This is a genomic window from Ditibartonella apihabitans, assembly GCF_002007485.1.
Classification (GTDB): Bacteria; Pseudomonadota; Alphaproteobacteria; order Rhizobiales; family Rhizobiaceae; genus Bartonella; species Bartonella apihabitans.
In genome coordinates this window covers 1,384,114-1,614,799 of the sequence record NZ_CP015820.1, presented here as the reverse complement: position 1 = coordinate 1,614,799, position 230,686 = coordinate 1,384,114, and the positions used below count along the sequence as shown (strand labels likewise).

The 230,686-nt window shown below is 44.9% G+C and carries 201 protein-coding genes, 7 tRNA genes and 10 pseudogenes (2 of these 218 running past the window's edge); 119 read left to right on the top strand and 99 right to left on the bottom strand.

The genetic code is table 11. The annotated features are described in order from the left end of the window. From secD to BBC0178_RS07295, 4 genes are all read right to left on the bottom strand, one after another. Positions 1–1,474: the 5' portion of a protein translocase subunit SecD gene (secD, locus tag BBC0178_RS07315; RefSeq protein WP_078040404.1), read on the bottom strand. It extends 1,076 nt beyond the left edge of the window; the window shows 1,474 of its 2,550 coding nt (coding positions 1–1,474); its start codon is at positions 1,472–1,474; the stop codon falls past the left edge of the window. A 1,027-nt stretch (positions 1,475–2,501) separates the two neighbouring features. Further along, positions 2,502–3,368 (bottom strand): glycosyltransferase, encoded by an 867-nt coding sequence (locus BBC0178_RS07305; RefSeq protein ID WP_236831492.1) that lies wholly within the window; start codon positions 3,366–3,368, stop codon positions 2,502–2,504. A 41-nt stretch (positions 3,369–3,409) separates the two neighbouring features. After that, on the bottom strand, positions 3,410–4,606 hold the full coding sequence (locus tag BBC0178_RS07300) for a glycosyltransferase (RefSeq protein WP_188317712.1): 1,197 nt from the start codon (positions 4,604–4,606) through the stop codon (positions 3,410–3,412). Positions 4,607–4,848: 242 nt separating this feature from the next. Then, a complete protein-coding gene (locus BBC0178_RS07295) occupies positions 4,849–5,331 on the bottom strand; it encodes a class I SAM-dependent methyltransferase (RefSeq protein WP_078039678.1) in 483 nt (160 codons plus the stop codon). A 529-nt stretch (positions 5,332–5,860) separates the two neighbouring features. Here BBC0178_RS07295 and BBC0178_RS07285 point away from each other — a divergent pair. Beyond that, positions 5,861–8,230: a mechanosensitive ion channel family protein gene (locus tag BBC0178_RS07285; RefSeq protein WP_077973566.1), complete on the top strand. Its 2,370-nt coding sequence runs from the start codon at positions 5,861–5,863 to the stop codon at positions 8,228–8,230. A gap of 1 nt (position 8,231) precedes the next feature. Then, positions 8,232–8,498, top strand: a complete 267-nt coding sequence (locus tag BBC0178_RS07280) for a hypothetical protein (RefSeq protein ID WP_077971882.1) — start codon at positions 8,232–8,234, stop codon at positions 8,496–8,498. A gap of 524 nt (positions 8,499–9,022) precedes the next feature. Here the strand turns inward: BBC0178_RS07280 and BBC0178_RS07275 are convergent. After that, positions 9,023–9,109, bottom strand: a tRNA-Leu gene (locus tag BBC0178_RS07275). Positions 9,110–9,757: 648 nt separating this feature from the next. Between BBC0178_RS07275 and ilvA the strand changes: the two genes are divergently transcribed. From ilvA to BBC0178_RS07250, 5 genes are all read left to right on the top strand, one after another. Beyond that, positions 9,758–11,026, top strand: a complete 1,269-nt coding sequence (gene ilvA / locus BBC0178_RS07270) for a threonine ammonia-lyase IlvA (RefSeq protein WP_077971880.1) — start codon at positions 9,758–9,760, stop codon at positions 11,024–11,026. Between the two features lie 40 nt (positions 11,027–11,066). Further along, a complete protein-coding gene (locus tag BBC0178_RS07265; protein WP_078039676.1) occupies positions 11,067–11,597 on the top strand; it encodes a hypothetical protein in 531 nt (176 codons plus the stop codon). A 657-nt stretch (positions 11,598–12,254) separates the two neighbouring features. After that, entirely contained in the window at positions 12,255–13,679 is a 1,425-nt protein-coding gene (locus BBC0178_RS07260) for a DEAD/DEAH box helicase (protein ID WP_149867513.1), read from the top strand. Positions 13,680–14,081: 402 nt separating this feature from the next. Continuing rightward, entirely contained in the window at positions 14,082–14,942 is an 861-nt protein-coding gene (gene sseA / locus BBC0178_RS07255) for a 3-mercaptopyruvate sulfurtransferase (RefSeq protein ID WP_078039674.1), read from the top strand. Between the two features lies 1 nt (position 14,943). Further along, a complete protein-coding gene (locus tag BBC0178_RS07250; protein ID WP_149867444.1) occupies positions 14,944–15,465 on the top strand; it encodes a GNAT family N-acetyltransferase in 522 nt (173 codons plus the stop codon). Positions 15,466–16,043: 578 nt separating this feature from the next. Here BBC0178_RS07250 and pqqE read toward each other — a convergent pair. The 6 genes from pqqE to BBC0178_RS07215 form a co-directional block, all read right to left on the bottom strand. Then, complete coding sequence (pqqE, locus tag BBC0178_RS07245; protein WP_078039672.1) at positions 16,044–17,135, bottom strand: pyrroloquinoline quinone biosynthesis protein PqqE; 1,092 nt, start codon at positions 17,133–17,135, stop codon at positions 16,044–16,046. Beyond that, entirely contained in the window at positions 17,132–17,437 is a 306-nt protein-coding gene (pqqD, locus tag BBC0178_RS07240; RefSeq protein ID WP_149867443.1) for a pyrroloquinoline quinone biosynthesis peptide chaperone PqqD, read from the bottom strand. Before pqqD ends, pqqE begins: the two co-directional genes overlap by 4 nt. Next, complete coding sequence (pqqC, locus tag BBC0178_RS07235) at positions 17,434–18,192, bottom strand: pyrroloquinoline-quinone synthase PqqC (RefSeq protein WP_149867442.1); 759 nt, start codon at positions 18,190–18,192, stop codon at positions 17,434–17,436. The genes pqqD and pqqC overlap by 4 nt, the downstream gene beginning before the upstream one ends. Next, complete coding sequence (gene pqqB, locus BBC0178_RS07230; protein ID WP_078039671.1) at positions 18,185–19,120, bottom strand: pyrroloquinoline quinone biosynthesis protein PqqB; 936 nt, start codon at positions 19,118–19,120, stop codon at positions 18,185–18,187. The genes pqqC and pqqB overlap by 8 nt, the downstream gene beginning before the upstream one ends. 398 nt (positions 19,121–19,518) lie before the next feature. Then, positions 19,519–21,966, bottom strand: coding sequence for a membrane-bound PQQ-dependent dehydrogenase, glucose/quinate/shikimate family (locus BBC0178_RS07220; protein ID WP_078039669.1), 2,448 nt, complete (start codon positions 21,964–21,966; stop codon positions 19,519–19,521). Positions 21,967–22,248: 282 nt separating this feature from the next. Then, on the bottom strand, positions 22,249–23,286 hold the full coding sequence (locus BBC0178_RS07215; RefSeq protein WP_078039668.1) for a LacI family DNA-binding transcriptional regulator: 1,038 nt from the start codon (positions 23,284–23,286) through the stop codon (positions 22,249–22,251). 974 nt (positions 23,287–24,260) lie between these two features. Here BBC0178_RS07215 and BBC0178_RS07210 point away from each other — a divergent pair. Together BBC0178_RS07210 and BBC0178_RS07205 are read left to right on the top strand one after the other, a co-directional pair. After that, a complete protein-coding gene (locus tag BBC0178_RS07210; protein ID WP_078039667.1) occupies positions 24,261–25,244 on the top strand; it encodes an autotransporter outer membrane beta-barrel domain-containing protein in 984 nt (327 codons plus the stop codon). A 311-nt stretch (positions 25,245–25,555) separates the two neighbouring features. Next, complete coding sequence (locus tag BBC0178_RS07205) at positions 25,556–26,329, top strand: glutathione S-transferase (protein ID WP_078039666.1); 774 nt, start codon at positions 25,556–25,558, stop codon at positions 26,327–26,329. A 487-nt stretch (positions 26,330–26,816) separates the two neighbouring features. On the opposite strand, the gene BBC0178_RS07195 is transcribed toward BBC0178_RS07205, so the two are convergent. Continuing rightward, positions 26,817–26,891, bottom strand: a tRNA-Asn gene (locus tag BBC0178_RS07195). A 572-nt stretch (positions 26,892–27,463) separates the two neighbouring features. On the opposite strand from BBC0178_RS07195, the gene BBC0178_RS07190 reads away from it, so the two are divergent. The 5 genes from BBC0178_RS07190 (at position 27,464) to BBC0178_RS07170 (ending at position 34,754) form a co-directional block, all read left to right on the top strand. Beyond that, a tRNA-Cys gene (locus tag BBC0178_RS07190) sits at positions 27,464–27,537 on the top strand. A 557-nt stretch (positions 27,538–28,094) separates the two neighbouring features. Further along, entirely contained in the window at positions 28,095–28,769 is a 675-nt protein-coding gene (locus BBC0178_RS07185) for a protein-L-isoaspartate O-methyltransferase family protein (RefSeq protein WP_077971865.1), read from the top strand. A gap of 142 nt (positions 28,770–28,911) precedes the next feature. Further along, entirely contained in the window at positions 28,912–30,267 is a 1,356-nt protein-coding gene (locus BBC0178_RS07180) for a TolC family outer membrane protein (RefSeq protein ID WP_077971863.1), read from the top strand. A gap of 717 nt (positions 30,268–30,984) precedes the next feature. Then, positions 30,985–31,749: a DUF2497 domain-containing protein gene (locus BBC0178_RS07175; RefSeq protein ID WP_078039664.1), complete on the top strand. Its 765-nt coding sequence runs from the start codon at positions 30,985–30,987 to the stop codon at positions 31,747–31,749. A 281-nt stretch (positions 31,750–32,030) separates the two neighbouring features. Further along, complete coding sequence (locus BBC0178_RS07170) at positions 32,031–34,754, top strand: valine--tRNA ligase (protein WP_078039663.1); 2,724 nt, start codon at positions 32,031–32,033, stop codon at positions 34,752–34,754. Between the two features lie 91 nt (positions 34,755–34,845). Here BBC0178_RS07170 and BBC0178_RS07165 read toward each other — a convergent pair whose 3' ends face one another. Further along, positions 34,846–35,094: a hypothetical protein gene (locus tag BBC0178_RS07165; RefSeq protein ID WP_149867441.1), complete on the bottom strand. Its 249-nt coding sequence runs from the start codon at positions 35,092–35,094 to the stop codon at positions 34,846–34,848. Positions 35,095–35,450: 356 nt separating this feature from the next. Between BBC0178_RS07165 and BBC0178_RS07160 the strand changes: the two genes are divergently transcribed. Further along, the gene (locus BBC0178_RS07160; protein WP_078040401.1) at positions 35,451–36,245 is read left to right on the top strand and encodes a tetratricopeptide repeat protein; all 795 of its coding nucleotides are present in this window, start codon (positions 35,451–35,453) and stop codon (positions 36,243–36,245) included. Between the two features lie 597 nt (positions 36,246–36,842). On the opposite strand, the gene BBC0178_RS07150 is transcribed toward BBC0178_RS07160, so the two are convergent. The 6 genes from BBC0178_RS07150 to BBC0178_RS07125 form a co-directional block, all read right to left on the bottom strand. Further along, positions 36,843–37,589 carry an amino acid ABC transporter ATP-binding protein gene (locus BBC0178_RS07150; RefSeq protein WP_077971854.1) on the bottom strand — a complete coding sequence of 249 codons (747 nt, stop codon included), beginning with the start codon at positions 37,587–37,589 and terminating at the stop codon, positions 36,843–36,845. Between the two features lie 12 nt (positions 37,590–37,601). Continuing rightward, complete coding sequence (locus tag BBC0178_RS07145; RefSeq protein ID WP_149867440.1) at positions 37,602–38,315, bottom strand: amino acid ABC transporter permease; 714 nt, start codon at positions 38,313–38,315, stop codon at positions 37,602–37,604. Between the two features lie 2 nt (positions 38,316–38,317). Next, complete coding sequence (locus tag BBC0178_RS07140) at positions 38,318–39,070, bottom strand: amino acid ABC transporter permease (protein WP_078039661.1); 753 nt, start codon at positions 39,068–39,070, stop codon at positions 38,318–38,320. 129 nt (positions 39,071–39,199) lie between these two features. After that, complete coding sequence (locus tag BBC0178_RS07135; protein WP_077971848.1) at positions 39,200–40,105, bottom strand: transporter substrate-binding domain-containing protein; 906 nt, start codon at positions 40,103–40,105, stop codon at positions 39,200–39,202. 136 nt (positions 40,106–40,241) lie between these two features. Then, positions 40,242–41,018 carry an exodeoxyribonuclease III gene (gene xth / locus BBC0178_RS07130; protein ID WP_078039660.1) on the bottom strand — a complete coding sequence of 259 codons (777 nt, stop codon included), beginning with the start codon at positions 41,016–41,018 and terminating at the stop codon, positions 40,242–40,244. 473 nt (positions 41,019–41,491) lie between these two features. Beyond that, positions 41,492–41,713, bottom strand: a complete 222-nt coding sequence (locus BBC0178_RS07125; RefSeq protein WP_078039659.1) for a hypothetical protein — start codon at positions 41,711–41,713, stop codon at positions 41,492–41,494. Positions 41,714–42,065: 352 nt separating this feature from the next. On the opposite strand from BBC0178_RS07125, the gene rpsL reads away from it, so the two are divergent. From rpsL to alaS, 36 genes and pseudogenes are all read left to right on the top strand, one after another. Then, positions 42,066–42,437, top strand: coding sequence for a 30S ribosomal protein S12 (gene rpsL / locus BBC0178_RS07120; RefSeq protein ID WP_002964366.1), 372 nt, complete (start codon positions 42,066–42,068; stop codon positions 42,435–42,437). An 18-nt stretch (positions 42,438–42,455) separates the two neighbouring features. Further along, positions 42,456–42,926: a 30S ribosomal protein S7 gene (gene rpsG / locus BBC0178_RS07115; RefSeq protein ID WP_075868529.1), complete on the top strand. Its 471-nt coding sequence runs from the start codon at positions 42,456–42,458 to the stop codon at positions 42,924–42,926. A 30-nt stretch (positions 42,927–42,956) separates the two neighbouring features. Then, positions 42,957–45,041 carry an elongation factor G gene (gene fusA, locus BBC0178_RS07110; RefSeq protein ID WP_077971840.1) on the top strand — a complete coding sequence of 695 codons (2,085 nt, stop codon included), beginning with the start codon at positions 42,957–42,959 and terminating at the stop codon, positions 45,039–45,041. 64 nt (positions 45,042–45,105) lie between these two features. Then, complete coding sequence (gene tuf / locus BBC0178_RS07105; RefSeq protein WP_078040400.1) at positions 45,106–46,281, top strand: elongation factor Tu; 1,176 nt, start codon at positions 45,106–45,108, stop codon at positions 46,279–46,281. Positions 46,282–46,347: 66 nt separating this feature from the next. Next, complete coding sequence (rpsJ, locus tag BBC0178_RS07100) at positions 46,348–46,656, top strand: 30S ribosomal protein S10 (RefSeq protein ID WP_075870855.1); 309 nt, start codon at positions 46,348–46,350, stop codon at positions 46,654–46,656. A gap of 27 nt (positions 46,657–46,683) precedes the next feature. Then, positions 46,684–47,421 (top strand): 50S ribosomal protein L3, encoded by a 738-nt coding sequence (gene rplC / locus BBC0178_RS07095; protein WP_077971839.1) that lies wholly within the window; start codon positions 46,684–46,686, stop codon positions 47,419–47,421. A 2-nt stretch (positions 47,422–47,423) separates the two neighbouring features. After that, positions 47,424–48,044 (top strand): 50S ribosomal protein L4, encoded by a 621-nt coding sequence (gene rplD / locus BBC0178_RS07090; protein ID WP_077971838.1) that lies wholly within the window; start codon positions 47,424–47,426, stop codon positions 48,042–48,044. Beyond that, positions 48,041–48,334: a 50S ribosomal protein L23 gene (locus tag BBC0178_RS07085; protein WP_077971837.1), complete on the top strand. Its 294-nt coding sequence runs from the start codon at positions 48,041–48,043 to the stop codon at positions 48,332–48,334. The genes rplD and BBC0178_RS07085 overlap by 4 nt, the downstream gene beginning before the upstream one ends. Before the next feature lie 20 nt (positions 48,335–48,354). Then, the gene (gene rplB / locus BBC0178_RS07080; protein ID WP_077971836.1) at positions 48,355–49,188 is read left to right on the top strand and encodes a 50S ribosomal protein L2; all 834 of its coding nucleotides are present in this window, start codon (positions 48,355–48,357) and stop codon (positions 49,186–49,188) included. Between the two features lie 15 nt (positions 49,189–49,203). Further along, the gene (gene rpsS, locus BBC0178_RS07075) at positions 49,204–49,482 is read left to right on the top strand and encodes a 30S ribosomal protein S19 (RefSeq protein ID WP_075870482.1); all 279 of its coding nucleotides are present in this window, start codon (positions 49,204–49,206) and stop codon (positions 49,480–49,482) included. A 2-nt stretch (positions 49,483–49,484) separates the two neighbouring features. Continuing rightward, the gene (gene rplV / locus BBC0178_RS07070) at positions 49,485–49,874 is read left to right on the top strand and encodes a 50S ribosomal protein L22 (protein WP_075870483.1); all 390 of its coding nucleotides are present in this window, start codon (positions 49,485–49,487) and stop codon (positions 49,872–49,874) included. Beyond that, entirely contained in the window at positions 49,874–50,584 is a 711-nt protein-coding gene (gene rpsC / locus BBC0178_RS07065; protein ID WP_077971835.1) for a 30S ribosomal protein S3, read from the top strand. Before rplV ends, rpsC begins: the two co-directional genes overlap by 1 nt. A gap of 38 nt (positions 50,585–50,622) precedes the next feature. After that, positions 50,623–51,036 (top strand): 50S ribosomal protein L16, encoded by a 414-nt coding sequence (gene rplP, locus BBC0178_RS07060; RefSeq protein ID WP_075870485.1) that lies wholly within the window; start codon positions 50,623–50,625, stop codon positions 51,034–51,036. A 12-nt stretch (positions 51,037–51,048) separates the two neighbouring features. After that, complete coding sequence (gene rpmC / locus BBC0178_RS07055) at positions 51,049–51,249, top strand: 50S ribosomal protein L29 (RefSeq protein ID WP_077971833.1); 201 nt, start codon at positions 51,049–51,051, stop codon at positions 51,247–51,249. Between the two features lie 12 nt (positions 51,250–51,261). Next, positions 51,262–51,501: a 30S ribosomal protein S17 gene (rpsQ, locus tag BBC0178_RS07050; RefSeq protein WP_077971831.1), complete on the top strand. Its 240-nt coding sequence runs from the start codon at positions 51,262–51,264 to the stop codon at positions 51,499–51,501. Between the two features lie 144 nt (positions 51,502–51,645). Beyond that, on the top strand, positions 51,646–52,014 hold the full coding sequence (gene rplN, locus BBC0178_RS07045) for a 50S ribosomal protein L14 (RefSeq protein WP_008039971.1): 369 nt from the start codon (positions 51,646–51,648) through the stop codon (positions 52,012–52,014). Positions 52,015–52,026: 12 nt separating this feature from the next. Continuing rightward, positions 52,027–52,341 carry a 50S ribosomal protein L24 gene (gene rplX / locus BBC0178_RS07040; RefSeq protein ID WP_077971829.1) on the top strand — a complete coding sequence of 105 codons (315 nt, stop codon included), beginning with the start codon at positions 52,027–52,029 and terminating at the stop codon, positions 52,339–52,341. Next, positions 52,334–52,891, top strand: a complete 558-nt coding sequence (rplE, locus tag BBC0178_RS07035) for a 50S ribosomal protein L5 (protein ID WP_077971827.1) — start codon at positions 52,334–52,336, stop codon at positions 52,889–52,891. The genes rplX and rplE overlap by 8 nt, the downstream gene beginning before the upstream one ends. Positions 52,892–52,915: 24 nt before the next feature. Then, on the top strand, positions 52,916–53,221 hold the full coding sequence (gene rpsN, locus BBC0178_RS07030; protein WP_077971825.1) for a 30S ribosomal protein S14: 306 nt from the start codon (positions 52,916–52,918) through the stop codon (positions 53,219–53,221). Between the two features lie 14 nt (positions 53,222–53,235). Then, on the top strand, positions 53,236–53,634 hold the full coding sequence (gene rpsH, locus BBC0178_RS07025) for a 30S ribosomal protein S8 (protein ID WP_075870491.1): 399 nt from the start codon (positions 53,236–53,238) through the stop codon (positions 53,632–53,634). Between the two features lie 37 nt (positions 53,635–53,671). Beyond that, complete coding sequence (gene rplF, locus BBC0178_RS07020; RefSeq protein WP_078039658.1) at positions 53,672–54,205, top strand: 50S ribosomal protein L6; 534 nt, start codon at positions 53,672–53,674, stop codon at positions 54,203–54,205. 12 nt (positions 54,206–54,217) lie between these two features. Further along, a complete protein-coding gene (rplR, locus tag BBC0178_RS07015) occupies positions 54,218–54,580 on the top strand; it encodes a 50S ribosomal protein L18 (protein ID WP_078039657.1) in 363 nt (120 codons plus the stop codon). 103 nt (positions 54,581–54,683) lie between these two features. Beyond that, positions 54,684–55,244, top strand: a complete 561-nt coding sequence (rpsE, locus tag BBC0178_RS07010; RefSeq protein WP_078040399.1) for a 30S ribosomal protein S5 — start codon at positions 54,684–54,686, stop codon at positions 55,242–55,244. 33 nt (positions 55,245–55,277) lie between these two features. Next, the gene (gene rpmD, locus BBC0178_RS07005; RefSeq protein ID WP_077971819.1) at positions 55,278–55,484 is read left to right on the top strand and encodes a 50S ribosomal protein L30; all 207 of its coding nucleotides are present in this window, start codon (positions 55,278–55,280) and stop codon (positions 55,482–55,484) included. Positions 55,485–55,504: 20 nt separating this feature from the next. After that, positions 55,505–55,972: a 50S ribosomal protein L15 gene (rplO, locus tag BBC0178_RS07000; protein WP_078039656.1), complete on the top strand. Its 468-nt coding sequence runs from the start codon at positions 55,505–55,507 to the stop codon at positions 55,970–55,972. 230 nt (positions 55,973–56,202) lie between these two features. Continuing rightward, positions 56,203–57,549: a preprotein translocase subunit SecY gene (gene secY, locus BBC0178_RS06995; protein ID WP_078039655.1), complete on the top strand. Its 1,347-nt coding sequence runs from the start codon at positions 56,203–56,205 to the stop codon at positions 57,547–57,549. After that, positions 57,497–58,123 carry an adenylate kinase gene (locus tag BBC0178_RS06990; RefSeq protein ID WP_078039654.1) on the top strand — a complete coding sequence of 209 codons (627 nt, stop codon included), beginning with the start codon at positions 57,497–57,499 and terminating at the stop codon, positions 58,121–58,123. Before secY ends, BBC0178_RS06990 begins: the two co-directional genes overlap by 53 nt. Positions 58,124–58,305: 182 nt before the next feature. Next, positions 58,306–58,674: a 30S ribosomal protein S13 gene (gene rpsM / locus BBC0178_RS06985; protein WP_075870498.1), complete on the top strand. Its 369-nt coding sequence runs from the start codon at positions 58,306–58,308 to the stop codon at positions 58,672–58,674. Positions 58,675–58,799: 125 nt separating this feature from the next. After that, positions 58,800–59,189 (top strand): 30S ribosomal protein S11, encoded by a 390-nt coding sequence (gene rpsK, locus BBC0178_RS06980; protein ID WP_075870499.1) that lies wholly within the window; start codon positions 58,800–58,802, stop codon positions 59,187–59,189. A 93-nt stretch (positions 59,190–59,282) separates the two neighbouring features. Continuing rightward, the gene (locus BBC0178_RS06975) at positions 59,283–60,296 is read left to right on the top strand and encodes a DNA-directed RNA polymerase subunit alpha (protein ID WP_078039653.1); all 1,014 of its coding nucleotides are present in this window, start codon (positions 59,283–59,285) and stop codon (positions 60,294–60,296) included. 23 nt (positions 60,297–60,319) lie between these two features. Continuing rightward, positions 60,320–60,745 (top strand): 50S ribosomal protein L17, encoded by a 426-nt coding sequence (gene rplQ, locus BBC0178_RS06970; RefSeq protein ID WP_077971806.1) that lies wholly within the window; start codon positions 60,320–60,322, stop codon positions 60,743–60,745. Between the two features lie 895 nt (positions 60,746–61,640). Next, positions 61,641–63,035 carry a DegQ family serine endoprotease gene (locus BBC0178_RS06960; RefSeq protein ID WP_078039652.1) on the top strand — a complete coding sequence of 465 codons (1,395 nt, stop codon included), beginning with the start codon at positions 61,641–61,643 and terminating at the stop codon, positions 63,033–63,035. A 47-nt stretch (positions 63,036–63,082) separates the two neighbouring features. Further along, a pseudogene (locus BBC0178_RS06955) lies at positions 63,083–64,360 on the top strand (replication-associated recombination protein A). Positions 64,361–64,472: 112 nt separating this feature from the next. After that, entirely contained in the window at positions 64,473–65,144 is a 672-nt protein-coding gene (locus tag BBC0178_RS06950; RefSeq protein ID WP_077971798.1) for a YiaD family glycine zipper/OmpA-like lipoprotein, read from the top strand. Positions 65,145–65,360: 216 nt separating this feature from the next. After that, complete coding sequence (recA, locus tag BBC0178_RS06945) at positions 65,361–66,443, top strand: recombinase RecA (RefSeq protein WP_077971797.1); 1,083 nt, start codon at positions 65,361–65,363, stop codon at positions 66,441–66,443. 1,309 nt (positions 66,444–67,752) lie between these two features. After that, a complete protein-coding gene (alaS, locus tag BBC0178_RS06940; RefSeq protein WP_078039651.1) occupies positions 67,753–70,419 on the top strand; it encodes an alanine--tRNA ligase in 2,667 nt (888 codons plus the stop codon). 1,023 nt (positions 70,420–71,442) lie between these two features. Here the strand turns inward: alaS and BBC0178_RS06930 are convergent. Next, a complete protein-coding gene (locus BBC0178_RS06930; protein ID WP_078040398.1) occupies positions 71,443–73,272 on the bottom strand; it encodes a glucan ABC transporter ATP-binding protein/ permease in 1,830 nt (609 codons plus the stop codon). A 210-nt stretch (positions 73,273–73,482) separates the two neighbouring features. Here BBC0178_RS06930 and BBC0178_RS06925 point away from each other — a divergent pair, with 210 nt between their 5' ends. From BBC0178_RS06925 to BBC0178_RS06910, 4 genes are all read left to right on the top strand, one after another. After that, on the top strand, positions 73,483–74,466 hold the full coding sequence (locus BBC0178_RS06925) for an RluA family pseudouridine synthase (RefSeq protein WP_077971789.1): 984 nt from the start codon (positions 73,483–73,485) through the stop codon (positions 74,464–74,466). Further along, entirely contained in the window at positions 74,463–75,140 is a 678-nt protein-coding gene (locus BBC0178_RS06920; protein WP_078039649.1) for an HAD-IA family hydrolase, read from the top strand. The genes BBC0178_RS06925 and BBC0178_RS06920 overlap by 4 nt, the downstream gene beginning before the upstream one ends. Next, a complete protein-coding gene (locus tag BBC0178_RS06915; protein ID WP_078039648.1) occupies positions 75,133–75,921 on the top strand; it encodes an ATP12 family chaperone protein in 789 nt (262 codons plus the stop codon). The genes BBC0178_RS06920 and BBC0178_RS06915 overlap by 8 nt, the downstream gene beginning before the upstream one ends. A 91-nt stretch (positions 75,922–76,012) precedes the next feature. Beyond that, positions 76,013–76,441: an organic hydroperoxide resistance protein gene (locus tag BBC0178_RS06910; protein ID WP_077971782.1), complete on the top strand. Its 429-nt coding sequence runs from the start codon at positions 76,013–76,015 to the stop codon at positions 76,439–76,441. A 643-nt stretch (positions 76,442–77,084) separates the two neighbouring features. On the opposite strand, the gene BBC0178_RS06895 is transcribed toward BBC0178_RS06910, so the two are convergent. The 3 genes from BBC0178_RS06895 to BBC0178_RS06885 all read right to left on the bottom strand — a co-directional run bounded on the left by BBC0178_RS06895 (position 77,085) and on the right by BBC0178_RS06885 (position 79,602). Beyond that, positions 77,085–77,633 (bottom strand): hypothetical protein, encoded by a 549-nt coding sequence (locus BBC0178_RS06895; RefSeq protein WP_077971777.1) that lies wholly within the window; start codon positions 77,631–77,633, stop codon positions 77,085–77,087. A gap of 142 nt (positions 77,634–77,775) precedes the next feature. Further along, the gene (glnA, locus tag BBC0178_RS06890) at positions 77,776–79,185 is read right to left on the bottom strand and encodes a type I glutamate--ammonia ligase (RefSeq protein WP_077971776.1); all 1,410 of its coding nucleotides are present in this window, start codon (positions 79,183–79,185) and stop codon (positions 77,776–77,778) included. Positions 79,186–79,263: 78 nt separating this feature from the next. Further along, entirely contained in the window at positions 79,264–79,602 is a 339-nt protein-coding gene (locus BBC0178_RS06885) for a P-II family nitrogen regulator (RefSeq protein ID WP_075870859.1), read from the bottom strand. Between the two features lie 236 nt (positions 79,603–79,838). Here BBC0178_RS06885 and BBC0178_RS06880 point away from each other — a divergent pair, with 236 nt between their 5' ends. Both BBC0178_RS06880 and BBC0178_RS06875 read left to right on the top strand, forming a co-directional pair. Further along, a complete protein-coding gene (locus BBC0178_RS06880; protein ID WP_225868294.1) occupies positions 79,839–81,368 on the top strand; it encodes an NAD(P)H-hydrate dehydratase in 1,530 nt (509 codons plus the stop codon). A gap of 130 nt (positions 81,369–81,498) precedes the next feature. Continuing rightward, a complete protein-coding gene (locus BBC0178_RS06875) occupies positions 81,499–82,740 on the top strand; it encodes a porin (RefSeq protein ID WP_078039644.1) in 1,242 nt (413 codons plus the stop codon). A 643-nt stretch (positions 82,741–83,383) separates the two neighbouring features. On the opposite strand, the gene uvrA is transcribed toward BBC0178_RS06875, so the two are convergent. After that, a complete protein-coding gene (uvrA, locus tag BBC0178_RS06865) occupies positions 83,384–86,299 on the bottom strand; it encodes an excinuclease ABC subunit UvrA (protein ID WP_078039642.1) in 2,916 nt (971 codons plus the stop codon). Between the two features lie 235 nt (positions 86,300–86,534). Between uvrA and BBC0178_RS06860 the strand changes: the two genes are divergently transcribed. After that, complete coding sequence (locus tag BBC0178_RS06860) at positions 86,535–87,032, top strand: single-stranded DNA-binding protein (protein ID WP_078039641.1); 498 nt, start codon at positions 86,535–86,537, stop codon at positions 87,030–87,032. Between the two features lie 425 nt (positions 87,033–87,457). Here BBC0178_RS06860 and BBC0178_RS06855 read toward each other — a convergent pair whose 3' ends face one another. Continuing rightward, positions 87,458–88,090 carry a MarC family protein gene (locus BBC0178_RS06855; protein ID WP_077973562.1) on the bottom strand — a complete coding sequence of 211 codons (633 nt, stop codon included), beginning with the start codon at positions 88,088–88,090 and terminating at the stop codon, positions 87,458–87,460. 242 nt (positions 88,091–88,332) lie between these two features. Between BBC0178_RS06855 and gyrA the strand changes: the two genes are divergently transcribed. The 13 genes from gyrA (at position 88,333) to BBC0178_RS06790 (ending at position 105,552) form a co-directional block, all read left to right on the top strand. Next, positions 88,333–91,122, top strand: coding sequence for a DNA gyrase subunit A (gyrA, locus tag BBC0178_RS06850; protein ID WP_225868293.1), 2,790 nt, complete (start codon positions 88,333–88,335; stop codon positions 91,120–91,122). 40 nt (positions 91,123–91,162) lie between these two features. Next, complete coding sequence (gene coaD / locus BBC0178_RS06845; protein WP_078039640.1) at positions 91,163–91,657, top strand: pantetheine-phosphate adenylyltransferase; 495 nt, start codon at positions 91,163–91,165, stop codon at positions 91,655–91,657. Positions 91,658–91,694: 37 nt separating this feature from the next. Then, entirely contained in the window at positions 91,695–92,252 is a 558-nt protein-coding gene (locus BBC0178_RS06840; protein ID WP_078040397.1) for a peptidylprolyl isomerase, read from the top strand. A 10-nt stretch (positions 92,253–92,262) separates the two neighbouring features. Continuing rightward, entirely contained in the window at positions 92,263–92,775 is a 513-nt protein-coding gene (locus BBC0178_RS06835) for a peptidylprolyl isomerase (RefSeq protein WP_077971764.1), read from the top strand. A 954-nt stretch (positions 92,776–93,729) separates the two neighbouring features. After that, a complete protein-coding gene (gene queA / locus BBC0178_RS06830) occupies positions 93,730–94,806 on the top strand; it encodes a tRNA preQ1(34) S-adenosylmethionine ribosyltransferase-isomerase QueA (protein ID WP_078039639.1) in 1,077 nt (358 codons plus the stop codon). Between the two features lie 5 nt (positions 94,807–94,811). Further along, on the top strand, positions 94,812–95,939 hold the full coding sequence (gene tgt / locus BBC0178_RS06825) for a tRNA guanosine(34) transglycosylase Tgt (RefSeq protein WP_078039638.1): 1,128 nt from the start codon (positions 94,812–94,814) through the stop codon (positions 95,937–95,939). 68 nt (positions 95,940–96,007) lie between these two features. After that, positions 96,008–96,994, top strand: coding sequence for an LLM class flavin-dependent oxidoreductase (locus BBC0178_RS06820; RefSeq protein WP_077971758.1), 987 nt, complete (start codon positions 96,008–96,010; stop codon positions 96,992–96,994). A gap of 471 nt (positions 96,995–97,465) precedes the next feature. Continuing rightward, positions 97,466–98,920: a cobyric acid synthase gene (locus BBC0178_RS06815; RefSeq protein WP_078040396.1), complete on the top strand. Its 1,455-nt coding sequence runs from the start codon at positions 97,466–97,468 to the stop codon at positions 98,918–98,920. 264 nt (positions 98,921–99,184) lie between these two features. Then, complete coding sequence (cobU, locus tag BBC0178_RS06810; protein ID WP_078039637.1) at positions 99,185–99,697, top strand: bifunctional adenosylcobinamide kinase/adenosylcobinamide-phosphate guanylyltransferase; 513 nt, start codon at positions 99,185–99,187, stop codon at positions 99,695–99,697. Between the two features lie 5 nt (positions 99,698–99,702). After that, positions 99,703–100,770, top strand: coding sequence for a cobalamin biosynthesis protein CobW (gene cobW, locus BBC0178_RS06805; RefSeq protein WP_077971754.1), 1,068 nt, complete (start codon positions 99,703–99,705; stop codon positions 100,768–100,770). Further along, positions 100,770–104,519 carry a cobaltochelatase subunit CobN gene (gene cobN / locus BBC0178_RS06800; RefSeq protein ID WP_078039636.1) on the top strand — a complete coding sequence of 1,250 codons (3,750 nt, stop codon included), beginning with the start codon at positions 100,770–100,772 and terminating at the stop codon, positions 104,517–104,519. The genes cobW and cobN overlap by 1 nt, the downstream gene beginning before the upstream one ends. Then, complete coding sequence (gene cobO, locus BBC0178_RS06795; protein WP_078039635.1) at positions 104,498–105,124, top strand: cob(I)yrinic acid a,c-diamide adenosyltransferase; 627 nt, start codon at positions 104,498–104,500, stop codon at positions 105,122–105,124. The genes cobN and cobO overlap by 22 nt, the downstream gene beginning before the upstream one ends. After that, positions 105,124–105,552, top strand: a complete 429-nt coding sequence (locus BBC0178_RS06790) for an EamA family transporter (protein ID WP_077971747.1) — start codon at positions 105,124–105,126, stop codon at positions 105,550–105,552. Before cobO ends, BBC0178_RS06790 begins: the two co-directional genes overlap by 1 nt. A 102-nt stretch (positions 105,553–105,654) precedes the next feature. On the opposite strand, the gene BBC0178_RS06785 is transcribed toward BBC0178_RS06790, so the two are convergent. Continuing rightward, on the bottom strand, positions 105,655–106,443 hold the full coding sequence (locus tag BBC0178_RS06785; RefSeq protein WP_078039634.1) for a TSUP family transporter: 789 nt from the start codon (positions 106,441–106,443) through the stop codon (positions 105,655–105,657). Positions 106,444–106,602: 159 nt separating this feature from the next. Here BBC0178_RS06785 and BBC0178_RS06780 point away from each other — a divergent pair, with 159 nt between their 5' ends. From BBC0178_RS06780 to cobM, 3 genes are read left to right on the top strand one after another with little or no spacing between them, the layout of a single operon-like run. Further along, positions 106,603–107,040 (top strand): tellurite resistance TerB family protein, encoded by a 438-nt coding sequence (locus BBC0178_RS06780; protein ID WP_078039633.1) that lies wholly within the window; start codon positions 106,603–106,605, stop codon positions 107,038–107,040. A gap of 14 nt (positions 107,041–107,054) precedes the next feature. Continuing rightward, positions 107,055–107,429 carry a cobalamin biosynthesis protein gene (locus BBC0178_RS06775; protein WP_149867439.1) on the top strand — a complete coding sequence of 125 codons (375 nt, stop codon included), beginning with the start codon at positions 107,055–107,057 and terminating at the stop codon, positions 107,427–107,429. A gap of 8 nt (positions 107,430–107,437) precedes the next feature. Continuing rightward, complete coding sequence (gene cobM, locus BBC0178_RS06770; protein WP_078039631.1) at positions 107,438–108,205, top strand: precorrin-4 C(11)-methyltransferase; 768 nt, start codon at positions 107,438–107,440, stop codon at positions 108,203–108,205. On the opposite strand, the gene BBC0178_RS06765 is transcribed toward cobM, so the two are convergent. Both BBC0178_RS06765 and BBC0178_RS06760 read right to left on the bottom strand, forming a co-directional pair. Continuing rightward, positions 108,138–108,917: a cobalt-precorrin-6A reductase gene (locus BBC0178_RS06765; RefSeq protein ID WP_188317711.1), complete on the bottom strand. Its 780-nt coding sequence runs from the start codon at positions 108,915–108,917 to the stop codon at positions 108,138–108,140. The genes cobM and BBC0178_RS06765 overlap by 68 nt on opposite strands. After that, positions 108,904–110,007 carry a cobalt-precorrin-5B (C(1))-methyltransferase gene (locus BBC0178_RS06760; protein WP_078039629.1) on the bottom strand — a complete coding sequence of 368 codons (1,104 nt, stop codon included), beginning with the start codon at positions 110,005–110,007 and terminating at the stop codon, positions 108,904–108,906. The genes BBC0178_RS06765 and BBC0178_RS06760 overlap by 14 nt, the downstream gene beginning before the upstream one ends. Positions 110,008–110,124: 117 nt before the next feature. Between BBC0178_RS06760 and cobA the strand changes: the two genes are divergently transcribed. The 4 genes from cobA (at position 110,125) to cbiB (ending at position 114,665) form a co-directional block, all read left to right on the top strand. Next, a complete protein-coding gene (gene cobA, locus BBC0178_RS06755; protein WP_078039628.1) occupies positions 110,125–110,934 on the top strand; it encodes a uroporphyrinogen-III C-methyltransferase in 810 nt (269 codons plus the stop codon). Then, the gene (locus BBC0178_RS06750) at positions 110,931–112,229 is read left to right on the top strand and encodes a cobyrinic acid a,c-diamide synthase CobB (protein WP_078039627.1); all 1,299 of its coding nucleotides are present in this window, start codon (positions 110,931–110,933) and stop codon (positions 112,227–112,229) included. Before cobA ends, BBC0178_RS06750 begins: the two co-directional genes overlap by 4 nt. Before the next feature lie 229 nt (positions 112,230–112,458). Beyond that, positions 112,459–113,682: an MFS transporter gene (locus tag BBC0178_RS06745; RefSeq protein WP_078039626.1), complete on the top strand. Its 1,224-nt coding sequence runs from the start codon at positions 112,459–112,461 to the stop codon at positions 113,680–113,682. 5 nt (positions 113,683–113,687) lie between these two features. Further along, on the top strand, positions 113,688–114,665 hold the full coding sequence (gene cbiB / locus BBC0178_RS06740) for an adenosylcobinamide-phosphate synthase CbiB (RefSeq protein WP_078040395.1): 978 nt from the start codon (positions 113,688–113,690) through the stop codon (positions 114,663–114,665). Here the strand turns inward: cbiB and BBC0178_RS06735 are convergent. The 4 genes from BBC0178_RS06735 to grxB all read right to left on the bottom strand — a co-directional run bounded on the left by BBC0178_RS06735 (position 114,624) and on the right by grxB (position 118,552). Next, positions 114,624–116,081, bottom strand: a complete 1,458-nt coding sequence (locus BBC0178_RS06735) for an MFS transporter (RefSeq protein WP_078039625.1) — start codon at positions 116,079–116,081, stop codon at positions 114,624–114,626. The genes cbiB and BBC0178_RS06735 overlap by 42 nt on opposite strands. Positions 116,082–116,238: 157 nt before the next feature. Continuing rightward, complete coding sequence (locus tag BBC0178_RS06730; RefSeq protein WP_077973559.1) at positions 116,239–117,450, bottom strand: NADP-dependent isocitrate dehydrogenase; 1,212 nt, start codon at positions 117,448–117,450, stop codon at positions 116,239–116,241. Positions 117,451–117,530: 80 nt separating this feature from the next. Beyond that, on the bottom strand, positions 117,531–117,881 hold the full coding sequence (locus BBC0178_RS06725) for a DMT family protein (protein WP_078039624.1): 351 nt from the start codon (positions 117,879–117,881) through the stop codon (positions 117,531–117,533). A 20-nt stretch (positions 117,882–117,901) separates the two neighbouring features. Next, entirely contained in the window at positions 117,902–118,552 is a 651-nt protein-coding gene (gene grxB / locus BBC0178_RS06720) for a glutaredoxin 2 (RefSeq protein WP_078039623.1), read from the bottom strand. A 623-nt stretch (positions 118,553–119,175) separates the two neighbouring features. On the opposite strand from grxB, the gene BBC0178_RS06715 reads away from it, so the two are divergent. From BBC0178_RS06715 to BBC0178_RS06705, 4 genes are all read left to right on the top strand, one after another. After that, positions 119,176–119,820 carry a hypothetical protein gene (locus BBC0178_RS06715; protein ID WP_078039622.1) on the top strand — a complete coding sequence of 215 codons (645 nt, stop codon included), beginning with the start codon at positions 119,176–119,178 and terminating at the stop codon, positions 119,818–119,820. A 416-nt stretch (positions 119,821–120,236) separates the two neighbouring features. Then, positions 120,237–120,716 carry a thermonuclease family protein gene (locus BBC0178_RS06710; protein WP_188317710.1) on the top strand — a complete coding sequence of 160 codons (480 nt, stop codon included), beginning with the start codon at positions 120,237–120,239 and terminating at the stop codon, positions 120,714–120,716. A 296-nt stretch (positions 120,717–121,012) separates the two neighbouring features. Further along, on the top strand, positions 121,013–121,162 hold the full coding sequence (locus BBC0178_RS11845; RefSeq protein WP_188317709.1) for a hypothetical protein: 150 nt from the start codon (positions 121,013–121,015) through the stop codon (positions 121,160–121,162). Between the two features lie 304 nt (positions 121,163–121,466). Then, positions 121,467–122,216 (top strand): hypothetical protein, encoded by a 750-nt coding sequence (locus tag BBC0178_RS06705; RefSeq protein ID WP_078039620.1) that lies wholly within the window; start codon positions 121,467–121,469, stop codon positions 122,214–122,216. Positions 122,217–123,086: 870 nt separating this feature from the next. Here the strand turns inward: BBC0178_RS06705 and BBC0178_RS11710 are convergent. Beyond that, on the bottom strand, positions 123,087–123,296 hold the full coding sequence (locus BBC0178_RS11710) for a hypothetical protein (protein WP_149867438.1): 210 nt from the start codon (positions 123,294–123,296) through the stop codon (positions 123,087–123,089). Positions 123,297–123,384: 88 nt separating this feature from the next. Between BBC0178_RS11710 and pip the strand changes: the two genes are divergently transcribed. Next, positions 123,385–124,341, top strand: coding sequence for a prolyl aminopeptidase (gene pip / locus BBC0178_RS06700; protein WP_078039619.1), 957 nt, complete (start codon positions 123,385–123,387; stop codon positions 124,339–124,341). Positions 124,342–125,046: 705 nt separating this feature from the next. Here the strand turns inward: pip and BBC0178_RS06690 are convergent. The 7 genes from BBC0178_RS06690 to BBC0178_RS06660 form a co-directional block, all read right to left on the bottom strand. Then, the gene (locus tag BBC0178_RS06690) at positions 125,047–125,676 is read right to left on the bottom strand and encodes a hypothetical protein (protein WP_149867437.1); all 630 of its coding nucleotides are present in this window, start codon (positions 125,674–125,676) and stop codon (positions 125,047–125,049) included. 698 nt (positions 125,677–126,374) lie between these two features. Further along, positions 126,375–126,450, bottom strand: a tRNA-Thr gene (locus BBC0178_RS06685). 137 nt (positions 126,451–126,587) lie between these two features. Then, positions 126,588–127,202, bottom strand: a complete 615-nt coding sequence (gene aat, locus BBC0178_RS06680; RefSeq protein WP_418214916.1) for a leucyl/phenylalanyl-tRNA--protein transferase — start codon at positions 127,200–127,202, stop codon at positions 126,588–126,590. Beyond that, entirely contained in the window at positions 127,199–128,554 is a 1,356-nt protein-coding gene (gene accC, locus BBC0178_RS06675; protein ID WP_077971709.1) for an acetyl-CoA carboxylase biotin carboxylase subunit, read from the bottom strand. The genes aat and accC overlap by 4 nt, the downstream gene beginning before the upstream one ends. Before the next feature lie 14 nt (positions 128,555–128,568). After that, complete coding sequence (gene accB, locus BBC0178_RS06670) at positions 128,569–129,051, bottom strand: acetyl-CoA carboxylase biotin carboxyl carrier protein (protein WP_078039615.1); 483 nt, start codon at positions 129,049–129,051, stop codon at positions 128,569–128,571. Between the two features lie 258 nt (positions 129,052–129,309). Then, on the bottom strand, positions 129,310–130,110 hold the full coding sequence (locus BBC0178_RS06665) for a DsbA family protein (RefSeq protein WP_188317708.1): 801 nt from the start codon (positions 130,108–130,110) through the stop codon (positions 129,310–129,312). A 93-nt stretch (positions 130,111–130,203) separates the two neighbouring features. Beyond that, entirely contained in the window at positions 130,204–131,619 is a 1,416-nt protein-coding gene (locus BBC0178_RS06660; RefSeq protein WP_078040394.1) for a M48 family metalloprotease, read from the bottom strand. Between the two features lie 120 nt (positions 131,620–131,739). On the opposite strand from BBC0178_RS06660, the gene BBC0178_RS06655 reads away from it, so the two are divergent. After that, positions 131,740–132,885 carry a pyridoxal phosphate-dependent aminotransferase gene (locus tag BBC0178_RS06655; RefSeq protein ID WP_078039613.1) on the top strand — a complete coding sequence of 382 codons (1,146 nt, stop codon included), beginning with the start codon at positions 131,740–131,742 and terminating at the stop codon, positions 132,883–132,885. A gap of 37 nt (positions 132,886–132,922) precedes the next feature. After that, entirely contained in the window at positions 132,923–133,903 is a 981-nt protein-coding gene (dusA, locus tag BBC0178_RS06650) for a tRNA dihydrouridine(20/20a) synthase DusA (protein WP_078040393.1), read from the top strand. Positions 133,904–133,973: 70 nt separating this feature from the next. Here dusA and BBC0178_RS06645 read toward each other — a convergent pair whose 3' ends face one another. From BBC0178_RS06645 to BBC0178_RS12270, 3 genes and pseudogenes are all read right to left on the bottom strand, one after another. Further along, positions 133,974–134,663: a TIGR02281 family clan AA aspartic protease gene (locus tag BBC0178_RS06645; RefSeq protein ID WP_078039612.1), complete on the bottom strand. Its 690-nt coding sequence runs from the start codon at positions 134,661–134,663 to the stop codon at positions 133,974–133,976. Between the two features lie 39 nt (positions 134,664–134,702). Beyond that, positions 134,703–134,852 carry an adenosylcobinamide-GDP ribazoletransferase gene (locus BBC0178_RS12155; RefSeq protein ID WP_078039611.1) on the bottom strand — a complete coding sequence of 50 codons (150 nt, stop codon included), beginning with the start codon at positions 134,850–134,852 and terminating at the stop codon, positions 134,703–134,705. Next, a pseudogene (locus BBC0178_RS12270) lies at positions 134,849–135,447 on the bottom strand (adenosylcobinamide-GDP ribazoletransferase). Before BBC0178_RS12270 ends, BBC0178_RS12155 begins: the two are co-directional and overlap by 4 nt. A gap of 119 nt (positions 135,448–135,566) precedes the next feature. On the opposite strand from BBC0178_RS12270, the pseudogene cobT reads away from it, so the two are divergent. Next, positions 135,567–136,576 (top strand): annotated as a pseudogene (gene cobT, locus BBC0178_RS06625) (nicotinate-nucleotide--dimethylbenzimidazole phosphoribosyltransferase). Positions 136,577–136,578: 2 nt separating this feature from the next. Here cobT and thiM read toward each other — a convergent pair. The 7 genes from thiM to mobA all read right to left on the bottom strand — a co-directional run bounded on the left by thiM (position 136,579) and on the right by mobA (position 141,733). Continuing rightward, entirely contained in the window at positions 136,579–137,403 is an 825-nt protein-coding gene (gene thiM / locus BBC0178_RS06620; RefSeq protein ID WP_078039608.1) for a hydroxyethylthiazole kinase, read from the bottom strand. Between the two features lie 2 nt (positions 137,404–137,405). Next, a complete protein-coding gene (locus BBC0178_RS06615; RefSeq protein WP_077971696.1) occupies positions 137,406–137,891 on the bottom strand; it encodes an Lrp/AsnC family transcriptional regulator in 486 nt (161 codons plus the stop codon). 97 nt (positions 137,892–137,988) lie between these two features. Beyond that, positions 137,989–138,636 carry a uracil-DNA glycosylase family protein gene (locus BBC0178_RS06610; RefSeq protein WP_225868291.1) on the bottom strand — a complete coding sequence of 216 codons (648 nt, stop codon included), beginning with the start codon at positions 138,634–138,636 and terminating at the stop codon, positions 137,989–137,991. A 759-nt stretch (positions 138,637–139,395) separates the two neighbouring features. After that, complete coding sequence (locus tag BBC0178_RS06600; RefSeq protein ID WP_078039606.1) at positions 139,396–139,932, bottom strand: thermonuclease family protein; 537 nt, start codon at positions 139,930–139,932, stop codon at positions 139,396–139,398. A gap of 53 nt (positions 139,933–139,985) precedes the next feature. Continuing rightward, positions 139,986–140,609 carry a glutathione S-transferase family protein gene (locus BBC0178_RS06595; RefSeq protein WP_077971693.1) on the bottom strand — a complete coding sequence of 208 codons (624 nt, stop codon included), beginning with the start codon at positions 140,607–140,609 and terminating at the stop codon, positions 139,986–139,988. A 1-nt stretch (position 140,610) separates the two neighbouring features. Next, positions 140,611–141,138 (bottom strand): molybdopterin-guanine dinucleotide biosynthesis protein B, encoded by a 528-nt coding sequence (mobB, locus tag BBC0178_RS06590; RefSeq protein WP_077971692.1) that lies wholly within the window; start codon positions 141,136–141,138, stop codon positions 140,611–140,613. Then, positions 141,122–141,733, bottom strand: a complete 612-nt coding sequence (gene mobA, locus BBC0178_RS06585) for a molybdenum cofactor guanylyltransferase (RefSeq protein WP_078039605.1) — start codon at positions 141,731–141,733, stop codon at positions 141,122–141,124. Before mobA ends, mobB begins: the two co-directional genes overlap by 17 nt. A 547-nt stretch (positions 141,734–142,280) precedes the next feature. Here mobA and BBC0178_RS06580 point away from each other — a divergent pair. After that, a complete protein-coding gene (locus tag BBC0178_RS06580) occupies positions 142,281–144,251 on the top strand; it encodes a L,D-transpeptidase family protein (protein WP_078039604.1) in 1,971 nt (656 codons plus the stop codon). Positions 144,252–144,964: 713 nt separating this feature from the next. Here the strand turns inward: BBC0178_RS06580 and rpmG are convergent. The 8 genes from rpmG to BBC0178_RS06535 all read right to left on the bottom strand — a co-directional run bounded on the left by rpmG (position 144,965) and on the right by BBC0178_RS06535 (position 156,201). Next, entirely contained in the window at positions 144,965–145,132 is a 168-nt protein-coding gene (gene rpmG, locus BBC0178_RS06575) for a 50S ribosomal protein L33 (protein ID WP_075870557.1), read from the bottom strand. Between the two features lie 104 nt (positions 145,133–145,236). Continuing rightward, the gene (locus BBC0178_RS06570; protein WP_078039603.1) at positions 145,237–146,409 is read right to left on the bottom strand and encodes an MFS transporter; all 1,173 of its coding nucleotides are present in this window, start codon (positions 146,407–146,409) and stop codon (positions 145,237–145,239) included. Positions 146,410–146,699: 290 nt separating this feature from the next. Then, positions 146,700–148,958: a ribonuclease R gene (gene rnr / locus BBC0178_RS06565; RefSeq protein ID WP_078039602.1), complete on the bottom strand. Its 2,259-nt coding sequence runs from the start codon at positions 148,956–148,958 to the stop codon at positions 146,700–146,702. 30 nt (positions 148,959–148,988) lie between these two features. Beyond that, positions 148,989–151,649: a type I DNA topoisomerase gene (gene topA, locus BBC0178_RS06560; RefSeq protein ID WP_078039601.1), complete on the bottom strand. Its 2,661-nt coding sequence runs from the start codon at positions 151,647–151,649 to the stop codon at positions 148,989–148,991. A gap of 381 nt (positions 151,650–152,030) precedes the next feature. After that, positions 152,031–153,221: a DNA-processing protein DprA gene (dprA, locus tag BBC0178_RS06550; RefSeq protein ID WP_078039599.1), complete on the bottom strand. Its 1,191-nt coding sequence runs from the start codon at positions 153,219–153,221 to the stop codon at positions 152,031–152,033. Positions 153,222–153,269: 48 nt separating this feature from the next. Beyond that, on the bottom strand, positions 153,270–153,911 hold the full coding sequence (gene plsY, locus BBC0178_RS06545) for a glycerol-3-phosphate 1-O-acyltransferase PlsY (RefSeq protein ID WP_078039598.1): 642 nt from the start codon (positions 153,909–153,911) through the stop codon (positions 153,270–153,272). Positions 153,912–153,943: 32 nt separating this feature from the next. After that, positions 153,944–155,242: a dihydroorotase gene (locus BBC0178_RS06540; RefSeq protein ID WP_078039597.1), complete on the bottom strand. Its 1,299-nt coding sequence runs from the start codon at positions 155,240–155,242 to the stop codon at positions 153,944–153,946. After that, entirely contained in the window at positions 155,239–156,201 is a 963-nt protein-coding gene (locus BBC0178_RS06535) for an aspartate carbamoyltransferase catalytic subunit (RefSeq protein WP_077971677.1), read from the bottom strand. The genes BBC0178_RS06540 and BBC0178_RS06535 overlap by 4 nt, the downstream gene beginning before the upstream one ends. Positions 156,202–156,344: 143 nt before the next feature. On the opposite strand from BBC0178_RS06535, the gene BBC0178_RS06530 reads away from it, so the two are divergent. Beyond that, positions 156,345–157,973 carry an acyl-CoA dehydrogenase family protein gene (locus BBC0178_RS06530; protein ID WP_078039596.1) on the top strand — a complete coding sequence of 543 codons (1,629 nt, stop codon included), beginning with the start codon at positions 156,345–156,347 and terminating at the stop codon, positions 157,971–157,973. A gap of 12 nt (positions 157,974–157,985) precedes the next feature. On the opposite strand, the gene ruvX is transcribed toward BBC0178_RS06530, so the two are convergent. Continuing rightward, positions 157,986–158,462 carry a Holliday junction resolvase RuvX gene (ruvX, locus tag BBC0178_RS06525; protein WP_078039595.1) on the bottom strand — a complete coding sequence of 159 codons (477 nt, stop codon included), beginning with the start codon at positions 158,460–158,462 and terminating at the stop codon, positions 157,986–157,988. A gap of 116 nt (positions 158,463–158,578) precedes the next feature. Here ruvX and BBC0178_RS06520 point away from each other — a divergent pair, with 116 nt between their 5' ends. The 4 genes from BBC0178_RS06520 (at position 158,579) to gatA (ending at position 162,682) form a co-directional block, all read left to right on the top strand. Further along, entirely contained in the window at positions 158,579–159,283 is a 705-nt protein-coding gene (locus tag BBC0178_RS06520; RefSeq protein WP_078040391.1) for a metal-dependent hydrolase, read from the top strand. A 283-nt stretch (positions 159,284–159,566) separates the two neighbouring features. Next, positions 159,567–160,289: a Vgb family protein gene (locus BBC0178_RS06515; protein WP_149867436.1), complete on the top strand. Its 723-nt coding sequence runs from the start codon at positions 159,567–159,569 to the stop codon at positions 160,287–160,289. A 593-nt stretch (positions 160,290–160,882) separates the two neighbouring features. Then, on the top strand, positions 160,883–161,170 hold the full coding sequence (gene gatC / locus BBC0178_RS06505) for an Asp-tRNA(Asn)/Glu-tRNA(Gln) amidotransferase subunit GatC (RefSeq protein WP_077971667.1): 288 nt from the start codon (positions 160,883–160,885) through the stop codon (positions 161,168–161,170). 30 nt (positions 161,171–161,200) lie between these two features. After that, positions 161,201–162,682: an Asp-tRNA(Asn)/Glu-tRNA(Gln) amidotransferase subunit GatA gene (gatA, locus tag BBC0178_RS06500; RefSeq protein ID WP_078039592.1), complete on the top strand. Its 1,482-nt coding sequence runs from the start codon at positions 161,201–161,203 to the stop codon at positions 162,680–162,682. A gap of 768 nt (positions 162,683–163,450) precedes the next feature. On the opposite strand, the gene BBC0178_RS06495 is transcribed toward gatA, so the two are convergent. The 6 genes from BBC0178_RS06495 to gloA all read right to left on the bottom strand — a co-directional run bounded on the left by BBC0178_RS06495 (position 163,451) and on the right by gloA (position 168,873). Then, the gene (locus BBC0178_RS06495; protein ID WP_077971665.1) at positions 163,451–164,161 is read right to left on the bottom strand and encodes an ABC transporter ATP-binding protein; all 711 of its coding nucleotides are present in this window, start codon (positions 164,159–164,161) and stop codon (positions 163,451–163,453) included. Beyond that, positions 164,148–164,930 (bottom strand): ABC transporter ATP-binding protein, encoded by a 783-nt coding sequence (locus BBC0178_RS06490; RefSeq protein ID WP_078039591.1) that lies wholly within the window; start codon positions 164,928–164,930, stop codon positions 164,148–164,150. Before BBC0178_RS06490 ends, BBC0178_RS06495 begins: the two co-directional genes overlap by 14 nt. Then, entirely contained in the window at positions 164,927–165,985 is a 1,059-nt protein-coding gene (locus BBC0178_RS06485) for a branched-chain amino acid ABC transporter permease (protein WP_078039590.1), read from the bottom strand. Before BBC0178_RS06485 ends, BBC0178_RS06490 begins: the two co-directional genes overlap by 4 nt. Then, positions 165,985–167,061: a branched-chain amino acid ABC transporter permease gene (locus tag BBC0178_RS06480; protein WP_078039589.1), complete on the bottom strand. Its 1,077-nt coding sequence runs from the start codon at positions 167,059–167,061 to the stop codon at positions 165,985–165,987. Before BBC0178_RS06480 ends, BBC0178_RS06485 begins: the two co-directional genes overlap by 1 nt. 113 nt (positions 167,062–167,174) lie before the next feature. Beyond that, positions 167,175–168,308: an ABC transporter substrate-binding protein gene (locus BBC0178_RS06475; RefSeq protein WP_078039588.1), complete on the bottom strand. Its 1,134-nt coding sequence runs from the start codon at positions 168,306–168,308 to the stop codon at positions 167,175–167,177. A gap of 124 nt (positions 168,309–168,432) precedes the next feature. Then, positions 168,433–168,873 (bottom strand): lactoylglutathione lyase, encoded by a 441-nt coding sequence (gloA, locus tag BBC0178_RS06470; RefSeq protein WP_077971659.1) that lies wholly within the window; start codon positions 168,871–168,873, stop codon positions 168,433–168,435. A gap of 224 nt (positions 168,874–169,097) precedes the next feature. On the opposite strand from gloA, the gene BBC0178_RS06465 reads away from it, so the two are divergent. From BBC0178_RS06465 to BBC0178_RS06445, 5 genes are all read left to right on the top strand, one after another. Next, entirely contained in the window at positions 169,098–169,676 is a 579-nt protein-coding gene (locus BBC0178_RS06465) for a cold-shock protein (RefSeq protein WP_078039587.1), read from the top strand. Between the two features lie 80 nt (positions 169,677–169,756). Then, the gene (locus tag BBC0178_RS06460) at positions 169,757–170,236 is read left to right on the top strand and encodes a DUF192 domain-containing protein (protein WP_078039586.1); all 480 of its coding nucleotides are present in this window, start codon (positions 169,757–169,759) and stop codon (positions 170,234–170,236) included. Between the two features lie 2 nt (positions 170,237–170,238). Continuing rightward, positions 170,239–171,012 (top strand): alpha/beta fold hydrolase, encoded by a 774-nt coding sequence (locus BBC0178_RS06455; RefSeq protein WP_078039585.1) that lies wholly within the window; start codon positions 170,239–170,241, stop codon positions 171,010–171,012. A gap of 54 nt (positions 171,013–171,066) precedes the next feature. Then, complete coding sequence (gene cysE / locus BBC0178_RS06450) at positions 171,067–171,876, top strand: serine O-acetyltransferase (protein ID WP_225868290.1); 810 nt, start codon at positions 171,067–171,069, stop codon at positions 171,874–171,876. 84 nt (positions 171,877–171,960) lie between these two features. Next, positions 171,961–172,173, top strand: a complete 213-nt coding sequence (locus BBC0178_RS06445; protein ID WP_077971651.1) for a DUF3126 family protein — start codon at positions 171,961–171,963, stop codon at positions 172,171–172,173. Between the two features lie 89 nt (positions 172,174–172,262). On the opposite strand, the gene radC is transcribed toward BBC0178_RS06445, so the two are convergent. Together radC and map are read right to left on the bottom strand one after the other, a co-directional pair. Next, positions 172,263–173,036: a RadC family protein gene (gene radC, locus BBC0178_RS06440; protein WP_077971649.1), complete on the bottom strand. Its 774-nt coding sequence runs from the start codon at positions 173,034–173,036 to the stop codon at positions 172,263–172,265. A gap of 16 nt (positions 173,037–173,052) precedes the next feature. Then, positions 173,053–173,883, bottom strand: a complete 831-nt coding sequence (map, locus tag BBC0178_RS06435) for a type I methionyl aminopeptidase (RefSeq protein ID WP_077971647.1) — start codon at positions 173,881–173,883, stop codon at positions 173,053–173,055. A 908-nt stretch (positions 173,884–174,791) separates the two neighbouring features. Here map and BBC0178_RS06430 point away from each other — a divergent pair. The 4 genes from BBC0178_RS06430 (at position 174,792) to ttcA (ending at position 178,456) form a co-directional block, all read left to right on the top strand. Beyond that, positions 174,792–175,613 (top strand): RNA methyltransferase, encoded by an 822-nt coding sequence (locus BBC0178_RS06430; protein ID WP_077973553.1) that lies wholly within the window; start codon positions 174,792–174,794, stop codon positions 175,611–175,613. A gap of 1 nt (position 175,614) precedes the next feature. Next, positions 175,615–176,421, top strand: coding sequence for a glutamate racemase (gene murI / locus BBC0178_RS06425; protein WP_078039584.1), 807 nt, complete (start codon positions 175,615–175,617; stop codon positions 176,419–176,421). A 502-nt stretch (positions 176,422–176,923) separates the two neighbouring features. Then, entirely contained in the window at positions 176,924–177,541 is a 618-nt protein-coding gene (gene rpsD, locus BBC0178_RS06420; protein ID WP_075870585.1) for a 30S ribosomal protein S4, read from the top strand. Positions 177,542–177,622: 81 nt separating this feature from the next. Then, entirely contained in the window at positions 177,623–178,456 is an 834-nt protein-coding gene (gene ttcA, locus BBC0178_RS06415) for a tRNA 2-thiocytidine(32) synthetase TtcA (RefSeq protein ID WP_078040390.1), read from the top strand. A gap of 229 nt (positions 178,457–178,685) precedes the next feature. Here ttcA and BBC0178_RS06410 read toward each other — a convergent pair whose 3' ends face one another. The 8 genes and pseudogenes from BBC0178_RS06410 to purC all read right to left on the bottom strand — a co-directional run bounded on the left by BBC0178_RS06410 (position 178,686) and on the right by purC (position 185,178). Continuing rightward, on the bottom strand, positions 178,686–179,966 hold the full coding sequence (locus tag BBC0178_RS06410) for a multidrug effflux MFS transporter (RefSeq protein WP_078039583.1): 1,281 nt from the start codon (positions 179,964–179,966) through the stop codon (positions 178,686–178,688). Between the two features lie 72 nt (positions 179,967–180,038). Next, a complete protein-coding gene (gene grxD, locus BBC0178_RS06405) occupies positions 180,039–180,371 on the bottom strand; it encodes a Grx4 family monothiol glutaredoxin (RefSeq protein WP_077971641.1) in 333 nt (110 codons plus the stop codon). 101 nt (positions 180,372–180,472) lie between these two features. Beyond that, on the bottom strand, positions 180,473–180,706 hold the full coding sequence (locus tag BBC0178_RS06400) for a BolA/IbaG family iron-sulfur metabolism protein (RefSeq protein ID WP_077971639.1): 234 nt from the start codon (positions 180,704–180,706) through the stop codon (positions 180,473–180,475). Between the two features lie 63 nt (positions 180,707–180,769). Further along, a complete protein-coding gene (gene purL / locus BBC0178_RS06395; RefSeq protein WP_078039582.1) occupies positions 180,770–182,977 on the bottom strand; it encodes a phosphoribosylformylglycinamidine synthase subunit PurL in 2,208 nt (735 codons plus the stop codon). Positions 182,978–183,029: 52 nt separating this feature from the next. Further along, entirely contained in the window at positions 183,030–183,389 is a 360-nt protein-coding gene (locus BBC0178_RS06390; RefSeq protein ID WP_078039581.1) for a hypothetical protein, read from the bottom strand. Positions 183,390–183,426: 37 nt separating this feature from the next. After that, positions 183,427–184,094: pseudogene (gene purQ, locus BBC0178_RS06385) on the bottom strand (phosphoribosylformylglycinamidine synthase subunit PurQ). Positions 184,095–184,112: 18 nt separating this feature from the next. Further along, the gene (gene purS / locus BBC0178_RS06380; protein ID WP_078040389.1) at positions 184,113–184,352 is read right to left on the bottom strand and encodes a phosphoribosylformylglycinamidine synthase subunit PurS; all 240 of its coding nucleotides are present in this window, start codon (positions 184,350–184,352) and stop codon (positions 184,113–184,115) included. 61 nt (positions 184,353–184,413) lie between these two features. Beyond that, on the bottom strand, positions 184,414–185,178 hold the full coding sequence (purC, locus tag BBC0178_RS06375; protein WP_077971630.1) for a phosphoribosylaminoimidazolesuccinocarboxamide synthase: 765 nt from the start codon (positions 185,176–185,178) through the stop codon (positions 184,414–184,416). Between the two features lie 205 nt (positions 185,179–185,383). Here purC and BBC0178_RS06370 point away from each other — a divergent pair, with 205 nt between their 5' ends. Next, the gene (locus BBC0178_RS06370) at positions 185,384–185,704 is read left to right on the top strand and encodes a DUF1476 domain-containing protein (RefSeq protein ID WP_077971628.1); all 321 of its coding nucleotides are present in this window, start codon (positions 185,384–185,386) and stop codon (positions 185,702–185,704) included. Positions 185,705–185,771: 67 nt separating this feature from the next. Here BBC0178_RS06370 and BBC0178_RS06365 read toward each other — a convergent pair. From BBC0178_RS06365 to rpe, 3 genes and pseudogenes are all read right to left on the bottom strand, one after another. Next, positions 185,772–186,319: pseudogene (locus BBC0178_RS06365) on the bottom strand (RBBP9/YdeN family alpha/beta hydrolase). A 142-nt stretch (positions 186,320–186,461) separates the two neighbouring features. After that, on the bottom strand, positions 186,462–187,763 hold the full coding sequence (gene purB, locus BBC0178_RS06360) for an adenylosuccinate lyase (RefSeq protein WP_077971625.1): 1,302 nt from the start codon (positions 187,761–187,763) through the stop codon (positions 186,462–186,464). Between the two features lie 18 nt (positions 187,764–187,781). Further along, positions 187,782–188,450 (bottom strand): ribulose-phosphate 3-epimerase, encoded by a 669-nt coding sequence (gene rpe, locus BBC0178_RS06355; protein ID WP_078039580.1) that lies wholly within the window; start codon positions 188,448–188,450, stop codon positions 187,782–187,784. Positions 188,451–188,654: 204 nt separating this feature from the next. Here rpe and BBC0178_RS06350 point away from each other — a divergent pair, with 204 nt between their 5' ends. Next, on the top strand, positions 188,655–189,191 hold the full coding sequence (locus BBC0178_RS06350; protein WP_078039579.1) for a flavin reductase: 537 nt from the start codon (positions 188,655–188,657) through the stop codon (positions 189,189–189,191). 21 nt (positions 189,192–189,212) lie between these two features. On the opposite strand, the pseudogene BBC0178_RS06345 reads toward BBC0178_RS06350, so the two are convergent. The 4 genes and pseudogenes from BBC0178_RS06345 to BBC0178_RS06330 all read right to left on the bottom strand — a co-directional run bounded on the left by BBC0178_RS06345 (position 189,213) and on the right by BBC0178_RS06330 (position 192,922). After that, positions 189,213–189,694 (bottom strand): annotated as a pseudogene (locus BBC0178_RS06345) (hypothetical protein). A 78-nt stretch (positions 189,695–189,772) separates the two neighbouring features. After that, the gene (locus BBC0178_RS06340) at positions 189,773–190,879 is read right to left on the bottom strand and encodes a YcjF family protein (RefSeq protein WP_078039578.1); all 1,107 of its coding nucleotides are present in this window, start codon (positions 190,877–190,879) and stop codon (positions 189,773–189,775) included. Continuing rightward, a pseudogene (locus BBC0178_RS06335) lies at positions 190,876–192,310 on the bottom strand (YcjX family GTP-binding protein). The gene BBC0178_RS06340 and the pseudogene BBC0178_RS06335 overlap by 4 nt, the downstream one beginning before the upstream one ends. Positions 192,311–192,418: 108 nt before the next feature. Further along, on the bottom strand, positions 192,419–192,922 hold the full coding sequence (locus BBC0178_RS06330; RefSeq protein ID WP_078039577.1) for a SixA phosphatase family protein: 504 nt from the start codon (positions 192,920–192,922) through the stop codon (positions 192,419–192,421). Between the two features lie 191 nt (positions 192,923–193,113). On the opposite strand from BBC0178_RS06330, the gene dksA reads away from it, so the two are divergent. Next, the gene (gene dksA / locus BBC0178_RS06325) at positions 193,114–193,530 is read left to right on the top strand and encodes an RNA polymerase-binding protein DksA (protein ID WP_077971618.1); all 417 of its coding nucleotides are present in this window, start codon (positions 193,114–193,116) and stop codon (positions 193,528–193,530) included. A gap of 674 nt (positions 193,531–194,204) precedes the next feature. Here dksA and BBC0178_RS12380 read toward each other — a convergent pair. Next, positions 194,205–195,245: a flagellar biosynthetic protein FliO gene (locus tag BBC0178_RS12380; RefSeq protein WP_149867435.1), complete on the bottom strand. Its 1,041-nt coding sequence runs from the start codon at positions 195,243–195,245 to the stop codon at positions 194,205–194,207. Between the two features lie 255 nt (positions 195,246–195,500). Between BBC0178_RS12380 and BBC0178_RS06310 the strand changes: the two genes are divergently transcribed. Continuing rightward, entirely contained in the window at positions 195,501–198,056 is a 2,556-nt protein-coding gene (locus tag BBC0178_RS06310; RefSeq protein ID WP_078039575.1) for a hybrid sensor histidine kinase/response regulator, read from the top strand. A 107-nt stretch (positions 198,057–198,163) separates the two neighbouring features. Continuing rightward, positions 198,164–199,267, top strand: coding sequence for a branched-chain amino acid ABC transporter substrate-binding protein (locus BBC0178_RS06305; RefSeq protein WP_370541366.1), 1,104 nt, complete (start codon positions 198,164–198,166; stop codon positions 199,265–199,267). Positions 199,268–199,345: 78 nt separating this feature from the next. Here the strand turns inward: BBC0178_RS06305 and BBC0178_RS06300 are convergent, their stop codons facing one another. Then, complete coding sequence (locus BBC0178_RS06300) at positions 199,346–200,254, bottom strand: hypothetical protein (protein ID WP_225868289.1); 909 nt, start codon at positions 200,252–200,254, stop codon at positions 199,346–199,348. 93 nt (positions 200,255–200,347) lie between these two features. Between BBC0178_RS06300 and BBC0178_RS12010 the strand changes: the two genes are divergently transcribed. Beyond that, complete coding sequence (locus BBC0178_RS12010; protein WP_225868288.1) at positions 200,348–200,593, top strand: hypothetical protein; 246 nt, start codon at positions 200,348–200,350, stop codon at positions 200,591–200,593. A 293-nt stretch (positions 200,594–200,886) separates the two neighbouring features. Here BBC0178_RS12010 and purN read toward each other — a convergent pair whose 3' ends face one another. Both purN and purM read right to left on the bottom strand, forming a co-directional pair. Next, complete coding sequence (gene purN / locus BBC0178_RS06295; RefSeq protein ID WP_078039573.1) at positions 200,887–201,498, bottom strand: phosphoribosylglycinamide formyltransferase; 612 nt, start codon at positions 201,496–201,498, stop codon at positions 200,887–200,889. Beyond that, positions 201,495–202,568 carry a phosphoribosylformylglycinamidine cyclo-ligase gene (gene purM, locus BBC0178_RS06290; protein ID WP_078039572.1) on the bottom strand — a complete coding sequence of 358 codons (1,074 nt, stop codon included), beginning with the start codon at positions 202,566–202,568 and terminating at the stop codon, positions 201,495–201,497. The genes purN and purM overlap by 4 nt, the downstream gene beginning before the upstream one ends. A gap of 165 nt (positions 202,569–202,733) precedes the next feature. Here purM and BBC0178_RS06285 point away from each other — a divergent pair. Beyond that, positions 202,734–203,959 (top strand): annotated as a pseudogene (locus BBC0178_RS06285) (AI-2E family transporter). Next, entirely contained in the window at positions 203,956–204,651 is a 696-nt protein-coding gene (gene hdaA, locus BBC0178_RS06280) for a DnaA regulatory inactivator HdaA (RefSeq protein WP_078039571.1), read from the top strand. The pseudogene BBC0178_RS06285 and the gene hdaA overlap by 4 nt, the downstream one beginning before the upstream one ends. A 17-nt stretch (positions 204,652–204,668) precedes the next feature. Here the strand turns inward: hdaA and BBC0178_RS06275 are convergent, their stop codons facing one another. After that, positions 204,669–205,322, bottom strand: a complete 654-nt coding sequence (locus BBC0178_RS06275; protein ID WP_149867434.1) for a hypothetical protein — start codon at positions 205,320–205,322, stop codon at positions 204,669–204,671. A gap of 158 nt (positions 205,323–205,480) precedes the next feature. Between BBC0178_RS06275 and BBC0178_RS06270 the strand changes: the two genes are divergently transcribed. The 4 genes from BBC0178_RS06270 to hmuQ all read left to right on the top strand — a co-directional run bounded on the left by BBC0178_RS06270 (position 205,481) and on the right by hmuQ (position 207,062). Continuing rightward, positions 205,481–205,557, top strand: a tRNA-Pro gene (locus BBC0178_RS06270). 87 nt (positions 205,558–205,644) lie between these two features. After that, positions 205,645–205,950, top strand: coding sequence for an ETC complex I subunit (locus BBC0178_RS06265; RefSeq protein ID WP_077971608.1), 306 nt, complete (start codon positions 205,645–205,647; stop codon positions 205,948–205,950). A gap of 27 nt (positions 205,951–205,977) precedes the next feature. Continuing rightward, a tRNA-Arg gene (locus tag BBC0178_RS06260) sits at positions 205,978–206,054 on the top strand. Positions 206,055–206,753: 699 nt separating this feature from the next. Next, a complete protein-coding gene (hmuQ, locus tag BBC0178_RS06255; protein WP_077971607.1) occupies positions 206,754–207,062 on the top strand; it encodes a heme-degrading protein HmuQ in 309 nt (102 codons plus the stop codon). A 103-nt stretch (positions 207,063–207,165) separates the two neighbouring features. Here the strand turns inward: hmuQ and BBC0178_RS06250 are convergent, their stop codons facing one another. The 6 genes from BBC0178_RS06250 to BBC0178_RS06225 form a co-directional block, all read right to left on the bottom strand. Then, on the bottom strand, positions 207,166–208,689 hold the full coding sequence (locus BBC0178_RS06250) for an aldehyde dehydrogenase (NADP(+)) (RefSeq protein ID WP_078039569.1): 1,524 nt from the start codon (positions 208,687–208,689) through the stop codon (positions 207,166–207,168). Between the two features lie 243 nt (positions 208,690–208,932). After that, complete coding sequence (locus BBC0178_RS06245; protein ID WP_078039568.1) at positions 208,933–209,865, bottom strand: dihydrodipicolinate synthase family protein; 933 nt, start codon at positions 209,863–209,865, stop codon at positions 208,933–208,935. A 15-nt stretch (positions 209,866–209,880) separates the two neighbouring features. Beyond that, the gene (locus BBC0178_RS06240; protein ID WP_078039567.1) at positions 209,881–210,654 is read right to left on the bottom strand and encodes an IclR family transcriptional regulator; all 774 of its coding nucleotides are present in this window, start codon (positions 210,652–210,654) and stop codon (positions 209,881–209,883) included. 118 nt (positions 210,655–210,772) lie between these two features. After that, complete coding sequence (locus BBC0178_RS06235) at positions 210,773–211,126, bottom strand: type 2 periplasmic-binding domain-containing protein (RefSeq protein WP_078039566.1); 354 nt, start codon at positions 211,124–211,126, stop codon at positions 210,773–210,775. Positions 211,127–211,483: 357 nt separating this feature from the next. Continuing rightward, a complete protein-coding gene (locus tag BBC0178_RS06230) occupies positions 211,484–212,023 on the bottom strand; it encodes a LysR substrate-binding domain-containing protein (protein WP_078039565.1) in 540 nt (179 codons plus the stop codon). Then, positions 212,020–212,409 (bottom strand): LysR family transcriptional regulator, encoded by a 390-nt coding sequence (locus BBC0178_RS06225; protein WP_188317705.1) that lies wholly within the window; start codon positions 212,407–212,409, stop codon positions 212,020–212,022. The genes BBC0178_RS06230 and BBC0178_RS06225 overlap by 4 nt, the downstream gene beginning before the upstream one ends. Positions 212,410–212,736: 327 nt before the next feature. On the opposite strand from BBC0178_RS06225, the gene BBC0178_RS06220 reads away from it, so the two are divergent. Next, complete coding sequence (locus BBC0178_RS06220; protein ID WP_225868000.1) at positions 212,737–213,861, top strand: MFS transporter; 1,125 nt, start codon at positions 212,737–212,739, stop codon at positions 213,859–213,861. Between the two features lie 35 nt (positions 213,862–213,896). Beyond that, positions 213,897–215,636 carry an L-arabinonate dehydratase gene (gene araD / locus BBC0178_RS06215; protein ID WP_078039563.1) on the top strand — a complete coding sequence of 580 codons (1,740 nt, stop codon included), beginning with the start codon at positions 213,897–213,899 and terminating at the stop codon, positions 215,634–215,636. A 1,086-nt stretch (positions 215,637–216,722) separates the two neighbouring features. Here the strand turns inward: araD and BBC0178_RS06210 are convergent. Then, positions 216,723–216,797: transfer RNA gene (locus BBC0178_RS06210), tRNA-Glu, on the bottom strand. A gap of 64 nt (positions 216,798–216,861) precedes the next feature. Continuing rightward, entirely contained in the window at positions 216,862–218,220 is a 1,359-nt protein-coding gene (locus tag BBC0178_RS06205) for a YcbK family protein (protein ID WP_225868287.1), read from the bottom strand. A gap of 330 nt (positions 218,221–218,550) precedes the next feature. Between BBC0178_RS06205 and BBC0178_RS06200 the strand changes: the two genes are divergently transcribed. The 4 genes from BBC0178_RS06200 to glpX all read left to right on the top strand — a co-directional run bounded on the left by BBC0178_RS06200 (position 218,551) and on the right by glpX (position 222,599). Beyond that, the gene (locus BBC0178_RS06200; protein WP_078039562.1) at positions 218,551–218,856 is read left to right on the top strand and encodes a hypothetical protein; all 306 of its coding nucleotides are present in this window, start codon (positions 218,551–218,553) and stop codon (positions 218,854–218,856) included. A 66-nt stretch (positions 218,857–218,922) separates the two neighbouring features. Next, complete coding sequence (locus BBC0178_RS06195) at positions 218,923–220,116, top strand: LL-diaminopimelate aminotransferase (protein ID WP_078039561.1); 1,194 nt, start codon at positions 218,923–218,925, stop codon at positions 220,114–220,116. Between the two features lie 3 nt (positions 220,117–220,119). Next, entirely contained in the window at positions 220,120–221,436 is a 1,317-nt protein-coding gene (locus tag BBC0178_RS06190) for a homoserine dehydrogenase (RefSeq protein ID WP_078039560.1), read from the top strand. A gap of 173 nt (positions 221,437–221,609) precedes the next feature. Continuing rightward, entirely contained in the window at positions 221,610–222,599 is a 990-nt protein-coding gene (gene glpX / locus BBC0178_RS06185) for a class II fructose-bisphosphatase (protein WP_077971598.1), read from the top strand. A gap of 710 nt (positions 222,600–223,309) precedes the next feature. Here glpX and BBC0178_RS06180 read toward each other — a convergent pair. From BBC0178_RS06180 to BBC0178_RS06165, 4 genes and pseudogenes are all read right to left on the bottom strand, one after another. Further along, the gene (locus BBC0178_RS06180; RefSeq protein WP_078039559.1) at positions 223,310–224,419 is read right to left on the bottom strand and encodes a branched-chain amino acid aminotransferase; all 1,110 of its coding nucleotides are present in this window, start codon (positions 224,417–224,419) and stop codon (positions 223,310–223,312) included. 823 nt (positions 224,420–225,242) lie between these two features. Continuing rightward, a complete protein-coding gene (locus BBC0178_RS06175) occupies positions 225,243–228,410 on the bottom strand; it encodes an SPOR domain-containing protein (protein WP_078039558.1) in 3,168 nt (1,055 codons plus the stop codon). A gap of 165 nt (positions 228,411–228,575) precedes the next feature. Continuing rightward, positions 228,576–230,331 (bottom strand): annotated as a pseudogene (gene argS, locus BBC0178_RS06170) (arginine--tRNA ligase). A gap of 30 nt (positions 230,332–230,361) precedes the next feature. Further along, positions 230,362–230,686, bottom strand: a pseudogene (locus BBC0178_RS06165) (deoxyguanosinetriphosphate triphosphohydrolase); it runs 877 nt beyond the window's last position.

Sequence of the window (230,686 nt, the reverse complement as noted above, 5' to 3'; positions counted from 1 at the left end):
CAAAGCCGCGTATCTGACCGGTGCCGAACCACAACAGCAAAACTGTGGCTATAGCAGCCGTCACATTCGCGTCGATAATGGTTGAAAACGCATGTTTGAAGCCACGGTCAAGCGCGGCCATAGACCCCATGCCTTTTTCACTTTCTTCACGGATACGTTCATTGATAAGAATGTTCGCATCAACCGCGATACCAATTCCGAGAATGATACCGGCGATACCGGGAAGCGTGAGCGTTGCACCAATGAGACTGAGTGCTGCAAAAGTAAGAACAGTATGAAGCGCAAGTGCAATATCGGCGATAATGCCCCATAGCCCGTAAAGAAGGAAGATAAAAAGTGCCACGAGGAAGAAACCGGCAATACCGGTATAAAGCCCCATTTTGATCGCATCCGCACCGAGATCCGGACCGACAGTGCGTTCTTCTATCACTGTTAAAGGAGCAGGCAATGCGCCGGCACGCAACAAGGCGGCGAGGGTGGATGCTTCTTTGGGAGTGAAATTGCCGGTAATTTGTCCGCTACCGCCAGGTATGACGCCTTGAATGACTGGAGCTGTCAGAACTTTGTTATCAAGGACAATAGCAAACGGCTTGCCGATGTTTTCTCTTGTAATTTCGGCAAATGCTTTCGCACCGATTGTGTTGAGCTTGAAGGAAATAAGCGACTTGCCGGGAATTTGCGGATCAAAACCGGCCGAAGCATCGGTTAACACACTACCGTCAAGCGAAACCTGATCATAAATAGGAAAACGCTGATTCTCGTCGGTATAACCCGGCAATATCGAAACACCTGCAGGCGGATTTTCCATATCGACATTGGTAGGAACAAGGTGGAATGTCATTTTCGCCGTAGTTCCGAGAAGATCACGTAATTGCTTCGGATCCTGTAATCCTGGCAATTGGACTTCAATGCGATCAAGTCCGACTTTTTGAATGCTCGGTTCTGCTACACCGACCTGATCGACGCGTCGACGGATAATTTCAAGGCTTTGGTCAACAGCATTGTTTACCCGATATTTGATGCCGGCTTCCGTCAGCGTGACGCGGATTGCGTCATTCTGCTCGCTTACATCAATATCAGACGAAGATGCGCGGAATGCGCCTGCCGAAATAGGGGTCGCCAATTCTTGAAGCGCAGTCAATGCGGTTTGGCGCTGACCCGCATCAGGAATGACGGCGACAATCGAATCGCCGATCATACGGACACTGGTTGACTGGATTTGCTTTTCGCGAAGTTTGCCACGGACATTATCAAGAGCGGTACGTAACTGATCGCGCTTGAGCGACTTGGCATCGACTTCGAGAACGAGCGAAGAACCACCTCTGAGGTCAAGGCCCAGAACAACTTTTGTATCCCTCATGAATGATGGTAAATATTCGAGCTGCTTTTCCGTCAACAGGTTAGGTAGTGCAACCAGAACTCCCAAGAGAAGAACGACAAAATATAAAGTTGTTAGCCAGCGTGGTGTTCGCATAAGATCCATCCAATAATTGGCACCTAAAAAATAGGTTCTATATTACGATTTGGTTCAGATAAGAACCTTCTTTTTGAAGTTTTCAACATTTAGGCTGATAACACGTATTAAATGTATATGGAAATTTCTATCTACCACTTATTTGCCATTAATGGTTTCCGTAATGTCTCATTCAGGCTATCGGAGCATAGAATTTTGAAAAGAATGCCTCTTATGAATCATCCGAATTTTTTTCCGACAATCGATTTTTTCAACTAGAGTTTCGTTATGGCCTGAAGATAATTGGCGAAATCTTTCATGAGAAGAAAAAGTAATTCCAAACGGAAGTCGGAAATGTAGAGGACAATTGCCGAACCGGACAAGAACGACAACGCTAAAATCTCCGGTCGTACAATAGGGATGCTGATAATGACAAATGACATATGGCTTATCTTCCATAAAACGACCTCACAACGAACAATTTTTGTCGCGAAAATTTATTTTTTCGTCCGAAATTGCAACGCTACTTTTTAAGCCGATTTAGTTAAGAGAACAAAACCTTTGTCTATTATATAAACGAGCTCGCTTTTCAGACTATCAAACGATCAAAGGTTCTGACCAAGTTGATTTGATCTCCTCACAATAAAGTGGAAAGAACTTTGCTCTTTGCAGGTGATAGCAATTTTTTGTCAACAGTCGTCGCTTAAATGCGCGATGTTCCGGAAAACGTATTTGCAGGAAGGACCAGTAAAAAAATGATTTGTAAAGGTTCGGAGAGTAAAGGGCAGAACGTGGATGTCTAAAACAAAACCATTCATTACATGTATGAAAGCGGACCGAATTACGGTTATCTCAGGCAAGTACAATTATCATGCTAATTGTAACACAATAACACTTTTATATTTTAGACTGTTAGTCAGGAAAAAGCCTAAAAATATGAACGCCGAACTGTTCCTTCTTTATTCAAAATTTAAAAATTCGGCCATGAGATGTCATGCCTATAACAGAATTGCTATGGTGTAAAATATCGCTCAGACAGGCAAACCGATTATCTATTCCTTCGACGACAAGCATTTCTATACTTTTTTACAAAGATAAGTCTCAACAAATGAAGGAGTGTCCTGCTTTTTGAAGTTAAAATTTTCTTTGCGCGCTTTTGACCGACAATAAAATCTCCCCAGTCATTATTATGGTCCTCGTTTTTTCGTACCAAACAACGCATGAGTAATTCGCCGGATTGTATTCCTGCTTCTATCAATGATCTTTCCAAACGTTGAAAAGCAGGGTACTTTTTGTAAGTTCTTAGCATGGAGTCTTCTCTCACCCGATATAAAACCAAAGGTTTCGGGACCAATGCTAATTGCTTCTTTTTAAGTGTCATTCTTAAATATAGCTGAAAGTCTTCCCACATTGCCCGCGTCTTTTCGTCAAACCCTCCGATTTCCAGAAGCATTTTTCTTCTATAAAGGCCATGGGCATCACCAAAGCAATTTGTGTGATAACTTCCGCTTAAGGCAAGAGCCAGGTCTTGTCCGATTGGCTTATAAACATCCTGCTTATTATTTCTTTTTTTCCAGTTGGTTTTGTCTTTAAAACTTAACAAATAAGACGTTGCAGCATCAATTTTTTGATTATTGTCCAAAATCTTTGCCAGGATGGTAATATTACCATTCAACATTATATTATCATTATCGTGAAACAATATATAATCCGATGAACAATTTCTTATGCCGGTATTTCTTGCAGCTGATAAACCTTTGTTTTCTTCATGAATAACAAGTTTCGTACGAGGGCAAATATCCTTCACTCTCTGATAGAATGTTTCTACAAAAGGAACATATTCTTCAGGTGAATGGTCATCGACAATGACGATCTCGTCGGGCAGGCGAATGGAATTTTTTATCCCCTCATACACATCGTTAAGGCACTCGAGACTTCCTTTAAAATTCGATATGACTATTGAAACTGTACCCTTTTTAATAGCAGACGGTTCGCTTTTTTATAGAGACTGTGAAAGAAGCTATTAAATTGCGAAAAGTTTTCTTTGTAATTGTCAATAACAGTCTTTTCCAGCAATTTGATGGAATTTGTCCTATTCCAGAAAAATTGTGCGAATTTTTCTTTTATCGCTTTTGCGAGGTCATTTTTATATAATGCATTTTCATCACAATCATCTGTAAAAATATCACGGATCCCTCCGGCATCTTTTACAAGTATCTGTGCTCCTGTTCTTATGACTTCAAAAACAGACATGGGGTAGTTATCATTACTATAAGGCAAAACGACCAGAGAATTTGCCTTATTCTTTTCTATGATGGCGATCGCGTCTTTGGAAGAATAAACTCCATAGGAGACGTCACTGTAACTTTTTATGATTTCTTGATCGACAGAATCCGCACCAATAAAAATCACCTTTTTTATTTTTTCATATAAATCCTGATAGCGAGGTGAATTTTTTATTTCTTTTAACGCATCACAAAAGTCATCATACCCCTTTTGATGGGATTTTTTGCCGAAAAATATCAATGTCGATAAATGTTCGTAGTTATCGAAGTCCTGTTTTTCCTCAATCTGTATTGGAAATCTGAGCTTGATCGGAGACTTGAACCGCATTCCCTGTTGTTGTTCGTATAAATTTTTCAAAAACGTAGTCGGAAAGACAACATGATCGGCTTTTTCCAAAGAGATTTTTTCAAAAAAATCAACGGTTATATCCCGTTTAATCATGTCTTCTTCGGCATTATCGAGATAATAATGGTTACCATGCGCAACAGCGACCAGTTGCGTTTGTCGAGGAAGTAGGTAACTGTCTTTTGCCTGGGCAACACGAAAACCAATTCCGAAGTATTCTTGGTATTCTATGACGTTGATCGTTTCATAAATATATAGAAAATGATATACCGCTTCCAATATTTCATCGCGGTCATAATGGTTAATGGTATCTATGTTGCTTATCTGACCAATGTGGAACCATCTTTTTTCATGTATGGTTTCCAACCAGTTTTCATCGAGGCCAATAGGACCAATAAACAAAACCATTCTTTTTTCCGGCAATGCATGGTCTGTATATGTTATATAAGAGCCTATACCACCACTACGCTTCAGTGAAGAATGCTCGGTCGTTATCAATAAATGGCCGGATTTTTCCGGCATGTGATTGGCTGTAAGCCAATTATTATAAAACTCTTCACTACACGATAAGGTGGCTAGAATTGTAACATTACTTATATCAAATTTATTTTGTTGGGTATAACCTATTTCGTCGACATGGAATGCCGAATTAACGAGAAATCCCTCGAACTCGGTTTTCGTCCATTGTCTAACATGTGTTTGATTATCCGGTGCGCTTTGATTGTTCTTCCCGTCAATCCGGTCACGATCCGGCGTAGAAATTATCAATCTATTTTTATCATTTTTTTGAGCAAATATCTTAAAGTTGCCAACAAAGGCCGAGGATCAAACAAATGTTCTATCACATCCGACAAAATAAATATTGTCGGCGTGCCGTCATCGAATTTTTCCCTTAATGTTGATACTTCGTCCCAATCCTCCAGGTTGATTTGCAAAAAGTCAGCAAAATCAGGATCGGGATCTTCGCGGTTATCGGCAAAGTCGACTTGAAAAAAATGAACTTTTTTATCTTTATCAGGGCTGTTTATTTTACCAAAAAACATTGGAAGTTTTTTCCCCGCACCCGTTCCTATGTCTACAACCCGTTTATAGACAATCGGATCTGCTAAAGCTTTTGCACGTTTATAGGTGTTCTCCTGCCATAAGATACCGTCATCGCTATATTTATGAGAGAGCTCAAGAAAATTATTGCATTTGGAATTGCAATTGAAGTTATTTAGCAAGGTGGGGATTTTTGTGTTTTCCATCACATTTTCCGCGTGAGAACTCCAGCTAAAAAGCTATAGGAAGAACCACACTTTTCCTTTCTTCAATTAAAGCGGGATCGTTCAAAGATTGGACCGTCTCACGAAAAATGGATAAACTAATCAGTAACAATCCGCCTTTACACGCACTTTCAAAACTGGGGGTGGAACCAAGGGCGGCCTGCTTCCACTGTTGGGGCATATAACTCACTCTTTTTAAAAGACAAGCAAAATTTACCTGTAAGTAAGGATATAAGTGAAAAAGTATCATGAATCTTTTTATTAAGCAAATATTTTTAATGACAAAAACATAAAAATTATAATTTTGGACGTCGGTTGAAAATGTTAGTGCGGTTTTCCCGGCGCGAATGAACTGGCTTTAATTTGTCATAGTTCTGCAAAAATCGTATAGAAAATAATAAGCAATAGTTGAGTAGCCCGACACATATCTGCAAATTGCCTTTTTTGTGTCGGAACCTATATGCGCGATTCGTTATCTTTATCTGGAATGGTTGGTCCTTTGAATTTTAAAATGAATTTTAAAAATCTCATTCGCAATTTCTGTTTTATCATTGCTCTGGCAATCTCTTCGACAGGAATGACCTTATCAAGTCTATCGGCGGTCGGGAATGTTGCGGAGGCGCAAACGCCTTCAACCGGTGATAATACGGTTTTAAGCCCCGCAGATCTTGTCAAACAACAACAAGCGGTCGTGAATGGCTATAAAGATCAGCTAAAAGAGCTATTGAAAAGCTATGACGCCGGACAGGATGACGATGCAGCCTTGACCGATATCCGTAACAAAGCACAGGATGTCAGCGGTAAAGTCATTAACACGGCTCTGCTTTTCCGTTCACCGTTGAATGATATCAATTTACGTCTTGACCAATTAGGCGAGCCGCAAGACGGGGTTCAGGAAGCAAAAACAGTTACCGACGAGAGAAATAATCTTCGCCAGCTCAAAGTGAAGATCAATACTTTGGTCGGACAGCTCGAAGATTGTTCGATTGATGCCAATCGGCTTGTTGAACGAACGATAGCGCAATCGCGGGAATTGTTTGCAAGAACATTGACCCACAAGGTGGAGTTTTCTTCACCTCTTGGTAAACAAATTGCCCAATCTGCAAAAGATGCAGCGGCGGACTTTTTCTCGTTGATGTTTTCCTGGTGGCAATTTGTATATCAATTCAAGTTGTTAGCGCTATGTGCTAGCATTTTGATTCCACTTTTTATCGCTGGTGTTCTTGTTGTTTCGACGCATAAATTGATCGGTCGTGTCAAACATGAGGCGACGAAGGAAGAAGAAGACGCATCCTATTTGAAGCGCTTGTCATTTGCTTTTGTCGCAACGCTTGTTCCGACAATGATTTGCGCGGTTTTTGTCATTCTCATACTTATATTTTTCAACTATCTCGGAATTAGTTGGCCAAATCTGGAACCGGTATTCCGCTCGGCGGCAGACGTCATTATGCTGGTGTTTTTTATCGCCCGTATGTCTTTTGTCATTCTCTCGCCAAAACTGCCAGAGCTGCGGTTGATGAATATAGCACCGAAACCGGCGCGTCTGTTGATTGTGCTATTGACCTTATTGGCGTTGGTAATGGCACTGGATTATTTCCTGAATGCTGTTTATCGCGCCGTATCGGCACCTCTTTCACTTGCTATCGCCAAGAGCTTCATTTCGGTTATTCTTGTTGGTATTATTATTCTGGCGATTTCCTTTGTTCGGGCGAGAACGAGCAGCGAGGACGATAAAAAGGTAACGTCCTGGCCGCTCTATATCCGCATTCCACTTATTGTTGTCGGGTTATTGCCTATTTTGACAGCACTTGCCGGTTATGTCGGCATGGCCCGTTTTATTTCTCAACAAATTGTTGTTAGCGGTGCATTTCTTGTGTTGATGTATCTTGGCATACAAACAGCGCGTGCAACGGCTGAAGAGGGAGCTTTCGCCAAGACATTCATCGGTCGTCGTCTGGTACAAAGATTTAATATCGACGATAGCACAATGGACCAGCTTGGCCTTGTTGCCGGTATTCTCCTCAACATTATTGTGATTATTGTTTGTGTGCCGCCGATCATCATGCAACTCGGCTTTTCGGCATCCGATATTTTATCGGCCTTCATTCACATAATGACCGGTTTCGAGATTGGAAATGTATCTATCTCGCTTGTCGGTATTTCAATTGGCATTGTTTTCTTTTTGATAAGCTGGTTCCTGATACGCTGGTTTATCGGCTGGCTGGATGGCACAGTGCTTGCCCGCGGAAAGGTCGATTCAGGTGTCAGAAATTCCATCCGTACGGTCGTCGGTTATGGCGGTATTGCGCTTTCCGCGCTGATAGGCCTGTCGGCCGCCGGTTTCAATTTGAGTAGCCTTGCATTGATCGCCGGTGGTCTTTCACTTGGTATCGGCTTTGGACTTCAAAATATTGTCCAGAATTTTGTCTCCGGTCTTATTCTGTTGGCAGAACGTCCCTTCAAAGTTGGCGATTATGTCGAAACCGGTACAATTGTCGGAATTGTCAAACGCATCAGTGTCCGTGCAACCGAAGTCGAGACGTTGAAACGGCAAACGATTATCGTGCCGAATTCAAGTCTCATTAATAACAATGTTGGTAACTGGACACATCGTAATAAAATCGGGCGTGTTGACGTGACGTTTACTGTTCCGGCCATGTCCGATCCGGAACATATCGTCGAGGTATTGATGGAAACCGCCAATAATACCGAAGGAGTTTTGAAAAATCCGAGTCCATGGGTCAGTTTTTCAAGCTTTGACAGCAATAATTTCAATTTTACTCTGGCAATTTACGTGCCCGATATTACCGCGACAATTGCGGTCACAAACAAAGTGCGATTTCAGGCTTATAAGCGGTTTTCTGACGAAGGAATTACCTGATATGACAAAATGGTTTCTTGTAGCTGTTGCTTTGACATGTTTCTTTTCGGAAGGAGTAGAAGCTGCAACAATAAAAAATACCGATCAAAAAACAGAATCTCTTGTGGTCGCTGAAGGGAGTTCCAGACGGGATGTGTCTTTAAAGGCAGATCAGACAGTCGACATCTGTCCAAAGGGATGTTTCGTTACCTTCCCGAATGGCGATCGATTTGCAATCAAGGCGACAGATACAATAGAAATTAACGGAAGTCGTGCGAGCTTCAAATGAAAGCTGAAAATTGACTGTCCCCATTTTGAGAAACAGAGAGCTCGGTATTTTTGCCTTAAAAACGTGTGTCGGATTTGATGTCGGATGATAACGCTCTATCCCTTTGGCGTTTTGTTTCCTGTGGTTTTAAGGAACGCATGATAAATTAGCGGCGGCTCTTTTTGTGACGAAGAGCGTGCTTTTATATTCAAAAAATCGTCTTTTCGATTGGTCGCCTATCAGAATGTAGTTGTTCTTGAATGATTATGTTCGCGTTGGTTGCACCAAAGGCTTTGCAATAGACTTGATTAATTTGGTCGAGAGACTGCTTGAACTTGATTGAGAGACTTCGATTAACCGCCTTTGATTAAGAAATTGGGCAACAAGCTCAACGGAGAGCAATATCCGTTCAAACATGTTCATTTCGAACTTTTCCTAATTTTTTGCGAATTGAAAGATTAAGACCGATATTATCGGGTTGAGCAAGGAAGCGTTTTCTTTGAACCAGATGCAAGAAACGCATGGGGAAGCTTAAAACAAGGTAGTGGTGCGGACGGCGGGACTTGAACCCGCATGATCTAAAGATCGAGGGATTTTAAGTCCCTAGCGTATACCAATTTCGCCACGTCCGCAGCTTTTGCCCTTATAGGGAACGAATATCAAAAAGTGAAGCCAAAAAATTAATTTAAAATCGGCTCGGGGAAATAGCCACAATATTTTTAAATATCGAACGTTTCTGTCTATTTTTGCACGGTAGTTTTTTAGCACCGTAAATGAGTGCGCTGAAAAACGAGACGTTAAAAAGCAGTGAAAATAGTCGCCGATGTTTTCTCCTGTTGCTCGCCGGAATTTATCAGAATGGGAAAGATGATAGTTTTCATTTCGCCTTTTAATGAGCGAACCATGCGGGCATCTGGATATTGATTATTAAATTGGAAGGTCTACCGCTATGATTTCATCAATCCGATGAGATCGGGTTTTAGTAAATACGTTTCATTCTGCTATCTACCGATAATTTTCTTTGCGGAGTTTATTTTCCGGATATGGTGTTTTCAATATATGAAAAGGGTGGAGGGGCCGAGAGTCGTTTCAATGGAAGCAGCATTTCGTGCAATTGAACGCGATTGGTGCGATTGATATGAAAGTTGAATTTTTTGTGTCTCGCGCCATTCGACTGCGAATTTTTGTTGAATATAATCTTGTTTGATTTAATCTAGCCGGGATTGACTTTCCAGAAGAAAGCCAGCTCGAATTTTATGGAATAGAAAGCATTTTATATCATGAGTGAGTTTGTTCAAGACGTGGCGAAAGCTGCCAAAGCTTTGCGCAGTCTTTTTGATGAGACCCCGCTTCAGCGGAATGAGTATTTAAGTCAGAAATATGATGCAGAAATTTACCTCAAGCGTGAGGATCTGACTCCGGTTCGCTCCTATAAAATTCGTGGTGCTTTCAATTTCATTTCGCAAATGCTCGACAAGGTAGCTCCGGAAGCGGCTTTCGTCTGCGCTTCAGCCGGCAATCATGCTCAGGGTTTGGCTTTTGCCTGTCATCATTTCAAGCGTAAGGGTGTTATCTTCATGCCGGTGACAACACCGCAGCAGAAGATTGACAAGACCCGTTCATTCGGAGGCGAATTTATTGAAATTCGTATGATCGGCGATACTTTTGATCAATGCTATGCAGCCGCAAGAGCTTTCGTTGCTGAAGGCGGCGGGGTAATGGCACCGCCTTTCGATGATATGCGGATTGTGACCGGACAAGCAACGGTTATGTACGAGGCTGCAAAGCAGTGGCAAGAGCTGGTCGGAGATGAAAAACCCGATCTGGTTATCATTCCTGTTGGTGGTGGCGGGCTTGCCAGTGGCATCAGCCATTTTATCCGCGAAAGTGGTTGGACAAAAACCCACATCCGCTTTGCCGAACCGGAAGGGGCTGCAAGTCTCTACACCAGTTTGAAGGAAGGCAAACGCGTCAAACTGGAAGATGTTGATACATTTGTCGATGGCGCGGCAGTTGCCCAGATTGGGGAACTGAACTTCAAGATGCTGAAAGGGTTTTCACCCTATGATGTGTCGATTATTCCGGAAAACCGTTTGAGCGCAACAATAATTGAAATGCTGAATGTCGAAGGCATTGTGGTGGAGCCGGCTGGCGGTCTTTCAATTGATGCATTAAAGAGCATTTCTCCGCAGGATTTGAAAGGCAAAAAAGTTCTCCTTATCATTTCTGGTGGCAATTTCGACTTCGAACGTTTGCCGGAAGTGAAAGAACGCGCCTTGCGTTATCAAGGATTGAAGAGATATTTCATTTTCCGTTTTCCCCAACGTCCCGGTGCATTGCGTGGTTTTCTCGACCAGCTCGGACCGGATGATGATGTTGCGCGCTTTGAATATCTGAAGAAATCGGCACGCAATTTCGGTTCCGTTCTTATCGCAATCGAGACAAAACGTTTCGAGAATTTCGCAGTTCTTGAAACAAAGTTCAAAGAGCTTGGTTGGGCGTATCGCGATATAACCAATGACAGGGTATTATTTGATTATATTATATAATTAAATCAAATACCTATATTGAACCAAAAGGTCGTTATCAATGAAGTTTCTCACCTCGCTGTTTTTTGCTTTGGCGTTATTTATTTCCGGAATCGGAGTGTCGAATGCGGCCGAGCCGGACTCTATCCAGAAAGCCGAACTCGACGGTCTTGTTGCACAAATCAATAACGCAGCGCAGAAAAAGGATCTGAGCTTCATTGCCAATAATATGCCCGAGCGCCTTTTCAATGAGATGGCGCTCAGGCTGAAGACCGACGAAGAGACTCTCAAAAAGAATTTTATCAATCAATTGGAAAGCCAGTTCTCCAATCTTCCAGCCGGAGCTTATCGTCTGGATACGGGGAAGATCGAATATCGTCAGACAACCAATGGTATTCCCTATGCTCTGATACCGACGCGGGTAGAAACAAAAGATGCCATTATCGAATATCCAACGCTGGCAATTATTGATAACACAAAGTGGCATCTCATTTATGGCGGGCAGAAGACTATTCAAAATCCGGTATTTCTGGAAATTTATCCGGATTTTCAGGATGTAAATATTCCGCAAGAAAAAATAACCCGCAAATAATTTATCCTGTTTGTTCCTGAAATATGAGGTTCATGGCTTTATCGTTTTATAAAGTTCGGGCAGCATTCCGCTTAAGTTTTGTGTGACGATTGGCACTATTTTGATTGAGGAAAAAAGCTTTTCCTTGAAGGTGATAATTGCTGAACCTCGCGTGATGCATCATCGTTCACGCTTTTATCCGGTAGAATGAATATTAGATCGCAGCGGCAATATCCGACAAAATGAATTTTCATTTGGTCGTGTAAGGATTTTTTTAATGCTAGAAAAAATAGTCGCTCTTCCGGTTAACGGCGAAATTGCGGTGAAGGCTCAGAGTTTATTTATTTTGGATGAAAGCAGTTGCTTTTTATATCACATTGAACGATAAGGCTGGTTGTGATGCTTGGGTTGGTGAGCCAACTTTCTATAAAGGGACTTTGTAGCATCATTCACCTTGCCAAAGGTGTTCATTGGTCGCGCAAGTCGCTTCAAGGGGCTACCTCGAGCGTTTCGTCCTTATATTGATTAATCCGATGTTCCGGTTGCGCGGGAGATCAGGAGTAAAAAGCCTGTCCGGAAGTGGCAGGGAAAGATTTTATTTTGAAAACACAAAATTCGAATGCCTTCGAGGCATTGGGTGTATCGCCTATTCTCGCTAAAAATCTTCTGAAAGCCGGCATGACCGAGCCTAAACCTATTCAGGAAGAAGCTATTCCTTCAATGCTTGCCGATTGTGACATTTTAGGTATTGCGCAAACCGGTTCGGGAAAAACATTGGCGTTCGGTCTGCCGGTTTTAACAAAAATCCTTTCAATGGGCGATAAGCGGCGCCCGAAAACAGCTCGCGCCTTAATTCTCGCTCCCACACGTGAACTTGCCGTACAGATTGAAGAGGCTATTCATATGGTCTCGAAAAATACGCATCTTTCCACTTGTCTCATTCTCGGGGGCGTTTCGAAAAATTCGCAGATCAAGCGCATGGCGCAAGGTGTTGATGTGCTCATTGCAACGCCCGGACGGTTGATGGATCTGGTGAGGGATAAGAGCGTAGATCTATCCCGTACAGACTATCTCGTTCTTGATGAAGCAGACCGTATGCTCGATATGGGATTTATCAAGGATGTGCGCCGGATTGCCGATCTTGTGGCGAAAGGTCGCCAGACAGCTTTGTTCTCGGCAACTATGCCGAGGGAAATCGAAAAGCTTGCAGAGACGCTTCTTCATGATCCGGTTCATGTCGAAGTTGCAAAACAGGGGACAACGGCTGCTGAAATCAATCAGGTCGTTCATAAAGTCGATCGCCGTAACAAAAAGGATGTTCTTAACAAGCTTTTGACCAATCCGGCTTTAAGCTCGGTGATTGTTTTTACGCGCACAAAACATGGCGCGGATGCGGTAACGCGCAATCTTTCCAAAACGGGCTATTCTGTTGCAGCAATTCATGGCAACAAATCGCAGAATGCACGTCAAAAAGCCTTGAAAGGTTTTCGTGACGGAACAGTGCGTATTCTCGTTGCAACCGATATTGCTGCACGGGGCATCGACGTTCCGGGAATTAGCCACGTTATCAATTACGAACTTCCTGACGAGGCTGAAAGCTATGTGCACAGGATTGGACGTACCGGACGCAACGGCGCGCATGGTGAAGCCATTACGCTTTATGACGAGAGTATCGAGAGTGCACGGCTTAAAGCTGTTGAACGTGTTATTCGCATGAAGTTGCCACGTGAAGACGTTCCGCCACAGTTTGGTCCTTTACCTGAAAAAGTGGAAAATAAACAAGGTAAAGACAAGACCGATTCCTCGGATGAGGCTCGCTCTCAGAAACACAAAAAGGACGGGACTTTTCACGAAAAGAATAGAACGCATCGCCGTAAACCTGTTTCCGGAAAGTCCAGCGGGACTATGACCAGAGATGACGAACAGGCTTTGTCGGGTGATCGTCAAAAAAGCTTCAAGCGGAGAAACAGAAATAACGATGCCAGAAAAAATCGTGAAACGCTCGAAGCACGAAACGAGAAACCGGTAAGCACAAAAAGAAAGAAGCCGAATAATCGTAAAAAACCGGTAAGATTAAGAAAGTCGGTAAGACGCGCGGCCTAAGTTTTGGAAGAGGAATAACTTCCTGATAATTTTCTAAACGGATTTATCATTCGAAGGCATTTCAGCTTTCCAACCGTTATGAATGAAGCCCGATAGCATTTTGATTGCTTTTCGGGCTTGTTTCCACTTGATCTCCAAGGTAGAGATGTCGGTTTGGGCGGGAATCTTAATTGCTTGGAATATGAATTGCTTTTGACGTTTTCAAAAAGCAGAAAATGATCGGAAAATCTCCTTTGGACTATGGCAACGATTTTCAACTCATCGCCGCCCATCCGATTTGATTATGTCCTATATTAAACTTGCATTGCTCTATAAGTCCGCTACTATTCCGCTTTGAATCTTTCGCAAAATCACCTAATGTTCTCATATAGTTGCAAGGATTAAGGAAATCGGGATAATATCATGGAAACCCACAGTGAGTTTATTGTTTCAGATGACTGGTTGAAAGCGCGATTGGGTGATCCCAATCTCTCGGTGCTTGATGCTTCCTGGTATTTGCCCGCCGCCAAACGCAATGGTCGGGATGAATATGAAAAATCCCATATACCGGGTGCTGTATTTTTTGATCATGATAAAGTTTGTGATGAGACATCCGGTCTTCCCCACACGCTTCCGAGCCCTGAAAAATTCGCACAATTTGCAAGCGAAATGGGGGTCAATGCGGATGATACGATTGTGGTTTATGACGGCATCGGGTTTTTCTCGGCACCACGGGCATGGTGGATGTTTCGGGTCATGGGCGCAAAAAATGTTTACGTACTGGATGGTGGCTTTGCCGGCTGGCAAAAAAAACATTATCCGGTCACCAATGAACCGACAAAGATTAAAAAGGCGTCTTTTCAGGTAAAATTTGAACAAGACAAGGTTGTGCTCATTGACGAGATGCGGCAACTCGTGGACGGCGAAACAACCCAAATAGCCGATGCTCGTGGACATAAAAGATTTTTAGGTGAGGAAGCGGAGCCGAGACCGGGAATGCGTTCAGGCCATATGCCGGGCGCTCATAATATCCCGTTTTCGACTTTATCTACAGATGGTAATTTTAAAGATCTGAACAAGATTAAAACTATTTTTAAGGATGCGGGTATTAATGTTGCGGCTCCGGTTGTAACCACTTGTGGTTCCGGTGTCACGGCTGCGGTGCTTGCTTTGGCGCTCGAGTCATTAGGTAACCATAATGTAAGGCTTTATGATGGGTCATGGAGTGAATGGGGGTCTAAAAAAGATACGCCGGTTGTTACTGGCACTGATGGGGATGAATAATATGCCACATTTTCTCAATGCCCGTGTCACGCATCTGGAAATGTATAAGCGGCCTGCGATGACCGTGCCTTCTCCGATTAATCTGCAAATTGCGATTATGCGCGCCTATCATATGCCTGTCCATTTTTATCGCTATCTTTATGAGCAGATTGGCAAGGCACACCATTGGAATGTCCGTCGGAAAATGACTGACGCGGCTTTGAAAGATCTGATACAATCGGAAAATACAGTTATCCATATCCTTTATGTCGACGGTTGCCCCGCCGGTTTTGCTGAAATAAATCTGAAAGAGCTGCCCAAGTCTGCCGAAATTGTCTATTTCGGTCTGGTGCCGGATTATCAGGGCAGGGGGCTGTCATACTTCTTTTTTAACGAGATTTTGCATTCTGTGTGGGAATCCAATCCGGATAAAGTCATTATTCAAACCAATACATTGGATAGTCCACGTGCCTTACAGCTCTATCAAAAATGTGGTTTCACGCCGGTAAGCTACAATGACGTTATGATCGAGCGTTGGGATTGAGCAAGTAATCCGGAAAGTCTTTATCCCCGAGAAGTTTTTGCATGAAGATAAAGGTTTAATTGCTAGCTCAACAGCAACATCTAATTTCCATATGTTACGAAAGAAGCTGACCTTATCTTAGTGTCATTCGAAAGCGCCACAATGCGGTCTGAACGCCGATCGCGCTCCTTGTGGACATGAATAACTTGCTTTTTGCCGCTTGACAAAAGCAATGCGGGTATTGGTTGAGTGCCATTCTATTTCAGGAAACTTGTCACTATTCTAGGCTACTCATATAGCGGGCTGCCCCAATCATTGCCCCAGCTTATGGATGACCGTATAAAATTCAATTTGAATTTCAGGGTAAGAAATCTCGGCAGCCGAGCAATGGAAGACGCTTGATTGAATGGATAGTTTTGTACATTGATCAAACACGCTGATGTTTTGTTAAACCAAGTGTTTCATTTTCGTGAATTTCGATTTTCCTGATTGATTTGAAAAGAAGGCTTGGAAATTCACGATATCGAATTTTGTCGGTTCGCACCTTTAAGTTCAATAACGGCAATCAAAATCCGATTTGAAACGGAAGCAATATTTGATCAGAAAACGCCGATACGACGGTATTGAAGAGGTGCATTGGCATGGCTTGCTTGCTCTCCCAACTCTCTGATTTTCTGGTGAAAAGGTGACTTGATGCAAGCGGGGTCTGTTGCTGATGCATCACCTACCAATGCCAATGCCTGACAACGGCAGCCACCAAAATCAATATCGCGTCTTTTGCAGGACCGGCAAGGTTCCGGCATCCAGTCAAAACCGCGGAAGGCATTGAATGCACTCGAATTATGCCAGATTTCGGAAAGTGTTTTTTCTCCGAATTTGTCAAAATGTAATGTTTTAATGGTTCTCGCCGCATGGCAGGGCAGAACTGTACCGTCAGGGATGACGACAAAGGCATCGCGAGCCCAGCCGCCCATGCATGGCTTCGGGTAATCGGCAAAATAGTCGGGAATGACATAGTCTATATTGATGATACCCCGCAGCTCTTCGCGATATTTTTCGACCTTTTCCATCTGTTTTTCAAAGTCTTCACGTTTGGGCATCAAAGCGTTGCGATTAAGCAATGCCCAACCGGAATATTGAACATTGGCGATTTCTATGCGTTCTGCATCAAGCTTAAGCGCAAGATCGAAATAGGCGTCAAGCTCGTCGATATTGTAACGATGGATCGGTGCATTCAAAGTAAGTGGCAGGCCGAGTTTACGGACAAGTTTTGCTGTTGCTATTTTCTTCTCATATGCGCCTTTATAATGGCCTATCAATTCTGTCGTTTGCGGTGTTGTGCCCTGTAACGATAGTTGTACGTGATCAAGGCCTGCTTCTTTTAGAGCTTCCAATGTTGCTTCAGACAAGGTAACACCGGCGGTAATAAGGTTCGAGTAAATGGCGCTATCATGAACGGCAGCAACAATTTCTACAAGATCTTTACGCAATGTTGGTTCGCCACCGGACAAATGCGCTTGTAACACGCCGAGCTTTGCTGCTTCTTTGAAAAGTTTTTCCCAAAAACTCTTATCCTGTTCCTGATCGGCTTTCATGAGTTCCAGCGGGTTGGAACAATAGGGGCATTGAAGCGGGCATCGATAAGTGAGTTCTGCCAGCATACTGATGGGAGGGAAGATTTCTACAGTCATATTTTTACGACAAGTTGGTCGGCCCAATCTTGTAAAAAGGAGTAAACATCGTCAATGATTTCGTGAACCGGAGCATCATAGGTTTCGGATAAAGAAAGAGCAATCTCGTGGGCAGTTTTTGTTCCGTCACAAAGCCGCAATATATCAAGCCCGATTTCATTCGGCCAAAACACTTTTTCCGGTGAAAGCAGCGCATAAGCCTTCCTCACCGGTTCGTATTGGATTCTGACGTGATGAAATAATTCCGGGCGGCTTTCGTCGCTCAGAATTTTTCTTTGTTTTGTCAAACGGTCTGCCATCATTCGTTCGAGGTACCACGAAAAGCGCCAGGGGGAATACGTCCGGCTTCTCCGTAAGCATAATCCAGCGCATCAAGCATTGACCAGAGCACACCGGTTTTGAATATCAAAGCATCTATGACGGCCTGCTGTTTTTCGGGCGTGTCGGCATGTTCGCGCACATAGGCCAATGAAAAACTTGAATCCTTCGGTGCCTGTGTCAATCTCGGTTTGAAATAGGCCAATGTCTCTTCGCTCACATAAGGATATTTTGCCAAAATACCCGGAACACGTTCGGCGATGATTGTCGGTGAAAACAATTCCGTCAATGAAGAAGCAACACCTTCGAGAAGCGGCCTCTGGCGACAGAAATTGACATAGGCTTCGACAGCAAAACGCGTTGACCAAAGAGCTTGTCTTTCGCTTTTCACCATCTCTTCATCAAGTCCCAAACCGGTAGCAAGTTTCAACCAGCGCGCTACACCGCCATCCAGCCCGTTTGTGCCATCATGATCGGTAATCCTGCGGCGCCATTCGGCACGAAAAACCGGATCTTTGGAATTCATCAGAATTGCCGCATCTTTTCGCGGAATGGCTGCCTGATAACAATAGCGGTTCAATGCCCAGGCCTGAAGTTGCAATTTCGTCATCTTTCCGGCCATCATCATTTTATGATGGGGGTGGTTGATATGGTAACGTTCTTTCCCGATCTGGCGCAGTATTTTTTCAAGCTCGTCAGGTGTCAGGCCATTGCGGGCAATATTGTGATAATCAGTCAAAGTTTAACTCCATTCCGTCAAATGCAACTTCCCAGCCGGATTGTTCGACTTCATGACGTTCAGCCGAATGATCATCAAGGACCGGGTTACTATTGTTGATATGAATAAATATTTTTCTTGAAACTTTTGCGTTGCGCCAGGCTTCGATAGCGCCATCGGCACCCGATATTGACATATGTCCCATGCGTTGTCCGGTTTTAGGGCCAAGGCCGGCTGTTATCATTTCGTCATCGCGAAACAATGTGCCGTCAAAAAACAGGCAATCACTATTTTCTGTCTGATTTTTGACAAAAGAACTCACTTTTGCACAACCCGGAATATAGGACACCGAGTGATTGTTTTCCTTGTCAAAAATTCTGACGCCGATTGTATCTTCAGTTTCGGAACCGAAATCCTTTTTCTTTTTGTCTTCCAGAAAAAGAGCAATTTTTCCGGGAACCGGAAAAGCTTTGATCTCAATGCCCAAAGGTTCATTATTCACATCAGAAATCTTGGTTAACCTGTTGAGTGGCAATACTATTTTCTTGACTATTGCCGGATCCAGAATGTTGAAAACGGGATTACTATTAAGCACATTGATAACACGTTCCGTTGCGTAAATGACAAAGGGTTGTCTTTCGCGCATGGTCAAAAGACCGGCAATATGGTCAATATCGGCATTGGTGAGAACAACTGCAGAAATCGGGGTTGAACGCAATAGTCCATTCGGGTCTGGAAAAAGTTCCGGAGTGGAATTGATTTGCTGGCGTAAATCGGGCGAAGCGTTAAAGAGTATCCAATGTTTTTTGTCTGCCGAGGCAATGATACTTGATTGGGTACGGGGTAAGAAACCCGATTGATGGTTGCGCGCATTGCGGCTCAGATAGTAATTGCAATTCCATTGCGGAAAGCCGCCGCCTGCTGCTGATCCTAAAACTTTAATATACATAACGAACTGTTTGATTTGACGTTTTTATTGATTTGGCGATAGTGCTAAAACTCTTGAATAACCGGCATGACAAATTTTCTGCACTAATATGAACGGATAACTATCCGGTGAAATTTTTTCAAAACTTTGCGGGGGTGATTGCGGAACGATATGTCAACCGGCATGAAGCCGTTTTTTAACGCAACGCCTGCAGAAAAAACTGCAGGCGTCATGTTCAAATCAACGTTTGTTCTTTACTTCCGCTGGCAAGTAACGGGAAATTTCCATTCCTGCAGCGACTTGACACATAGACGGTTTTTTCCATGTTTTTTCACGGTTTTTCTCCTTCAATATTCGGGTTTATTGCTTCTGCCGGATAGACCGGAAGAAGCTTTTTCAAAAAGGGCAGAATGTCCCTTTTATTTTTTATCCGGCAAACTGTAGGCGATTACCAGATCGGAACGGTTTTTGTTGGTTCCTGTGCGTGTGGCACCACCCACAACGGCTACGATATATTGTTTTCCATCTTTGCCGATATATGACATTGGTGCACCTTGTCCGCCAACGGGCAGGCGACCGCGCCAGAGTTCTTTACCGGTGTCGCTATCAAATGCACGGATGTAATAATCAAGCGAACCATGGAAGAATGTCAATCCACCGCCGGTAACAAGCGGCCCGCCCATTGTTGGCATTCCAATCGGGATATAAACGCCGGGGACAAATCCGTGAACCGGTGCATCCTGAATAGAGCCAAGCGGAACCTGCCATTTTGTTTTTCCGGTAACAAGGTCGATAGCCGTCAATGAACCGAATGGCGGTTTAAAGCACGGTACACCGAGCGGAGAAACAAACATTGAGCGTTCAACACCCCAAGGAGTACCGGTTTGCGTTGAATATTCGCCTTCAGTGGTTGGCTTCAAACCGATTTTCTTGGCGACATCCTGTTTTATGAAACGGCCCCATTGTGCCATACGTATATCATTGACGATAAGTGTACCGGTTGCAGCATCGATTGCGCCGCCACCCCAGTTCATGCCGCCATAATAACCGGGGAAAATAAGAGTGCGTTTCTTATCCGACAATGGTGTCCATTCGCCTTCCCAACGCATCGATTTGAATGCGATACGGCAAACGAGTTGATCGAAGATTGTGCCACCCCACATATCGGATTCTTTAAGTCTTTCTGTGCCGACTGAAAGAGCCGAGAAGGGTTGTGTCGGTGCAACATTCATGCCCGGCATCGCATCTGTGGCGACAGCGCGTTGCTCGACCGGATAGACTGGTTGACCATTGCGGCGGTCAAGAACAAAAATCTCGCCACGTTTTGTCAACTGGATAACAACCGGTACAACGGAACCATCAGGTCTTGGAAGGTCATAAAGAATAGGCTGGGAAGAAACGTCATAGTCGAACTGGTCGATATTGGCAGTCCTGAAATGCCAGGCTTCCTTACCTGTTTTTATGTCTACCGCGACGATAGAGTCATTATATTCATCCGAATAAGGGTGGCGATTGCCTGTCCAGAAGTCCGGTGTCTGGTTACCTGTCGGGAAATAGACAAGGTGAAGCTTCGGATCATAGGCGGCTGTGCCCCAGAAATTCGGTGTTTCAGGCGCATAGGTTTGACCGGCTGGAAGCGGAGTGCTGTCTTTTGCACCGCGTGCTGCATCCCATGCCCAGAGAATTTTACCGGTAATGGCATCAAAACCACGGACAACACCGGAAGGTTCGCCAACTGTCAGGTTATCGTTCAACCGTCCACCAACGACAATCACGCCTTCGGCAACAAGCGGAGCGGAGGTGATATTGTATGAGCCCTGATCGCTTGTTGGAGGTTCTTTTGTAAGACCAACAGTCAGGTCAACAAAACCATTGTCGCCAAAGCCGTCACAAAGCTTGCCGGTTTCAGCGTCAAGTGTGAAGAGACGTGCGTCAATTGTGGTTACAACAATACGTTTGCGGCAAACCGTCGGAAGGGTAGCCTCGGTATTGTTGCTGTTTTCGTTATCACCGTTTGATGCAGAATGGTTGGCAGCAGCTTGTTTATACTGCTCTGTGAGATCCGTATAGCCAACGCCACGGCATCTCTTCCAGCCTTTTGTGCTCTGGAAGATTTTCGGCTTCGGATCATATTTCCATTTTTCAGTGCCGGTTGTTGCATCAAGTGCGATAATTTTATTGAGCGGTGTGCAAAGGTAAACCGTGTCATCCACTTTGAGTGGCGTAACCTGATATTCTGCACCGTCGATCGCAAGGTCGCCTGTATGATAAGTCCAGGCAACTTTCAAATCCTTTACGTTGGATTTGTTGATCTGGTCGAACTGGGCATAACGGTTGCCTTTGGTGTTGCGCCCCCATGCAGGCCAATCATTTCCGCTGTCCTTTCCTGCATCTTCATAGACAACAGGCGACTTTTCGCCACTTGCTGTTACCAATGCATGCGGACGCGGCATATTGGCGAGAACCGCAATAACAGCGATGGCAAGGACCACAGAGCTGACCGTTGCGAACATTGCGGAAAACGACTTTACGCCATTTTTCTTGAGCAATGCCGGCGAAATGATAGAAACGACCAAAGCAAAGACGAGAAATACCATAATTCTTGGCACAAGTTGCCAAAAATCGAAGCCCACTTCCCAAAATGCCCATAAAAGATCAACAATGAGCAGCCCATAGGCAACCCATAAAGCCGAAGCACGACGTCTGAAAACGTCGATGCCGATCACCATCATGGCTATACCGGCAATGGCATAAAACCAGGAACCGCCTAGTGCTATGAGCCAGATACCGCCAATGGTGAGTGCTAGCCCCAATAAGAGGGCAATGATCCCGAGGACGCGTAGCGTCCATATTTTCCAATTTGTCATTTATACTCCCAATCTATTGGATTACCTCGCCCATCAATCAAGAGACCGACAAATTTTCGATGCACCGCTTCAATAAATTCCGTTTCAGCTTGATCAATTAGCAATTTTTCGAGAAAACAAAGGTTAGAAGCCTTTCAAAATATGCAGATATCGGGAAATTCTCATTCCCAGCTTAAACTGCGACATTTTGTCTCCAATTTTGTCTAGTCTGGCAATAGCAAAGCAGCAAGGCTTGGGGCGTCACTAAAATGACGCAATTGACGCAATTAAAAACTTGCCTTTTCAGATATTTGTTTTGCAAAAAATTTTAAACTCTGGCTGTCTCAGATGAGTACCGTGATTTCCCGCCAGAATCGGGGCTGCTGCATTGGCTATTGCCCACGCGACTTGTGTGTCGACATCCTGATCGAGAACGAAGTCAATCACGTCTTGTTGAAGAAGCAATTTGTGCTGAACGCTCAATTCATGGCTGATCCACTTTGGCCGGTCAGGCATTTTTTTCAGAATATCGCCGATAGCGTCCGGTGCATGAACTGCCGAATATATTCCGACGATATGATGCTTTTTTAATGTCTGGAGCACAATCGTGCTCGTCATATCGTCATCTTCATTGGTTTCGTGAATGATAACCGGACAGTGTTGATCGATTATTTTCAGAAAGCCCACAACACGATCGCGATGTTCACGCCGTTTGTTCGAACCTTGAATAACAAGAACCTCTCCGTCATTGCGCAATAATCCATTCATTAATTGTCCGGCAGTTTCACCCTGAACAAAATTGTCAACGCCACCATAAAGATGGTCGACATCAATCGGTACGTCATTGACAATCGTGACAATCTGCTCGCCACGTTTTGCCACTTCACGAAGTGCGGGGATTGCAGCTTCATCCGATCCGGCTGCTATAATGAGTGCATTGCGCTGGAAAGGAGGCGTTAAAATCGCTTTATAAAGGTTATCGTGGTCGCCTTCGGGAATGAGTGTGCGGTGTAATGAAATATATGACGGTAAATTGCGGGCATGAATTTGCGCTAACGCGTCAATTTCTCCCCATAAAGGGGAGTGGTTGCGAGGCGCATTTTTGGGAATAATAAGTTCGATACGGTATGTGCCATGCCAGAGATCCGGCAGGACGCGTTTCATACCGAGTTCCCGCGCAGCCGCAATAATTTTTTTGCGGGTCGTTTCCGATACACTTCCACGTTCATTCAAAACACGATCGACTGTGCTCCGGCTCATCCCCGTCAGTCTTGCTATATCGGATGTGTTTACACGTTTAATCCCGGCTTTTCTGAAACGTGAACAAGCTATAGCTGACAAAAATTCTTCTCCCGAAAATATATCCCGAAAATTGACATCGAAATTGCACTGAAGAAATACTGCAATCCCTTTTCAAAAACATGCCAACGTATCAAAGCAGATCAAACGTATCCGGAATTAGGACTATCAAGAACACGATGAGCTTGTCGATTAATGTTTGGTATCTCTTGAAAACTGGTGATTAATAATAACATAAAGCTTGATTTTAAAACCCGTTTTCCCGCTCTGTAACAGCTTTTTGAAGAGGTAAAACCACTTTAAAAAACAAATATCATTTTGTGAATGGTCATCGGTTCAATCAAATAAACCGGAATAAAAAATATAATATATATTAAGAAAAGTATATTAAATTGAATATTATTATTTTTAATGATTAAAATCGATTAATATCTAATTGAATTAAATTATAAAAATTCCTCTCATATTATTATTCGGTTTTTCAAATTGCAAAACTTTGATAATGGTGAGGGCGTTATTTACCCCTATGCACCCCACTAAGTGATAATGCCGAAAAGGATGCTTTTTGGTGGTTTTGCCTGAAATTTTCATGACCCATATGTTTTTACAGGCTTTTTTGTCGGCTCCTTTATATCGGCTCTTTGATAGATGGAGTATTTATTAACGCGGGGCTAACTTAGCTTCTATCATCACCTCCACATGTTGGTTTTATAGAGTCTGCGAAAAGTATAATTTTTAACCTCATTTCCACAGAACGCATCACACCTGATTGCAAAGCGCTTTTGTGACGAACAAGAACGATGGTTTAATGTGATCTTTATCCGGTTTTCGACACAGGCAATTTATGACAGGTAAACTTCAATCAATTTTATGACAGATAAACTTCAATCAATCGGGATTTTTTAAAAAATTCAGCCCGTTTTGATGTGGTGGTGAGTAATCGGATTTTCGTCCGGTTAAAACAAGCTTGAACATTGCTGCCGACGGATCGCGCGTTTCTGAAGAAGCGTTCAATCATGGTCGTCAAATCGGTTATCAATAACATGTTGAATCAGGGAGCGGATTTGATTGCCAATGCCGGCATTCGTGCAGCCAGAAGTTCTACTGCCGAGAGTGGCAATAATCCATGGCAGATGAATTTGATTCCGTTCTTCGTTATTGATGGTAGCTCGAACCGTTACAAGACAGGAAGTCATGCAGATGTTGACGGTTTCAATATGGCTGTTGGCTTGGCAACCGGCTTTGAATTTGCAGATAAACATCCGGTAACGCTCGGTGCATTCTTCGAATATGGCCGCGGTACATATGACACCTATAATAGCTTTGCCAATTATGCATCGGTTCATGGTGACGGTGACACACACTATACAGGTGGTGGTGTTCTTGGTCGGATCGATTTTGCCGGTACAGGCTTGGGTCTTGTCAACAAGCTTGACGCAGGTCAGGCAGACGGGCTTTATGCGGAAGCATCGTTCCGTGCCGGTCATATAGATACCGATTTCGACACAGATGACTTGTTGGGCGAATTCGGCGTGGGGAGCGATTACGACAGTGGTGCGGACTATTACGGCCTGCATGGTGGTGTCGGTTATGTCATGAATTTCGACGAACGTAATTCGCTGGATGTTTATGGTCGCTATTTCTGGACAAAGATTGATAGTGAAACAGTTGATGTCGGTCGTGACCGTTTGCACTTTGATGAAGCTGATAGCTCGCGTTTACGCATCGGCACCCGATATACAATGATTTATAACCAACAGCTCAAGCCATATGTCGGTATTGCTTACGATCATGAATTTGATGGTGAAGTTGCAGCCCGTGCTTATGGATTTAAACTGGACAAGCCGTCGCTTGAAGGTGACACAGGCATTGTGGAAGCAGGTATTTCGATGAAGCCTGTCAGCACGATTGATGCATTGAGTGTTGATGTAACCGGTCAGGGCTTCATTGGTAGACGTGAAGGCGGTGGTGGCGGTCTCAAGATCAAATACCAGTTCTGATCAGCCGCGATTGACGAACTGTAAAAATTTGTTTTTCTAAATTATCAAGAAATACGACAGATAAAACCTCTCCTTTTTTAAAAGGAGAGGTTTTATTTTGTTGAATTCATTTAACTTATCGGGAGAATATGATTAAGCGGCAGCTTCTGATATAAAAGAAATATTATAAGACGTGAATTTAGAACATTTTGTATAGTTCAATGGGTGTTGCCGCAATCTCGAATAACATCTTGCACAGTTAGAAAATTATCCGGATTTTTATCGGGCAATAAAATTGTAAAACCTATTTTAAAAATGTCAGGCCTTTCCGAATGTACCAACTTCATATTGCTAACAAAAATTACTCCTCATGGTCACTACGGCCATGGGTGCTTATGAAAACTCTCGGTATAAAATTCGAGGAAATAAGCCATAGCTTCAAGCCGGATAATTTTGATCGGTTCAAGGTGTTTTCGCCATCTGCAAAAATTCCGGTTCTGATTGATGGAAATGTGACAATATGGGATAGTCTGGCAATAACGGAATATTTATTTGAAAGCCATGCTACCGTTTGGCCGGAACAACGTATTGCCCGGGCGTGGGCGCGTTCGGCCGCAGCGGAAATGCACTCTTCATTTCAATCCTTGCGTACCTGCTGCCCGATGTCCGTCGGAGTTGTTGCAAAGTTGAAACAAATGACAGTGGATTTGGAAAAAGACATTCGCAGATTGGATGAATTATTTCTGTCAGGCCTTGAAGAATTCTCCGGTCCGTTTCTGGCGGGGGACAAGTTTACAGCGGTTGATGCTTTTTTCTGTCCGGTGGCTTTTCGGGTTAAAAACTACAATCTTTTGTTAAATAGGAAATCATTAGACTATGTGGAAAAATTGCTTGCACTTCCCGCAATGCAGGAATGGGAAGAGCGGGCTTTGGAAGAGCCAGAAAGAGATCTTAGGCAAGAAGCGGAGCTTGATCACTATGCCAATCGTGAAGAGGATCACAGAAGACAATTCATAAATCATTCAATGGTGTTTCTAAAGTCTCATGGAAATATTTTTAGCGTAGAAAATTGTCTTTCCACATCACTTCTGCAAACTGCTTTATAGCGCTCAGGATGCCGCAGCGACATGAGAGGTTGCATCTTTTCGATAGCAACTGTTTCAACCTCTTCGCTCGCCTTAATCAGGAATTCGAAAAAAATAATCCTTCCAGTTACAAAACCTTTCTATGGATAGAAAAAGTTTCCCGTTTTGAATGTGGTTGGCGTAGTTTTATGAGAAAGACCGGCAAGAACATATGGCTAAAAGAGCCGATGTTCGTTCAGATGGTTAGTTCAGATGAAACTGATGAACATGGCATATTGAAATATGCCAATAGAACAGCGCAAAAATGTTTGTAACGCGTTGCAAAGGAAGAACGAACGGACTTCCAGAAACTTTATAACAACGAATAATTTGAAAGATATTTCTTAAAGCTCAAAAAAAATGTCCTGACCGCTATTACATATAATTCCTATACAAGCCATAACAGTGAACGTTTGGTCTAAATAAGCTATTTCGGAAAACTTCATCACCAGAACAGCCAAGAATTAAGTGGCTCCCCGGGCCGGATTCGAACCAGCGACCAACCGGTTAACAGCCGGTTGCTCTACCACTGAGCTACCGGGGAATGGCGCTCACTTGTGTGATGCAGCAGGGCTATAGCAAATGAATTTATGTTTTGCAAATAGGGAAATGATATTTTTTTAAAAAATCTCGTGACGACTTTAATAGAAGCATCAATTTCAACAAATTATCCGTAAAATTGGCCTTTTTGGCAAGCTATTGATGAAAGACACGGCCTTCGTCCGAGCCGATAAAAAGAGTGAAACCATTATTTTTTTCACGCAATAAAGCCGCAGCTCTAAGCAAGAAGGGATTTTTCCAAGACTCACTTTTTGAAAAGAGGATTGTTCTTAGAAGTTTTTGTTGCCATTCCGGTTATTTTGATGTTTGAACATAAAACCGGTTCCGATTTTTAACTTCCGGACAAAAGGGTCATCATATTTCACCACGACATGATTGTAGCCGGTAAATTTTTTTAAGATAGTCAGGAAAAGGCATCAAATCATTTTCTGCTACACCATACAAAACTCCAAAGCGAAATCATTGGAAAAGATTTACCAAAAAATACACATAATCATAATCGGGTATCTTGACGGAAGCGTTCGCTTAACTTAATGACCTACGTACAATTTTTGAGGCCTCGTGGCGGAACGGTTACGCAGAGGACTGCAAATCCTTGTAACCCGGTTCGATTCCGGGCGAGGCCTCCACTTAATCGCTTACGTCTTCCCGTTTTTCCCGATATTATTTCATAAAAGCATTTTTGATGAGGGGAGAAATTTATCTGTTCTTTCAGAGCGTGAGCGAGGTTCTTCCCGGGGCACTGTTTTTCATAATTCCGGAAAATTGATGTGAGGGCAAAAACATTTGTTCAGATTCTGTTTATTTGAGCTGTTTTGCCCATAGAGTTTTTAACGATAGGAAATGGTTGTTATCACGAACTTGGCGGCTAAATGCCGATTTCGGACAATGAGGACAAAATGCCGGTAGGTCAGAGGTACTTCCACCCTGATTTGAACTCCAGGCTCACCAAAAGCCCGGTTTTTTTGCTATCCCCGAGTTTTTGTGATCAAATTCATTTTCTGTGGTATATGGACTCGCAAACGGAACTATTAAGTGGGAAAAACTCTATTTGCTGATTTCTTGAGCGGAAAACAGGCCCGGAAAATCTTGTGATTGACTGTAGCCGTGTTTTTTGCGACACCTCACAGGGTATATATTTCCGTTACAGCATTTTACGTGGTGGATTAAAAAAGGAAGTTCGGTTATGGCAGCAGATTTTTCAATGCTCAGACAGAGAATGGTAGACGGGCAGATTCGGACCGTGGATGTCACGAAGCTGGGAGTTCTGGCAGCATTTTTGACCGTTCCCCGCGAAAAGTTCGTGCCAGAAAACCTGAGGGAATTGAGCTATACAGACGAGGCGATTCCGTTGACGGCTTCACGTGCCGGAGGGCGTGGACGCTACCTTATGAAACCTGCCGCTTTGGCAAAACTGTTGCAGGCGGCCGATATCAAGTCTGAAGATGTTGTGCTCGATATCGGTGCAGGTACGGGATATAGCGCCGCACTTTTGTCGAAATTGGCAAGCTCGGTCATTGCTTTGGAAGAAGATGAAAAATTGGCAGCTTATGCCAATGAAAATTTGCAAAATGGCAGTTATGACAATGTCGTTGTTGTGAAGGGGCCGTTGACAAAAGGTTACGCGGAAGAAGGTCCGTTCGACGTGATTTTGCTGGAAGGGGCTGTGGATTTTATACCCGAAGGTCTTTTTGCACAGCTTAGGGAAGGCGGAAGACTTCTCGTTGCAGAGGGGCAAGGAAATTCTGCGGTTGCGCGCCTTTATATGAAAGAAGACGGCGTTGTTTCGGCTCGCCGCTTGTTCAACCTTGCAATCAATCCTTTGGAAGGGTTTGTAAAAACACCGGAATTCGTATTCTAAATGTTCCTCTTAAGGGTTGCGCTTGTGCAACGTTTTGATTTTTAATGCCTTGATCCATTGCTTTTTTGCGACGGTCGAGTAAATAGTAACAACTCGTCGGGGTAAGACGAGTTACGGAAAGTTTTTGAATAGAGGTGTAGCTGTGGTGAAAACAAAAAAAGCTCTTTTGTCGGCTTTGTTGCTATCAGGCGTTGTTTTTGCAACGCAATCGGTGCATGCCGAAACGCTCATGGGGGCTCTCGCCAAAGCTTACACGAATAATGGCAATTTGAACAGTGAAAGAGCAAGTGCACGTATTCTTGACGAGGATATAGCTATTGCTAAATCGAATTTCCGCCCACAGATCGAAGGGTTTGGCTCCTATGCACGTGGGCGCAGCGCCGCTACAACTTACTATACAACCACCGGTTCACTGGGTGTACAATTAAGCCAGAAAGTCTTTGATGGCTTTGTTACCAAGAACACGGTTGCTTCGGCAGAGGTCAAGGCACAGGCGCAACGGGAATATCTTCGAAATACCGAACAGAATATGCTGGTAAATGCAGCAACTGCCTATGCCAATGTTTTCCAATATCGCCAGATTGCAGAATTGCGCCGTCAGAACCTTGCAGCGCTTGAAGAACAGGTTCGCGCTGACAAAGCAAAACTTGATGTTGGTGAAGGAACGAGGACTGATCTGGCACAATCGGAAGCAGCGCGTTCTGTTGCAGTATCCGAGCTTAGTCTCGCACGTGCCGATGTCAAATCGGCCGAAGCAGTTTATCGGCAGGTCATCGGGGCTGATCCGGACAAGTTGGAGCGGCCTCCGGTTTCTAAAGCTCTACCGGCCTCGCCGGATGCAGGATACAAAATCGGTGCAGCGACTCACCCTGCGATTCTCTATTCGAAATATCTGATTGATGCGAGCTCCTATAATGTGAAAGCAAAGGAAGGTGCTTTGCTTCCGCAAGTCGATTTATCGGCAAGCACTTCCTATAACCAGATTTATAATGGCCCCGGTGATGGTGGCCGGTCCAACTCTGTTGGCGTTTCCATTAATGTTCCTATCTATCAGGGCGGGCGTACTTCGGCCCAGATCCGGCAGTCAAAAGAACAGCTCGGGCAAGCAAGAATCCAGTTGGATCTTGCTCAGGATAGTGTTCGCGAAAATATGTCCTCTTCCTGGTCGCAACTGGAAGGTGCTCGTGCTTCGGTTATCGCTTATCGTGACAGTGTTCGTGCTGCTGAAATTGCTCTTGATGGTCGGGTACAGGAAAATCGCGTTGGGCAAGCGACAACTCTGGACGTTTTGAATTCACGCACCCAGCTTATTGATGCACAGATTTCTCTGGTTACAGCCGAACGGAATGTTGTGGTAGCAAGCTATAATGTCCAGTCCGCAATTGGTAAAATGACAGCCGCTCAATTGGGGTTGCATGTCGTTAAATATGATCCGGAAGAACACAACAAGGCAGTGAAGGATAAATGGATTGGTGTGCGCACACCGGATGGTCGCTAAGTTTAGCTGACAAGACGTTTTTTCATTGTCGTTCAAAAGAACAAAATAAGGGTGCAATGGTAATCCATGCGCCCTTTTATTTTTAAAAATTTCAGATTTTTATTTCCGAATAGAAAACGCATAAATAACGCATGATTTTTTTCACATTAATTTAAAATAGAAATTTCTTTTAGATATAATAAATATTATTTTTGAGAAGAAAAATATTGAAAAACTAATTTAAATGAACGGTTGTTATTGAGACTATACGGGAATATCCAGGATATAATATATATATGGTGTTGAATGAGATCGATAAGAACACTTTATTATTATTGAAATACGAAAAATAAAAACGGATCGCCCATTCTGTTGCGGATGGAGATGTAGCAAGACATTTTTCCGGAAGGAATTTCATATTCCCGATCGGGGCCGAGAGAATGCAAAAACCGGCGTCACGAATTGCGTGATTTCTTTTGTAAATTGCTCGGTCAAAAAAAACGGAAAACGGAAGAGACTCGAAAAATATAGAGCGCGGTTACAGGTCGGGAATTAATCTGAAAATGCAAATTTCGGCTGTTGGATATTGCTTAAACATCAAGCTTGGCAAAAATCGGAGCAGGGCGAAGCGAAGAAATCTGTGCGTAGGTGGTTGGAAGATGTGCTCCATTATTTTAGTAGGGTTAACGATTTGCTAAGTTCAACGCAGATTCAGATTGCATTTATGAGGTTAATGGTATGGCACAAAGTTCAAATGCGTTGAGGGAACAACCGACAACGGATGAGATACTCGCGTCTATACGAGAAATAATTGAGGAAAATACCGGTCGTGTAAATGATCGTACTGCTGCAAAAACTTCTGTGAATAATCGGAGCGCTGCTAAAGCCACAGGACAACAGACATTAAATAATGCGCAAAATAATGCACAGACAGGGCTTGATGATTTGTCGGTTGATGAGGCTATGAAAGTATTGGCCGCACGGATAGGGCTAAAAAAAGACAGCAATCAAAGCGTGGCTGATGCTGGTACTAAAGATGCTTTTTCAAATGATGTATCGGCACCATCGACTCTTCGTCAAAAACCGGTTGATGAGCCATTACAATCCTCTTTCCAACAGCAAAATACTGTCAATGAGACTCCGCAAGATTTTAATAACCAGCCTGCTGACTTAGCCGGTAATACCGACTTAGCCGGTGGGCAACAGATTGCACCTGACAACACGAATTATCAATCGATTGAAAGCGCAGATTTGTCAGCTCGGCAGGATGTTGAAACGGCTGCCGATAACGCTACAAATACGGAAGTGAATAATGAGGATATTTATTCCGATATTCATTTCAGCCCTGAATTTTGGAACCATGTTAATGCCTTGGCCGAAGAAACTCTGAGGCCGATTCTTGTACAATGGTTGCAAAAACGTTGGCCAGCTCTTGTCGAGAAAATCTTGCGTGAAGAAATTAGTGGTGCATTCAAGAGAAATTTTCCGTCTGATCAAGGATGATAAGGGAAGGGGAGTTTTCTGCTCATCCAATTTTGATTGCGGGCAAATATAGTCATTGAAAGCCAATTCGGGTTATAAAGCCGTCTCATAAATGCAAAGTGTTTTTGTGTTGGTAGGCAGTTTTATTTTTTCGACAAATTGTGCAGAATTATTCCATTATTTTTGAATCCTGACATGAAGTCGGCTACAACCGTAAAAATAGTGTTGTCCAGATTAAACTCGGCCATTTTTTGAAATGGGCAATGAGTGCAATCGCGTACCGGTAATAATTGGAAAAGAGAATGTTAGACAAGACATATGATGCCGGCTCGACCGAGCCCCGTATAGAAAAACAATGGGAAGACAACGGCGTGTTCAAAGCCGGCGCCGGTTCGAAGCCCGGTGCGGAAGCGTTCAGTATCGTCATTCCGCCGCCCAATGTTACCGGCTCTCTCCATATGGGACATGCGCTCAATAATACCATTCAGGATATTATGGTTCGTTTCGAGCGTATGAGGGGCAAGAATGTTTTGTGGCAACCTGGTATGGATCATGCCGGTATTGCCACACAAATGGTCGTCGAACGGCAGCTCGCGCAAAGAAAAGAACCAACCCGTCAGGAAATGGGGCGGGAAAAATTTGTCGAACGTGTTTGGCAATGGCGCGAAGAATCGGGCGGCAAAATCGCACACCAATTACGGCGTCTGGGCGCTTCTTGCGATTGGTCGCGCGAGCGTTTCACGATGGATGAAGGGCTTTCGCGTGCGGTGCTCGAGGTTTTTGTTACCCTTTATAAAGAAGGGTTGATTTATAAAGACAAACGTCTTGTCAATTGGGATCCGAAATTGTTGACCGCAATTTCCGATCTTGAGGTCGAGCAGAAGGAAGTAAAGGGCCATCTCTGGCATTTCCGTTATCCTCTGGAAGGTAAAGTCTTCAATCCGGATGATCCGAGCACCTTCATTGTCGTGGCGACAACACGGCCGGAGACTATGCTTGGCGATACCGGTATTGCCGTTAATCCGAAAGACAAAAGATATAAGGCACTCATCGGCCACCATGCAATATTGCCGTTTGTCGGCCGCAAAATTGAAATTGTCGGTGATGATTATGCTGATCCCGAGGCGGGCACAGGTGCTGTTAAAATTACACCGGCGCACGACTTCAATGACTTTGAAGTAGGGCGTCGTCACAACCTGAGAATCATCAACATCATGACAGAAAATGCCAAAATTTTTCTGCGTGACAACGCGGATTTTCTGAAAGATCTGGACAAGACCGAAGAGCTGAACAAGCTCGTTGACGCATTCGATCAGGTGGACCGCTTTGTCGCACGGCAAAAGATTGTCGAGATGATGGAAGAGGGCGGCTATCTCGCAGGCATTGAAGACCACACTCACATGGTTCCTCATGGAGATCGCGGTGGCGTACCGATTGAGCCATTATTGACCGATCAATGGTATGTCAATGCGGCAGAGCTTGCAAAACCGGCCATTGATGCTGTCAAGAACGGCAAGACCACAATTATTCCCAAAAATTGGGAAAAAACCTATTTCAACTGGATGGAAAATATCGAACCGTGGTGCATTTCCCGCCAATTATGGTGGGGGCACCAAATTCCGGCGTGGTACGGGCCTGATGGCAAGGTATTTGTCGAAAAATCGGCCGAGGAAGCACAAAAGGCTGCTGACGCGCATTACGGCAAAGCGGTTGAATTGCGGCGGGACGAAGATGTGCTTGACACCTGGTTTTCATCTGCATTGTGGCCATTCTCGACACTCGGCTGGCCTGACAAGACAAAAGAACTCGAAATCTATTATCCGACGAGTGTTGTCGTTACCGGTTTCGATATTTTGTTTTTCTGGGTTGCCCGCATGATGATGATGGGGCTGCACTTCATGCATGATGTGCCGTTCCATAACATTTATATGCATGCGCTGGTTCGTGACAAACACGGCGCCAAAATGTCAAAATCAAAGGGAAATGTTATTGATCCTCTCGATTTGATGGATGAATACGGAGCTGATGCATTGCGCTTTACTCTGGCTATTATGGCGGCGCAAGGACGCGATGTGAAACTCGATCCCGCGCGCATTGCCGGATATCGTAATTTTGGAACAAAACTCTGGAATGCTACGCGTTTTGCCGAAATGAATGGCGTTGCCTATGATCCTGCATTCAAGCCGGAATCTGTCAAACTTTCGCTTAACCGCTGGATTTTGACAGAGCTTTCGAAAACAATTGAAGCAGTCACCTCCGGAATTGAAACCTACAAGTTCAATGAAGCGGCAGCGGCGGTTTATCGGTTTATCTGGAATACTCTCTGTGATTGGTATCTCGAATTGTTAAAGCCGATTTTTCAGGGAGAAGATGAGAACGAGAAAAAAGAAGCACAAGCTTGTGTTGCCTGGGTTCTTGAGCAAGTCTATAAAATTCTCCACCCGTTTATGCCTTATATGACAGAAGAATTATGGGCTTTGACGGCAACAGATAAACATAAAAGAGTTACCATGTTGGCGCTGGCATCGTGGCCGGATATCAATTTCCGTGACGAAAAAGCGGCAGAGGATATCAATTGGCTTATTGATGTTGTCGGTGGAATCCGTTCGGCTCGCGCTGAAATGAATGTCCCTGCGGGAGCTATGGCACCTTTGGTGATCGTCGAGGCAGGACAGACAACAAAAGAACGTGTCGAGCGCCATGAAGCGGCAATCAAACGGCTTGCCCGCATCGAAACAATCGAATTTGCAAACAAGGTTCCCGAAGCGTCGGCCCAGATTATACTAGGCGAAGCAACATTTTGCATGCCACTTGGAAAATTGATCGATTTCGAAGCGGAGCGTGCAAGACTTTCAAAGGAAATGGGGAAAATCGACCTTGATATAGAGAAGGTTGAAAAGAAGCTCAATAACCCCAAATTTGTTGCAAATGCCAAGCCGGATATTGTCGAAGCCGAACGGGAACGTTTGGACGAACTCAATGCGGCCAAAGAAAAACTGGTTATTGCAATCAAACGGTTGGGATGAATTTCTTTCGAATAACGTCAAAGTAAAAATACCGCCCGGAAATTTTTTCGGGCGGTTTTCTTGAAATTAAACCGTTTTTGCTAAAGCAAATTCAACCTCTTCCGCTACCATTACCGACAGATGATGCATAGTTTTTACGCACCGCTGGAGCAGGAGCAGGAATGTCGGCAGGATTGAGTGTCCGCCACTGGCGTTCGCCATTGTCACCAAGATACCAATAACCGGTTGTTCCGGAAGTGTCGGTTGCCTCGTTTACAGAAGGCTTTTGCGTTGTCGTGCAGCCCGACAGAACTGCCATAAAAAACGCGAACGCTACGATACTCGGTTTACTCGTCATCATTTCAACTCATAGAAAAGGTTGATACGGATTAGATAAATAAAAGTGGCTCAAAACTACGGCCATCTCGAAAATGCGACTATCTCATAATTATGAGCATCTCATTGTCAAACAAGACTGACCTTCATTAATTTTACATAACTGGCTGGCCGGATGCAATTTTAAAAAACATCGCATTATAACGGATTAACCATAGCAAACTCAATTCTATATGTTGCTTTCAGGCAACACAATTTTCATTGTTTATGTGCTATCGTCAGCAACATAGTTGGTGCCTCATTCCCACCACAAAGCCAGTGCATTTTTAACAATGCAAAGTAATTTTGTTGCGTATCTGTGGCGAGACAGGAAAAATTCAAATGAAAAGATGCAAAGAAGGTTGGTTGACCAGTGTGACAGCACTCACATTGGGAATCTGCCTTTCTACCGCATCGGCTTTGGATATCAATCACAGCAAAAACGAGTCGAATAGTCCATTCGAATTTTTCAAAAGCGGTATTTCTGCCTATAAAAACGGTGATAAAGATCAAGCGGTCAAAGCACTGAAATATGCGGCTGACAGGGGGCACCCGGGAGCTAACTGGAAGCTTGCCCGCATGTATGCCGATGGCGATGGTGTGGTCGAAAATGATTATGAGGCTTATCAATTTTATGTTCGCATCGTTCAGGAAGGCGCTGATCCGGGGTCGGAAGATGAAAGTTATCTTTCCGATGCACTGGTGGAAATTGCAAGTTATCTCGTAACCGGCATTCCGAATTCACCTGTCAAACAGGATATGCCTCAAGCGCGCAGTCTTTATTTGCAAGCGGCTACCAATTTCGGCAATCCCGAAGCACAATATCGCTTGGGGAAAATGTTGTTGAATGGCGATGGCGGCGAAAAAAATCCGGTTCAGGCAGCTCGCTGGTTTCAGCTTTCGGCACGAAAAGGCAATCCTGCAGCACAGGCAATGTTGGGGAACATGTTATTCCAAGCGGGAAAGACCGTACGGGGACTGGCGATGATGACTGCGGCCTATGAAAAAGCTGCTCCGCATGATCAGACATGGATAAGACAGTTACAAGAACGTGCTTTTGCCGTTTCCGGAGAGGCCGATCGCCGCACAGCTATTTCTCTTGCGAGCGATATTATCAAAAATGATAATGGTTTCTGATACCGGTTTTCTTCCGTTATAATTTAAATCTATATTACCGCCATCCCTTATCAAGAGGCTTTGAGATCTGACTACAGTCAATAAATACGGCCGGTTATTAGGCTGATGTCAAGTAAAACAACGATATTTAATTACCGGATATAGTGAAAGTGGATATTTTTCTAAAACCATTATAGAGTAAACATTATTCCGGACTTAATATCCTCTAAACTTTTCTTGGCTTTGTCCTGAGAGACTGTGAAATATCCATTTCTGACGTTTTAAAAATTTCAGTTTTCAAAAAATATAATGATATGTTTTGGCGCCTTCCGGTGTGGTTACTACGCACGCATATAATTTTTAAGCAGGGGACACCGGATGATCGGTTTGATGGTAGTGGAAATTGCCGGAAAAAAAATGGCGAAATTGTTCCTTTTAGGCTCTTAGAGAAGAAGTGTTCACTCTTTCTGTTAATTCAAGAAAACAAAATGGCTAAACAGTCACAAAGACTTAACGGCCTTCGGGCCATGAGAATTGAAGCAGCAAAAGCGGGATATTTGCCCGACCAATGCCACACGATCTAAATCGCACAAGTGATCATTTATCGGGTTTCATCAATTAATGACTTAATATCTTTGACAGAAAATCACGGGCACGCGGCGTTCTCAATTCCGGCGAAGCAAAAAATTCTTCCGATGTGCAGTCTTCCAATATTTTCCCGTCATCCATAAAGATTACTCTGTCGGAAACTTTATGAGCAAAGCCCATTTCATGGGTAACGCAGATCATGGTCATTCCATCTTGAGCAAGCCCGACCATGACATCAAGAACTTCACCCACCATTTCGGGGTCGAGAGCCGATGTCGGTTCGTCGAACAACATGACAATCGGATCCATAGTCAAAGCGCGCGCTATTGCTACGCGTTGTTGTTGACCACCCGATAGTTGACCGGGATATTTATCTTTGTGATCAATCAAGCCGACACGTTTGAGATACTTTAATCCGCTCTCGACGGCTTCTTTTTTGGAACGATGAAGAACTTTAATTTGTGCAATGGTCAAATTCTCCATCACGGACAAATGGGGAAACAGCTCGAAATGTTGAAAAACCATTCCGACACGGCTTCTCAGTTTCGGCAAATTGGTCTTCGGAGAATGAACCGGAACACCGTCAACCCAGATTTGCCCCTCCTGAAAAGGCTCAAGAGCATTGATGGTTTTTATAAAGGTCGATTTTCCCGAACCGGAAGGCCCACATACAACGACCACTTCGCCCTTGCTTATATTGGTCGAGCAATTTTTCAAAACGTTGAATTTTCCATACCATTTGGAAACGTTTTTGACTTCAATCATGTGTTCGGACATGAAACTTTCCTATCAGCGAATAATCGAGACTTTTTTCTGCAGGTACATAACGGCCTGCGACAGCGTAAAACAGATCACAAAATAGAACAAGGCGGCCAGTATATAAGCTTCCTGTTTGACACCGAAATTGTTTGCCACAATGTCGAAACCTTTAAGAAGGTCATTACCGCTAATTGCATAAACCAGTGATGTATCCTGAAAGAGGATGATAACCTGCGTCAGAAGCACGGGAAGCATGTTGCGCAGTGCCTGCGGCAATATAACAATGAGCATGGATTGCCAATAGGTCATGCCGAGAGCTTCACTGGCAAATTTCTGTCCCTGTGGAACTGAACGTATCCCCGCCCGCATGATTTCTGCAAAATATGCCGCTTCAAAAGCAGTGAATGTTATAAAGGCTGAATTGTTTGCTCCGATCGAATGACCGGTGACAAAAGGCAATAGAACAAAAAACCACAAAATAACCATAACCAGCGGAATTGCGCGCATAGCGGTGACATAGAAGGTTGCAAGCCATGATAACGGTTTTATCGAGGACAACCTCATCATTGCGAGAAGTGTTCCGAAAATGATCCCCAATATTGTAGCGACGACCGTCAAAACAACACTGAAAACAAGTCCCGACAAAATATAGGTTTTGAAGACATCGAAGGTGAAAAAAGAAAAATCCATCCACGAAAAGTCGAATGTCAGGTAATAGGAAAGGGTAGATCCGAGGTTTGACATGATTATCTACCCTCCGTCTGGAAACCGGGAATTTTGACCATCCGTTCAATAATTGACATGACAATAAAAATAGCCAGAGAAATAATGACGTAAAGAACTGTCACAACCATGTAGTTCTCGTAAACATGACTGACTTCTTCAATAGCCTGAAACTGGAATTGCATCAGTTCGTGGATTGATACCGCAAAAGCGACAGCCGAATTTTTCACAATCCCCATCGATTCCGATATGAGCGGTGGCAGGATTGTGCGCATTGCACGGGGCAAAATAACATATCGATAAGTCTGATAAGTCGTAAATCCCATTCCCATAGCAGCATAACGCTGTCCTGTCGGAATGGCTTCAATTCCGGAACGAACCTGTTCGGCGATACGGGCAGAGGTAAAAAATCCCAGTGCGCAAATGATCAATATCATCGGCGGAAAGTTCATTGCCGGTGGATATATCTTCGGGACTACGAAGTACCAAAGAAAAATTTGGACAAGAAGCGGGATGTTACGGGTTATTTCCACCCAAACTCGTGCAATTACTCGTAATATCCGGTTCAATATGGATGTGCGTGGCAGCGTTCTCATTGTGCCGATAATGACACCGACAATAATGGCTAAAATCAAACTCGAAATTGAAAGCAGAGCCGTGTTCAAAAAAGCGTTGAGCAAAGTATCAAGATAGGTATGGCTCACACCTGCTTTACCGAAACAACCGGCAATGTGGGTGTGATCAATATCATCCATACAGAGGAATGAAAAATCCATTGTAGACTATTCCCGACAAACTTACACGAGTACCCGCACACCTGAAACTGGACGAGCCAATCGTTCCGATACGGAATAAAATTGGCTGCATATAATTTCAAATACATGCAGCCTTTACGCACAGTTTTATTATTTGTTTTCTTTATATTCTTCCATAGGCTTATTGTTGGGGTGTTCCCAGGCGTATTTTGTCGTATCCGAAAGCGGTAACCCGACAACTGTATTTGACGGAGGAACCGGCTGCATGAACCACTTGTTATAAAGTGTTTCCAGTGAGCCATCTTTTACTTGGCGAACAATGCTGTCATCAATTGCCTGTTCCAAATTTTTGTCATCAAGGCGCAACATACAGGCAATCGGTTCAACCGAGAGAACGTCATTCAAAATAACATAATCGGACGGATTCTTCGATTTTGAAATATTTCCGGCCAGAATTGATCTGTCCATCACGAAGGCATCAGCCCTTCCTGATTCCAGAAGCAGGAAACTGTCGGCATGATCCTTGCCATTTACTTCCTTGAAATCAATATTTTGTGCGCGTTTGTTCTTGCGAATGAGCTGTACAGATGTTGTTCCTGTTGTCGTTGCAACTGTCTTCCCGTTAAGATCGGCAATTGATTTAATGCCGGAATCTTTTTTGGTGGCAATGCGTACTTCTTCGATATAGGTGGTATAGGCAAAAGCTGCTTCTTTACCTCTCGCGGCATTGTTGGTTGTCGAGCCACATTCGAAATCATAGGTTCCATTTTGCAAAAGCGGAATACGATTTTGAGAAGTAATCGGTAAATAATTGATCTTGATCGGTTTACCTATTTTTTTAGAAATATCGTCAATAATACGTTCAGCCATCTCGGTATGAAAGCCGACATATTTGCCGTTACCGAGGGCATAAGCCAAACCTGACGATTCGCGCACACCCAACGTTATCGATCCGCTATCTTTAATTTTTTCAAGCGTATCCTTTTGCTGGCCCATTGCTGTTCCGGTCAGTCCCAAGATTGCCATAGCGGCAAAAGCCATCAGGGCTTTTCTCATGAATGTTCTCCTTAATCGGTTATTTTTGCAAAAAAATTGCTGTTCATAGCAAGTTTAGCACATTTTTTCATGAATATAACATTTCTCTGTTTTTAAACGGATTTTTCGCATTTGACGGGTGAAAAAGCACAATGGCCTAACGCAATTCAATAACGACAGGAACATGATCGGACGGTTTATCCCAGCCGCGAACGGCCCGCTCTACAAAGCTTGTTTCAAGTTTGTCCGCTGCTTCGGGAGAAATGAAAAAATGATCAATCCTTATTCCATCGTTTTTCTGCCATGCGCCGGATTTGAAATCCCAGAAACTATAATCGGGATTATCCGAAGTGGTACGGGTGGCATCATAGAAGCCGAGGTTTTTTATCTTCCACAAAGCTTCGCGGCTTTTCGGCAAATATAATGCATCGCCTTCCCACTCCTGAGGATTTTTGGCGTCAAAAGCAGAGTCGATGACATTATAATCACCGGCAAAAATCAGAGGTTCTTCCAATGCGAGAAGTGAAACTGCGTGGTCGTAAAAGCGTTCATACCAACGGAGCTTATAAGGATATTTTTCGCTATCAACCGGATTACCGTTCGGTACATAAAGCGAGACAATACGTATAACACCGGTTTTGGTCGAATAAACAGCTTCGATATAGCGGGCCTGCTCATCGCTATCATCGCCAGGCAGACCACAGATTACCTCGTCAGGATTTATCTTTGAAAGAAGCGCAACACCGTTGAAGCCTTTTTGTCCATGGGTATTGATGTTGTAACCGAGCGCTTCAATTTCGGCTCGCGGAAAATTGGCATCGATTGTCTTTGTTTCCTGCAGACACACCACGTCGACTTGAGACTGTTTAAGCCACTTTATAAGAGTATCATGTCTGGCCCTGATACCGGCCACATTCCAGGTTGCTATTTTCATGAAGAACACTTTAATCAATGTTTTTCTAAAGCTTCAAGTGTTTGTTTCTATAATAATGAATAATGGGGACAAGAAAATCTTCAATCACGATTCTTCATTAATAGAGGTAATCGAACACTTGAACGTGCGGGCAGTCTTTTTACGGTAAGGCAACTTCTTAATTATACGGGCGTGAAAATGGTAACCTGTCACACGTATAAAAAAATTGACTTTCGCGAAATTTTGCTAAGTGCAGCCCCCAAAACCGCATAATTTCATTTCGGACTTTGTCGACAGTTCATATAAACCGATAAATCATAATCCGATATGAACACGTTGGCTGGCAAAAATAAATTCCGTAGCTACGCTGTAGAGACCTAAAATTTAAACAATTTTACGCGGCCTGTAGCAAAAAAATGAATGACAATATTATCTATATGGCTTTTTCCGGGAGAGTTTCACATTTTATCGATGACAATATACCGAGATGTTCATCATATTTTAACGGAATAATTTATAGCCGATTCTTTTTTCTTATCATTTGATTCATCAAAAGAGCTGACAATGGACATTGAAACCAAAAACGAAGACTGATCGCCATTCTCTGGAGGGGGGGCAAAAAGGGAATAGGCTGTTAAAATCAGGTCAACATTGTCGCTGCTATGTCGATAAACCGCCAATTGTTCATCCAATCGCTGTAAATTTCGCGATTTCATAGTTTTTCTCGGCTATAGGACTTGACGCAACAACCGTTTATCGTTAATAAACCGCCATCGGAGCCGATGTGAGGTTAGCTACATTTTCAAAACGACACGTTTTGGAGTTCGCCTCAAACAGGGTTCGTTTTACGGTTTTGAAACGCAAATGCCGGATGCATGAGGCCTTAAAAGGTCTCCTCTGCTTATAGTCGGGTGATCTGCACGATAGCGGTGAGGCCCGGTTTTTTGTGCATGTGTTTACTGTCGTTACCAGTTGATTTGGAGCTAAATCCGGTTGATTGGGAACTAAATAAAGTGAAGCGGCCCAAATTGGGCGAGACGAAAAAGAGATTGAAAAGAGGAAGGTTGAATGCCTACCGTAAACCAGTTGATCCGCAAGCCGCGTACAGCGCCGGTCAAGCGTAATAAGGTTCCTGCTTTGCAGGCAAACCCGCAAAAGCGTGGTGTGTGCACGCGCGTTTATACAACGACACCAAAGAAACCTAATTCGGCTCTCCGTAAGGTTGCCAAGGTTCGTTTGACCAATGGTTTTGAAGTTATTGGTTATATTCCTGGTGAAGGTCATAACCTTCAGGAACACTCCGTTGTCATGATTCGTGGCGGACGTGTTAAGGATTTGCCTGGTGTTCGTTATCACATCATTCGTGGTGTGCTTGATACACAAGGTGTTAAGAATCGTAAGCAGCGCCGTTCCAAATACGGTGCCAAGCGTCCTAAATAAGTTTGAGAGACGAAGCCAATGTCCCGTCGCCATAGAGCAGAAAAACGTGAGATTAATCCAGATCCGAAGTTCGGTGATCTTGTGATTACAAAGTTTATGAATGCCATCATGTTTGATGGTAAAAAGTCAGTTGCAGAACGCATCGTTTATGGTGCGCTTGATGCAGTTGGAGATAAAGCAAAAACAGAACCTGTTGCTCTGTTTCATCAAGCATTAGAGAATGTTGCTCCTCATGTAGAAGTTCGTTCTCGCCGTGTTGGTGGTGCAACCTATCAGGTTCCGGTGGATGTTCGTCCTGATCGTCGTCAGGCATTGGCCATTCGTTGGCTCATTGCTGCGGCCCGTAATCGCAACGAAACAACTATGGTTGATCGTTTGTCGGGCGAATTGATGGATGCAGCGAATAATCGTGGTTCGGCTGTCAAGAAACGCGAAGATACGCACCGTATGGCGGAAGCCAACCGCGCATTCTCGCATTATCGTTGGTAAGAGAACTCTTTTTAATCGAAAGCAAAAAATATGGCTCGCGAGTATAAAATCGAAGATTATCGCAATTTTGGTATTATGGCGCATATTGATGCCGGTAAGACCACAATGACCGAGCGTATTCTTTACTACACCGGTAAGAATCATAAAATCGGCGAAACGCATGATGGCGCTTCTACGATGGATTGGATGGAGCAGGAGCAGGAACGTGGTATTACCATTACCTCTGCTGCGACAACCACCTTCTGGAGAGGTCGTAACGGCGAGAAGTGCCGGTTCAATATTATTGACACCCCGGGACATGTCGATTTTACGATTGAAGTCGAACGTTCTTTGCGTGTTCTTGATGGTGCTATTGCACTTCTTGATGCGAATGCCGGTGTTGAGCCCCAGACTGAAACTGTCTGGCGTCAGGCTGAAAAATATCACGTACCAAGGATGGTTTTTGTCAACAAGATGGACAAGATCGGCGCTGACTTTTATCGCAGCGTTGAAATGGTCGGTTCACGTCTTGGTGCAAAGGCGCTGGTGCTTCAATTGCCAATCGGTGCAGAAAATGATTTCGAAGGCGTTATTGACCTTATTGATATGAAAGCCCTTACGTGGGATGGTTCGATTGGCGGTCATACAGTTACCAGCGAAATTCCTGCTAATATGAAGGAAAAAGCTGAAGAATATCGTGAGAAACTGGTTGAGTCTGCTGTTGAAGTTGATGAAGCAGCTACCGAAGCCTATCTCGAAGGTAAAATGCCGACTAATGAAGAGCTGATTGCATTGATCCGTAAGGGTACTTGTGAAGTACTCTTCCATCCGGTTCTTTGTGGTTCTGCTTTTAAGAATAAGGGTGTTCAACCTTTGCTGGATGCAGTTGTCTCTTATCTTCCGTCTCCGGTTGATGTTCCTGCTATTCAGGGCGTCGATGTTAAGACAGGTGAAGAAACAACGCGTGAATCTTCTGATGCCGCTCCTCTTTCGATGTTGGCATTCAAGATTATGAACGACCCGTTTGTTGGCTCGTTGACTTTCTGCCGTATCTATTCGGGCGAGTTGCATAAAGGTGTCTCTCTTGAAAACACTGTAAAAGGTAAGAAAGAACGTATCGGTCGTATGCTGTTGATGCATTCGAATGCACGTACAGATATTGATGAAGCTTTTGCTGGCGATATTGTTGCATTGGCAGGTTTGAAAGAGACAACAACAGGCGATACCCTTTGCGATCCGCTTCATCCGGTCATTCTCGAACGCATGGAATTTCCTGATCCGGTTATTGAAATTGCAATCGAGCCAAAGACAAAAGCCGATCAGGAAAAGATGGGCATCGCGCTCAATCGTTTGGCCGCTGAAGATCCGTCATTCCGTGTTAAATCGGATGAGGAATCCGGTCAGACTATTATTGCTGGTATGGGTGAACTTCATCTGGATATCATCGTTGATCGTATGCGTCGCGAATTCAAAGTTGAAGCCAATGTTGGCCAGCCACAGGTTGCTTATCGTGAAACGATTACGAAACCGGCTGAAGTTGACTATACCCATAAGAAGCAATCTGGTGGTTCGGGTCAGTTTGCTCGCGTCAAGATTCTTTTTGAACCTTATGACGGTGAAGGTTTGCTGTTTGAATCCAAGATCGTTGGCGGTGCTGTTCCTAAGGAATATATTCCGGGTGTTCAAAAAGGCCTCGAAAGTGTTATGGGGTCGGGTCCTCTGGCCGGTTTCCCGATGCAGGGTGTTAAAGCCACTTTGCTTGATGGTGCCTACCACGATGTTGACTCTTCGGTTCTTGCTTTCGAAATTGCCGGTCGAGCTGCATTCCGTGAAGGCGCCCAGAAAGCCGGAGCTCAGCTTCTCGAACCGATTATGAAGGTCGAGGTTGTCACACCGGAAGATTATGTTGGTGATGTTATTGGTGATTTGAATTCCCGTCGCGGACAAATTTCCGGTACAGAGCCGAGAGGTATTGCAACCGTGGTTGACGCTATGGTTCCGCTCGCAAACATGTTTGGTTATGTCAATAGCTTGCGTTCGATGAGCCAGGGGCGTGCCCAATACACAATGCAATTTGATCATTATGAACCAGTGCCGACGGCAGTGGCTCAAGAAATTCAGAAAAAATTCGCGTAATCAGGCGGTTACGTATTAACTTTCAACTCAGCCCTGAATAGGGCAGGAAATGGAGAGAGCTCAGATGGCAAAGTCCAAATATGAACGTACGAAGCCGCATGTAAATATCGGCACGATTGGTCACGTTGACCATGGTAAGACAACGCTGACGGCAGCGATTACAAAATATTTTGGTGAGTTCAAGGCGTATGACCAGATTGATGCTGCGCCGGAAGAACGTGCTCGTGGTATCACGATTTCTACAGCGCACGTAGAATACGAGACAGAGAAGCGTCACTACGCCCACGTTGATTGTCCGGGACACGCTGACTATGTCAAGAACATGATCACCGGTGCTGCCCAGATGGACGGTGCAATTCTTGTTGTTTCTGCTGCTGATGGCCCGATGCCTCAGACACGTGAACACATTCTTCTTGCCCGTCAGGTTGGCGTTCCTGCAATTGTTGTTTTCTTGAACAAGGTTGATCAGGTAGATGATGAAGAACTTCTCGAGCTTGTCGAGCTTGAAGTTCGTGAACTTCTTTCCAAATATGATTTCCCTGGCGACGAGATTCCGATTGTTAAGGGTTCTGCATTGGCTGCTCTTGAAGGCACCAACAAGGAAATCGGTGAAGATGCTGTTCGTCTTTTGATGCATGAAGTTGATGAATATATTCCAACTCCGAAGCGTCCGATTGATCAGCCTTTCTTGATGCCGATTGAAGACGTGTTCTCGATTTCCGGTCGTGGTACAGTTGTTACCGGTCGTGTTGAACGCGGTGTTGTCAAGGTTGGTGACGAAGTTGAAATTGTTGGTATTCGTCCGACGACAAAGACGACGGTAACCGGCGTTGAAATGTTCCGCAAGCTTCTTGATGAAGGTGAAGCAGGCGACAACATTGGTGCACTTCTTCGTGGTATTGAACGTGAAGGTGTTGAACGTGGACAGGTATTGGCAAAGCCCGGTACAGTTACACCGCACACCAAGTTCAAGGCAGAAGCTTATATTTTGACAAAGGATGAAGGTGGTCGTCACACACCATTTTTCACCAATTATCGTCCTCAGTTCTATTTCCGTACGACAGATGTTACCGGTATTGTAACACTGCCGGAAGGTACAGAAATGGTTATGCCAGGTGATAATGTTACGATGGATGTCACACTGATTGTTCCGGTTGCTATGGAAGAGAAGCTCCGCTTCGCTATCCGTGAAGGTGGCCACACTGTTGGTGCCGGTATCGTTTCTAAAATCATTGAATAGTTGAATTTTAATTGTTAAGGAGCGTCTTTGAAAAAAGACGTTCCAATTGACAGGGATAAGAAAAGTATGAACGGTCAGAACATCCGCATTCGCTTAAAAGCGTTTGATCACCGGATTCTTGACGCATCGACACGTGAGATTGTGTCGACCGCCAAGCGTACTGGCGCCAATATCCGTGGACCGATTCCGCTTCCTACGCGAATCGAGAAGTTCACGGTTAATCGTGGGCCGCACATCGACAAGAAGAGCCGTGAGCAGTTTGAGATGCGTACACATAAGCGTCTTCTTGATATTGTTGATCCGACGCCGCAGACTGTGGACGCGCTTATGAAGCTCGACCTTTCTGCTGGTGTTGATGTCGAGATCAAGCTTTAAGGCTTGGGGACGGAAGGAACGAACCCGATGCGTTCAGGTGTAATAGCACAAAAGCTGGGCATGACCCGCGTCTATAATGATGCCGGAGAACATGTACCTGTTACAGTTCTGCGTTTGGAGAATTGTCAGGTTGTTGCTCAGCGTACAGTTGAGAAGAACGGCTACACAGCTGTTCAGTTAGGCGTAGGGCTTGCAAAGGTGAAAAACACTTCTCAAGCGTTGCGTGGTCATTTTGCAAAGGCTTCGGTTGAACCGAAAGCAAAAATTGCGGAATTTCGTGTAAGTCCCGACAATCTTTTGGAGGTTGGGGCCGAGATTACTGCGGAACATTTTGTTCCCGGTCAATTGGTTGATGTCACCGGTACATCAATCGGTAAAGGTTTCGCCGGCGTTATGAAACGTCATAATTTTGGCGGACATCGTGCGTCGCACGGTAACTCCATTACACACCGTGCCCATGGTTCGACGGGTCAACGTCAGGATCCGGGTAAAGTGTTTAAGGGTAAGAAAATGGCCGGCCATATGGGGCAGACGAGAATTACAACTTTGAATATAGAAGTTGTTTCAACCGACGCTGATCGCGGGTTGATTTTGGTTCGCGGTGCTGTTCCCGGTTCGAAAGGTGCCTGGATTTTGGTAAGGGATGCTGTCAAGAAGAGCGTTCCGGAGAATGCACCGAAGCCAGCCGCTTTGCGTCAGCCAAAGAATGCTAAAACAGATGCTGCTGCCCCCAAGGCGGAAGCTACAGTCGCTGAGGGAGCCTGATAATGGATCTCATCGTAACTACTCTTGACGGCAAGGATGCTGGCAAATTGAAGGTATCGGAAGATGTCTTCGGTTTAGATCCTCGTGAAGATATTCTACAACGTGTTGTCCGTTGGCAGCTCGCCCGTCGTCAGCAAGGTACACATCAAAGCCAGACACGCGCCGATGTATCGCGTTCGGGCGCAAAAATGTACAAGCAGAAGGGGACAGGCCGCGCCCGTCATTCATCTGCTCGTGTTCCGCAATTCCGTGGTGGTGGTAAGGCTCACGGGCCAGTTGTCCGCAGCCATGCACATGAACTACCGAAAAAGGTTCGTGCTTTGGGTTTGCGCCATGCATTGTCGGCAAAAGTCAAAGCCAATGATCTGATCATTGTGGACGAGTTGAATGTCAAAGAAGCAAAAACGAAAGTTTTAGCCAAGGATTTCGCAAAACTCGGTTTTTCTGATGCACTGCTCATCGGTGGTAAGGAAATTGATTTGAAGTTTTCCCGTGCCGCATCGAACATTCCAAATGTAGATGTTTTGCCGGTTCAGGGGATTAATGTTTATGACATTCTGCGTCGTGGCAAACTTGTTTTGTCCAAAGCAGCTGTCGAAGCCCTTGAGGAGCGGTTCAAATGACAGATCTTCGCCACTATGATGTCGTCGTAAGTCCGGTTATTACCGAAAAATCGACGATGCTATCGGAAAACAATCAGGTCGTTTTCAAGGTTACCCCCAAGGCGACAAAATCTGAAATCAAAGCGGCTGTTGAAGCTTTATTTGGTGTCAAAGTTACAGCAGTGAATACAACAACCCGTAAGGGTAAGGTGAAACGTTTTAAAGGCGTTGTCGGTCGACAGAGTGATGTCAAAAAAGCGATCGTGACGCTGGCTGAAGGTCAGTCAATCGACGTTTCGACTGGTCTTTAAGAGGCTCGGAGTTAGGAATAATGGCACTCAAGCACTTTAATCCGACCACGCCAGGGCAGCGTCAGCTTGTTATTGTAGATCGTTCAGGTCTTTACAAAGGCAAGCCAGTAAAAGCGCTGACCGAAGGGCTGTCGTCGAAAGGCGGTCGTAATAATCGCGGCCGTGTAACTGCCCGTTATCAGGGCGGCGGTCATAAAAGAACTTATCGCTTTGTGGACTTCAAGCGTTTGAAACGTGATATGCCTGCAAAAGTAGAGCGTTTGGAATATGATCCGAACCGGACAGCGTTTATTGCGCTCATTCGTTATGAAGATGGTCATCTGAGCTACATTTTGGCTCCGCAACGTTTGGGTGTCGGTGATACGGTTGTTGCTGGCGTTAATGTTGACGTCAAGCCCGGCAACTCGATGCCTCTTGGTAATATGCCTGTCGGTACGATCATCCACAATGTTGAAATGAAGCCAGGTAAAGGCGGGCAGATTGCCCGTTCGGCCGGTACTTACGCCCAGCTTGTTGGTCGTGATCAGGGAATGGCTATTCTTCGTTTGAATTCGGGTGAACAACGTCTGGTTTCCAGTGGCTGTTATGCAACTGTTGGCGCCGTTTCGAATTCGGATCATGGTAACACAAACGATGGTAAAGCTGGTCGTGCCCGTTGGCGTGGCAAGCGTCCGCATGTTCGTGGTGTTGCAATGAACCCTGTCGATCACCCTCATGGTGGTGGTGAAGGTCGTACATCAGGCGGTCGTCATCCGGTTTCTCCGTGGGGTAAGCCTACAAAAGGTAAGCGTACACGTTCGAATAAGGCGACTGATAAATTCATCATGCGCTCACGTCATCAACGCAAGAAATAAGAGAGGTAGTCTGAAGTGGCTCGTTCAGTATGGAAAGGACCGTTTGTTGACGGCTATCTTCTCAAGAAAGCTGAGAAGGTACGTGCCGGCGGTCGTAACGAGGTTATTAAAATGTGGAGCCGTCGCTCCACGATTTTGCCGCAATTTGTTGGCCTGACCTTTGGTGTCTATAACGGAAACAAGCATGTTCCTGTTTCTGTTTCGGAAGAAATGGTCGGACATAAGTTCGGTGAGTTCGCTCCAACCCGCAGCTATTATGGTCACGGTGCGGACAAGAAAGCGAAGAGGAAGTAATAATGGGCAAAGCTAAGGCTCCGCGCCAGCTTAAAGATAATGAAGCAAAGGCAGTCGCTCGCACAATTCGTGTCAGCCCGCAGAAGCTTAATCTTGTAGCGGCAATGATTCGCGGTAAAAAGGTTAATACAGCTCTTGCAGATTTGACTTTTTCTCGTAAACGCATTGCCGATACGGTGAAAAAGACGTTGGAATCTGCGATTGCCAATGCAGAAAACAATCACGATTTGGATGTCGATTCGCTTATCGTGGCGGAAGCTTCAGTCGGTAAGTCGATTGTTATGAAGCGGTTTCATGTGCGTGGTCGTGGCCGCGCCAGCAGAATTTTGCGTCCGTTCTCTCATCTTACAATTGTTGTTCGTGAAGTGTCCGATAAAGAGGAGGCCGCATAATGGGTCAGAAGATCAATCCAATCGGGCTTCGTCTCGGTATCAATCGTACATGGGATTCTCGTTGGTATGCCGATACCGGTGAATATGGTCGTTTATTGCATGAGGATTTGAAAATCCGCAAATATGTGATGAACGAGTTGAAGCAGGCAGCTATTTCGGAAGTCGTTATTGAGCGTCCGCATAAAAAGTGCCGTGTTACCATTCATTCGGCTCGTCCGGGCCTGATCATTGGTAAGAAGGGTGCCGACATCGAGAAGTTGCGTCGCAAATTGTCTGAAATGACACATGCCGACACTGCTTTGAATATCGTTGAAGTCCGCAAACCGGAAATCGACGCCGAGTTGATTGCCCAGTCAATTGCCCAGCAATTGGAACGTCGTGTGGCTTTCCGTCGCGCTATGAAGCGTGCCGTCCAGTCGGCAATGCGTCTTGGTGCTGAAGGTATCCGTATCAATTGTGCCGGCCGTCTTGGTGGTGCTGAAATTGCCCGTATGGAATGGTACCGCGAAGGCCGCGTTCCGCTTCATACCTTGCGTGCGGATATTGATTACGGCACAGCGGAAGCCAATACTGCCTATGGTATTTGTGGCGTGAAAGTTTGGGTATTCAAGGGCGAAATTCTTGAACATGACCCGATGGCTTCAGAACGTCGTGCTACTGAAGGCGATAATCAAGGTTCGAATTCGAACCGCCGTCGTGAAAACGCCTGATTTTTAGACGGGCAAAAAAGGATTTGGAGTAGAGAACAATGTTGCAGCCAAAACGCACAAAGTTCCGCAAGCAATTCAAAGGCCGTATTCACGGTGTTTCGAAGGGTGGTACGGAACTTAATTTTGGTGCCTACGGTCTTAAGGCTATGGAGCCGGAACGTGTTACTGCACGTCAGCTCGAGGCGGCCCGTCGTGCTATCACGCGTCAGATGAAGCGTGCCGGCCGTGTGTGGATCCGCGTTTTTCCGGATGTTCCGGTATCATCGAAGCCTACCGAAGTTCGTATGGGTAAAGGTAAAGGCGCTGTCGAATTTTGGGCAACGCGTGTTGCACCAGGACGTATCATGTTTGAGCTTGACGGCGTACCTGAAGATGTGGCACGTGAAGCGTTACGGTTGGGCGCATCAAAGCTTCCAATTAAAACACGTTTCGTCCAGCGTATAGCTGAATAAAGGGACTAAGCGATGAAAGCCTCAGAAGTACGGGCCCAGACGCTCGATCAGATGAATGAAGAGTTGGCCAAGCTCAAGAAAGAGCAGTTCAATCTGCGTTTCCAGAAAGCAACTGGTCAGTTGGAAAAAACAGCGCGCGTTAAACAGGTTCGCCGTGATATCGCACGCATAAAAACAATCGCCCGCCAGAAGGCGGCCGAAAGCAAGGCTTAAGGAAGTTAAGACATGCCTAAACGCATTCTGCAAGGCGTTGTCGTCAGCGATAAGAACGACAAGACTGTTGTAGTCAAAGTAGAGCGGCGCTATTCGCATCCGCTGTTACAAAAGACTGTCAGCCAGTCCAAGAAGTACAAAGCGCATGACGAAAACAACGAATTCAAAGTTGGTGATCAGGTCTTTATTCAAGAATCGAAGCCAATTTCGAAAGACAAGCGCTGGGTCGTTGTTAAAAACGGCGCTGCTTAATAAATCGGATTTTTGATAAACAAAAGGTTGGGTATTATTGTGCCCAACATTTTGTTTGAAAAAGTCTTAATCATAATTTGACAGGCAAGTCCGAATGTGTCAAATGCACTGCCGGACGTAAACATTTAGAGAAGGCGGCCAGTCATGATTCAGATGCAAACAAACCTCGACGTCGCGGATAATTCCGGCGCCCGTCGTGTCATGTGCATCAAGGTGCTGGGCGGCTCGAAGCGGAAATACGCTTCTGTCGGAGACATTATTGTTGTCTCGGTCAAAGAAGCAATTCCGCGTGGCCGCGTAAAAAAAGGTGATGTGATGAAAGCTGTGGTGGTTCGTACTGCCAAGGATATTCGTCGCGCTGATGGTAGCGTTATTCGTTTTGATAAAAATGCTGCTGTCTTGGTTGATAACAAGAAAGAGCCGATCGGTACTCGTATCTTCGGACCGGTTCCCCGTGAACTTCGCGGTAAGAATCACATGAAGATCATTTCGCTCGCGCCAGAAGTACTATAGGGAGCCGTTGCGATGAACAAGATTCGTAAAGGCGATAAAGTCGTCATCCTTTCAGGTAAGGATAAAGGGCGCAACGGGGAAGTGATCAAGGTTAATCCTGAGGAAAACACTGCTATTGTACGCGGTATCAATATGGTGAAGCGCCATCAGCGGCAAACGCAAACTCAGGAAGCAGGCATTATTTCCAAAGAAGCTCCTCTTCATATTTCCAAATTGGCGATCGCCGATCCTAAGGATGGAAAACCTACTCGTGTAGGATTTCGTATCGAGAAGGATGGCAAGAAGGTTCGCGTTGCCAAGCGTTCGGGAGATCTGATCAATGGCTGATAAGATTCAAGAGCCGCGTTTGAAGACGCACTATGTCAATGTTGTTCGCAAAGCACTGCAAGACAAGTTTCATTACGAAAACAATATGCAGGTTCCCTATGTCGAGAAAGTTGTTCTCAATATGGGTGTTGGCGAAGCAACTGCAGATTCCAAAAAACCTGCCAGAGCTGCTGAAGATTTGAGTCTTATTGCCGGGCAGAAAGCAATTGTAACACACGCACGTAATTCCGTTGCGACATTCAAGGTTCGCGAGGGAATGCCTCTCGGTGCTAAAGTTACATTGCGTAGAGACCGTATGTATGAATTTCTTGATCGTCTGGTAACAATTGCTTTGCCACGCGTTCGCGATTTTCGTGGTCTTAATCCGAAAAGTTTTGACGGTCGTGGCAATTTTGCCATGGGTATCAAAGAACACATTGTGTTCCCGGAAATCAACTACGATCAGGTAGATCAAATCTGGGGTATGGATATCATCGTTTGTACGACAGCGAAAACGGATGATGAAGCGCGTGAATTATTGCGCGGTTTCAATTTTCCGTTCCGTGCGTAACGGCAAGCGTAGCGAGGTAAAGTTATGGCCAAAACAAGTGCCGTTGAGAAGAATAAGCATCGCCGTGCGATGGCTAAGCAGTTTGCAGCGCGCCGTGCGCGTCTGAAAGCAATTGTCATGGATCAGAAGGTGCCGTTGGAAGAGCGCTTTCGCGCATCTATTCAGCTTGCCGAGTTGCCTCGTAACTCGGCAAAGGTTCGCATCCGTAACCGTTGTGAAGTTACAGGGCGTCCGCGCGGTTATTATCGTAAATTGAAAATGTCACGTATTGCATTGCGTGATCTCGGTTCGTTCGGGCATATCCCCGGCGTTGTCAAATCAAGCTGGTAAGAGGAGTTTCGTAAATGTCTATGTCAGATCCTCTTGGAGATATGCTTACCCGTATCCGTAATGCACTCGGACGCAAGAAGTCGAAGGTTTCGACGCCTGCATCAAGATTGCGTGCTCGTGTTCTCGATGTTTTGCAGACCGAAGGCTATATTCGCGGATATAGTCAGATCGATTTTGAAAACGGTAAGTCCGAGCTCGAAATCGAATTGAAATATTTTGACGGTGCACCGGTTATTCGTGAAATTTCGCGTGTTTCGAAACCCGGTAGACGCGTTTATGTTTCTGTGAAGTCTATTCCACAAGTTGCAAACGGTCTTGGCATTTCTATCCTTTCAACTCCGAAAGGTGTGATGGCTGATCATGAGGCTCGTGAGCAGAATGTTGGTGGGGAGCTTCTTTGCCGCATCTTCTAAGAGATGTCGGGAAAAGCTAGAAAGATAGGTTAATACAATGTCACGTATTGGAAAAAAACCGATTCATGTCCCGGCTGGCATTACTGCTTCAGTTGATGGGCAAGCGATCAAGGTCAAAGGACCTAAGGGAGAATTGAGTTTCGTTGCTGATGACGAAATCCATCTCAAATTGGAAGATAATGTGGTTCATGTAACGCCGCGCGATCAAACCAAGGAAGCACGCTCGAAATGGGGAATGTCCCGTTCGATGATTGAAAATATCATTGAAGGTGTTAAGAGTGGCTTTGAAAAGAAGCTTGAGATCAACGGTGTTGGTTATCGTGCAGCGATGCAGGGTAAGAATGTTCAACTTTCTTTGGGATTTAGTCATGATGTGGTTTATCATGTTCCTGAAGGTATCACTGTGGCAGTTCCGAAGCCGACTGAAATTCTGGTTTCGGGAATTGACAAGCAGAAGGTTGGGCAGGTTGCCGCCGAAATTCGCGAATATCGCGGGCCGGAACCTTATAAAGGTAAAGGTGTCAAATATGCGAACGAGCGTATCGTGCGCAAAGAAGGCAAGAAGAAATAAGGAACTTGCGTCATGGCTTCGCCTAAAGAAATACTTCAGCGTCGCGCGCAGCGTGTTCGCCGTCAGGTCAAAGCGGTTGCTAACGGCCGCTTGAGATTGAGTGTTCATCGCTCAAATATGAATATTTATGTTCAAATCATTGATGATTTGCATAGTCGCACAGTCGCATCGGCTTCAACTCTTGATAAGGAACTTCGTCCTTCGCTCAAGGGTGGTGCCAATGTTAAGGCAGCAACTGCTGTCGGTAAGCTTATTGCTGAGAGAGCCAAGGCTGCCGGCGTTAAAGAAGTTGTATTCGATCGCGGTGCATATATTTATCATGGTCGCATTAAGGCTTTGGCCGATGCAGCGCGTGAAGGTGGTTTGAGCTTTTAAACTGATTGCCCGATTTTTTCGGGCTTTTTCGCCGAAGAATTCCTCTTGTTGTGGGGGAATTCTTTTTTGATACGTGCTTCCGGAAAAGAAAAAGGAATTAGGAATGGCACAAAAAGAACGTAATAATCGTGACGAGCGTCATGAAGAGCGGGACAGCGAGTTTGTTGACAGACTCGTTCATATCAACCGCGTTGCCAAGGTTGTTAAAGGCGGACGCCGTTTCGGCTTTGCCGCTCTTGTGGTTGTAGGTGATCAGAAGGGGCGTGTCGGGTTTGGTCATGGTAAAGCCCGCGAGGTTCCGGAAGCAATTCGCAAAGCTACCGAATCAGCCAAACATGAGATGATTTATGTTCCACTTCGTTCTGGTCGTACTCTTCATCATGATGTCGAAGGACGTCATGGTGCCGGTCGTGTATTGTTGAGATCGGCTGCTGCCGGTACCGGTATTATCGCAGGTGGTCCGATGCGTGCTGTTTTTGAAACACTCGGTATGCAGGATGTTGTTGCAAAGTCGTTAGGTTCGTCCAACCCTTACAATATGATCCGTGCGACATTTGATGCATTGAAGCGTCAGGTTCATCCGAAAGATATTGCTGCACAACGTGGAATAAAATATTCGACGTTGCAGGCTCGTCGGCAAAATCTTATTGGCAACGAAGAATAGTTCGTGGAACTTGCGATATAGAGGAATTTGAAAATGGTTGGGAAAAAAACCCATAGTGGCAAGAAGGTAACTGTTGAACAAATCGGCAGTCCAATTCGTCGCCCGCAAGTTCAACGTGCCACGTTGAAAGGGCTAGGGCTTAACAAGTTGCATCGCCGCAGCACTTTGAACGATACACCTGCAGTGCGTGGTATGATTGCAAAAGTAGAGCATCTCGTCCGTATTGTGGATGAAGGCTGAGGATTGTAGGAGTAAAGAACATGAAACTCAATCAACTGCGCGATCAGGAAGGCGCTACAAAGAATCGTAAAAGAGTTGGGCGCGGCATCGGTTCCGGCATGGGAAAAACGGCCGGTCGCGGTGTAAAAGGTCAGAAGGCACGCTCGGGTGTTGCTATTAACGGTTTCGAAGGCGGGCAAATGCCTGTTTATCGCCGTTTACCGAAGCGTGGTTTCAATAATCTGTTTGCAAAAAGCTTCAATGAAATATCGCTTGGGCGTTTGCAGGCTGCTATTGATGCCGGTAAAATCGATGCTTCAAAGCCTGTAAATGTGGCTGTGTTGAAGGCTGCCGGTGTCATTCGTCGTGAAAAAGATGGCGTCCGTCTTTTGTCGGATGGCGAATTGAAAGCCAAAGTAACCTTGGATATTGCCGGTGCTTCAAAAGCAGCAATCGAGAAAGTTAACAAAGCCGGTGGCGTTGTTAATATTCAAGCTGCCGCCGAATAAAGCAATTTCTTGAAACATATGTCGGTCTGGTGTGATGTGGTAAGCATTCATTCCAGACCTTTTTTATATGTATGATTGTTATTGCAAAAACTATTTTTATCAGGCAAAACGTCTGTGAGTTAAAATAGGTTTAACGAACATTGTTTCTCTTTGCGTTTTTTTGCGCAGGGGGGTAAAGCATGTGTTGATTTTCATGGTGTTTTGCCGTGAATTAAAACCGGAGAGATTTTATGGCATCTGCCGCAGAACAACTGGCTTCCAATCTTAATTTTGGCGCCTTTTCACGCGCTACCGAACTGAAGAAACGTATCTGGTTTACTTTGGGTGCATTGCTTGTCTACCGTTTTGGTACTTATATTCCTATGCCGGGAATCAATGTTGATGCATTGAGACAGACATTCGCCCAACATTCTTCTGGCGTTTTGGGTCTGTTCAATATGTTTGCCGGTGGTGCTGTCGGTCGTATGGCAATTTTTGCTCTCGGTATCATGCCCTATATCTCTGCATCTATTATCGTGCAGTTGATGACATCCGTTATCCCTTCGCTCGAAGCCTTGAAGAAAGAAGGCGAGACAGGGCGAAAGATCATCAATCAATATACGCGTTACGGGACTGTTTTTCTGGCACTCATTCAAGCCTACGGAATTGCCATTGCGCTTGAGAGTGGTATGGGGACGGGCTTGCAGATTGTTAGCGAGCCCGGAATGATGTTCAGAATCACTGCCGTGATTACGCTGACCGGTGGTACGATATTTTTGATGTGGCTGGGTGAGCAGATAACTTCTCGCGGAATTGGTAATGGCATATCACTCATTATTTTTGCAGGTATTGTTGCAAATCTCCCGTCCGCGATTGCACAGCTTTTGACAGCTCATGCGCAAGCCGATCTTTCCACATTTATGCTGCTTCTTATCATTGTTATTTGTATTGCAGTTATTGCCGTTATCGTTTTTGTCGAACGCGCTCAACGGCGGATCATTATTCAGTACCCCAATCGCCAGATGGGTAACCGGATGTTCAAAGGCGATACATCGAATTTGCCGCTGAAGCTTAACACAGCCGGTGTCATTCCTCCTATTTTTGCATCGTCACTTTTGATGTTGCCTGCAACGGTCAATAATTTTTCACAGAATATGCCGCATTGGCTGCAAACGATTTCGTTTTCGTTAAGTCACGGGCAACCGCTTTATATGGTTGTTTATGCGGGGCTTATGGCTTTCTTCTGCTTTTTCTATACCGCTATTGTCTTTAATCCGAAAGACACAGCCGATCAGCTGAAAAAGCATTCCGGTTTTATTCCCGGAATAAGACCTGGTGAACGGACAGCGCAATATATCGATTATGTGCTTACACGTATTACCGTTGTCGGGGCTATCTATATTATTCTTGTTTGTCTTTTGCCGGAATTTTTAATGTCGACGCTACATGTTCCGTTCTATCTTGGTGGTACGTCGCTTTTGATCGTTGTAACTGTAACACTCGACACGATTGCCCAGATTCAAGGTCACCTTGTTGCCCATCAATATGAGGGGTTACTTAAGAAATCAAAACTCAGGAGCGGGAAAAGAAATAGATGAAACTGATTTTTTAGGACCGCCCGGTGCCGGTAAAGGTACTCAGGCAAAAATACTAACCGAGAAATACGGTATTCCGCAATTGTCAACAGGTGACATGTTGCGCTCTGCTGTTGCTGCCGGAACCGAGATTGGCAAAAAAGCCAAGTCGATTATGGATGCTGGTGGACTGGTTTCTGATGAAATCGTCAACCAGATTGTGTCTGACCGGATTGACGAGCCCGACTGCAAAAAGGGGTTTATTCTCGACGGCTATCCTCGCACAGTAGGGCAGGCGGAAGCATTACAAACAATTTTGTCGAGCAAACATACAAAGCTTGATGCAGTGATTGAACTCGTAGTTGATCAGAATGCACTCGTTGACCGTATGAAAACCCGTGTGGCGGAAACCATTGCTGCAGGTGGAAAAGTCCGTTCGGACGATAACCCCGAAGCTTTTGCCAAACGGCTTGTCGAATATAGCGAAAAAACTGCACCATTATCGCAGTTTTATGCAAAGACCGGACTGTTGAAGAAAATTGACGGCATGGCTCCTGTAAAAGAAGTCACATCAGCGATTGAAAAGATACTTCACTGAAACAGTTCATCATATATGTGAAAGGGAGTTGACTTTTGGGGTGAAATCCGTCAAAGACAGCACAATTTCATTTTTTGAGAGATGATTGGAATCGGCTTTGTGTGCGGTTCTGGTCGTTTTGTGCTTTAGTTGTTTCATGACTACTGCACAAATGGTTGAAATTTAATTTAAGGAGAACAGGCGTGGCTCGTATTGCTGGCGTCAACATCCCTACGAATAAACGCGTTATTATCGCTCTTCAGTATATTCATGGGATTGGGCCGAAATTTGCTAAAGAAATCGTTGATAAGGTCGGTATTCCTGCTGAGCGCCGTGTGAGTGAACTTTCGGATGCTGAAGTTCTTCAAATCCGTGAAGCTATCGATCACGATTATCAGGTGGAAGGTGATCTTCGTCGTGAAGTCTCGATGAATATCAAGCGTCTTATGGATCTTGGTTGTTATCGTGGCTTGCGTCACCGCCGTTCGTTGCCGGTTCGCGGTCAACGTACCCATACCAACGCACGTACCCGTAAAGGCCCGGCACGGGCAATTGCCGGTAAAAAGAAATAATTAGCAATACATGAATTCGCTTCACTTGCAGGTTGGCCGTAAAAGGTTACCAAAAATGCAAGTGGTAGCAAATAAGGTGTAGCCGCTGGAACTACGGCGGTGCAGAGATCAGTGAAAGGAAAATTATGGCCAAAGAGCCTACACGTATTCGCCGTCGCGAACGTAAAAACATTTCATCGGGCGTAGCCCATGTTAATTCGACATTCAATAATACGCTCATCACGATCACCGATGCTCAGGGAAACACGATTTCCTGGTCGTCTGCCGGTGCTCAAGGGTTCAAAGGTTCGCGTAAATCGACACCTTTTGCTGCTCAGGTTGCTGCAGAGGATTGTGCAAAAAAAGCACAGGATCACGGGATGCGGTCGCTGGAAGTAGAAGTTTGCGGTCCTGGTTCAGGTCGGGAATCAGCTTTACGGGCTCTTCAAGCTGCAGGTTTTATTATTACATCTATTCGTGATGTGACACCCATTCCGCATAATGGTTGCCGTCCGCGTAAGAAACGCCGCGTTTAATCCGGTTGTTTTTCGGTGTCAGGGCGCTGCTCTGGCGTTCAAGCTGGCCGTCACGGCTGAATGGTGACGGAAGTAAAGGACAGGAATAGGAATATGATCCAGAAAAACTGGCAGGAACTGATTAAGCCTAATAAAGTCGAGTTTCAAACGCAAGGTGGTTCAAATAAAGCTATTGTAATTGCTGAACCGTTGGAACGCGGCTTTGGTTTAACATTAGGTAACGCTTTACGGCGTGTATTACTGTCTTCTTTGCGGGGTGCGGCTATCACAGCTGTACAGATCGACGGTGTGTTGCATGAATTTTCGTCAATACCGGGCGTGCGGGAAGATGTCACTGATATTATTTTGAATATCAAAGAGATTGCCATCCGCATGGAAGGTGAGGGACCAAAACGCATGGTCGTCCGTAAAGAAGGGCCGGGTGTCGTCACAGCCGGTGATATCCAGACGGTAGGCGATGTGGAAATCCTCAATCCGGAGCATGTTATCTGCACACTTGATCAGGGCGCAGAAATCCGTATGGAATTCACAGTGAATACGGGTAAGGGCTATGTCCCGGCAGATCGCAACCGTAATGAAGATGCTCCAATCGGACTTATTCCGGTTGATAGCCTTTATTCGCCAATTCGCAAGGTTTCTTATAAGATCGAGAATACCCGTGAAGGTCAGGTTCTTGACTACGATAAATTGATCCTGACGGTTGAAACGAATGGTGCGGTCACGGCAGAAGATGCTGTTGCTTTTGCTGCTCGTATTCTACAGGACCAACTTTCGGTATTCGTCAATTTCGAAGAACCCCAGAAAGAGGCTCCGCAAGAGCAGGTCTCCGAACTTGCATTCAATCCGGCCTTGCTCAAGAAGGTGGATGAGCTGGAACTTTCAGTTCGTTCTGCCAATTGTCTTAAAAATGACAATATCGTTTATATTGGCGACCTTATCCAGAAAACGGAAGCAGAAATGCTGCGTACTCCTAATTTTGGTCGTAAGTCGCTCAATGAAATCAAGGAAGTTCTTGCATCTATGGGGCTTCATCTTGGTATGGAAATCCCCGCTTGGCCGCCTGAAAATATCGACGACCTCGCAAAACGTTATGAAGATCAATACTGAGTTAAAAATTAAGGAGAAGGCTCATGCGCCATGGTAAGTCAGGCCGCAAGCTGAACCGCACTGCTAGTCACCGTAAGGCGATGTTTGCCAATATGGCAACGTCACTGATCGAGCATGAGCAGATCGTGACGACGCTTCCAAAGGCAAAAGAAATTCGTCCAATCGTTGAAAAGTTGGTAACATTAGGCAAGCGTGGAGGTCTTCATGCACGCCGGCAAGCCATTTCTGCGATTCGCGATGCAAAACAGGTAGCAAAATTGTTTGATACATTGGCACCGCGCTACGCTACACGTAATGGCGGTTATCTGCGTATTATGAAAGCCGGTTTCCGTGCCGGTGACAATGCTCCTCTGGCTGTTGTGGAATTTGTTGAACGCGACATCAATGCCAAAGGTGCAGCAGATAAAGCACGTGTAGAAGCTGCTGCCAAGGAATCAGAAGCCGCTTGATTGGCTATCATTTGAAAAAATGATTAATGTTAAAAAACCCGCTTGTTTGGCGGGTTTTTTGTTTTTTTGGCAGTTTATTCGTTGAAATCGGAAATGTCACGTTTGAGGCCGATTTCGGTTGTTTCTACTTATAACCGGAAATTCATTGGCGTTTTAAAATTTTTGTTGATGACAGTGCGCGGGATTGTCGCTCGGCGAAAACGGGTCTCGTTTGGTAGTTGAATTACCGCAGTGCTCGATGATGAATGCTAAGCCGTGATTATTGGACATTGTCCATGGACTTGCCATGAGCCTGCTTCATAATTGAAGAAGCGACACGCATTGTTAAGCCATTTATAATGGATTGAAAATGAATGGCGTTCGTTTCACAAAATTGCCTTCCCGTTGAATGGCTAATTCCATTAAAAATTGCCTGAAAATCCGGATCAGCTCGCCCGTTGTTTTACTATTGTTTTCTTGAGACGTCTTATCAATAGGAACGTTTTACGTGAAAGACATGAATGTGGTCGGGTGAAGGGAGATAATCGGATATAAATGGATGACAATTGGGCGAATGAGAGCTTCCGAAGGACAATGTCATAGAGCACTCAATATTTTGCGAGCTTTACATATGTTATGCGAAGTTTTTATAATTGTCAGATGGCACAAAAAAGAAAGCCGGAGTTGGTGAGCCTATTGATGATAATATCAATGGGATTGGCGAGTGCACCGAGACTCGTAACTACTGACAACAACATACTAAAATCAATTCAATTTCGTTCTTTGACAAAATCATAAATAGAATGAGAATCTGTTGAAGGCTGTCGAATAAGGATCGTTTCTTTTGATGAAACGCTTATAGATTGAAAACTGCCCGAACCGTTACAAGAATAAAGTCTTTTGTAAGGAAATAAGAATGAAACCCACTTTCAAGGCCATTGTTCTTTTCAGCTTATTGACCGCCCTTTTACCTCAAGCAAGCTTTGCAGAAGTTCCGCAGTCACAAGCCGAAATCAAATTGAGCTTTGCGCCTCTGGTTAAAAAGACAGCGCCGTCTGTCGTCAACGTTTACGCGGCAAGAATCGTTCGTGCCCGTTCACCTTTTGCCAATGATCCATTTTTCGAACAATTTTTCGGCCAATCGTTACAAAACGCACCATCACGCAAGCAATCGTCGCTCGGTTCCGGAGTTATTGTTGATCAAAGCGGGCTTATAGTGACGAATTATCATGTTATTCGTGACGCCGACGAAATCAAAGTCGCTTTGTCCGATGGACGTGAATTTGAAAGCAAAGTGATGCTGAAAGACGAGGCGACAGATATAGCAGTTCTGAAAATCACTCCGAAGGGAACTCCCTTCCCGGTCTTGCCTTTGGGCGACTCGGATGAAGTCGAAGTTGGCGATCTCGTGCTTGCAATAGGTGATCCGTTCGGCGTGGGGCAGACCGTTACCAGCGGTATTGTTTCAGCACAAGCCCGTACACGTGTCGGTATTTCCGATTTCGACTTTTTTATCCAGACAGATGCCCCGATCAATCCCGGCAATTCTGGCGGCGCATTGATTGATATGCGGGGTGAGCTCATCGGTATCAACACGGCCATCTATTCGCAGTCGGGTGGTTCGGTCGGAATTGGTTTTGCAATTCCGGCAAATCTTGTAAAAACCGTTCTTGATGCGGTAAAAAGAGGAGAGCAGACATTCGAACCTCCCTATATTGGCGCCTCTTTTCAAAATGTAACAGCAGATGTTGCCGAAGGGCTGGGAATGGCTCAGCCTTATGGCGCCATTATTACCGATGTTACAAAAGGAAGCCCCGCTGAAAAAGCCGGTCTTAAAATCGGCGATGTTATTTTGAAGGCGCAAAATGTGCGTATTGATAATCCGGACAGCCTTGGTTATCGACTGATGACAACGGGGATCGGTCATACGCTCGATATTGAGTATCTGAGAAATGGTGAGACCGGAAACACCTCTATTTCTCTCACTTCAGTTCCCGAAAACGAGGTTTCACGTCCGGAAAAATTGACAGGAAATACTCCTTTTGCCGGTGCCGAAGTTATGAATTTGACGCCAATGAATGCACGCCGGTTTCATGTAGCGCCAGACACAGTAGGCGTTGTAATCAATAATGTCGACGACAATAGCAATGCGGCAGGTATCTTTCAGCGTGGTGACATAATCCATGGTCTCAATGGCAAGGACATCAAGACAGTTGACAATCTGAAGAAGGTCCTCTCAAAAGGTAATCCGCGTATCTGGCAACTCGAATTCGAGCGCAATGGCATGTTGGTTCGTCAATTTGTGCGTTGAGGTGACAGGTGACTAACGACCTTTTTACATCCTCTACTGATTCCGACATGGATAAAACCAGGCCGCTTGCGGAAAGAATGCGGCCGCAACACCTATCGGAAGTTATTGGTCAGGACCATCTCACAGGGCCGGAAGGTGTGTTAACCAGAATGATCGCATCGGGTTCAATGGGGTCAATGATTTTCTGGGGCCTCCAGGGACTGGAAAAACAACCGTGGCACGTCTTCTCGCAAACGAGACAAAATTGGCTTTTGAACAGATTTCGGCTATTTTTTCAGGCGTTGGCGAACTTAAAAAAGTGTTCGAGAGTGCCCGTGCAAGACGTATGTCTGGCAGGCAAACATTACTTTTTGTTGATGAAATCCATCGCTTCAATCGTGCTCAACAAGACAGTTTTTTGCCGGTTATGGAAGACGGGACAGTCATACTTGTCGGTGCAACGACTGAAAATCCATCATTCGAACTCAATGCTGCTTTGCTTTCGCGTGCACGCGTTCTTACTTTTCATCCGCTTGATGAAGAAAGTCTGGCAACAATTCTTAAAAGAGCCGAAAAAATCGAGGGTAAAACATTACCCGTTGACGAGCGCGCACGGGAAATGCTGGTGCATATGGCAGATGGCGATGGGCGTGCCGTGTTGACCATGGCAGAAGAATTGTGGCGTGCAGCGCGGTCGAATGAAGTTTTTGACGAGAAAAAACTGCAAAATATCGTCCAGCAAAGAGCTGCTATATACGACAAAGGCCAAGACGGACATTATAATCTGATTTCGGCTCTTCATAAATCGGTTCGAGGTTCCGATCCCGATGCGGCGCTTTATTATCTTTCGCGTATGCTGGATGCAGGAGAAATCCGCATTATATTGGCAGGCGGCTTGTGCGGATGGCAATTGAAGATATCGGACTTGCTGATCCGCAGGCATTGGTCATCGCCAATGCTGCAAAGATGCCTATGACTACCTGGGATCTCCTGAAGGCGAACTTGCGTTTGCTCAAGCCTGTATTTATCTTGCAACGGCGCCGAAATCCAATGCCGGCTATACCGCTTTTAAGAAGGCAATGCGGTCGGCTCGCGAAAACGGCTCCTTAATGCCGCCAAAATATATCCTTAATGCTCCTACAAAATTAATGAAGCAGGAAGGTTATAGTGAAGGCTATCGTTATGATCATGACGAGCCGGATGCCTTTTCAGGTCAGGAATATTTTCCTGAAAAAATGGGGCGTCAACATTATTATGACCCACCGGAACGGGGGTTCGAGCGTGAAATAAAAAAGCGCCTGGAATGGTGGGAAAGACTACGTAAAGAACGGAACAAAGAAAATTAAATTTGGTATTAACGGATAAAAATTGAATTCATCTAGTGAAATCCGCTAAGCCACCCCTATAATCTCCGACAGGAGATTTACGCGAATCTACTCAAAACGGAGATTACAAACTATGTTGAAAAAGTTGGGCATTCTTTTTCTATCTGCCAGTTTTTTGACCGCATGTGAAACGACAAATCCCTATACCGGCGAAAGTCAGGTATCTAAAACGGCAACCGGCGCAACAATTGGTGCTGTCGCTGGTGCTCTTGGTGGTTTGATGGTCGGCGGATCAAGCCATGCGCAAAGAAATGCTGTTCTGATTGGTGCGGGCGTTGGTGCACTTGGCGGTGGACTTATAGGAAATTACATGGACCGGCAGGAAGCCGAACTTCGTCAACAATTGCAGGGCACCGGCGTATCTGTTACCCGTGTTGGTGATCAGATCAGGCTCAATATGCCGGGCAATATCACTTTCAATACCGATCAGGATTCAGTCAAAGGGCAGTTTTATCCGGTTTTGAATTCTGTTGCCATTGTATTGAAAAAATATAACAAATCTCTGGTTGATGTTTTTGGTTTTACAGATTCGACCGGCAGCCTCCAGCACAATCAGGACTTGTCGCAACGACGCGCACTTTCGGTTGCAAATTATCTTAATAGTCAAGGTATTGATGGGCGGCGTCTGGCTGTTCAGGGATACGGACCTTCCAATCCGATTGCTTCAAATGATACAGTCGAAGGGCGCTCGCAAAACCGTCGTGTAGAAATCCAGATTGCTCCTTTGCGTCAGGACGGTTATTGATTTTCCCGATCAGCTAACTTTTTGAAACCGCCGCACAAACGGCGGTTTTCTTTTTACCCAGTTTATTTTCTGTAAGAGAACATTATTAGAACAAAAATAGTTAATTCAATAAAAACAATATATTAAGCTACTTGCCAAATGAGAACAAATAGTGTACAAAAACATTATAATTAAGTGCATGCTCTGGCTTCATATATTAGAAAAGGTTAGTGTAAGATGTCACAGAATACATTGCGACTCGTTGAGGACAAAACAGTGGATAAATCGAAAGCTCTGGATGCCGCACTATCCCAGATTGAACGTTCATTTGGCAAAGGCTCTATTATGCGCCTTGGCGATAATAAGCACATTGTCGAGATCGAAACAATTCCGACAGGTTCTTTATCGCTGGATATCGCGCTTGGTGTAGGTGGCCTTCCCAAAGGGCGTATCGTAGAAATTTATGGGCCTGAAAGTTCCGGTAAAACAACTTTGGCGCTTCATACAATTGCCGAAGCGCAAAAGCGCGGTGGTATTTGTGCGTTTATTGACGCCGAACATGCTCTTGATCCGGTTTATGCCCGCAAACTTGGTGTCGATGTTGAAAATCTTCTCATTTCGCAGCCTGATACAGGCGAACAAGCTTTGGAAATTACCGACACATTGGTCCGCTCGGGTGCTGTTGACGTTCTGGTTGTTGACTCTGTTGCAGCTCTTACGCCGCGTGCTGAAATCGAAGGCGAGATGGGAGATTCACTTCCCGGTCTGCAAGCTCGTTTGATGAGTCAGGCTCTTCGCAAATTAACAGCTTCAATCTCCCGTTCGAATTGCATGGTTATCTTTATCAACCAGATCCGGATGAAAATTGGCGTCATGTTTGGTTCTCCGGAAACGACGACTGGCGGTAATGCTTTGAAGTTTTATGCTTCGGTTCGTCTTGACATTCGTCGTATCGGTTCGATCAAAGATCGTGATGAAGTTGTAGGAAACCAGACTCGTGTCAAAGTCGTCAAAAACAAGCTTGCCCCTCCGTTCAAGCAGGTAGAATTTGATATTATGTATGGCGAGGGAATTTCCAAGTTAGGAGAACTTATTGATCTTGGTGTAAAAGTCGGCATTGTTGAAAAATCCGGCGCATGGTTTTCTTATAATTCCCAGCGCTTGGGGCAGGGGCGCGAAAATGCCAAACAGTTTTTGCGTGACAATAAGGAAGTTGCCGAAGAGATCGAGGCTGCCTTGCGCCAGAATGCAGGTTTAATCGCAACGGAACTACTGGAAAACGGTGGCCCGGAAGCCGATGATGAAAGTGCAGCGGGGTGATCCGGTTTCATCGAAACCGGCTAAGATAGGTTAGGAAGATTTCCGGCTCGAAATTTTGTCCATACCAACGTGAAAACGTTTAAGGAATTACGATTTCGAAATCCGGTTCATGATTGAATAAGGGGCGTTAGCCGCAGGGCTTCCGCCCTTTTATTTTAGATAATTATGATAGCGATTATGAATAATTCCAACGGCATTGAATATAAACGTCGTTCGATAGAATTTGAATTGTGAGGGCTAACTAATAAAGGCAGCAGAAAAGCGACAGGAAAAACCTACTGGGAAAAAACGGCAGGAATAAAACCTCCGGGAAAATGCTAGCAGGATATGTGTCTATGTCGGAGTGAAACGGCTTTGTTCTGTCGAAATCATATTCGCTTTACGATGCTTGTGCGTGACAACACAGTTGTTCATGACGATTCTTCCCACGGCGTTCGAAAAGCGTTTCTAAAATTCCGTAAAATTTCCAAAATTCTATGTATAGCTCTATGTAGAGCGCATTGTACTTTCACATGAACGAAGTGTGCGGAGTTTTGTCGTTATTAGCGCGAGGTGTTCGCTTTTTAACAGCGTTTTGATCAGGCGCTTCTGGAAAACAAATTGAACGGATAAAAGTTCGGTCTAATGAACTTTATTATTCATTATTGCTAAAAATTGTTGTGGCCTTGGTATCTCATGCAATTATTGCGGAATAATGAGCCATGTTCCAATTTTGTGAATTGTCATTCTCCGAATTAGGCATTTGACCGATTGCTGGAGGTAATTCAATAAATTGCAGATTGGAGTTTATCGAATGCGGTTTACTGTGATTTCGGGATTGAATAATTGGGAGGAACAAGATCGGATTTGCTGCTGGCAAATTGAAGGAAAACCGGTTTAACACCACAAAATATCCCAGTAATTCAAAGAAATTTCGCCTAATGCAATTCATCGAAAATGTTTAGGATGGGTTATTCCGATAGGGATTTGTGCGATAAAGCGGCGGCAATAGAAAACCGGAGAATGGATAACAATTGAATTTTGGCGGGTAAAATGTGTTGGTAAGAGGTTGCTTTCGCTATCGCCCATTAAAGTCTTCGTGATAATGTTTGAATAAGCGCAATTTTTTTAAGCTCGCGACATATGTATCAAGTGTTTTCATTTGATCTACTTTGCTCGAACCAAAAAGCACCGGATATAGAATTCACAATGCGGGATTGGCGTGAAAAAGTGGTTTTCAGATTAGAGAATATGCTCTAAAAGGCAGTCAATATATTTTTTAAAATCGGGCGGGCGAGAATAAGCTCTGCGGCGAATACAGGTGTCAGTGATGAATAGTGTTAACGAGATCCGGTCAACATTTCTGGATTATTTCCATAGAAACGGGCATGAAATTGTCCCGTCCAGTCCTCTGGTTCCGAGAAATGACCCAACCTTGATGTTTACCAATGCGGGAATGGTACAGTTCAAGAATGTGTTTACCGGCCTTGAACAACGCCCCTATAAAAGGGCAACCACAGCACAAAAATGCGTTCGCGCCGGCGGTAAACATAACGATCTTGACAATGTAGGCTACACAGCGCGCCACCACACGTTTTTCGAGATGCTTGGCAACTTCTCTTTTGGTGATTATTTCAAAGAACAGGCCATTTATTTTGCCTGGAATTTACTGACCAAAGAATTCGGTCTGCCGAAAGAAAAGCTGCTTGTCACCGTCTATCATGAGGATGATGCCGCAGCCGAGCTATGGAAGAAGATAGCTGGCCTCACTGACGATAACATTATCCGGATTTCAACCAGCGACAATTTCTGGGCGATGGGCGACACCGGTCCTTGCGGGCCATGTTCGGAAATTTTCTATGATCATGGTGATAAAATCTGGGGCGGCGTGCCGGGAAGCGCCGAGGAAGATGGCGATCGTTACATTGAAATCTGGAACCTTGTTTTCATGCAATATGATCAGGTTACAAAGGACCAGCGTAATGATCTCCCGCGCCCATCTATTGACACGGGCATGGGGCTTGAACGTATTGCCGCTGTTTTGCAAGGTGTTCATGATAATTACGACATCGACCTCTTCAAGACATTGATCCGCGCTTCCGAAGAGGCAACCGGCGTCAAGGCCGAGGGAGAATTTGTTGCAAGTCACCGTGTGATAGCCGATCACCTTCGTTCATCTGCCTTTTTGATTGCCGATGGCGTTTTGCCTTCCAATGAAGGGCGTGGTTATGTATTGCGCCGCATTATGCGTCGCGCCATGCGTCATGCCGAGCTGCTTGGAGCCAAGGAACCATTGATGTGGCGCCTGTTGCCGACTTTGATACGCGAAATGGGACAAGCCTATCCCGAGCTTATCCGCGCAGAAGCGCTGATTTCGGAAACCTTGCGTCTGGAAGAAACACGCTTCCGCAAGACTTTGGAACGCGGTCTTACCCTTTTGAACGAGGCAAGCCACAATCTGAAATCGGGCGATCATCTTGATGGTGAAACAGCGTTCAAACTTTATGATACCTATGGTTTCCCGCTTGATCTTACTCAGGATGCGCTTCGTCGCCGCAATATAACGGTTGATGTCGAAGCTTTTGACAAGGCAATGGAACGCCAGAAAGCCGAAGCCCGTGCCAATTGGGCGGGTTCCGGAGAAGAGGCAACCGAAACCGTCTGGTTTGCCGTTCGCGATCGCGTCGGCTCAACCGAATTTCTTGGCTATGAGACAGAAAAAGCCGAAGCAGTGATTACTGCAATTGTGAAAGATGGCAAAATTGTCGATGGTCTGAAGGAAGGTGAACAAGGCGCGTTGATCGTCAATCAGACACCTTTTTACGGTGAATCCGGTGGTCAGGTGGGCGATACCGGCGTAATTGCCGGCGAAAAGTTCTCCTTTAACGTCACCGACACACAGAAAAAGGCAAATGGTGTTTTTGTCCATATCGGTGTTGCCAAAAACGGTTCGATCAAGACCGGCGATGTTGTCGAGCTTGATGTCGACGCAAAGAGGCGTCGTAAAATCCGTGCCAACCATTCGGCAACGCACCTTTTACACGAGGCTTTACGCGAAACATTGGGTACCCATGTTGCCCAGAAAGGGTCGTTGGTAACACCGGAACGCCTGCGTTTTGACTTCTCGCATCCGAAACCGATGACAGCGGAAGAAATCAAACAGGTTGAAGATTTGGCAAATGAAATTGTTTTGCAAAACAGCCCTGTTACAACCCGTCTTATGAGCGTTGACGATGCTATTGCCGAAGGTGCAATGGCCTTGTTCGGCGAAAAATATGGTGATGAAGTTCGTGTTGTTTCTATGGGGCAACGGGTTGACCCGACAAAAGTTGGAAACCGCGCCTGGTCACTTGAACTTTGCGGTGGTACCCACGTTAAACGGACAGGTGATATCGGGCTAATCCGGATTGTCTCCGAAAGCGCAGTTGCTGCCGGTGTTCGCCGTATCGAAGCGCTGACAGGGGATGCCGCCCGCCACTATCTTGACGGACAAGATCAACGTGTTCACGAAATTGCCAATGCATTGAAGACAACGCCTCAGGAAGCATTGGAACGTGTCCATGTGCTTGTTGAAGAACGTCGCAAGCTCGAAAAAGAGTTGAATGAAGCGAGAAAGCAATTGGCCTTGTCCGGTGGTGCAAATGATCACGGCGAAGCCGATATCGAACAGATAGACGGACTAGCCTTTATGGGACGTGTAGTTCATGGTATCGCGCCAAAGGATTTGAAGCCACTTGCCGATGCCGGTAAAAACAAGATCGGTAGCGGTGTTGTTGCCTTTATCGGTGTTTCGGAAGATGGCAAGGCGAGTGCCGTCGTCGGTGTTACCGACGATTTGACAAAACGGTTCAATGCTGTCGAACTCGTCAAAGCATTGTCCGAAGTTCTGGGCGGCAAAGGCGGTGGCGGCCGTCCTGATATGGCCCAAGCCGGAGGACCGGATGGCAACAAAGCAGATGATGCCATGAAAGCCTTGAGGCAAAAATTACAGAAATGAATATTTAAAAAAGCGGGTTTGGCCCGCTTTTTTATTGTCTTATAGGCTTATGATTTTATTGTTTCTACCGTCCTTCTCTGCAGTCATTCCATCGAGGCCTTAGAGACGTTTGACGCCGCTTCCGGTTTTTGGCTTCATATCATTTTAGTAAAATTGCGAGAGTGCGGGAAGCTCGCTTTGTAAGGTAATAGCGCGCCGATCTTGAAATGCCACGTGTTTTTCGAGAGCAGGGCGCTACGGGAGGTTTTAGGCCTATTCAAGGGAATAGTTTAAGTGCGGCAAGACTTATAAATTCGTTTTTGGCGAACAATTAAACAGGATTTTCAAAAGTTAAAACTTTGCCGGCTGATGGTGATCGTTCGTGAGAAGTGATCTGCAAAGTTGAGAAATGCAACGAATGGTCATGACGGGCTTTGATCAATGAGTGATAATAGGTCCATACTTATCTTGCTTGATCATCGCTATCAAATGGAAGATTTGGAATAGTCATTGGTGCCGTTCGTATAGCGGGATTGAATAGCCCCATTTTTCATGCACCGGTGATTATTTCCGATAGAGGGCTCTTCCCACAGTGGATGAATGTATCGCTAATTGAACAGCGAGGTGTCTTACTGGCCTTTGATGGGCGGGATATTGCTGCCTTTACAGAGTGAAATCGGGCTTTCAGTTATTTATTGCCGGTTAATGCCGCTTGAAAAATGGAAAGCGGGTTACAAAGTGCAAGAACGGAAAATGTGTATTTTGGGCGTCACCGTTACGTTGAGTTGGCTATTGCGGCTTCTCGTGAATGGAACAGGATTAAATTTATTGTAGAAAGTTGCCTTTTTCGCTCATGCGTTCGTTCTATTCCGGTTCAACACATTTTTTTATTCGAAAACGCCGAGTGGTTTTCTTGCCCCGCAAGTTGCCAATATGGAGCTTATTTACCCGATCTTACAATGAAACCGGCCAATCTGATAACATTGAGCTTTACCATCGGCAATGATTTTATAGTCGATGCTCTGGTTCATTAAATCGGTCGGGTTAAGATGGTTGTTGAGCCTGAACAGCATTGTCACGATTAAGCGCATGGGGTGAATGGTCTATTGTCAAACCACCCGCTTTCAGGAGGGCTGTGAAACGACCGCCTTTTTCGGCAAGTTCATCGAAACTTCCTTGTTCGACAATATGCCCACGATCCATAAACAATACCAGATCCGCGTTGCGCACTGTCGAGAGCCGGTGGGCGATGATGATCGTCGTCCGATTACGGCTCACTGTGTCAATTGCTTCTTTGACACGTGCTTCTGTTTCGACATCCAGTGCACTTGTTGCTTCATCAAGCACAAAAATAGGCGAGTTTTTGAGTACTGCTCTGGCGATTGCAAGCCTCTGCCGTTCACCACCGGAAAGCAATGACCCGCGTTCGCCCACCCTTGTGTCATAGCCATTGGTTTTTGCACGAATGAAATCATTGGCTGCAGCAATCTTGGCAGCCTCGAAAACCTCTTCATCAGTGGCATCGGGACGACCAATGCTGATATTTTCTTTGATTGTGCGGTTAAAGAGACCCGAATCCTGAAACACGGTAGCCATGGCATGACGAAGAGACGCACGGTTGACTGTTCTTGTATCCACACCATCAATCGTTATAACGCCGCTTTCCGGATCGTAGATACGTTGTAACAGATTGATCAGTGTTGTTTTACCCGCACCGGTAGGCCCGACGATTGCTGCGGTCTGGCCTGGTTTGATTTCAAAAGAAATGTCATAGACACCCTGTAGAGTGTTTGAAAATTCGTGCGTGACATGATCAAAACGGATATCGCCTTTGACGTTCGTCAATGAAGGAAGGCCAGCCGGTTCGGCGGCAGCAATTGTCGAATCCATCATGTCATAAAAAGCGTCGAGTTTCGCACGGTTGGAACCAATGAGATTGATGAAATTGCTGATCTGGTCAAGTTGCCCGATCATCATTTGCGAAAAGAAAACGAAGGCAACAACATCACCAATATTGAGTATACCTTTGGAAACGAGATAAGCACCAAGAACAATGACGACGATGACTGTGATTGTTGATGCCATGCGGTTAAGGCCGGCAGCCAAAGCCCACCAGTTCAAAACCGGATATTGGGCTTTCAGAACATTTTGTGCATTCTGTTTAACGCGCGCGCTTTCCTCGTCTGCTCTGTTATAGCTTTGAACGACGGAAACGTTGGAGATTGAATCTGTCACATGTTCGAATAAAGCAAGATGATATTTTTCAACCGATTCCTGTCCGGTCTTGGTTTTGGTCATGACGAGGCGGGCAATCATAATATAAATTACGCCAAGCGAAACCAGAACGATGGATAGCCGATAGTCTGTCCAGATTGCGACGCTTAACAGAATTATAAGCTGAATCATTGAAGCGAGATGCTGACGCATGAATTCAAGCCACATCGTGAACATGGATTCGCAAGCCCGCAGCATTGTATGAAGTGCGTTGGAGGTACCGATTTTCTGGTGCCATGCGAGCGGCATATTGATAATGCGTTGGTAGGATTCAGCCAATACGCCAAGGCGTCTACGATGTGCGAGACGATCGGCACCGCGATCGACCATTACAGTTGCCACAATGGAAAACATACCGAGAGCTGTCCACAATGCGAGATAAGGAATAACGGCTGTGAATGTATCGCCAGCCGAAAAGGCAGTGCCGCTTGATACTGCTTGCGCGGTCAAAGACAGTTCATCAATAATCCAGCCGAAAATTTTCGGTATAAAAACCTGCACTGCCGCCATGGCAATGTTGGCTGCACAAATGATGATGACCGTTTTCTTTTCCGTCATCAAATAGCTGACTGCGCGCGTATAAGTTTTAAAAAGCGACAAGCTTATACCTCCAATGACACCTTGTCCCCGTGGTTGTCCGTTTGAAAAACAGTTCAACTGTTTATAATGTTTATTTAAGGTGCGCTACCGTTCAATTTACGATCAGCAAAACCACTTTTAACAACAGGATGTAACCGAGTGTGATCGTAATGATAAATCATGTCGCTATTGTCGTTCGATGATGCTAGAGAAAACACCAAGGAGATGACGATGGCCGGTGTTGAAATAAAAAAAGTTGATGAAGATGAAAACGGTATGCGCGTTGACCGTTGGTTCAAAGCTCATTATCCGGGCTTGGGATTCGGCTACCTGCAAAAACTTTTGCGTTCGGGGCAAATTCGTGTTGAAGGGGGCAGGGTAAAGTCTGATACGAGGCTGCAAATCGGGCAATCGGTGCGCGTGCCGCCTCTCCCTGTTGATGAAAAAGGTGCCGTGCCGCTTACAGGCAAAACTATTCGCGGGCAGGATGACGGTGACGTTTTAAAGCAAATGCTTCTTTACGAAGATAAGAAGCTTTATGTGTTTAACAAGCCCGCCGGTCTTGCTGTTCAGGGTGGTTCGGGTGTTACCCGCCATGTCGACGGCATGCTTGAAGCCTGGCGTAATCAAAAAGGCGAAAAGCCACGCCTTGTCCATCGGCTTGATCGCGATACGTCAGGCGTACTGGTTGTTGCAAAAACACGCTCCGCAGCGCAGGCTTTGGCAGCAGCATTTCGTGCCCGTGAAACCAAAAAGACTTATTGGGCTATTGTGAGAGGTGTTCCCAAAAAACGCGAAGACAAGATTTCGACATGGCTTGTTAAGGAATCGACCCCTGACGGCGATAAAATGCGTGTATGCCCGCATGGTGAGCCGGATTCCGATCATGCTGTTTCGCACTACCGTGTTATCGACACGCGCGGGCAGATTTTGTCGTGGCTTGAAATGGAACCCTATACAGGACGCACGCATCAATTGCGTGTTCATGCAGCCTATATTGGTCATCCGATTATTGGCGACCCCAAATATTTTTATGCAGATCAGAATTGGGAACTGCCAGGTGGTATCCAGAATCGACTTCATCTCCATGCCCGCCGGATAAGAATCCCCAATCCTTCCGGAGGAATATTGGATGTGACAGCTCCTCTTCCGCCGCATATGGTGCAAACTTTCAACCTTCTTGCATTCGATGAAAGTGACGGAGATCAAGATTGACCGACAAGCCGCTTCGCCTCGCACTTTTTGATTGTGATGGAACGCTGGTTGATAGTGTCTTTGCTATTCAGCGGGCAATGGTTCAGGTATTTGAAAAATTTTCTTATAAAGAACCCGATCTTGACGAGACAAAATTGGTCATCGGCCTATCGCTTGATCGTGCAATTGCCCGTCTTTTAGATCGTCCAGTTGATGATGAAATTCTTAAAATGGTGACAGCTTATAAACAGATTTTCGCAAAAAACAGAGGCGATATTTCTTTCACCGAACCGCTCTTTCCGGGAATTCCGGAAATGTTGACAACACTCGAAAATAAAGATGATGTTCTTTTGGGCATCGTCACCGGCAAGTCGAGGCTCGGAATTGACAAAATACTCGAAGCCTACAAGCTCCATTGTTTTATTACAATCAAAACAGCAGACGAATGCCCGTCAAAGCCTGATCCCACAATGGTTATCGAAAGTTGTAAACAAACCGGCGTGTTTCCCGAAAATACTTATGTGATCGGGGATTCAATTTTCGATATGCAAATGGCGAAGCTTGCTCATGCCAAAGCAATTGGCGTTTTCTGGGGCTATAATACGCCGGAAGCTTTGAAAGAAGCAGGTGCCGATAAACTGGTAAGAGAGCCAAAAGACATAATTCCGATTTTTGAAAGTGATAACAATGCGTGAATTGCTGCAAGAGCTGAACGACGAAGTTGAAAAAGCTGATCCGGTGAAACAGGCTCAGATTCTCTCGAAACGTGAATTACCAAAGCGGTTTTACAAAGAAGCTTCCGTTAAGGAAGAAGACGGGGAATTTGCTGTTGTTCTTGATGACAAAACAGTCAAAACGCCGGCACGCCATAAACTTGTTTTGCCCAATAGAGCGTTGGCCGAGATGGTCGCACACGAATTCAATTCGCAACAAAAGACAATTGATCCGGCGAAAATGCCGATAACCCGCCTCGTCAACTCGATCATTGATGGTGTCATCGATAATGAGGATGTTGTGCGGCACGATATTCTGGAATTTGTCGGCAATGATATGTTGTTTTATCGGGCGGATTCTCCAAAAGAGTTGGTTGAAAGACAACACCACCATTGGGACCCGATCCTTGAGTGGATTCGCAACAATTATGGTGCGCGTTTTATGCTGACAGAAGGGGTGATGTTTGTAACACAGCCCGAGGGTTCAATTTCAGCTATACGCGATGCTCTTCAAACAATCGAGTCTCCTTATGTGTTGGCGGCATTGCATTCGATCACCACTCTTTGTGGTTCGGCGCTCATTGCACTTGCAGTCTGGAAAGGCAAAATAAGTCTGACAGAGGCTTGGCAAATCGCCCATCTTGACGAAGACTGGACAGTCGAACATTGGGGAGAAGATGCCGAAGCCAAGGAAAAGCGCGCCTATCATCAGGCTGAATATGAAGCGGCGGCCGCTGTTATCGCTGCTATTGAAAACCTGTAAATTTCAAAAGTTTGACCAGTGGTTTATTGCTTCTCCGGAAAAACACGCTAGGTTAAAGAAGCAAGTTTTTATCACCAAGGAGTGAAGCTCAATGTTATCGAACATAATTTATAGAACGACAGCGATTGCCGAAGGCGGGCGGGAAGGTCATGTGCACTCGGAAGATGGTGCACTCGACATCGACTTGGTAAAACCTAAAGAGATGGGCGGTAACGGTACTATCGGTGCCAATCCTGAAACGCTTTTTGCCGCCGGTTATGCCGCATGTTTTGAATCGGCAACACGTTTTGCAGCACAAAAAGCAGGATTTAAAGTTCAGGACGGAAGTTATGTAAAAGCCGAAGTCGGAATTGGACCACGCAAAAGCGGTGGTTTTGAACTTACAGTCGTTTTGACAGTGCATCTGGAAGGGCTCGACAAACAACAGGCTGAAATGGCCGCCCACACCGCGCATAACGAAATTTGCCCTTATTCCCATGCGACGCGCAACAATATCAGCGTGCAGATTAAAGTTATCTGATAACAGAAAATCAAAAAAACACTGCGGTATCTAATGCTTATGAAGTGATAGGGAGAGTTTTTTCTGAAATAAAAAGCTTTCTCTCGGCTTAGGCGCAAAATTCGGTCAAACCGGTTTGATGCTGCAGTGATTTTTATTTTCATGGCTATCGTCGATAACTCGAATGAGCACTTGCAGAGACAGATAAGTCTGAAAGATCGCACATCCCGATTTTCAAGTGCTCGGTCACCACGCAATGGCCGTCAGCCTATCTTCAAAATCGAATTTGTTATGGCTTTGATAAAGGGGCTGTTTTTTCGTGTTCGGCATGGTAAAGCCGCATTACCAGCTAAAATTTCTGTTCGAGATCACTTGGTCAGTCGTGCAATTTCTAACTCTCCCGTCGCGATATATCAGCATTGAAATTCATCGCAAGCGACAAAATTTCAAATTTTGAAGATTGTTATTCTGTTTTGAGCCGCAAAAACAAGCGGTCAGCCACCGACTTTGCGGAACAGCATCTAAAAATTGTTGGAAACCGGTTTGAAAAGGCGCGGTTCAGGTCGAAAATAGGTTGGAAATTTTCCAGAACCGCACGTGGATTTATGAAAAGAGAAATCTGGATTTTATGAAATCAAACAAATGAAGAGTTAGATCACAAACGCTATTTGATCGGTTTGATTTCCGGCGCGCTGAGCTTTATTTCTTCAAATCCCGGAAATGCTTCGCTCATTGTAGAAATTGTTGTTGCGTCGTCACCACGGACAAAATACCACTGATTATTATCAAGAATGGCGACAAGTTCACCTTTGATCTGATTTTTGTTATTGCCGTTGATTGTTGTGATTACAAAATCGGTGGGAATAATATAGTAAGGCGTTCCATCCTTGAATTCTCCCGCACTTTTTTTCGATTGGCTTATGGTTATTTTGTCAACCTTATAGGTTTGAGCCAATTGTTTCATCTGGTTCACCATAATCTGGCGGAATTGCTCCTGATCAACTTTCGATTGAGCAGCTAGTGTCTGGATGATACGCGGTGGTATTGCATTCAAAACAGCATCGAAATTGGAAGTTTGGAGCGCAGTTGCGTAATTATTTGTCGCATCGCTCAGCATCTTGACTTCTGCGTCCGTCGCCGATCGTGCACTGGCCGAGTTTAGTCCACAAAAAGCAATTGATAAACCAACGATGATTTTGGAGATGCGTCGCATAACTTACCCTTGATACTGTTCACTCATATGTCTGTTATAGTGAATCCGGAGTCTAAAGGCAAAGCGTGACAGGAAAAAGGCAGGAAATGTTACAAAAACGGAGGCCGAAGCCCCCGTTTTTAATGATCTTGGTTAACGAAAATCAGACCGAATAATACATGTCGAATTCGATCGGATGAGGTGTCATCTCGAAACGCAGAACCTCTTCCATCTTCAATTCGAGGAACGAATCAATCTGGTCATCGTCAAATACGTCACCGGCTTTAAGGAAGGCACGGTCTTTATCAAGACATTGCAATGCTTCACGCAAGCTGCCGGAAACAGTCGGGATTTTTTTCAATTCTTTTGGAGGCAGATCATAAAGATCTTTATCCATTGCCTGTCCGGGATGGAGCTTGTTCTTGATGCCATCAAGACCGGCCATCAAAATTGCCGAGAAAGCCAGATAAGGATTGGCTGTCGCGTCAGGGAAACGGATTTCTACACGTTTTGCATTTGGCGACGAACCGAACGGAATACGGCAGGAGGCTGAACGGTTACGTGCCGAATAGGCAAGCAGAACCGGAGCTTCATAACCCGGAACAAGACGCTTATAGGAGTTGGTCGACGGGTTGGTAAAAGCGTTGATAGCTTTTGCGTGTTTGATAATACCACCGATGAAGAACAGGCAGGTTTCCGAAAGACCGGCATATTCATTGCCGGCAAAAGTCGGTTTGCCGTCTTTCCAGATCGACATATGGACGTGCATACCCGAACCATTATCGCCAAAAATCGGCTTCGGCATGAAGGTTGCCGATTTGCCATAAGTATTGGCTACCTGATGCACGACATATTTGAATATCTGCATTTTGTCGGCTTCGCGCACCAATGTGTCAAAGCGGATACCCAACTCGTGCTGGGCGGCTGCAACTTCGTGGTGGTGCTTTTCAACGCGAACGCCCATATCGGTCAGAGCGGTTAACATTTCCGAACGGATGTCCTGACAGGAATCAATCGGAGGAACCGGAAAATAGCCGCCTTTTACGCGCGGACGGTGCCCGAGATTGCCCATCTCGTATTCGGTGTCATCATTCGAGGGGAACTCGTTGGAGTCGAGCTTGAAACCGGTATTATAAGGGTCATTTTTAAAGCGCACATCATCAAAGAGGAAAAATTCAGCTTCAGGGCCGACATTGACTGTGTCACCAATACCCAATGATTTGAGATAAGCCTCGGCTTTTTTGGCGGTCGAGCGCGGATCGCGGTTATAGGATTCACCTGAGATCGGGTCGAGTACGTCGCACAGGATAACCATTGTGGATTGGGCGAAAAACGGATCCATATGGGCGGTCGTTGGATCCGGCATCAAGACCATATCCGACTCATTGATTGCTTTCCATCCGCTGATGGAAGATCCATCGAACATGACACCATCAGCAAATGTGTCTTCACTGATTTCAGCGATATCCATGGTTACATGCTGTAATTTGCCTTTAGGGTCACTAAAACGCAAATCTACGAAGCGAACGTCATTATCCTTAATCTGCTTAAGGATATCAGATGCAGTCGTCATATTACATTCCTTGTTTAAGAGTAATAAAAGGTTGATCGGACATGCCCCGCAAATATGGGGCATGAGTTAACTTTTGGCTTAGATAGCGTCTACGCCCGTTTCACCTGTACGGATGCGGATAACCTCTTCGACAGATGAAACAAAAATTTTCCCGTCACCGATGCGACCGGTTTGTGCAGCTTTGCGAATAGCTTCAATCGCCGGCTCCACGGTTTCATCGGCAACAACAATTTCGACTTTTACCTTGGGGAGAAAATCGACAACATATTCTGCGCCACGGTAAAGCTCTGTATGGCCTTTTTGTCGGCCAAACCCTTTGGCTTCCGTAACGGTTATACCTTGCAAGCCGACATCCTGAAGGGCTTCCTTCACTTCATCAAGCTTGAATGGCTTAATGATAGCCTCGATTTTTTTCATATTGATTTCGCCTCCAACGTTAAACTTTAGCTTCGGTAACCGCTTTAAGTCGATTTTTCCATTATCTATTAAGTTATAAGCATGTTTTGTGCCAAGTTGGAAAAATAACGCAATAACTCAACAATATTTTGCAGGAATGCGCAATTTATAGATTGTTAACCATAGCGAATTTTGACCAAACAATTATATTGGACTTAACAATTTGTGTCGTGGATGAATAAAAAATGGGCGGCGTGATGAAAAAATATGCAACATCAAAGTTAAGTAGACATTTTCCTGTTGAACTTCTGACACCGAAAGAAATGGGGAAAGCCGATCGGCTGGCTGCCACGTTAAACGGGCATGACAGTTTCAAACTTATGGAACGCGCCGGTGAGGCTATCGTCGATATTATTTTGAATGATTATCGGTGTTGCCGAAAAATCGCTGTTTTATGCGGGCCGGGAAATAATGGCGGCGATGGTTATATGGCGGCCCATATTCTTAAAAGCCATGGTTTCGAACCGACTATATTTGCGTTAGGGAAACCAAGATCGGGAAGCGATGCCGAAAAAGCAGCTGCTTTTTGGGGTGCAAAGTACTTGCCTTTTGATGAATTTTCTTCGCCACAGGATTTTGATGTCGTTATTGATGCCTTATATGGAGCAGGGCTTGATCGCCCCTTGGAACAAACGCTTCAGGGAAAATTGAAAAGATTGAATGAAAGTGGTGTTCCGGTTATTGCCGTCGACTTGCCTTCGGGTGTGTTCGGAGAAAGCGGGATAATAAAAGGAGAGGCTGTCAAGGCGGCAAAGACAGTCACATTTTTCAGGTTAAAGCCCGGACATGTATGTTACCCCGGCAGATTACAATGTGGCGAGATCAGACTTGCCGATATCGGTATTCCGGAAAAAGTGCTGGAAATTATCAAACCGGAGCGCTTTATCAATTTTCCTTCGCTCTGGCTCAACAATTGGCCGGAACTCGATTATGATACACATAAATATCGTCGCGGACATGCGGTGGTATTTTCCGGCCCTCAATCATCAACCGGTGCTGCACGACTTGCGGCCCACGCTGCCGCAAGAAGCGGAGCAGGGCTTGTTACAATAATTGCTCCGGAAGACGCACTTCTCGTTCATGAAATGCATCTCACCAGTATCATGCTTAAAGAAATGGGGAGTGACGCGGAAATTCTCGACTTTCTGGAAAGTCGGAAAGTGCGTTCGGTCGTTCTGGGGCCCGCATTCGGTTCATTGGAGCGTGCTTTTTCGATTGTTGAAGCAATTCTTTCGAAGAGTAAAATTTTTACACTTGTGCTTGATGCCGATGCGCTCACCGCTATTGCAAAGGAAAGTCAGAAAATATTTGCGCTGATCAAACAATCACCGGTCAATGTTATTATGACGCCACATGAAGGGGAGTTCCAACGCGTTTTTTACTCTATTTCGGAAAGCAAGGATTTGTCACGTATTGAAAAAGCCCGAAAAGCTGCGAGCGAAAGTGGTGCGGTGGTCGTCTATAAAGGTGCGGATACAATCATAGCATCTCCCGACAGCCGCCTTGCAGTGAACGTAAACGGGACACCGTTTCTTGCGACAGCAGGTTCCGGTGACGTGCTTTCGGGAATTATAGGTGGTTTGAGTGCACAACAAATGCCGATTTTCGAAGCAGCTTGCGCCGGAGTCTTTCTCCACGCACAGTGTGCTGAACATTTTGGACACGGTATGATTGCAGAAGATATTGTTTCAGCAATCCCCTTGGTTCTTTCCGAGACAATTATGTGACTAATTTATCACTACTTAACTATAGATAGCACTTTTTTCCAATTTTGGCTTTTCATTGAGGGGTACTGTCTCATAACATCATTACAAATTTCTATTCAGTATAGCCTAACGGGCACAGGGAGAAATCCGTATGAAAATTAAAGCACTGTTGGCAGGTTCTGCTGCTGCCATGGTTATATCGAGTGCATCTTACGCTGCCGATGTTGTTGTAGCCGAGCCGGAACCCGTCGAATATGTACGTGTTTGCGACGCTTATGGACAAGGGTATTTCTATATCCCCGGAACCGACACATGTATGCGCGTTGGCGGTTATTTGCGTGCCGATATTAAAGGCGGCGATAATGTTTACGCATATAAGGGCAAAAAAGATCGTGACACCTATGCATGGCGTGCCCGTGGTGAATTGCGCTTCCAGACAGCAAGCGAAACCGAACTTGGTACTTTGCGCACCTTGGTCGAACTACGTAACCAGTGGGACGATGGCAATGATACTTTGAGCGGTCAGGCCCACTTTGCTTACATCGAATTGGGCGGTTTGCGTGTTGGTGTTGACGAATCGATTTTCTGGCATTGGACGGGCTATCTCGGTAAAGTCCTGAACGATGATGTCGTTGATCCCGGCATGTTCCAGCGTACCAATGTTTTAAGCTATACATTCTCCGCAGATAACGGCTTTTCGGCAATTATCGGTGTTGAACAAGGTACTGATAACGGCAGCGATAATGCTGGCGACAACTATTATCTAAAGGGCATGGGTAAACGGGTTGCAACCGGTGCCGGAAAAGCCAACCGCGATGACCCGAATGCGCGCCATTTCTATAGTGGTAGCAGCATTGATGATTACACACCGAATGTTCTTCTCGGTGCGAAATTTGTACAGGGCTGGGGGTCTATTGCTGCTATTGGTGCTTATGATGCACAATGGGAAGAATGGGCTGCCAAACTTCGTGTCAATTTGAACGTAACCGATCAATTGTCGGTTTGGGTTATGGGCGGTTACAAGAGCAATGACGACTATTACGCCTATGACGATGTTTATAATAATGATCGCCCCAACAGAAAGCATGATTATTATTATCGCATGCATACCAGTCAATATGGTGATTGGGGTGGCGATTGGGCCGTTTGGGGTGGTACAACCTACAAAGCTACCAAGAAGGCTTCCTTCAATTCCCAGTTGACCTATGACGATACAGATGTTTTCAGTGCATCGGTCAATATGGCTTATGAGCTTGTTCCGGGTCTCGTTGTTACACCTGAAGTTTCTTACCTGAACTTCGGTAACGACAAGAAGTGGGATGATGGTTCACGCGTTACATTCCACGGTGATAATGCCGTTCAGGGAATGTTGCGTATGCAGCGCAATTTCTAAAATCATATCCATTGATGTTTCAAATGGCGGCTTTGGCCGCCATTTTTTTGACGAATTCCAGATGGCTTCTGATTTCCGTCTGACTTTTGAATTTATAAGATTGATTGCACGGCCATAACAAAGAGATAGCGAATGCGCGATATGATGGGACATTGAGCAAGAACAAAGAAACCAACTATTCCGGATTTCAGGCTAAAGATATTGGTTGCGAGCGAAGGCGAGAAACATTTTTAGGAAGTTAGAATCGCTTATCGGGAATTGATGTGGCTCGTCCCTTATAACGTATTCAACACATTCCTGAATGAAATGTGTTTTAAAGCGATCTCATTATCAGCTCTAAAATCCCATTATTAGATCTCGATATGACGGTCTATCATAATAGTCGTATGAAAAAATATAATGCCGATAGCTATCTTGTGCGTTTTATAAGGCGGGGCAAACACCAAGAAACATGCGACTTGCCTATACCGCGACATCGTTTTGTATTTGAGTTTTTGTATTGGCTACCGTTCTTTAAGTTCAGTCATTTGTCTACGACAAAAATTTTCAAATTTATTGCCCTCAAAAATTTCAAAAAAGGCGAAACTTTGAAAGCCCCGCCTTTTTATAATTTTTCCCGAATGCGTTTTGTTTGACTAAGCCGTTACGACATTGCTTTTTTCGTTGGCCTGCGTTCCAGAAGTTCTTTCAGGAACTGTCCGGTGTAAGAGCGCTCGACTTTCACAATATCTTCAGGACGGCCGACAGCAACGATTTCGCCGCCGCCATCGCCACCTTCCGGTCCAAGATCGATGATCCAGTCGGCGGTCTTGATCACTTCAAGATTGTGCTCGATAACAGCGACAGTATTTCCCTGATCGACAAGTTCATGCAGCACTTCAAGAAGTTTTGCGACATCATGGAAGTGAAGGCCCGTCGTCGGTTCATCCAGAATATAAAGTGTCCGGCCGGTTGCCTTGCGTGCCAGTTCCTTGGCGAGTTTTACGCGTTGCGCTTCACCACCGGAAAGGGTGGTCGCCTGTTGCCCGACCTTGACATAGCCAAGCCCGACCTTGACCAAAGTATCCATCTTGTCGCGAATGGCAGGAACTGCCTGAAAAAACTCTGCCGCTTCATCGACGGTCATATCAAGGACATCGGCAATGGATTTGCCTTTATAGGTAACTTCCAGCGTTTCGCGATTATAGCGTTTGCCGTGACAGACATCGCAGGTCACATAGACATCCGGCAAAAAGTGCATTTCGATTTTTATGACGCCGTCGCCCTGACAGGCTTCACAGCGCCCGCCCTTGACATTGAATGAAAAACGTCCTGCCTGATAACCGCGGGCTTTTGCTTCCGGCAAACCGGCAAACCAATCACGTATTGGCGTGAAAGCACCGGTATAAGTTGCCGGATTCGAACGCGGAGTGCGCCCGATCGGGGATTGGTCAATATCAATAACCTTGTCGAGATATTCGAGCCCCTCAATTCGATCATGTTCGGCCGGATGTTCACGGCTTCCCATGATGCGCCGCGAGGCTGCCTTAAAAAGCGTCTCGATGAGGAATGTCGATTTGCCACCGCCCGAAACACCAGTGACACAGGTAAATGTTCCCAATGGAATATCGGCTGTAATATTCTTTAAATTGTTGCCTCTCGCCCCCACAACACGCAATTTCTTTGTCTTGGAAATTTTGCGGCGCTCTGCAGGTACGGGAACGAACATTTTTCCTGAAAGATATTGGCCAGTGAGTGAGGCCGGATCGTCCATAATATCTTTTGGCGTTCCTTGCGCGACGACTTTACCGCCATTAACACCGGCAGCCGGACCGATATCGACAACATAATCAGCAGTCAGAATGGCATCTTCATCATGTTCGACAACAATAACTGTATTGCCGAGATCACGTAAATGTTTAAGCGTTTCAAGAAGACGTGCGTTATCGCGCTGGTGCAATCCAATAGACGGTTCATCGAGAACATAAAGAACACCGGTTAGCCCTGAGCCGATTTGAGAAGCAAGCCGGATGCGCTGGCTTTCACCGCCGGATAACGTGCCGGAGGCGCGCGCCAGAGTAAGATATTCAAGCCCGACATCGTTCAGAAATTTCAAACGGTCGCGAATTTCTTTCAAAATGCGTGAAGCAATATTCTTTTGTTTTTCATTGAAGGTTTTGTCAACTTCCTGAAACCATTTATCGGCTTTGGAAATCGACATTTCGGACACTTCACCAATATGAAGTTTATTGATTTTTACAGCCAGAGCTTCCGGCTTCAACCGATAGCCTTTACATGCCGGACAAGGGGAAGATGACATATAACGTTCAATTTCCTCGCGTGACCAGGCAGAATCGGTTTCTTTCCAGCGCCGTTCCATATTCGGGATGACACCTTCAAAACTTTTTGTCGCAGAATAGGAGCGCATACCGTCGTGATAAGTAAATGTCACTTCTTTCTTGCCGGTGCCATAAAGGATAGCATGACGGGCTTCCTGGGAAAGGTCTTTCCATTTGTCTGTAAGCTTGAAATGATATGCTTTCCCAAGCGCTTCAAGTGTCTGATTATAGTAGGGCGAAGAGGATTTTGACCAAGGAGCAATAGCACCTGCTTTCAAAGACAAATTTTCGTCAGGAACCACCATTGCCGGATCAATTGCCTGTAGCGACCCCAAACCATCACAGGTCGGGCAAGCACCGAACGGATTGTTAAAAGAAAAAAGCCGTGGCTCTATTTCCGGAATGGTAAAGCCCGAAACGGGACAGGCAAACTTTTCGGAAAATAGTAGACGTTCATGCGTATCATTTTTCGATTTATTGGCCGAACCACCGGCTGTCTGTTCTTTCGGAAGCGGTTTATCGGCAAGTTCGGCAACGGCCAATCCGTCAGCGAGATGAAGACAGGTTTCAAGACTATCAGCAAGACGGGCAGAAATGTCGGGTTTTACGACAAGGCGGTCTACGACAACATCAATATCGTGTTTGTATTTTTTATCGAGTTCCGGAACATCGGCAATCTCGTAAAAAACGCCGTCAATTTTGACACGCTGAAAACCTTTTTTAAGGAGATCAGCCATTTCCTTTTTATATTCACCTTTGCGTCCGCGTACGAGCGGAGCCAGAATATAAAGTCGTGTTCCTTCAGGAAGCGCCAGAACTCGATCAACCATCTGGCTTACGGTCTGGCTTTCAATCGGCAATCCTGTCACCGGTGAATAGGGCACACCGACCCGCGCAAACAACAAGCGCATATAATCGTGAATTTCTGTCACCGTGCCGACAGTTGAACGCGGGTTTCGACTCGTGGTCTTTTGTTCAATGGAAATCGCCGGAGAGAGACCGTCAATCTGGTCAACATCCGGTTTTTGCATCATTTCCAGAAATTGTCTGGCATAGGCTGAAAGGCTTTCAACATATCGCCTTTGCCCTTCGGCATAGATCGTATCGAAAGCAAGCGAGGATTTACCCGATCCCGAAAGACCTGTCATGACAATCAATTTGTCTCGCGGCAAATCAAGATCAATGTTCTTTAGATTATGTTGGCGGGCACCACGTATTGAAATATATTTCTGATCGGACATATTTGGCCTTGCGGGGAAAGAACAAAAATGGAACACTCGCTTTCAAATAGGTGAGATGGTCGAAAATTGCAATGGTAAGATTTGGCCTAACCAAATAACAGAAAAAGAAGTTCTGTGGAAATCGGACGAATAAAACAGGCTTTTTTGCCCCAAGCGTGAAAATAGATTATATGGTGGCAAATTAAGCTTTAGCATTCAATTTCGGCTTTTTGCCGCGTGGTTTGGAGTTTTTATAATGGCAGGCAGTGTTAACAAGGTCATTCTGATTGGTAATCTCGGTGCAGATCCGGAAATTCGCAGGATGAATTCTGGCGATCAAGTGGCAAGTTTGCGCATTGCAACGTCGGATACGTGGCGTGACCGTAATACAGGCGAGCGTCGCGAGCGGACAGAATGGCACAGCGTTGTCATTTTTAACGAAAATCTGGTCAAGGTTGTCGAGCAATATCTTAAAAAAGGAGCGAAGGTTTATATCGAGGGGCAGTTGCAAACCCGCAAATGGCAGGATCAGAACGGTAACGACCGTTACACAACCGAGATTGTTTTGCAAAAATATCGCGGTGAATTGCAAATGCTTGATAGCCGCGGCGAGGCTGGCGGCAGCCGTCAGCAGGTGAGCGATCAATCCGGTTCGGGCGGCTTTGGCGGCGGCTACGGCAATTCCGATCAGGGCGGAAACAATCAGTCAGGAAGCAATTTTTCGCGTCAGCTTGATGACGATGTTCCGTTTTGAGGCTCTGGTTTTTGAACGGTCATCTTGAGTTGCGATTGCCATTTAATGCATTGTCGTGATGTTCCTTGAACCTCATTTGCCTAACTCAAAAAATTGAAAAAGCTCCCCGTTTTCATTGTTTTCAAGCGAATCGCAGCTTTTGGGAATAAGTGAAGCAGGGAGTTTTTATCAGGCTGCAACTTTTATTCGTAAGACGTCTTGCCATAGAAAATAAAGCCGATATTCCAATATGTAAGATTGGCTGGATGTATAGCCTATTCCGGAGCTGTCTTGCCGGATTGTCACTCGTGTTTTCCAAAGTGTTTTGAACATGTCTTTGTTTCGGGCGTGTCCGGCAGTTTTTCATGAAAATTGGAGCGGCAACCAGCCACATGCGCAACAATCCTGAAATGATGCGCGAAAAGGCGTTTGGTGGCGATGCGGTTTCACACAATATGGAAGAGAGCCAAAATTCCGTTGGCAACGAATTGAACCGCCAATGCCGCAAGGATGACACCGAAGAGGCGGGTTAGTATTGTTCTGCCCGTTTCACCTAAAAGTCGGTCAATCGGGTGGGCAAGAAGCATGAAGCCATAACAGACAATCACCGAAATCAGAATAACAAAACAGGAAACCAGAGTGCCGACGAATCCGGGGTTTTTGCTCGCCATCAGAATGGTGGCCGAGATCGCGCCGGGTCCAGCGATCATCGGTATAGCAAGCGGGAAGGCTGCAATATTGTGAATATGATCTTTGGTGACGGCGGTTTTGACAGATTTCTGTTTTCTTGCCGAACGTTTTTCAAAAATCATCTCGAAAGCAATCGCAAACAATAAAATACCGCCGGCAATCTGGAATGCACCGAGCGAAATACCCAAACCTTCCAATATTGCGCCGCCGATAAGTGCGAAAGCGAGCAGAATAACGTAAGAAATGACAGACGCGGCAATGGCTGTGGACTTGCGTTCCATATGCGTCATGTCACGCGTGAGGCCTAAGAAAATCGGCACGAGACCTACAGGGTCAATTGTAACCAGTAATGTGATAAACGCATTTAGCAACAAACCTGCGTCAAACATGATTGTTACTCCTTGGTGCGCCATCATTCGGTATGTGCCAAAATCAGGGGCTGTTGAAAACATTCATTTCAGCTCTCATGGCACAAATTCACCATAAAGTCATCCACCGATTTTTCTTGTGGCTAACTAACACACTGAAAATAATAGCCAAATCCATGCATGGAAGGGCAAGAGAAATTGGCTTTTCGGGGCATTTTTCGTTATAAAGGAAGGGCTGATTCTATTAAGGAAGTTATATAACCGTGAACGATCAAATTGTACCACCAGATTCAGGAAATCCGAACGGTATTGAACCGGTCAATATTGTAGAGGAAATGGAGCGCTCTTACCTCGATTATGCGATGAGCGTCATCGTATCGCGTGCGCTGCCTGATGTTCGCGACGGTATGAAGCCGGTTCATCGACGCATTCTCTATGCAATGAACCAGATGGGGCTTTCTTATAACAAGCCTTATCGTAAATCTGCCGGTGTTGTCGGCGAGGTGATGGGTAAATTCCACCCGCATGGCGATTCATCTATCTATGATGCGCTGGTGCGCATGGCGCAGAATTTTTCGCTGCGCGTTCCGCTTATTGACGGGCAGGGGAACTTCGGGTCGATTGACGGTGATCCGCCGGCAGCTATGCGTTACACCGAATGTCGGTTGGAAAAAGTTTCCGATAGTCTGCTTTATGACATTGACAAAGAGACTGTCGATTTTCAGGATAACTATGATGGCCGCGAGCAGGAACCGATTGTTCTTCCGGCTCGTTTTCCAAATCTTCTGGTGAATGGTTCGGGTGGTATTGCGGTCGGTATGGCCACCAATATTCCGCCGCACAATCTTGGCGAAATTGTCGATGGTTGTGTCGCTCTCATTGATAATCCGGCCATAACACTTGACGAAATGCTCAAGATCATACCGGGGCCGGATTTTCCGACTGGCGGGATTATTCTCGGTCGAGCAGGCATTCGTTCGGCTTATGAAACCGGACGTGGTTCGCTCATTATGCGCGCCAAAGTCGATATTGAAGAAATCCGCAATGACCGGCAGGCCATCGTTGTTACTGAAATTCCCTATCAGGTGAATAAAGCGACAATGGTTGAAAAAATTGCCGAGCTTGTACGCGAAAAACGGATTGAAGGCATTTCGGACTTACGTGATGAATCCGATCGTGAAGGCTATCGCGTTGTGATCGAGCTGAAGCGTGATGCCGTTGCCGATGTCGTTTTGAACCAGCTTTATCGCTACACGCCTTTGCAAACCTCTTTCGGCTGCAATATGGTGGCATTGAATGGCGGTAAGCCTGAACAGATGACTCTCCTTGATATGCTCAAGGCCTTTGTTCTGTTCCGTGAAGAAGTTGTTACACGGCGTACCAAGTTTTTACTGCGCAAAGCACGTGAACGTGCCCATGTTTTGGTTGGTCTGGCAATTGCTGTTGCCAATATTGACGAAGTCATCCAGCTTATCCGTAATGCAACGGACCCGCAAACCGCGCGTGACCAGTTGATGACACGCCGCTGGCCGGCTACAGAAGTTCGCCATCTTATCGAATTGATTGATGACCCTCGTCACATTATTCATGAAGATAATACCTATAATCTTTCGGAAGAACAGGCACGTGCCATTCTTGACTTGCGGCTGCAACGCCTGACAGCTTTGGGGCGCGACGAGATTGCCGATGAACTCAATAAAATTGGCGCGGAAATTACCGATTATCTTGATATTCTTGGGTCTCGTTTGCGCGTCTTGACGATTGTCAAAGACGAATTGATGGCCGTTCGCAATGAATTTGCCACACCTCGTCTTACATCATTCGGCTCCGGTGGCGCCGAAATGGATGACGAAGACCTCATTGCGCGTGAGGAAATGGTCGTCACTGTAAGTCATAGCGGCTATATCAAGCGCGTTCCGCTCAATACTTATCGGGCGCAACATCGCGGTGGTAAAGGCCGCTCCGGCATGACAACAAAGGACGAGGATTTTGTAACCCGTCTGTTTGTTGCCAATACGCATGCGCCGGTTCTGTTCTTCTCTTCACGTGGCATTGTTTACAAAGAAAAAGTATGGCGTTTGCCGGTTGGTACGCCTCAATCGCGTGGCAAAGCGCTCATCAATCTTCTGCCGTTGCAGCAGGGTGAACGCATCACCACAATCATGCCATTGCCGGAGGACGAGGAAAGCTGGAGCGAACTTGATGTCATGTTTGCGACAACACGTGGCACTGTGCGTCGAAACAAGCTTTCCGACTTTGTACAAGTTAACCGCAATGGTAAAATTGCAATGAAATTCGACGATGATGAAGATGAAATTCTATCGGTCGATACCTGCACAGAAAATGACGATGTGGTTTTGACCACTGCTGACGGTCAATGTATCCGTTTTGCCGTTTCCGATGTTCGTGTCTTTGCCGGTAGAAATTCCATTGGCGTGCGCGGTATCAATCTCGGTGAAGGTGATAAAGTCATTTCAATGGCTATTCTGGAGCATGTCGAAGCAACGCCAGCCGAACGCTCGGCCTATCTCAAACGTGCCGTTGCCGAACGCCGTGCAGCCGGTAACGATAGCGATGATGTGACAATCAGTGACGAGGAAGAAGCAACAGGCGATGCCGAGCTTAGCGAAGCACGTTATAATGAACTTTCTCAACATGAACAGATGTTGTTGACTGTAAGCGAGTTCGGTTATGGCAAACGTTCTTCATCCTACGAATTCAGAATTTCCGGTCGTGGTGGCAAAGGAATAAGAGCGACAGATCCTTCAAAGACGGCCGAAATCGGCAAGCTGGTTGCGGCTTTCCCTGTTGAGGAAAGTGATCAGATCATGCTTGTTTCGGATGGAGGAAAACTCATCCGCGTTCCGGTGGCAGGAATTCGCATTGCAGGACGTTCGACAAAAGGTGTCACGATTTTCGATACAGCCGAAAACGAAAAAGTTGTTTCGGTTGAACGTATCTCTGAATCGGAAGATGACAGTGACGTTGACGAAACTGTGGCGAATGATGACAACGGTTCGTCAGGCAATGCTGATACGCAAACGGATGATTGAATAATCAGGTCATATCAGGATGGCTGACGGGAGGTGAAACATGAATGTAGCAATTTTTGCTGGTTCGTTCGACCCGATTACCAATGGCCATCTTGACGTTTTGCGCGGTGCATTTTCAGTGGCGGACAAGGTTGTTGTTGCTATCGGCATCCACCCGAGCAAAGCTCCGCTTTTTACGTTCGAAGAACGTAAAAAGCTTATCGAAGCGGTCGTGAAGACTGTTCTGAGAGACACAGAAAAGCGTTTGGAAGTTATTTCCTTCGACAATCTGCTGGTTGATAAAGCACGCGAGATCGGCGCAAATTTTATTATACGCGGTTTGCGTGATTGCACGGATTTTAACTATGAAATGCAACTTGCCGGCATGAACAGGGCGTTGGCACCTGAAATACAGACATTGTTCTTGCCGGCAGCCGATGCGGTTCGTTCAATTTCTGCTACTCTTGTTCGTCAAATTGCATTGATGAGGGGGGATGTTTCGCCCTTTGTTCCTGAGAATGTTGCATTGGCGTTAACAAAAAAATTCAAATCATAAATGGAGAAAGATCTTGGTTCGTAAACTTTTGGGCATTATGGCCGTTCTGTTTGCACTTTTTTCGCTTGCTCCCGTGGCTTTTGCTGCAGGTGGAGAAAATCTGGTATTAACACTGAAAGATGGTGATGTAACAATCCGGTTGCGGCCTGATCTTGCTCCCAAACATGTTGCGCAAATTGAAAAGCTCACCAAAGAAGGTGCTTATGATAATGTTGTCTTCCATCGGGTTATTCCGGGCTTTATGGCGCAGACCGGCGATGTAAAATTCGGCAAAAAAGGCAGCTCTGAATTCAATATTCGCCGCGCCGGCATGGGTGGGTCACAATATCCCGACCTTGCAGCAGAATTTTCCAAAGTCCCCTTCAAACGCGGCACAGTCGGAATGGCACGTTCGCAAGACCCGAATTCGGCCAATTCCCAGTTCTTCATCTGTTTTGATGATGCGTCTTTCCTCAATGGCCAATACACGGTTGTTGGTGAAGTGGTAAAAGGCATGGATGTCGTTGATAAAATCAAAAAAGGGCGGGCAGATAATAACGGTTCGGTTGCTGATCCCGACGTCATTATAAAAGCACGTATAGAGGCTACAAAATAAAGGAAAAGAAATGGCTGAGATTAAAGATCCGGAAAATACTCTGATATTGGAAACGACAAAGGGCGATGTGGTTATAGAATTATTGCCTGATGTTGCACCCGAACATGTCAAGAGAATTAAAGAATTAACCCGTGAAGGTGCTTATGACAACGTGGTTTTTCACCGCGTGATAGACGGCTTTATGGCACAGACCGGCGATGTCGAATTTGGCAAAAAGGGTGGCAAGAAATTCAATGCAGCGCGAGCAGGTATGGGCGGATCCGACAAGCCCGATCTTAAAGCCGAGTTTTCCAATGTGCCACATAAGCGCGGTACTGCCTCTATGGCACGCAGTCAAAATCCGAATTCGGCAAATTCCCAGTTCTTTATCTGTTTCGAGGATGCTCCGTGGCTCAATCGGCAATATACGGTTTGGGGACAGGTCATTGAAGGCATGGAAAATGTCGACAAGCTCAAAAAAGGCGAGCCTGTTAGCGATCCTGACAGCATTGTTAAAGCAACAATCGCTGCGGATAAAAAATAATTTTCAAGGCTCGACACAGTTGTTCGGAAGCTTTGATTTATGAAACTTCAAAAAAGGTGTTCTGATAAAATTCGGGACACCTTTTGTTTTTTTAAAACGTGAAATTCCGGCAGATAGAAGTTTGTATCTCTATAGAAACAGCAGCGATATAATCTTCACAAAATGATTCATGTTTGGCATTTAACGATTTGAATTTAATGTAAAAAGTTTTTGTCGATATTTTTTTATATCGTTCAGATCACCCCTTTATAAGATGTTTGGCATCGGGAACGAACGGCTAATTGGCACTAAAAAGCTTAAATGTAAAAGTGATTTTGCGCGGCGCAAAAAACCGGATTTTCATTATTTTTCTTATGTAAAATATGCTGATATTCATTCGGTTTATTGCAGGGAAAGCTCCCGAATAACCTGACTAGAATATATCCGGCTTCAATGCATTTCCTGATGTTTTCCGAAAGCCTCCGCCATTTTTCATTTTAATCCGAACTTGACGCTAACTTACCTGTGGAAGTTGAAATGCCCTTTTAGTGTTTTGACAGAAACACTTGATAAAAACACGATTTTTAGCCCGAAAAATCGCGTTATATCCGCATTCCTTTTTTGAAGACACTCTGTGACAAATGACTAGCCCTACAAAACCGCTTCACACTTTTCGAAAAAATTGGTTTTAGCAGCGCATTTTAATCCCGAAAACCGCTTCACACTTTTCGGAAAATGCGTTTTTAGCAACGCATTTTTGATTCCGAAAACCGCTTCACACTTTTCGGAAAATGCGTTTTTAGCAACGCATTTTTGATTCCGAAAACCGCTTCACACTTTTCGGAAAATGCTTTAGTAAAAAACTATTACCAAGTATCCTTGGCAAGGCCTCCATAGAGGTTGGTCTTTTTATCAGATATAACAGTGCGACAAGCCTTATCCGCTTGTCCGATTTTTGAATGTGCGTGCGCTCTAATGCAAGTTGATCTTTTTGATTTCGAGTTACCTGAAAAACAAATTGCTTTGCGACCTGCTGTGCCGCGAGAAAGTGCCCGTCTTTTACATGTCGGAAAAGGGGGGTGTCTTGAAGATTTGCATGTGCGTGATTTACCCTCACTTCTCAAAAAAGGTGATGCGCTGGTTTTCAATGACACCAAGGTTATAAAGGCCCAACTACAGGGAGAACGGCGTCGCGGTGCCGCTATTGCCCACATTGGCGCAACACTTCATAAACGCGTAAGCCCCAATGAGTGGCTTGCTTTTGTTCGTCCGGCCAAACGTTTAAAAATTGGCGAAACAATTGTGTTCAACAAGCAGGATAGAAGCCTTGGCGATGACAACAAGCTTGTTGCCACAGTTCGCGAAAAAGGCGAAAACGGCGAGATGCTGTTGGAATTTGATAAATCGGGAGCAGAGCTTGATCGTGAAATCGCTCTCATCGGCCACATGCCTTTGCCACCCTATATTGCTTTGAAACGGGGCGAGGATAAGCGCGACGAAACCGATTACCAGACAGTTTATGCCCGCGAAGAAGGTGCGGTTGCCGCGCCAACTGCCGGTCTTCACTTTACAAAGGATTTGATGCAGCAAATCAAAGATCGGGGTGTTGAAGAATACTTTGTAACGCTCCATGTCGGGGCAGGCACATTTTTACCTGTCAAAGTTGATGATACAAAAGACCATAAAATGCATTCCGAAATTGGCCATATAGATCAACAAACGGCAGATGCATTAATGGCTGTCAAAAAACGTGGCAACAGAGTGATAGCTGTTGGCACAACGGCAATGCGACTTCTGGAAAGTGCTGCGGATGAAAACGGGCAACTTGATGCATGGGCCGGTTCGACCGATATTTTCATAACACCGGGTTATCATTTCCGTTTTGTCGATTGCCTGATGACCAATTTCCATTTGCCGCGCTCGACATTATTCATGCTTGTATCGGCTTTTAGCGGGCTTGATGAAATGAAACACGCCTACCAACATGCTATAGAAACAGGCTATCGTTTTTATTCTTATGGCGATACAAGTTTTCTGGAACGAAAAGATTAGGAACAATGAGCGAAACCTTCACCTTCAAAAAAATTACTGAAGATGGTCACGCGCGGCGTGGCGAAATTACAATGCCGCGCGGCAAAGTCCGCACACCTGCTTTTATGCCGGTAGGAACCGCCGGTTCGGTGAAGGCAATGTATATGGAGCAGGTTGAAGAACTTGGTGCGGATATTATACTCGGCAATACTTATCACCTGATGTTGCGCCCCGGTGCAGAACGTATTGCAAGGCTTGGCGGCCTTCATGTTTTTGCACGTTGGCCAAAGCCCATTTTGACTGACTCCGGCGGGTTTCAGGTTATGTCGCTTGCAGGGCTTAGGAAATTGACCGAAAAGGGCGTGACCTTCCAATCGCATATTGATGGTGCGCGTTATGAGCTGACACCGGAACGGTCGATCGAAATACAGTGCCTTCTTGATTCCGACATCCAGATGCAACTCGACCAATGCGTTGCCTTACCTGCATCATTCAAAGAAATGGAAAAGGCAATGGAATTGTCTTTACGCTGGGCAGAACGTTGCAAAACGGCTTTTGGAGATCAGCCGGGAAAAGCAATGTTCGGCATCGTTCAGGGTGGGGATAATGCAAGTTTGCGGGAACGGTCGGCTCATGCTTTGAAGGATCTTGATTTGAAAGGCTATTCCATTGGTGGCCTGGCGGTAGGTGAGCCGCAAAATGTGATGATGGATATGCTTGATGTGACCTGCTCGATTTTGCCGCAAGATAAACCGCGTTATCTGATGGGGGTTGGTACACCTGATGATATTTTGAAAAGTGTGGCCCATGGCGTTGATATGTTCGATTGTGTCATGCCGACAAGGGCAGGCCGACATGGTTTGGCTTTCACCAGATTTGGTAAAATTAATTTGAGAAATGCAAAACATGCCGAAGACCCGCGCCCGCTAGATCCTCAATCTTCCTGTCCGGCAGCACGGGATTATAGCCGTGCTTATCTTCATCATCTCGTAAAAGCGGGTGAACCATTGGCCGGAATGGTGATTACGTGGAACAATCTCGCTTTTTACCAGCAATTGATGCAAGGTATCAGAGATGCAATCGAAGCACATCGTTATGCCGATTTCGTAGCCGAAGTCACAGAAGAGTGGAATAGGGGCGATAGAGCAGATTGATTTAAAAAAGCTCTACTCAATTGAATTTCTCTCGTTGTATTCATTTTCAGAGTTCCTATATTTAAAAAATGAAAATATCTGTCCTTGATCTATGCCCCGTGCCTGAGGGAAGTTCGGTTGCCCAGGCGTTAAAAAATTCAATAGCTCTTGCCAAACATGTGGATGAGCTAGGGTTTCCTCGTATCTGGTATGCCGAACATCACAATATGACCGGCATTGCAAGCGCTGCAACGGCGGTTGTAATGGGGCAGATTCTTGCCTCGACCAATAAAATCGTTGTTGGTGCGGGCGGCGTTATGCTTCCCAACCATTCTCCGCTCGTTATTGCCGAACAATTCGGCACTCTTGAAGCACTCTATCCGAACAGGGTTGAACTCGGATTAGGTCGTGCTCCGGGCACAGACCAGATGACAGCCAGAGCCTTGAGGCGTTCGCTTGATAGCAACCCGAATGATTATCCCCGCGATGTTGTCGAATTGCTTGATTATTTTAAAGATGCCGAGCCTCAGCAACAATTGCGGGCAGTTCCGGGAGCGGGTTTGCACGTACCGGTCTGGATTTTGGGGTCGAGCCTTTATGGGGCGCAGCTTGCGGCAGTTCTGGGTTTGCCTTATTCGTTTGCCTCGCATTTTGCACCGGCCGAGCTTTATCGCGCGCTCAAAGTTTACCGCGATAATTTCCAACCGTCGGAATATCTGGATAAGCCCGTTGCAATGGTTGCGGCAAATGTTGTGGTTGCTGAAACGGATGACGAAGCAAAGTTTCTATTTTCTTCCCAACAACAATCCTTTGTCAATTTACGGACAGGGCGTGCCGGTCCATTACCAAAACCGGTCATGAATTATGTTGACAATCTGCCTTTCAATCACCGCTTGGTGCTTGAGCAATCTTTGTCCTGCTCTGTCGTTGGCTCATCTGAAACAGTCGAGCAAGGACTGAAAAAACTGATAGCCGATACGAATGCCGACGAGTTGATTGTTACGAGCCCGATTTGGGATAATAAAAAACGCATGGATTCATTCACGCTTCTTGCTCGAATCATTAAAGATTTATGATTTTAACTACTCTATGAGCAAGCGGTAGAGCCCTCAATAACCGAGCGCTAATGGTCGTGGATTTGTGGGGTTAAAATCATTTATTTCCAAAATGCACAGCCGGCGTTTTTATTTGGGTTGAAGCTGTCTTACAGAGCTATCTATGCGCCGTTTTCTGAAAAGATGTGGAAGAACCGGAAAGTCATCTTTTCTCAACCCGTAAAGCAGGCTAGAAATGCGTAAAACTGCGCAAGCGGTGGCCCGTTTACGCAGTTTTATCTTACGCATTTTCCGGACGATACTCATACACGTGTCCGGAATTACACCTCTGGTACGCACTACCTGATCCAGAGAGAAACAAAGTGTTTTTGTTTCTGGAGCCTTTGTAGATCAACAATGTTAATCACGGGTTAGCGAACACTTAATGAAGTATGAAAATCGCTATTTTTTTGAAAAAAAATTGCGATTTTTTATCGGTAAAGGGTGATTGATTTGGCACGTGCATTGATGTTTCAAGGAACAGGTTCCGACGTCGGAAAAACAGTTCTTGTTGCCGGCTTTTGCCGTTTGGCTTCCCGCAAGGGCATCAAGGTAATGCCGTTCAAACCGCAAAATATGTCGAACAATGCTGCGGTTGCCGATGATGGCGGCGAGATCGGGCGCGGTCAATGGCTGCAAGCTTTTGCAGCAAATGAAAAACCGTCCGTTCATATGAATCCGGTTTTATTGAAACCGCAAAGTTCGACCGGTTCCCAAATCATTGTACAGGGTAAGCTTTCCGGTTTTAAAAAAGGTGCCGATTATCAAAAAATGAAGGGTGAACTTCTCGATCGGGTCATGGAATCTTTTGCCCGATTGAAGGAGAGAGCCGATTTGGTGCTGGTGGAGGGGGCCGGTTCACCGGCAGAAATCAATTTGCGCCATGGTGACATTGCCAATATGGGGTTTGCGCGAAGTGCCGATGTGCCGGTCGTATTGATTGGCGATATTGACCGCGGTGGTGTGATCGCTTCACTTGTCGGTACAGCAACAATTCTTGATCGCAACGACCGCGCAATGGTCTGCGGTTATCTCATCAATAAATTTCGCGGGGATGTGAGCCTTTTTGATGATGGAATCAAAGCAATCCGGAATTTCACCGGCTGGCCTTGCCTCGGCGTAATCCCGTGGCTTGAAGGGGCAAGCCTGTTGCCTCCTGAAGATTCGATGGCACTCGAACATAGAGAGCCAAAAAAACATGGCAAAGTAAAAATAGCTGTACCGGTTTTACCCCATATTGCCAATTTTGATGATCTCGACCCGTTGGCTCACGAAAGTGATGTTGAAATTGTCTTTGTCCGGAAGGGTGAGTGTTTTCCAGCCGATAGCGATGTTATTATCCTTCCCGGTTCCAAATCGACCATAGCGGATATGATTGCTCTTCGTGAAAATAAGTGGGATGGGGAGATTATCGCACACGCCAAAAAAGGCGGTATGGTGATCGGTATTTGCGGCGGCTTTCAGATTCTGGGCAGGAAAATTTTGGATCCCGATTCTCTGGAAGGAAATGTTATCGAAATAGACGCGCTTGGCCTTCTTGATATGGTAACCGAGATCGGAGAACGAAAACTCACGCGCAATAGCAACGCTATTCATCTTGCAAGTGGCCTTCCGCTCACAGGCTATGAAATCCATATGGGCAAAAGCTTTGGTCCCGATTGTCGCCATGCCCCTTTAAAAATAAACAATGTCAAAGACGGTGCGGCCTCGCCCGATGGAAAGATTTGGGGAACCTATCTCCATGGTTTGTTTTCGGCAGATGCTTTCCGTCACTATTTTATCGGAAATTTTGGTGCAAAGCCGGATGCGTCCGGACATTTTGAAAAAATTGATAATGCGCTCGATAAGATTGCCGATGAACTGGAAAAGGCTGTCGACATAAACGCGCTTTTTCGGCTTGCACGATAAAGTTTAAGCAGCTATCTCTAAGAAAGCCGGTTTTTTGCAAAAGAAGTTGCGAAAAATAAACTGGACTTTCAGGAAGTGGACCCAATTCGGGCATTTCATTCAAGCCGGTCAGTCAAATTATTGTATTTAAGAATGGGCTAGAAATCCGGTTCCGGTTTGTGTTCTCATCATTCAAGAACTCTGATTCTGCATCAAAGGCATGAAGCCGGTTTTCAGCTTTCTTTGTAAAGTGATGAATGTCTATTCCGTAAATGGAGGAGTTTTTTGGCAAAGATAACATTGATTCTTGGCGGTACGCGTTCGGGAAAGTCGGTTTTTGCCGAAAATTATGTGTTGTCTGCCAATAAAGTACCGGTCTATCTCGCAACGGCAGAAATTTTCAATGAAGAGATGGGAAAACGGGTCGATATGCATCGCTCACGCCGTAAGTCCGGCTGGATCAATGTTGAAGAACCGATTGATATTATGGGCGAGATCGCAAAACATAATAGTGAACAAAAGATCATCCTTATTGATTGTCTCAGCGTTTGGCTTGGTAATTTATTGGAGCATCACCGGAACGTTGAAACAGAAATAGCAAAGCTTGTTGATGGTCTTGCAAAGCTTGAAGTAGAAACGGTTTTTGTTTCGAGCGAGGTAGGACTCGGGATTGTGCCGGACAACAAGCTTGCGCGAGAATTCAGCGATTATGCCGGTCTCATGAACCAGAAAATTGCGAATATAGCAGAAACGGTGTTTTTTGTTGCGGCTGGTCTGCCGCTTAAATTGAAAGGCTAAGTTTGATGTCGGAACAAAAATTTTTACAGAGCAAAATCCCAACCACCGTCATAACCGGATTTTTGGGTTCCGGAAAAACCACAATGATCAGGCATTTATTGGAAAATGCGCAAGGAAAACGCATTGCTCTCATCATTAACGAATTCGGCGAACTTGGTGTGGATGGCGGTTTGCTCAAAGGCTGTGGTCTTGATAATTGCCACGATGATGATCTCATTGAACTTAATAACGGTTGCATCTGTTGCACGGTTGCCGAAGAATTTATTCCGACTATGACCAAACTTCTCGAGCGCGAGGATAGACCTGATCATATTGTGATCGAAACATCAGGTTTGGCACTTCCCCAGCCGCTTGTTGCAGCCTTCAATTGGCCTGAAATCAAAACGCAGGTGACCGTTGACGGAGTGATCACCGTGATTGACGCTCCGGCGGTGGCCGAAGGCCGGTTTGCCGATGATATTGACAAAATCAATGCCGAACGTGCCCAAGATAATTCGATCACCCATGAAAGCCCGCTCGAAGAATTGTTTGAAGACCAAATTCATGCGGCTGATCTCATCGTCCTCAACAAGGTTGATCTTATCGACGAGGACACGCTTGATAATGTGCGCAATATCATTTCGAGCCATAGCGACAGAGTTCCCCAAATGGTCACATCGAGTTTCGGCAGTATCGGAACCGATCTTATATTGGGGCTTGGCGTCGGTACCGAGAGCGATATTGAAAACCGCAAATCCCACCATGAAATGAACCATGCGAAAGGCGTTCCACATAACCACGACGAATTCAAAAGCTTTGTCGTTAACGCACCATCCATCCATGATCCCAAGGCATTAATCGAACGGTTGAAAACGATCATCGAAGAAAATGATATTTTGAGGCTCAAAGGTTTTGTCAATGTGGTTGGAAAACCGATGCGTCTTGTTGTTCAAGCCGTAGGTCAGCGGATTGATTCCTATTTTGATCGCCCCTGGCAAAAAAACGAAGAGCATAAAAGCCACCTTGTTGTTATCGGTCTTCACGAAATCGACGAGGAGAAGGTGCGCAAAACTATTGAAGCGCTTGATGTCTGATGCATTTGCTTCTTGCCCAGAAGGGAACCATAGCCGAACAGGACAAGGCGATTGATCTTGGACAATCGCCTGCGGACGTTATTTTTCTTTCGGCAGCTGATACGGAATTGGCAAGCCTTTCGGTTGCAAAAGCCGCGTTGAAGAAAACAACGTCTTCGTTGAGGCTTGTCAATTTGCTTTCGCTTTCACATCCCATGTCGGTTGACACCTATGTCGAAAAAACCGCGTCATATGCGAAATTGATTGTGTTGCGCGTGATAGGTGGTGAAAGTTATTGGCCTTATGGCCTGCAAGTTCTCCACTCGCTGGCACTGGAAAAAAATATCAAATTGGTGGTTTTGCCTGGTGACGATAAAGTAGACGAAAATTTGCAAAAATTTTCTACTGTTGCCGAAGAGGATTGCCGCAATCTTTGGCACTATCTTATTGAAGCGAGTGCGCAAAATATGCGCTCCTTTCTTGAATATTGCGATTATTTGCTAGGCCGCCACGAAAAGCCTGTCGAGGCGGTCCCCTTGATGAAGGCAGGTCTCTGGTCACCGGATGACCCGCCGTTAACTGTTGATGATCTCGTAAAACGTCACAATGCCACCCATAAACCGGTTGTGGCTATCTGTTTTTATCGTGCATTGGTGCAGAGCGGGCAAACAGCGAGCGTGGAAGCACTTATCGACGCTCTTCAAAAAGGCGGCTTAATCGCGCTGCCAATTTTTGTTTCAAGTCTCAAAGATGAATTGAGCGTTGCAATTGTCGATTCAATTTTTGACCGGCTTTCGCCCGATATTGTATTGAATGCGACCGGCTTTGCGGTTTCAAACGGGCATACGGGACGAAAACCCACTGTCCTTGAAAAGCGCGGCGCAATGGTTTTGCAGGTGGTTTTTGCCGGAAGCAGCAAAGAGCAATGGGAAAAAGATGGACGTGGCTTGACTGCCCGTGATCTTGCCATGAATGTTGCGCTTCCGGAAGTTGATGGACGCGTATTCACCCGCGCTGTGTCTTTCAAATCGGCAGTGGAATATGATGACGAGACAGAATGTAATGTTGTCGTCCATAAACCTTTGAAAGATCGGGTCGACTTTGTTGCAGAGCTTACAAAAAACTGGGTAAGACTGCGCAACAAGAAGCCCCATGAGCGCCATGTTGCCATTGTCATGGCCAATTATCCCGGTGGCGATGGCCGCTTGGGGCATGGTGTCGGGCTTGATACACCGGCAGCCATGATTGTGACGCTTAACGCCATGAAAAGCCAAGGCTACGAAATAGAAAATATTCCGGAAAATGGCAATGAGCTCATGCGGTTGATGATTGAAGGTCCAACTAATGAAGGGGTGAAGGGACGGATAATCCGGACAGCACTTTCTTTGAGTCTTTACAAGAAGTTCTTTCAATCGCTTGATAAAAAGATTCAAGATGAAGTGACTGCACGCTGGGGTGCGCCGGAAGATGATGCCTATGTGGTTCAAAATGGATTGGCTTTGCCGGTTTTAATGTTGGGGGAAACGGTTGTCGGATTACAGCCGGAACGCGCATTCGGAATGGATGCAAAGCAAGTCTACCACGCACCCGACATTGTTCCCACCCATCATTATCTCGCATTCTATTTCTGGCTCCGTTTTGTTTATAAAGCCGATGCTATTATTCATATGGGTAAGCATGGCAATCTTGAATGGCTTCCGGGAAAAGCTTTAGCACTCTCGAACCATTGCTATCCTGAAGTTGCTCTTGGACCGATGCCGCATATCTATCCGTTTATTGTTAACGACCCCGGTGAAGGAACACAGGCAAAACGACGCTCTTCAGCCGTTATCATCGACCATCTGACCCCGCCTTTGACACGCGCGGAAAGTTATGGCCCGTTAAAAGATCTGGAAGGGCTTGTTGATGAATATTATGAGGCCTCAGGCGTTGACCCGCGCCGTCTCGTAAAGCTCAAAGGCGAAATACTTGATCTGGTGCGGCTCACCGGTCTCAATCATGATGCCGGAATTGAAGACCATGATAGCGATGATCTGGCACTTGAGAAACTTGATGCCTTTTTGTGTGATCTTAAAGAATTGCAAATCAGGGACGGGCTGCATATTTTTGGCAAAGCGCCTTCTGGCGAACAATTGGAAAATCTCCTTGTTGCAACGGCACGTGTTCCCCGTGGCGAGGGAGAAAATGGCAGTTTACACCGCGCTATCGCCGATGATCTCGGACTTGCTTTCGACCCGCTTGATTGTGTTTTTTCAGAAAAATGGCAAGGTGAAAAGCCTGAAATATTGAAGGGCATGACCGACAGCCTATGGCGCACAAATGGTGACACGGTTGAACGGATTGAACTTCTGGCGCTGGCGCTGGTGTCGGGAAAGATCACTCTTCCGCAAAACTTCATGAAAACAGCGCCAATTCTTAAAAATATTGAAGAAACATTGCGGCCCTTGATTTTAAGTTGCGGCAAGGCAGAAATTGACGGGCTTTTAACGGCTCTTGACGGGCATTTTGTCGAGCCGGGGCCATCCGGCGCCCCGACACGCGGACGGCCCGATGTATTTCCGACAGGGCGCAACTTTTTTTCAGTTGATACAAGGGCAGTGCCCACACAGTCGGCTTGGCAATTGGGTAAAAAATCGGCCGAGCTTCTCATTATCCGCTATGTGCAGGATCACGGTGATTGGCCGAAGGCTTTTGGCCTTACCGCTTGGGGAACCGCCAATATGCGCACCGGTGGCGATGATATTGCGCAGGCTCTGGCGCTTATCGGCGTCAAGCCTTTGTGGGATGCGGCATCCCGCCGTGTAACCGGTGTTGAAGTTATTCCGATAGCAGTTCTCGGGCGGCCACGTGTCGATGTGACGTTAAGGATTTCCGGCTTCTTCCGCGATGCATTTCCCGAACAGATCGCCTTGTTCGATCAGGCGGTGCGTCTCGTTGCCTCGCTTGACGAAGAGGAAGAAGATAATCCGCTTCATGCGCATTATTTGAAAGATGTAAAAACGCTCACAGAAAACGGAAAGAGCACAAAAGAGGCGGAAAGAGAAGCCGGTTTTCGTGTTTTCGGCGCTCGTCCGGGTGTTTATGGAACCGGCGTTCAGGAGCTTCTCGACAAGGGCGAATGGAATGACCGTAACGACCTTGGCAAAGCGTGGATTGCCCATTCTTCTTTTGCTTATGGTAAGGAAGACGGGGTGGCTGCACAAAATATGCTTGAAAGCCGGCTTCATCATATCAATGCCGTTGTCCAAAATCAAGATAATCGCGAACATGATCTTCTCGATTCCGGTGAATATTATGCCTTTGAAGGGGGCATGGCTTCGGCGGTTGCTGATAAGCAGGGGGCTTTTCCGAAAGTCTATCACAATGATATGTCGCGCCCCGAACGGCCAATGATAAAAACCTTGCAGGAAGAAATCGGGCGGACACTCCGCGGGCGTGCCGTTAATCCGAAATGGATAAAAGGGGTTATGCGCCACGGCTTTAAAGGTGCGGTCGAAATGGCTGCAACTGTCGACTATCTCTTTGCTTTTTCGGCAACAACAAATGCCGTATCCAACGAACAATTCGAGGCGATTTATAATGCCTATATCGACGACGAGACGGTGCGGAATTTTCTAATCGGGAACAACCCTGCCGCTTTAAGAGAAATGGCACATAAACTTGAACAGGCGATCCGGAGAGAGTTGTGGAAACCACGCTCCAATTCTGCTTTGTTTGAACTGGAAGAACTACAGAAAGGCTCGATAAGATGGACGCCAAGGAAAAGCTGACGGAAGCGGAATTGAATGCCCGTCATGCCGAAAAAATGAAAAAGAAAGAGGCCGCGCGCAAAAAAATAGAAGCCGGTAAAACCAAAGAAAAAGGCCTTCTCATTGTTCATACGGGCAAGGGCAAAGGCAAGACAACGGCCGCTTTCGGTATGGTTTTTCGTGCTCTCGGCCAGAATATGAGGGTTGGCGTTGTGCAGTTTGTCAAGGGATTACGGCAAACCGGCGAGCGTACTGCACTTGAAAAATTTGGCGATCAGGTGCGCGTCTATGCCCATGGTGAAGGCTTTACATGGGAAACGCAGGATCGTGAAAAAGACATTGCCGAAGCGCGAAAAGCATGGAACATTGCCAAAGATATGATCCTCGACGACACCACGGATATGGTGCTTTGTGACGAGTTGAATATCGTGTTGCGCTATGATTATTTACCTTTGGAAGAAGTGCTTGATGTATTATCGAAGCGACCTTTCATGAAGCATGTTATCATTACCGGTCGCAATGCAAGAAATGAATTGATTGAGGCTGCCGATCTGGTGACAGAAATGGAATTGGTCAAACACCCGTTCCGTTCCGGCATAAAAGGACAGAAGGGGATTGAATTCTGATGACCGCAACCTGGCAGTTCTGGGCATTTCTTTCTGCAATTTTTGCGGCTTTAACAGCGATTTTTGCAAAAGTAGGTATAAGCGGTATCAATTCCGATTTTGCCACTTTGATAAGAACAATCGTTATCATCGCCGCATTGTGTCTGTTTTTAAGCATTACCGGACAATGGCAACGTCCGGGAGCTATTCCGGCAAAATCATGGGTTTTCCTTGTTTTATCAGGACTTGCCACGGGTGCTTCATGGCTTGCCTATTTTCGCGCTCTGCAATTGGGAGATGCTTCCCATGTCGCTCCGATAGACAAATTATCAGTCATCTTTGTTGCCATTTTTGGCGTTACTTTTCTTGGTGAAAAACTGACAGCCATCAACTGGACCGGCGTCGTGCTGATCGGGGCAGGCGTTATTTTGCTGGCATTAAAATTTTAGAAGAGCATAAATTCTTCTGCCTTAAGAAAACGGTTCGGTAACTTTGTGCAAACCGGTTTTTTTAAGCTCCATGATGATATTCTGATGGAGAGGCTTTAACTCTCAGAAGTTCAGCCATTGCCGTAGCGGATTGTCATGAGCTTCCAAGAGTTTATAGGCAAGAATAACGCATACAATGACCAATAGCGGTTTTATGAGCTTGGCACCGGTTTTCATGGCGACGCGCGCACCCAATTGTGCTCCGATAAATTGTGCGATTCCCATAGCAATGCCGATTTTTACATTGATCGAGCCCATGACAGCAAAGGTTAAAAAACCGCCGAGATTGGATGAAAAGTTCAACAGTTTCGTATGGGCTGTCGCTTTGAGAATTCCAAACCCTGACAAAGAAACAAAGGCCAGCATATAAAAAGAGCCGGCACCCGGACCGAATATGCCGTCGTAAAAGCCGACAAGTGGCGCCATAGTCAGCGAAAAGATGATTGGCCGCATCCGCTCCTGTTTATCAATGTCGTTGAGGTTCGGCTTGAATGCGAAATAACAGGCGACAATAATGAGCAGAACGGGCAGGAACGCCTGAAATAATTTGACAGGAATGAGGGTCGCAACCAATGCGCCGATAACACTTCCGATAAAGGCCATAGTGGCTTGGAGGATTTGTTTCCTTATATTGACTTGTCCACCACGGGCATAGGCCACCATTGCAGAAAATGAACCGAAAAGACCCTGCAACTTGTTTGTACCCAATGTTTCGACTGGCGGAAGGCCTGAAAGCATCAGGGCAGGGATGGTGATAAGGCCACCGCCACCGGCAATCGAATCTATAAAACCGGCAAGCAAACCGGCAAAAATCAAAATCAGGACAGTCGGGTCAAAAAGGAATTCCAGCATTGGCGAATATTACCTGAACAGAATAGAATAAGGAATAATAGAATAATTTCGATAAAGAAACGTCAAACGTTGCATTCATGCACTTGTGTTTTTTGTGCAATATTGGCAAGCTCTGCTTTTAGTTCAGCTCTCCTAACGTGGCAAGAAGCGGAGTTTCGCATGTTTGACAGCATAGCAAATTATTTTTCCCGTCATAATTCGGTTCGTAAAGTGGCCGAAAATCCGGCAACAGCGGCCGAGCTTCTCTTGCTCATCCATTTGGGTTTTGCCGATGGTAAACATACCCCAAGCGAAACTGCCGCTTTTTCAAAAATTGCCGAACAACAATTCGGTGTATCTCCCGATGCTTTGCCGGATGTCATCCAATATCTTTATGATTATGGCTATGAAACAACAACCGGTCAGGCTGCAGCTCTCTTTGGCGAATTGGCGCCGGATCGGCGTATTGCACTTATCGAAAATTTGATGACGATTGCGGCTGCCGATAATCATGTCGATGCGGATGAAGTTGCACTCATCCATCGGATAGCAGCCATTCTCGGTGTTCCCTCGCAAGAGGTGGAGCGGATTTATAACACCGTCAAAGGACGCGCTTGAAGGCAAAAACGGATATGGTCATATCAAGCTCTATGCCGGTTTTTGTTGGCATAGGCATTTCGTCATCTGCCACAACGGGCGACATGGAAAAGGCGCTCGAATTTCTGGAAAAGTGGAATATTGCGGTTTTTTCAACGCTTGAAGGTAAAGAATCCAACAGCCTTATTTTACTTGCTTTGCAACGCCTTGCTGTTCCTCTCGTTACATTTTCATCAGAAGAGTTGGAGACAATGACTTGCTTTCTGAAGAACCCTTCCGATATTGTTTTTCAACATAAGGGCTGCCATGGCGTTGCGGAAGCGGCGGCTTTGGCGGCTTCAGGTAAAGGTGGTATCTTGCTCGTTGAAAAGACAAAAATTGGTGGGCTCACCATTGCTGTTGCAGGATAGAAGGAAGAATGACAGTATATTTTATCGGCGCAGGTCCGGGAGCATATGATCTCATTACAGTGCGTGGGCTTAATCTCATAAAACGTTGTCCGGTCTGCCTTTATGCCGGCTCGCTTCTTTCGGAAGAATTGATTGCCGAAATTCCTCAGGAAGCGCGACGCGTCAATACCGGTCATCTTGATCTTGATGCCATTGTCGAAGAGTTTGTCAAAGCGGAAAAAGAAGGAAAGGATGTTGCAAGGCTTCATTCCGGCGACCCTTCGATCTATAGCGCAATTGCCGAACAGATGGCAGCGCTCGACAAGCTTGCAGTCAATTACGAGGTGGTGCCGGGGGTTGCTTCCTATGCGGCGGCAGCGGCAGCCATGAAGCAGGAATTGACACTTCCAAAGCTAAACCAATCGGTCATTTTGACACGGACATCAGTCAATTCGTCACCCATGCCGGAACTTGAGACATTGTCAAATCTCGGACAAGCAAAAGCGACAATGGCAATCCATCTTTCGGCAAAAAATATTGCTGCCATCCGGAAAGAATTATTGCCGATTTACGGGTCCGATTGCCCCGTCATTGTTGCCTATCACGTAAGCTGGCCGGACGAAAAAATCATTTCAGGCACATTGGCCGATATTCATGAAAAGATAGCGCAAGAAAAAATAGAAAAAACCGCAATCATCTTTGTCGGGAAAGCGCTGCGGCCGGAAAAGCTTAGCCGTTCGTCTCTTTATGCTTTTCCGCACGGTCCGCTTGGCAAAACGTCCGCACCACGTCGATAACATCTTTTTCCGCACTTAATATGACGACATCGGGCAGGGGCTTTCTGGTGATCATAATCACCGGAAGGCCGAGTTTGCGAGCAGCCTCCAACTTTGGAAAAGATGCTGAACCTCCGGAATTTCTGCACACGAGACAATCAAAATGATGGTTGACGAGAAAGTCATATTCTTCTTTTTCATTTTCCGGTTTACCAAGCACAATTTCTATATTGGCTTCGGGAACAAAATTTTCCGGTTGCTCGACCATACGCGCGACAAATGAAACATCTTTGCGCACAAGAAATTCATTGACGTGTTGGCGCCCGATGGCAAGAAAGCAGCGGCTATTTGCAGGAACAGCAGCGACGGCTTCCTCAATATTATTCACCGTCAGCCACTTGTCTTCTTTACCCGCTTGCCAGAGCGGACGCTCGAACCGGATATAATCGATTTTTTCTGCGCGCGCTGCCCGCCAAGCATGATCGGTCATAGTTTCAGCGAAAGGATGGGTTGCGTCAACGATAAGCCCTATATTTTCCTTTTTGATTGTATTGATAAGCCCGTCAATGCCGCCAAACCCGCCAATGCGGTATCGCCCCGCGGGAATTTTCGGATGCGATGTGCGGCCAGCGAGAGACGAAAGAACAGGATAGTCCTTTTCGGCAAATTTTTCTGCGAGAGCATAGGCTTCGCTGGTGCCACCCAATAATAAAACTGTCCTACTTTCTCGCAAGAATATTTCCCTTCCTGTCGGTCACAATGATTTCGACAGTAACCAGCGCACTCCTTAATGTTTCTTCAGCAACATGTTTTGCCTGAAGCGCAATAGGGGTAGCAATATCAATTCCTTCTTTTGTAGCAATATCAAGCACTTCTTTTGCAGTGTTCGCATTTTCGATGAAGTGCTTGAAAGATTGGTTTAAGCCGGCATTCTTTGCAATAGTCCACAAAAATGTCTTGTCGACTTGGGAGCGGGAAGAATGAAGGTCCATTTCGCCTTGCGCGAGTTTTGTGAGTTTTGCAAAACCACCTGCAATTGTCAGTTTATCAATCGGGTGGTGACGCAAATATTTTAACACGGCACCGACAAAGTCTCCCATATCCAATATAGCATAGTCGGGAAGATGGTAGATTGCCTGTGCGGCATCTTCCGAAGTTGCGCCGGTTGCACCAAGAACATGGCTTGCCCCTTCCGCACGTGCAACATCAATACCGCTATGAATAGAATGAATCCATGCCGAGCATGAGAACGGATGAACAATACCGGTAGTGCCGAGAATGGAAATGCCGCCCAAAATGCCAAGGCGCGGATTCCATGTTTTGAGCGCGATATTTTCGCCATCCGGCACTGAAATTGTAATGACCAGGTCTTGCGGAAAAGAATATTTGTCACAAATTTCCTTGCAAACCTCGCTCATCATCCGGCGCGGAACGGGGTTGATGGCCGCTTCCCCGACATCAAGCGGCAAACCCGGTCTTGTAACAGTTCCAACACCTTTTCCTGCTTTGAATATAATTCCACTGTTTGGACGGGCAGGAGTGACAGTTGCAATAATGGTCGCCTTGTCTGTTACATCGGGATCATCACCTGCATCTTTGATAATTCCTGCTGTTGCCTGATTTTCTCCAAGAGTTTTGACAGATAGCGCAAATTGCGGCATTTGCCCCCTTGGCAATCTTATCTCCACGGGATCGGGAAAAGCACCGGTTATGAGAGCAGTGAGCGCTGCCTTGGTTGCAGCGGTAGCGCAGGCGCCTGTTGTCCAGCCCAAGCGAAGGGGACCTTCCGGTTTGCGTTTCAATGTGCTTTGCAGATCTGCCATTTTGACAATATTTCTTGAAAATTAAACGTTTACAGTGGTTGGAAACTGCACAATAGATAACACATATAATGCATTGATTCTTGATTTCTATAGATTTTACCATCAAAAGGACCCGAAATGACGGCAGATTTGCCATTCAAATTGCCACAGTTCATTGCGGGGCATGTGTGGTTGGTGGGCGCGGGGCCAGGTGATCCCGGACTTCTTACGCTCCATTGTGTCAATGCACTCAAACAGGCAGACCACATCCTTTATGATGCGCTGGTCGATCATTCGTGCCTCAAGCTTGCAAAACAAGGCGCAATTTTAGAATTTGCCGGAAAACGCGGTGGCAAACCCTCGCTTAAACAGCAAGAAATTACCGACCGCATGATTTGCCTTGCCAGAGAAGGAAAACGGGTTTTGCGTTTGAAAGGCGGCGATCCTTTTGTTTTCGGGCGTGGTGGTGAAGAAGCGCTTGCCTTGATAGAGGCGCATATTCCCTTTCGCGTTTTTCCCGGAATAACAGCAGGAATAGCAGGGCCTGCCTATGCAGGTGTTCCGGTAACGCATCGTTCGGTCAATCATAGTGTATTGTTTTTAACCGGTCATGATGCTGACGGAACAGTTCCCAAATCTTTTGACTGGAAAGCAATTTCGCGCGCTGCACCGGTTCTTGTGTTTTATATGGCGATGAAACATATTGATGAAATTGCCGATGACCTTATGAAAGGCGGGCGCAAAAGTGACGAGCCGGTTATGTTTATCACGCATGCGACCACCTCCAATCAGCGGATTTATAAAACCGAACTCGGCCATATAAAACAAATAATCAAAGAGCATAATATCGAACCACCGACGATTGTTGTCGTGGGTAAAGTTGTTTCGCTTGCTGATAAACTCTCGCCGGAAATTGTTAGAGACGAATTGGATAACAGATCATTATGAATGGCTTTATGGTGAGCGCTGCCAATTCGGGAGCCGGTAAAACTGTTATCACTCTGGCATTGATGCGCGCTTTGAAAGAAGTGGGGTTAGCCGTTGCTCCCCGAAAAGCGGGGCCGGACTTTATTGATCCGGCATTTCATAAAGCGGCAACAGGCGAGGATAGTTACAATCTCGATTGTTGGGCAATGCGCGACGCGCTCATAAGAAATATCAATTTTACCGACACTTCGGAGCAGAAGTTTTTTGTGGTCGAAGGTATGATGGGGCTTTATGATGGCGCCATTAACGGCAAGGGGTCGTCTGCCGAACTTGCCCGATTGTTGGATTTGCCGGTATTTTTTGTTGTCGATGTGACAAGCCAATCACATTCGGTTGCGGCACTTGTCAAAGGCTTTGCCGAGTTTATGCCGGAATTGCGCTTTGCCGGAATTATTCTGAATAAAATTGGAAGTCCCCGACATGAAGCTATGCTTCGGGCGGCCTTGCAACCGCTTGATATACCGGTGGTTGGTGCGGTCTACAGGAATGAAGCGCTGACACTCCCCTCACGTCATTTGGGTTTGGTTCAAGCTTCGGAAAGAACCGATCTTTATCACTTTATCGGAAAAGCAGCAGAAATCATTAAGGCAAGCGTTGATCTCGAGGCGATGATCACATTATCGACTTCAAATCGGGTGAAAGTTACTAGTGCTACGATTGATCATATTCCGCCACTTGGACAGCGTATTGCGGTGAGCCGTGATGATGCTTTCCGCTTTTCTTATCCACACCTGCTTGATGGTTGGAGAAAAGCCGGTGCCGAAATCACATTCTTTTCGCCTTTGGCGAATGAGGTGCCGGATAAAGATTGTGACAGCATTTATTTATGTGGTGGTTATCCGGAACTTTTTGCCGGAAAACTGGCGGCAGCGGATAAATTCAAAAAAGCCATGGTTGATATGGCAACAGCCGGAAAAACCATTTATGGCGAATGCGGTGGTTATATGACCTTGGGGGAAACATTGGAAGATAGCGAAGGGGTTAAACACCTGATGCTTGGTCTTTTGCCATTGAATACCAGCTTCAAACAGAAGAAACTGCATTTAGGCTATCGCCGTCTGGTTCCGGAAGGGGCGTTTTTTGGAAAAAACCGCTTTCGAGGGCACGAATTCCATTATGCCTCCATTGTAGATGAAAAGGTCGATATACCGCTTTTTAAAGCCTATGATGCGCTCGACAATTCTTTAGGTACAAGGGGAATGAGAATAAACAATGTTGCCGGCTCGTTTATTCATTTGATAGATATTGAAGGTTGAAAAAAATCGGAAATTGTGGATGTAGTTAAAACTACATGCATTTATTGCAATTTCGCTAAAAGGTTAGCCATTCAGTTTTCTATCGGAAGAGCAGTTAAGGCAAAAGACTTCAATACAAACTGCCGTGAACATATTGAAATTGGAAGATATTTTCTTGCACTAATATGATGTGAAATGGCAAAACCGGATAATTGAAAAACTACCGCATTCAGGGATTCGTCCGTTAATTATGAAATATGAAATTGATAAGCTCAATGTTGCTTCCGCGGTTAACGCAAGAACACGCCGTATCAGCATACTTGCTCTTGCTGTCGGCGCCTTCGCAATCGGTACATCAGAATTTGTTTCAATGGGGCTGCAACCGGAAATGGCCAAAAGTTCGGGAGTCGATATACCGACCGCCGGCCAATATATTTCGGCCTATGCAATGGGGGTTGTTGTTGGTGCACCGGTTCTGGCTGTAGCAACTGCAAAATTTCCGCGGAAATATGTTCTGATTGCTCTGATGCTGTTTTATGCTTTTGCCAATATTGCGAGTGCCTGTGTGACGAGCTTTCACGCGCTGGTTGGCTTACGATTCATGAGCGGTTTGCCGCACGGCATCTATTTCGGTGTTGCCTCTATTGCCGCTTCTTCCATGGTGGAGATGAAAAATCGTCCCAAGGCGATCGGTGCGGTGATGCTGGGGCTTACAATTGCGACTGTTGTTGGCGCACCTTTTGCAACCTGGCTCGGTCAGCAACTTGGTTGGCAAATGGCTTTTGTGCTGGTCGGCAGCATCGGTGCTTTTTGTGCTATTTTGGTATTTTTGTTTTTGCCCAGTTTGCCAACGGCATTGGGTACAAGTCCACTTACCGAACTTAGCGCTTTAAAAGAAAAGCAGGTCTGGTTCATGCTGGCAATGGTAGCCATTGGCACAGCAGGTCTCTTTACTGTATTCAGCTACATCAAATCGACTTTGACTGTCGTTTCCGGTGTTTCAATTGCCTGGGTACCGTTTATCATGCCGCTTATCGGCCTTGGCATGGTAACAGGAAACATCTTCGGACCAAAAATAGCGGTGAAAATTGGTCCGATGAAGATGATATTTTATGCAATGCTTTGGAGTACAATTACATTCTTTCTGTTTTTCTTCCTCTGTCACTCCGGCATTACGGCTGCGATCGGTTGTTTTTTGATTGGTACATCTTTTGCCAGTATGCCGTCAGTTCAGGCGCGCGTGATGGATGTTGCAGCCAACGCCCAGACACTCGCCGGAGCACTGATGCAATCGGCCTACAATGTTGCCAATGCTTTGGGTGCTGAATCGGGTGCAGAAATTTTGCGCCTAGGCTTTGGTTATCAGGATACGGCGATTTTGGGCGGGTGTCTTACATTTTGCGGTGTGTTGATCTTTGCAGCATCGTGGTACGTCGATAAGCGTGATCAGGCCAAAGCACAAAAACAGGTGTGACACCGGTGGAGCGTCTCTGTTTTATCCTTTTATTGGCGCTCCTGATTGATCGTTCAATCGGCGACCCCGACTGGATATGGCGCAAGCTCCCTCATCCGGTAGCGGCTTTCGGGGCAGGGATAAAGTGGTTTGAAACAAGATATAACAGAAAGTCGATGTCGCCCCGTCTCAGGAAATGGTGTGGCCTCGATGCTCTTCTCGTCTTGTTAACCGCAAGCTTTTTTGTTGGCCTTTTTATTCATAAGTTTTTGTTCGGATTGGGGTTCGCAGGGATAGTCATTGAGGCGCTGGTTGCCTCCATATTTATTGCTCAAAAAAGCCTGGTTGATCACGTTGGTAAAGTGGAAAAAGCGTTCAAACAAGGTTCGCTTGTTGAAGCGAGAGATGCTGTTTCGCTCATCGTCGGGCGGGAAACAAAAAATCTCGATGAAAGTGCGGTTTGCCGTGCAGCTATCGAAAGCCTCGCCGAAAATAGCTCTGATGGCGTTGTGGCACCTGTATTCTGGTATCTTGTTCTCGGTCTTCCCGGCCTTTTTTGTTATAAATTGGTGAACACTGCCGACTCGATGATCGGCTATAAGAATGAGCGCTTCAAGGATTTCGGCTGGGCTTCGGCACGACTTGACGATGTTGTCAATTTTATACCGGCAAGATTGACAGCGTTTATCGTTATCCTGACATCCGGACTTTTTATCAATTGGAAAGCTGCAGCAAAAGCACTCGAAGTGGTGAAAAAAGATGCGAGGCACCATCATTCGCCCAATGCCGGTTTTCCCGAATGCGCCTTTGCAGGCGCCCTTGATGTCAAGCTTTTGGGACCGAGAATCTATTCAGGCAAAGCCGTTGATGAACCTTTCCAGAATGATAGCGGGAAAATGGCCGGTCCCGCCGATATTTATCGTGCTATCCGGCTCTTCAAGCGTTCGATGGATGTGTTATTTTTAATTATTCTGGTGCTGTTTCTGATCGCTTTGGTTGTTTGAATGTTTTCCATCGGGACGGTTGAGCATATCGCGCGAAATAATAAAGGCGAGCGGTACAGCAAGTAGCAATATAATAATCAGAAAGATAAACAGTACTTTGGAAGCCGCAATCATACCGCTGACACCACCCGGATCAAATAATCCGGCAAGATTGGTAATGCTTCCGGCAAGTGCTGCGCTTAAAGCCGTTGAAAACAATTGGATTGTTGTGAGAGATGCACTGGCACGCGTGGCGTCTTTATCGGAAGCGCATTGTAAAACGCGGGTAAGCAAATGCGGCCACGATGTTCCAGCCCCGACACCGATCAGAAAAAGGGCAATACAAATCGAAATAAGAAATCCCGATGATTGCATTTCGGAGGGGATGAAATAAAACAATGTTGCCATTCCGAGCATATCAATCACGGGCGCGAGAATGATGATTTTGCGCACAATTTTTGGAGCGGCTCCGGCACTTGGCAATGAACCACAAGTCCAGCCGATGCTCATAAGCGCGGCAATATAGCCTGCAACAAGTGGTCCACGCCCGTGAAGTTCCTGAAGAAACAGGGGAAGATAAAGCTCCGCACCGTTTACAGCGACCGAAATAATAACCATCAGCCCGTAAAGCGGCAGGAATATCGATTGAATAGAAAATGAACCTTCGGGAAGCATTTTGTTTTCAGAATGATTGTCGATAATCCCAAGAACTAAAAGCAGGATAGCACCGATAATAATACCGGCAATTTTAATGTTGTTGTCGGCAACCGCACTGCTTGCGGAAATGACAAGAACCATAACGGTCAAAACAGCAAGTTGGATAACAGGAAGCCGTTCCGAAGCATTCTTAAGTTTTGCCGAGGCAGGCAAAACTTTAAGTGCAACGCCAGAAAATAAAAGTGCCAGAATACCAACCGTCCAGAATGAAGCACGCCAAGTGCTGTATTCGGCAAAAATGCCGCCAATAGCGGGGCCAAGTAATGTTGAAATGCCCCACATGCCGGAAATGAGCCCCATGGCACGTGGCCATAAGGCAGGGTCGAATACAATTCTGACCATGGAATAGGACAGTGACAACAAAAAGCCGCCACCGAAACCTTGAATGAGCCGACCAAACAGGAACGCTGCCATAGTCGGAGCGACACTACAGATAAGGGTGCCAACTGCAAACAGGAGTGCCGAAAGAACGTAAGCTGTTTTAGGCCCGAAACGGGCTAGCAATTTTGCTGCGAGCGACGCACCGATAAGCGATGCTGTCACAAAAATTGTTGCTGCCCACGAATAATATTGTTCACCGTGAATATCGGCAACAAGGGAAGGGAGAATAGTGACAACAATATAGACATTGACCGCATGCAGAGCAACCCCGCCTGCAAGTGTTACAGAGCGGACACCGTTTCTACCTGAAAGAAGTGTTGACCAGCCTTGATCATTCATCGTTATCCCTATGTATTTTTAGAATCAGTGTCGGTCTTCTAAATAACGTCATAAGACCGTGGAGCCAAGAAACGAAACTTTGATCAGCAATTTTTGTTCCGGTCAAAACAAAAAGCCCCGTGTGAAACGGGGCTTTTGCTTTTCAAATTTGAAACGTTCAAGCAAGTGCTTTGGCAAGATTTTCCGCAATTTTGTCAAGAAAACCTGTTGTTGAAAGCCATTTCTGGTTCGGTCCGATAAGCAGGGCAAGATCCTTTGTCATGAAACCGGATTCAACCGTGTCGACACATACTTTTTCAAGTGTATCGGCAAAGTGTTTCAACTGGTCATTGTTGTCGAGCTTTGCACGGTGCGCCAAACCGCGAGTCCAGGCAAAGATTGAAGCAATCGAGTTGGTCGATGTTTCTTCGCCGCGCTGATATTGGCGATAGTGGCGGGTTACTGTTCCATGTGCAGCTTCGGCTTCAACTGTTTTGCCATCCGGCGTCATAAGAACGGAGGTCATGAGCCCCAAAGAGCCGAAACCCTGAGCCACTGTATCGGATTGGACATCACCATCATAGTTCTTACATGCCCAGACATAACCACCGGACCATTTAAGTGACGAGGCCACCATGTCATCAATCAGACGGTGCTCGTAAGTGAGATGGTATTTGTCAAATTCAGACTTGAATTCTTTATCGAAAACTTCCTGAAAGATATCTTTGAAACGGCCATCATAAGCCTTCAAAATGGTATTCTTTGTGGAAAGATAGACCGGAACTTTGCGTTGCAAACCATAATTGAACGATGCACGGGCAAAATCGCGGATTGATGCATCAAGGTTATACATGGCCAATGCAACACCGGCCCCCGGTGCATCATAAACGTCATGTTCAATAACGGTTCCGTCTTCACCGACAAATTTGATTGTCAGCTTGCCTTTGCCGGGGAATTTGAAATCTGTTGCTTTATATTGGTCACCAAAAGCATGACGGCCGATAATGATCGGCTTTGTCCAGTGCGGAACGAGTCGCGGAACGTTTTTGCAAATAATTGGCTCACGGAAAATAACGCCGCCAAGAATGTTACGGATTGTACCATTCGGCGACTTCCACATTTTTTTCAGGTTGAACTCTTTAACGCGCGCTTCGTCGGGTGTGATTGTCGCACATTTAACGCCAACACCATATTTCTTGATTGCGTTTGCGGCGTCGGTTGTTACCTGATCGTTGGTCGCATCACGATTTTCTATCGAAAGATCATAATATTTCAGATCTACATCGAGATAGGGATGGATCAATTTTTCCTTGATATATTGCCAAATAATGCGTGTCATCTCATCGCCGTCGAGTTCGACGACGGGATTTGCGACCTTGATCTTTGCCATATGATAATCCTCTTCCATAATTTTGGTATTTTTGCCGTTATAACATTCGCAAACACAAACTGGAAAGCCCTAAACCGAGATTATAACGGACCTTTGAAGATGAAGTAGGCTCCGCTTACAATAAGCGCAAAGCCGACAAAATGGTTTATCGTCAGTTTTTCACCAAGATAAAGAATGGAAAAACCGGAAAATATCAGAAGCGTGATCACTTCCTGAATCGTTTTGAGTTGGGCCGCGCTATATACAGTGTGTCCCAACCGGTTTGCGGGAACGGCAAGGCAATATTCGAAAAATGCAATTCCCCAACTTGCAATAACGACGATCATTAGCGGCTTGTTGGTGAATTTCAAATGCCCATACCAGGCAAAGGTCATGAAAACATTTGATAACAACAACAAGCCGATAGGCGCGATAAAGGGTAAAATTTGCATTTGTCGTAGATTTAAAAAGTTTATAAAGCGCGATCGTAATAAAGCTGTATGCCGGTCAGAGCAGAAATATGTTTGACATAATCCTGAAGTCGCTGCGGCATTTTGATATCTTTCACAATCGTCAGATTGCGTAATGTGGGAAAGATCATGACATCATCCCAGCTCAAGTTTTCATTGGTATTATCCGGATGAAAAGACAAAGTTGCGAGTTTGTCTTCGACCTTCTTTTTATGTTCAGCTGTTTCAGCCATCGCTTGATCGAATGATTTGCCAAGGTTTTTTTCTTTTTTGCCTTGAAAATATTCAATGGCTGATTTTGTAGCAAATTCCGGAAGAGACGCTTTTACATTTCGCGGGAAAAGCAATGCATTAATATCCGAAGAGACCTCGGAAAGCTCGTCAGTGACTTTTTTTTGTATGTCTGTTGCCGGAGAAACAACCCGACTTTTTTCGCCAATTTCATCAAATTTATGCGCAATGTCCAAGCTTTCAACCATGGCCGAACCATCGTCGAATTCCAGAATTGGCACCTGTTTTTTATGAACAAGCCGCATACATGTTTCAGAATCATCATTCAGTAAAACGATATATTCAACAGGAACCTGTTTATATCCGGCCACCATCTTGGCACGGACACAGAATGGGCAATGGTCGTAATAATAAAGTTTCATCGAATAATTCCTTACATCTCTAGGAGTTCGCTCAGTGATATGGGCAGCATTGCGGGACTGAAGTTATCTTCTCCAACCTTAGCTCAAAACGACCGATTAGGAAAGAAAAGTAAAATTGAAGAGGAGCGATTTGATTTAGGGATAACGCGCCTGATTTCGCATTAATGTAATACTCCGGTCAATTTAATACTCTCGTCAATGCAACAATCAGAGCCGACTATTATCAGGGCTGGTCGTTCGCCAATCGCGTCAATGGTTTAGGATAGCAGGAAATCCTTGTTTTCAAAAATGGCAAACATGGTGAGCTTACTATGATCCGTTTATAGAAAACTATAAGACGTGGATTTCATACAAAGAATGTATTGGGTAGAAATTCCTTAGTTTTAACCGATCTGTTTAAAACTGTGCGTTACGAGACCGCCTCTCTAAACTGTTGTTTTTGTCTAACTTCGTTCAGTTGGAATTGCCTCGACCAATAAAACATTTTTTTGATAGGCCTGTTATCTTTGCAATTAATCCGGGTTCATAGCTTTTGTCGGTTTATTTGCATATTTCAGTTAATTGAACTATATTATTAGCAAAGAATAATGCTGGACTGAATTGGCATTATACCGGAGGCGAAAATGGTATCAATCACATCAACCGACTTGAACTTGGTCAATCATGGTTTTGATGTTCCGGGGTTGCGGGCTGCCCAGAATATTCAGGAAATTGTTCAGGAAAAGAATGCGACACAGACCGTGCGTGTCGATGATCGTAATGTGATGTCGCCACGTATTTCCGACGCGTTATCGCGTATTCAGGAACTTGTTGAAAAAGGTATTAATGCATCCGGCATTATCAATCAGCAAGTCAATTTGAACATGACAAATCCGCAATATTTTACCGGCACTTTGAGGGATGCCGATGCGGCTAAATATGCCGGGTTCGAAGGTGTTCCAACGGGCAATTTTCAGGTGTTTACACCTCCTCAAATCAGTGACGATAAGCTGAAAGACCTTGTTAAATCGACCGCCCAGCTTGGTGGCCTTACAAAAGGTGATGATGCTTTGTTCAAAGCCCTGCAAAATGACACTGCAAAGATCTATAACCAGAAGGATGCCGAAAATCTTCTTGGTAAACCGGTTGACTGGAAGCAGGGGAGCATTGGCGGAACAATGTGGGATCGCAATGCAATTGACCAAAAGGCAGTGCAACAAGTTGCACAGGATGGCAAGCAAATTTTTGCAGGCGCTATCGGATCAATTCATTTTGCTGTTGTCTATTAACTAAAATATATTATTTATTTGTATAACGGTTCAATATAAAATGTATATTGAACCGTTTTTTATATGTTTATTTTTATAGCTTTACTTTTATTTTTCGCAATATGGACTAACTATCAGGAATTTTATAATATTGTATTTCCGTATATCATTCAAAAATCTTTTTTTTAAAACTGTATAAAAGTTGTTTTTATCTGCCGACAGAGGCTTGAAAATAATCAACAAAAGCGGAAATAAGTCTGTAAGCGGGTGGTGTGTTCGTTATTCTGATTGATGCACCTTAACGTGACAACTCGGCAATCCGTAATTGTCGAATAAAAGACGGTATTGGAACTTTTTTCGGCCTTATTTTATTATTTAAATTAACAATGGATGCGCTTAGACTGTTTCAAGTCTAGAAAGATGGTATGGAGTGTATAATGCGCTTTCTCATTTCAATTTTGCTTTGTGTGATGACATTGCCGGCCTTTGCTGAAAGCCGTACTGCAATAATCGGAGCTATCCAAGTTATTGATGGGGAAACACTCGAAATTCAAAATCAACGCATAAAATTGTGGGGAGTAGATGCTCCGGAACTTAACCAGACATGTAAAGATGGTCAGGATGCCGGCTATGATTGCGGAAAAGAAGCCGCATCTGCACTTTCGCAATGGCTGAAAGAATTGCAACCTGTGCGCTGCGAACCGCGTGGCAATGATAATTCAGGCAATACGATTGCAATTTGCTATACCTCAACTGGGGATGACATAGCAGGCTGGATGGTTCGCAACGGCTATGCTATTGATTGGCCGAAATATTCCAATGGTTTTTACGGCGTTTCAGAAAAACAGGCACAATCAAACAAGAGCGGTGTTTGGCAACATAACGAAGCTGCGCCGTGGAAATTGACTGAAAAATAAAAAATTTAAAAGAGCTAAGCCTTTGTGTCTTCCTTCATCAAGGAGGGGGCGAAAACTGCCATATGTTATAATAGATTATTTGCGCAATTTTAGTCCCCGCAATAGCGAGACGCATATCGAGCCGTCACCTTATAGCTATTTCAGGTAGCCCCTTCGGGCGGAAAGTCATTCGCTCATATAGGAGGCAGGGGTATTGAACTATTAAGCTCGCATTGAAATAACCAGTATCAACCTTGATGCTGGTGAGCATATTGCGGTCGCCGGTTAAGATATTCATGTTGTGAACGACATTAAACATGAAAGGTAGCAAGGTTTCTGATATCGGTGCGCAGGCTGCCGAGAATACGGCCAAGGGCATCAAATATGTATCCAACAAGATCGCGAAGGAGGTTAAGACGCCAGAAGATAGGCTTTATGGGAAGATGGTGGCTCAGCCAGGACAATAACTGATTTTACTGTGAATATTGTCATTCCCGAACTAAAAAATGTTCGCTACCTCAGAAATAAAAAGCAATTCTAAGCAAAAATCCAACTTGCTTAAGATCAAGGCATTCAATATAAATTTATTATTGATGCAGAACGCGGAACGGATCCCCTGAACAGATTAAGCAGTAAACTTATAAAAGAAATACAGCGAATAGGTGGTAAGGTATATGCTTATGATCGAGGAAAAGGCGGAATCTTCAATAGTAGAGCTCCGAGCCTGATAGAGATACCCTTACCTTAATCTTGAATATATTTGGAGGCATTATGAAATTTGGTGAAGAGCCACCACATATTAAGTTGTGTTTTTACAACACAACAATACCTGAACAAAGGGAAGTTTTTTTTGAAAAATTCATTGAATGGCTATGCCAATATGATGAAAGGCTTGTCGTTGAATTTATCTCGGATGATCCTGAACGCATTCGTCATCCGTTTTCTTATGACAAGCTCAAGACAAATAGACAAGAAGTATTCGACGAAATAACAAAACTATCTAAATCTTATAGTTTTTATTTCAGAAGACGAAAAAAATTTAAATATAGTGGTCATTTCTCAATTGGAAATTTTAGCCCAACACATCCTATGCCGCGTAGTCGTCTGAGGATTGATTTTCCGCTGACAAATAAAAACCTGGATAGTTTTAATTGGCAGGACTTTTATATGGAGCTATTAAACTGGTTTTATGATGTCGAGTTATCATGTTTGCATATGAATTCTTTGGGAGAAATTAAACGTCCTAAATATGAATTAACCTCTTTTGGTCGGTGGGATAACCCTAATATTCCCTTTCCTTATTGGGCACAGTCTTTGAGAAAAGATCTCTATAAGAGTATTGACGTTTCGATCATAAAAGAAGCCGGTTTTAGAGTAGAAGAAACTCTAAATCATATAACAATTTTTGTTACAAATGATATGTTTGATATTGTTAACCAACCTGATAAATTTCATGAAAGGTCATCGGAATTAATCTCTTTAATGCCAAAAGATTTTTATAAAGGCTATTACGAGATATAATTAAACTGTTTTATAAAACACAACAATCGTGAAAAGCATTGTGATGAAAGATATCAAATGACACCTATCAAATAGGTTTGTAGGTTCTCTGATAGCTTCATCACTCTAGTAGGGCTGTAAACTCATCAGAATAAAAAGAGTTAGAGACACTACAAGAAAAGATAATGACCAAAGAATTTGGTGATTGGCGATTGCGCTGTATCGAATCTACAGCTGTCAGCACGCTGATTGCGCCGCATACCAACGGCATAATCAAAGAAGCTGCTACACAATCCGGCCTGATAGACGAAGATTCCACACGCATGTCAGATACTCATACGTCAAGCATCATCCTCGGCCTTCTTCGTTGGTGCAGGTAGTTCAGACGCTGCCGCTTATGCGATTAATGACATTAAGTATAATCTTTTATATTTTATGAATCCAATCAAATAATTCAGATTTAAAAGTTTATGAAACAACTTGCTTTAAATAAAAATTGTTCTGATTGATTATTAAGTTTTATCAATCGGAAATAAATGAATTTAAAAAAATAAAACAACAAAACGACAATGTTAAAAATAGAGTAATACAATAACTATATTTTATAATATTGTTATAAAAGAGTATTATTTTAACAAAATAATGAAATAGAATTGCAATGTTATGCAGTTAGACTATGAATATTCGATAAATATTCTAAACGATTTTGTTTTTTTATATGGAAAAAGTTTCAAATTTATATTAAGAAATAATTTATATATATTTTGAGTTATTTTATTACTGTATATACACTTCCTGAAGAGGAAATTCAGACGGGAGAAAATGCAATATTAAATTATAAGAAATTAGCTTATTTTAGAATAATTTTGTGTTTGACGTGAGAATTTCGCGCTATGCACAGGTCTGATCTGTTACATTTTTGATCGTCGACTGCAACATTAACGGTGTCGGTGTGCAGATTAATGCCGGTGAACCGGGGTTTGAAACAATCAATGGCATTCCCTGTTTTTTGCGCTTTATCCCAATGCCACTTTCGAGGTAGAATTGGTCACAGAATATCCCGACGAGACTGTTTATGGGGATGATTTTAAGCTTGGGCACCAAATGCAGATGGAGACCGTGTTGGAGGCCTACGAAGCTTGGCAAGGATTGATGCAAGAACAGAGTTAAACGAAAGACAGGTTTGCTGATGAGAGAACTTTATCCGGCTATTGAACCATTCGAGCATGATATGCTTGATGTTGGTGATGGCCATGAGCTTTATTGGGAACGGGTAGGTACCAAAAGAGCCGAGCCGGCAGTTTTCTTGCATGGCGGGCCCGGCAGCGGCATTTCCGAGAATCATCGTCGGTTGTTTGATCCGAATAGGTATGATGTTTTGCTGTTCGATCAGCGTGGTTGTGGTCGTTCCACGCCTCATGCTTCAATAACCGCCAACACCACTTGGCATCTGGTTGAGGATATGGAAAAGCTTCGTCAGATGGCGGGAATAGATAAATGGTTGGTTTTTGGAGGCTCTTGGGGGTCGACGCTGGCTCTCGCCTATGCCGAGACTCATCCGGACCATGTTAGTGGTTTGGTCCTTCGCGGAATTTTTACCGGAAGCAGGGATGAAATGAATTGGTTGAACCAATATGGAGCGTCGGAAATATCGCCCGATTATTGGGAGAATTATATTAAGCCCGTACCGGTTGAGGAAAGGAATGACCTGATCGGCGCATATCACCGCCTTCTCAATCATGAGCAGGAAGATATCGCTATCAATGCTGCCCGATCGTGGAGTGAATGGGAAGCGAAAAATGTATCGATCATACCGCCGAAGCCATCTCCGAGAACACCACAATCCGATCAGGCAGCCTTGGACATAGCGCGGCTTGAAAATCATTATTTTGTTAATGACTGCTGGCTTGAAGAGGAACAGCTTTTTCATAACCTTGATAAAATCCGGCATCTTCCCTGTGTGATCGTACATGGCCGACATGACCTTATCTGTCGTTTATCCTATGCGTGGAAGTTACATAAATCCTGGCCTGGTTCCAAGCTTCATATTGTCGAGGGAGCCGGGCACAGTTACTCCGAGCCGGGTATCCTTGATTGTCTCATAAAAGCTACTGATCAATTTGTTGAAGGCCGAAATTTTTTATGATGTTTAGAAAGGAGCGTCGTTTAATCAGTCCTAATCTATTCGAATGGCTAAATTAATGAATGAATAATATCTCATATATTCGCTTTTGAAGTTGTTGCCCAAAGCATCACATGTCACTGATTTTGAAAGAAAAAATAGCATAAAATCAAATAGTTGGCATTTGTGTAATGTTTTTGGCAATGATGATTCCAACATATCCAGCACGAATAGCTGCGTTCGGATTTCCGGCTATCTCCGCAGTGTTGTAACTGCTGGCGACAATGTTTATCTCGCCGAAAAACCGGTTTGCGGAATGATAGATGGAAATGGTTTTCTTGTACGACTTTACACTTCCATCCCGCTTCGCAAACCGAACCGGAATGTTTGAAAACATATGTAGAACTTTGTTCGGAAAAGTATGATGGCTCAAAGTTCTCTTCGACGAATATGCGTTATGGCGATATCCCGTCAAGCGGACTTCGACTAGCTGTTGATGAACGGCTTTTCATAAGCTGTTCAGACTATTTCGTTTATATCTATAACGACAATGTCAATGCGGACTCTAGCAAGTCTATTTCTCGTGTAAAAACCGGACGACAACCTCATGACCGGTAGGGCTTTTTAACCATGATAATTTCGATGCGGCTGCTATTCTATCGGTATTGTAGCAAGGTTAAAAAACAAAGCCATCAGAGTACGAAAGTTAAACACAATTGAGCTGTAGGCTTACGGAACATTGTTTTGTGTTTTTGTTTCATAAAATGGTAATGTTGGATTATTGGTAACTTTTTTAGTTTTATTAAAACCGGGCCAAAACTCTTCAATTTCCCATAAATGACCTTTGGTTACATCTTTGATATGTTTTATAATCTCTTCATAATCGTCGGAAGAAAAATTGGACCACCCTATAAATACATTCCACTGCCAAAAATTTCTGAGGCCGCCAACATTTTTTTCTGCTAATTTTTGCAATAAGAGGCGGTCTATCGGCGGATGCAAAGCGTTTATTTTGTTCTCGTAGTCAGAGTGTTCTGCTGGAACGTCATTTAGGAACATAGCTTTAAAATAAATATTTATAAATTTTGCAGCTACACCGTGTGTGAACTGCATTGTTTTGTTTTTGATAGTATTTTCGGCCGCTAGACAAATTTTTTGCCGTAATTTTTTATGTAAATTATCAAATTCAAGCGGGTCAGGTAAATCGTCTAAAGTCTGATAGTCCAAAAGTGAGCTATTAAGAGCAATCTCTGCACCTTGTTCACCCGTAAATCGACAATTCCTTGAAGCCCTGGCTGCGGTTGATGCACACCAAACAGAAAACCTTTGCTTAACATCAATTAATTTATCTTTATCCACTTGAACCGGTCTCCATTTACTGCATGATATTTACTATGCAATCGAACGAAAAGCACCACAATGCAATTTATAAATTTCAACAATAAGTTTTTGTATCGAATTCACAGTAATTGTAACAGTTTGCTTATAGAAAGGTTGATAGGATTATCGGCGGATTTGCCAATAATCTCGGGTATTAAAGACCATGATTTGACCAAATCTCTGACACAGGAATTGACGAAAACAATTCTGACAGAACCGGGATATTAGTCGGTACCGACTTTGCTGGCGGATATGGCAATGACCATTATAGGAAAATTGGCAATGATTTTGCTCCACAAAAGAAGGAAAAGATAAAACACCAGATGCTGACAACAGAAGACTAATTAGGTGTTGAAAGCAAAAAAAGCTCGGATATTCTTTATTATCAGAGGCTGTAACAATGACATGAAGAGCCGACGTTGAACAACAAGCTCGTTGATTCACACCTCAGTTCTGACATGCCGATTGGTGATATCGATAATGATATGTTTAATGTATTGAAAGGCACTATTTACGATTACCGGAACAAGGCAAAAAACGAAGTGGCCGTTGTGCGACTCGGTTGCAAGAATGAACAAAAAGAGCACATAAATTGTCAAACTCTTCAAAAAAGTGTCAAACTTTAATATGTGAATTTTTGTGTTTCGGAAATTAGACTTGTAAATCAAAGACTTAAGTGGTGCCCCCAGAGAGACTTGAACTCCCGACCCCCTGATTACAAATCAGGTGCTCTACCAACTGAGCTATAAGGGCGCCGCACTGCAACTAGCATAAACTTCGCCAAAGGCAAACAGAAAAATTGCCAAAACAACAATCTTTTTTGCATCCTAAAAATTTTTGAAAAACAAGTGGGAATTTAGCCGACAATTTGGTGAGAAAATATAAAGATTTTAAAACTCGGCGTGGCCGGATAGGGCTTTTTTCAGGCGCGTTTCATAGTCTTGTCTTGTAATTTCTATCGCACCAAAATGCTCAAGATGCGGTGTTGTAAATTGTGTGTCGAGAAGAATGAAATTATGGCTTTTCAAATGGTCTACAAGCGCAACAAGACATATCTTGGAAGCATCAGTGACGCGCGAGAACATGCTTTCACCGAAAAAGGCTTGTCCCAAAGCCAAACCGTATAAACCACCGACAAGCTTTTCGTTTTGCCAAGCTTCAACTGTATGGCAAAAACCGAGTTCGAATAGCTCACCATAAGCTTTGCGAATGGGGTGATTGATCCACGTTGTTTCACGTCCGGGCTTTGATTCGGCACAGCCGGAAATAACGCCTTCGAAATCGGAATCAATGACGATTTTGAACGGCTCTTTCTTTATAGTTTTCTTCAGACTTTTCGGAATATGAAAATTGTCCAAAGGAATAATTCCACGCCGTTCGGGACGTATCCAATAAATGTCGGGGTCTTCGGCATCATCCGACATAGGAAAAATACCCTGCGCATAGGCGCTTAGAAGTAGCGCAGGGGTTAATTTATCTTTTTCTTTTTCAGACAAAGCTATCAGCTATTCGAAGCCGACTTATTGGCAAGATATTTTTCCAGCCAGTGGATGTCATAATTTCCCTTGGCTATATCTTCATTGCCGATAAGATCGCGGAAAAGCGGCAGTGTCGTTTTGATACCGTCGACAACGAACTCGTCGAGAGCCCGCCTTAGCCGCATCATGCATTCAAGCCGTGTTCTGCCATGAACAATCAATTTGCCGATCAGGCTGTCATAATAAGGCGGTATCCGGTAACCGGAATAAACGCCGGAATCGACGCGCACGCCCAGACCACCCGGTGTATGGAAATGGGTAATCAATCCGGGGGAAGGGGTGAAGTTGACCGGATCCTCGGCATTGATACGACATTCAATCGCATGGCCTGAAAAGTGGATATCACTTTGTTTTGCCGAAAGCCCTTCGCCGGCTGCAACTTGAATCTGTTCGTGAACAAGGTCGATGCCGGTTACAGCTTCCGTTACCGGATGTTCAACCTGAAGGCGGGTATTCATTTCAATGAAATAAAATTCACCATTTTCATAGAGAAATTCGATAGTACCGGCACCGCGATACCCTAATTCGGCACAAGCATTTGCCACGATCATGCCAATTTTTTGTCTTGCCTCATCATCAAGAACGGTGGAATTGGCTTCTTCCCAGACTTTCTGATTACGTCTTTGCAAAGAACAATCGCGTTCGCCAAGATGAATGGCATTTCCCGCACCATCGCCCATAACCTGAACTTCGATATGACGCGGATTTTCAAGATATTTCTCGATATAGACAGCATCATCTCCGAAAGCGGCGGCAGCTTCACTACGAGCAGTATTCAATGCAACCGACAATTCGTCACGTGAACGCGCAACTTTCATACCACGTCCGCCGCCACCGGCCGACGCTTTGATGATAACCGGATAACCGATTTTATCTGCTACCTTATAAGCTTCTTCGTCCTCGGTCACACCACCATCAGAACCCGGAACAACGGGAATACCCAACCGTTTTGCGGTTTTCTTGGCTTCGATTTTATCACCCATAATACGAATATGGGCAGCAGTCGGGCCAATAAAGGTAATAGAATGAGCTTCCAGAATTTCAGCAAATTTTGCGTTTTCCGAAAGAAAACCGTAACCGGGATGGATGGCGTCTGCACCGGTAATCTCGCAAGCCGCGACAATTTGTTGGATATTGAGATATGAATCGCGAGAAGGGGGAGGTCCGATACAGACACTTTCGTCGGCCAGTCTTACATGCATGGCATCAGCATCGGCTGTCGAGTGGACAGCTACGGTTTTGATACCAAGCTCTTTACAAGCACGCAGAACCCTGAGTGCGATTTCACCACGATTGGCGATCAGGATTTTCTGAAACATTTAGCGATCCTGTCTTATTCAACAACGACCAGAGGCTCACCGAATTCAACAGGTTGCGCATCTTCCACCAAAATAGCTTTAACCGTGCCTGCACGGGGTGAAGATATCTGGTTCATCGTTTTCATTGCTTCGATAATAATCAAGGTTTGACCTTCCGAAACTTTTTGCCCGACTTCAACAAATGGACGAGCCCCAGGTGCAGGTGCCAAATAAGCAGTGCCAACCATAGGGGAAGTTACGGCATTTTTTGTCAAATCTTCTTTTGCCGATTCTGCGGGAGCAGGAGCAGCTGGTGCAGCCGGTGCTGCAGGAGATGGCGCGTAGACAGTTTGTACAGGTGCACCTGCATTCAACTGGCGCGAAACACGAATGCGCAAGTCTCCTTGTTCAACCTCGATATCCGAAAGGTTGGTATCATTGAGTATTTCGGCGAGATCGCGGATGAGATCTTTGTTAACACCTGTGCTTTTGACGGTACTTGTTGGTTTTGTAGCCATCTCTTTCTTTACTCCTCGATCGTCGTGACCGCTTTCAAACTTCTATGACCGGACAGAATTTCAATCCGGTTGCCTTCCGCTGGCGCAATAACCATGCCAGGCAGATAAAACTTTCTATCATGAAGCTGTAGCATTTTTAGCAACAGCTTGACACATAAAACGCTTATAAGCATGTTGAGAAAAAAGCGAAAGTGCAAATTCCTCAACTCAAACACAGCGTCAACAAAAGTTTAATCTTGCGTGACATTACAGAAAAAATTATTGTTCTAGCAATGTAATTTTCTTTTTCAGAATGTTTTCTCCTACGGCACCGACAAGAACTTCATTTCCTAAAATATAGCTCGGTGTGCCGTTGATATCGAGCAAGTAAGCAAGTTTGCCGTTTTTCATAAAAACTTGCTGTATATCCGGATCCTTCATAGTTTGACGTAATTGGTTCTCATCAATACCAAGTTTTACAGCTATTTTTATGGCCTTTTCCTCATTTGCACGTCCCTCGCTTGTCATCATTTGACTATGAAAAGCCGCAAATTTCATAGGCATCAGTTTCATAAAGGCACGTGCAACAATATGCGCTTTAACCGAATCATCACCTAAAACAGGAAAATCCTTGAGCACGACACGTAAATCGGGGTCACCCTTTATAAGAGCCTGAATATCGGGATAGGACTTTTTACAGTAACCGCAATTATAATCGAAGAATTCTACTAATGATATTTTGCCTTTCGGGTTTCCCAAGATACCATCATCCGAAGAATTGAAAATCTCGTCTTTCATCTCGGCTATTGTCGAAGAACGATTTTGGGTGGTCTTTTGCTCGATTTTGTTATTGAGCGCTTCCTGTACTTCGAGCATGACTTCCGGATTTTTTACGAGATAGTCCTTAACAACCTCGCGAATATGATCGTCTGAAGTCTGTTTTTTAACCGCGTCCGCCAATGCAGTGATAAAATTCGGATCGGTGAGAAGTGCATTTTTTATTTGATCGGTTGTATTGCTATTTGCTTCAACAGCCAAAGCCCCTTTATCCAGAGAGGCAGCTGATAAGAAAATCCCCATCACTCCCGTGAACAAAAAACGTTTGTTTATGAATGAGGGCATAAAATATTGCATTGATTGGCTCGCTTTATTCAAAACTCAGGTAATTGCGTGTTATTTTTTTAGTTGGGTTGTATTGAGAATATCTTGGGCGCGCAACCACTCGGCCGACCCGCGTGCAAGCTTCTGTTGGGCGCGCGTTGCAAAAATGCGTGCCTGCATACGATTGCCACTATAATAATGCATGTCGGCTGTTGCAAGATCGGCAAGTGCGACTTGTCCGCTTCTTCCGTAAGCGAGTGCAAGATAGCCATAGCCGGCAGCAAATTCTGGCTCTTTGGCGATTCCGGCACGTATTTCAGTTATAGCGAGCGGAACGTTTTTGGGGTCATTTGTTAATAGTAATGCATGGCCATAGCTTACACGCAAAAGACTGGAACCGCGCGGGTCAAGCTCTGCCGAACGTTTATAAGCGTTAGCAGCGCCGGCAGGGTCATTCGCTTTAATGAGAGCGTCTCCCAACAATTCGAGAAAATAGGGATTTTTCGGTTCGTCTTTTATAAGGTCTTTTACTTTTTCAACCGCATTTTTCGGGGAACCGCTCTCGACAGCCAATATTGCTTCGCCGTAACGGGCAGGAAGCCCGCGCGGATTGTCTTTGAACATGCGGCGCAGCTCCGTGAAATGATCGGTATATGCCGCTATTTTTGCCCGAGCCATGTCGTGACGCAGTTGTAACTCGGGCGAGTCTTTCTTGTCATAGTAAGGGCTCTGTTTGGCTAATGTTTCCAGAGCTGCAATACGTTCGCGGGGTAACGGGTGGCTCACTCTATAGGGGTCAACTTTTGCACCGGAAAGAGCGAGTGCACTGGAAAAACGCTCGAATGTTATCAACATTCCTTTCGTCGACTGGCCGGTTGCATTAAGGTAATTAACTGCCGCTCTATCGGCTGCCGCCTCTTCACTGCGTTGATAATTGAGAAGAGTACGCATTGCTATTTCGTTACTTCCGGCAGCTATTCCCCCACCAGCTCCGGCTGCCGCTGAATTTCCGGTGGTGGCGCCGGCAACGCCAGCCCCAATTCCTAACAACATACCAATAACAGCCATGGTTTGAGCACGCTTTATTTGTTCGCGCAAACGTTGCTGGTGCCCATTTGCCAAGTGTCCTGTTTCGTGTGCTATAACGCCGATAATTTCGTTAGGAGTTTCGGCTTGCATTAACGCACCGATGTTGACGAACATACGTTGACCATCAACAAAGGCGTTGAAACTTTGGTCATTGACGATAATAATTTGTATCTTGTTCTTTATGCCCGCAGCTTTAAAAATCGGCGTTGTATAATCGTATAATAATTGTTCGATTTCGGCGTCACGGATAATTGGAACAGACTGGGATTGAGCTTGCGCAACATTCATAGATGGTGCAAGAACCAATATGGCAGCGAGACCGAAATGGGCCAAGAGAGTTATTGATCGTTTTATAAAAGACAACAATTTTTGTCTTGAAGTCTGCAACTCTATCTTCATAGATACTCCCCGGAGTGCTTCGAGCAGAGATACATGGTTTTTCATCGTTTTAGCCATGGCTTTCAGGCTTTTGTGCGGCACATGATTTGAATTTATACGTTTTTTTATGTGGAGACCAGTATGATTTGTCTATCGAAAAGAAGTGATGTCGATCCCTTTTTTGCAATGGACGTGCTTGCCGCCGCCAATAAAAAGCTGAAAGACGGTGATCCTGTTATTTCCATGGCAATAGGTCAGCCCGCTGCATCTTGTCCGATGATCGTCAGAGAAGCTGCCAAACGCGCGCTCAAAGATGGCCATATCGGATATACCGATTCGTTAGGGCTTGCACGTTTACGTGAAAAAATTGCCGCCTATTACGATGAATATCATCACCTTTCCATATCGCCTGAGCGGGTAGCTGTTACGACAGGGTCATCCGCCGCATTCAATCTGGCCTTTTTGACATTTTTCGATGTTGGAGAGCGAGTCGCAATAACGCGGCCCGGTTATCCCGCTTATCGTCATATTATGAAGGCGCTCGGGCTTCAGGTCGTCGAGATCGACACAAATGGAAACGGTTTGATCGACGTAGAAAAACTTGAAGAGGTGCATGCACATACGCCGCTTAAAGGTATTTTGTTCGCCTCTCCGAGCAATCCAACAGGCGCATCTATGAAACCGGATGACCTCAAAAATATCATACAATTTTGTAAAACGCACAATATTACAGTGATTGCCGATGAAATTTATCACCGGCTGAACTTTACCGGTCCCGATGTTACAGCATTGTCTTTCAGTGACGAGGTAACCGTTATTAACTCGTTTTCCAAATATTATTGTATGACAGGTTGGCGTATCGGTTGGATGGTATTACCCGAAAATGCAGTAAGAACAGTCGAGCGGATTTCCCAAAATCTCTATATATCGGCTCCCGAACTTTCTCAAATAGCTGCCATCGCGGCGTTCGACGCAACAGCCGATCTGGAAAAGATAAAAGATAGCTATCGTATTAATCGGGAACATTTGAAAAATGGACTACCTTTATTAGGGCTCAAATTACTGGCGCCCATGGACGGAGCATTTTATGCTTATTGTGATGTATCAAAATATAGCAATGATAGTACAGAATTTGCCCGGAAAATGCTTGATGAAACCAATGTAGCGGCAACTCCCGGCGTGGACTTCGATACTGTGGAAGGAAAACGCACAATGCGCTTTTCCTATGCCGGTTCGCCTGCCGAAATTGACGAAGCATTGAAGCGCCTCAAAAACTGGCTGCTTTAATCAATATCGACAAAATCAAAGCGGAACGTTGGATAATATGTCAATTTATGACGGAGCAGAAAAACCGAAATTTGCAATTGCGCCGATGCTCGATTGGACTGACCGGCATTGCCGCTATTTCCACCGCTTGTTGACGAAGCACTCATTGCTTTATACGGAAATGGTGGTCGCTGACGCTGCAATTTTCGGTGATAGAGAGCGGCTTTTGAAGTTTGACGCATGTGAACATCCGGTGGCCTTGCAATTGGGAGGTTCCTTGCCGGACAAACTCGCGGAAGCTTCGAAAATTGGTGAAGATTTCGGTTATGATGAAATAAATCTCAATGTTGGTTGCCCCTCGGATAGGGTGCAATCGGGTGCGTTCGGTGCTTGTCTTATGGTACAACCCGATCTCGTCGGAAACATTGTTGAAAAGATGAAATCTGGTGTTTCTATTCCGGTGACAGTCAAATGTCGTATCGGTGTCGACGAACAGGATGTCCTTCCGGCACTTGATGATTTGAGTAAAGCTGTGTGGCAGAGTGGAGCCGATGCCTTGTGGGTGCACGCGCGAAAGGCGTGGCTTAAAGGTTTAAGTCCGAAAGAAAATCGTGATGTTCCCCCGCTCGATTATCAGCGTGTCTATGATCTGAAGAGGGAAAACCAGAGTCATTTCATAGGGATAAATGGCGGTATTCAATCAATAGATGAAGCTGTAGGTCATTTGAACCATGTTGACGGAGCAATGCTCGGGCGTTCTATCTATCACAATCCTTCTATTCTTTGCGAGGTTGACAACAAAATCTATCATGACGATCGGGCACCATTGGCGGAAAGTTCGATCATTGAGGCAATGTGCGAATATGCCGATCGCCATATTAAAGGCGGTGGCAGGCTTTCACATGTTACGCGTCATATGATAGGCCTCTTTTCCGGTCGTAAAGGTGCAAAAAAATGGCGTCAAATCCTTTCTACTGAAGCTACTGGTCAGGACGCGAATTCCTCGATTTTGCGTAAGGCTTTTTCCTATATCGAGTAGATTGCTAGAGGAACACCCCATTAAGAGTTATGGATGTTGTTGGCTCATCATGGTCGGTTCTTCGTAATTATCAATCAGCAAGAATGAGCCGGTCGCCACGCACTGAATAGCCCGAAAGGCGGTTAAGAAAGCTCATTCCCAGCAAACTTTCGGACAGGGCGCCAGGTTGGCTGACAAGAGCGCGAACATTATCACGCTCGATATCACCGATTTTCATATGATCAATAATGACAGCGGCGGCATTTGTACTCCCGTTTGCTGTTTCGACCGAATAATTAAATCCCAGTTTGTTGACATCAATATTGGCTGCAAGGGCATCGTCATAGGTAAGAACCACTGCGGAAGCGCCGGTATCGATGGTAAAGTACAAATTTGTTCCATTAATTGAAGCACGCGTGCGGAAGTGACCATTTGCCGAGCGTTCAAGAGTTACCGTTTTGCCATTTTCATTGTAACGGGTAAGAGGGCTTCCCGGAATGATTCCGGCTGTTAGTCGATGTGCTATATCCTGCAATTCGTATCGCACACTGTAAACGCTCATAAGTGCAAAAATGATAACACACCAAATTGCGATATTTCGCAGTGCATCGCTCAATTTGATCTTTGAACCGAGTAATGCCGACGTTGCTGCAAGGCCCCAAATTCCATAATAACCCAAATAGGCAATCTTGTCGGTTGCGGCAGTTTGTAAATCGGCGAATGCCAATATAAGAATGACAATCAAGGCAGCAGCAGAGATAATAAACCAGAGTGGTTTCATGACCTGTTCTCTCTCGTCAATAATGAATAGTGACAGTCGTTAGAAAAGATTTATTGTGGCCAATAAAATAATGGCAAGACATTGTTCGATTGCTCCGAGCGTGTCACCGGTATAACCACCAATACGCTTGAGACACTCTAAGGAAAAAACGTAAACAAACAAGCATAGAACGACAATAGAGACGATCATCCAAACAAGTCCGAACGAAAATAGACCAGCGACAAGAAAATGATTGCTGTAATCGTCAATGTTTTACGTAATGTAACAGGCGAAGGTTCTCCGGCAGCGGCTGCAGTACCATTCTTGCGGGCAAGAGGAAGTCTTGTCCAGAACCATACCATTCCGCCACGGCTTATCGCTTCGGTGACCATAAGAGCAATGAACGCTGCATAAAGGCCAAGATTGACCAAAATTGACGAAATAAGTTCTATTCTCAACAGGATGAAAAATAATAAAGCCACTGTTCCGTAGGTTCCGATACGTGAATCCTTCATTATTTTCAGGCGTTCTTCTGGTTTTTTTGCTACGAAAAGGCATCTCCCACATCTGCAAGCCCGTCTTCATGAAGTGCGCCGGTTATGATAATTGTGAGCAGCACGGATAATGTCGCAGAAATCCATTCATTAAACCCCGCCAAGTGGACCAAAGCGAGACACAATGAAGAAATGAAGCCGATAATCAGGCCCGCAATGGGGAAAAAATGGGCATCTTCAGAAATCTTGTGATCGGGCGAAAACCAATGGCTATTTATAGGCAAGCGGGTAAGAAAGCCTAATGAACGCATTAATGGGCCAAGAAAATCGCACAAGTTTTCTGTTACTCCTGTTAAAGTGATTTCAAATTGCTTATAGAACAGTCGTTAATGAGATTCTATTTGTTCTTTTTTGTTTGACAGGTGTTTTTGTGACAGCTTCCAGTCCTTTTGATGATTTTCGCGCTTTATTGAACAGTTTGCCTGACCCCGATGAAAACGCCATAAGGTTGGCCAGAAAGCGTCAGTCGGAGCTTACAAAGCCGGAAGGTTCTTTGGGAAGGCTCGAGGATATTGCGCTTTGGTACGCGGGTTGGAGAGGCAAGGAAAAGCCGCTTGTTACCCGGCCTCTGGTTGCGGTATTTGCCGGAAACCATGGTGTGACAGATGAAAATGTTACGCCTGTGCCACGTGCTGTTACCCAGCAGATGGTTGAAAATTTTGCTGCTGGTGGCGCGGCTATTAACCAGATATGTATTGCCTACGATCTTGGGCTGAAGATCTTCGACCTTGCTCTGGACTATCCGACGATGGATATTACCAAGGATGCTGCGATGGATATGCGCGGCGCTGCTGCAACAATGGCTTTCGGCATGGAATCAATTGCCGGTGGCACCGATTTGTTGTGTTTGGGCGAAATGGGAATTGGCAATACAACAATTGCTTCCGCAATTTCTCTGGCTCTCTTTGGCGGAAAGGCCGAAGAGTGGACAGGGCCGGGCACGGGTTCCAAGGGCGATTATTATCGGCGCAAGATTGCGGCGGTGAAGAAGGCAGTCGAACTTCATAAGGATCATCTCGACGATCCGTTTGAAGTTATGCGTCGTCTTGGCGGTCGTGAAATAGCAGCCATGATGGGTGCTATTCTTGCCGCGCGCATGGAAAAAATTCCCGTCATACTTGATGGCTTTGTTGTCACATCGGCGGCGGCAATTTTGCATAAGATCAACCCGCACGCTCTTGATCACTGCATTGCAGGGCATGTTTCAGCAGAACCGGCGCATCGCCGCCTGTTAGATAAAATAGGTAAAAACCGCTCCTTGATCTCGGAATGAGATTGGGAGAGGGAACAGGTGCTGCAATTGCAGCGGGTGTTGTCAAGGCAGCCGTTCTCACACATTCGCAAATGGCAACCTTTGATGAGGCCGGAATTAAAATCTGATACTAATCTTCTGCTATCCCGTCATTTTGCCAAGGACGGATTGAAACAGATCTATCAACGATTTGGTCATCCATTTCGGCAAGTGCATCAATGAAAAGGGGCACAAAACTACCGGGGCCTTTCGCCTGATGACCGGCAATTGCTCCGGCTGCCGAAAAGGTTGCAAATGCTTTCACTGTGGCTTTTAGAGCTTGGTCAGGCGCGAGCGCGGTAAATGCACCGGTTACGCAGGTAAGGGCACATCCACTAGCCGAAACCTTGGACATCAAACTGTGTCCACCTTCGACTAATATGTGCTCATTACCATCTGTTATAAAGTCGGTTTTGCCAGACATGGCAATGACTGCTTTTGTTTGTTTTGCAGCTTCTATTGCTGCATTGAAGCGACTTTCCCCTTCGGCATGGCTATCGACACCGTGTGCGCTGGTTTTTGCAGTGAAGGCGATAATTTCCGATGCATTGCCTCTTATCACTTTCGGGGACAATTCAAGAAGATGTTTTGTGGCATTTCTCCTGAAGGACGTTGCAAAATGAGCTACGGGGTCGAACACAACAGGCTTACCCAGTACTTTTGCGCGTTCCATAACCAGTCGTATGCCGGCATATTTTTCACGTGTCAATGTGCCGATATTTGTGGTTATCGCATTAGCGTTATCCACAAATTCGGCCGCTTCGTCAGGTGAAAATGACATTACCGGAGAGGCACCCAATGCGTTAAGTACATTAGCGCAGAAATTCATTGCCACTTCATTGGTCAGACATTGAATAAGAGGGTGTTTTGCCCTCAAATTATCAAGGCTAAGCCGCTTATCAATTTCAATGGACATTTCTAAAGATGGTTTACTTCTTTCTCTAATACCATGTAATCAAGCGGTAGTTCTGTTGTATATTTTATCTGTTCCATGGCAAAGGCAGAGGATACATCTCTGATGTCGATTTTTGCGATCAGTTTTTTGTAAAAAACATCATAGGCTGCAATGTCCGGTACCACAACACGCAAAAGGTAATCGACATCGCCACTCATACGATAAAACTCAACAACTTCGGGAAATGCGTGAACAACTTCCGAAAATCTTTTTAACCATTCATGGTTATGAGCACCGGTTCTTACCGATACAAACACCGTGACCCGCGTATTGACCTTCTCTGGCGAAAGGATAGCAACACGGCGCTGAATAACGCCATCTTCTTCCAATTTCTGAATGCGCCGCCAACAAGGTGTTGTCGAAAGGCCCACTTTTTTTGCGATATCAGCGACCGCAAGTGTTGCGTCCTCCTGCAAAAGACGAAGAATTTTCCTATCAAGACGATCCATTGTGATATCCAAAAAAATTAATACATTGAGCATCAAGCACTTTATATAAAAAACAAAACCTTTTTAATAGTAGTAAATAAAATTATTCTACAATTTATCATATGTAACTTACGACCAGTTTTTTGAGTGTTGGTAGTAATTCACTTTCGAACCAAGGATTGTTTTTTATCCAATGAGTATTTCGCCACGAAGGGTGGGGAAGAGGAAGAACGTGATACCCTTTAGCTTGTTGAATTGTTAGAATATTTTTCCAATCTTTTACGGTTTCCGTTACAGATTTTTTATCAAGATTGTGAATGTGATATTTTTGGGCATAACCGCCAATGGCGATAACAAGTTCGATTTGTGGCATCGCCGCAAAAATCCGGTCATGCCAGGTCAAACGACATTCTTTGCGGGGAGGCAGGTCGCTTTTCGTTTTGCTGTAACCGGGAAAACAAAATCCCATGGGGATAATGGCGAATTTGCTTTTATCATAAAAGCATTCCCGATTAACCCCAAGCCATTCACGCAAACGCCCGCCGGAAGGATCATTAAATGGTATGCCCGTGTTATGGACACGCATTCCGGGCGCCTGACCGGCTATCACAATGCGGGCAGTCGACGAGAGATAGGCCACAGGACGAGGTTCGTGCGGCAGACGTGGCATGAACAACGGCTTGTCATAACATATCCGGCAATCAGCGATTTCTCTGTCGAGTTTTTCTATTTCGTTTAAATTTGCTTTGCGTGATCTGTTCATCATGAAACCAATATATCCGGTCCAAATAGTCCTGCAACGGTCTATTAGATGTGTGGTTTGAAAGAACTTCATTGAAGTTTTCAAGCGCAAGGAAAAAGCATGAGCGTTCTACGTTTTGTTCTACAGAAAAAGACATGGGGCATTTCCGGTAGCGCCGATGAAATAGCTTGAATCCATGAAAAGATATGAAATTTTGAGGGAATTTTTTTAACAAACGAAAGGCTTAAGTTACCGGAAGAAAATGTTAGAGGGCGAAAACGCGCATGCGGAATTGCGGTACATATAATTCGTTCATTCGTCTATCAAGAAAGGTTAGAGGCAATATTGTCGATATGGCAGAAGCTTTTCCCAATTCTACTATTTGTCCAAATAAACGAACCTTTAATAAAGCGTCTATCTGTTAGAAACGGAAAATCATAAATCGGAATTGTAACAGTCAGTATGCGGTTTTCTTTAAAACAAATGTCATTCACACGGGGTGCAAAAATTACGTTCATTCAAGACAATAACGACACCATGCGCAGTTAAGGGAAAACGACGAAGATAGGAAGCCTACGCCTAAAATCGGGAGGAGCCGCCAAATATTTTAAAAATCAAGAACGAACTTTGCGAGATTAGTGTGACCAATAGACTTTCTGTTTGAAGGGAAAGTTTCCATAAAACGGGCGGATTTGTCTGATCGATATTTACACGAAGATCAAGAAAAACCGGCAAAGCCAAACTCGGTAAAGATTGAGAAAAACACGTGTCGGTTAATTAAAATCAGCGTGGATGAGCACGGCGCCATGTGTGTGGCCATTCGAATGTGCCTGACCAGATACCAAGCTTTTGTTTTCGCGCCTCCGCTTCTTCTTGCTTATAGTCGTAATAGCTAACGGCCCAGCCATCTTTTACCATTTCACGATTGAGCTCACGGTCTCCCGAATAGCATTTAGCCAATAAGCGGTCGTATTTATCTGTTTTCGTCGATGTACAACTTATTTCATTTCCGTTTATCAAGCTTTCAAGATGCTGTTTGGCCAATTCACCACATGGGTAAGAGGCACCATCTTTATTACAAGATTGGTGGAGTTCGGGCGCATCAATCCCTAAAAGCCGGACTTTTATGCCTTGGAGATGCAACGAATCGCCGTCCGAGAGCCGCGGAATGCCATGAACGATTTTGACTTCTTCGGGGGCGAAAGACTGGTCTTCATCGACAGAAGTCTTTTTGACGCCCGAAAAATAGAGATAGAGTGCCGTGGCCACAACAACCACTGCCACAACAATATCCAATAGGTTGATATTTCTGCGGATCATAGGTCTATTATTCAAGTCCTCAGCAAGATGAACCGACCAAGGCGATTCAATCTTTAGCTGATTGGAATCATGACATGTTTTTTATATCCGGGGCGTGTTTGTAATTTTTGATACCAGGATTCGACATGGGCAAACTTGTTTTTACGCGGCAAATCCATCTCATAATAATAATAAACAAAAACGCCGGGGATGATGTCACCGATCCCCAAATTCTCTCCTGAAAGGAAAGGCTGCTTTTTCAGCTCGCCATCCATAATCGCAAGTCCTTTTTCGAACTTGTCTACAGCCTCGACAACTTTTCGGGAGTCACGCTTTTCGGGAGCAAGGCGAACAACATTCATCAAGAGATCTACAAATGGTGTAAACAATGTCCCCATTGTCCAATCCATCCATTTTTCGGCAGCTGCACGTTTCCCGCAGTCTTCAATCCACAATACCCCTTTGCCATAACGGGCGGCAAGGTAGCGCACAATTGTGTTGGATTCCCAAAGAACCAGGTCGTCATCCTTGATTGTGGGAACCAATCCATTCGGATTAAGTGCTAAAAACTCCGGTGTATCCAATCCACCATATGCGCCGCCAGCTTTGATATATTGATAATCGAGCCCGACTTCTTCGAGAGTCCAAAGAACTTTTTTTACATTGCTAGACGTAGGGCGCCCCCAAAGTACGAGCATTCTATGCCTCTTGCTTTTGTTCCAGTTTCATATGTTTAACAATAAAATCGGCAATTGCTGCTACATCATCAATATTGAAATAAGGCAAATGCTTTTCCGCTACAGGCTCATCCGATGCAATAGCGACAATATGCGGGTCCGATTTATTGAGAGGTTCGCCAATTTTGCCACCTTTGCGGCGAACTTCGAGCTTATCATGCTTATCACGTTTATATCCTTCGACTATAACAAGATCGCAGGGGGATAGAAGATCCAGAATGGTAGAAAGTGGCGTTTCTTCTTCTGTTTTGTTTTCGTGGATAAGTGCAAAACGACGCGATGATACGACCGCAACCTCTTGAGCGCCGGATTTGCGATGACGCCATGAATCTGTATTTTCATGATCAATATCAAAATCATGATGAGCGTGTTTAACCGTGGAAATTTTGTAGCCGCGTGAAGTCAATTCTTCAACAAGGCGCACCACCATGGTGGTTTTTCCATTGTTTTTCCAGCCGGTTACACCGAAAACTTTAAGATTGTTTTTCATCTTTTATCCTGAAATTTTCCTGCAGATATTGATAATCTTCAGGAGTGTTAACGTTAAAGAATGCACCTTCGCTATAAACATTGTCAAACCGCACTATAGACACATTGTGAGCGAAAGCGAATGAGCGGATGCTTTTGTTTTCGGAACTTGTCAAAAAATTGAGAAGGTCGGATTGAAGCTTTGTTGTCCACAGGGCAAAAGTCGGTTGCAACCCCGATGGTGTGGAGGCAATCCTCAGACAAGTCGTAGTGTCGATTGCCGAAGTCATTTTAACAAAAAATTCATCCGGTATAATCGGGCAATCAACCGGCATTGTAAGTACAAATTGGTAGTTATTTGTAGAAGCATATTGAAGTCCGGCATATATACCCGCAAGCGGACCGGCATATTTAACCTCCGGTGGGTCGGGAAGAACAGGTATGTCAATGTCGGTGTTTACACTTGTATTGGAGCTTATTGCGACGGGAAAATGGTGCTTTACCAATATCTCACGCTGATTTTCCGCAAGGGTCTTCCCGCCAAATTTTAAACCTGCTTTATCCTGTCCCATTCGGGAGGAATGACCACCAGCCAATATCAAACCCAAAATTCTCATTGATTTAACTCTGCGTCCTCGTTCCTATCACATTGTGATAAACACCTGACAAAACACTCTATGGCCTTTTTGATCCAATGCATTGCTTCATTCGGACATTTCGACTGCAGGATAGGAAGCATTAAATTGTCGACAGATTTTAATGGATGCATTCTTCAAAGTCGACAGAAATGCCATAACAAGTTTTTGTTTTCTTTTATTCCTGTTTGAAGACCACCTCGCTGCAAAAGCATAAAAATTACTCTAACATACTGGAAAGGTTAGAAAAAAATCGACGATTAACGCATTCGGAGACAAGGGAATGAAATATTCCGGAAGGTTTCGTGAGAGGAGAAGTGATTTCTTATCCAATATGCTGCTTCAATTCGCGACATTTTTTTGACGTGTCGTGACAAAGGCGAAGCTCGATAGAAATCCTGCAGCCTTTTAAGGAGGATCAAAAAATTGTCGGAAGGCAATAACAATTAGCAGGGAGCATTTCAGGTTTAACAGCTTGGTTACGAAAATCTTGTAAAAGGTTGCTGTAATTTCTCGGAAAAGCTGGACAATGTTGAAAAAACCAATCTCTCGCCTTGTTTTTACATTTTTCGCCGGTTCTGTACTTTATGCTTCGCCTCTTTGCGTGGAACAAGCTTTCGCCATCAACAATCTGATGGAATTGTTCAGCAAAAAATCGAAGCCTGCACCGGTGGACGGAAACAACCAGCTCAAGGTGCAAGACCCTTCATTGTCTGACAAGTCGCAAAATAAAGCGATCAAGAAGCCGAATATCGAACAAATCAAGCGTGCAACTATCGCTAGTCCCAAGCCATTTGATTATAAGCCTGAACGTCTCGTGCCAATCAAATTTCCGGCGATCGATCTTATCGAGACGAATTCGACCGTAAAATCATCTTCTCCCTTCAACCTGCCATTATCTGCCCGCTATAATGTTATACTGGAAGGCAGCGCTTCAAAAGAAGAACAAGCAACGACAGATTTTCGCTTAGCCGATTTGTCCGTTGTTGATGCTGAGGCTGAACAGTCAATAGCCGAGATAGTCATTCACTATTACGAACAAAACCCGAAACTTTTATGGTCGCAGGACGGGGAAGTTGTTACAAAAGCAAAAGATATTTTGCGTTTTTTTAGCTATCTTGATGATGACGGGTTGGAACCACAAGATTATCTGGTGAAAATGCCGGATGAAAATCTATTCGGTGAAGAACGACAGCGTGCCCTTGCCAATTTTGATGTTACTCTGACAAGCCGGATTTTACGTTACATTCAAGATGCTTCAAATGGCAGGATTATTGCCGACCGTTTGTCTCCTTTTCATGATTTACCACGAAAAGAGATAGATTTTGCCGGTGAGTTAAACCGTATTGCAAAGGGCGATAATACGATTGCCATTTTGCAATCCTATCTTCCACACTCCGACTATTATATAACGTTGAAGAAAGCTTTGGCGGAGCTTCCCGAAGCTGGTCATAATGATAATATTAAAATTTCGGTTCAAACCGTAATCAAACCGAGCGAAACGAATGACAATTTGCCCAAATTTACAGCACTCCTTTTAAGTCGGGCGCCATCAGGCTATCTCAGTGAGCACAAAACGATATTGCAAAATCTCGCTGGTGAGAAAACTTATGACGGTCAACTGGTGGATGCTGTCAAAGATTATCAAAAATTCGTCAATAAAACGACCGATGGTATTATCGGACCTTCAACTATCGGAACATTGGTAAATAATAATGTTGATGTGAAGCGACAAAAAATCATCAATTCGATGGAGCGCCTCAGGTGGCTTCCGCATGATTTTGGGTCACGTTATGTATTGATCAATCAGGCAGCATATAGAGCGCAATATGTCGAGAATAATGAAATCAGGCTCGACATGAAGGTTGTTGTGGGCAGTCCACAAAGACAAACTTATTTTTTCTATGACCGGATAAGGCTTGTTACTTTCAATCCGTCCTGGGGTGTTCCAAATTCAATTGTTGTAAACGAAATGTTGCCTCGTATCCTGCAGGATTCGGGTTACCTCCAGCGCAATAATTACCAGCTTTATGACAGTTCCGGAAAACCGGTTTCGGCGTCTGCCGTCAATTGGCAAAAGGTTGCTTCAAACGGCCGCGGAATAAGCATCCGCCAAACGCCAGGGAAAACAAATGCCTTGGGTGAACTCAAGATACTTTTTCCCAACAAACATGATATCTATATGCATGACACCCCCAACAAAGCGGCGTTTTCACGGGATATGCGCGCGCTCAGCCATGGTTGTGTGCGGCTTGAATATCCTCGCGAAATGGCGGCAGCGGTGCTGGGTAAAAATGTTGATGATCTGAAACCTTATTTTGCAAAAGGTGAGCGAAGTGTATCGCTCGGTCAGCCGGTTCCGGTCTATCTTACTTATTTTACCGCCTGGCCTGATCTTAAAACCGGTAGGATCAACTATTATGATGATGTTTATAGTCGCGACGCGTTGATGGCCGGAGCAACAGAAAAAACCGATTCCGTCAGACAGCAAAATATGTAAAACCGGAATAGCGAGACAAAACATTCGGCGATCATTTCATGAAAGAGGTGATCCGGACTTGTTTTCTGAAGGCGCAGTTGCAGATGGGAGCCATCATCAAAAAATTCTACTATAGCGGTGTTAATCGAGCGGCAGTGGTTGTCGGCTTGTCGGTATTGTTTTGTGAATTCCCGTCTTGATGACAAGATCAGTGGGCCTTCCGGTAAATTTGGCTCGACAGTGGCCGTTCAAATTGTGCCATCACCTGAAGATAAGCAAATACATGCGGACAAGCAGAAACAGTTCAGCTCTTTAAAATATTGATGATCAATAATGTCCGGATAAAATATTGATTATAATATCAATAGTGCTCCGACAGTTTCAAAACAATTGTGCCTTTTGTCGTGTGAAAAGGGCTCTGAAAAAAATTATGTTATGGAATGATGTCCATTCAATTGTAGTCAACTAAATCCAAAAGAGAATCGGGATTTTACGAAAGCAGTTGAAGCGTTCTGTAGGTGAAACAGCGGGCGAGTTTTGAACGTGCACAATTGCCATCATTGATCAGGCGGAAAATCAAATCTTCAAATATTAATAAGAAGTGAGGGCAAATCGACAAAAGGTGACGAAAATTACCAAAATAATGAAGGGAATTTAGCCTGATAATTAAAAATCAGCTAATAAAAAAACCGCTTTTCCGCGGAAAAGCGGCTCTTTCAATTGAAAAAAATCAATTACTTGATTTTTGTTTCTTTGAACTCGACATGCTTTTTTGCAATCGGGTCATATTTACGTTTTGTCATTTTTTCTGTCATTGTGCGGCTATTTTTCTTTGTAACATAGAAAAAACCGGTATCTGCAGTCGACAAAAGCTTGATTTTAATGGATGCTGCTTTAGCCATAATAAGGATCCTGTTCCTGAAAATAAAACGACCACCTTCAAACCGGATATATCGTTCCGGTTCACGTGGATTTTGCCGCGACACTAAGGATGTTGTACAAAAAGTCAAGAGCGGATTAGCTTTAACACAACTCTTGAGACCACTAAAATGATATAAAGTCCGAAAAATGTGGCCATTGTGTTCGAAAAACCGAAGGGCGGAAACAGATCCATCGCTTTTCCGATTGCCGTTGGTCCGACAAGCATTCCGATGCCATAGCAAAAAATAAAGGCTGAATTGGCTGCAGCAAGTTCGAATCCCTTGAGCCGTGCTCCAAGTTGCGCCAGACCTATTGTATAGAGGCCAGCTGAAACTCCCCCCAAAATAAAAAGATCAAGAATAAGCAGCCATTTGACCTCTGCAATCCAGGGAATCAATAAAGTGCCAACCAAGCCGATGATTGCACAGCCCATCAAAGGATAGCGTCTGTCCGTAACAAAATCGCTTATAATACCTATCGGAATAAGCAGGAGAACATTTCCCAACGCAAGTATGGACATGAATTTGGCAGCTTCACCCTCGCTATAGCCGAGATTCAGACTGAAGGGGGTAATAAGCGTCAATGCGCCCATTTGTATTGCACCGTAAACCAGTACGGCCATAGTTGAACTTGGCACAGCAAAAATATAGCGGATAAAAGCAACGTGGTCGCTATCTTTGAATGTCGGGCTTAAGTTCCAGGCAATAACAATTGGAATTGCTGCCAGAGCAATCAGAATACAGGCCGTACCGAATGGAGTAAACCCCTGACTTCCTACATGGGCAAGAAGGGTAGGGCCAATAGTAAAACCTAGCCCGAGTGTAATCGCATATATCGCAAGAATCGTGCCGCGTTTAGCTGGAGGAGCCGAGCTGTTTACCCAAAATTCGGAAAGGATAAACATCACCGTAATGGCAAAATGTAAGGTGAAGCGCAAAACGAACCAGATAAAAATCGATTCGAAATAATAAAATCCTAAAAAGCTTGCACATCCGACGCACATCATCGTCAATATGGAACGTGCAACACCGAGTTTTTTAGCAATTCGTGCTGTAAAAACGGCAGCAATAATTGTTGCGATTCCGCCCACAGTTCCGCTGTAACCTATCACGCTACTGGAAAAACCACGGGCAGCCATGAGAATAGAAATAAGTTGGGTCCCGAGCCCCAATGCCATACCCACTGCACCAATCGTTGCAGTGGCGGCAAATATTGCGCGCCATGGCTTCAAATTCTGTGAGGGATGATCAGGCTGCATGATAGAATAACTGGTTATCTCTTATAATAATCGGGAAAAGGAAAGCGTTATCTTTTAAAATCGCTTGGGATGCTAGAATAAGGCTGATCAATCCTTCTTTGTTTTTTATGCGTTTCTTTGCATAATTATAGTTACGGTCAAATTTACCTATTCTGTTTGTTCAAGTCAATTTTCGGGATGTTTGATAATTATTTGTTGCCGCAATGATCACGCTCTAATCTTTGTTAATTGACTTGATAATTTCGGTTCATTAACAAAACCGAAAATCACTGAACAAACCCCTCATTGGTTTACGCTCTGCTTTTTCGTGCTGAACGGTTAAAACGGCGTGCACCTGTTTTGGCTTTATGATGAGATACGGGCGAAAATGCCATGGGTCTTGGAGAGCTCAACATCTCGAAGCGTAACGCGCCGGCAATTGGCTGGGCTTCGACAAGACCCACATGGACGCTGTCACCCAATTGGTAGCCTTTATGGCTCTTTTGGCCGATCAAAGCGTGTCTGGCTTCATCAAAAATATAATAGTCTGTTGCCAGAGTTGAAATGGGCGTGAAGCCGTCGGCCCCGAGGCGGTCAAGCGATATGAATAAACCGGATTTTGTTACACCGGCGATACGACCTGTAAATTCAGCTCCTATCTTATCGGCAAGAAAGTGAGCAACAAGGCGATCTATTGTTTCTCGTTCTGCGGCCATTGCACGGCGTTCGGTGAGAGAAATTGCAACAGCAATTTCATCAAGATTTTTTTCTTCTTCATCCGTTAAACCATCATTGCCGAACTTCAATGAACGAATGAGAGCACGGTGGACAGTCAGGTCCGCATAACGGCGAATGGGAGACGTAAAATGTGCATAATTACGTAAATTGAGCCCGAAATGACCTATGTTTTCGGGAGCATATTCCGCCTGGGATTGTGTACGCAAAACCACTTGATTGACGAGCTCTTGCTGGTCTGTATCTTTTACACGCTCGAGGATTTTGTTGAAGCGTTCGGGTGTCAGTTCGGCGCTTCGAGAGAGCGATAAACCAAGCGAATGCAAAAATTCGCGCAATCCTTCCTGTTTTGCAAGCGAAGGCTGGTCGTGAATACGATAAATCAGAGGCTGGTGCTTAGATTTGAGAGTTTCGGCGGCCGAGACATTGGCTTGAATCATAAATTCTTCAATAAGCTTATGGGCATCAAGCCGCGGCGGGACAACGACATCTTTGATGCGGCCGCTTTCGTCAAGAATAATTTCCCGTTCAGGAAGATCGAGTTCCAGCGGCTGTCGTTTGTCACGCGCCTTTTTTAATGCATCATAGGCTGCCCAAAGAGGCTTTAAAACATTTTCAACTATCGGAGACGTCTTTTCATCCGGCTTTCCGTCTATCGCTTTTTGTGTCTGCACATAAGAGAGTTTTGCGGCAGAACGCATCATGACGCGGTGAAAACTATGGTTTCGTTTTTTCCCCTGATCATCAAAAATCATTCGCACCGCGATAGCCGGACGGTCTTCTCCTTCTCGTAGAGAACATAGATTGTTGGAAATGCGTTCCGGCAACATTGGCACAACGCGATCGGGAAAATAAACCGAATTGCCGCGTTTCAGTGCTTCTTTATCAAGTGCACTATCGGGCCGGACGTAATAACCGACATCGGCAATCGCTACTACGACAATAAACCCACCTTTATTGTCCTCGCTAGTATCCATTTCGGCGTAAACCGCATCATCGTGATCTTTTGCATCTTCCGGATCAATAGTGACGAGCGGAAGATCGCGCCAATCTTCACGATTATCCATCGTAGCGGGTTTGGCAGCTTCTGCCTCTGCAAGTACACGTTCAGGGAAAACATAAGGGATATCATGCGAGATAATCGCAATCATTGACAAAGCTTTTTCGCTATCAATACTGCCGAGAATTGCTGTTACTTTTCCGCGCTTTAAACCGTAATGCTTGTCCCGCCCGATTTCGACCTCCACGAGATCGCCGGATTTTGCCTCACTATCCGGCGACAAATCGACAGCAATTTCGGAAGCTTTCCGGTCAATCGGCTCCAAACGCCATTTACCTTTGCCAATATCACGAAGAACTCCCATTGTCGTGAGTTCCTGTTTATCGATTTTTTTGATTGCGCGCGCGGTATAAGCGGGGCCATCTTTTCTTTTGTTACGAAAAATTTTGGCTAGAACTCTATCCCCTACGCCAATTGCAGGTCCTTTCATGTGTTTTGCCGGATGGAGCGAGACAATGGGCGCATCTTCGCCATCCCAATCGCTGGGAAAGGCAATAAAACCGCCGTCGCGATCGCGACCTTTAATATCGATAAGCGTAACAGGCGGCAGAGTGTGTTTGGGAACTAATTTGTTACGCTGTTTGGCAACAACGCCTTCGGCTTTGAGTTCACGTAGAAGGTCTTTTAGCCAAATTCGCGCATCGCCCTTGAGGTTGAAAGCTTTGGCAAGTTCCCGCTTTCCCGACAAATTCGGGTTTTCCCGAATGAAAGAGAGAATATCATCCTTTGTAGGGAGATGGGAACTTTTCCGGTTAACGTCGGGATGTTGTTTCATAGCTTGTTTTCCATCCCGCCGTTTGACGGGTTATTCACCTTTTTTAGAGGTTGTCTTTTTGCTTGCGGCAGTTTTTGCTGTCGTTTTTTTTGTGGCAGTTTTTTTTGCGGCAGTCTTTTTTGTCGTTCCGGCTTTTGCTTGTGATTTTTTTACAGCACCTTTACGGCCATTTTTGGGAGAAGCTGCTTTTTGTGCAATCAGTTCCAAAGCTTCAGCCAAGGTCACAGATGCCGGATCTTTGCCCTTTGGTAACGTCGCATTGATTTTTCCCCAATTGACATATGGTCCATAGCGCCCATCACGTACAGTTACCTCTCCACCTTCCGGATGTTCTCCAAGTGTTGCCAGAGCTTTGGGTGTGGAACCACGGCGAGAGCCACCACGTGCCTGTTTTTCTGCCAGAACAGTAACAGCCCGATTGATGCCGATGTCAAACACTTCTTCGGGTGTTTCAAGGTTGGCATATTGCCCGTCACAGGAGACGTAAGGTCCATATCGACCAATTGCGGCCATAATCGGCTTACCATTTTCGGGGTGGATACCAACTTCTCTTGGCAAGGATAACAGTGCCAGAGCTTTTTCCAGATTGACTTCGTTCGGTGTCCAGCTTTTTGGCAGACCGGCGCGTTTCAATTCCTCGCCATGCTTGCACTCGACATAGGGGCCGAAACGACCGGTTTTAAGTGTCACATCCTCGCCGGTATCAGGATCTTTTCCAAGTATCGTTGGTCCATCGATTTGCGCGTTTTCGCCGTTGGAAGTGTCATCACTCCCCAATTGCCTTGTATATTTGCATTCGGGATAATTCGAGCAGCCGACAAATGCGCCGTAACGACCGAGTTTGAGTGACAAGCGACCTTCATGGCAAAGCGGACAGGAGCGTGGATCACTGCCATCTTCCCGGGGCGGAAATGCAAGTGGAGCAAGTGCATCATTCAATACATCAAGGACATTGCTTACCCGCAATTCTTTAATGTCGGCGACCGAGGCATTAAAAGCGTCCCAAAATTCGCGCAAAACGTCTTTCCATGAAAGTTTGCCATCGGAAATCAAATCCAGCTTTTCTTCAAGATCGGCAGTGAAATCATATTCTACATAACGATTGAAGAAATTTTCAAGGAAGGCTGTAACAATACGCCCTTTGGCTTGCGGAATAAGTTTACGCTTCTCGATCGTGACATAATCACGGTCGCGCAATGTTCCGAGCGTAGACGCGTATGTTGACGGACGACCAATTCCCAGTTCTTCCAACTTTTTAATAAGCGTTGCTTCGGTGTAGCGGGCAGGGGGCTCGGTTGTGTGTTTCAGAGATTCAATGGAAACTTTTTTCAGCTTTTCGTCTGCTGCCATTTCCGGAAGTCGTACGGAATCGTCCCCATCAGCCGCGTCATCGTCTTTTTGATCAAGATAAGCGGCGATGAAACCGTCGAATTTTATCACAGACCCGACGGCTCTCAAATTTGCACGATCAGAACCTTTGATAGCTTCGATTTCGACAGTTGTCCTTTCGATATCGGCGGGCTTCATCTGGCTTGCAATAGCTCTTTTCCAGACGAGTTCATAAAGCTTGAATTGATCGTTATCGAGATATTTCCTGATATCGTCAGGTTTTCTTTTGAAATCTGTCGGGCGAATGGCTTCGTGAGCTTCTTGGGCGTTTTTCGCCTTGGTAGAATAAAAACGTGGCTTTTCGGGCACATATTTTTCGCCGAATGTGTCTTGAATTGCATTTCTTGCCGCATCAATTGCTTCCGGTGCGATTTGAACACCATCGGTACGCATATAGGTGATAAGGCCGGTTGTCTCTCCGCCTATATCAATTCCTTCATAGAGCTTTTGGGCAATCTGCATTGTGCGTGAAGCTGAAAAACCAAGCTTCGAGGAAGCAGCTTGTTGCAATGTTGACGTTGTAAAAGGGGGAACCGGATTACGCTTGGTCGGCTTTGATTCGACACTTGTGGTGCGATAATCGGCGCCATCCAGCATGCTGCGAATGGTTTCAGCTTGTTGTTCGGTCTTTATATCAAGTTTCGCGAGCTTTTTCTGGTTGAATGCAGTTAATCTTGCTATGAAACTTTCATCAGCTTGAGTGGCTAGTTTAGCTTCTATTGACCAATAATCTTCGCGCTTGAAGTGTTCAATTTCCGACTCACGGTCGCAAACAAGACGCAATGCAACAGACTGTACACGACCGGCAGAACGCGCTCCCGGCAGTTTTCGCCAAAGCACAGGCGATAACGTGAAACCTACGAGATAATCGAGTGCGCGTCTTGCCATATATGCATCTACCAGCGGAATATCTATATCACGCGGGTGCTTCATTGCTTCCAGAATGGCATGTTTTGTAATGGCGTTAAAGACGACCCGTTTAACGGGTTTGCCCTTTAATAACTTTTTATGCTGCAAAACATCAAGAACATGCCAGGAAATGGCCTCACCTTCGCGGTCAGGGTCGGTTGCCAGAATAAGACCATCGGCGTCTTTCAAAGCTTTCGATATTTCAGCGAGACGTTTTGCACCGGTAGAGCTGGTGTCCCACTTCATCGCAAAATCCTGATCCGGCAATACCGACCCGTCTTTTGCCGGTAGATCACGCACATGCCCGAAAGACGCCAGCACTTTATAATCGGGTCCTAGATATTTATTGATCGTTTTAGCTTTTGCCGGTGATTCGACTACGACAACATCCATAATGATATCCGTTTCCCTGAACCAATGATTTTTATCCCCTCTCAATTGACCGGCTTGATCGCATTGGTCAAGGCTAAATGAAAAAAAAACGTATATGCAACTAATGATTGCACTATGAAAAAGTACACGTTATTATAATAAATCTCACTAACAATCATTAAAAATGACGCGTTGACCATGAAAATTTTTACGTTGGCTCCAGATCAATAAAACATAAGGAGAATTAACGTAACGAGGAGAAGTTACATGTCTATAGAACGCTTGAAAATCATAGGCTATATAACTGATATGTCTAAACAAATGAACGAGATGGCAATAAATGTCGATTCGCCGTTTTTGGCATTTTTGTTGGACATGGTCGCCAAAGAAGGACAAAATATTCTAAAAAATAGCGAGTCTAGTCAGAAAATCAGTGACAGCAATTGAAACCATGCCGCCACTGTGGCGGACAAGTTTTCCCGCCAGATCCAATTCGACCAGAATGAGATAGATTTGGTCAATCGGGACTTCGGATGCAAGGCTGAGCGTCTCCAGGTCAATCGGTGCTGTAGAAAGAGCATTTAACACAGCGTCACGGTCTTTATCTATTCTGTCAATTGCATTTTTATCTAAAACCGGTGTTTGTGGAAGCTCTGTATAGTTTTCGTCGGTATCACCGAATATCGCTAATTGCCTATTATCTTGTGATGGAGATAGAGGTGTGAGTGTTTCTGTGATGTCTTCCGGACGGGTGACAAGCAGTGCACCTTCTTTAATGAGATTATTTGTGCCCTGTGCACGTGGATCTAACGGAGAACCCGGTATTGCAAAAACGATGCGCCCCATTTCCGCAGCCAATCGGGCAGTAATCAGGGAGCCTGAACGGGTTGCTGCTTCACATACCAGAAGTCCAAGTGACATTCCGGCAATAATTCTGTTGCGTCGGGGAAAATCCTGAGCTCTGGGTTGAGTTCCAATGGGCATTTCGCTGACGATCGCCCCGCCTTTATCCAATATGGTGAAATACAACTCTTTATTTTCCGGCGGATATATATGGTCAATTCCACCGGCCATCACTGCAATTGTTCCGGTATCAATGCTCGCATAATGAGCGGCTGTATCAATTCCACGGGCTAAACCGGAAATTGTTGTGAAACCCGTTTTCCCCAACTGATTGGCAAACAGTGTTGTCAGTTTTTTCCCGCCGGCCGATGCATTTCGCGAGCCTACGATACCCACAGAGGGAGAAAAAAAACGATCACAATTTCCTTTTACCAAAATGAGAGGGGGAGGTGCTTCGATTGCCCGCAAATAGGGAGGATAATCAGGTTCACCCAAGCCGATAAAACGTGCGCCGATTTTTTCCGCAAGTTCGAGTTCGCGTTCGGCATCTTCACGACTGGCGATCCTGATAGGCTTTCCTCTGCCCCCTTTGGAACTCAGTTCCGGAAGTGCATTGAGGGCATCACCTGCCGAACCGAAATGTTCGATAAGATCAATGAACGTAACAGCTCCCACATTTTCACTACGTATCAATTGTAGCCAATGGAGGCGCTGCATATCGGTAAGGGGAATCCCTTTACGTTTTTCCATCTGAATTGCAACTTCCCGCTATTTTTTTCCCGCTATGTTTTTGTCCTACTATGTTTTTTTAGAACCGATTTTGCTTTCTGTCCCAGTCATTAAACGTCGTATATTGGTATGATGTTTCAAAATAACGATTAAACTCATTACCGAAAGAACAATAGCAAAGAGTTTCTGGGATGGGTTATCCATGAAAAGTATGATGAAAACCGGAACAAGAATGACTGCAAAAAGCGCAGAAAGTGAAGAATAACGGGTAATAAATGCGGTAAGCAGCCAAACACAGATAAACACCAGTGCAGCGGGTGGAAAAAATCCCAGACAAACGCCGAGATAGGTTGCAACACCTTTACCACCCTTGAATTTGAGCCAGATCGGATAGATATGACCTATAAAGGCTGCAAAACCACCCAACGCAACAACGACAATATTGTTATAATCCAATGACGATAAGAAAGCGGCAATATAAACCGCAAGAGTGCCTTTAAACATGTCGCATAAAAGCGTCAGCAGTGCGATTTTCTTGTTACCGGTGCGTAAAACATTCGTAGCACCAATATTACCCGAACCGATTTTGCGGACATCTCCAAGGCCAGCCAATCGGGTGAATAGCAGTCCGAAGGGAATAGAGCCGACGAGATAGCATATAATCAATGTCAACCATGAGACCATTTTGGGAGATAAACCGATGTCGGCCATGGAGTTACCCTTTTTTAGTTTTGCCGTTCAATTCAAGAGTTCTGATATTGGTATACCATTTTTCCCGACACGTAGGTTTTTAGCACATGTCCTTGAAAACGTGCATTCTCGAACGGGGTATTTTTTGAACGAGAATGCAGCATATCAAGAGTTAAAACCCAAGGGTCGTCGAGATCAACCAGTATGAAATCGGCAGCTTTTCCGGGTTTTAGACTGCCCGCGTCGATTTCCAGAATCTTTGCCGGATTGGTAGAGAGCAAAGCGGCAATTTTTATAAGTGATAACGATTGATCGTGATAGAGTCGCAAAGCGGCAGCAAGTAACGTCTCCATACCCACAGCACCGGCTTCTGCATCTTCGAAGGGTAAACGTTTTGTATCAGCACCTTGAGGATCATGGCTTGATACAATCATATCGATCGTTCCATCGCGGACAGCTTCAATCATAGCATGGCGATCATCTTCTGATCTGAGCGGCGGCGAAAGGCGGAAAAATGTCCGATATTCGCCAATGTCATTTTCATTCAATGTCAGATTATTGATTGATACTCCGGCTGTTACATTATTCAATTTCTGTTTTGCCTGACGCATGGCATCTGCCGACATTGCAGTGGACAATTCGGCTGCATGATAACGACACCCCGTCAAAGCGGCCAAACGCAAATCTCTTTCCAGCGGAATCACTTCCGCCTCTTTGGGAATACCCGCAAGGCCAAGCCAGCTTGAAAGCAGCCCTTCATTCATAACGCCTGTACCTGTCAGCCACTTGTCCTGCGTTTCGTGGATAATGAGCGCATCAAAGTCATGGGCGTAAGTCATGGCACGCCTGAGAACCAAAGAATTTTCGATTGTTTGATGACCGTCGGTAAAAGCGATGGCGCCGGATTCTTTTAGCAGCCCGAATTCGGTCATTTCCTGACCGGCCAGTTGCTTTGTAATTGCCGCCGAAGGATAAACATGAACACAGGCATTATCGCGAGCGGTCTGTTTTACAAATTCGACAAGCGCTACGTCGTCAATGACCGGATGGGTGTCTGGCATCATAACAAAAGACGTAACGCCGCCCGCAGCCGCGGAATTGCTTGCCGAGCGGATCGTCTCGCGATGTTCGTTCCCGGGTTCACCGACGTAAACGCGGGCATCAACCAGTCCTGGCAGGATTGCCTTTCCTTGGGCATCAAAAACCTCTGCCCCTTCAGGCGTTCCCTGATTTTGAGTATTAGCACCACAAGCTTTTATAATACCATCAACGACGATGAGCGTTCCTATTTCGTCTTTGTCACATGACGGATCAATGATACGGGCATTTTGGTAAACGATCGACTGCGTCATTGATTTTCTCCTTCGCTGCGACGCGGATCCAAAAGAGCCTCGATAACAGCCATTCTGACAGCAACTCCCATTTCAACTTGTGTGTGGATAACACTTTGCGGACCATCAGCAATGTCGGATGCAATTTCTACTCCCCGATTAATCGGTCCGGGATGCATAACAATACAATCTTTTTTTGCCAGTCCGAGTTTTTGTTTATCAAGCCCGAAAAAGCGGAAATATTCTCTAACGGAAGGAATAAACGCCCCCGACATGCGTTCGCGCTGCAGACGAAGCATCATAACAACATCTGCATCTTTTATGCCCTCCTGCATGTTTGTAAAAACATCCACACTCATATTGTCTATTTCATTGGGAAGAAGCGTTGTGGGGGCAACAGCACGCACACGAGCTCCTAGTGCATTGAGACTGAGGATATTGGAGCGGGCCACACGCGAATGCAAAATGTCGCCACAGATAGCCACAGTCAAACCATCGATTCGTCCTTTTGCACGCCGGATTGTCAAAGCGTCAAGCAACGCCTGTGTGGGGTGTTCATGGGCGCCGTCACCGGCATTGACTACCGAGCAACTCACTTTCTGTGCAAGCAATGCGGCCGCACCGCCGGATTTGTGCCGAATGACGAGAATATCGGGATGCATGGCATTTAACGTCATTGCTGTATCGATAAGCGTTTCGCCCTTTTTTACCGACGAATGGCTCACCGCCATATTCATCACATCGGCTCCGAGCCTTTTTCCTGCAAGTTCGAACGAGGATTGTGTCCGCGTCGAATTTTCAAAAAAAAGATTAATTTGTGTTCGCCCGCGCATGGACGTTTTTTTCTTGTCAAGTTGTCGCGATATTGCGACATTGGCATCAGCACGGTCGATCAATGTTGTCAGGTCGTGCGCAGTCAGGCCTTTAATGCCTAAAAGATGCCGGTGGGGAAAAATGGGGAAAGATGTTGTTTGTGTCATGATGAAAATTTCCTGAAGAAACTGACTGACACTACAACAAGGCTTGCTTTTTATGCAATGTCTGATTTAACCGCACGAGAACTAAATGTGTTTATATGGTTTGATCTATATATTTGACTTGAAATGAAATTCGGGAAAAAATTGTGAGCACTTTGCCTAACCAGAATATAATGCGAAAAAATGCGTTTTTGGACGATGCGGTTTTGTTCCGTTTTTCGTCGCTCTTGCCGACGCCGTTGCTCGCGGGATTCGAGGAAATCGGCGCATTTGTTGCCAGTCGTGAGGCGCAAGATCTTGCAAGGTTGGCCAATATCCATCGCCCGATATTGAGACGGGAGAACGAATGGGGTGATGGCATACAACAATTGGAAACGCATCCTGCCTATCATGCGCTGCTACGTCGCTCACGTCAGGCAGGGCTTTGTTCTTCGTTGTGGGAGAATGGACCGGCTGAAAATGGTGTTCGCTACCAATCACGAGCCATCAGACTTTTTCTGATGGCCGGTCTTGAAACCGGACACTTAAATGAAATCACATCAACAAGCGCAGGTATTTCCGCTTTAATTGGCGAATCCGATCTATTTGCCAAATGGCAAAATGCTTTATTATCACGTCAACACGATTATTCTTCTCGTCCTATTTCCGCAAAACGGTCGGCAACACTGACTTTCGCATGTGACGATATAAAGAATAACTTGCAAAATATCCCTCATGTTTCAACGGCAACACGTATCTCCTTCGACGCGGCGAATGGACGTGATCTTTATCGCATCGACGCAGTTAAACAGTCCGTTTTAAATCCGATGTCGGACGGCTATTTCGTAACGGCTGAAGTAGGCGGCCAGAAATGTTGCTTTTTTATTTCCCGGTTTCTCGAAAATGGCACTTTGAACGGAGATCTTTCGGTAGATTTTCTTATCCATCGCGCCGGTGAATGTTCTGCCCCCGAAGGCCAAGTTACTTTCCACGACAGCCTTGGCTGGCTCATCGGTAAAATCGGTGAAGGAGATAAGGTCATAAGAGATGTCGAAACCATGACACGTTTTGACCAGGCGGTTATTTCAACTGGTGTACTAAGAGCGGCGCTGCAAAGTGGCATACTGTTTTTCCGGCGCTTCAATCCAAGGCAGGTTTTGCCGCCTTTGACAGAACGGGTTTTTGCCGATTTGGCACTCGATGTCGTCGCTTCGCAATGTCTTGTAATGAGGCTTGCTCGTGCTTTTGATAATGCTGCTTCAAATAGGGCGGAAGCTGCGTTTGCCCGTATCATGACGCCGATTGTAGCAATTCATATCAACGAATTGGTCGTTCCGGTTATCGGAGAAATTATAGCGCAAATGGGTGCACAGGCATTTATGTTTGATAGCCGCTTGGCGAGAATGCTTGTGGACGCTCCAATGCGCACGATAAAAGGAAACGGCGGAAATGACATTGTGGTTGATACCATCCGTTTAGGTGAAAGGGCGCCGGGACTTTTTCAAGGGCTACTTGACCAGATCGGTCGTGATATTGGTGCTGCCGGTCCTAAAACCGTTGAAATATTACATGCAGCAGCTCAAGTTGCCATCAGCGACGTTGGTGCCGGACGGCTATTTATCGAACAAATGGCCTATGCGGGTGCGGCTGCGGCCTTGCAACAAGCCGATATGCCCCATATCACCGCTGCCTATATTGAAAGTCGCCTTGGTGGGCAATGGCGTTCGTCTTACGGGATGTTGAGTGCGCGTCATCACGCCGGACATATATTGGATACGCTTTATCCCGCCGTTTGAGTTAAACTTTTATTATACAGTTCGAGCCAAACTTTGAAGCCTGTCGAGTGCTCCTTGTAAAATGAACGCCGCTGCCGCAGAATCAATTCTGACGGCACGTTTGGCACGCGAAACATCCATTTCGAGAAGGCCGCGTTCCGCTGCCACTGTTGATAGCCGCTCGTCCCAGAACACAAAAGGAATCGGCGTCAAGCTGTTCATATTATGGACAAAAGCACGCGTTGCCTGAACGCGTGGGCCACTCGTGCCATCCATGTTTTTTGGAAGGCCGATAATTGCAACGCCAATGTTTTCTTCAAGAAAAATTTTCAGAAGCTCACGAGCATCAATAGAAAATTTTTTGCGTTTCAATACCGGGCGAGGGGTGGCAAAACGCCAACCGAGATCGGATATAGCGATGCCTATCGTTTTTGTCCCCAAATCAAGGCCTATAATATTTTTGTCCTTAAGACCGAGATCAGGAATTTCAGTAATATCTATAACCGGCATTGAGGCTCGCCTTTATGAAATATCCCGCTTCAATAAGCAGGTACTTGGCATTTTGGTATTTTGCGTTCAATATACGGTAAAAGATGGAACTTCCAATAAAAAACAAGGGTAGTGGCATGAAAATTACATGGCTCGGGCATGCAGCCTTTCGCGTCGAAGTTGGCAAAGCGGTTATTCTTATAGATCCTTTTTTGACAGGTAATCCGTCGGCAAAAGACCTTAATATCAAAAAGGCTGTCGAAGGTGTGACCCATATAGCCCTCACGCATGGTCATAGCGATCATGTTGGGGATACAATTGCTATTGCTAAGGAAAAAAATGTACCGGTGACAGCAAATGCCGATCTCGCTGCCTGGCTTCAATCACAAGGTGTGAAAAACGTTGTTCCCGGTAATGCAGGCGGTACACAGGCACATGACGGTTATAGCATCACTTTTGTCAATGCCATTCATTCGTCGGCAATGCTTACCGAAAACGGTGTTTCGCAATGTCTTGGCAATCCGAACGGGCTGGTGTTCCATTTTAATGATGCTCCGACACTCTATCACATGGGCGACACAGATATTTTTTCCGATATGCAGTTGATTAACGAATTGCATCAACCGGAAATCGGCATTGTGCCGGTTGGCGATTTCTTCACAATGGGGGGAGCCGTTGCAGCACTCGCATGTCAACGCTATTTCCATTTCAAGACAGCGATACCTTGTCACTGGGGTACTTTTCCGGTTCTTGATCAAACGCCGGAACGTTTTGTTAGAGGTATGAAAGGAACAGAAACGACGGTTGCATTGCCAAAAGTCGGTGAGACGCTCAATTTCTGAGCGTCTTTTCTTGCTCTTGAATGTTTGATCTCAATAGCGTCATTATCATAGCCGGATCGGATAACCGGATTTTTATTGACACTTATGATAGTGAATATTCTGTCTATGAGGTCAGCACAAAAGACTTTTCATTTTCTCTAAAAAACAGCGTTTTACCTTATTCTGGCAATATTCCAGAAAACCGATTATCCAAGTAAATATTTTTTCGGAGAAAACGACGATGATAAAAAGCTTCATAAAACTAGCTTTTTTACTTATTTTTCTAACTTATGGAGCATCCGGAATGGCTCAAACAAAGGTGGTTGCCACATCATTACACGCGCCTACAGGCATTGCATTTAATAATCAGGGAGAAATGTTGGTTACCAACTGGTCTGGAAATTCCGTCGTTAAAATAACGACAGAAGGAAAGCAACAAGTTGTTTATTCCGGCATAAGCGCTCCAGCCGGCATTGTTGTTGATCATCGCGATAATATCTATGTTGCTTCCTATCAGGATAATTATATTTTAAAGATAGATAACATCGGTAATGCGTCAAAAATCGCGAGCGGTTTTCATACGCCTACGGGGATCGCTTGGTCAAATACAGGTGAGTTATTAGTCACCAATCGTTCATCAGGCGAAATAGTCTCCGTCAATGTTGAATCCGGTGCAAAAAAGATAGTAGCATCAAAACTTGGGTTACCTGTTGGTGTAACACAATTGCCTAATGACGATTTGGTCGTGTCACAATATAGCGGGAATTTGACGCATATTAATGCAGAAGGCGTTCATAAGCAGCTAGGTTCCAGCTTTAATCGACCTGGCGTGGGTATTGTGACGGTTTCTGACCGTTTGGTTGCTGTTATTGATAATGGTGCAGGTGCGGTTCGGTTAGTGAATGTTGATACGGGGGAAACAAAGCTGCTCGCTAGCAATTTAGACGGGGCTGTAGCTTTAGCCTATTTCAAGGGGCGTTATTATGTTGGTACCTGGAATGATGGCCAAATACGTGTTTTTGATTGATATCAAATTCTTAAAAATTAAGATTTTATGGTCACCAGCAAGATCAATACGATAAGGGTAATGATCCCGTCTTAATAACTCAATCGACACTCTCATTGCTGGCGTTTTTTGCTTGGGCTTTGAATGCTAGAGATACACGAGGACTAAGTAACATTTAACTCGACAAGGTTTTGGGCCATTGTCCCGTTTGCCACACAATTGGCCTGCGCATACGGGGCGTAAGTTAGCCAACCCTAAACCATCAATTACCGCTTGGTTTGGAAGCTCTAGAGAGAAGAATTTGATAATGGATTCTACGCACCAAAAATAAGGATAATTCGCATTGGCAACGTGTATGTTGTGCGAGAGCTATCGCCGATTTTAGGTGGACTATATCTCTATTTTAAGAGCGCGATTCCATGTTACTCGCGCGTTTTTCCTGCCCTTGATCAGACATCCGAACACCTCGTTCTTGGCGTTGACGATGGAAAAACGGTTGTAGACACACCAAAAGTCGGTGAAACGCTCAATTTCTGAACGTCTTTTCTTGCTCTTGGAGGCTTCGACCTGTATAGATTCATTAGAGAAAATGTCTTTCATACGGGATTTACCTAATGTCTGTAGATATTAAAACGGTCAAACGTGTTGCCCGTCTTTCGCGCATTGCTGTGAAAGATGACGAAGCAGAGCGTATGGCAAATGAGTTGAACGCTATTTTAGGATTTGTCGAGCAGCTCGACGAAGTGAATGTAGACAATGTCGAGCCGCTAACATCTGTCATTCCCATGACTTTGCGTACACGTGAAGATGTTGTCACCGACGGGAACAAAGCATCCGACATTGTCGCCAATGCACCTTTGAGCGAAGACAATTTCTTCCTCGTTCCAAAAGTTATCGAATAGCAATTTGAATATTTATTTTTGAGGCATGATATGACCGATTTGACGAAGCTGACAATTGCCGAGGCTCGTGACGCGCTCAAGAAGGGCGAATTCAAGGCAACAGAACTGGCGGATGCATATATTCATGCCATTGAAGCATCCAATCCCGCTATTAATGCCTATGTATCGGTAACTGCCGATCATGCGCGGAAGATGGCCAAAGCCTCTGATGAAAAAATAGCGCAAAAGAAGGCAGGGGCGCTTGAAGGCATTCCTCTCGGTGTGAAAGATCTTTACGCAACTTATGATATCCACACCCAAGCCTGTTCCCATATCCTTGACAACTTCAAACCGAAATATGAGTCGACTGTAACCAGCAATCTATGGGCTGATGGCGCTGTTATGCTCGGCAAGCTCAATATGGACGAGTTCGCAATGGGATCGTCCAACGAAACATCCTATTATGGTCCTGTTGTCAATCCGTGGCGCGCCAAAGGTTCTAAGGAAAAGCTGGTGCCCGGTGGTTCTTCCGGTGGGTCGGCTGCTGCTGTTGCTGCTCATTTGTGCGCTGGTGCAACAGCCACCGATACTGGCGGTTCCATTCGTCAACCTGCCGCATTTACCGGTACTGTTGGCATCAAGCCCACCTATGGGCGTTGTTCGCGCTGGGGAATTATCGCTTTTGCTTCTTCACTTGATCAAGCTGGCCCCATTGGCCGCGACGTGCGCGATTGCGCTATTTTGTTGAAATCTATGGCTTCCTTCGACGAGAAAGATTCGACTTCCGTCAATGTGCCCGTCCCTGACTATGAGGCGTCTATCGGAAAATCGGTCAAGGGCATGAAAATCGGTATTCCTAAAGAATATCAGGTTGACGGCATGTCGGAAGAGATAACGGCACTTTGGCAAAAAGGCATAGACTGGTTGAAAGAGGCGGGGGCTGAAATCGTCAATATTTCACTTCCTCACACCAAATATGCATTGCCGGCCTATTATATTGTTGCGCCTGCTGAAGCATCATCGAATCTTGCCCGTTATGACGGTGTGCGTTATGGACTTCGGGTGCCCGGTAAAGACATTATCGAAATGTATGAAAATACCCGTTCCGAAGGTTTCGGACACGAAGTCAAACGGCGTATTCTCATCGGCACTTATGTTTTGTCAGCCGGTTACTATGATGCCTATTATCTTAAGGCACAAAAAGTGCGTACACTCATCAAACAGGATTTTGATAAATGTTTTGACGCCGGCATTGATGCCGTTTTGACTCCGGCCACACCGACTGCGGCCTTCGGAATTGCAGATAAAAAATTGAAAAACGATCCTGTAGCCATGTATCTCAATGATATTTTTACGGTTACTGTGAATATGGCAGGGCTCCCCGGAATTTCATTACCGGCCGGACTTTCCAAGGATGGGCTACCCTTAGGTTTGCAGCTTATTGGCAAGCCTTTCGGTGAGGAACAATTATTCCAGACAGCCAATATTATCGAACAGGCGGCTGGCAAGTTTTCTCCCGAAAAATGGTGGTAATCGGTCGTCGATATCTGCTAATATCGGCAGTCACTAATAATTCCTTTAACACGGCAAAAATTTTGCCGTGTTTTTTGTTTACTCATGCATCACTCATGGAACGATGAATTTGAGGTTCGAGGGAATAAACGAACAACCGCTTGATGTTCCAAAAATGGCATTTGACTGATGCTATAATTAATGAACAATGGAACATTAAAAACACTTAATATCAAAAAGATACAACAATTTATTAAAAAACAACATTAACCATTTTATGTTTTCAATTAAAGGGGATGGGGACCATTTCAAGATTGTCGAATAAGGCCCGTAAGAAAGAGTTGGTTCGGGGTTTTGTCGATCGGATTCGCGCGTTTTAAGGCTTGTCGGTGTTTTGAGGGCCGAAATATTCTGCCTATATTTTATTCCTCGACATGCTCTCCGGATATTTCGCTTTGAGATCAAAACGAACGCTTTAAAAACTCTTATACATAATCGGTGACCGACTGTCTGACGCGGATGAAACAAGCCGGATGACGAAAAGCGATAGATAAATTATGCCTCAACATGATCTTCGGATATTTCACATCAGGATCAAAAAGAACGCTTTAAAAAATCATCTACACGACTCTTGGTTAGCTTTTTGATACGGATAACCAACCGGGTCACCAAAACTGTGCCTGTCAAAAACGGTGCTCGACTTCTTGAATAGTCGTGTTACAAAATTGCGAATAAAATTCGCTGCGCAAATTTATTTCAGGATAAGCTCGATAAACACCGGCAGAATTATTACCCCCCGAGATAGGCTGCTTTCACGCGCGGGTCTTTGAGCATGGTTTTGCCTTCGCCTTCCAGAATGATTTTACCAACTTCCAGAATATAGGCATAATTGGCGACCGATAGTGCAGCAAACGCATTCTGTTCAATAAGCAGGACTGTTTTGCCCATCTCGTTGATTTTCCGGATAATAGAGAAAATTTCCTGAACGAGAATGGGGGCAAGACCCAATGACGGCTCGTCGAGCATGACAAGTTCGGGATTGCTCATAAGCGCTCTTCCGACTGCGAGCATTTGCTGCTCGCCACCCGACATGGTGCCGCCCAATTGTTTTGACCGTTCTCTGAGCCTTGGGAAAAGATCAAAAATCCATTCGATATCCCGCTTGATACCGTCTTTATCCTTGCGGATATAGGCACCAAGTTCGAGATTTTCCAAAACGGTCAAATGCGGCATGATGCGCCGCCCTTCAGGGCTTAAGGCAATTCCTTTTTTTAAAATTTCCTCCGGCTGTTTTCCGAGGATATTTTCACCTTTATAGAGGATTTCACCTGATACCGATTTGTTCAGTCCTGCTATCGAGCGAACCGTACTGCTTTTTCCGGCGCCATTTGCTCCGATCAATGTGACAATCGAGCCTGCCTTGATAGACATGGACAAGCCTTGCACAGCTTTGATTGCTCCATAATTTACACGAAGATCGTTAATCTCAAGAATGTTCATCAACTTCTCCGCCTAGATAGGCCTCGATAACTTTCGGATTATTGCGGATTTCTTCCGGTGTACCATTCGCAATAAGGGCACCATATTCCAATACCCAAATGTGGTTGCACAGACCCATAACAACACGCATATCATGCTCAATCAGCAAAATAGTGAGCTTGAACTCTTTTCTTATTCGTGAAATGAAATCGCGCAATTCTTCACTTTCCTGAGGATTCATACCGGCGGCCGGTTCGTCAAGAAGTAACAATTCCGGTTCGGTGGCCAAGGCCCGGGCAATTTCCAGACGTCTTTGTGCGCCATAGGGGAGTGCCGTTGCAGGCTGATTGGCGAGATCAGCAAGGTGAACGCGATCCAAAAGGTCAAGTGCTTGTTCACGAATGTGTTTTTCTTCCCTTACCGCTGACGGAATGAATAAGGCACTTGCAAACCACGGGCTTTTTTGGCGCACATGTGCGCCAACCATGACATTTTGTAAAACGGTTAATCCTGTAAACAAGCGGATGTTTTGAAAAGTGCGGGCGATATGACGTTTACAAACCACATTGGGGTGAAGGCCGGAGACTTTTTCCCCGTCAAAGGTAATTGTGCCGGTTGTCGGGGTATAAAAGCCAGAAATCATATTGAAAACAGTGGTTTTCCCTGCACCGTTGGGGCCAATGAGGCCGGCAATGCTGCCCCGTTCGATAGCAATGTTGATATCGTTAACAGCCGTTAGTCCGCCAAATCGCATAGTGACATGATCGAGTTTTAATATCGCGTCAGTCATGAACGGTCTCCGCTTCGGGCTTCAGAATTTTTCTTGAAAAAGCGATAAATACCATTCCATGAGAATTCACGTGTTCCAAGCAAGCCGCTTCTCCAAAACAGAATAATTCCCATCAGCAATATCGAGAAAATAACCATTCTAAGCCCCGGAATTCCAGGAATATGAATGAAACCGAAATCGATTGGCTGCTCGACAATACGTAACCACTCCAACATTACCGTAATGATAACGCTACCAATAATACTACCGGTAATGGACCCGAGACCACCGGCCACGACAATCATCAAAATATTGAAAGTCAAAAGAAAGTTGAACATTTTGGGATCGATTGTCGAAATAAGTGCAGCAGTCAGCGCACCTCCGACACCGGCGAAAAATGCGCCGATTGTGAAAGATAATGTACGGTAGAAAAATGTGTTAACGCCCATAGTTTTGGCCGCAATTTCGTCATCACGGATGGCGCAAAGTGCATTTCCTGTATTGCTTTTTAAAAGGAGCACAATAAAGGCGACGGTGAAGGCGAGCCAACCGTAGTTCCACCATAAATTGGCATATTGCGGTATTCCTTTAATACCGAGCGAACCGTTTGTAATTGGTGTGGCATTGGTAATGACAACACGTATAATTTCGGCAAATCCCAGTGTTGCAATGCCGAGATAGTCTCCACCCAGTCGCAAAACAGGTATCGCAATAACGAGACCGAGAATCGCTGCGCAAATGCCGCCCAAAACCACAGCAAAGAAAAATGGTACTTGTAAATTTTGAAGCGGACCGAACATTGGCTGCAAAATCCACATCATTTGTTTCTGTTCCGGTGACAAAAGCAAGATAGCACAAACATAAGCACCGATGGCCATAAAACCGGCATGACCCAATGAAAACATTCCGGTAAAACCATAAATAAGGTTGAGCGACACCGCCAGAATTGCGTTGATTGCGATGAGATTCAAAATACGCACAGTGTAAGCATCAAAGTTACTCTGCGCATAAAACAAAAACGCTATAAGGCATGCAATCGAAATCAACGAAAGTATGATTTGCGAGGATTTTGACATCAGATTTTTTCCTCACTTTTCTTACCCATGAGCCCAGTCGGCATAACAAGCAGGATCATGATAAGCATGATAAAGGCAAATGCATCCCGATAGCCCGAAAGCGACGGGAAAAATGCAATAATCATAATTTCGATAAATCCCAAAAGCAGCCCGCCCAACATTGCGCCTTCAACCGACCCAATACCGCCGATAACTGCTGCAATGAAGGCCTTAAGCCCGGGAATGACCCCCATATAGGGGTTTATTTGCGGGTAACGTAGCGCCCACATAATACCGGCAATTGCTGCAAGTGCCGACCCCAGACCGAATGTAAAAGCGATAATTTTATCGACGGATACACCCATTAACCGCGTTGTTTCAATGTCACGTGAAATAGCGCGCATAGCCAGACCCGGTTTGGTTTTATTGATAATCCATAAAAGAAGAACAACAAGCACCAGTGAAACAATGGGTACGATCAGAGCCATTGGCACAATGCGGATGACCCCTTGGGCGCCTTCGCCAAGATGCCATTGAATGGGTGTTACAAGGAGTTCCGGTTGTTTTACGCTTTTTGGCACACCGGTAAATAGCACAGTTGCAAGGTTTTCGATAAGGAATGACATGCCGATTGCACTGATAAGCGCTGAAATACGGGGTGCATCACGCAAAGGACGGTAAGCGATACGATCGACCGCGATACCACCCGCACTGGTTACAAAGACAGCAAAACAAACGGCAAGCAGCCAGACAGGCGTAAAGTTCTGCGGGCTTATGAACGCATAATAAGCAAGCGCCAAAACCAGAATGATGAATAAAGCCGCCCAATAGGATTTTATCGGTTTTTTGAAACCGATAAAGACAGAATAATAAACGACAATTGCCAAAAGGAGGAGGAGTACCGCCGCCCATGCCGGCATAAAGCTGATTGTCGAGAAAAAAACAAAATAGGCACCAAGCATAAAAATATCGCCATGAGCGAAATTGATGAGTCGCAAAATGCCATAAACCATTGTGTATCCAATGGCTATTAATCCGTATAGTGCCCCTAACGCCAAAGCATTAAAGAAATGTTGAATGAACATTTCCGTGCTCATGTTTTAGCCTTCCTGATACTCTAACGCGTATTGTTAAGAAAGCACATACACAACCAAATTGCTCCGGTCGAGTTTATTTCGACCGGATCGTTCATTAAAATGGATTTATCCCCTTATAATGCAGGTTTTACCTCACCGAGATAAACACGCTTTCCATCCTTGATTTCGATAACGCCGATCGGAATTTCTGGATTATGGTTTTCATCCATTGTCATAGCACCGAATGGCGTCTCGAAGTCTTTCAGTTTTGCAAGTTCGGCTGTAATTGCTTCGCGGTCGCTGCTTCCGGCTTTTTCAATCGCATTCATAAACATCATATAAGAGGTATAACCCAGAACCGCGTTAACATTCGGTTCTTTGTTGGGATAGGTAGCTCTCCATTCTTTGGTGAAGTTTGCAGCCGCCTCGGGCATATTCGGCATATTGGCGTCATAAGGGAAGGTCGTATGGAGGAAACCTTCGGCAGCGCTTCCGCCAATTGTAACTGTTTCGGGGTTGTCCATGGCGTCGCCACCCATAATACGGAATGTTGCACCAAGTTCACGAGCCTGTTTCAGGATAATGGCCCCTTCGGCGAAATAGGCTGGAATGAATAATACATCCGGTTGTTCAGAAATAATTTGGGTGAGGGCAGCCGAAAAATCCTGATCACCCGAGTTATAATTAAGGTTTGCTACGACTTCGCCGCCAAGTTTTTTGAAGGAGCTGTCGAAAAAGTTTGCTAGCCCGATTGCGTAATCGTTAGAAACATCCTTCAAGATCGCCGCTTTTTTCGCGTGTAACGTATTAAAGGCATATGTAGCCGCTCCGGCGCCCTGATAAGGGTCAATGAAACAGGCACGGAAATAATATTTTTTCCCTTGGGTGACGAGCGGGTTTGTTGCCGATGTTGCAATTGCGGGAGTTTTTGCGGGCTCTGAAACCTCGCCACCGGCAAGTGCTAGCGACGAACCATAAGTTCCGATAATCCCGTTGACTTTATCGGACGCGGTAAGTCTCATGACCGCATTGGCTGCCTCGACTTTGTCGGATTTATTGTCGACAACGACAAGTTCTACTTTGCGCCCGAGCACTTCGGGCTTGATTTTGTTGGCAAGTTGAACACCTTCAAGCTCGAGTTGGCCGCCAAAAGCGTTTTGTCCGGTTAGCGGAAGAAACACTCCTATTTTAATTGGTTCGTCGGCAACAGCACTGAAATTCAGTGCTGTGACAGCGATCGCTGTCGCAATTAATTGTTTGAAAGCCATAATGATTTATCCCTCTCTTTTTTCAGAATGAATTTATTATAATAAAACTTCATAATATGAACGGGTTTCCTGCACAAGTTACGAAGCCAAAATCCATCTATATTAAAAAAACACAAGAATAGCTTTACCAGGTTCCAGTATTGTTCATAGAAGCCCACGGTTCTTGGGGTGCGAGTTTTTCGCCTTTTTGCAATAATTCGATGGATATGCCGTCAGGGGATTTTATAAAAGCCATATGTCCGTCGCGCGGTGGCCGATTGATAACGATTCCCTGTTCTGATAAATGTTTGCAAGTTTCGTAGATATTGTCCACTTCATAAGCCAGATGGCCGAAATTGCGCCCGCCGTGATAGTCTTCCTTATCCCAGTTATAGGTAAGCTCGAGTTCCGGAGAATGCTTATTTTTGGCCGAATCCATGTCATCGGGCGCAGCCAGATAGATAAGGGTAAAACGCCCTTTTTCATTTTCGATGCGGCGGGTTTCCGTTAGTCCGAATACGGTGCAATAGAAATGGAGTGATTGTTCGAGGTCTTTAACCCGAACCATAGTGTGTAGGTAACGCATTTTGTTTCTCACTTTCTCTGGTCAAAAAAATTTTAACGGTTTTTGAAGTCGATGTGAATATCGCAATCGATGTAAAAATGGTTGAAAAAGATTTCTTGCGATTGGGCTTCTACTATTTGGGGAAATCTTGTTAAGGGGACTTGCGCCACTAGGACCGAGCTATATTAACTGGTCGTAAAGAGAATCATACGTGATTAATTACTATTAATAGGACTGTAAGAATTATGGCGAGTGACGAAATATTGGAAGGCTTTCTTCCATCTCAAGATAGTTCTGAAACAGCAGCAACGGATGTTGTCGAAATAAGTGGCAGCATCAAATGGTTCGATGTAAGCAAAGGTTATGGTTTCATCGTTCCGGATATTGCCGGTGTTCCGGATATCCTTCTTCATGTGACTGTAATGAGACGTGACGGTTTCCATACAGCGCTCGAAGGTGCGCGTGTTGTTTGCATGGTCAAGAAAGGCGAACGTGGCTTGCAATGCATTCAGGTTAAATCGATAGACCTTTCTACTGCTGTCCACCCTTCGGAATTGCCTGCACGTACCCATATTGTGGTGACACCGGAAAGCGGCTTGGAACGCGCAATTGTGAAATGGTTCAATCGGGAGAAAGGATTTGGCTTTCTGACGCGGGGTGAAGGGACAGAAGATATTTTCATCCATATGGAAACCCTGCGGCGTTTTGGCCTTGCCGAATTACGTCCCGGTCAGGTTGTTCTGGTACGTTATGGACGGGGTGAAAAAGGCCTTATGGCTGCGGAAATCCATCCGGATATTGCTATACCATTCCCTACACATTAGAATTTTATTTTTCTGGTAATATATTTCCACAAAATTATAGCTTTTAAAAGACTCGCAAGTTTTTTGGGGAGTTTCCTTTCATGAAAAGTCTGGTTGCGGGTTTTATCTTTTTGTTATTTACGATGGGGCAAGGGGTATATGCTCAAGAACCAATGCGTTTACCTGTTGACAGAGCGCCCCTCGTTATCATCACAGACAGTGGTAAAATCTCTTATAATGTCGAAGTTGCCAAGACACCGGAAGAGAATGAAGCCGGACTAATGTATAGGGCGGATTTTCCTTCCGATAGAGCTATGTTATTCGTTTTTCCGGGCATTCGCATTGTGACAATGTGGATGGCAAATACACCGTTACCGCTCGATATGGTGTTCCTCGATGACAAGGGAATCATTGTATCGATTGCAGAAAATGCGGTACCATACTCAACAAAAATTGTTTCATCACATGTGGCGGCTGCCTTTACAATCGAACTTAATGCTGGTGAAGTCCGAAAAAACGACATAAAGATTGGTCAAAAAGTCGTTCATCCGGCTATATGTGGTGAATGTAAAGTGGATTAGACATGAGTGCAGAAGACGTACAATATTTCCATCATGACGGGTTCAAACTTGCTTACCGGGAAGAGGGGGTTGGTGAACCGGTCTTATTAATCCACGGTTTTGCCTCGTCTTCTTATGTTAATTGGTATGCACCGGGGTGGTTTCGTGCGCTGAATGAGGCTGGCTATCGGGTTATAGCGATTGATAACCGTGGACACGGTTTTTCCGATAAGAGCCATGATCCTGCTGTTTATACGCCACAAGCAATGGCAGGAGATGCTGTAGCACTTCTTGATCATCTAAAAATCAAAAAGGCTCAAATCATGGGCTATTCCATGGGGGCAAGAATCACAGCCTATATGTCTATTCTCTATCCCGATTATGTTAATAGCGCTATTTTCGGTGGGCTCGGTATTGGCATGGTGACCGGTGCAGGAAACTGGGAACCCGTGGCGGAAGCACTTTTGGCAGAAGATATTTCGAAGATTACCAATAAACGGGGACTGATGTTCAGAAAGTTCGCTGACAGGACGAAAAGCGACCGGAAAGCACTTGCAGCTTGTGTCATTACGTCCAAACAGGAATTGACAGCAGCCGAAGTCCACTCGATAAAACAACCTGCATTGGTGGCTGTTGGAACTCTGGACGAAATATCGGGCGAAGCTGAACCTCTTGTGGCTTTACTGCCCCATGGAGAAGCTTTAATAATTCCGAACAGAGATCACATGTTGGCAGTTGGTGATCCTGTCTATAAAAAGGGTGTCATCAATTTTTTGGCACGCTATCCCGTTGCTTGACAATGAGTATGGACAGGGCAAACATTTTGCCCGCAAAAGAGAAGGTTAAGAAAATTGCCTTGCTGTGAACAAAAGGGTGAAGCTATCGCCCCCGCCTTACTTTTAAAAAATATCAAACAAGAAGCAATGGAAGCATCGGAACAGGATCCTGCTTTAGGCGAATTTTTTCAACATGCCATCCTTGATCGCGCCAATTTATCGGAAATGATCGCCGGTCGGGTTGCTGCACGGCTTTGGACGCGCGAACTCAATGAAGAATTGCTGTCGCAAATATTTGTCGAACAGATTGATACGATGGATCATCTGGAAGATATTATCACCAGTGATATATCGGCAGTGTTCCATCGTGATCCGGCATGCAACCGCTTTATGGAGCCGGTACTTTATCTAAAAGGGTTTTTGGCTATAGAGGCTCATCGTTTTGCTCATAGTCTATGGCTCAAAGGCAGAAAAGATCTCGCACTATTTTTGCAGGGGCGGTCGTCATCGGTATTCCAGACAGATATTCATCCGGCAGCCCGTATAGGCAAGGGTATTTTTTTAGACCACGCAACAGGTCTTGTTGTTGGAGAGACAGCAATCATTGGCGACAATGTTTCCATGTTGCAGGATGTGACGTTGGGCGGAACAGGCAAAGAGTCCGGCGATCGGCATCCTAAAATCGGTCATGGTGTTCTGATTGGTGCAGGTGCAAAAGTTCTCGGCAATATTACGGTGGGCGATTGCGCAAAGATTGCGGCTTGTTCTGTTGTTCTAAAACCAGTTGCGGCGTATAGTACCGTGGCCGGTGTGCCTGCAAAAGTGGTTGGAAAAATAGCAGATAACGAACCGGCACTAAGCATGGATCAGTCAATTAATGAGTAAAATGAAAGACCCGCGTCTTTACAGAAACGAAGTTGTACCTTATCTGGCATTTTGTTTAACGATTGCAATTTTTAGGAGATCGCTGTGAAGCCTGATGAAATCAAGAAACTTGATGGCTACTTTAAGCGCAAATTTCAAAACCGGTCACTGCAAGTAAAGCCCAGACCTCGTAAGGATGATTCTTGTGAGCTCTATCTTGACGACGAGTTTCTCGGGGTGATTTATCGTGACGAGGATGAAGGCGAATTGTCTTACAATTTTTCGATGGCAATTCTTGATATCGATCTCGACGAATAGTCGAAATGTTGATGATTAATATCCTCGCAAGCCGATAATTTTTTTGCATAAAGCCGCTGACATTCGTTAGCGGCTTGTTTTATTTTTGTTCAGAGAAGTTTCTTTGCACGAAAGCTCACATAACCATTGCGTGCGATGATGATATGATCATGGACTGTTATGCCCAAGGCATTTGCAACATCTTTGATCATATGCGTCATCGAGATGTCGTCGCGAGAAGGCGACGGGTCGCCTGAGGGATGATTGTGAACAAGAATAAGTGCCGATGCAGAAAGTTGTAACGCACGTTTGACCACTTCCCTTGGGTAGACAGGTGTGTGATCTATAGTGCCAATTTGCTGGATTTCATCAGCAATCAATCCATTTTTCTTGTCGAGAAAAAGGACACGGAATTGCTCCCTTGTTTCATGGGCCATAGCTGCTTTGCAATAGCCAAGAACCTTATCCCACGATGAAAAAATATCCCGTTTACGTAATTCCGCACGGTTTACACGTTCGGCTATACCCGAAAGGATTTTTAAATCCCGTGCTACAGAAGGACCACATCCGGGAACTTCCTGCAAAAGTCCAATATCGGCACCGAGTACATCGGCAAGGCTGCCGAAACGGTTTAATAAGGCCTTGGCTAATGGCTTCGTATCTGCGCGCGGAATCGAACGAAATAACAAGAGTTCCAGATATTCATAATCAGGAAAACCGACACCGTGGGTTTCGAAATAACGATGGCGCAATCGTTCACGGTGTCCTTTATTCTCTGCAATGAGGTTATCTTTCGATAGATCCGGCTTTCGACCGGAGAGTCCGGGCGTTAACGCAAAGGACGCTTCTTCGGAAAACGCATTTTCATCCGGATTCTTGGCCATGATATGAGGTTCCCGCTCATGAATGTGTTACGGGAACGTAGTAAGTATTATTTTGTGAAAGAGTGAAAATTTCACAACCATCTTTTGTGACTGCCATTGTATGCTCATATTGCGCCGAAAGTGATCTGTCACGGGTGACTGCGGTCCAGCCATCATTAAGGATTTTGACACCCGGCTTTCCAAGATTGATCATCGGTTCAATTGTGAAAATCATTCCCTCGCGTAATTCTGGTCCTTCACCGGGATTTCCGTAATGAAGGATATTCGGTGCATCATGGAATATAAGCCCTACACCATGGCCGCAAAAATCACGTACGACAGAACAACGCTCCGACTCGGCGTAACGCTGGATTGCAGCGCCAATGTCACCGACAGTAGCGCCCGGTTTAACTGCCGCAATCCCGCGCATGAGCGATTCGTGCGTGACTTCGAGTAAACGTTCTGAAGCTCTTTTTATCGGACCAACAGGATACATACGGCTGGTGTCACCATGCCAACCGTCTTTGATAAATGTTACGTCAACATTCACAATATCACCGGCATGAAGTTGTTTGTTTTCCGGAATTCCATGGCAAACAACATGATTGATCGATGTACAGCAGGATTTTGTGTAACCACGATAATTCAGATCTGCCGGCAGAGCATCACGATCGGCACCAAATGCGAACACAAAATCATCAATCTCTTGAGTGGTTACTCCCGGTTTGACGATGTCGACAAGTGCATCTAGACATTCTGCTGCGATCCGCCCAATTTTACGCATTCCAATGAAGGCTTCTTCATCGTAAATGCGGATTTGTCCGGTGTATTTTACAGGTGCATTTTTATAATTGACGTAACTAACCATTTGCCTAACTATTTCTATCTTTTGATACGACCGGCATATTGAACAACTTCAATTCCATGCCATATCCCAAGCGATATTCCGATCTTCTATTTCAAACGAGCCTTCGTGAGACTGGTAGATACTAATCTTATCGAAGGTGAATTCAAAGCAGCATGTTACCACTAAATCGAGACAAGCATAATCTGTGATCGATATGATTGCACGTTATTTATCGGAATAATTAAGCCGAGGGCCGCTAAGATAACGTCTTTTTGACCGATGAAAAATTCATGCCATTTCCGCTGGCTCCCTGCAAAACCGGTTAAAATCAATTAAGACGACGTGGGGGCGGGATGATGGACACAAACCCTAAGAAATATTATTGATTCATTCAAGGTCTGTTCATCAAGTTATTTGACAGGTTGAACAAATGGAAACAGGGACGGTCATCGGGATTGAAAAATATTTATAGGACATCAAAAACGGAATTAGAAAATCGAAAATGGTACCGAGACAACGTTTGCGGGAAGAAATCATTCGTCGGGCAAAACTCTATTATCGGTAGTGTGAAACGATATTGATAATAAGACACGGAATATTTTAACCGGATATGAATATCCAGACAGGCAATTGTCCTGAAAAAAGTTAGAGAATTGCCAGAACGTCGCTAATGGTCATATTGGCGCAAAGAACCATGATTGTTGTGATAATAGCAACTGCTGTTAGTGTGATTGTTGTTTTAATTTCAATGTTCATTTTCTCGTCCCCCATAGCCACAGGTTCAATAAAAATTTATATCATCTGCAAAAATGACCGGATTTAGGCATGAAAAAGGCAATTTGTCGTTCTTTTCGAGATCAAGGTTAATGTTTGGTTGAGGTTCTGTGAAAGACGCATTAAAACGCATCAAAAATAAAAGAAGTAATGAGATGGCTGGAACAGATAGGAAAAGAGAAAATATGACGGGTGGTCCCGTTATTGTACTTGTCGAACCACAATTGCCGGAAAATATTGGTATGGTGGCACGCGCTATGGCGAATTTTGGTCTTTCCGAATTGCGGCTTGTCAACCCACGGGAAGAGTTTCCAAACGAGAAAGCTATAGCCACTGCCAGCAAAGCAGATCATATCATTAACGGGGCTCGGGTTTTTGATAGTTTGCGGGAGGCAATTTCTGACATAAACTTTGTCTTTGCTACGACCGCCCGCGAGCGTGATGGTTTCAAACCGGTAAGGAGTGCAGTAGAAGCGGCAGATGCTATGCGGATAAAGGAAAATTCGGGACAGCATACCGCCATTTTATTCGGTCGGGAAAGATGGGGGTTGAATAATGAGGAAATCAGTCTGGCTGATGAAATTGTAACTTTCCCTGTCAATCCTGCATTTGCTTCTCTGAATATTGCTCAGGCCGTTTTGCTCATGTCATATGAATGGATGAAATCCGGTTTGGAACGGGAAACTGACACCGCATTTCGTAACAAGGAAATGGAACCGGCGCATAAAGCCACGCTCTACGGCCTTTTCGAACAATTGGAAGAAGCGTTGGATGTTCGCGGGTATTTCCGACCGAAAGAGCGCAAAGAGATCATGGTGGAGAACTTACGTTCGGTTCTCACTCGTGCAGCATTCAGCGAGCCGGAAATACGCCTGTTAAGGGGGGTTGTTTCTTCTCTCGATCATTTTTCACCCAAACTGCCGCGCGGGGCGGGGGCGCCGGACCATCGTAAACGGACAAAGGAAAATAGTAATTAAAATGACAGAACGGCCTATACTGTTTTTCGACAGTGGCATCGGCGGGCTTACGGTACTGCGCGAGACGCGTATTTTTATTCCCGATCGAAAATTTATCTATATCGCAGACGATGCTGCTTTTCCGTATGGGAATTGGGAAGAAGATGAGCTCAAATCCCATATTATTGACCTGTTTGCAAAGTTATTGAATCTTTATAATCCGATTCTTTGCATTGTCGCCTGCAACACCGCATCCACTCTGGTTTTAAAGGATTTGCGTCGAGCCCATCCCGATGTGCCTTTTATCGGAACAGTCCCTGCGATAAAACCCGCTGCCGAACAGACACGTTCGGGCTTGATATCGGTTCTTGCAACACCGGGAACCGTCAAACGTGCCTATACGCATGAACTCATTTCCTCTTTCGCTTCCAAGTGTCACGTCAGACTCGTGGGAAGCGCCAAATTGGCCGGTTTTGCAGAAGATTATTTAAGAAGAAAGCCGGTTGATCGCGCATCTCTGAAACAAGAGATAGCGCCGTGCTTTGTCGAGAAAGACGGCCATCACACCGATATTGTTGTACTTGCTTGTACACATTATCCATTTCTTGTCAATCTGTTCCGCAAAAATGCAAAGTGGCCGGTTGACTGGATAGATCCTGCAGAAGCAGTAGCAAAACGTGCATTATCTTTGCTTCCGGATGCCGACCAAGTCCAGACTCTGACGGAACATCTTGATCTTGCCCATTTTACCTCCGGCAGGACCGACTATGCGACAAACAGATTGCTTCATGGATTCGGTTTGCGTTTGACGCCACTTGGTCAAGAATGAAGATTTAATTTCAAAATCGGGATACCACATAATTTCAGTGTTTAATCAAGGACCAAGATACAAGATCGTATCCTTTAGGACTGGCTTCGATAAAATTGAAGAAAGGGCAAGCGTAGGGCTCTAACGGATTGCAGCTAATTTACACGGACAACCGAACCGGTTTAAACTTTTTAATCTGCATTCAGGCGCATTTTTCGACCCTAAAATTGTTTTTGGAACGAAATTTACAAACTTCATTTTGTATTGTGCCAAAAATCGCAGAAAATAGACGCTGTTTTTCAACCTATATAGGTCCGTCCGCTTGACTTCGGATGTTAATTTCATTAAAGAACCTCACAAGTTTTTTCGGTAGACGATAAAGCTTTAACCGACGTGTCCCGTGGACATTTGCGCAAAGCTTGCGCGATTTGTCCTGTCAGTTCATGATTTTTCATGGGCAGAGGAGGGCGCGTTTCCCGGAAACAATAAATATTGTTTCGATATTGAATTTTAAGGAAATGCGATGAGCAAGCGCGAAACTACGAAATATAAAATTGACCGCCGCATGGGCGAAAACATTTGGGGGCGTCCGAAGTCTCCGGTTAACCGCCGTGAATATGGTCCGGGTCAACATGGTCAACGCCGTAAAGGCAAGCTTTCCGATTATGGCACCCAATTGCGCGCCAAGCAGAAACTGAAAGGTTTCTATGGTGATATTTCGGAAAAACAATTCCACCGCATTTACGAAGAAGCTGGCCGTCGTCGTGGTGACACAGGCGAAAACTTGATCGGTCTTCTCGAATCACGCCTTGATGCAATTGTTTATCGTGCAAAATTTGTTCCGACAATCTTTGCTGCCCGTCAGTTCATCAATCATGGTCATGTGAATGTGAATGGTCGTCGCACCAACATTCAATCTTATCGTTGCAAGCCCGGTGATGTAATTGAAGTTCGCGAAAAGTCGAAACAATTGGCACTTGTTCTTGAAGCAACCCAGTTGCCGGAACGCGATGTTCCCGATTACATTGAAGCCGATCACACCAAGATGAAGGCAACCTACACACGTATTCCGGCTTTTGCCGATGTTCCATATGCTGTCCAGATGGAACCAAATCTGGTTGTCGAATTCTATTCACGTTAATCGTGAATTAAATTTGCTGTTTACACAGGGAGCCCATCGGCTCCCTGTTTTTGTTTTAGGACATTTTTGAAGGAAGGTGAAATGGTTGCACTGAATGATATCGACGATAATGTTGATGGTTGTCATCCGCTATTTCGTGATGCTCCTTCAACTGTTGAATTCAATAAGCTCAGAAAACGTTTGTTGCGGCATATGCGTCAGGCGTTGGATGACTTTTCGATGATTAAACCGGGGCAGAAATGGCTCGTCGCTTTGTCTGGTGGCAAAGATTCTTATGGATTGCTTGCCCTTCTCCTTGATCTGAAATGGCGCGGCCTATTGCCGGTTGATATTTTGGCTTGCAATCTCGATCAGGGGCAACCCGGATTTCCAAAAAATGTTTTACCGGACTTTTTGAAACACTATGGAATTCCCTTCAGGATTGAATATCAGGACACTTATTCGATAGTCACTGAAAAATTGGACAATAGCCAGACTTATTGCTCGCTGTGCTCAAGATTAAGGCGGGGCAATCTGTACCGGATTGCGCGTGAAGAGGGGTGCTCGGCTTTGGTTCTCGGGCACCATCGGGACGATGTGCTGGAAACGTTTTTCATGAATCTTTTTCACGGCGGACGTTTGGCGGCCATGCCGGGCAAGCTGGTAAATGACGAGGGAGATATGCTGGTTTTGCGGCCGCTTGTCTATGCAGCGGAAGAAGATCTCGCAAAATTTGCCGAAGCTATGCAGTTTCCTATTATCCCATGCAATCTTTGTGGCAGTCAGGACGGTCTTCAGCGCAATGCAATGAAAAATATGCTGAATGATATTGAAAAGAAAATGCCCGGTCGAAAAGACACGATGATACGTGCATTGACAAATGTTCGTCCAAGCCACTTGTTGGACAAGAAGCTTTTCGATTTCAGTGGTCTTTAAGTATGTTTTTATTCCACTCCTTAACACTTATCTTTCGGTTATGGAGCCGGCGGAAAATAAAGATCGAATAGGTCTTTTTCCGACATAAGACAATAAAACTATCCGGCTTTAATATGTTGGAACAGGGATAGTTTTATTTGCTTTTAAGAAACAACTGAAAGCCAATTCTGAAACAGCAGAAGACAAGCGGTTCTATCGTAAGTTTGTGATGTTGTCCGGTATAGCGGGCTCAATCTTTGTCTGAATTCATGAGCGTAACATGAGATCTATGACGGGCTCCGGAAAATAGCCTTCCTTTTTCGGCTATCAGTATCAATATGATTGCGCCACATGAAAGCAGAAAAAATCCTCCTGCAATCGGAATTGTCGTACCGTCAAATTTTTGCGCAATAACAAATCCCAATCCTGCACCGATAATCGTTTGCAGAAAGCCGAATACCGAGGAAGCAGTTCCTGCAACCTTTCCGAGTGGTTCCATGGCAAGCGAGTTGAAATTGGCACCTAATCCACCATAGGAAAACATGATGATGATAAGCAGCACCATGAAATATATAAATGGAGTGGATCCTCCTGCAGAAATCGAGCCGATAAACCAGATCAATGATGCGAAACAAAAAATCAACAACAGAGAATGGGAAATTTTTCGCATTCCGAAGCGGCCCACAAATAGCGAATTCAGAAAAGCGGAAAGGGCCTGAAAAGCGGCGACAAGAGCAAAAGCCGCAGGAAACCACGGACCAAGATGATAAATTCCATCATAAATCTGTTGTGAGGTGTTAAGGGTGCAAAATAGACCCCCGAGCGCCATCGAAAATGCCAACGTATAGCAAAGAGAAACGCGATTTGAGAGGACCATCACAAGGCTTTCTCCAACAGACGAAAAGGTTAGAGGACGTTCCTCATACAAAGTTTCGGGCAAGCGAAAATAAACCCAGAAAGCGATAAGGGTACCGGCCAATGCCATAAAGAGAAAGATGAATTGCCAATGACCGAAAACCATAATTGCTTGACCGATTGCCGGCGCAACAACCGGAACGATCATGAAGACCATCATGACAATGGACATAACTTCAGCCATTTGGCGACCGCCATATATGTCACGCACAACGGAAACTGTGAGAACGCGGGTTGCCGCCGCTCCGATTCCCTGAATAGCCCGCAATATCAATAACCATGCAAAACTTGGAGCAAAGGCACAGGCTGCGGATGAAAGTGAATAAAATATCAAACCGGCTATGATAGGCTTGCGCCGTCCAAACCGGTCGCTGATCGGCCCGAATAACAATTGCGATAATCCGAAGCCGATAAGATACGAAAAAATTATATAATGTTGGTCATTTTCCCCCGACATCCGAAGACTATGGGACATGTCAGTCATTGCCGGCAACATAATGTCAATGGCTATTGCATTGGTCGCCATAAGTGTTGCGATCATGACTATAAATTCTTTATAGCCAAGATTTGCCTTTACCTCATCTATGTGCTGTTGTTCGCTCGAATTATGTGACATGGGGTCCCTATAACAAAAGTGCCGATCATAAGACCGGCACAATGATTAAAATGGCAATAGTCCTGATATGATTTAGGCAGTTTTAACAGCTATGCCTTTCTCTTCAAGCAAATTCTGCAATTCACCGTTCTGGAACATTTCACGGATGATATCACAGCCGCCAACGAATTCTCCCTTTACATAAAGTTGCGGGATGGTTGGCCAATTGGAATAGTCTTTAATTGCTTGGCGTAATTCGTCCGAAGTCAATACATTGACACCTTTATAGTCAAGTCCGAGATAATCCAGAATTTGTACCACTTGTCCAGAAAAACCACACTGGGGAAAACCGGGAGTGCCTTTCATAAACAGCACAATGTCATTGGATTTGACTTCGTTATCAATAAAATCGCGGGCAGCGGTCATTTCTTTTCCTTCCGTTTAAGCCACTTAAGGCTATCGAAAAATCGAGTTATATGTATGGTTAAAAAGGGAATGAAACAAGCCCTTTCGCAATAAAGTCCGCGTCAATCCGGTACACTGGTTTGTAGGGCAAGTGCATGAAGCACACCACCCATAGTGCCTTTCAAAGCGTTATAAACCATTTGATGTTGCTGTACACGGTTCTTGCCGCGAAAGCTTTCGGCAACGACTTCGGCTGCATAATGTTCACCGTCACCGGCCAAATCGCGGATTGTCACTTTGGCATCGGGAATGCCATCACGAATGAGTTTCTCAATCTCATGTGCGTCCATTGCCATAATGCATCTCCTATATTTTATTCGGTCAGAATAGCATAAGCTGAATAGCTAATCGACGGTTTGTTACTTATTTTCCATAAAGTCCGGAAACCAGCTTTCATAGGCATTTTCGAGTTGTTTGGCAGAGAGTTTTATGTGTCCTTCAACGACAAGATCCTGACCGGTCACTTTACCCAGATTGGTAAGTTTTACGCCGGCTTGTTTGGCTTGTTCTTCAACAGCGGCATATTTGTCGGCATTGACAGATATCAGGTAACGCGCCTGATCTTCGCCAAAGAGCTCTGCATGTGCCGACGTCTTTCCGGTTAATTTCGCACTTACACCATGATGCGATTTCATAACCATTTCCGCCAGAGCAATTGCCAAGCCGCCATCAGAAAGATCGTGACAAGCGGTGATCATTCCGGCTGTTATCAATTTTCTGATGAAACAGCCATTTTTCTTTTCTTTGTCAAGATCAACGTGGGGAGGGGTACCTTCTGCCTTGCCCAAAATATCGCGTAAATAAACTGATTGTCCTAAATGGGAGCCACAATCACCAACGAGAATGATAAGATCTCCGTCTTTCATTCCATCAATTCTTGCCATCTTATGCCAATCCTCGATCAGACCGACACCGGCCATTGTGGGGGTAGGCAATATGCCCTCGCCATTGGTTTCATTATAAAGCGAAACATTTCCGGATACGATCGGAAAATCAAGCTTTTTACATGCTTCACCAATACCTTTGATTGCATAGACAAGCTGGCCCATAATTTCAGGCTTTTCAGGGTTGCCGAAATTCAAATTGTCGCTACAGGCAAGCGGTTTGGCACCGGTTGCACAGAGATTACGCCAACATTCGGCAACAGCTTGTTTACCGCCCTCGAATGGATCAGCCTGACAGTATCTCGGTGTAACGTCGGAAGAAAAAGCAAGTGCCTTATGGGCATTCCCCTCGACACGGATAACACCGGCATCGCCGCCCGGGCGCACCAGACTATTTCCCTGAATAAGGGTATCATATTGCTCATAGACCCAACGCTTCGAACTTTGGTCAGCAGAACCCAGAAGTTTCAATAACGCATCCTGCAGATTTACCTGTCGGATATTGGCGATATCTATTTCTTTAGCCTCTACAGGTTTTACCCATGGCCGATCATATTCCGGCGCTTCATCACCCAATTTTTTAATGGGAAGATTGGCGACTTCTTCACCGTGATGAAGAACGCGGAAGCGTAAATCATCAGTCGTTTTCCCGACGATAGCAAAATCAAGACCCCATTTTTTGAAGATTGCAGCGGCTTCTTTTTCGAGTTCCGGTTTCAAAATCATCAGCATGCGTTCCTGACTTTCGGAAAGCATCATCTCGTAAGCTGACATATTGATTTCACGAACCGGTACACGATCCAGATCAAGTTCGATACCGAGATCGCCCTTTGCTCCCATTTCAACGGCAGAGCAGGTGAGGCCGGCTGCCCCCATATCCTGAATGGCAATGACGGCACCCGATGCCATAAGTTCGAGGCACGCTTCCAACAGACATTTTTCGGTAAAGGGGTCGCCTACTTGAACAGTAGGTCGTTTTTCACCAATTGTCTCGTCAAATTCGGCGGAAGCCATGGTCGCACCGCCGACACCGTCACGACCGGTTTTGGCGCCGAGATAAACAACAGGAAGTCCCACACCTTCCGCTTTGGAATAAAAAAGTGAATTGGTTTTAGCGATACCCGCAGCAAATGCATTGACGAGGATATTTCCATTATAGCTCTTGTCAAAATTCACTTCGCCGCCAACGGTTGGTACACCGAATGCATTTCCATATCCGCCGACACCGGAAACCACGCCGGAGACGAGATGTCTCGTGCGTGGATGATCCGGTGAACCAAAACGAAGCGCATTCATGGCCGCAACCGGTCTTGCTCCCATTGTGAACACATCACGCAAAATTCCGCCAACACCGGTGGCCGCGCCCTGATATGGCTCGATATAGGAAGGGTGGTTGTGGCTTTCCATTTTGAAGACAACGCATTCGCCATCGCCAATATCTACGACGCCGGCATTTTCACCAGGCCCCTGAATCACGCAATCGCCTTTTGTAGGAAGCGTTCTGAGCCATTTCTTCGATGATTTATATGAGCAATGTTCGTTCCACATTGCCGAAAAGATTCCGAGTTCTGTGAACGATGGCTCACGACCGACAAGCTCGAGAATACGCGCATATTCGTCGGGCTTCAATCCGTGTGCAGCAATGAGTTCGGGTGTAATGGCAATGTCGTTCTTCACGCTCATTGATTGGCTCCATCAAACAAGTTTATTTTCAGCATCGCTAAAAAATTTTCAATCAGCACTGGTTATCGCCTTTGACCCAGCGGTCGATGTCCTCGGCTATAGCATTGCCATGAGTGGTTGCCATAAGCGGACCATAAACGGAAACCCTTGCAGGATTACCCTCAGCTTCAACGACTAAAATCGGCTTGCCACCAGGTGTGTTTTTGGGAACGATCAGCATGCGCGGGCGACCTGAATATGACTGCAATTCCGGTTCAAAACCATAGCGCCTGAATTCCGATTTATTCGATTTGAACCAGCAGCGATTGGCCGTTAGCGCTACACGTTCCATGGTCTTTAATGCCGGTTCCCCGCTGGCAAGTTCGATATTTCCCGGACCAACTTTTTCGGTGCAGGCTACGAGCGCTAACATAACGGATAAAACGAACAACTCGCTAGATATTTAATTTTCATGCTGCAAGTCCTAATGCGCTAGTAAACAGTCTTTTTCCGTCCATTCCGCCATGGGCAGGTTCGATCAGATCTTCCGGGTGCGGCATCAAACCCAGGATATTACCCTTTTCGTTGATGATGCCAGCAATATCATTGATTGATCCATTCGGATTTGTCCCCTCGGCATAGCGAAATACGACCTGTCCGTTCCCTCCAGTTGCTCGATAGTATCTTTATCGGCATAATAGTTACCGTCATGGTGGGCGACAGGACAACGTATGATTTCGCCTTTATGATAGGCGTTTGAAAATACTGTTTTCTCGTTTACAATTTGGAGTTTGACTTCGCGGCAAGCAAATCGCAAAGAGGCATTACGCATCAACGCACCGGGAAGCAATCCGGCTTCAACCAGAATTTGGAAACCATTGCAGACACCGATAATCTTTGTCCCTTTTTCCGCATGTTCGAACACCGCTTTCATAACCGGCATGCGCGCGGCAATTGCGCCACAACGAAGATAATCTCCGTAAGAAAAGCCACCGGGGATAACGATAAGATCGACATCGGGAATTGTCGTCTCTGTCTGCCAGATCTTTAAAGGCTCTACGCCGGTAATCAAACGGAGAGCGTCAATCATATCGCGGTCGCGATTTAGTCCGGGTAACTGGATAACAGCCGTTTTCATTACAATATCCGTTTCCGATTAGAGAAGTTCTATCCGATAATTCTCGATGACTGTATTGGCGAGCAGTTGTTCACACATTGCTGTCAGACGTTTTTTTGCCTCGTCTTCGGTGAGATCGTTAAGCACAATATCAAAAATTTTGCCCTGCCTGACAGACTCGATGCCTTTGAAATCAAGGCTATCCAAAGCGCCGACAATGGCTTTACCTTGTGGATCAAGAACGCCTGTCTTTAAGGTGACGGTTACGCGCGCTTTCATCATTTATTCCTGCATTTCTTTTGCCAAAAAGGTAAGGCGGCCCAGAAAGCCGCCCGATGAACTATTTTACAAGAACAGGACCATTTGGTCGGGGTTGTTCATTCTCATTCATGATTCCCAACCGTTTTGCAACTTCCTGATAGGCTTCGATCAGCCCGCCCATATCGCGACGGAAGCGGTCTTTGTCCATTTTTTCCTTGGTATTGATGTCCCAAAGGCGTGAAGAATCAGGTGAAATTTCGTCTGCCAATACAATATGCATAACGTCACCTTCCCACAACCGGCCAAACTCCATTTTGAAGTCCACAAGCTCAATACCGACACCGACGAATAAGCCGGTCAAAAAGTCGTTTATCCTTATGGAAAGTTGCATAATGTCCTCAAGTTCGGCAGGAGTAGCCCAGCCGAAGGCAGTAATATGTTCTTCCGACACCATCGGATCGTCAAGCTTGTCTTTTTTATAGTAAAATTCGATGATTGATTGGGGGAGGGGGGTGCCTTCTTCGATGTCGAGCCGTTTCGACAAAGAGCCGGCGGCAACATTTCTAACAACAACTTCGAGTGGCACCATATCAACAGCTTTGATGAGCTGTTCGCGCATGTTGAGGCGTTTGATAAAGTGTGTCGGAATACCGATACGTGCAAGCTGGGTGAAAATATATTCCGATATGCGGTTGTTCAAAACTCCTTTACCGTCAATAATTTCATGCTTTTTCGCATTGAACGCGGTAGCATCATCCTTAAAAAACTGGATGTAAGTGCCCGGCTCGGGCCCTTCATATAAAATTTTTGCTTTGCCTTCATAGACGCGATTACGACGGTTCATGGCTTTTTCCTTAAATTAACCGGATAAATTAGCTTGATGTTTCCCTAACTCAATTCCGCGTATTTCACAATCATCTCTTGTCGATAGACACCAAAATTTCCCGCTTTGATACAAGTTAATTTACAGTATACTATTGCTAACGGGATTTAAATGTTGCAAGAACATCCCGACAAGCCGGATCATGGCAAAATTAGGAGAGATTCTCATGGACGGGATGAAAGAACGTGCGGATGCTTTCGAGCATAAATATATGATCGATGAGGAGCTTCGTTTCAAAGCGAATGCACAGCGCAACCGCATGATCGGCCTTTGGGCTGCTGACCGTCTTGGTAAAACCGGCGAAGCTGCCGATGAATACGCCAAAGAAGTCGTCAGAACCTCATTCCAGCGTGGGAACGAGGAAGCGGTTATCGAGAAAATTGTCCATGATTTTCAAGCTACCAATGTTGCAATTAGCGAAACCGACCTACGCAAGAAAATGGCGCAACTTCTAGAAGAATCTTTGGAGCGTGTTCGAAACGCTTGAGTGGAATTGTCAATCTCATCCATCTATTCAGCTGCCGGGCTTTTGACCCGGCAAATTTTTTTTCATCTCAAAGCTTTCCCAGAAACTGGGAAAAGACCATAAGGCCTTCCGGCCACGGACCGTAACCCGAAGCAGAATTTATGTGACCGGCTTCACCGGCATCAATAAATAAAGAGCCCCAGTCTTTCGCAATATCTTCGGCAACGGCGAAATCGCAATATTCGTCATTGCGACTGGCTATAACGATTGATGGAAACGGCAAGCGGTCACGCGGGTAGGGTCCAAATGTCATAAGGTGCTTTGGACGAATATCGGGATTTGCCACGTCAGGTGGAGCAACGAGAAAAGCACCCCGCACTTTTTTACCAAGAAAGGAACCGAAAGGATAGATGTGGGGACGCCGAGTGAATGGGCGACAATGACAACAGGTTTTTGAGCTGCTTCAACTTCCTTGATTAATTCCCGAGTCCAGTCTTCACGAACGGGTTTCGACCATTCGGCCTGCTCGACACGATGGGCGGTTGAAAGCTTTTGCTCCCACCGTGTTTGCCAATGATCAGGACCAGAACCCTGATAACCGGGAACAATTAGGATATCAACCTCATTTACCCTCATCCAAAGACCTCTTGATAAAATCGCGACTGATCAACCGTAACCATTAAATAGGCAATTGGACGATCAGACAGATCAGATCATACAACTTTGCCGATTTCTGATTGGCGACAGCCATGTATTATGTGAATAAATACCATAAAATCTATCCGAAAACCCGGTGGAAAATCGTATCAACATGTTTTGTATGGTATCCGAGATCGAATTTTTCGCGAATTTCTTCCTCGCTCAAAACGCGACGGACATCAGGATCAGCAAGAAGTTCCTGAAGGAAATCTTTCCCGTGTTCCCAGACCTGCATGGCATTACGTTGAACAATCCGGTACGCATCCTCGCGACTAACGCCTTTTTGTGTCAGAGCCAGAAGTACGCGTTGCGAATTCACCAAACCATGAAACTTGTTAAGGTTTTTCATCATATTTTCAGGATAGACGAGCAGCTTATCAATAACCGAAGTAAGCCGTGCCAATGCGAAATCAAGAGTTATAGTGGCATCCGGACCGATAAATCTCTCGACGGAGGAATGGGAAATGTCGCGTTCATGCCAAAGAGCAACATCTTCCATGGCAGGAAAAGCGAAAGAACGTATCATGCGGGAAAGCCCGGTGAGATTTTCTGAAAGAACCGGATTGCGTTTATGGGGCATTGCAGATGACCCTTTTTGGCCGGGGGAGAAATATTCCTCGGCTTCAAGAACTTCTGTTCTTTGCAAGTGACGAATTTCAATTGCCAGACGTTCTATAGATGAAGCAATAACACCGAGTGTTGCAAAAAACATAGCATGTCTGTCACGCGGGATAATTTGCGTCGAGATCGGTTCGGGACGCATACCCAATTGATCGGCGACATAGGCTTCAACACGCGGGTCGATATTAGCAAATGTCCCGACAGCACCGGAAATGGCACAGGTAGAAATTTCTTCTTTTGCAGCGACAAGCCGCGCGCGGCAGCGTGAAAATTCAGCATAGGCAAATGCCAATTTAAGCCCGAAAGTTGTCGGTTCTGCATGAATGCCGTGGCTGCGACCGATCATGACGGTGTCTTTATATTCAAAGGCACGTTTTTTAAGAGCTTTAAGCAACTCGTCCATGTCTTTGATCAAAATATCGGAGGCGCGCATCAGTTGAACATTGAGCGTGGTGTCGAGCACATCGGAAGAAGTCATGCCCTGATGGACAAAACGCGAATCAGGTCCAATAAATTCGGCAAGATGCGTCAAAAAAGCGATAACATCATGTTTTGTTACAGCTTCAATCTCCTCAATACGGGAGACATCGAATTTTGCGTTGCTACCTTTTTCCCAGATATTTTTTGCAGCTTCTTCCGGAATAACACCGAGTTTGGCTAATGCCGTGCAAGCGTGTGCCTCAATCTCGAACCAGATGCGGTATTTTGTTTCTGGCGACCAGATGGAGACCATTTCAGGACGGGAATAACGCGGTATCATGATCGAGTTCCTTCTGTTTCAGCGTCTTGCTGCTTTGCGCAAGGCGTCAATGCGTGTTTTGTAAATTTCTTTATTACCATTTTTAAATATTGCAGATCCTGCAACAAACGCGTTTGCGCCAGCCGAAGCCGCGCTCCCGATTGTGTCGACTGTAATTCCGCCATCAACTTCGAGGGTAATTGGCCGATTTCCAATCATTGCATGTAGTTTTTTGATTTTCTCGACCATTGCCGGAATAAAACTCTGGCCGCCAAATCCCGGATTGACTGTCATAACAAGAATGAGATCAATTTGATCAAGAAGATATTCAATGATGTGTTCCGGTGTACCCGGATTAAGCGAAATGCCGGCTTTCTTGCCCAATGCTCTTATGGCCTGCAAAGAACGGTGCGGATGAGGAGTCGATTCGGCGTGGACTGTTATAATGTCTGCTCCGGCTTTGGCGAAACTTTCCAGATAGGAATCAACAGGAGAGATCATCAGATGGACATCGAAGACGGCGCTCGTTACCGGTCTTATCGCTTTTACAACATCCGGACCGAAGGTGATATTGGGCACAAAATGACCATCCATCACGTCAACATGAATCCAGTCAGCACCAGCGGCGACGACATCTGTAATTTCCTGACCAAGACGAGAAAAGTCTGAAGCCAGAATTGAAGGGGCAATTATTTGTTGCAAAGACATTCCAATCTCCTCGGCTGCTGCTTCCTATCACGTAGTTTTCCAGTATAAAACCCGTTTTTCGGCCGATCCACACCTGAACGCATTCATTATCAAAGTTATTTTAACCGAGATTGCTAGCATTTTAGGAAAATTTTGCGTACTAATGCACTGTAAATTTTACTAAAAATGGAAAAAGAACCAACCGGCAGATTTGAAAATTGAATTATGACTGAACATTCAACACATTTAATTTCGTCAGACAAGCCGATTGTAACGGTTTCCTCGGTCGACTATCGTAATGCGATGAGCCATTTTGCCGGAGCAGTTCATATTGTCACAACCGATGGCGTGAAAAACAGACGGGGTGTGACGATTTCGGCCTGTTGCTCTCTTTCCGATAACCCTCCGACCGTTCTTGTTTGTCTGATGCGGCAACATGAAGAAAACAGAATTTTTATTGAAAATGAAAAGTTCTGTGTGAACACTTTGGCAGGGCATCACAAAAACCTGTCGGATATTTTTGCGGGTCGCGGCGGACTTTCCCAGGAACAACGGTTTTTGCAAGCAGAATGGGGCACATTGAGAACAGGAGCACCGGTTCTCTCCGATGCGCTTGTTGCACTCGATTGCCAGCTGGTTGGTTGGCACATTCATGCCACCCATTATGTTTTGATTGGCGAAGTGGTGGCGGTTAAAACCCATCCCGGAATTGATGCCCTGATGTATCTTGACCGCAATTACCGGACATTGCCACTCATCTAGGTTTACACTGCTGCTCTAGGTTTATTTTTTAGCAAAATCGCGCGGCACATCACCGGTCCGCTTGAGTTTCATTCCGACGACAGGAATAAGGTCATCCTGAATTTTTACTGAAACGGTGATATTCATCGAGTTTTTATCTTCAAGACGCGCCATCATAGCGCCATTGAGTTGCTTGCGGTTCAATCCGAAAACCATCCGGTCGGCGCCGACTTTACCGGAGACGACATCAAGTCCATCACCTTTTGCACCGTCATTGAATTCGCCGGAAAAGCCAGAGGGACCTCTCTGAACAGTTGCTTTCATCGGCTGTGAAAAAACGCCGACGCGACAATTGCCATCAAGTGTCATGCCAACTTGAGACACTTCAGTTGTGCCGGCAAAAGTACAAGTGAATTTTGTTCCTTTATATTTCCGGCAACGACTTCTCCGGGACCCGCCCAGCTCCCTTCTATCGAGCGAAAGAAGTCAACATCGCTGTCAGCTGCGAAGCTTGTTGTCACCATTGATGATGATGCTATAGTCAACCCAATAAAAGCCGAAAAGATTTTTTCATAATGGCGTTACTCTGCCTTTTACACAAATTACGCAAAACCGTACGAAACGATGTGACCTGTTAAGACAAATCCGCATCGCCAGCTATTATCGGAAAAAATGGTTAATTCTTTATTCGTTATTTTCCTGTTCGAGTGTTTTTTTAGTTTTTCTTTGTCTTTATTCCGGTTGAAACCAATCAGGTCTCCGGTAAAATCACTTATGCCGGGTCTTTTTTCTCCGTCAAACGGGAAAGGGCGGAGTGCATCCATTGTTGCTATGCCGATGCGCGTTGTCATCAAACCATTGACTACGCCTTCACCCAAACGTGCAGACAAGCGGGTTGCAAGTCCCTGTCCAATAAATTGTTCGACAAGACCATCGCCGACGGCAAGAGTACCGGTAACGGCAAGATGGGAAATGACACGCTTTACGAGGGAAATCAGACCGAAACGTTCAGGACGTGCTCCATAAAGCGTTGCCAGACGACGAATGAGCCCGACAACTTCATAAAGAACATAGCCAAGATCAATAATAGCGCGGGGGCTCACGGCTGTCACAACCGAAACACGTTTTGCAGAATTGAGAATCATTTTTCGCGCTTCAAGATCGAGTGGGCGTAGAATTTCATATTCGGCGAGATGGATCAGTGCTTTACCATCTATAATATCTCCGTTGTGCGATAACATAGCCTGTCTCCCCTCGGATATATAAGGGCTTCGGGCCGTGTAGCGTATCAATTCTTCTACCGATTTCCTCGCAAGATTGATGTTGTCCGTTAGCGCGGCTTCTTCCGCATTTTTCCTTATTTTATCAACTGACGCCAGACGCAATAATGCGCGCACTTCACCGATGATGAAGCAAAGGAGAGCGATACCACCTACAATAGTAATAATCAGGGCAATAAAGCCTAAAAATTGGTATTCGGCAAAGAGCGAGCGTATGAGGCCATCTGCCGATAAACCGAGTGCCAAAATCAATAATAGCAAGACGGATGATAAAAATATTCTACCGCTTGTAAAAGTGCGTTTGGTTTCGGATGTGTTATTATTCTCAAGCTCGTTCAGTTCGCTTAATGCCTCGTCCAGAAAAGGATCGCTCTGGTCCTCTTCGATTGACTTCAGGTCGTTTATTGCCTGTGGTTTGCGACTGGTCATATCAAATAATCTCCGAATAGAAATTCCAATGCACGGTCGAGACGGATTTGCGGAAAGGGCTGATTCATTTTTAATTGCGGCGGTAAAAAACGGACAAATTGTAACTTTTCAGGCAAATTTTCTTTTAACAGTTGAGATAATGATTGAGGCAAATCACCGGGGAAAATAGCTGTTTCGGTTTTTCCATCAAATACCATATCGCCAATTGTTTCACCTTTCATCGGTGTTCCTATGACAACGGCCAAGCTTTCGCCGTTTTTTCGCTCGTTCCTTCTTTTGTAGAACGTAGTGAAGCCACTGCCAATGTATCGGTTAAAACGCCTTTCAACTCAGCTTTATCCATGGCAGTCCGGACAATTTCCGAGGTGATATTTTCGAGACGAGCATGGTTGATATGATGGAGATAGTCGGCTTTCGTGGAAGCTACCAAAATACGATCGATCTTGTGCTGAACGAGTGCACTGAGAAGATGGTTTTTGCCAGCCTTAAAGCAGTCGAGAATTTCGCATAACGCATTTTGCATTTCGAGAATTGAAGCGGTTCCTCCATTTATGGCGTCGAGAGAATCAACCAGAATGACCTGACGATCAAGACGGGCAATATATTCTCGAAAAAATGGTTTAATAACCAGACTTTTATAGGCCTCATATCGCTGTTCCATAATCTTTGCGATAGAGTTATCGGGAAATTCGGCAATTCCCAAATCGGGTAGGGGTGAAAAGCTAAGGACAGGCGCGCCTTCAAAACTGCCAGGTATGAGAAACCGTCCCGGAGGAAGCGCAGATATCATGTTACCGGAATTTTTTGCCGAGCGTAAATAGCTTTTGAAACTTTCAGCCAGAACTTCAATATCGCGCTCGTTTGCCTCATTGAGGAAGTTAACACTCCGGATCGCACCAAGCCAGGCTTTCGCATGTGCTTTGTGTTCCGGTGAATTGGCTCTTGCAATTGATTGGGCACTGAATTCACGGTAATTTTTTTGAAGTAATGGCAAATCAAGGAGCCATTCGCCGGGATAATCAATAATATCAATCGAAAGCTTTTTCTGTTTGGAACCTGAAAACTTTTGCGAACGCGTTAGAAATTCGAGTTTCAGGCGAAGTTGGGAAAGTGAACGCGTGGATTGCGGCCAAAGTTTTTCATTAACCAAACGATCGATATGTTTTCGAATTCAAATCGAGCTATTTTACTATCCGGTTGTTCGGCAAGTCGTGCGTTCAGCAGCCTTCCTTCGCGTGCGACTTCGAATATCGGCAAACGACCGGAATAAAGCAGATTTTGAATTAACGATGTGATGAAGACCGTCTTTCCGGCTCCGGAAAGTCCTGTCACCCCCAGTCGCAACGTGGGATTAAACGTACTTTTCGTCCGGTCTCTCAAAGCATCGAATGCAATGACTGCTTCGTCTTTTAATGATGTTAAAGAAGGCAAATGAACTCAATCCTCGATTAATTTCCACAAAACCAGCTTGTCAATCAAGCATATGGTGCACACGAATAACGTGCGCAAGACGAGCAATGTGCGCAAGCCTAGACCGGTTCATGGTTTGAGAAGCGCGATAAAGTTGCCCCTCCCAATCGATATCCGGTTTTTGGCTATAGGAAAATCGAATAAAGCAAGATTTGCCGGTTGTAAAAAACGGGGACGAGAAGCCACCGGAAGGCAATTACTGTTCAACTGTGTGACGACCTGACTTATGGCCGGATTATGACCGATTACGAGCAAAGGCACACCGTCTTGCGAAATTGTTGTGATGAGCGAAATATAATCATCAAAATTTCCATAATATAATTTGTCGATAAATTTCAGGCTTATACTTGATTTCAGGCAAAGCGCATCAAGAGTTTGTCGTGTTCTCTGTGCCGGAGAACATATTATTGTTAACGGACCAGAGACATAATCGGGAAGTATTGTTCCTATTATTTTTGCGCCAAAACGGCCTTTTTCAGATAATGGACGATCAATATCTTTTTCTAATTTTTTGCCGATTTCCGCCTCTCCATGGCGCATAAGCCCTAAAGTTATTCGTTGGTGATCAGTCATCTCTCAATCACAAAATGAACTAAGCTGAAATCTAAATTGAAGAATGTCTATTCTATTGCGTTCTATACTGTTTGTGAGGTTGATATATTAGTAATGTGTTGAAAAATGGATCAAAAATATATTTTTTGTCTTGTGTTGGAATTTTTTGCACAATATATAGAGCCGCACATACAACATGTGGAGGCTTGACTATGAGCGAAACATTGGACGCCGAGTATCATCCCAGCGAAGATGAGCCTTTCATGAGCGAAAGGCAAAAAGTTTATTTTCGTGCTAAACTTATAGCTTGGAAAAACGATATTTTACGCGAAGCACGCGAAACGCTCGAAAACTTGCAAGAAGAAAATGCTAATCAACCTGATTTGGCAGATCGCGCTTCATCCGAAACGGATCGAGCAATCGAGCTGCGCGCCCGAGATCGGCAACGCAAGTTGATCGCTAAAATCGATGCAGCATTGGAACGGCTGAACGATGGTACCTACGGTTATTGCGAGGAGACCGGGGAACCGATCAGCATAAAACGCCTTGATGCCCGTCCAATTGCAACCCTTTCTATTGAAGCTCAGGAACGTCACGAGAAGCGTGAAAAGGTTTATAAGGACGAATAAACCGGATTTTAGCTTACTGACAATGAAAATAGTCTGTGTCGAGTGTATATTTGACACAGACTTTTTTATTTCTGGCTTTTGTATTTTCTGGCGCTTCTATTTTGGCGCTTGACAAAGGCTTTGCTCTTGTGATGGGGGCAGAAAATTTACCCCTTGAGCAACTCATAACACGGTTTAAAAACTGCTTTTTTTGAACTGATTGGACAAATACGAATAAGTTATAATCAGGCGAATGAGAAATACGCGATTTTTTGTTGTGAAGGATAGCTGTTTTCTGTCGTTGGGCGCATATGTGGTAAAAATTTTGGTTATGTTGCAATTAAAAGAGTGAAATAGCAAAATCGGAAATCGGGAAACTCCCTCCTATAAAAGCTATGCAAGACAATTGCATCTTTAGCAAAATGTGAACTTTTGCTTCTTGGAACTTTTCTTTCAGTCGAAATATGTGTCCAAAGTGGATCCGCTTTAATCGAGATAAGCAGATTTTGTCGCCAATCCAAGCGTTTTGCCAGACCGGAACAACACTCCAATATGAAAACTCTTGGACTTTGCGCATAATTAAGAACTTTGCGCATAATTACAATCTGTGTTCTGTTACAAACCCCGTCCAAACACATCCAAAAATGATCAAACTGAACGATTGATAACCAAATAACTGCAGTTTTTGACTGTTTTCAGCTCTTTTCGTTTTTGATTGCGTTTTTCAGCTCGTTTTCGAACATATGATCGAAATCGTCATCAAGATTAACAGCCGGATCAATTGTTTTAGGCGGTACCCGTAAGGATGGCTCACGACGCCCCTCGATTTCCGCGCTAATTGTTTCATCTTTCACCGAGGGGGTGAAACGGGGTGTAAGTTCCTCTTTTAATGTCGTTTGTCGAGGGGATGGACGCGTTGCCGGAGCAACTGAAAAATCTGTCAAGGTTGGTTCCTGCGGGACAGAGCTACGCGATGATCTGTTGCTGAATTCGTTGTTATCTGCAAACGCACCGACGTTCAGCTCGCTCGAGCGGTTTGGCGTTTTCGGTGGTATCGTATTATTAGGATCGTTGTACGACGAAGCCAAATTCACGTCACGCCGGTCTTCGAATGCTAAAGAAGGTTCTCTCGGAGATTGTCCAACGGGATTGACGTTAGCATTTTCTGTAGACGCACTGACGTTTAGTTCGGGCGCATAGCGACGGGGTGACGGGGCCGCCTCTCTTGATGAAAATGTGGGTTTGAAATCCTCCTGCAAGGAAGACAAATCGGCTTCCAGCCGTTCGTCACTTGCCCGTATGGCAGGCGAAGCAGCAGCTTGTTGCGTATCGGATAAAGATGTACGCAACTCCGGTTCACGATAATTCGGAATCGATGAAGAGTCTTTTGCAACCTCATTCATCGGCTCAACATGAATTTCACCTTTGGTTGAATTTTCATCCAATTTTATGTTGGTTTCGATAACAAGATCCGTTGGTCCACCAATCATCAGCAAATGTTCGACATTGTCACGGCGCACAAGAACAAGGCGGCGAGTACGATCGACTGCAGCCGCGTCACGAACAGATAGCCGGGGTGTACGTGACTTTCCACCTACGACAAAGGTACCGTTATTGAATTTACGCAGTAACTTGATGGTAATCGCAATTGCAGCAATAACGATAATAAGCACAACAAGGCTGCTAATAATATTCGCTGCAGATTGTCCAATCTGATTTTCTAACCCAAAATGCATGCCTTATTTCTCTCCTGCTGGAAAAGCGTGATCATAGCCGTCTGTCTATCTATATGCCAGAGCACCTCTTGATGGAAAGTAGCAATATAGGGGAATGGACAGATGTTTGCAGTTATATATACAGTGGTTTTTTATTTTAACAAAATTAACGCTGTCAAATTTCTGTTTTCCACCATTAACACTTCATGCCAAGCGTAATTTGAGGCAAAATGTGATCGAGAATCAACTGTGATGGTAAGAGGCAGACCTAGTATCATGAAAAAGCCGGAAACACTGACGCATATTTGGGCTTTTTCGAATAAACATATACAATTATTGCGGTATGTCGTTGCTATAATTGTGAGCTTTAGTGTTCTGGTAGCAATTGCCGATTGCTTTATAAGAGAAGAACAGTTGAATGTTCTTTCCTTGTTGTTGTTTTTATTTTTTGCAATAACGGGATTTGCTTTTCTTATATTGTTTTTGACCGGTGCTTTTTCCAACGCAAAAGCTTTGGAAAACGATAGTAAAACATTGCTCATCGACACGCTTGACGACGCAATCATACTTTCGGATGCTTCCGGAAATATTATTTCTACCAATGCTTCATGCGCAAAACTTACAGGTTTTGATAAAGCAAAAACAGTGTTTTCTCTTTTTTCGTCGCTTGAGGATATCGAACCGGCGTTTTATCGACTGACCACGAAAGCACTTGCGGGTCAAACAGCGCGCGAAGAATTGCGCGGAAATTCTCTATATCAGGCAGATGCGAACGAAACACAAACCTGGTACAGTCTTTCGGTCAAACCGGTAAAGCTGAACGGGCGCGCCTTTTTGATATGGCGTCTTGAAGATACAGACTTTGCTCGCAATATGTATGAGCCGCTTTTCCGGAATCTTCAGGAAGCTATTAATCATCTTGATCGGGCACCGGCCGGTTTTCTTTCAACTGATGTCAATGGCAGATTTCTTTATGTCAATGCGCCATTGGCAAATTTGCTTCATATTGATCTCCAAAATTTCAAAATGTCGGGGATTTCATTTGATAAAGTCTTCGAGACATTCGGGCAAACGTCAAACTGGAAAGAAATCAGGAACAATATAGATCGTGCAGATGGAAGCTATGAGTTTTTTGTCGATTGGCATGGCGAGACCCAAGATTATTTGAAGCTTATCGTTTGCGCAACCAAAGAGACTGCCGAACAAAAGGAAGATATTATTTATCGATTTGTGCTGCTACCCTTGTCGAGACAAGCCGATATTGCACCTACTCTGGACAGCCTGTCAGATAATTTCCATTATTATTTTGACAACGCGCCGATAGCACTCGCAATGGTTGACCAACGAGGCGAATTAGCGAATATGAATCGGCCGTTTCAACTCCTTTTCGATATAAAAACAGGCAAAGACGAAAAAATAGTTCTTGGTGATTTATTCACGCTCGAAGGGAAGCGTAGCTTAGACGACTTCTTCAAAAAAATATCGGAAAACCCTCAGGCGAAATTTTCAACCGAAGTTGGTCTTGCCGGCGATGAAAACAGACATTTCCGTTTATTTTTTCTGGGAATTTCGCGAGAAACGCATGAGCAGAGTGGAGAAGTGGCAATATTGTCCGTTGTAGAGACGACAGCTCAAAAAACTCTGGAAGACAAAATGGCGCAAGGACAAAAGCTGCAGGCAATCGGGCAGCTCGCCGGTGGTATTGCTCACGACTTCAATAATGTTTTGACAGCAATTATCATGTCATGTGATCTTCTACTCGCTAGTCATCGCAGTTCTGATCCGGCTCATGCCGATCTTATCAATATCAAAAATAATGCCAATCGTGCCGCTTCGCTCGTTCAACAATTATTGGCTTTTTCTCGTCGCCAAACATTGCGACCGGAAGTGGTGGATCTGACTGAATTGCTTTCCGACGTGCGAAATCTTTTGACGCCGCTTTTAGGAAGCAACATCCATTTGAAGTTTAATCACGGCCGCGATTTGTGGAGTGTCAAAGTTGATCAGGCATCTTTTCAGCGCGTTTTGATGAATCTCGTCATCAATGCACGCGATGCGATGCCCAAGGGCGGGAATATTACGATTACGACTACCAATTTGGCAAAACAAAAGGCTGCAGATCTCGGCTTTGAAGGGTTGATAGCTGATGATTATGTGGAGCTTGATGTGGAGGACAATGGCACAGGTATACCAAAAGCGGTTCAGGAAAAAATGTTCGAGCCATTTTTTACCACCAAAGAGGTAGGCAAGGGGACGGGGCTTGGTCTGTCGATGGTCTACGGGATTGTCAAACAGACCGGTGGTTTTATTTACTGTGAGAGCGAAGAGGGGAAAGGTACGAAATTCCGTATCTTCCTGCCAAGATTCATTGCCGATCCTGTCAAAAATGAACAAAAAGCAGTTGAACCGGTAAAATCATTAAGTGAAAAAAATGCCGATCTGTCGGGGAATGCAACCGTCCTTCTTGTTGAAGATGAAGCTGCAGTGAGAATGGGTGGTGTGCGCGCTCTCCAATCACGCGGCTATAAAGTGCTGGAGGCCGAAAACGGTATCGAGGCACTTGATATCATAGCAGAACATAATGGTGCCGTCGATCTGGTGGTATCCGATGTTGTTATGCCGGAGATGGATGGACCTACACTGCTTGGCGAAATGCGAAAAAAATATCCGGATATAAAATTTGTCTTTGTTTCAGGATATGCGAAAGATGCTTTTGCGAAAAATTTGCCGCCTGACGCGGTTTTCGGATTTTTGTCAAAACCTTTCACGTTGAAGCAGTTAGCTATGAAAGTGAAAGAAATGCTTTCCGACGAAAGCGCTACCAATTCATGATTTTTTACTTTTTCATCAAAACAATTCGTTAAAATGATTGAAATCCTCGCTATCTAATGCAAGATAAGCACCGTAAAATACGCTAAAGAGGGTGAACCATGCGCAAAATACTGATTTCCACAGTTTCAGCCTTGGCTTTGACTGGTAGTTTTTTCACGTCGTCAGCTTATGCCGATATTGTTATCGGTTTCATTGGGCCGATTACGGGACCTGTTGCAGCTTACGGCATACAGGCTAATAACGGTGTGAAAGTGGCTATTGAGGAATTGAATAAAAATGGCGGTATCAATGGCGAAAAAGTTGTTTTGAAAGTTTTTGACGACGGAGCAGAACCCAAGCAGGGGGTTTCGGCGGCTAATCAGTTGATTGGTGAAGGCATCCAATATGTCATCGGACCGGTTACCTCGAATATCGCGTTGCCTGTTTCCAATATTTTGGAAGAAAATGATGTTTTGATGATAACACCTTCGTCGACAACGCCTGAACTTTCAAGTCGTGGACTATGGAACGTCCTGCGTACTATAGGACGGGATGACCAGCAGGGCGATTACGCAGCAGACTATTACATCAAACATTTGAAAGATAAACGCATTGCTATCATTCATGACCGTGCAACTTACGGCAAAGGTCTAGCTGATGCATTCAAAACGGCGCTCAATAAAGGTGGCGTAACAGAAGTCTTTTACGGTAATATTACACCGGGAGAGAAGGATTATTCTGTTATGGTCAGTCGGCTGAAACAGGAAAAAGTCGACTATGTCTACTTTGGCGGGTATCATCCAGAGGCCGGGTTACTTTTGAAGCAAATGCGTGAACAAGGTCTTGAAGCCCCGCTTATTGGTGGCGATGGATACAATACATCGGAATTGTGGTCGATTGCGGGAAATGCAGCCGAGGGATCACTGTTCACCAATTCTGTGGATGTCAAGACAAACCCGGAAGCACAAGAGACGATCAAGGCATTGAAAGCACAGAATATTCCTCCGGAGACTTTTGCAATCAACGGTTATGCGGCTATACAGGTCTTGACTTTTGGCATCGAAAAAGCCGGTTCCGCTTCAGACCCCGAAGCAGTGGCAACTGCAATCAAATCGGGAGAGCCCATTAAAACGACTTTGGGCGAGATTACATATGGCGATCGCGGCGATATAACATCGAAAGTCTTTTCGATGTACAAATGGCATAATGGCGAGATTGTTTCTGCAGAGTAACCGGTTTCAAAACAAAAGGCGGTGTTATACCGCCTTTTGATTTTTATGAATTGCTTTCAACTCGGGCAAAATTGTTTTTTAATTGCGAGCAAGCGTTGTTGACTGATAAATACGGTTCAGCATTTGCGCGCCATCTTTTTGCATATTCGCTTCCATTTTACTTTCTGTCGCGTCAAGTAAGGCGGCAACCGTATTGTTGTGAATGGCTACGGGATTTCTTTCGTAACCTGGACGTAAAAAGAAATTGGCAGTGGGGACTTTGGCACGATATTGGGATGGCATTGTCACCATGTCGTAGCCGTTGCCATCGCCGGTGAGGTTGAGCATCTCGAGTTCAGCTCCCGAAAGGGGGCGCGAGACACCTTTACGCCGCAAGAATGTCAAGGAAGTTCTCAACTTATGGATCTGTAAAAGCGGACCCACATCTTTATCCATGGTCATAGCATGCATACCAAGTCCTGCATCGGTTTTGGCGAGCTCGCTTTGAGCTCCCCAATTATGCGGAACTGTTTTTGCTTTTGCGGTCATGCGTTCAACAACATTTGCTTTTTCGAGAAGTTTTGTTCTTTCTGTTCCTGACGCCTGCTGCGCTTTTTGTCGTAGTTCTTTGGCAATGTCATTACCATATTCCCACATCAGGCTCACACTTGCTGTCGCAACTAGCTGATTATATCCTATTGCGGTAGAGATCGGTCGGGCATTTGCTTTGCCCTTTATCATGCCAGATTGCAGGTCGTGTGTGCCATCACCGCCTGTTTCAAAAGCGTAGATAGACACAAGTTGTTCACGTGTAAGACCAATTTCTTGGGCGGCATTGACGTAACTGCGCATAAATTCGCTTTCGTTAGATGGTCTTTCCGGTTGAAAACCATAAACGCGTTTTGAAGCTGCAACAAAATCATCAACACCTGGAATTGAACGCGAAGGTCCCGTTGTTTTGCCGGTCGAAGGCTTGGCTGGTCCAGAATAGAGAGGTGGCTGTGACAAAACATAATCGGTGAGTGCAATTGTTTGTCCACGTGCGCGCTTTTCATTGCGCAGTTTTCTTTTCGCGCTGATTTGATCCCAATAGGCAGTAGCTTGTTTGTTATATGCATTATAGGCGTTCCGCCAATCCTCGTAATCTTTGTTGTTGATCGTGCCGAGGGGCTTGCAGGTCGGATGCTCGATGTTGTCTCGTTTGAAGTTCTTGATGGCGATTGGAAATATTGCAGTGAATCCGACATACAACCGCTGATAACGACACTACAACTTATCAAAAAATGGTTTTTGTACGCAACACGACAGCTCGATCCTGTAAGAGGTTTCAAAGCTATTATGTGGTGAATTGGTTGATAAGTCGTGAAGAGGAAAATGGTGTCGCACCAAGGTTTGTTCGGAGACGGAATCACATTTGAAGCAACGTTTTTTGAATAGAACGATAATTTTGTTTTAATAAAATTGCCAATGCGGTTCATCAACCTATTCAATCAGAATAGAGATAATTTTAGTTATGGACTCAAGTTTATTTGTGTGAATCGAAACAAAATTTTTAATTAAACTATTTCGAGACAAACGGTTGCAGCTATATCGTTCAAAAGAAGCCTTCGAATGCTTGAGGATTTTAATATTCCGATTGATCAGAATGAAATAATTTGTTGCCCGGCATTGGTGTTTTTATAATCACTCTCAATAAATGCCCGTAAAGTTGCCGGATAAAGCTTGTGTTCAACTTTAAGAACTCGTGCAGCTAAAGTTTCCGCGGTGTCGTCGTCCAAAACGGGTACGGCAGCCTGACCTAATATAGAACCTTCATCCATGCCTTCTGTTACAAGATGTACGGTGCAACCGCTTATTTTTACGCCGGCATCCAATGCTCGCTGATGCGTGTTCAGACCTCTGAAAAGCGGGAGAAGAGCAGGGTGGATATTTAAAATCCGACCTTCATAGGGTGTAATAATACGTCGCGAGATTAATCTCATAAAACCGGCGAGACAAATAATATCGGGTTTGAAGCTATCAATCCGGTCAAGAAGAGCAGTTTCGAATGAATCTTTGTCAGTAAAACTTTTACGGCGCACGATGTCGGTCGGAATTCCAAGGGCTCTTGCACGCTCGATACCCTTTGAGTCGTCGTTGTCACTTAAAACGGCGACAACTTCGGCCGGAAAATTATCTTTTCTTGTTGCTTCGACAAGAGATACCATATTGGTACCACTTCCGGAAATGAGGATAACTATTCTTTTTTTCATAGCGCGAGGTGACCTTTGTAAACAACGCCTTTGTCTTTTCTCACCGTAATACGTCCGAGACGAACCGGTTTTTCACCTTCTGCCTGAAATGCAGAAAAAACATCGTCAGCTTTTTTGTTGTCGACGACAACAATCATCCCGATACCACAATTATAAGTCCGCAGCATTTCCAGTTCTGTAATGTTTCCCTGTTTTGCAAGCCACGAGAACACCGGCGGAACTTTTATTGCGTCGAGATTGATTTCAACAGCCAATGTTTTTGGCAATACGCGCGGGATATTTTCCGGAAAGCCACCACCGGTAATGTGTGCCAAGGCTTTAATGCCAAGATCTTTGCGCAATACCGAAAGAAGAGAGCGTACATAAATCCGCGTCGGTATCAATAAAGCTTCGGCAAGTGAAACCGTCTTATCGAAGGGAGCAGGGGCGTTAAAATCAAGGCCGCTTTTTTCAACAATACGGCGTAGAAGCGAAAAACCGTTAGAATGGAGACCCGAAGACGATAGCCCCAAGACCACATCTCCTTCATTCATATCTTTCGAGGGAAGAAGCTTTCCGCGTTCTGCCGCACCGACAGCAAAACCGGCCAAATCATAGTCGCCTTTAAGATACATGCCGGGCATTTCGGCAGTTTCACCACCTATAAGGGCAGCTCCTGCCTGCCTACAGCCTTCAGCAATACCGGAAACGACTGCGGCACCCTGATTGGGGTCAAGTTTGCCGGTTGCATAATAATCAAGGAAAAAAAGCGGTTCGGCTCCCTGAACGACGAGATCATTGACACACATGGCCACAAGATCAATCCCGACAGTGTCATGAATGCCGGTGTCGATAGCAATTTTTAATTTGGTTCCTACACCGTCATTTGCGGCTACAAGAACAGGGTCTTTAAAACCGGCGGCTTTAAGATCGAACAATCCGCCGAACCCACCCAATTCTGTATCGGAACCGGCGCGTTGTGTCGTTCGCACGATCGGTTTGATTTTTTCCACCATAAGGTTACCGGCGTCGATATCAACTCCGGCGTCCGCATAAGTCAGATTGTTTTTAAGGGGATGTGTGTCGCCCATCGGATTTATCCTCGATCATGATCATGAACACATGAGACCAATGCCACGTTCAAAGGCTGCTCGCAAGTTTTATCAAGCTTTAAAAAAAAGATATAAACGATTGTTTCTTGACGTTGTTATAGGAAGCTGCATATCCTTTCAAAACAACAAACTCAGTGGACGTCTATGAGCGATAGAGATTTTGATACCTCTTCCGAGGGGCCGTTGGTGGAAAAAGGCAAAAAAGGTTTGCGATTCAAACGGAATAAAAAGACTGTTTATATCCCGGCCTATGCTAATATTGCTTTCCGCGGGAATGTTAAGAGGCAAGCTATTTTTTGGCTTCTTACGCTTCTTTTCTTTGTCATTTTCATGTTTGTTTTCAGTTCGATTCTCTTGCCGTTTGTTGCAGGAATTGTGCTTGCCTATTTTCTCAACCCGATTGTTGAAATGCTTGAAAGAATCGGAATTTCAAGAATGTGGGGAACGGTTCTGATAACAATAGCTATTGTGCTTGTGCTTGTTATCGCATTAACAATCCTTATTCCGGTTATTACGTCACAGTTACAACAATTCATCAGGGACGGGCTGCCGGTTTATGTAAATCGTATTCAGGCTTTTTTTGCCAATCATAGTTTTGAATGGATCAAGCGTTATATTGGCAGTGATGCCAACGAGATTCAGTCGAATATACAAGCATTACTCGGCCAAAGTTCCGATCTCATCAAATCTGTGCTGAATTCGGTCCTCGATTCAGGAAAATCTCTTGTCAATCTTGTAAGCCTTTTTGTTGTTGCTCCGGTTGTTGCTTTTTACATGTTGCTTGATTGGGAACGTATGGTAACGACGATTGATTCGTGGATACCTCGTAATCATCTGGAAACGGTGCGTGGAATTTTTCATGAGATGGATCGCGCTGTCGCAGGGTTTATTCGTGGTCAAACGTCTGTTTGTCTTGCGCTTGGCGTTTATTATGCCGCCGGTCTCACAATTTCGGGTTTGAATTTCGGATTATTAATCGGTTTATTTGTAGGATTGATCAGCTTTATTCCCTATGTGGGCTCGATGACCGGATTGTTCTTTCTGTGGGTGTTGCGTGGGTTCAATTCTATCCAGAACATTGGGAACGGATTATCGTTGTTATGGGGGTATTTTTTGTAGGCCAATTTCTTGAGGGGTATATTTTGCAACCAAAATTGGTCGGGCAGTCGGTTGGTCTCCATCCTGTGTGGCTCATGTTTGCTCTTTTTGCTTTTGGTTCGCTATTCGGCTTTACCGGCATGTTGATTGCAGTTCCTGCAGCAGCGGCAGTCGGGGTTCTTGTACGGTTTGCACTTCATACCTATCTTGAGTCCCCGCTCTATTCGCCAAGCGGGTCATCAACAAGCGGGGATGTCGGAGAACACGAATGAATAAAAGGTTGGAGCAATTACCGCTCTCACTTTCACATCCAACAGATTTCTACAAAGATGATCTTGTCGTAACAGAAAGCAACAAGGCCGCCTATGAGCTTATCGAGCACTGGCCGGACTGGCCAATGCCTATTGCTGTGCTTGTAGGCCCCGGTGGTTCGGGCAAAACCCATTTTTCGACCGTATGGCTAAATATAGCTGATGGAATTCGGATTCCTGCCGGCAAGTTGGACGAAGCAATAACTGCAATACGAAGCAGAAGACCGGTTCTCATAGAAGATATCAATAATGCGGCATTTGACGAAGTCGCATTTTTCCATCTTATAAATTCGGTCAAGCAAACCCGCTTGGCTGACGAGCACGTTACGCTGTTAATAACAGCCGATACTGTTCCGTCAGGTTGGGATGTGAAGCTCGAGGATTTAAAAAGCAGACTTAAGTCGGTGACGTTAGCGGTTTTGGAACAGCCGGATGATCAATTATTGAATTCCGTTGCGTATAAACTCTTTGCAGATCGGCAAATAAGTGTCGATCCGGCGGTGATAGACTATCTGATCAGCCGTTGCGAACGATCGCTCTTCGCTTTAGGAAAAACAATCGAGGCAATTGATCGTTTGGCACTTCAAAGAAAAAGCAAAGTTACCAAGGCCATTGTAGCTGAAATTATTAACGGCGAATCCAAAGCGTCTTGATCTTTCTAAGGCCAGTATCAGTGTTTAACCGAGCTTGTGATAGCGTTATCAATCAAGCCTGATATTGTTGGACTTTTTGCACTCAAGCTTTTTTCATTTGCCCAACCGATAATGTCGGTTGATGGCACAACGACGCGATGCCATGATCCTTGACGATCATAAGAACGCATTTCTTGACCAATTTTGACGGTCGCAATCACTTTCGAATGCGAATCAGCATTCATAAAAATAGGCGTGGGAGCTGTTGCAAAGATAACATTGGCGGCGTTGTTGGCAGCAAATCTCGCTTTGGGAGGCAGGCTTTTATCAGCTTTATAAGGAACCAGAGGCGTTGCCTCTTTTGGCGTGACTACGGCAGTTTTCGGGTTTACCAATTGGGAAGCAGATGGAACAGGAACGTTCACTGGATACGGATCGACTGATTTGGGTGTGACTGCAACCATCGTACCAGCTTTATTGGATGGCGTTACACGATTTGATGGTGATACAAGAGATTTCGACGCTTGATCCTCGATGTGCTCACCTGTTTCGACTTCATAATTTGTATGATACCAGCCGGCTCCACCCATGAGTACGAGCCCACCCAGAATCAGATAACTTATAAAAGGCGACCTGGTTTTTTGTGCCGCGCGCCTGTGAGGCTTTCTCACTTTAGTTTGCTTCACTGCCATGATTGATCCTTTCAGTGGGATCAATTCTGTCATGGAATTATTTTGAAAAAGTTATTGAATATAAAAATATTGTCATAAACGACGAAAAAAATGCGATTTGCGCTTGCACTTCCACATAGAAAAATTTAGGGAGAGTGCGTTAAACGTTAATAATACGTCGGAGCGTAGCGCAGTCTGGTAGCGCACCTGATTTGGGATCAGGGGGTCGTAGGTTCGAATCCTATCGCTCCGACCATGGCTTGATTTGACAAAAAGATGATGCGACATAATAGTCATAAAAGGTTATAAATTCTTTGATCGCATGATCCGAAGGGAAAAAATCATGGTAGCGCGAATTTTCAGCCCGGCTAAAACAGCCATGCAATCCGGAAAGGCAAATACCGGTTTTTGGGTTCTTCAATATGAACCGAATGAAGCCAAGATGATTGACTCGTTAATGGGCTATACTTCTTCGGCTGATATGAAGAGTCAGGTCAAATTGACGTTTGAAACGCAGGAAGAAGCCATCGCTTTTGCTACAAAGAACGGCATTGCCTATCGTGTAGAAGAACCACATGCAATAACGCGCAAAAAAGTTTCTTACTCAGATAATTTCAGGAATGACCGTCAGGTTCCTTGGACTCATTGAGGCTGGTTGTTTTCTCCGATATTTTCTGGTCCCGTAGCTCAGCTGGATAGAGCAACGGCCTTCTAAGCCGTGGGTCACAGGTTCGAATCCTGTCGGGATCGCCATTTACCTATGAAATATCGGTATTATGACCGGTTTTGTGCGAATAATTGTATTCCCTCGGTGGAAATTGTTACGTTCATTTTTAGCAAAAATATCCGATTTCAGGGCGGCATATTTAGATAAATTCGGGCATTATGATCTTCGGCTATGTATAAAATTGCCAGACATTTTTCCGGAATTCGGCAGAAAATTACTATTTCGGGAAGAAAAATTCTTCATAGAATATTGGCTGTGAATTTATGATAAAATCGTTTCGATAGCTTGCAAACCAAATTCCGGCTATAACCGATCGTCAAAAAACAGTTCAAGTTTTGGATGAAGTGTTACGACTAATATTCTGAATTTTATTAAAAATTTTATATGAGAAATGATAAAATTAAATTTTATCTAAAAACGATTAAAATTTTAAATTGGTAAATGGAAAAAATGGCAACCTGATAAATCAGCCGGTGGTTGTCAGCGATTATTTTTTCAATACGTCTCTTTCCGTTTCATTATTGTGATGACAAGAATAATAAAAATTCATTTGCAGACCAATAGCTTTACATCACGAGGTTCCGGACAATTTTACCTATAGAAGGATATATGAGACCTGATTGCTTTTTAGGGTTTAAAAATATGATAAAAAGGGTAAAGAATATTGCCAATATCTTTTATGCTGAATAAAGAAGCGGGCATATTTGTTAAAAGGAGCAGTCAAGATGTACATTGCGATGAATCGTTTCACCGTTTTTAAGACAAAAGAGGAAGACTTCAGAAGAAGGTGGAAAGATCGTCAGTCCCGGTTGGCCGAGTTGCCCGGGTTTGTGGAATTCCAATTATTACGTTGTGATACGGATACATCTGACGATTCTATATTATATGCATCTCATACGGTTTGGAAATCGAAAGAAGATTTTGTCCGTTGGACCAAATCCGAACAGTTCAGAGATGCACATAAAAATGCGGGCGAGTCTAGCGGATTTTATGCTCACGGGCCAAAGTTTGAAGGTTTTGAATCTGTAATCTGAAATATGTTTGTCAAAGTCGCATGAAAAAGAGCCTTTTGTATATTTTTACAAAAGGCTCTCTTGTGTTTCTCGAAATTACAAGATCAGCTCGAAAAAATGCTCGTCACTTTAAAAGAGATGGCAGAATATTTTCGGAAAAATCCTGGTAGCAAATAGGACGCAAGAAACGATAAATTGCGGCTGTGCCGACGGATGTTGTCCTTCCATCCGAAGTTGACGGGAACGGGCCGCCATGAACCATAGCTGGCGATACTTCGACACCGGTTCCAAATCCATTGATCAAAAGTCGTCCGGCCATAATTTCGAGCAGCGGCATCAACTCATTGGCGAGAGCATTATCGGAGTTGGTCAGATGAATGGCGATTGTCAATTGACCTTCAAGAGCTTCCAGAACCTTAATAAGATCATGTTTGTCATTACATTTGACAATGAGACTGGACGAACCGAAAACTTCCTCTTCCAAACGATGATCTTTGATGAAGTCCGATGCAGACACTTCGAAAAGTGCGGCTTGGCACTCAAATTCACTGCCCGGTTTCCCGCGGGCAATTGTCGTTACTTTAGCATTGTTTTCCAGTCGTTCTACACCGTCGCGATAAGCTTTTGCTATGTTTGGTGTAAGCATTGTTTGCGGAACGGCTGCCTTTGTAGCCTCTCTGGCGCTATTTAAAAATGCATCATATCCTTTGCCGTTAATAGCCAAAACCAAACCAGGATTTGTACAAAACTGGCCTGCTCCCATGCACAGCGAATTGATAAAAGAAGTACCGATTTCGCTTCCACGTTCTTCCAGCGCTCCTGGCAACAACAATACCGGATTGATGCTGCTCATTTCAGCGTAAACAGGAATTGGTTGTTTGCGTTTTGCAGCGATATCCATAAAAACAAGGCCGCCTTTACGTGAACCGGTGAAACCGACAGCACGGATATGAGGGTCTGCAACGAGTTTTTGCGCAATTTCCGGTTCTGTTGTTTGTAGTAATGCAAAAGTACCTGCTGGCATATGACAGGCCGCAACGGCTTGTTGCACGCAACGTCCGATAACTTCTGAAGTGCCCGGATGGGCAGGGTGGGCTTTGACAATAACCGGACAGCCGGCGGCTAGAGCAGCAGCAGTATCGCCGCCAGCGACAGAAAATGCGTAAGGAAAATTTGAGGCTCCAAAAACAGCAACCGGTCCAATTCCGATATTACGGAATATCAAACCTGGTTTTGGTTGGGGTTTTCGGTTCAAATCCGCCGGATCATCACGACGGTCAATAAAATGAGCTGAGCGTACTTCCCGTGCGAACATTTTCAATTGATTGACAGTACGCATACGTTCCCCTTCGAGACGGGCTTTTGGCAGGCCGGTTTCTGCCATTGTGCGCGCAATCAATTCGTCGCCGGTTGCTGCAATAAGCTCGGCAATTTTTTCCAAAAAAGCAGCACGTTTCTCAAGATTTGTTTCGCGATAGATGGGAAATGCTTTCCATGCGGCTTCTGTGGCTTGTGCGAGGTCTTCAACGGTTGCACCACCGAATGTTCCGGGCAAATGTTTTCCGGTTGCGGCTTCGATAGCCTGAAAATGGCCATCTTTGCCCATATGCGACGATCCATTGATGAGTAATTCACCGGTAATATTCATTGTGGCGACTCCTTATCTGTTTTTTGCCATGTCCCGACCACGCCAAACGAGGTACTCGGGAATAATGATTGAAGGATTATGGTGCCTTTCACCATCAGGATTTTTGTAACGGCAATCCGGATTGACACAGTCGCCAAAAATCACTTCTCCCTCCGGTAATATATTATAGATATTTTAAATTCGAAATATATGAGTTACCTTTCGCTTTTACAAACTAATGTGATGCGAGAAAACGATATGGGATTAACGCGCCCAACGGAGTGCTAAAACATCAAGCTGTTTTGCTATTTCCAATATTTCGGAACGAATTTCTGCAGAGACTGGAGGTAAGGGTGCCCGCAATCCATCATGATGGATTATTCCACCTTCTTTCATCAGTATTTTTGCAGTTGCGAAACTTCCTTGGCGGTTCTCGAGATTTATAAGCGGTAACCAACGCATATAAGCGTTTTTTGCTTCTTCAAGATTTCCTTCCATAAAGGGATCGAATACCTGTCTTATGCCATCAACATAGCCGCCACCCGTCATAGCCCCCTTTGCACCGGCTCTAAGATCGGAAAGAAGAGTAATTCCTTCTTCGCCATCAAAGGGGCCTTCAATGTACTTCCCTCCTTCTGCAATTAGCTGACGCAATTTATTGGCTGCTTGTGGCGTTTCGATTTTGAAATAGGATATATTTTCAAGTTCTTTTGCCATTCGCACCAGAAGCGGAACCGAAAGGAAAGTTCCGCTCATCGGCGCATCCTGTATCATAATCGGAATGGATATGGCGTCCGATATAGCTTTATAAAATTCGAAAATCTGTTCTCCAGAAACGCGTAATGTTGCCCCGTGATAGGGGGGCATGATCATGACCATCGACGCACCGAATTGCTCTGCCTGTTGGCTGCGCTCTGCACATATTTTTGTACTGAAATGCGTGGTCGTAACAATGACCGGTACCCGTCCGGCAACATATTCAAGTATATCTTTAGTCAGTATTTCTCTTTCATTATCGGACAGAAGAAATTGCTCGGAAAAATTGGCTAGAATACAAAGTCCATGGCAACCGCAATCGATCATAAAATCGAGGCATCGATGTTGTCCGTCAAGATCGAGATTACCGGATTTATCAAAAATAGACGGAACTACAGGGAAAACTCCCTTATAACGTGCATTATCACGAGGTACTTTCATGCTTAAATCCTTATTTTAAGTGTGATCCTGACGAGCTACGGCCCATCCTAGACGGCAGGAGAACTCCATACCGGCTTTCCGGATTGCGTTTTGTAATTGATGTAAATGACTTTCTACGGCTCGACTGAGGGGAAGAGAAATACTGATAGCTGCGATGACTTTACCTTCGGAATTGCGCACCGGGGTCGCCATGCAATAGACATCAATATTTGATTCACCTGTTTCGAAAGCGATATCTTCGTTACGGACCGTATTCAATTGTTGGCGTAATATAGATAAATCGTTAATCGAACGGTTGGTAAGTTGTTCCAGAACTATATCCCGAAACAAAGTTTCAAAAATATTTTCCGGCAGATAGGCAAGAAGAATTTTTCCGAGTGCTGTACAATGAGCCGGTAAACGTGCTCCGATGGAGGAAATGAGACGTACGCGTTGAGAAGATTCCGCTTTTGCAACATAAAAGACAAAACGTCCATCAAGGCGTCCGACTTGCACCGTTTCATCTACTTCCTGTTCAAGTTTACGTGCTATTTCACCGGCTATTACATCAAAATCAATCCGGCTTTGATAAGCCCCACCCAACATCATATTAGTCGGACCGAGTGAGAACTCACCTGTGTTGCTTTGAATAACCATGCGGTGTTGGCTCAATGTATTCAACAATTCGTACATAGCACTTCGCGGAATGCCAAGTTCTTCAATCAACTTTGTAACCCGAACAGGTTTTGGTTGACTGGCCAGGAATTCCAGAATGCGCAATCCCCGATCAAGTGCCGGCACAGTTCTCATTATAAATTACTTTCAGATTGTGATTTTTATCAAAAAATCCGAAATATCGGAATAGTGTCAATATACCGGAATTTAACCTCAGCATTTTCTATTTGTCAATCAGGTATGACATGTCTGATCAACGAATAGTGCGTTGCAAACGTGTGTCGGCCTCTGATTTCAATTGACCCAAAGAAGTTTTTATTGACGGGGGGCGAAGGCGATCTTTGCGAAAGACAATGCCGAATGGAGATAGGCGGGGGCCAATCAGGAGCGGCAAAATATGGTAGAATTTTCGTCCCGCATATCGTTCGATGGCATTGATTGGTAAAATAGCAATTATGCCCGTATGTTTTGTGAAAGACGCTAAAATCATCATTGAAGTTGTTGCAATAATAGGAGTGGGAAAACTCAGTCTTTCATTGTGGAAAACTTCATTGATTGCATGACTATTATACCATGCATTGGATTTGGATGGGGCCGTATCTCCCATGCCTGGTCCATCAGATATTGTCTATGACAATTTCGATTTGCCGTTAAAGTATGGTGTTTGTTACATATTATACGCAATGTTTCTTAGCCTGACGGCTCGAAAGTCAGTTCGGCAATTTATTCATTGTTTTGAACAGGCTTTAAAAAAACGTTTCATACAAGTACGTTATTAATTATATTCTATTCAAAATGGTAATAACAATAATTAACAAATTTATTTTCTGTTTTAAATTATTTATATTAAATTATTATATGTATTTTTTTAATTAATTCTGAAATAAAATCGTCTTTTCTAATTTTTACAAATTTTAAATGACTAAAATAAGAATTTATTATATGAGTAAAAAATCGATATTGCTCAACATAAGTCACTCATTTTTTGATAAAGTTTTTCTGCCAAGGGAGATAAAATACGTTCTTTATGGCGTATTAATTCAAACGGTGGAACGAGAAAATCTCGGTCCAGCCCCTTCAATTGAAGCCTTTGGAAGCCATTTTTTTCACCTACTACCTTTAATACCGCCCCGCTAACAACTGCGATAGCATCACTTTGTTTGATAGCCGCAAGATTAATCAACAAAGACGATGTGCTCAAAATTTTCGTTGGTAAGGGAAGGTTAGAATTACGAAACTCGGATTCAACGCGATTACGAAGTAGACTTCCCTCCGGTTCCATTATCCACGGATAATTGATTGCATCGGACAAGCATCTCTCGTTCCCTAGAAGGGGATGCTTATCTCTAACAAGAAATATTGCCTGTTCTGCACGGATATGGCGGGCGTTCAACTTGCCATTTTGTAAATCGTGTGGTGCCCGTGCAAAAATGAAATCAAATTGGCCGTCAAGCAGTGCTTTAATTAATGGTCCGCTTGTACTTATCTCTAAAACAATCCTCAATTTTCATGTTCGTTTTGAAAATCACGAATTGCACGTATTGCTAAATCTATTGCCGGTGCGGTGACAGCCCCTACCTTGATTGTCGTACCATATCCTGCCAACAATTCCTCGACTTCGCTTTCAGCTTTTCCGAGCTCTAGCAATGCTTGTCGAGCCCTTCGTATCATAATTTCTCCAAGTTCCGTGGCAACCATTCCCTTGGGAATTCGCTCAAAGAGCGGTGCACCAACGATCAACTCGATCTCCCGGAGAAGCCGCGATACAGCAGGTTGGGACATGGCAATTTTTTCGGATGTCCGGGTCAGGTTGTTTGTTTGGCCTATTGAGTCGAGTAATCTCAGATGTGACATTTTAAGGCGTCGCATCAAATTAATTGTTCGATTCATTACAAACTCCTCCGCATTTTTTAGCATACCAATTTCGGTATACGACCTCCGCTTAACGGTATTAGACCATTTTTTAGACTTGTTCTAGTTAAGAACGTATTATTTGGAGGCAGGGGAGGAAAACATGCCTGAGGAGAAAATTGAACGCTCGCAAATTGCGTTTGATCATCTATATTTAAAAGTAATTTGGCATATTTTGCCGTTAATCGTTTTATGCTACGTCGTTTCGTATATAGATCGTGTTAACGTCAGTTTTGCAAAACTGGAAATGTCGGCAGATTTGAATATTTCCGCTGCTGCTTATGGTTTCGGAGCGGGAATTTTTTTCTGGGGTATTTCCTGTTCGAGCTTCCTAGCAATTTGATAATGCATCGGGTTGGTGCACGTGTCTGGATTGCGCGGATTATGATAAGTTGGGGAGTGATTTCTGCCGCAATGGCATTCATTGCTCCAATAGCCGGGTTTTTTGGCATATCCACGAGTGTTTCTTTTTACATTTTACGTTTTTTACTCGGTGTAGCAGAGGCAGGATTTTTTCCCGGTCTCATCCTTTATTTTAATTATTGGTTCACTTCGGCGACGCACGGCCGTATCATGGCATTATTGCTCATCGCCCAGCCTGTATCATTCATTTTAGGCTCTCCGCTTTCTGGTGGTTTGATGCAATTGTTTGCACAGTCGCCGCATATGCATAGTTGGCAATGGATGTTTCTGATAGAAGGCCTACCAGCTGTCCTTCTTGGCTTTCTGATTATATTATATTTAAACAACGGTATTGATGACGCAAAATGGTTAAGCAGTGAAGAAAAATCCGAGCTCAAGCGGCGTCTGGAAAATGATAATGCCTCAAAGCAGGATTATCCTTTTGGCGAATTATTCAAACAGCCAATTCTTTGGGCTTTAACCCTCATTTATTTTCTACTTGTTGTCGGGATTTATGGAATTAATTTTTGGCTACCGAGTTTGATAAAAGCTACGGGCGTTACCTCGCTTTTCTCAATTGGTTTGGTTACGGCAATTCCTTATCTGATCGGAGTTGTCGGTATGATATTGGCAACCAGAAAGGCAGAGCATTCCAACCGTCGCAAAGAATTTGCTACTTTTGCTGCTTTTGTCGGTGGCCTAGGCTTGATCATTAGTGCAGTTTTTCAGGACAATCTTGTTCTCACAACTTTAGGTATTGCGTTGGCCGTTGGAGGCAGCATGACCGTCAACGCACTTTTTTGGAGCTTCCCAGGAGCGATCATGAAAGGCGCTGCTATTGCCGCTGGCATTGCAGCGATCAATTCGGTTGGCAATTTGGGTGGTTTTGCCGGCCCTTATATTCTGGGCTTTCTATCGGATACATTAGGAACGGCGCAGTATGGTCTCATTATACTTGGGCTTTGTATGGCGACCTCGGGCTTATTGATTGCATGGAAATGCGCCAATCTACGTCAAGCGGAACAATAATTCGATTATTTGCTGATTTTAGAAGGGACTGAAAGATGAAAAATAAAGCTGTTTGGCCGCGTAAGTTACGGTCGTCTGAATGGTTTGGTGGAACGGGTAAAAATGCAATTATGCATCGTTCCTGGATGAAAAATCAGGGGATACCAGCGGATAATTTTGATGGTCGTCCGATTATTGGAATTTGCAATACCTGGTCTGAATTGACGCCGTGTAATGCCCATTTAAGAGATTTGGCCGAACGGGTGAAACGTGGCGTCTATGAAGCGGGAGGTTTTCCCGTCGAGTTTCCGGTTTTTTCAACGGGTGAAAGCTCTCTGCGGCCGACGGCAATGATGTTTCGAAACCTCGCAGCGATGGATGTCGAAGAGGCAATACGTGGTAATCCTGTTGACGGTGTCGTTCTTCTTGGTGGGTGTGATAAAACGACTCCGAGCCTCTTAATGGGGGCAGCGTCGGTTGATATCCCTGTTATTCTTGTTTCCGGTGGGCCAATGTTGAACGGAAAATGGCGAGGCAAGGATGTCGGATCGGGCACAGCAATCTGGAAATTCTCCGAAATGGTTAAATCCGGTGAAATGTCATTGGACGAATTTATGGATGCCGAGCAAGGCATGGCTCGATCTGCCGGAAGTTGTATGACCATGGGGACAGCATCGACAATGGCATCAATGGCAGAAGCTTTAGGTATGACACTTCCCGGAAATGCTGCAATACCGGCAGTCGATGCACGTCGTCGAATTATCTCGCAATTATCTGGACGTCGTATAGTCGAGATGGTCAAAGAAGATATAAAACCGTCCGATATTCTGACAAAAGATGCTTTTGAAAATGCTATCAGGGTTAACGGTGCTGTAGGCGGTTCTACCAATGCAGTTATCCATCTTTTAGCTTTGGCAGGACGTGTCGGAATTCCACTGACATTGGATGATTGGGATCGTTTGGGGCGTGATGTTCCCACCATTGTCAATTTGCAACCTTCCGGTAAATATTTGATGGAAGAATTTTATTATGCAGGCGGGTTACCTGTCGTTATAAAAGCCGTCGGAGACATGGGGTTACTTCATAAAGATGCCATGACTGTCAACGGAGACACAATCTGGAATAACGTAAAAGATGTACAGAATTATAATGATGACGTTATCCTTTCTCCGGATAAGCCGCTTACCGAACACGGCGGTATTGCAGTGTTACGCGGCAATTTGGCACCGAAAGGAGCCGTTTTGAAACCTTCTGCGGCCTCTCCTCATCTGATGCAGCATACAGGCAGAGCTGTCGTATTTGAAAATATCGAAGATTATCATTCGCGTATTAATGATGAAAATCTCGATATTGATGAAGACTGCATTATGGTTTTAAAAAATTGCGGTCCAAAGGGATATCCGGGCATGGCCGAAGTTGGTAATATGGGGCTCCCGCCAAAAATATTACGGAAAGGCATAACCGATATGGTACGTATATCGGATGCACGAATGTCCGGAACTGCTTATGGTACGGTGGTTCTTCATGTTGCTCCGGAAGCGGCAGAAGGTGGTCCTCTGGCTTTGGTAGAAAACGGCGATATGATTTCATTGGATGTTCCTGCGCGCAATCTGACACTGAATGTTAGTGACGAAGAATTGAAACGCCGCAAAGCCCGTTGGAAATCACCAATCGAAAAAGGAAATGGCGGCTATGCCGGGTTATATATAGAAACCGTTATGCAAGCGGATACCGGTGCGGATCTTGATTTTCTTGTAGGAAAACGCGGTAGTATCGTTAAACGGGAAAGTCATTAAATATTGACCGTTCAATAACCAATACCCCCTTATCAGTCAAATGGCTAGAAGAGGGGGGGTATTGTTCTTAATAAAAGAGATTTTTCTTGAAAATCGTATAAACGGAAGATCTATATTATTGTTAGTTTATCCTGTTGTATATAATTATTGTTAATTGAGCAGAACAATTTATTAGAATAATAATATTTTCTTATAAAATTTGTTCTTATAGGCGAATTTCACTCTGCGATTCTTAAAAATGTATGACTATGGACAGCTCTATAAATTGCATTTCAGTCATTTTGAGCAACAGAAATATTTCTAAGGCTTTAGGTTAGCGTTTTTAAATAAACAACCGGCTTAATTCTATTATTTTCATCCTCTTAAGAGTTGACGTGTTCATGAGAGGCGAGAAAGCGCTATGTCTATGACAATTTTGCCCGGCTCCGGACATAGCGTTTGTTGTTTTGAGCACATTATTTGATTGTGATGTTGAGATCGCCGCTTTGTTCCGATAGTTCGAAAGCACTGCATGATAATTCGCAGAAATTCGCTAATTAGTTAGAGATATTTAATTGCAAGCCCCAGCAAAAAAGAGGCTTGCTGTTTCAAAATTTCAAGGCGAGGTAAAAACTGAAAATACGGCAAATGATAAGTTCAACGCTGTTAAAGATATAGGAGCTGAACGCGAGTGATCCGGATAAGGCTCTATTACAATTTGTTCTCAATTAGTTCGAGTCGTTTCCCGTTAGACCGCTTTTCAAAAAATTCATTCTAGGGGATGGCTGCGCTGTTGCATGCGACTGGAGATATCAGGCCCTCAGGGGGGTATAACACGGGTATAGCAGTGGAAAACAGCAACCGAGGTTGGCGTTACTGAATCAAAGGCATGCAGTTCACTCTGTCAAAACCGTTCTTTTCAATATCCATGAGTAAAATGTTTATGCGCGACAAAACCTTTAGATAATTTCTGTTCTATTGCGCACTTTATCCGATAGATATTCAGTGGATACAAAAACAAACGCATGAATTGGCGAACGCAAGTGGATAGAGGCAGTCAAAGTGAATAGGGCAAGCAAATAGATAGGCAAAATAAAAAGAGAAAGGTGGTACGCCCAAGGGGATTTGAACCCCTGTTTCCGCCGTGAAAGGGCGGCGTCCTAACCACTAGACGATGGGCGCGTATCAGTGAGACGGCTTATAGAGAGGATATTTTTTAATCGCAAGCCCCCTTAAGCATTTTTTTTTAATTTTTTGCTGAACATGTCCAATTCCAATCGCGTTTTGGCCCCACATCGACATGGATTGATTGGTGACAATAGGTGCCTACACCGCCTCGGTTGGGCAAAGCGCGTACAAATTTGGCAACTTCCCATTTGTTTGTGTCGGGAACCTGAATATCCGCTGCTGCACAGGACATATGCATGGAGCGTTTTGCGCCATTTACTTTTTGGTTATATGACGGACTACGATAGCCGGATGTTATAATAACCGGCTTGTTGAAGCGTCGTTCTATAGTTTTGAGGATAGCTACGAGTTGAGGTCTCAGGCATGAAACTTCAACATCTTTACGGGCTACTTTCAATCCATTTGGCAATGAACGGCCATAGATACTGACCGACGCGAGCGTGTAAAGCGAAGGCGAATCAATTTCGTTTGCATCAATGTCGGTATCATCATAGAGACTCGTACGATGTTTAATAACAATGCCACCATTGGGCCGAACCCCGGGTAAGTCGTCATTATATTCATGCGGATCTTTCTTCGGCAGCGGTACAAGTGCTGTTTTGGTTTCGCTATCAACCGGCTTATTACTCTTTTGGTTATCCGAACGACCGAATAGACGCATTAAACTTCCTTGTTTTTGGCTTGTAGCGTCGCGTTCAGGTGGTTGTTGTCTGTTGGAAGCGTCTTGTGAAACCTCCTCTGTAGAAGAATCACGAGAAACTGTTGTTTGGCCGGAGGGAGAAGTGGCACCATTATTATGTTGGGATTCCGTTGCTGCTGTTGGTGTGTTTTGAGCGGGAGAAGATGCATTGGGCTGTGACGACTGTTCACTCGTCTTAGAGTCGGTTGTTGGTAGGGTATCGTTAGACGCAGCCGGTTTGGTCTTTTTTCCAAGAAATGAAAAAAGGGCAGTCTTTTTAGGTTTCGGCTCGTCGCCCGAAGCTGTTTCAGTTGCCGGGCTCACAATTGGAACCCCCGTATTTCCCGTGGACAAGGGATGATTGTCCGCCGTTTTATTGTCTGCCAGAGGTGTTTGTTGCGAAGATTCTCCCTCCTTATCAATGTGCGACGGCGGTTGTGTCGGAAGCGGTACCTGTGCCGGTTGAGCACGACTTTGATCTGCGGCTATTTGATTGTTGTCGATTTCTTGAGCAGATTGAGGATTCACACCATTTGTAGCGGCAGGGTTACCCGAACCATTGTCTATTTGCGAGTTTTGAGTGCCGACTGCCTTTTCTATTCCGCCCATTCCCGCGTTATTGGCTGTACAGGCTGACAATGACAAAGCCGCCACCATGACCAGACCGGAACATAACGAGCTGCCGTGAAAAAGATATGAGTGCTTTTTCTTCGGAAAAATGTCGGTATTTGCTAACAATCAGCAACCTTTCATTGCGGCCGAAGGCCTAACGCTTTTTCACTATCCTAAATAAACACTTCCAGTCGAAGTATCCGATCTCGCAGCAAAATGCGTCGAATTTATATTGAAAATAAAAAATTTTTATCACGTTGCGAGTCAAAATTGTAATCTATGACACTTTAACCACACAATTGCAGGAAAACAACAAAACTGCTCGAATATCTCCTATCCTCTCTTGACCTTGGCGTTGTGATAATCTCATGATAAAGAAAACATTTATGCAAGTGATGGGAAAATAGAATTAAGATGCACAGGCCTTTTAAAAGAAAGCACAGTATTGTTCTTACTATGATAGCAGTTGCCGTAATGGGCTGTGCTCGTGGCGCAGAATTTACCGCTCCGGAACAAGCGGGTGCCTCCCATCAAGAATCATATCCGCGATTTTCGGATAAACCCCGAGCTGCAACCGAACAATTTTCTGAAGTCGATAAACAATCTTTGACCGATCGGTTGGATTCGGAAGCGGCACGTCTGAAAAAAGTGCCGGGGCCATCCGCGAACAGTGCATCCAATCTTGCAAAAGCCAAGGACGATGCGCGTCGTGAGGCGGAAGAAACGGTCCGCCAGATCGAACAGAGTGGTAAACAGGATTAATCGTTCTTGGACCATATATGTTTGATCATTAAACTTTTAACATCAACTTTTTTACCGGATTAAAAAATGTCGGAAGAATTCCATAAAATTCGTCGTTTGCCGCCTTACGTATTCGAACAGGTTAACCGCCTGAAGGCAGCGGCGCGAGCGAAGGGGGCCGATATTATTGACCTCGGAATGGGGAATCCGGATTTGCCGACGCCGCAAAATATCGTCGATAAACTTTGCGAGGTTGTACAGGATCCCAGAACACACCGTTATTCCGCATCACGCGGTATTCCCGGATTGAGACGGGCACAAGCAAAATATTATGAACGCCGTTTCGGCGTAAAATTGGATCCTGATACGCAAGTCATCGCCACACTGGGTTCAAAAGAAGGGTTTGCAAATATGGCACAGGCAATTACTGCCCCCGGCGACGTTGTCTTGTGTCCGAACCCGACATATCCCATCCATTCGTTCGGTTTTATTATGTCTGGTGGGGTTATCCGCTCTATGCCTGCTTATCCGGGTGAAGAATTGCTCCGTGCGCTTGATCGCGCGGTCAAGCATTCGATCCCAAAGCCGATTGCTGTCATTCTGAATTACCCATCCAATCCCACTGCCTATATTGCGGATCTCGATTTTTATAAGGAAGTCGTTGATTTTGCCAAAAAGAATGAAATCATTCTGCTTTCTGACCTCGCTTATGCCGAGATCTATTTTGGAGACAAAGAGCCACCTTCAGTTTTACAAGTACCAGGTGCGATTGATGTTGCTGTCGAATTTACGTCAATGTCGAAAACTTTTTCAATGCCGGGTTGGCGCATGGGCTTTGCAGTGGGTAATGAACGATTGATTGCCGCTTTGACGCGCGTTAAATCCTATCTCGATTACGGGGCATTTACGCCAATTCAGGTTGCTGCGGCTTATGCATTGAACGGTGACGGATCGGATATTGCTTATGTGCGGTCGGTCTATAAAAAACGTCGTGATGTGATGGTCGAAAGTTTTCACCGTGCCGGATGGGACGTTCCTTCGCCTGAGGCGACTATGTTTGCATGGGCTCCGATACCGGAGCAATACAAGCATCTGGGTTCACTTGAATTTTCAAAATTGCTCATCGAAAAAGCCGATGTTGCGGTTTCTCCCGGAATTGGATTTGGTGAGCAGGGAGATGATTATGTCCGCATTGCACTTGTCGAGAACGAGCACCGTTTAAGACAGGCTGCGCGCAATATAAAGCGTTTCTTTTCTGACGAAAAAAACAAGGCAGCCTAACCAATGGTAAATGCGTTGAGGATCGGCATAGTCGGGCTTGGAACGGTCGGAAGTTCTGTTGTTCGTATATTGAAAGAGAAACAGGACTTGCTGACAAAACAATGTGGCAGGCCCATTGAAGTCGTGGCTGTGAGTGCACGTGACAGAACAAGAGAGCGTGGCATTGATCTTCAACACATTGAATGGGTCGATGACCCGTTGGTTCTGGCTGCAAGCGACAATATTGACGTTTTTGTCGAACTCATTGGCGGCGAGGAGGGGATTGCACGTTTTTGTGTCGAAGAAGCATTGAAACACGGTCACCATGTTGTAACAGCCAACAAGGCCTTGCTCGCTCGCCACGGGGTGGCGTTAGCAAAAATTGCCGAGAAAAAAGGCGTTCTTTTAAACTTCGAGGCAGCGGTTGCAGGGGGTATTCCCGTTATCAAGGCAATGCGCGAGTCGCTCTCGGGAAACAATGTTTCCAGAGTTTACGGTATTTTGAATGGTACATGTAATTACATTTTGACCCGGATGCTCGCAGAAGGAATTTCTTTTGAAGAATGTTTGAAGGAAGCTCAAAAACTGGGCTATGCCGAAGCTGATCCTACTTTCGATATCGAAGGCTTTGATACGGCGCACAAACTTGCTCTGCTGACAAGTTTGGCATTTGGTTGCGTCATTTCCGTCGACGACATCTATGTTGAAGGAATAAGCAATATATCACTTGCCGATATTCATGCGGCGGATGAGCTCGGTTACCGGATCAAGCTTCTTGGCGTAGCTGTAAAAACCGACACCGGTATTGAACAACGTGTGCACCCTACAATGGTGCCCACTTCTTCCGTTATTGCGCAAGTGCAAGGTGTCACAAATGCGGTTTCTATACAAACCGATCTTCTTGGTGAATTGCTGCTGTCGGGGCCCGGAGCCGGAGGGAACGCAACAGCATCGGCTGTCATCGGCGATATTGCCGATATTGCGAAATCTCATCCGGGTTTTCAACACGGACCTGTTTTCGGCACACCGGCTCAAGCTCTTGCACCTTATAAACGTGCACGGATGCGTGCCCATGCTGGGGGATATTTCATCCGTTTGACAGTCGATGACAAGATCGGTGTTTTTGCGACTGTCGCAAAACGTATGGCTGAAAATTCCATTTCACTGGAATCTATTGTCCAACGGCCACTTGCAGAAAATATACAACCGAATACGAAGAATATTGTTCTTGTGACACACGAAACAACCGAGTCGTCAGTGCGTAAAGCTTTGTCGTCCATTATGGAAGACGGGCACCTTATTGATAAGCCGCAAATGATACGCATAGAACGTCCGAACTAAAAATCGGGCGTTTTGACATTGGTTTGTGTAATGATCACTAATGTTATCAATTATAAGTCTTGAATTGATCATAATTCCTCTTGCGATAAACGTTAGTCTTTGCCAAAAGGCTATTATATAATGTTGCGCAACAACTTTAGCTTTTTTAACAATTACCCGATGGGATCAATCATATGTCGAACTCGGCTGACCGTACATTACATGGACTCAATCGTATTTTAACACTTGAGCTCGCTCGCGTTACCGAACGCGCGGCAGTGGCCGCCGCACGCATTCGTGGATGTGGAGATGAAAAGGCAGCCGATCAGGCAGCCGTTGATGCGATGCGCAAAGAATTGAACCGTCTACCGATAGATGGTACGGTTGTTATCGGTGAAGGAGAACGCGATGAAGCTCCTATGCTCTATATCGGTGAAAAGGTAGGTACTAAGGAAGGTCCGTCTGTCGATATAGCGCTCGATCCTCTGGAAGGAACAACCATATGCGCGAAGAACTTGCCTAATTCGTTAGCTGTTATTGCTATGGCGGAAAAAGGCAATTTGCTCTATGCACCGGATGTTTACATGGAGAAGATCGCTATAGGCCCAGGATATCCCAAAGGCCTTGTTGACATAGATGCAAGCCCTGTTGACAATATCAATGCACTAGCCAAGGCAAAAGGCGTCAAGCCGAATATGATTACAGCTTGTATCATGGATAGGCCTCGGCACGCCAAACTTATTGAAGCAGTACGCACAACCGGTGCATCAATCCGCTTGATTGGTGACGGCGATGTCGCAGGCATTATTCATACAACCGATCCCGATGAAACCGGTATTGATATTTATATGGGGATAGGTGGCGCACCGGAAGGTGTGCTGGCTGCAGCGGCTTTGCGATGCATTGGTGGGCAGATGCAAGGTCGTTTACAATTGAACACGCAAGAAAAAATCGACCGTGCTGCCAAAATGGGCGTAAAAGATCCGAACAAAGTTTACACCATGGAAGAAATGGCAAAGGGTGATGTGCTGTTTGCAGCGACCGGCGTTACGGACGGAAACCTGCTTTCCGGCGTAAAATTTGCCAAAAATTATATTCAAACAGATACAATCGTAATGCGTTCACATACGGGCACAATTCGTAATATCATTGCCCGCCATCAGGACATGAAAAAGTTCGACTGATCCGGATGAATTGAACCGGCATTGCCGGTGAATGATGCACTTACATTATTCCGAAGGCGTATTTCGATTGTGAAATACGCCTTTTTTGCATATCGGTTCCATCAAGAAACGGGAACACGTTTTGCCACTATTTTACGAGGTAACAGCGGCGGTTTTTTAAATATCGACGATGTTCTCTGAATATACTGGACGCTTTGTTTGATTATTTGACAGATAACAAGCTGCATTTTGGCAAAACAACAACTTGCGTAATCGCTTTATATTTTTCAGTAATTAGTGAGCCAAAAGAACGATAGGCAACTTTTACATCTGATAAATTACTGGAATAATATTTTTCCAAACGCATAGGTTATCGTTGCGTAAATCAATAGAGGCTTAAACGTACACTTATTTGAATTTAACAATATACGATAATCTTACTATAACATTTTTGATAAATGAAAACGAAATACTAACGTAATTTTCAAGTAAAATATTAGTTTATGTAAATATATTCGTTAATGGTTGACCGATAATGGCTAATGAGTAGCAATATCGTAGTTATGGAAAAAACGGCCGGATTTCAAAGTGGAAAAGGGGCTCTCTAGCGTGGCTCGGATATTGATGCGAGCCCATTCCAGCAATATCAAATCAATAAACACAGTTTATGGAAAAAAGTGCAGCCCATACGGGCTGCACTTTCAATATGCTACAAACAATGTGCAAGAAAATTAGTCGACTTTTACAGTCTTAATCCAACCATAGGGATCTTTTGCTTCACCTTTTTGAATATGAATGAGTTGCTCACGTAATTTCTGGGTTATTTCGCCGCCATTCCCGTTACCAATGACGGTTTCACCATCTTCATATTTGAATACACCGATTGGCGTTATCACAGCGGCGGTACCACATGCGAACACTTCTTTGAGGTGACCACTTTTTGCATCTCTTTTGAGTTCGTCGAAGGAATAGCTGCGTTCCTCGACTTTCATGCCATTATCCTTGGCGAGCTGCAAAATCGACATCCTCGTAACGCCGTGCAGAATTGTTCCATCAAGTTTAGGGGTAATCAAGCGATTATCATCCATAACAAAACAGACATTCATACCACCCAGTTCTTCAATCCATTTGCGTTCAACAACATCAAGGAATAAAACCTGATCGCAACCATTTTTTTCGGCGTTGATTTGGGCAAGAAGACTGGAGGCATAATTGCCGCCGCATTTTGCTTCACCTGTGCCGCCGGGGCCAGCACGACTGAACTCGGTATCGAGCCAAACACTGACCGGTTTCGTCGAACCGCTTTTGAAATAAGACCCGACTGGTGACGCAATAACACTAAAAATATATTCATTGGCCGGATGAACACCTAAAAAGGCTTCATTGGCGAACATAAAAGGACGAAGATACAAGCTGGAGTCAGGTGTTTCCGGAATCCAATTACGATCAATTTTTACAAGTTCACTAATTGCTGCAAGGAATACATCTTTGCCGATTGGTGGCATGGCCAGTCGTATTGCCGAATTATGAAAACGTTCTGCATTTGCTTCCGGACGAAAAAGGAGGATTCGACCATCATGAGCGCGATAGGCTTTTAGTCCCTCAAAAATTTCTTGCCCATAGTGAAGAATTGCACTTGCCGGGTCAATCTGAAAAGGTTTGCGTGCAGTTATAACTGCGTCGTGCCAACCTTTGTCAGTCGACCATTGCACCACTGCCATGTGGTCGCTGAACACGCGACCAAATCCAGGATTCTTCAATAGTTCCGCACGCTTTTCAGCGCTAACGGGATTGGGATTTTTTTTTATTTTAAATGGAAGAACAGTACTGGAACCTGTCATGACAATAACCTTTTGAAATCTATCTTTCCTTATTGCACACCTTTAACAATTAACAATTTTGGTCGTGCAATAAGGTTTGAACATTAAAATTTGTTTGGCATCTGTGTCAACGATTTTAGATCTTTTCGAGGCTGGAAGAACAACATTGTGAAATTTTTTTCGCATTTGAAGACCGAAGATTTTCAAGTTGTTATCTGCAAACAAAGAAAATTGTTTAGTCCTAATATATAACCGACGGATTATTGGCTTTAACGGATTTTTCAAAAATAACGAAAATGGTAAAATTACAGAAACGGTAACTTATTAATTAATTCGTGATTTCTCGATATTGAACTTGAATTATCAATTTACGAGTCGTGATTGAGACAACCACATCCTGATGTTTTATGATCGGATTTTTCAATTCCATTGACATGCTGAGTAGTCGTTATTGTCGACGATGTCGAAAATAACTTTTCCGGAGAAATATTGGTAATAGTAAATAACCGGTTAAAAGACTTCTTTAGAGAAATAATAAAAAATATAGAAAATAATAAAATATTTTATATTTTGAATTATGAAGAAATCTTCAATAAGAATGGAATTCTTAAACAAACGATTTTTCAAATTTTCAGGTTTCTTAATTATTTATTTCCGCTTTTTTAACTTTGCGACTACAAAAAATTGGACAAAGATTAAATTCGGTTCAGGGCAGGATGCGTTTTGAATTATCAATGATAGTCGCTTTATTAGGAAAAAGGAAAATTTGCCTGACAAGAAGCGGAAATTTCCCAAACAATGACCCATTAGTTCATCAACATTGGAAAATGGCTATTTCCTAAAGCTATTTTCCAACGAAGCAATTTCCTTTTTGGCTTTTGATGCGCTCGCAAATACTGATTGCATTCTCGCGCGGTCCTACCTGTACTCTTACCCGATAATAGGTACCTTTACCCGGTATCGAAGCTGGCTCTATGCTCAATGGAAGCGAGCCGATTAAAGCGCCGAATGAATTTTTCGCGTTATTCAATGATGCGACAGCCGATTCCTTTGTTGGTTGGGAAGCTATCTGGACATAATATCCGCCTGATCCGACGCTCGCCATTGGTGTGACGTTCGCACTTTTCGCTGGTGCAACCGGCTTGGACGCAGCTGAAGATTCCTCTGACAAATCGGCTGTTTGCACTGGTTGTGCCTGCTTTTTCGTTTGCGGTGTCTTTACCGAATTAAAAATATCACTTTCGTTTTCTGAATTATTCACATTGGCAGACGCATTATTTTTTTCATTAGATTTTGCGTCATCATTGATGATTTTCGCAAGTTCCGAATCCGTTGTTGACGTTTCGGTATTGGATTGCGAGTTGGTTTTTGATGAAGTCGGATTAACCGCATTCGGAGACTTCGTCGCGCCAATTGCTGCCTCGGCGTGTGAATTTTCAGTATCCGAATTATCAGCATTCTTTTCAGCATTGTCCGCCGAATTACTTGGAGAAATTGTTCCGTCCGGATTTACGACGACAGATTGCACTTCTCGAGTGGGAACAGTTTGATCCGAAGCGGCTGTGATTGCATCCTCGACATTGGAAGGGTCAGAAAAAGAGTCAACACTATCAGGCACATTATTCAAGGCCGTTATATCTTCCGGAGTTTCCGAATGGTCAACGAGTTTGTCCTGATTTTCTTTCGAAGCATCGTCTGCTCCGTTTGCATGGTTATAAACGTCCTGATTATTCGATGTATCGTGATTGTTGGAAGTCTGTTCTGCCTGTATCTTATATGGAGCCTCGTCGGCATGGATAACGGTTGACTGACCATCACTATTATAAGGGAGAAAATACTTCGATGCAGCATAACCGCCACCGACAGCAATAAACAAAACAACGCCGCCTATGGTCAATTTTCTTACAAAAGAGCTTGACCGTTTTTGATTTTGCAGACTCTCTAAAGGTAGATTTTCATCCGGCTGAGTAGGGGCTTCTGTCGGGTAATTAGTGTATGAACCGGCATTATCATAATTTGCTTGTTCTAAATCAGCTTCTTCAAAAGATTGCTGCTTTTTTAAATTATAACCTGATTGTGCATAGGCATCGGCAAAAAAATCGTCCTGCTCGGACGCTTTATTTGCGCTTTCCTGCTTATTTCCAACGCTGAATACATCAGCAAATTCGTTTTCAAGAGCATCGCCTTGTTGTGCTGTCTCTTCTTCAGCATAGGGAATGTCGGGGACATCAACCGGCTCGGTTGTTTCGACGACATTTTCAGCAAAATTGTATGTATCTACATCTGGCGGAAGGTCGCCATTTTTGTCATTTCCATATTGTAAATTTTCATCGTTTCCAGAGACCGGGCTAGATTGATATGAATAGTTGTCTTGCCCATGCTCCTCTAAAACCGGTTGAGAAATTTGCGCCTGTTGATTTTGTACATATTGCGGCTGAAAATCATTATTTTGATTTTTGGACGGTTCCGGCTCCTGCTGGTTTAAAGATTGCCCATATTGATCTTGTTCAGGTGCAAAATTTCCATCTTGTTGCTGCTCGTTGGTGGACATTTGAGGTGCGGGAGGATTGACAATAACATTTTCGCCCGTTGACAAATCTTCAAGATCAAATGCAGCAATGTTATGTTGTTCACCTACGGATGCCGAAGGTGACTGGTTGCGGTCTGATAATTGCGTATCCGAATTCTGATTATATGAATTCGCATAATCTGTGTCGCGGCCATAAACATTATCTTCCAACGGATCATGATTATCAAAAAAACTTTCGTCCGCTGCTGTTACATCGGCGGCTGGCGGCGTATAAGGCAAGGGCGATTGGGTATTTCCGACATTTTGCGGAGCAGTATTGTTCGCTCCCATTGTCTCTTCCGAGTGCAAAGGCGGCTGCATTTGCTGCGGATTATAGTTTTGCGTAACGGTACTTCCAAACGGTTCCGGATCGTTTGCAGCTGGATTGTTTACTTCCGCATTGTTAACTGCCGCATATTGATTGGAATATCCGTATTGATCGTTATCTGATTGAACCGGATTAGTCTCTTGTTGAGATGGATAAGCCGAAAAACTATTGCCTGTATCAGCCGGATTAGCGTTATTGTCAAAGCTTTCAAGGGGCGCATTCACAAGGAGATTTTCCAGCTCCTTGTCAAATTTCATTTCATCGAAAGCGGGATATTGTTGCGTCGTTTGTTGTTCTTGAACGGGTGCCGCCGTTGGTTGTGGGGAATACCGGGGAGAGCTATCCGGTGAAGTAAATTGCCCCGCAGCGTTCGGTGCGTATTGATGTGGATATTCACCCGCAACTTGTCTCACAGCCGAAGCTGTCTCGGGTGCTAGCGCCGATGGTTGATTATAGTTGTTTTGAGGAGGTGTCGGCAAAACAGGATCAGGTTCGCTTCTATTCTGGAATGTGGGCGAGTCTGCATTCCGCTCAGGCACAAAATCGAAGTCTTCCGGTAGAGTGCTATTTAGCGGGGCACCAGGGGATTGATTAAAACCTTGCCTGGGTAAAATAGATTCGTCACCAATCGGAAGATCAGGTGGCATGTCGAGCTGATCATCGTTGTACGTGTTCGGCGCACCCGCAACATTCTCTGGTGTGCGTGCTTGTGGAGTAAACGAGGGAGCATCATAAAGTTCATTAAACGGCAAACCTGCTCCGCCTGCCGTTGAAGGTGACTGTTGTTGGTCGGCTCCGGGCAGAAAATCCAGATCGTCATTCACATTTTGCTGCGTCGAACCGATATCGTCCTGAGGATAGGGAGAGTTTTGCGCCTGCGGGGCTTCTGGCGCCGCACCAGTGTCCAAAAATGATAAATCGGCGTCATCGGGATTATTTGTCTCAGGTGCAGGTGTTACATTTGCACTGGTTTCCGGGTTAGACGGCCGATTAGATTCATTGTTCCCATTTGGATTGAAATCCAGATTGAATAAACGTGTCAGCTCAAGCAGCGGATCGTTGCTTTGTTGAGCCTGCCCTTCGGGACGAAAGGCATTACGATTATTATCTGTCATAGCTTTTCCTACGTGGTCGGTTACGCAATCAATTGTTTATTGCATTCTGCCGTATATTAAGCGGATTCTTTTTAAAAACCAATATTCTGCTTTAATATCATATATATGAAATGAATATATTACACGCAAGACGGGTGTTACCAGATGGCATTAAAGTGTTGTTCGTCACCGCATCTCAACTGGCGCGTCAACACCGATTATTCCCAAGCCCGATGATAGTACACTGGAGACCGCACGAATCAGTCCCAATCTTGCCAATGACAAATTCATATCGTTTAGCGCGACAAATCGCAACTGTTCATTCTCTGCCCCTTTATTCCAATGCCCATGGAAGCTTGATGCCAAATCGTATAGATAAAATGCCAAACGGTGCGGTTCATAATTCTTTGTCGCCTGTTCGACAATACGAGGATATTCAGCCAGCTTCTTTATAAGTGCGATTTCGCCGGAATCACTAAGCATATCGAGGTGACCCGTCAGATCGTCTACTGACGGATTCTTGATGTTCAGTTGTTCTTCGGCTTTGTGAAAAGCCGAGTGGCAGCGGGCACTTGCATATTGGACATAGAATACCGGGTTGTCTTTTGATTGTTCGGTTACTTTGGCAAAATCAAAGTCCAATGGCGCATCGCTTTTACGGAAAATCATCATAAAACGTACTGGATCGCGTCCCACTTCGTCGACCACATCTCTCAAGGTCACAAAAGAACCCGCACGCTTGGACATAACAACCGGTTGTCCGTCGCGAAACAACTTTACGAGTTGGCAGAGCAATGCTGTCAACTTGGCCTTGCCGCCGGAAATAGCTTTTGCAACAGCTTGCAAGCGCTTGACATATCCTCCGTGATCGGCACCGAGAACATAAATCATTTCATTGAATTGCCGTTCGAATTTGTTGCGGAAATAGGCAACATCCGCCGCAAAATAGGTATATGACCCATCCGATTTGATTAATGGTCTATCCTGATCATCACCGACTTCGGTGGAACGGAACAGAGTCTGTTCACGGTCTTCCCAATCTTCCGAAGCTTGTCCTTTCGGAGGAGGGAGGGTTCCCTTATAAACATAGCCTTTCAACGTAAGATCGTTGATGGTACTGCGTATCGCTTTTGCATTGTCTGCATGCAACGTCTTTTCGGAAAAAAGACGTCATGATGAATGTTGAGAGCAGCAAGATCGTCGCGGATCATCCGCATCATGGCATCAACCGATCTTTCTTTTATAAGAGGCCACCTTTCATCTTCCGGCATTTCAAGAAGCTTGTTACCAAATTCTTTGGCTAAAGCCTGTCCCAAAGGCACCAGATAATCGCCAGGATATAATCCCTCGGGTATTTTGCGATATTTTCACCCAGTGCTTCGCGATAACGCAAGAAAACGGATTTTGCCAATACATCAATTTGGCCACCCGCATCATTAATGTAATATTCTTTTACGACATCATGACCGGTAAACGAAAGAAGATTGGCAAGCACATCACCTACCACGGCTCCTCTGCAATGACCGACATGCATCGGACCCGTCGGATTGGCTGAAACATATTCAACATTGACTTTTTTACCGACACCGATATCCGAGCGACCAAATGTAGGACCCGATTTTATTATGGTTTTCAGCATGTTGCGCCAAAAATCATCCGTAAGGCGCAGATTGATGAAACCGGGGCCCGCAACGTTGACAGATTCAATATCGTTGTCGGATTCGAGAAGATTTACGAGCTTTTCGGCCAAAACACGAGGATTACAGCCGACAGCTTTCGAAAGAACCATAGCGGCATTTGTCGCAAGATCACCATGTGACGGGTCACGTGGTGCTTCAACGCTTATTCGATTTAAATCAAGTGGTTGGCCATCTTTTGATTTAATATCAGACTGTTGCAGCAGTTCCTTAATCTTCTGTTCGAATGTGTTGAAAATATTCATCATGAAAATCCGTATTGTTGTCACCTTCGTTTAAGACAAATAGGTCTCGCGGTCAAACAATCGTCGATATTCTCTTTGTGCATAATTGTCTGTCATACCGGAAAGAAAGTCGGAAATTACACGCGCGCGCCTAGTAACGTCTCCATCACCGGTTGCCTGATACCAATCATCGGGCATTGCTTGCGGCGTTTTGAAATAAAAATCGAAAAGGTTGGCAACAATTTTTTCTGCTTCGCGCCTTCGTTCCCATACATATTCATGATGATAGAGGTTTTTGTATAAAAACTTTTTCAAGTGTTTTTCCTTCGCAGCCATAGAGGAGGAAAAATTTACCAGTTGTCGTCCTGCAGCGTGA

Coding starts and splice junctions, on each gene's coding strand:
- BBC0178_RS06480 (WP_078039589.1), bottom strand. CDS start 167,061: ATGAGCACGGAAATGTTCATTCAACATTTCTTTAATGCTTTGGCGTTA.
- BBC0178_RS06460 (WP_078039586.1), top strand. CDS start 169,757: ATGAAAAGTCTGGTTGCGGGTTTTATCTTTTTGTTATTTACGATGGGG.
- BBC0178_RS06925 (WP_077971789.1), top strand. CDS start 73,483: ATGGCCGGTGTTGAAATAAAAAAAGTTGATGAAGATGAAAACGGTATG.
- BBC0178_RS06455 (WP_078039585.1), top strand. CDS start 170,239: ATGAGTGCAGAAGACGTACAATATTTCCATCATGACGGGTTCAAACTT.
- BBC0178_RS06390 (WP_078039581.1), bottom strand. CDS start 183,389: ATGTTAGCGCTCGTAGCCTGCACCGAAAAAGTTGGTCCGGGAAATATC.
- hmuQ (WP_077971607.1), top strand. CDS start 206,754: ATGTACATTGCGATGAATCGTTTCACCGTTTTTAAGACAAAAGAGGAA.
- BBC0178_RS07125 (WP_078039659.1), bottom strand. CDS start 41,713: ATGAAATCGCGAAATTTACAGCGATTGGATGAACAATTGGCGGTTTAT.
- BBC0178_RS07160 (WP_078040401.1), top strand. CDS start 35,451: ATGAAAAGATGCAAAGAAGGTTGGTTGACCAGTGTGACAGCACTCACA.
- rplX (WP_077971829.1), top strand. CDS start 52,027: ATGAACAAGATTCGTAAAGGCGATAAAGTCGTCATCCTTTCAGGTAAG.
- rplQ (WP_077971806.1), top strand. CDS start 60,320: ATGCGCCATGGTAAGTCAGGCCGCAAGCTGAACCGCACTGCTAGTCAC.
- BBC0178_RS07175 (WP_078039664.1), top strand. CDS start 30,985: ATGGCACAAAGTTCAAATGCGTTGAGGGAACAACCGACAACGGATGAG.
- cobN (WP_078039636.1), top strand. CDS start 100,770: ATGCATTTGCTTCTTGCCCAGAAGGGAACCATAGCCGAACAGGACAAG.
- BBC0178_RS06475 (WP_078039588.1), bottom strand. CDS start 168,308: ATGGCTTTCAAACAATTAATTGCGACAGCGATCGCTGTCACAGCACTG.
- rplR (WP_078039657.1), top strand. CDS start 54,218: ATGGCTTCGCCTAAAGAAATACTTCAGCGTCGCGCGCAGCGTGTTCGC.
- BBC0178_RS06235 (WP_078039566.1), bottom strand. CDS start 211,126: ATGGGAGATACGGCCCCATCCAAATCCAATGCATGGTATAATAGTCAT.
- queA (WP_078039639.1), top strand. CDS start 93,730: ATGCAAGTTGATCTTTTTGATTTCGAGTTACCTGAAAAACAAATTGCT.
- BBC0178_RS06520 (WP_078040391.1), top strand. CDS start 158,579: ATGAAAATTACATGGCTCGGGCATGCAGCCTTTCGCGTCGAAGTTGGC.
- ttcA (WP_078040390.1), top strand. CDS start 177,623: ATGGTTGCACTGAATGATATCGACGATAATGTTGATGGTTGTCATCCG.
- BBC0178_RS06580 (WP_078039604.1), top strand. CDS start 142,281: ATGTTGAAAAAACCAATCTCTCGCCTTGTTTTTACATTTTTCGCCGGT.
- BBC0178_RS07250 (WP_149867444.1), top strand. CDS start 14,944: ATGCCACATTTTCTCAATGCCCGTGTCACGCATCTGGAAATGTATAAG.
- rplV (WP_075870483.1), top strand. CDS start 49,485: ATGGGCAAAGCTAAGGCTCCGCGCCAGCTTAAAGATAATGAAGCAAAG.
- BBC0178_RS06820 (WP_077971758.1), top strand. CDS start 96,008: ATGAAAATATCTGTCCTTGATCTATGCCCCGTGCCTGAGGGAAGTTCG.
- radC (WP_077971649.1), bottom strand. CDS start 173,036: ATGGCCAAGAATCCGGATGAAAATGCGTTTTCCGAAGAAGCGTCCTTT.
- BBC0178_RS06875 (WP_078039644.1), top strand. CDS start 81,499: ATGAAAATTAAAGCACTGTTGGCAGGTTCTGCTGCTGCCATGGTTATA.
- BBC0178_RS06840 (WP_078040397.1), top strand. CDS start 91,695: ATGGCCGTTCTGTTTGCACTTTTTTCGCTTGCTCCCGTGGCTTTTGCT.
- purC (WP_077971630.1), bottom strand. CDS start 185,178: ATGAACCGTCGTAATCGCGTCTATGAAGGCAAAGCAAAAATTTTATAT.
- rpsD (WP_075870585.1), top strand. CDS start 176,924: ATGAGCAAGCGCGAAACTACGAAATATAAAATTGACCGCCGCATGGGC.
- ilvA (WP_077971880.1), top strand. CDS start 9,758: ATGAGTGAGTTTGTTCAAGACGTGGCGAAAGCTGCCAAAGCTTTGCGC.
- pip (WP_078039619.1), top strand. CDS start 123,385: ATGAGAGAACTTTATCCGGCTATTGAACCATTCGAGCATGATATGCTT.
- purS (WP_078040389.1), bottom strand. CDS start 184,352: ATGAAAGCGCGCGTAACCGTCACCTTAAAGACAGGCGTTCTTGATCCA.
- BBC0178_RS06860 (WP_078039641.1), top strand. CDS start 86,535: ATGGCAGGCAGTGTTAACAAGGTCATTCTGATTGGTAATCTCGGTGCA.
- BBC0178_RS07265 (WP_078039676.1), top strand. CDS start 11,067: ATGAAGTTTCTCACCTCGCTGTTTTTTGCTTTGGCGTTATTTATTTCC.
- BBC0178_RS07185 (WP_077971865.1), top strand. CDS start 28,095: ATGGCAGCAGATTTTTCAATGCTCAGACAGAGAATGGTAGACGGGCAG.
- BBC0178_RS06310 (WP_078039575.1), top strand. CDS start 195,501: ATGAAAAAGCCGGAAACACTGACGCATATTTGGGCTTTTTCGAATAAA.
- BBC0178_RS06895 (WP_077971777.1), bottom strand. CDS start 77,633: ATGCGACGCATCTCCAAAATCATCGTTGGTTTATCAATTGCTTTTTGT.
- BBC0178_RS06780 (WP_078039633.1), top strand. CDS start 106,603: ATGTTTGACAGCATAGCAAATTATTTTTCCCGTCATAATTCGGTTCGT.
- BBC0178_RS06655 (WP_078039613.1), top strand. CDS start 131,740: ATGATTTGTCTATCGAAAAGAAGTGATGTCGATCCCTTTTTTGCAATG.
- rpe (WP_078039580.1), bottom strand. CDS start 188,450: ATGTCTTTGCAACAAATAATTGCCCCTTCAATTCTGGCTTCAGACTTT.
- cobM (WP_078039631.1), top strand. CDS start 107,438: ATGACAGTATATTTTATCGGCGCAGGTCCGGGAGCATATGATCTCATT.
- BBC0178_RS06225 (WP_188317705.1), bottom strand. CDS start 212,409: ATGAATCGAACAATTAATTTGATGCGACGCCTTAAAATGTCACATCTG.
- dksA (WP_077971618.1), top strand. CDS start 193,114: ATGAGCGAAACATTGGACGCCGAGTATCATCCCAGCGAAGATGAGCCT.
- BBC0178_RS06880 (WP_225868294.1), top strand. CDS start 79,839: ATGAAAAAATATGCAACATCAAAGTTAAGTAGACATTTTCCTGTTGAA.
- BBC0178_RS07285 (WP_077973566.1), top strand. CDS start 5,861: ATGAATTTTAAAAATCTCATTCGCAATTTCTGTTTTATCATTGCTCTG.
- topA (WP_078039601.1), bottom strand. CDS start 151,649: ATGGATGTTGTCGTAGTCGAATCACCGGCAAAAGCTAAAACGATCAAT.
- purM (WP_078039572.1), bottom strand. CDS start 202,568: ATGGGCGACACACATCCCCTTAAAAACAATCTGACTTATGCGGACGCC.
- BBC0178_RS06750 (WP_078039627.1), top strand. CDS start 110,931: ATGAATGGCTTTATGGTGAGCGCTGCCAATTCGGGAGCCGGTAAAACT.
- BBC0178_RS07220 (WP_078039669.1), bottom strand. CDS start 21,966: ATGACAAATTGGAAAATATGGACGCTACGCGTCCTCGGGATCATTGCC.
- BBC0178_RS06745 (WP_078039626.1), top strand. CDS start 112,459: ATGAAATATGAAATTGATAAGCTCAATGTTGCTTCCGCGGTTAACGCA.
- uvrA (WP_078039642.1), bottom strand. CDS start 86,299: ATGTCCGATCAGAAATATATTTCAATACGTGGTGCCCGCCAACATAAT.
- BBC0178_RS06760 (WP_078039629.1), bottom strand. CDS start 110,007: ATGGCAGATCTGCAAAGCACATTGAAACGCAAACCGGAAGGTCCCCTT.
- BBC0178_RS06990 (WP_078039654.1), top strand. CDS start 57,497: ATGAGGGGTTACTTAAGAAATCAAAACTCAGGAGCGGGAAAAGAAATA.
- mobB (WP_077971692.1), bottom strand. CDS start 141,138: ATGAAAAACAATCTTAAAGTTTTCGGTGTAACCGGCTGGAAAAACAAT.
- BBC0178_RS06595 (WP_077971693.1), bottom strand. CDS start 140,609: ATGCTCGTACTTTGGGGGCGCCCTACGTCTAGCAATGTAAAAAAAGTT.
- plsY (WP_078039598.1), bottom strand. CDS start 153,911: ATGGCCGACATCGGTTTATCTCCCAAAATGGTCTCATGGTTGACATTG.
- rplB (WP_077971836.1), top strand. CDS start 48,355: ATGGCACTCAAGCACTTTAATCCGACCACGCCAGGGCAGCGTCAGCTT.
- BBC0178_RS06710 (WP_188317710.1), top strand. CDS start 120,237: ATGCGCTTTCTCATTTCAATTTTGCTTTGTGTGATGACATTGCCGGCC.
- dprA (WP_078039599.1), bottom strand. CDS start 153,221: ATGGAAAAACGTAAAGGGATTCCCCTTACCGATATGCAGCGCCTCCAT.
- rpsE (WP_078040399.1), top strand. CDS start 54,684: ATGGCACAAAAAGAACGTAATAATCGTGACGAGCGTCATGAAGAGCGG.
- BBC0178_RS06785 (WP_078039634.1), bottom strand. CDS start 106,443: ATGCTGGAATTCCTTTTTGACCCGACTGTCCTGATTTTGATTTTTGCC.
- rplD (WP_077971838.1), top strand. CDS start 47,424: ATGGATCTCATCGTAACTACTCTTGACGGCAAGGATGCTGGCAAATTG.
- grxD (WP_077971641.1), bottom strand. CDS start 180,371: ATGACCGCTGCCCGCGATTTTATTGATAACGAAGTCAAATCCAATGAC.
- rpsG (WP_075868529.1), top strand. CDS start 42,456: ATGTCCCGTCGCCATAGAGCAGAAAAACGTGAGATTAATCCAGATCCG.
- BBC0178_RS06665 (WP_188317708.1), bottom strand. CDS start 130,110: ATGGGGATTTTCTTATCAGCTGCCTCTCTGGATAAAGGGGCTTTGGCT.
- glpX (WP_077971598.1), top strand. CDS start 221,610: ATGTCGAACTCGGCTGACCGTACATTACATGGACTCAATCGTATTTTA.
- murI (WP_078039584.1), top strand. CDS start 175,615: ATGACAGAACGGCCTATACTGTTTTTCGACAGTGGCATCGGCGGGCTT.
- BBC0178_RS06275 (WP_149867434.1), bottom strand. CDS start 205,322: ATGGCAGTGAAGCAAACTAAAGTGAGAAAGCCTCACAGGCGCGCGGCA.
- tuf (WP_078040400.1), top strand. CDS start 45,106: ATGGCAAAGTCCAAATATGAACGTACGAAGCCGCATGTAAATATCGGC.
- rplO (WP_078039656.1), top strand. CDS start 55,505: ATGAAACTCAATCAACTGCGCGATCAGGAAGGCGCTACAAAGAATCGT.
- BBC0178_RS06645 (WP_078039612.1), bottom strand. CDS start 134,663: ATGAAACCACTCTGGTTTATTATCTCTGCTGCTGCCTTGATTGTCATT.
- BBC0178_RS06240 (WP_078039567.1), bottom strand. CDS start 210,654: ATGAGAACTGTGCCGGCACTTGATCGGGGATTGCGCATTCTGGAATTC.
- BBC0178_RS06730 (WP_077973559.1), bottom strand. CDS start 117,450: ATGGCAAAGATCAAGGTCGCAAATCCCGTCGTCGAACTCGACGGCGAT.
- cobW (WP_077971754.1), top strand. CDS start 99,703: ATGTCGGAACAAAAATTTTTACAGAGCAAAATCCCAACCACCGTCATA.
- BBC0178_RS06725 (WP_078039624.1), bottom strand. CDS start 117,881: ATGCAAATTTTACCCTTTATCGCGCCTATCGGCTTGTTGTTGTTATCA.
- BBC0178_RS06540 (WP_078039597.1), bottom strand. CDS start 155,242: ATGACGCAGTCGATCGTTTACCAAAATGCCCGTATCATTGATCCGTCA.
- BBC0178_RS07135 (WP_077971848.1), bottom strand. CDS start 40,105: ATGAGAAAAGCCCTGATGGCTTTTGCCGCTATGGCAATCTTGGGACTG.
- BBC0178_RS06350 (WP_078039579.1), top strand. CDS start 188,655: ATGACTGAACATTCAACACATTTAATTTCGTCAGACAAGCCGATTGTA.
- thiM (WP_078039608.1), bottom strand. CDS start 137,403: ATGTCCATTGAAATTGATAAGCGGCTTAGCCTTGATAATTTGAGGGCA.
- rpsN (WP_077971825.1), top strand. CDS start 52,916: ATGGCCAAAACAAGTGCCGTTGAGAAGAATAAGCATCGCCGTGCGATG.
- BBC0178_RS06960 (WP_078039652.1), top strand. CDS start 61,641: ATGAAACCCACTTTCAAGGCCATTGTTCTTTTCAGCTTATTGACCGCC.
- cobO (WP_078039635.1), top strand. CDS start 104,498: ATGGACGCCAAGGAAAAGCTGACGGAAGCGGAATTGAATGCCCGTCAT.
- BBC0178_RS06465 (WP_078039587.1), top strand. CDS start 169,098: ATGGCGAGTGACGAAATATTGGAAGGCTTTCTTCCATCTCAAGATAGT.
- BBC0178_RS06950 (WP_077971798.1), top strand. CDS start 64,473: ATGTTGAAAAAGTTGGGCATTCTTTTTCTATCTGCCAGTTTTTTGACC.
- rpsL (WP_002964366.1), top strand. CDS start 42,066: ATGCCTACCGTAAACCAGTTGATCCGCAAGCCGCGTACAGCGCCGGTC.
- BBC0178_RS07165 (WP_149867441.1), bottom strand. CDS start 35,094: ATGATGACGAGTAAACCGAGTATCGTAGCGTTCGCGTTTTTTATGGCA.
- BBC0178_RS06735 (WP_078039625.1), bottom strand. CDS start 116,081: ATGAATGATCAAGGCTGGTCAACACTTCTTTCAGGTAGAAACGGTGTC.
- rpmC (WP_077971833.1), top strand. CDS start 51,049: ATGAAAGCCTCAGAAGTACGGGCCCAGACGCTCGATCAGATGAATGAA.
- gloA (WP_077971659.1), bottom strand. CDS start 168,873: ATGCGTTACCTACACACTATGGTTCGGGTTAAAGACCTCGAACAATCA.
- grxB (WP_078039623.1), bottom strand. CDS start 118,552: ATGAAACTTTATTATTACGACCATTGCCCATTCTGTGTCCGTGCCAAG.
- xth (WP_078039660.1), bottom strand. CDS start 41,018: ATGAAAATAGCAACCTGGAATGTGGCCGGTATCAGGGCCAGACATGAT.
- BBC0178_RS06535 (WP_077971677.1), bottom strand. CDS start 156,201: ATGACACAAACAACATCTTTCCCCATTTTTCCCCACCGGCATCTTTTA.
- coaD (WP_078039640.1), top strand. CDS start 91,163: ATGAATGTAGCAATTTTTGCTGGTTCGTTCGACCCGATTACCAATGGC.
- BBC0178_RS06570 (WP_078039603.1), bottom strand. CDS start 146,409: ATGCAGCCTGATCATCCCTCACAGAATTTGAAGCCATGGCGCGCAATA.
- cobA (WP_078039628.1), top strand. CDS start 110,125: ATGACGGCAGATTTGCCATTCAAATTGCCACAGTTCATTGCGGGGCAT.
- BBC0178_RS06410 (WP_078039583.1), bottom strand. CDS start 179,966: ATGTCACATAATTCGAGCGAACAACAGCACATAGATGAGGTAAAGGCA.
- BBC0178_RS06885 (WP_075870859.1), bottom strand. CDS start 79,602: ATGAAAAAAATCGAGGCTATCATTAAGCCATTCAAGCTTGATGAAGTG.
- recA (WP_077971797.1), top strand. CDS start 65,361: ATGTCACAGAATACATTGCGACTCGTTGAGGACAAAACAGTGGATAAA.
- fusA (WP_077971840.1), top strand. CDS start 42,957: ATGGCTCGCGAGTATAAAATCGAAGATTATCGCAATTTTGGTATTATG.
- map (WP_077971647.1), bottom strand. CDS start 173,883: ATGGTTAGTTACGTCAATTATAAAAATGCACCTGTAAAATACACCGGA.
- BBC0178_RS12380 (WP_149867435.1), bottom strand. CDS start 195,245: ATGCATTTTGGGTTAGAAAATCAGATTGGACAATCTGCAGCGAATATT.
- accC (WP_077971709.1), bottom strand. CDS start 128,554: ATGTTTCAGAAAATCCTGATCGCCAATCGTGGTGAAATCGCACTCAGG.
- BBC0178_RS06835 (WP_077971764.1), top strand. CDS start 92,263: ATGGCTGAGATTAAAGATCCGGAAAATACTCTGATATTGGAAACGACA.
- rpmG (WP_075870557.1), bottom strand. CDS start 145,132: ATGGCTAAAGCAGCATCCATTAAAATCAAGCTTTTGTCGACTGCAGAT.
- BBC0178_RS07170 (WP_078039663.1), top strand. CDS start 32,031: ATGTTAGACAAGACATATGATGCCGGCTCGACCGAGCCCCGTATAGAA.
- pqqB (WP_078039671.1), bottom strand. CDS start 19,120: ATGTATATTAAAGTTTTAGGATCAGCAGCAGGCGGCGGCTTTCCGCAA.
- BBC0178_RS06495 (WP_077971665.1), bottom strand. CDS start 164,161: ATGAACATTCTTGAGATTAACGATCTTCGTGTAAATTATGGAGCAATC.
- alaS (WP_078039651.1), top strand. CDS start 67,753: ATGAATAGTGTTAACGAGATCCGGTCAACATTTCTGGATTATTTCCAT.
- ruvX (WP_078039595.1), bottom strand. CDS start 158,462: ATGCCGGTTATAGATATTACTGAAATTCCTGATCTCGGTCTTAAGGAC.
- BBC0178_RS06775 (WP_149867439.1), top strand. CDS start 107,055: ATGGTCATATCAAGCTCTATGCCGGTTTTTGTTGGCATAGGCATTTCG.
- hdaA (WP_078039571.1), top strand. CDS start 203,956: ATGAATAAAAGGTTGGAGCAATTACCGCTCTCACTTTCACATCCAACA.
- BBC0178_RS06245 (WP_078039568.1), bottom strand. CDS start 209,865: ATGAAAGTACCTCGTGATAATGCACGTTATAAGGGAGTTTTCCCTGTA.
- BBC0178_RS06910 (WP_077971782.1), top strand. CDS start 76,013: ATGTTATCGAACATAATTTATAGAACGACAGCGATTGCCGAAGGCGGG.
- BBC0178_RS07150 (WP_077971854.1), bottom strand. CDS start 37,589: ATGTCCGAACACATGATTGAAGTCAAAAACGTTTCCAAATGGTATGGA.
- secY (WP_078039655.1), top strand. CDS start 56,203: ATGGCATCTGCCGCAGAACAACTGGCTTCCAATCTTAATTTTGGCGCC.
- BBC0178_RS06975 (WP_078039653.1), top strand. CDS start 59,283: ATGATCCAGAAAAACTGGCAGGAACTGATTAAGCCTAATAAAGTCGAG.
- BBC0178_RS12155 (WP_078039611.1), bottom strand. CDS start 134,852: ATGATCGTCTCTATTGTCGTTCTATGCTTGTTTGTTTACGTTTTTTCC.
- dusA (WP_078040393.1), top strand. CDS start 132,923: ATGTCAATTTATGACGGAGCAGAAAAACCGAAATTTGCAATTGCGCCG.
- rpmD (WP_077971819.1), top strand. CDS start 55,278: ATGGTTGGGAAAAAAACCCATAGTGGCAAGAAGGTAACTGTTGAACAA.
- BBC0178_RS06790 (WP_077971747.1), top strand. CDS start 105,124: ATGACCGCAACCTGGCAGTTCTGGGCATTTCTTTCTGCAATTTTTGCG.
- BBC0178_RS06660 (WP_078040394.1), bottom strand. CDS start 131,619: ATGAAGATAGAGTTGCAGACTTCAAGACAAAAATTGTTGTCTTTTATA.
- gatA (WP_078039592.1), top strand. CDS start 161,201: ATGACCGATTTGACGAAGCTGACAATTGCCGAGGCTCGTGACGCGCTC.
- BBC0178_RS07205 (WP_078039666.1), top strand. CDS start 25,556: ATGTACCAACTTCATATTGCTAACAAAAATTACTCCTCATGGTCACTA.
- BBC0178_RS06190 (WP_078039560.1), top strand. CDS start 220,120: ATGGTAAATGCGTTGAGGATCGGCATAGTCGGGCTTGGAACGGTCGGA.
- BBC0178_RS07145 (WP_149867440.1), bottom strand. CDS start 38,315: ATGTCAAACCTCGGATCTACCCTTTCCTATTACCTGACATTCGACTTT.
- araD (WP_078039563.1), top strand. CDS start 213,897: ATGAAAAATAAAGCTGTTTGGCCGCGTAAGTTACGGTCGTCTGAATGG.
- rplC (WP_077971839.1), top strand. CDS start 46,684: ATGCGTTCAGGTGTAATAGCACAAAAGCTGGGCATGACCCGCGTCTAT.
- purL (WP_078039582.1), bottom strand. CDS start 182,977: ATGAGCGTGAAGAACGACATTGCCATTACACCCGAACTCATTGCTGCA.
- BBC0178_RS07210 (WP_078039667.1), top strand. CDS start 24,261: ATGGTCGTCAAATCGGTTATCAATAACATGTTGAATCAGGGAGCGGAT.
- rpsQ (WP_077971831.1), top strand. CDS start 51,262: ATGCCTAAACGCATTCTGCAAGGCGTTGTCGTCAGCGATAAGAACGAC.
- BBC0178_RS06600 (WP_078039606.1), bottom strand. CDS start 139,932: ATGATCCGCAGAAATATCAACCTATTGGATATTGTTGTGGCAGTGGTT.
- BBC0178_RS06615 (WP_077971696.1), bottom strand. CDS start 137,891: ATGGATCGTCTTGATAGGAAAATTCTTCGTCTTTTGCAGGAGGACGCA.
- rpsJ (WP_075870855.1), top strand. CDS start 46,348: ATGAACGGTCAGAACATCCGCATTCGCTTAAAAGCGTTTGATCACCGG.
- BBC0178_RS06330 (WP_078039577.1), bottom strand. CDS start 192,922: ATGACTGATCACCAACGAATAACTTTAGGGCTTATGCGCCATGGAGAG.
- BBC0178_RS06175 (WP_078039558.1), bottom strand. CDS start 228,410: ATGACAGATAATAATCGTAATGCCTTTCGTCCCGAAGGGCAGGCTCAA.
- mobA (WP_078039605.1), bottom strand. CDS start 141,733: ATGAGAATTTTGGGTTTGATATTGGCTGGTGGTCATTCCTCCCGAATG.
- BBC0178_RS06610 (WP_225868291.1), bottom strand. CDS start 138,636: ATGATGAACAGATCACGCAAAGCAAATTTAAACGAAATAGAAAAACTC.
- BBC0178_RS06515 (WP_149867436.1), top strand. CDS start 159,567: ATGGCTCAAACAAAGGTGGTTGCCACATCATTACACGCGCCTACAGGC.
- tgt (WP_078039638.1), top strand. CDS start 94,812: ATGAGCGAAACCTTCACCTTCAAAAAAATTACTGAAGATGGTCACGCG.
- pqqD (WP_149867443.1), bottom strand. CDS start 17,437: ATGATGGCAGACCGTTTGACAAAACAAAGAAAAATTCTGAGCGACGAA.
- BBC0178_RS07085 (WP_077971837.1), top strand. CDS start 48,041: ATGACAGATCTTCGCCACTATGATGTCGTCGTAAGTCCGGTTATTACC.
- rplE (WP_077971827.1), top strand. CDS start 52,334: ATGGCTGATAAGATTCAAGAGCCGCGTTTGAAGACGCACTATGTCAAT.
- BBC0178_RS06855 (WP_077973562.1), bottom strand. CDS start 88,090: ATGTTTGACGCAGGTTTGTTGCTAAATGCGTTTATCACATTACTGGTT.
- BBC0178_RS06370 (WP_077971628.1), top strand. CDS start 185,384: ATGGACGGGATGAAAGAACGTGCGGATGCTTTCGAGCATAAATATATG.
- rplF (WP_078039658.1), top strand. CDS start 53,672: ATGTCACGTATTGGAAAAAAACCGATTCATGTCCCGGCTGGCATTACT.
- BBC0178_RS06400 (WP_077971639.1), bottom strand. CDS start 180,706: ATGGCAATGGACGCACATGAGATTGAGAAACTCATTCGTGATGGCATT.
- BBC0178_RS06180 (WP_078039559.1), bottom strand. CDS start 224,419: ATGACAGGTTCCAGTACTGTTCTTCCATTTAAAATAAAAAAAAATCCC.
- BBC0178_RS06250 (WP_078039569.1), bottom strand. CDS start 208,689: ATGAATATTACCGGTGAATTACTCATCAATGGATCGTCGCATATGGGC.
- BBC0178_RS07300 (WP_188317712.1), bottom strand. CDS start 4,606: ATGCCGGAAAAATCCGGCCATTTATTGATAACGACCGAGCATTCTTCA.
- rnr (WP_078039602.1), bottom strand. CDS start 148,958: ATGAAACAACATCCCGACGTTAACCGGAAAAGTTCCCATCTCCCTACA.
- gatC (WP_077971667.1), top strand. CDS start 160,883: ATGTCTGTAGATATTAAAACGGTCAAACGTGTTGCCCGTCTTTCGCGC.
- rpsH (WP_075870491.1), top strand. CDS start 53,236: ATGTCTATGTCAGATCCTCTTGGAGATATGCTTACCCGTATCCGTAAT.
- BBC0178_RS07280 (WP_077971882.1), top strand. CDS start 8,232: ATGACAAAATGGTTTCTTGTAGCTGTTGCTTTGACATGTTTCTTTTCG.
- sseA (WP_078039674.1), top strand. CDS start 14,082: ATGGAAACCCACAGTGAGTTTATTGTTTCAGATGACTGGTTGAAAGCG.
- BBC0178_RS06485 (WP_078039590.1), bottom strand. CDS start 165,985: ATGTCAAAATCCTCGCAAATCATACTTTCGTTGATTTCGATTGCATGC.
- BBC0178_RS07260 (WP_149867513.1), top strand. CDS start 12,255: ATGACCGAGCCTAAACCTATTCAGGAAGAAGCTATTCCTTCAATGCTT.
- BBC0178_RS06715 (WP_078039622.1), top strand. CDS start 119,176: ATGGTATCAATCACATCAACCGACTTGAACTTGGTCAATCATGGTTTT.
- accB (WP_078039615.1), bottom strand. CDS start 129,051: ATGGCTACAAAACCAACAAGTACCGTCAAAAGCACAGGTGTTAACAAA.
- BBC0178_RS06200 (WP_078039562.1), top strand. CDS start 218,551: ATGATAGCAGTTGCCGTAATGGGCTGTGCTCGTGGCGCAGAATTTACC.
- rpsK (WP_075870499.1), top strand. CDS start 58,800: ATGGCCAAAGAGCCTACACGTATTCGCCGTCGCGAACGTAAAAACATT.
- rplN (WP_008039971.1), top strand. CDS start 51,646: ATGATTCAGATGCAAACAAACCTCGACGTCGCGGATAATTCCGGCGCC.
- glnA (WP_077971776.1), bottom strand. CDS start 79,185: ATGACGACTGCATCTGATATCCTTAAGCAGATTAAGGATAATGACGTT.
- rplP (WP_075870485.1), top strand. CDS start 50,623: ATGTTGCAGCCAAAACGCACAAAGTTCCGCAAGCAATTCAAAGGCCGT.
- BBC0178_RS11845 (WP_188317709.1), top strand. CDS start 121,013: ATGAAAGGTAGCAAGGTTTCTGATATCGGTGCGCAGGCTGCCGAGAAT.
- BBC0178_RS06705 (WP_078039620.1), top strand. CDS start 121,467: ATGAAATTTGGTGAAGAGCCACCACATATTAAGTTGTGTTTTTACAAC.
- purN (WP_078039573.1), bottom strand. CDS start 201,498: ATGAAAAAAAGAATAGTTATCCTCATTTCCGGAAGTGGTACCAATATG.
- pqqE (WP_078039672.1), bottom strand. CDS start 17,135: ATGACTGTAGAAATCTTCCCTCCCATCAGTATGCTGGCAGAACTCACT.
- BBC0178_RS06265 (WP_077971608.1), top strand. CDS start 205,645: ATGGTAGCGCGAATTTTCAGCCCGGCTAAAACAGCCATGCAATCCGGA.
- BBC0178_RS06490 (WP_078039591.1), bottom strand. CDS start 164,930: ATGACTGACGCGATATTAAAACTCGATCATGTCACTATGCGATTTGGC.
- rpsC (WP_077971835.1), top strand. CDS start 49,874: ATGGGTCAGAAGATCAATCCAATCGGGCTTCGTCTCGGTATCAATCGT.
- BBC0178_RS07295 (WP_078039678.1), bottom strand. CDS start 5,331: ATGGAAAACACAAAAATCCCCACCTTGCTAAATAACTTCAATTGCAAT.
- BBC0178_RS06915 (WP_078039648.1), top strand. CDS start 75,133: ATGCGTGAATTGCTGCAAGAGCTGAACGACGAAGTTGAAAAAGCTGAT.
- BBC0178_RS07140 (WP_078039661.1), bottom strand. CDS start 39,070: ATGGATTTTTCATTCCTCTGTATGGATGATATTGATCACACCCACATT.
- purB (WP_077971625.1), bottom strand. CDS start 187,763: ATGATACCGCGTTATTCCCGTCCTGAAATGGTCTCCATCTGGTCGCCA.
- BBC0178_RS06430 (WP_077973553.1), top strand. CDS start 174,792: ATGGCTGGAACAGATAGGAAAAGAGAAAATATGACGGGTGGTCCCGTT.
- BBC0178_RS06195 (WP_078039561.1), top strand. CDS start 218,923: ATGTCGGAAGAATTCCATAAAATTCGTCGTTTGCCGCCTTACGTATTC.
- BBC0178_RS06340 (WP_078039578.1), bottom strand. CDS start 190,879: ATGACCAGTCGCAAACCACAGGCAATAAACGACCTGAAGTCAATCGAA.